Annotated in this window: 235 protein-coding genes, 2 tRNA genes and 5 pseudogenes (2 of these 242 only partly in view); 173 read left to right on the forward strand and 69 right to left on the reverse strand. The window is 58.1% G+C overall.

Features of this window, described 5'->3' with window-relative positions:
* From rplW to RWV98_RS03405, 30 genes are all read left to right on the forward strand, one after another.
* Nucleotides 1–45, forward strand: partial view of a 50S ribosomal protein L23 gene (gene rplW, locus RWV98_RS03260; RefSeq protein ID WP_305147457.1) — the final stretch only. It extends 249 nt beyond the left edge of the window; only the last 45 of its 294 coding nucleotides appear in the window; its start codon lies beyond the left edge, outside the window; its stop codon occupies nucleotides 43–45.
* Between the two features lie 254 nt (nucleotides 46–299).
* Nucleotides 300–1133: a 50S ribosomal protein L2 gene (rplB, locus tag RWV98_RS03265; RefSeq protein WP_280962528.1), complete on the forward strand. Its 834-nt coding sequence runs from the start codon at nucleotides 300–302 to the stop codon at nucleotides 1131–1133.
* Between the two features lie 18 nt (nucleotides 1134–1151).
* A complete protein-coding gene (gene rpsS / locus RWV98_RS03270; RefSeq protein WP_280962529.1) occupies nucleotides 1152–1433 on the forward strand; it encodes a 30S ribosomal protein S19 in 282 nt (93 codons plus the stop codon).
* A gap of 18 nt (nucleotides 1434–1451) precedes the next feature.
* The gene (gene rplV / locus RWV98_RS03275; protein ID WP_280962530.1) at nucleotides 1452–1787 is read left to right on the forward strand and encodes a 50S ribosomal protein L22; all 336 of its coding nucleotides are present in this window, start codon (nucleotides 1452–1454) and stop codon (nucleotides 1785–1787) included.
* Nucleotides 1788–1800: 13 nt separating this feature from the next.
* A complete protein-coding gene (rpsC, locus tag RWV98_RS03280; RefSeq protein WP_280962531.1) occupies nucleotides 1801–2604 on the forward strand; it encodes a 30S ribosomal protein S3 in 804 nt (267 codons plus the stop codon).
* On the forward strand, nucleotides 2604–3032 hold the full coding sequence (gene rplP / locus RWV98_RS03285; RefSeq protein WP_280962532.1) for a 50S ribosomal protein L16: 429 nt from the start codon (nucleotides 2604–2606) through the stop codon (nucleotides 3030–3032). The genes rpsC and rplP overlap by 1 nt, the downstream gene beginning before the upstream one ends.
* Nucleotides 3032–3232, forward strand: coding sequence for a 50S ribosomal protein L29 (gene rpmC, locus RWV98_RS03290; protein WP_280962567.1), 201 nt, complete (start codon nucleotides 3032–3034; stop codon nucleotides 3230–3232). Before rplP ends, rpmC begins: the two co-directional genes overlap by 1 nt.
* A 14-nt stretch (nucleotides 3233–3246) precedes the next feature.
* Nucleotides 3247–3504: a 30S ribosomal protein S17 gene (gene rpsQ / locus RWV98_RS03295; protein WP_280962533.1), complete on the forward strand. Its 258-nt coding sequence runs from the start codon at nucleotides 3247–3249 to the stop codon at nucleotides 3502–3504.
* Between the two features lie 12 nt (nucleotides 3505–3516).
* Nucleotides 3517–3885, forward strand: coding sequence for a 50S ribosomal protein L14 (gene rplN, locus RWV98_RS03300; RefSeq protein ID WP_280962534.1), 369 nt, complete (start codon nucleotides 3517–3519; stop codon nucleotides 3883–3885).
* A 15-nt stretch (nucleotides 3886–3900) separates the two neighbouring features.
* Nucleotides 3901–4218: a 50S ribosomal protein L24 gene (rplX, locus tag RWV98_RS03305; protein WP_280962535.1), complete on the forward strand. Its 318-nt coding sequence runs from the start codon at nucleotides 3901–3903 to the stop codon at nucleotides 4216–4218.
* Nucleotides 4219–4238: 20 nt separating this feature from the next.
* Entirely contained in the window at nucleotides 4239–4784 is a 546-nt protein-coding gene (gene rplE / locus RWV98_RS03310; RefSeq protein ID WP_280962536.1) for a 50S ribosomal protein L5, read from the forward strand.
* A gap of 16 nt (nucleotides 4785–4800) precedes the next feature.
* Entirely contained in the window at nucleotides 4801–4986 is a 186-nt protein-coding gene (locus tag RWV98_RS03315) for a type Z 30S ribosomal protein S14 (protein ID WP_280962537.1), read from the forward strand.
* Between the two features lie 452 nt (nucleotides 4987–5438).
* Complete coding sequence (gene rpsH, locus RWV98_RS03320; protein WP_280962538.1) at nucleotides 5439–5837, forward strand: 30S ribosomal protein S8; 399 nt, start codon at nucleotides 5439–5441, stop codon at nucleotides 5835–5837.
* A gap of 15 nt (nucleotides 5838–5852) precedes the next feature.
* Nucleotides 5853–6398: a 50S ribosomal protein L6 gene (gene rplF / locus RWV98_RS03325; RefSeq protein ID WP_280962539.1), complete on the forward strand. Its 546-nt coding sequence runs from the start codon at nucleotides 5853–5855 to the stop codon at nucleotides 6396–6398.
* A 19-nt stretch (nucleotides 6399–6417) separates the two neighbouring features.
* Nucleotides 6418–6777, forward strand: a complete 360-nt coding sequence (gene rplR, locus RWV98_RS03330; protein WP_280962540.1) for a 50S ribosomal protein L18 — start codon at nucleotides 6418–6420, stop codon at nucleotides 6775–6777.
* A gap of 18 nt (nucleotides 6778–6795) precedes the next feature.
* On the forward strand, nucleotides 6796–7305 hold the full coding sequence (gene rpsE, locus RWV98_RS03335; protein WP_280962541.1) for a 30S ribosomal protein S5: 510 nt from the start codon (nucleotides 6796–6798) through the stop codon (nucleotides 7303–7305).
* 17 nt (nucleotides 7306–7322) lie between these two features.
* Nucleotides 7323–7505 (forward strand): 50S ribosomal protein L30, encoded by a 183-nt coding sequence (gene rpmD / locus RWV98_RS03340; protein ID WP_280962542.1) that lies wholly within the window; start codon nucleotides 7323–7325, stop codon nucleotides 7503–7505.
* A 3-nt stretch (nucleotides 7506–7508) separates the two neighbouring features.
* A complete protein-coding gene (gene rplO, locus RWV98_RS03345) occupies nucleotides 7509–7949 on the forward strand; it encodes a 50S ribosomal protein L15 (protein WP_280962543.1) in 441 nt (146 codons plus the stop codon).
* 1 nt (nucleotide 7950) lies between these two features.
* Nucleotides 7951–9240, forward strand: a complete 1290-nt coding sequence (secY, locus tag RWV98_RS03350; protein ID WP_280962544.1) for a preprotein translocase subunit SecY — start codon at nucleotides 7951–7953, stop codon at nucleotides 9238–9240.
* 18 nt (nucleotides 9241–9258) lie between these two features.
* Nucleotides 9259–9888 carry an adenylate kinase gene (locus RWV98_RS03355; protein WP_317863758.1) on the forward strand — a complete coding sequence of 210 codons (630 nt, stop codon included), beginning with the start codon at nucleotides 9259–9261 and terminating at the stop codon, nucleotides 9886–9888.
* A gap of 4 nt (nucleotides 9889–9892) precedes the next feature.
* On the forward strand, nucleotides 9893–10657 hold the full coding sequence (gene map / locus RWV98_RS03360; protein WP_280962546.1) for a type I methionyl aminopeptidase: 765 nt from the start codon (nucleotides 9893–9895) through the stop codon (nucleotides 10655–10657).
* Nucleotides 10657–10932 (forward strand): KOW domain-containing RNA-binding protein, encoded by a 276-nt coding sequence (locus tag RWV98_RS03365; protein ID WP_280962547.1) that lies wholly within the window; start codon nucleotides 10657–10659, stop codon nucleotides 10930–10932. Before map ends, RWV98_RS03365 begins: the two co-directional genes overlap by 1 nt.
* Nucleotides 10933–10947: 15 nt before the next feature.
* A complete protein-coding gene (gene infA, locus RWV98_RS03370) occupies nucleotides 10948–11166 on the forward strand; it encodes a translation initiation factor IF-1 (protein WP_125115735.1) in 219 nt (72 codons plus the stop codon).
* 98 nt (nucleotides 11167–11264) lie between these two features.
* Complete coding sequence (gene rpmJ / locus RWV98_RS03375; RefSeq protein WP_031472205.1) at nucleotides 11265–11378, forward strand: 50S ribosomal protein L36; 114 nt, start codon at nucleotides 11265–11267, stop codon at nucleotides 11376–11378.
* A gap of 327 nt (nucleotides 11379–11705) precedes the next feature.
* Nucleotides 11706–12074 (forward strand): 30S ribosomal protein S13, encoded by a 369-nt coding sequence (gene rpsM / locus RWV98_RS03380; RefSeq protein ID WP_280962548.1) that lies wholly within the window; start codon nucleotides 11706–11708, stop codon nucleotides 12072–12074.
* Between the two features lie 16 nt (nucleotides 12075–12090).
* Nucleotides 12091–12495 (forward strand): 30S ribosomal protein S11, encoded by a 405-nt coding sequence (gene rpsK / locus RWV98_RS03385; protein WP_280962549.1) that lies wholly within the window; start codon nucleotides 12091–12093, stop codon nucleotides 12493–12495.
* Nucleotides 12496–12515: 20 nt separating this feature from the next.
* The gene (gene rpsD / locus RWV98_RS03390) at nucleotides 12516–13109 is read left to right on the forward strand and encodes a 30S ribosomal protein S4 (RefSeq protein WP_280962550.1); all 594 of its coding nucleotides are present in this window, start codon (nucleotides 12516–12518) and stop codon (nucleotides 13107–13109) included.
* Nucleotides 13110–13196: 87 nt separating this feature from the next.
* Nucleotides 13197–14144, forward strand: coding sequence for a DNA-directed RNA polymerase subunit alpha (locus RWV98_RS03395; protein WP_280962551.1), 948 nt, complete (start codon nucleotides 13197–13199; stop codon nucleotides 14142–14144).
* 67 nt (nucleotides 14145–14211) lie between these two features.
* Nucleotides 14212–14556, forward strand: a complete 345-nt coding sequence (gene rplQ / locus RWV98_RS03400) for a 50S ribosomal protein L17 (RefSeq protein WP_280962552.1) — start codon at nucleotides 14212–14214, stop codon at nucleotides 14554–14556.
* 532 nt (nucleotides 14557–15088) lie between these two features.
* Nucleotides 15089–16201, forward strand: coding sequence for an IS481 family transposase (locus RWV98_RS03405; protein WP_317863766.1), 1113 nt, complete (start codon nucleotides 15089–15091; stop codon nucleotides 16199–16201).
* Between the two features lie 151 nt (nucleotides 16202–16352).
* Here the strand turns inward: RWV98_RS03405 and RWV98_RS03410 are convergent, their stop codons facing one another.
* Nucleotides 16353–16604 (reverse strand): helix-turn-helix domain-containing protein, encoded by a 252-nt coding sequence (locus tag RWV98_RS03410; protein WP_317863768.1) that lies wholly within the window; start codon nucleotides 16602–16604, stop codon nucleotides 16353–16355.
* 111 nt (nucleotides 16605–16715) lie between these two features.
* Here RWV98_RS03410 and RWV98_RS03415 point away from each other — a divergent pair, with 111 nt between their 5' ends.
* The 12 genes from RWV98_RS03415 (at nucleotide 16716) to RWV98_RS03470 (ending at nucleotide 28179) form a co-directional block, all read left to right on the forward strand.
* Entirely contained in the window at nucleotides 16716–17024 is a 309-nt protein-coding gene (locus RWV98_RS03415) for a hypothetical protein (protein WP_317863770.1), read from the forward strand.
* Nucleotides 17025–17117: 93 nt separating this feature from the next.
* Nucleotides 17118–17990 carry an AraC family transcriptional regulator gene (locus RWV98_RS03420; RefSeq protein WP_317863772.1) on the forward strand — a complete coding sequence of 291 codons (873 nt, stop codon included), beginning with the start codon at nucleotides 17118–17120 and terminating at the stop codon, nucleotides 17988–17990.
* Nucleotides 17991–18167: 177 nt separating this feature from the next.
* On the forward strand, nucleotides 18168–18632 hold the full coding sequence (rimP, locus tag RWV98_RS03425) for a ribosome maturation factor RimP (RefSeq protein ID WP_280962556.1): 465 nt from the start codon (nucleotides 18168–18170) through the stop codon (nucleotides 18630–18632).
* Between the two features lie 21 nt (nucleotides 18633–18653).
* A complete protein-coding gene (nusA, locus tag RWV98_RS03430) occupies nucleotides 18654–19712 on the forward strand; it encodes a transcription termination factor NusA (RefSeq protein WP_280962557.1) in 1059 nt (352 codons plus the stop codon).
* Between the two features lie 21 nt (nucleotides 19713–19733).
* Nucleotides 19734–20009 carry an RNase P modulator RnpM gene (gene rnpM / locus RWV98_RS03435; RefSeq protein WP_317863774.1) on the forward strand — a complete coding sequence of 92 codons (276 nt, stop codon included), beginning with the start codon at nucleotides 19734–19736 and terminating at the stop codon, nucleotides 20007–20009.
* Complete coding sequence (locus tag RWV98_RS03440) at nucleotides 19999–20496, forward strand: L7Ae/L30e/S12e/Gadd45 family ribosomal protein (RefSeq protein WP_317863776.1); 498 nt, start codon at nucleotides 19999–20001, stop codon at nucleotides 20494–20496. The genes rnpM and RWV98_RS03440 overlap by 11 nt, the downstream gene beginning before the upstream one ends.
* A complete protein-coding gene (infB, locus tag RWV98_RS03445; protein ID WP_317863777.1) occupies nucleotides 20480–22855 on the forward strand; it encodes a translation initiation factor IF-2 in 2376 nt (791 codons plus the stop codon). Before RWV98_RS03440 ends, infB begins: the two co-directional genes overlap by 17 nt.
* A gap of 231 nt (nucleotides 22856–23086) precedes the next feature.
* Nucleotides 23087–23422: a 30S ribosome-binding factor RbfA gene (gene rbfA / locus RWV98_RS03450; protein WP_419196006.1), complete on the forward strand. Its 336-nt coding sequence runs from the start codon at nucleotides 23087–23089 to the stop codon at nucleotides 23420–23422.
* Entirely contained in the window at nucleotides 23419–24381 is a 963-nt protein-coding gene (locus RWV98_RS03455) for a DHH family phosphoesterase (RefSeq protein ID WP_317863779.1), read from the forward strand. Before rbfA ends, RWV98_RS03455 begins: the two co-directional genes overlap by 4 nt.
* Nucleotides 24365–25288 carry a tRNA pseudouridine(55) synthase TruB gene (gene truB, locus RWV98_RS03460; protein WP_317863781.1) on the forward strand — a complete coding sequence of 308 codons (924 nt, stop codon included), beginning with the start codon at nucleotides 24365–24367 and terminating at the stop codon, nucleotides 25286–25288. The genes RWV98_RS03455 and truB overlap by 17 nt, the downstream gene beginning before the upstream one ends.
* A 37-nt stretch (nucleotides 25289–25325) precedes the next feature.
* On the forward strand, nucleotides 25326–26231 hold the full coding sequence (ribF, locus tag RWV98_RS03465) for a riboflavin biosynthesis protein RibF (RefSeq protein WP_280962564.1): 906 nt from the start codon (nucleotides 25326–25328) through the stop codon (nucleotides 26229–26231).
* 796 nt (nucleotides 26232–27027) lie between these two features.
* Nucleotides 27028–28179, forward strand: coding sequence for an IS481 family transposase (locus tag RWV98_RS03470; protein ID WP_317863782.1), 1152 nt, complete (start codon nucleotides 27028–27030; stop codon nucleotides 28177–28179).
* Between the two features lie 166 nt (nucleotides 28180–28345).
* Here RWV98_RS03470 and RWV98_RS03475 read toward each other — a convergent pair whose 3' ends face one another.
* The 3 genes from RWV98_RS03475 to RWV98_RS03485 form a co-directional block, all read right to left on the reverse strand.
* On the reverse strand, nucleotides 28346–28618 hold the full coding sequence (locus RWV98_RS03475) for a hypothetical protein (protein ID WP_317863783.1): 273 nt from the start codon (nucleotides 28616–28618) through the stop codon (nucleotides 28346–28348).
* Nucleotides 28619–28623: 5 nt separating this feature from the next.
* A complete protein-coding gene (locus RWV98_RS03480) occupies nucleotides 28624–28800 on the reverse strand; it encodes a YlcI/YnfO family protein (RefSeq protein ID WP_317863784.1) in 177 nt (58 codons plus the stop codon).
* A gap of 103 nt (nucleotides 28801–28903) precedes the next feature.
* Nucleotides 28904–29233 carry a helix-turn-helix domain-containing protein gene (locus tag RWV98_RS03485; RefSeq protein ID WP_317863786.1) on the reverse strand — a complete coding sequence of 110 codons (330 nt, stop codon included), beginning with the start codon at nucleotides 29231–29233 and terminating at the stop codon, nucleotides 28904–28906.
* 226 nt (nucleotides 29234–29459) lie between these two features.
* Here RWV98_RS03485 and RWV98_RS03490 point away from each other — a divergent pair, with 226 nt between their 5' ends.
* The 9 genes and pseudogenes from RWV98_RS03490 (at nucleotide 29460) to eno (ending at nucleotide 38600) form a co-directional block, all read left to right on the forward strand.
* A complete protein-coding gene (locus RWV98_RS03490; RefSeq protein WP_317863788.1) occupies nucleotides 29460–29594 on the forward strand; it encodes a hypothetical protein in 135 nt (44 codons plus the stop codon).
* A 138-nt stretch (nucleotides 29595–29732) separates the two neighbouring features.
* The gene (locus tag RWV98_RS03495; protein WP_317863790.1) at nucleotides 29733–30272 is read left to right on the forward strand and encodes an RNA polymerase sigma factor; all 540 of its coding nucleotides are present in this window, start codon (nucleotides 29733–29735) and stop codon (nucleotides 30270–30272) included.
* On the forward strand, nucleotides 30220–31164 hold the full coding sequence (locus RWV98_RS03500) for a hypothetical protein (protein ID WP_317863792.1): 945 nt from the start codon (nucleotides 30220–30222) through the stop codon (nucleotides 31162–31164). Before RWV98_RS03495 ends, RWV98_RS03500 begins: the two co-directional genes overlap by 53 nt.
* 128 nt (nucleotides 31165–31292) lie before the next feature.
* A complete protein-coding gene (gene trmL / locus RWV98_RS03505) occupies nucleotides 31293–31784 on the forward strand; it encodes a tRNA (uridine(34)/cytosine(34)/5-carboxymethylaminomethyluridine(34)-2'-O)-methyltransferase TrmL (protein WP_317863794.1) in 492 nt (163 codons plus the stop codon).
* Nucleotides 31785–31797: 13 nt separating this feature from the next.
* Complete coding sequence (locus RWV98_RS03510) at nucleotides 31798–32673, forward strand: DegV family protein (protein WP_317863795.1); 876 nt, start codon at nucleotides 31798–31800, stop codon at nucleotides 32671–32673.
* Nucleotides 32674–32904: 231 nt separating this feature from the next.
* Nucleotides 32905–34095, forward strand: coding sequence for a phosphoglycerate kinase (locus tag RWV98_RS03515; RefSeq protein WP_317863796.1), 1191 nt, complete (start codon nucleotides 32905–32907; stop codon nucleotides 34093–34095).
* 119 nt (nucleotides 34096–34214) lie between these two features.
* Nucleotides 34215–34985 (forward strand): triose-phosphate isomerase, encoded by a 771-nt coding sequence (gene tpiA / locus RWV98_RS03520; protein ID WP_317863798.1) that lies wholly within the window; start codon nucleotides 34215–34217, stop codon nucleotides 34983–34985.
* Between the two features lie 638 nt (nucleotides 34986–35623).
* Complete coding sequence (gene gpmI / locus RWV98_RS03525) at nucleotides 35624–37120, forward strand: 2,3-bisphosphoglycerate-independent phosphoglycerate mutase (RefSeq protein ID WP_317865677.1); 1497 nt, start codon at nucleotides 35624–35626, stop codon at nucleotides 37118–37120.
* Between the two features lie 168 nt (nucleotides 37121–37288).
* Nucleotides 37289–38600, forward strand: a pseudogene (gene eno, locus RWV98_RS03530) (phosphopyruvate hydratase).
* Between the two features lie 302 nt (nucleotides 38601–38902).
* Here eno and RWV98_RS03535 read toward each other — a convergent pair.
* From RWV98_RS03535 to RWV98_RS03550, 5 genes are read right to left on the reverse strand one after another with little or no spacing between them, the layout of a single operon-like run.
* Nucleotides 38903–39091: a hypothetical protein gene (locus RWV98_RS03535; protein ID WP_317863800.1), complete on the reverse strand. Its 189-nt coding sequence runs from the start codon at nucleotides 39089–39091 to the stop codon at nucleotides 38903–38905.
* A 19-nt stretch (nucleotides 39092–39110) separates the two neighbouring features.
* On the reverse strand, nucleotides 39111–39245 hold the full coding sequence (locus tag RWV98_RS03540) for a hypothetical protein (RefSeq protein ID WP_317863801.1): 135 nt from the start codon (nucleotides 39243–39245) through the stop codon (nucleotides 39111–39113).
* 42 nt (nucleotides 39246–39287) lie between these two features.
* A complete protein-coding gene (locus RWV98_RS19360; RefSeq protein ID WP_442872094.1) occupies nucleotides 39288–39536 on the reverse strand; it encodes a CPCC family cysteine-rich protein in 249 nt (82 codons plus the stop codon).
* A 41-nt stretch (nucleotides 39537–39577) separates the two neighbouring features.
* Entirely contained in the window at nucleotides 39578–39802 is a 225-nt protein-coding gene (locus RWV98_RS03545; protein ID WP_317863802.1) for a hypothetical protein, read from the reverse strand.
* A gap of 52 nt (nucleotides 39803–39854) precedes the next feature.
* Nucleotides 39855–40328, reverse strand: a complete 474-nt coding sequence (locus RWV98_RS03550) for a hypothetical protein (protein ID WP_317863804.1) — start codon at nucleotides 40326–40328, stop codon at nucleotides 39855–39857.
* Nucleotides 40329–40956: 628 nt separating this feature from the next.
* Between RWV98_RS03550 and RWV98_RS03555 the strand changes: the two genes are divergently transcribed.
* Nucleotides 40957–41250, forward strand: a complete 294-nt coding sequence (locus RWV98_RS03555; RefSeq protein ID WP_317863806.1) for a helix-turn-helix domain-containing protein — start codon at nucleotides 40957–40959, stop codon at nucleotides 41248–41250.
* Nucleotides 41251–41906: 656 nt separating this feature from the next.
* Here RWV98_RS03555 and RWV98_RS03560 read toward each other — a convergent pair.
* A complete protein-coding gene (locus RWV98_RS03560) occupies nucleotides 41907–43238 on the reverse strand; it encodes a hypothetical protein (protein ID WP_317863808.1) in 1332 nt (443 codons plus the stop codon).
* A 202-nt stretch (nucleotides 43239–43440) separates the two neighbouring features.
* Here RWV98_RS03560 and RWV98_RS03565 point away from each other — a divergent pair, with 202 nt between their 5' ends.
* The 6 genes from RWV98_RS03565 to RWV98_RS03590 all read left to right on the forward strand — a co-directional run bounded on the left by RWV98_RS03565 (nucleotide 43441) and on the right by RWV98_RS03590 (nucleotide 48760).
* Entirely contained in the window at nucleotides 43441–43815 is a 375-nt protein-coding gene (locus RWV98_RS03565) for a PadR family transcriptional regulator (protein WP_317863810.1), read from the forward strand.
* Complete coding sequence (locus RWV98_RS03570; RefSeq protein WP_317863812.1) at nucleotides 43812–44240, forward strand: hypothetical protein; 429 nt, start codon at nucleotides 43812–43814, stop codon at nucleotides 44238–44240. The genes RWV98_RS03565 and RWV98_RS03570 overlap by 4 nt, the downstream gene beginning before the upstream one ends.
* The gene (locus tag RWV98_RS03575; RefSeq protein WP_317863814.1) at nucleotides 44237–44665 is read left to right on the forward strand and encodes a hypothetical protein; all 429 of its coding nucleotides are present in this window, start codon (nucleotides 44237–44239) and stop codon (nucleotides 44663–44665) included. Before RWV98_RS03570 ends, RWV98_RS03575 begins: the two co-directional genes overlap by 4 nt.
* Nucleotides 44666–44955: 290 nt before the next feature.
* Nucleotides 44956–45636 carry a response regulator transcription factor gene (locus RWV98_RS03580; RefSeq protein ID WP_317863815.1) on the forward strand — a complete coding sequence of 227 codons (681 nt, stop codon included), beginning with the start codon at nucleotides 44956–44958 and terminating at the stop codon, nucleotides 45634–45636.
* Nucleotides 45637–45638: 2 nt separating this feature from the next.
* Complete coding sequence (locus tag RWV98_RS03585) at nucleotides 45639–47132, forward strand: sensor histidine kinase (protein ID WP_317863817.1); 1494 nt, start codon at nucleotides 45639–45641, stop codon at nucleotides 47130–47132.
* Between the two features lie 92 nt (nucleotides 47133–47224).
* Nucleotides 47225–48760, forward strand: a complete 1536-nt coding sequence (locus tag RWV98_RS03590; RefSeq protein WP_317863819.1) for a S1C family serine protease — start codon at nucleotides 47225–47227, stop codon at nucleotides 48758–48760.
* Nucleotides 48761–48834: 74 nt separating this feature from the next.
* Here RWV98_RS03590 and RWV98_RS03595 read toward each other — a convergent pair whose 3' ends face one another.
* The gene (locus RWV98_RS03595) at nucleotides 48835–50040 is read right to left on the reverse strand and encodes an ATP-binding protein (protein ID WP_317863821.1); all 1206 of its coding nucleotides are present in this window, start codon (nucleotides 50038–50040) and stop codon (nucleotides 48835–48837) included.
* 150 nt (nucleotides 50041–50190) lie between these two features.
* Here RWV98_RS03595 and RWV98_RS03600 point away from each other — a divergent pair, with 150 nt between their 5' ends.
* The 33 genes and pseudogenes from RWV98_RS03600 to RWV98_RS03765 all read left to right on the forward strand — a co-directional run bounded on the left by RWV98_RS03600 (nucleotide 50191) and on the right by RWV98_RS03765 (nucleotide 82997).
* The gene (locus tag RWV98_RS03600; RefSeq protein WP_280961944.1) at nucleotides 50191–50418 is read left to right on the forward strand and encodes a DUF3343 domain-containing protein; all 228 of its coding nucleotides are present in this window, start codon (nucleotides 50191–50193) and stop codon (nucleotides 50416–50418) included.
* A 4-nt stretch (nucleotides 50419–50422) separates the two neighbouring features.
* Nucleotides 50423–51553, forward strand: coding sequence for an aminotransferase class V-fold PLP-dependent enzyme (locus tag RWV98_RS03605; protein WP_317863822.1), 1131 nt, complete (start codon nucleotides 50423–50425; stop codon nucleotides 51551–51553).
* A 123-nt stretch (nucleotides 51554–51676) separates the two neighbouring features.
* Nucleotides 51677–52564 (forward strand): diadenylate cyclase CdaA, encoded by an 888-nt coding sequence (gene cdaA / locus RWV98_RS03610; RefSeq protein WP_317863823.1) that lies wholly within the window; start codon nucleotides 51677–51679, stop codon nucleotides 52562–52564.
* Complete coding sequence (locus tag RWV98_RS03615; RefSeq protein ID WP_280961947.1) at nucleotides 52561–53955, forward strand: CdaR family protein; 1395 nt, start codon at nucleotides 52561–52563, stop codon at nucleotides 53953–53955. Before cdaA ends, RWV98_RS03615 begins: the two co-directional genes overlap by 4 nt.
* Nucleotides 53956–54581: 626 nt before the next feature.
* Nucleotides 54582–55537, forward strand: a pseudogene (locus RWV98_RS19325) (NAD(P)/FAD-dependent oxidoreductase).
* A gap of 216 nt (nucleotides 55538–55753) precedes the next feature.
* Entirely contained in the window at nucleotides 55754–56167 is a 414-nt protein-coding gene (locus RWV98_RS03630) for a SoxR reducing system RseC family protein (protein WP_317863827.1), read from the forward strand.
* A gap of 123 nt (nucleotides 56168–56290) precedes the next feature.
* Complete coding sequence (locus tag RWV98_RS03635; protein WP_317863829.1) at nucleotides 56291–57175, forward strand: DUF5685 family protein; 885 nt, start codon at nucleotides 56291–56293, stop codon at nucleotides 57173–57175.
* Nucleotides 57162–57773, forward strand: coding sequence for a J domain-containing protein (locus tag RWV98_RS03640; protein ID WP_317863831.1), 612 nt, complete (start codon nucleotides 57162–57164; stop codon nucleotides 57771–57773). Before RWV98_RS03635 ends, RWV98_RS03640 begins: the two co-directional genes overlap by 14 nt.
* Before the next feature lie 2 nt (nucleotides 57774–57775).
* Nucleotides 57776–58279, forward strand: coding sequence for a hypothetical protein (locus tag RWV98_RS03645; RefSeq protein ID WP_280961952.1), 504 nt, complete (start codon nucleotides 57776–57778; stop codon nucleotides 58277–58279).
* 18 nt (nucleotides 58280–58297) lie between these two features.
* A complete protein-coding gene (locus RWV98_RS03650; protein ID WP_317863832.1) occupies nucleotides 58298–59173 on the forward strand; it encodes a YicC/YloC family endoribonuclease in 876 nt (291 codons plus the stop codon).
* A gap of 15 nt (nucleotides 59174–59188) precedes the next feature.
* On the forward strand, nucleotides 59189–59455 hold the full coding sequence (locus tag RWV98_RS03655) for a DUF370 domain-containing protein (RefSeq protein ID WP_280961954.1): 267 nt from the start codon (nucleotides 59189–59191) through the stop codon (nucleotides 59453–59455).
* Nucleotides 59448–60014, forward strand: coding sequence for a guanylate kinase (gmk, locus tag RWV98_RS03660; RefSeq protein ID WP_280961955.1), 567 nt, complete (start codon nucleotides 59448–59450; stop codon nucleotides 60012–60014). Before RWV98_RS03655 ends, gmk begins: the two co-directional genes overlap by 8 nt.
* Before the next feature lie 56 nt (nucleotides 60015–60070).
* Entirely contained in the window at nucleotides 60071–60484 is a 414-nt protein-coding gene (rpoZ, locus tag RWV98_RS03665) for a DNA-directed RNA polymerase subunit omega (RefSeq protein ID WP_280961956.1), read from the forward strand.
* Between the two features lie 3 nt (nucleotides 60485–60487).
* A complete protein-coding gene (gene coaBC / locus RWV98_RS03670; RefSeq protein WP_317863835.1) occupies nucleotides 60488–61681 on the forward strand; it encodes a bifunctional phosphopantothenoylcysteine decarboxylase/phosphopantothenate--cysteine ligase CoaBC in 1194 nt (397 codons plus the stop codon).
* Between the two features lie 23 nt (nucleotides 61682–61704).
* A complete protein-coding gene (gene priA / locus RWV98_RS03675; RefSeq protein WP_280961958.1) occupies nucleotides 61705–64173 on the forward strand; it encodes a replication restart helicase PriA in 2469 nt (822 codons plus the stop codon).
* Nucleotides 64174–64330: 157 nt separating this feature from the next.
* The gene (def, locus tag RWV98_RS03680) at nucleotides 64331–64843 is read left to right on the forward strand and encodes a peptide deformylase (RefSeq protein WP_317863837.1); all 513 of its coding nucleotides are present in this window, start codon (nucleotides 64331–64333) and stop codon (nucleotides 64841–64843) included.
* Nucleotides 64840–65763: a methionyl-tRNA formyltransferase gene (fmt, locus tag RWV98_RS03685; RefSeq protein WP_317863839.1), complete on the forward strand. Its 924-nt coding sequence runs from the start codon at nucleotides 64840–64842 to the stop codon at nucleotides 65761–65763. The genes def and fmt overlap by 4 nt, the downstream gene beginning before the upstream one ends.
* A gap of 10 nt (nucleotides 65764–65773) precedes the next feature.
* Nucleotides 65774–66484, forward strand: coding sequence for a zinc metallopeptidase (locus RWV98_RS03690; protein ID WP_280961961.1), 711 nt, complete (start codon nucleotides 65774–65776; stop codon nucleotides 66482–66484).
* Nucleotides 66474–67823, forward strand: coding sequence for a 16S rRNA (cytosine(967)-C(5))-methyltransferase RsmB (gene rsmB / locus RWV98_RS03695; protein ID WP_317863841.1), 1350 nt, complete (start codon nucleotides 66474–66476; stop codon nucleotides 67821–67823). The genes RWV98_RS03690 and rsmB overlap by 11 nt, the downstream gene beginning before the upstream one ends.
* Nucleotides 67820–68845, forward strand: a complete 1026-nt coding sequence (rlmN, locus tag RWV98_RS03700) for a 23S rRNA (adenine(2503)-C(2))-methyltransferase RlmN (protein ID WP_280961963.1) — start codon at nucleotides 67820–67822, stop codon at nucleotides 68843–68845. Before rsmB ends, rlmN begins: the two co-directional genes overlap by 4 nt.
* 185 nt (nucleotides 68846–69030) lie before the next feature.
* On the forward strand, nucleotides 69031–69792 hold the full coding sequence (locus RWV98_RS03705) for a Stp1/IreP family PP2C-type Ser/Thr phosphatase (protein WP_280961964.1): 762 nt from the start codon (nucleotides 69031–69033) through the stop codon (nucleotides 69790–69792).
* 5 nt (nucleotides 69793–69797) lie between these two features.
* Nucleotides 69798–71849, forward strand: a complete 2052-nt coding sequence (gene pknB / locus RWV98_RS03710; protein WP_317863844.1) for a Stk1 family PASTA domain-containing Ser/Thr kinase — start codon at nucleotides 69798–69800, stop codon at nucleotides 71847–71849.
* A 22-nt stretch (nucleotides 71850–71871) separates the two neighbouring features.
* Nucleotides 71872–72768: a ribosome small subunit-dependent GTPase A gene (gene rsgA, locus RWV98_RS03715; RefSeq protein ID WP_317863846.1), complete on the forward strand. Its 897-nt coding sequence runs from the start codon at nucleotides 71872–71874 to the stop codon at nucleotides 72766–72768.
* Complete coding sequence (locus RWV98_RS03720) at nucleotides 72738–73382, forward strand: thiamine diphosphokinase (protein ID WP_317863848.1); 645 nt, start codon at nucleotides 72738–72740, stop codon at nucleotides 73380–73382. The genes rsgA and RWV98_RS03720 overlap by 31 nt, the downstream gene beginning before the upstream one ends.
* A 151-nt stretch (nucleotides 73383–73533) precedes the next feature.
* On the forward strand, nucleotides 73534–74733 hold the full coding sequence (locus RWV98_RS03725; protein ID WP_280961968.1) for a pyridoxal phosphate-dependent aminotransferase: 1200 nt from the start codon (nucleotides 73534–73536) through the stop codon (nucleotides 74731–74733).
* 138 nt (nucleotides 74734–74871) lie between these two features.
* Nucleotides 74872–76302: an adenylosuccinate lyase gene (gene purB / locus RWV98_RS03730; RefSeq protein WP_280962024.1), complete on the forward strand. Its 1431-nt coding sequence runs from the start codon at nucleotides 74872–74874 to the stop codon at nucleotides 76300–76302.
* 139 nt (nucleotides 76303–76441) lie between these two features.
* Nucleotides 76442–77719 carry a protein translocase subunit SecD gene (secD, locus tag RWV98_RS03735; RefSeq protein WP_317863851.1) on the forward strand — a complete coding sequence of 426 codons (1278 nt, stop codon included), beginning with the start codon at nucleotides 76442–76444 and terminating at the stop codon, nucleotides 77717–77719.
* Between the two features lie 19 nt (nucleotides 77720–77738).
* Nucleotides 77739–78650: a protein translocase subunit SecF gene (secF, locus tag RWV98_RS03740; protein ID WP_280961970.1), complete on the forward strand. Its 912-nt coding sequence runs from the start codon at nucleotides 77739–77741 to the stop codon at nucleotides 78648–78650.
* Nucleotides 78651–78720: 70 nt separating this feature from the next.
* Entirely contained in the window at nucleotides 78721–79515 is a 795-nt protein-coding gene (locus RWV98_RS03745; protein ID WP_317863854.1) for a sugar phosphate isomerase/epimerase family protein, read from the forward strand.
* A gap of 215 nt (nucleotides 79516–79730) precedes the next feature.
* Nucleotides 79731–80186: a transcriptional regulator NrdR gene (nrdR, locus tag RWV98_RS03750; RefSeq protein ID WP_280961972.1), complete on the forward strand. Its 456-nt coding sequence runs from the start codon at nucleotides 79731–79733 to the stop codon at nucleotides 80184–80186.
* 268 nt (nucleotides 80187–80454) lie between these two features.
* Nucleotides 80455–81474: a methionine ABC transporter ATP-binding protein gene (locus RWV98_RS03755; RefSeq protein ID WP_317863856.1), complete on the forward strand. Its 1020-nt coding sequence runs from the start codon at nucleotides 80455–80457 to the stop codon at nucleotides 81472–81474.
* Complete coding sequence (locus RWV98_RS03760) at nucleotides 81461–82123, forward strand: methionine ABC transporter permease (RefSeq protein ID WP_280961974.1); 663 nt, start codon at nucleotides 81461–81463, stop codon at nucleotides 82121–82123. Before RWV98_RS03755 ends, RWV98_RS03760 begins: the two co-directional genes overlap by 14 nt.
* Nucleotides 82124–82172: 49 nt before the next feature.
* Entirely contained in the window at nucleotides 82173–82997 is an 825-nt protein-coding gene (locus tag RWV98_RS03765; RefSeq protein ID WP_317863858.1) for a MetQ/NlpA family ABC transporter substrate-binding protein, read from the forward strand.
* Nucleotides 82998–83047: 50 nt separating this feature from the next.
* Here the strand turns inward: RWV98_RS03765 and fabD are convergent, their stop codons facing one another.
* Nucleotides 83048–83965, reverse strand: a complete 918-nt coding sequence (gene fabD, locus RWV98_RS03770; RefSeq protein ID WP_317863860.1) for an ACP S-malonyltransferase — start codon at nucleotides 83963–83965, stop codon at nucleotides 83048–83050.
* 148 nt (nucleotides 83966–84113) lie between these two features.
* On the opposite strand from fabD, the gene RWV98_RS03775 reads away from it, so the two are divergent.
* The 10 genes from RWV98_RS03775 to acpP all read left to right on the forward strand — a co-directional run bounded on the left by RWV98_RS03775 (nucleotide 84114) and on the right by acpP (nucleotide 92516).
* A complete protein-coding gene (locus RWV98_RS03775) occupies nucleotides 84114–85103 on the forward strand; it encodes a beta-ketoacyl-ACP synthase III (protein ID WP_280961978.1) in 990 nt (329 codons plus the stop codon).
* Between the two features lie 17 nt (nucleotides 85104–85120).
* Entirely contained in the window at nucleotides 85121–86068 is a 948-nt protein-coding gene (locus RWV98_RS03780) for a nitronate monooxygenase (protein ID WP_317863862.1), read from the forward strand.
* A 12-nt stretch (nucleotides 86069–86080) separates the two neighbouring features.
* A complete protein-coding gene (gene fabG / locus RWV98_RS03785; RefSeq protein ID WP_317863864.1) occupies nucleotides 86081–86809 on the forward strand; it encodes a 3-oxoacyl-[acyl-carrier-protein] reductase in 729 nt (242 codons plus the stop codon).
* Nucleotides 86810–87049: 240 nt separating this feature from the next.
* A complete protein-coding gene (gene fabF, locus RWV98_RS03790; RefSeq protein WP_317863866.1) occupies nucleotides 87050–88279 on the forward strand; it encodes a beta-ketoacyl-ACP synthase II in 1230 nt (409 codons plus the stop codon).
* Nucleotides 88280–88285: 6 nt separating this feature from the next.
* Entirely contained in the window at nucleotides 88286–88756 is a 471-nt protein-coding gene (accB, locus tag RWV98_RS03795; RefSeq protein ID WP_317863868.1) for an acetyl-CoA carboxylase biotin carboxyl carrier protein, read from the forward strand.
* A 42-nt stretch (nucleotides 88757–88798) separates the two neighbouring features.
* Entirely contained in the window at nucleotides 88799–89224 is a 426-nt protein-coding gene (gene fabZ, locus RWV98_RS03800) for a 3-hydroxyacyl-ACP dehydratase FabZ (protein ID WP_280961983.1), read from the forward strand.
* 15 nt (nucleotides 89225–89239) lie between these two features.
* Nucleotides 89240–90586, forward strand: coding sequence for an acetyl-CoA carboxylase biotin carboxylase subunit (accC, locus tag RWV98_RS03805; protein WP_280961984.1), 1347 nt, complete (start codon nucleotides 89240–89242; stop codon nucleotides 90584–90586).
* A gap of 17 nt (nucleotides 90587–90603) precedes the next feature.
* On the forward strand, nucleotides 90604–91467 hold the full coding sequence (gene accD / locus RWV98_RS03810) for an acetyl-CoA carboxylase, carboxyltransferase subunit beta (protein WP_317863871.1): 864 nt from the start codon (nucleotides 90604–90606) through the stop codon (nucleotides 91465–91467).
* Between the two features lie 3 nt (nucleotides 91468–91470).
* Nucleotides 91471–92286, forward strand: coding sequence for an acetyl-CoA carboxylase carboxyltransferase subunit alpha (locus RWV98_RS03815; protein WP_442872095.1), 816 nt, complete (start codon nucleotides 91471–91473; stop codon nucleotides 92284–92286).
* Between the two features lie 5 nt (nucleotides 92287–92291).
* Nucleotides 92292–92516: an acyl carrier protein gene (acpP, locus tag RWV98_RS03820; protein ID WP_280961987.1), complete on the forward strand. Its 225-nt coding sequence runs from the start codon at nucleotides 92292–92294 to the stop codon at nucleotides 92514–92516.
* Nucleotides 92517–92585: 69 nt separating this feature from the next.
* Here the strand turns inward: acpP and RWV98_RS03825 are convergent, their stop codons facing one another.
* On the reverse strand, nucleotides 92586–93068 hold the full coding sequence (locus RWV98_RS03825) for a helix-turn-helix domain-containing protein (RefSeq protein WP_442872096.1): 483 nt from the start codon (nucleotides 93066–93068) through the stop codon (nucleotides 92586–92588).
* A 243-nt stretch (nucleotides 93069–93311) separates the two neighbouring features.
* On the opposite strand from RWV98_RS03825, the gene RWV98_RS03830 reads away from it, so the two are divergent.
* Genes RWV98_RS03830 through RWV98_RS03845 form a run of 4 tightly spaced genes read left to right on the forward strand, consistent with a single transcriptional unit; the run spans nucleotide 93312 to nucleotide 96669 of the window.
* Complete coding sequence (locus RWV98_RS03830; protein ID WP_280961990.1) at nucleotides 93312–93989, forward strand: NfeD family protein; 678 nt, start codon at nucleotides 93312–93314, stop codon at nucleotides 93987–93989.
* A 27-nt stretch (nucleotides 93990–94016) separates the two neighbouring features.
* Complete coding sequence (locus tag RWV98_RS03835; protein WP_317863873.1) at nucleotides 94017–95456, forward strand: flotillin family protein; 1440 nt, start codon at nucleotides 94017–94019, stop codon at nucleotides 95454–95456.
* Nucleotides 95457–95474: 18 nt separating this feature from the next.
* Entirely contained in the window at nucleotides 95475–96059 is a 585-nt protein-coding gene (locus tag RWV98_RS03840) for a hypothetical protein (protein WP_317863875.1), read from the forward strand.
* A 25-nt stretch (nucleotides 96060–96084) separates the two neighbouring features.
* Entirely contained in the window at nucleotides 96085–96669 is a 585-nt protein-coding gene (locus RWV98_RS03845) for a hypothetical protein (RefSeq protein ID WP_317863877.1), read from the forward strand.
* Nucleotides 96670–96722: 53 nt separating this feature from the next.
* Here RWV98_RS03845 and RWV98_RS03850 read toward each other — a convergent pair whose 3' ends face one another.
* The 3 genes from RWV98_RS03850 to RWV98_RS03860 all read right to left on the reverse strand — a co-directional run bounded on the left by RWV98_RS03850 (nucleotide 96723) and on the right by RWV98_RS03860 (nucleotide 99520).
* Nucleotides 96723–97586, reverse strand: coding sequence for an alpha/beta fold hydrolase (locus RWV98_RS03850; RefSeq protein WP_317863879.1), 864 nt, complete (start codon nucleotides 97584–97586; stop codon nucleotides 96723–96725).
* Nucleotides 97583–98950 carry an MFS transporter gene (locus tag RWV98_RS03855; RefSeq protein ID WP_317863881.1) on the reverse strand — a complete coding sequence of 456 codons (1368 nt, stop codon included), beginning with the start codon at nucleotides 98948–98950 and terminating at the stop codon, nucleotides 97583–97585. The genes RWV98_RS03850 and RWV98_RS03855 overlap by 4 nt, the downstream gene beginning before the upstream one ends.
* 78 nt (nucleotides 98951–99028) lie before the next feature.
* The gene (locus tag RWV98_RS03860; protein WP_280961996.1) at nucleotides 99029–99520 is read right to left on the reverse strand and encodes an RbsD/FucU domain-containing protein; all 492 of its coding nucleotides are present in this window, start codon (nucleotides 99518–99520) and stop codon (nucleotides 99029–99031) included.
* A 310-nt stretch (nucleotides 99521–99830) separates the two neighbouring features.
* Here RWV98_RS03860 and RWV98_RS03865 point away from each other — a divergent pair, with 310 nt between their 5' ends.
* Nucleotides 99831–102275, forward strand: a complete 2445-nt coding sequence (locus RWV98_RS03865) for a GH39 family glycosyl hydrolase (RefSeq protein WP_317863884.1) — start codon at nucleotides 99831–99833, stop codon at nucleotides 102273–102275.
* 77 nt (nucleotides 102276–102352) lie between these two features.
* On the opposite strand, the gene RWV98_RS03870 is transcribed toward RWV98_RS03865, so the two are convergent.
* The 7 genes from RWV98_RS03870 to RWV98_RS03900 all read right to left on the reverse strand — a co-directional run bounded on the left by RWV98_RS03870 (nucleotide 102353) and on the right by RWV98_RS03900 (nucleotide 107430).
* A complete protein-coding gene (locus RWV98_RS03870) occupies nucleotides 102353–103393 on the reverse strand; it encodes a DUF4179 domain-containing protein (protein ID WP_317863886.1) in 1041 nt (346 codons plus the stop codon).
* Nucleotides 103362–103868: an RNA polymerase sigma factor gene (locus RWV98_RS03875; RefSeq protein ID WP_419195999.1), complete on the reverse strand. Its 507-nt coding sequence runs from the start codon at nucleotides 103866–103868 to the stop codon at nucleotides 103362–103364. Before RWV98_RS03875 ends, RWV98_RS03870 begins: the two co-directional genes overlap by 32 nt.
* A 235-nt stretch (nucleotides 103869–104103) precedes the next feature.
* On the reverse strand, nucleotides 104104–104319 hold the full coding sequence (locus RWV98_RS03880; RefSeq protein ID WP_317863888.1) for a DUF1653 domain-containing protein: 216 nt from the start codon (nucleotides 104317–104319) through the stop codon (nucleotides 104104–104106).
* 1 nt (nucleotide 104320) lies between these two features.
* Complete coding sequence (locus tag RWV98_RS03885; protein ID WP_305147422.1) at nucleotides 104321–104707, reverse strand: RidA family protein; 387 nt, start codon at nucleotides 104705–104707, stop codon at nucleotides 104321–104323.
* A gap of 37 nt (nucleotides 104708–104744) precedes the next feature.
* Entirely contained in the window at nucleotides 104745–106571 is a 1827-nt protein-coding gene (typA, locus tag RWV98_RS03890) for a translational GTPase TypA (RefSeq protein ID WP_280962001.1), read from the reverse strand.
* Nucleotides 106572–106712: 141 nt separating this feature from the next.
* The gene (locus tag RWV98_RS03895) at nucleotides 106713–107252 is read right to left on the reverse strand and encodes a hypothetical protein (RefSeq protein WP_280962002.1); all 540 of its coding nucleotides are present in this window, start codon (nucleotides 107250–107252) and stop codon (nucleotides 106713–106715) included.
* Between the two features lie 104 nt (nucleotides 107253–107356).
* A tRNA-Gln gene (locus RWV98_RS03900) sits at nucleotides 107357–107430 on the reverse strand.
* Between the two features lie 209 nt (nucleotides 107431–107639).
* On the opposite strand from RWV98_RS03900, the gene RWV98_RS03905 reads away from it, so the two are divergent.
* The 13 genes from RWV98_RS03905 (at nucleotide 107640) to RWV98_RS03965 (ending at nucleotide 121232) form a co-directional block, all read left to right on the forward strand.
* The gene (locus RWV98_RS03905; protein WP_317863891.1) at nucleotides 107640–108404 is read left to right on the forward strand and encodes a M23 family metallopeptidase; all 765 of its coding nucleotides are present in this window, start codon (nucleotides 107640–107642) and stop codon (nucleotides 108402–108404) included.
* Between the two features lie 51 nt (nucleotides 108405–108455).
* A complete protein-coding gene (locus RWV98_RS03910; protein WP_442872117.1) occupies nucleotides 108456–108965 on the forward strand; it encodes a M50 family metallopeptidase in 510 nt (169 codons plus the stop codon).
* A 41-nt stretch (nucleotides 108966–109006) separates the two neighbouring features.
* Nucleotides 109007–109489 (forward strand): CarD family transcriptional regulator, encoded by a 483-nt coding sequence (locus RWV98_RS03915; protein WP_280962005.1) that lies wholly within the window; start codon nucleotides 109007–109009, stop codon nucleotides 109487–109489.
* 68 nt (nucleotides 109490–109557) lie between these two features.
* Complete coding sequence (ispD, locus tag RWV98_RS03920) at nucleotides 109558–110274, forward strand: 2-C-methyl-D-erythritol 4-phosphate cytidylyltransferase (protein WP_317863894.1); 717 nt, start codon at nucleotides 109558–109560, stop codon at nucleotides 110272–110274.
* Entirely contained in the window at nucleotides 110271–110741 is a 471-nt protein-coding gene (gene ispF / locus RWV98_RS03925; protein WP_317863895.1) for a 2-C-methyl-D-erythritol 2,4-cyclodiphosphate synthase, read from the forward strand. Before ispD ends, ispF begins: the two co-directional genes overlap by 4 nt.
* 176 nt (nucleotides 110742–110917) lie before the next feature.
* Nucleotides 110918–113446 (forward strand): bifunctional diguanylate cyclase/phosphodiesterase, encoded by a 2529-nt coding sequence (locus tag RWV98_RS03930; protein ID WP_317863897.1) that lies wholly within the window; start codon nucleotides 110918–110920, stop codon nucleotides 113444–113446.
* Nucleotides 113447–113765: 319 nt separating this feature from the next.
* Complete coding sequence (iolE, locus tag RWV98_RS03935) at nucleotides 113766–114671, forward strand: myo-inosose-2 dehydratase (protein WP_317863899.1); 906 nt, start codon at nucleotides 113766–113768, stop codon at nucleotides 114669–114671.
* 46 nt (nucleotides 114672–114717) lie between these two features.
* Nucleotides 114718–116229, forward strand: coding sequence for a sugar ABC transporter ATP-binding protein (locus RWV98_RS03940; RefSeq protein ID WP_280962009.1), 1512 nt, complete (start codon nucleotides 114718–114720; stop codon nucleotides 116227–116229).
* Nucleotides 116229–117254: an ABC transporter permease gene (locus RWV98_RS03945; RefSeq protein WP_280962010.1), complete on the forward strand. Its 1026-nt coding sequence runs from the start codon at nucleotides 116229–116231 to the stop codon at nucleotides 117252–117254. Before RWV98_RS03940 ends, RWV98_RS03945 begins: the two co-directional genes overlap by 1 nt.
* Nucleotides 117255–117273: 19 nt before the next feature.
* Entirely contained in the window at nucleotides 117274–118263 is a 990-nt protein-coding gene (locus RWV98_RS03950) for a Gfo/Idh/MocA family protein (protein WP_317863901.1), read from the forward strand.
* A gap of 34 nt (nucleotides 118264–118297) precedes the next feature.
* On the forward strand, nucleotides 118298–119323 hold the full coding sequence (locus RWV98_RS03955) for a sugar ABC transporter substrate-binding protein (protein ID WP_317863903.1): 1026 nt from the start codon (nucleotides 118298–118300) through the stop codon (nucleotides 119321–119323).
* 32 nt (nucleotides 119324–119355) lie between these two features.
* Entirely contained in the window at nucleotides 119356–120045 is a 690-nt protein-coding gene (locus tag RWV98_RS03960) for a PIG-L deacetylase family protein (RefSeq protein WP_317863905.1), read from the forward strand.
* Between the two features lie 182 nt (nucleotides 120046–120227).
* Nucleotides 120228–121232 carry a LacI family DNA-binding transcriptional regulator gene (locus tag RWV98_RS03965; protein WP_317863907.1) on the forward strand — a complete coding sequence of 335 codons (1005 nt, stop codon included), beginning with the start codon at nucleotides 120228–120230 and terminating at the stop codon, nucleotides 121230–121232.
* A 64-nt stretch (nucleotides 121233–121296) separates the two neighbouring features.
* Here the strand turns inward: RWV98_RS03965 and RWV98_RS03970 are convergent, their stop codons facing one another.
* Nucleotides 121297–121995, reverse strand: coding sequence for a zinc ribbon domain-containing protein (locus RWV98_RS03970; protein ID WP_317863909.1), 699 nt, complete (start codon nucleotides 121993–121995; stop codon nucleotides 121297–121299).
* Between the two features lie 67 nt (nucleotides 121996–122062).
* Complete coding sequence (locus tag RWV98_RS03975; RefSeq protein WP_317863911.1) at nucleotides 122063–122962, reverse strand: helix-turn-helix transcriptional regulator; 900 nt, start codon at nucleotides 122960–122962, stop codon at nucleotides 122063–122065.
* 169 nt (nucleotides 122963–123131) lie between these two features.
* Between RWV98_RS03975 and moaC the strand changes: the two genes are divergently transcribed.
* From moaC to RWV98_RS04005, 6 genes are all read left to right on the forward strand, one after another.
* Entirely contained in the window at nucleotides 123132–123620 is a 489-nt protein-coding gene (moaC, locus tag RWV98_RS03980) for a cyclic pyranopterin monophosphate synthase MoaC (RefSeq protein ID WP_317863913.1), read from the forward strand.
* A gap of 109 nt (nucleotides 123621–123729) precedes the next feature.
* Entirely contained in the window at nucleotides 123730–124398 is a 669-nt protein-coding gene (locus tag RWV98_RS03985; protein ID WP_280962017.1) for a GntR family transcriptional regulator, read from the forward strand.
* Between the two features lie 128 nt (nucleotides 124399–124526).
* Nucleotides 124527–125534 carry a pyridoxal-phosphate dependent enzyme gene (locus RWV98_RS03990; protein WP_317863915.1) on the forward strand — a complete coding sequence of 336 codons (1008 nt, stop codon included), beginning with the start codon at nucleotides 124527–124529 and terminating at the stop codon, nucleotides 125532–125534.
* A gap of 4 nt (nucleotides 125535–125538) precedes the next feature.
* A complete protein-coding gene (locus tag RWV98_RS03995; protein ID WP_317863917.1) occupies nucleotides 125539–127788 on the forward strand; it encodes a xanthine dehydrogenase family protein molybdopterin-binding subunit in 2250 nt (749 codons plus the stop codon).
* Nucleotides 127785–128639, forward strand: a complete 855-nt coding sequence (locus tag RWV98_RS04000; RefSeq protein WP_317863919.1) for an FAD binding domain-containing protein — start codon at nucleotides 127785–127787, stop codon at nucleotides 128637–128639. Before RWV98_RS03995 ends, RWV98_RS04000 begins: the two co-directional genes overlap by 4 nt.
* Complete coding sequence (locus RWV98_RS04005) at nucleotides 128636–129088, forward strand: (2Fe-2S)-binding protein (RefSeq protein ID WP_317863921.1); 453 nt, start codon at nucleotides 128636–128638, stop codon at nucleotides 129086–129088. Before RWV98_RS04000 ends, RWV98_RS04005 begins: the two co-directional genes overlap by 4 nt.
* Before the next feature lie 38 nt (nucleotides 129089–129126).
* On the opposite strand, the gene RWV98_RS04010 is transcribed toward RWV98_RS04005, so the two are convergent.
* Nucleotides 129127–129783, reverse strand: coding sequence for a GntR family transcriptional regulator (locus tag RWV98_RS04010; protein WP_317863922.1), 657 nt, complete (start codon nucleotides 129781–129783; stop codon nucleotides 129127–129129).
* A gap of 337 nt (nucleotides 129784–130120) precedes the next feature.
* Between RWV98_RS04010 and RWV98_RS04015 the strand changes: the two genes are divergently transcribed.
* The 21 genes and pseudogenes from RWV98_RS04015 (at nucleotide 130121) to RWV98_RS04115 (ending at nucleotide 149551) form a co-directional block, all read left to right on the forward strand.
* On the forward strand, nucleotides 130121–131236 hold the full coding sequence (locus RWV98_RS04015) for a substrate-binding domain-containing protein (RefSeq protein ID WP_317863924.1): 1116 nt from the start codon (nucleotides 130121–130123) through the stop codon (nucleotides 131234–131236).
* An 81-nt stretch (nucleotides 131237–131317) separates the two neighbouring features.
* The gene (locus RWV98_RS04020; RefSeq protein ID WP_317863926.1) at nucleotides 131318–132811 is read left to right on the forward strand and encodes a sugar ABC transporter ATP-binding protein; all 1494 of its coding nucleotides are present in this window, start codon (nucleotides 131318–131320) and stop codon (nucleotides 132809–132811) included.
* A gap of 17 nt (nucleotides 132812–132828) precedes the next feature.
* A complete protein-coding gene (locus RWV98_RS04025) occupies nucleotides 132829–133836 on the forward strand; it encodes an ABC transporter permease (protein ID WP_317863928.1) in 1008 nt (335 codons plus the stop codon).
* A gap of 2 nt (nucleotides 133837–133838) precedes the next feature.
* Entirely contained in the window at nucleotides 133839–134849 is a 1011-nt protein-coding gene (locus RWV98_RS04030) for an ABC transporter permease (protein ID WP_280962323.1), read from the forward strand.
* A gap of 27 nt (nucleotides 134850–134876) precedes the next feature.
* Nucleotides 134877–137261: a xanthine dehydrogenase family protein molybdopterin-binding subunit gene (locus tag RWV98_RS04035; protein WP_317863931.1), complete on the forward strand. Its 2385-nt coding sequence runs from the start codon at nucleotides 134877–134879 to the stop codon at nucleotides 137259–137261.
* Nucleotides 137261–137770, forward strand: a complete 510-nt coding sequence (locus RWV98_RS04040) for a (2Fe-2S)-binding protein (RefSeq protein ID WP_442872097.1) — start codon at nucleotides 137261–137263, stop codon at nucleotides 137768–137770. The genes RWV98_RS04035 and RWV98_RS04040 overlap by 1 nt, the downstream gene beginning before the upstream one ends.
* The gene (locus tag RWV98_RS04045) at nucleotides 137767–138642 is read left to right on the forward strand and encodes an FAD binding domain-containing protein (RefSeq protein WP_280962325.1); all 876 of its coding nucleotides are present in this window, start codon (nucleotides 137767–137769) and stop codon (nucleotides 138640–138642) included. The genes RWV98_RS04040 and RWV98_RS04045 overlap by 4 nt, the downstream gene beginning before the upstream one ends.
* A gap of 135 nt (nucleotides 138643–138777) precedes the next feature.
* Entirely contained in the window at nucleotides 138778–139632 is an 855-nt protein-coding gene (locus RWV98_RS04050; RefSeq protein ID WP_317863933.1) for an MBL fold metallo-hydrolase, read from the forward strand.
* Between the two features lie 66 nt (nucleotides 139633–139698).
* Complete coding sequence (locus RWV98_RS04055; protein ID WP_317863934.1) at nucleotides 139699–140046, forward strand: hypothetical protein; 348 nt, start codon at nucleotides 139699–139701, stop codon at nucleotides 140044–140046.
* 4 nt (nucleotides 140047–140050) lie between these two features.
* Entirely contained in the window at nucleotides 140051–140866 is an 816-nt protein-coding gene (locus RWV98_RS04060) for an XdhC family protein (RefSeq protein ID WP_317863936.1), read from the forward strand.
* The gene (locus RWV98_RS04065; RefSeq protein WP_280962329.1) at nucleotides 140863–141927 is read left to right on the forward strand and encodes a nucleotidyltransferase family protein; all 1065 of its coding nucleotides are present in this window, start codon (nucleotides 140863–140865) and stop codon (nucleotides 141925–141927) included. The genes RWV98_RS04060 and RWV98_RS04065 overlap by 4 nt, the downstream gene beginning before the upstream one ends.
* Nucleotides 141924–142934, forward strand: a complete 1011-nt coding sequence (locus RWV98_RS04070) for a molybdopterin-binding protein (RefSeq protein ID WP_317863938.1) — start codon at nucleotides 141924–141926, stop codon at nucleotides 142932–142934. The genes RWV98_RS04065 and RWV98_RS04070 overlap by 4 nt, the downstream gene beginning before the upstream one ends.
* Before the next feature lie 17 nt (nucleotides 142935–142951).
* Complete coding sequence (gene moaA / locus RWV98_RS04075) at nucleotides 142952–143902, forward strand: GTP 3',8-cyclase MoaA (protein ID WP_317863939.1); 951 nt, start codon at nucleotides 142952–142954, stop codon at nucleotides 143900–143902.
* 5 nt (nucleotides 143903–143907) lie between these two features.
* A complete protein-coding gene (locus tag RWV98_RS04080; protein WP_280962332.1) occupies nucleotides 143908–144360 on the forward strand; it encodes an MOSC domain-containing protein in 453 nt (150 codons plus the stop codon).
* Complete coding sequence (locus RWV98_RS04085; protein WP_280962333.1) at nucleotides 144357–144851, forward strand: MogA/MoaB family molybdenum cofactor biosynthesis protein; 495 nt, start codon at nucleotides 144357–144359, stop codon at nucleotides 144849–144851. The genes RWV98_RS04080 and RWV98_RS04085 overlap by 4 nt, the downstream gene beginning before the upstream one ends.
* A gap of 13 nt (nucleotides 144852–144864) precedes the next feature.
* A complete protein-coding gene (locus tag RWV98_RS04090) occupies nucleotides 144865–145317 on the forward strand; it encodes a winged helix-turn-helix domain-containing protein (protein WP_317863941.1) in 453 nt (150 codons plus the stop codon).
* Complete coding sequence (locus RWV98_RS04095) at nucleotides 145235–145897, forward strand: GntR family transcriptional regulator (RefSeq protein WP_280962335.1); 663 nt, start codon at nucleotides 145235–145237, stop codon at nucleotides 145895–145897. Before RWV98_RS04090 ends, RWV98_RS04095 begins: the two co-directional genes overlap by 83 nt.
* A gap of 16 nt (nucleotides 145898–145913) precedes the next feature.
* Nucleotides 145914–146864 (forward strand): 3-hydroxyacyl-CoA dehydrogenase family protein, encoded by a 951-nt coding sequence (locus tag RWV98_RS04100; protein WP_317863944.1) that lies wholly within the window; start codon nucleotides 145914–145916, stop codon nucleotides 146862–146864.
* A gap of 85 nt (nucleotides 146865–146949) precedes the next feature.
* On the forward strand, nucleotides 146950–147798 hold the full coding sequence (gene modA / locus RWV98_RS04105; RefSeq protein ID WP_317863946.1) for a molybdate ABC transporter substrate-binding protein: 849 nt from the start codon (nucleotides 146950–146952) through the stop codon (nucleotides 147796–147798).
* Nucleotides 147799–147821: 23 nt separating this feature from the next.
* Nucleotides 147822–148504: pseudogene (gene modB / locus RWV98_RS04110) on the forward strand (molybdate ABC transporter permease subunit).
* Nucleotides 148505–148510: 6 nt separating this feature from the next.
* Nucleotides 148511–149551: a sulfate/molybdate ABC transporter ATP-binding protein gene (locus tag RWV98_RS04115; protein WP_317863948.1), complete on the forward strand. Its 1041-nt coding sequence runs from the start codon at nucleotides 148511–148513 to the stop codon at nucleotides 149549–149551.
* A 293-nt stretch (nucleotides 149552–149844) separates the two neighbouring features.
* On the opposite strand, the gene gdhA is transcribed toward RWV98_RS04115, so the two are convergent.
* The gene (gene gdhA, locus RWV98_RS04120; RefSeq protein ID WP_317863950.1) at nucleotides 149845–151188 is read right to left on the reverse strand and encodes an NADP-specific glutamate dehydrogenase; all 1344 of its coding nucleotides are present in this window, start codon (nucleotides 151186–151188) and stop codon (nucleotides 149845–149847) included.
* A gap of 227 nt (nucleotides 151189–151415) precedes the next feature.
* On the opposite strand from gdhA, the gene RWV98_RS04125 reads away from it, so the two are divergent.
* Nucleotides 151416–151733: an MGMT family protein gene (locus RWV98_RS04125; protein ID WP_317863952.1), complete on the forward strand. Its 318-nt coding sequence runs from the start codon at nucleotides 151416–151418 to the stop codon at nucleotides 151731–151733.
* A gap of 301 nt (nucleotides 151734–152034) precedes the next feature.
* Here RWV98_RS04125 and RWV98_RS04130 read toward each other — a convergent pair whose 3' ends face one another.
* The 4 genes from RWV98_RS04130 to RWV98_RS04145 all read right to left on the reverse strand — a co-directional run bounded on the left by RWV98_RS04130 (nucleotide 152035) and on the right by RWV98_RS04145 (nucleotide 155499).
* Complete coding sequence (locus tag RWV98_RS04130) at nucleotides 152035–152289, reverse strand: hypothetical protein (RefSeq protein WP_317863954.1); 255 nt, start codon at nucleotides 152287–152289, stop codon at nucleotides 152035–152037.
* Nucleotides 152279–154252, reverse strand: a complete 1974-nt coding sequence (locus tag RWV98_RS04135; protein ID WP_317863956.1) for a sensor domain-containing diguanylate cyclase — start codon at nucleotides 154250–154252, stop codon at nucleotides 152279–152281. The genes RWV98_RS04130 and RWV98_RS04135 overlap by 11 nt, the downstream gene beginning before the upstream one ends.
* A gap of 210 nt (nucleotides 154253–154462) precedes the next feature.
* Complete coding sequence (locus RWV98_RS04140) at nucleotides 154463–154789, reverse strand: branched-chain amino acid transporter permease (RefSeq protein WP_280962382.1); 327 nt, start codon at nucleotides 154787–154789, stop codon at nucleotides 154463–154465.
* Entirely contained in the window at nucleotides 154789–155499 is a 711-nt protein-coding gene (locus RWV98_RS04145) for an AzlC family ABC transporter permease (RefSeq protein ID WP_317863958.1), read from the reverse strand. Before RWV98_RS04145 ends, RWV98_RS04140 begins: the two co-directional genes overlap by 1 nt.
* A 96-nt stretch (nucleotides 155500–155595) precedes the next feature.
* On the opposite strand from RWV98_RS04145, the gene RWV98_RS04150 reads away from it, so the two are divergent.
* From RWV98_RS04150 to RWV98_RS04160, 3 genes are all read left to right on the forward strand, one after another.
* Nucleotides 155596–156990, forward strand: a complete 1395-nt coding sequence (locus tag RWV98_RS04150; protein ID WP_317863960.1) for an aminotransferase-like domain-containing protein — start codon at nucleotides 155596–155598, stop codon at nucleotides 156988–156990.
* A gap of 45 nt (nucleotides 156991–157035) precedes the next feature.
* Nucleotides 157036–157431, forward strand: a complete 396-nt coding sequence (locus RWV98_RS04155; RefSeq protein ID WP_317863962.1) for a MerR family transcriptional regulator — start codon at nucleotides 157036–157038, stop codon at nucleotides 157429–157431.
* A 90-nt stretch (nucleotides 157432–157521) separates the two neighbouring features.
* A complete protein-coding gene (locus RWV98_RS04160) occupies nucleotides 157522–158175 on the forward strand; it encodes an HAD family hydrolase (protein WP_317863964.1) in 654 nt (217 codons plus the stop codon).
* 66 nt (nucleotides 158176–158241) lie between these two features.
* Here the strand turns inward: RWV98_RS04160 and RWV98_RS04165 are convergent, their stop codons facing one another.
* The 4 genes from RWV98_RS04165 to RWV98_RS04180 are packed head-to-tail and all read right to left on the reverse strand — an operon-like array spanning nucleotide 158242 to nucleotide 165204.
* Nucleotides 158242–159465, reverse strand: a complete 1224-nt coding sequence (locus tag RWV98_RS04165) for a TolC family protein (protein WP_317863966.1) — start codon at nucleotides 159463–159465, stop codon at nucleotides 158242–158244.
* A 26-nt stretch (nucleotides 159466–159491) separates the two neighbouring features.
* Nucleotides 159492–160712, reverse strand: a complete 1221-nt coding sequence (locus tag RWV98_RS04170) for a TolC family protein (protein ID WP_317863968.1) — start codon at nucleotides 160710–160712, stop codon at nucleotides 159492–159494.
* A complete protein-coding gene (locus RWV98_RS04175; RefSeq protein WP_317863970.1) occupies nucleotides 160709–163906 on the reverse strand; it encodes an efflux RND transporter permease subunit in 3198 nt (1065 codons plus the stop codon). The genes RWV98_RS04170 and RWV98_RS04175 overlap by 4 nt, the downstream gene beginning before the upstream one ends.
* A complete protein-coding gene (locus RWV98_RS04180; protein WP_280962351.1) occupies nucleotides 163903–165204 on the reverse strand; it encodes an efflux RND transporter periplasmic adaptor subunit in 1302 nt (433 codons plus the stop codon). The genes RWV98_RS04175 and RWV98_RS04180 overlap by 4 nt, the downstream gene beginning before the upstream one ends.
* A 266-nt stretch (nucleotides 165205–165470) precedes the next feature.
* Here RWV98_RS04180 and RWV98_RS04185 point away from each other — a divergent pair, with 266 nt between their 5' ends.
* The 3 genes from RWV98_RS04185 to RWV98_RS04195 are packed head-to-tail and all read left to right on the forward strand — an operon-like array spanning nucleotide 165471 to nucleotide 168051.
* Entirely contained in the window at nucleotides 165471–166124 is a 654-nt protein-coding gene (locus RWV98_RS04185; RefSeq protein WP_280962352.1) for a GTP pyrophosphokinase, read from the forward strand.
* A gap of 2 nt (nucleotides 166125–166126) precedes the next feature.
* Nucleotides 166127–166801 carry a response regulator transcription factor gene (locus RWV98_RS04190; RefSeq protein WP_280962353.1) on the forward strand — a complete coding sequence of 225 codons (675 nt, stop codon included), beginning with the start codon at nucleotides 166127–166129 and terminating at the stop codon, nucleotides 166799–166801.
* Entirely contained in the window at nucleotides 166798–168051 is a 1254-nt protein-coding gene (locus tag RWV98_RS04195; protein ID WP_317863972.1) for a sensor histidine kinase, read from the forward strand. Before RWV98_RS04190 ends, RWV98_RS04195 begins: the two co-directional genes overlap by 4 nt.
* A 43-nt stretch (nucleotides 168052–168094) precedes the next feature.
* Here RWV98_RS04195 and RWV98_RS04200 read toward each other — a convergent pair whose 3' ends face one another.
* From RWV98_RS04200 to RWV98_RS04250, 11 genes are all read right to left on the reverse strand, one after another.
* On the reverse strand, nucleotides 168095–169156 hold the full coding sequence (locus RWV98_RS04200; RefSeq protein WP_317863974.1) for an aldehyde dehydrogenase family protein: 1062 nt from the start codon (nucleotides 169154–169156) through the stop codon (nucleotides 168095–168097).
* A gap of 25 nt (nucleotides 169157–169181) precedes the next feature.
* A complete protein-coding gene (locus RWV98_RS04205) occupies nucleotides 169182–169586 on the reverse strand; it encodes an aldehyde dehydrogenase family protein (protein ID WP_317863976.1) in 405 nt (134 codons plus the stop codon).
* A 17-nt stretch (nucleotides 169587–169603) separates the two neighbouring features.
* Nucleotides 169604–170524: a glycyl-radical enzyme activating protein gene (locus RWV98_RS04210; RefSeq protein ID WP_317863977.1), complete on the reverse strand. Its 921-nt coding sequence runs from the start codon at nucleotides 170522–170524 to the stop codon at nucleotides 169604–169606.
* A 15-nt stretch (nucleotides 170525–170539) separates the two neighbouring features.
* A complete protein-coding gene (locus RWV98_RS04215; protein WP_317863979.1) occupies nucleotides 170540–172900 on the reverse strand; it encodes a pyruvate formate lyase family protein in 2361 nt (786 codons plus the stop codon).
* A gap of 12 nt (nucleotides 172901–172912) precedes the next feature.
* A complete protein-coding gene (locus RWV98_RS04220) occupies nucleotides 172913–174688 on the reverse strand; it encodes a solute:sodium symporter family transporter (RefSeq protein ID WP_317863981.1) in 1776 nt (591 codons plus the stop codon).
* Nucleotides 174689–174866: 178 nt separating this feature from the next.
* Complete coding sequence (locus tag RWV98_RS04225; RefSeq protein WP_280962359.1) at nucleotides 174867–176171, reverse strand: acetyl-CoA hydrolase/transferase family protein; 1305 nt, start codon at nucleotides 176169–176171, stop codon at nucleotides 174867–174869.
* 10 nt (nucleotides 176172–176181) lie between these two features.
* Nucleotides 176182–177627 carry a 4-hydroxyphenylacetate 3-hydroxylase family protein gene (locus RWV98_RS04230; protein WP_317863984.1) on the reverse strand — a complete coding sequence of 482 codons (1446 nt, stop codon included), beginning with the start codon at nucleotides 177625–177627 and terminating at the stop codon, nucleotides 176182–176184.
* 23 nt (nucleotides 177628–177650) lie between these two features.
* Complete coding sequence (locus RWV98_RS04235; RefSeq protein WP_317863986.1) at nucleotides 177651–178676, reverse strand: zinc-dependent alcohol dehydrogenase; 1026 nt, start codon at nucleotides 178674–178676, stop codon at nucleotides 177651–177653.
* Between the two features lie 4 nt (nucleotides 178677–178680).
* Nucleotides 178681–179646 carry a transketolase family protein gene (locus tag RWV98_RS04240; protein ID WP_317863988.1) on the reverse strand — a complete coding sequence of 322 codons (966 nt, stop codon included), beginning with the start codon at nucleotides 179644–179646 and terminating at the stop codon, nucleotides 178681–178683.
* Between the two features lie 2 nt (nucleotides 179647–179648).
* Nucleotides 179649–180494 (reverse strand): transketolase, encoded by an 846-nt coding sequence (locus RWV98_RS04245; protein WP_280962363.1) that lies wholly within the window; start codon nucleotides 180492–180494, stop codon nucleotides 179649–179651.
* A 23-nt stretch (nucleotides 180495–180517) separates the two neighbouring features.
* On the reverse strand, nucleotides 180518–181630 hold the full coding sequence (locus RWV98_RS04250) for a 4-hydroxybutyrate dehydrogenase (protein WP_317863990.1): 1113 nt from the start codon (nucleotides 181628–181630) through the stop codon (nucleotides 180518–180520).
* A gap of 294 nt (nucleotides 181631–181924) precedes the next feature.
* On the opposite strand from RWV98_RS04250, the gene RWV98_RS04255 reads away from it, so the two are divergent.
* Complete coding sequence (locus RWV98_RS04255; protein WP_317863991.1) at nucleotides 181925–182605, forward strand: GntR family transcriptional regulator; 681 nt, start codon at nucleotides 181925–181927, stop codon at nucleotides 182603–182605.
* A gap of 56 nt (nucleotides 182606–182661) precedes the next feature.
* Here the strand turns inward: RWV98_RS04255 and RWV98_RS04260 are convergent, their stop codons facing one another.
* Entirely contained in the window at nucleotides 182662–183327 is a 666-nt protein-coding gene (locus RWV98_RS04260; RefSeq protein ID WP_317863992.1) for a GntR family transcriptional regulator, read from the reverse strand.
* A 343-nt stretch (nucleotides 183328–183670) separates the two neighbouring features.
* Here RWV98_RS04260 and RWV98_RS04265 point away from each other — a divergent pair, with 343 nt between their 5' ends.
* Complete coding sequence (locus RWV98_RS04265; RefSeq protein WP_317863993.1) at nucleotides 183671–184462, forward strand: SDR family NAD(P)-dependent oxidoreductase; 792 nt, start codon at nucleotides 183671–183673, stop codon at nucleotides 184460–184462.
* Nucleotides 184463–184577: 115 nt separating this feature from the next.
* Here the strand turns inward: RWV98_RS04265 and RWV98_RS04270 are convergent, their stop codons facing one another.
* From RWV98_RS04270 to RWV98_RS04290, 6 genes and pseudogenes are all read right to left on the reverse strand, one after another.
* Nucleotides 184578–186068, reverse strand: coding sequence for an aldehyde dehydrogenase family protein (locus RWV98_RS04270; protein ID WP_280962368.1), 1491 nt, complete (start codon nucleotides 186066–186068; stop codon nucleotides 184578–184580).
* 213 nt (nucleotides 186069–186281) lie between these two features.
* Nucleotides 186282–187598, reverse strand: coding sequence for an aspartate aminotransferase family protein (locus tag RWV98_RS04275; protein ID WP_317863994.1), 1317 nt, complete (start codon nucleotides 187596–187598; stop codon nucleotides 186282–186284).
* A 200-nt stretch (nucleotides 187599–187798) separates the two neighbouring features.
* Complete coding sequence (locus RWV98_RS04280; protein WP_317863996.1) at nucleotides 187799–188338, reverse strand: flavodoxin family protein; 540 nt, start codon at nucleotides 188336–188338, stop codon at nucleotides 187799–187801.
* A gap of 23 nt (nucleotides 188339–188361) precedes the next feature.
* Nucleotides 188362–189138 (reverse strand): ROK family protein, encoded by a 777-nt coding sequence (locus RWV98_RS04285; RefSeq protein WP_317863998.1) that lies wholly within the window; start codon nucleotides 189136–189138, stop codon nucleotides 188362–188364.
* A gap of 89 nt (nucleotides 189139–189227) precedes the next feature.
* Nucleotides 189228–189359, reverse strand: a pseudogene (locus RWV98_RS19365) (winged helix-turn-helix domain-containing protein); the annotation flags it as partial.
* Between the two features lie 113 nt (nucleotides 189360–189472).
* Entirely contained in the window at nucleotides 189473–191410 is a 1938-nt protein-coding gene (locus tag RWV98_RS04290) for a hydantoinase/oxoprolinase family protein (RefSeq protein ID WP_317864000.1), read from the reverse strand.
* Between the two features lie 300 nt (nucleotides 191411–191710).
* Here RWV98_RS04290 and RWV98_RS04295 point away from each other — a divergent pair, with 300 nt between their 5' ends.
* The 17 genes and pseudogenes from RWV98_RS04295 to RWV98_RS04375 all read left to right on the forward strand — a co-directional run bounded on the left by RWV98_RS04295 (nucleotide 191711) and on the right by RWV98_RS04375 (nucleotide 211374).
* Nucleotides 191711–192979 carry a Glu/Leu/Phe/Val family dehydrogenase gene (locus tag RWV98_RS04295; protein ID WP_442872098.1) on the forward strand — a complete coding sequence of 423 codons (1269 nt, stop codon included), beginning with the start codon at nucleotides 191711–191713 and terminating at the stop codon, nucleotides 192977–192979.
* Nucleotides 192980–193012: 33 nt separating this feature from the next.
* A complete protein-coding gene (locus RWV98_RS04300) occupies nucleotides 193013–193864 on the forward strand; it encodes a class II fructose-bisphosphate aldolase (protein WP_317864004.1) in 852 nt (283 codons plus the stop codon).
* 792 nt (nucleotides 193865–194656) lie between these two features.
* A pseudogene (locus RWV98_RS19370) lies at nucleotides 194657–194911 on the forward strand (hypothetical protein); the annotation flags it as partial.
* A 107-nt stretch (nucleotides 194912–195018) separates the two neighbouring features.
* Nucleotides 195019–197328, forward strand: coding sequence for an excinuclease ABC subunit UvrA (locus tag RWV98_RS04310; RefSeq protein WP_317864007.1), 2310 nt, complete (start codon nucleotides 195019–195021; stop codon nucleotides 197326–197328).
* Nucleotides 197325–199082, forward strand: a complete 1758-nt coding sequence (locus RWV98_RS04315) for a cobalamin B12-binding domain-containing protein (protein ID WP_317864008.1) — start codon at nucleotides 197325–197327, stop codon at nucleotides 199080–199082. Before RWV98_RS04310 ends, RWV98_RS04315 begins: the two co-directional genes overlap by 4 nt.
* A 16-nt stretch (nucleotides 199083–199098) precedes the next feature.
* The gene (locus RWV98_RS04320) at nucleotides 199099–199278 is read left to right on the forward strand and encodes a hypothetical protein (protein ID WP_317864010.1); all 180 of its coding nucleotides are present in this window, start codon (nucleotides 199099–199101) and stop codon (nucleotides 199276–199278) included.
* Complete coding sequence (locus RWV98_RS04325) at nucleotides 199199–200281, forward strand: diphosphate--fructose-6-phosphate 1-phosphotransferase (RefSeq protein ID WP_317864012.1); 1083 nt, start codon at nucleotides 199199–199201, stop codon at nucleotides 200279–200281. The genes RWV98_RS04320 and RWV98_RS04325 overlap by 80 nt, the downstream gene beginning before the upstream one ends.
* 97 nt (nucleotides 200282–200378) lie before the next feature.
* The gene (locus RWV98_RS04330) at nucleotides 200379–201425 is read left to right on the forward strand and encodes a sugar ABC transporter substrate-binding protein (protein WP_317864014.1); all 1047 of its coding nucleotides are present in this window, start codon (nucleotides 200379–200381) and stop codon (nucleotides 201423–201425) included.
* A gap of 52 nt (nucleotides 201426–201477) precedes the next feature.
* Nucleotides 201478–203007 (forward strand): sugar ABC transporter ATP-binding protein, encoded by a 1530-nt coding sequence (locus RWV98_RS04335; protein ID WP_317864016.1) that lies wholly within the window; start codon nucleotides 201478–201480, stop codon nucleotides 203005–203007.
* A gap of 4 nt (nucleotides 203008–203011) precedes the next feature.
* Nucleotides 203012–204103, forward strand: coding sequence for an ABC transporter permease subunit (locus tag RWV98_RS04340; protein WP_317864018.1), 1092 nt, complete (start codon nucleotides 203012–203014; stop codon nucleotides 204101–204103).
* An 89-nt stretch (nucleotides 204104–204192) separates the two neighbouring features.
* The gene (locus RWV98_RS04345) at nucleotides 204193–205176 is read left to right on the forward strand and encodes a sugar ABC transporter substrate-binding protein (RefSeq protein WP_317864020.1); all 984 of its coding nucleotides are present in this window, start codon (nucleotides 204193–204195) and stop codon (nucleotides 205174–205176) included.
* Nucleotides 205177–205267: 91 nt separating this feature from the next.
* Nucleotides 205268–206749, forward strand: coding sequence for a sugar ABC transporter ATP-binding protein (locus tag RWV98_RS04350; RefSeq protein WP_280961181.1), 1482 nt, complete (start codon nucleotides 205268–205270; stop codon nucleotides 206747–206749).
* A gap of 11 nt (nucleotides 206750–206760) precedes the next feature.
* Nucleotides 206761–207732 carry an ABC transporter permease gene (locus RWV98_RS04355; protein ID WP_317864021.1) on the forward strand — a complete coding sequence of 324 codons (972 nt, stop codon included), beginning with the start codon at nucleotides 206761–206763 and terminating at the stop codon, nucleotides 207730–207732.
* The gene (locus RWV98_RS04360; RefSeq protein WP_317864022.1) at nucleotides 207729–208697 is read left to right on the forward strand and encodes an ABC transporter permease; all 969 of its coding nucleotides are present in this window, start codon (nucleotides 207729–207731) and stop codon (nucleotides 208695–208697) included. The genes RWV98_RS04355 and RWV98_RS04360 overlap by 4 nt, the downstream gene beginning before the upstream one ends.
* 23 nt (nucleotides 208698–208720) lie before the next feature.
* Nucleotides 208721–209203 (forward strand): RbsD/FucU family protein, encoded by a 483-nt coding sequence (locus RWV98_RS04365; RefSeq protein WP_280961184.1) that lies wholly within the window; start codon nucleotides 208721–208723, stop codon nucleotides 209201–209203.
* A 3-nt stretch (nucleotides 209204–209206) separates the two neighbouring features.
* Nucleotides 209207–209980, forward strand: a complete 774-nt coding sequence (locus tag RWV98_RS04370; protein ID WP_317864023.1) for an alpha/beta hydrolase — start codon at nucleotides 209207–209209, stop codon at nucleotides 209978–209980.
* A 23-nt stretch (nucleotides 209981–210003) separates the two neighbouring features.
* Nucleotides 210004–211374, forward strand: coding sequence for an MATE family efflux transporter (locus RWV98_RS04375; protein ID WP_317864024.1), 1371 nt, complete (start codon nucleotides 210004–210006; stop codon nucleotides 211372–211374).
* A gap of 140 nt (nucleotides 211375–211514) precedes the next feature.
* On the opposite strand, the gene RWV98_RS04380 is transcribed toward RWV98_RS04375, so the two are convergent.
* Genes RWV98_RS04380 through RWV98_RS04440 form a run of 13 tightly spaced genes read right to left on the reverse strand, consistent with a single transcriptional unit; the run spans nucleotide 211515 to nucleotide 222449 of the window.
* Entirely contained in the window at nucleotides 211515–212696 is a 1182-nt protein-coding gene (locus tag RWV98_RS04380; protein ID WP_317864025.1) for a MalY/PatB family protein, read from the reverse strand.
* Between the two features lie 14 nt (nucleotides 212697–212710).
* Nucleotides 212711–212836: a hypothetical protein gene (locus tag RWV98_RS04385; protein WP_280961187.1), complete on the reverse strand. Its 126-nt coding sequence runs from the start codon at nucleotides 212834–212836 to the stop codon at nucleotides 212711–212713.
* Nucleotides 212837–212864: 28 nt separating this feature from the next.
* Nucleotides 212865–213407: a flavodoxin family protein gene (locus tag RWV98_RS04390; RefSeq protein ID WP_280961188.1), complete on the reverse strand. Its 543-nt coding sequence runs from the start codon at nucleotides 213405–213407 to the stop codon at nucleotides 212865–212867.
* The gene (locus RWV98_RS04395; protein WP_317864027.1) at nucleotides 213404–213955 is read right to left on the reverse strand and encodes a sugar O-acetyltransferase; all 552 of its coding nucleotides are present in this window, start codon (nucleotides 213953–213955) and stop codon (nucleotides 213404–213406) included. Before RWV98_RS04395 ends, RWV98_RS04390 begins: the two co-directional genes overlap by 4 nt.
* Nucleotides 213956–213961: 6 nt before the next feature.
* The gene (locus RWV98_RS04400; RefSeq protein WP_317864028.1) at nucleotides 213962–214534 is read right to left on the reverse strand and encodes a cyclophilin-like fold protein; all 573 of its coding nucleotides are present in this window, start codon (nucleotides 214532–214534) and stop codon (nucleotides 213962–213964) included.
* Between the two features lie 41 nt (nucleotides 214535–214575).
* Nucleotides 214576–216924 carry an ABC transporter permease gene (locus RWV98_RS04405; RefSeq protein ID WP_317864030.1) on the reverse strand — a complete coding sequence of 783 codons (2349 nt, stop codon included), beginning with the start codon at nucleotides 216922–216924 and terminating at the stop codon, nucleotides 214576–214578.
* Between the two features lie 14 nt (nucleotides 216925–216938).
* The gene (locus RWV98_RS04410; protein WP_317864032.1) at nucleotides 216939–217688 is read right to left on the reverse strand and encodes an ABC transporter ATP-binding protein; all 750 of its coding nucleotides are present in this window, start codon (nucleotides 217686–217688) and stop codon (nucleotides 216939–216941) included.
* The gene (locus RWV98_RS04415) at nucleotides 217685–219052 is read right to left on the reverse strand and encodes a phenylacetate--CoA ligase family protein (protein ID WP_317864034.1); all 1368 of its coding nucleotides are present in this window, start codon (nucleotides 219050–219052) and stop codon (nucleotides 217685–217687) included. Before RWV98_RS04415 ends, RWV98_RS04410 begins: the two co-directional genes overlap by 4 nt.
* A gap of 13 nt (nucleotides 219053–219065) precedes the next feature.
* On the reverse strand, nucleotides 219066–220151 hold the full coding sequence (locus RWV98_RS04420) for a C45 family peptidase (protein ID WP_317864036.1): 1086 nt from the start codon (nucleotides 220149–220151) through the stop codon (nucleotides 219066–219068).
* A 14-nt stretch (nucleotides 220152–220165) separates the two neighbouring features.
* On the reverse strand, nucleotides 220166–220777 hold the full coding sequence (locus RWV98_RS04425) for a LysE family translocator (RefSeq protein ID WP_317864038.1): 612 nt from the start codon (nucleotides 220775–220777) through the stop codon (nucleotides 220166–220168).
* 19 nt (nucleotides 220778–220796) lie between these two features.
* Nucleotides 220797–221660: a DUF3737 family protein gene (locus RWV98_RS04430; RefSeq protein ID WP_280961251.1), complete on the reverse strand. Its 864-nt coding sequence runs from the start codon at nucleotides 221658–221660 to the stop codon at nucleotides 220797–220799.
* 37 nt (nucleotides 221661–221697) lie between these two features.
* Complete coding sequence (locus tag RWV98_RS04435; RefSeq protein WP_317864040.1) at nucleotides 221698–222189, reverse strand: cyclophilin-like fold protein; 492 nt, start codon at nucleotides 222187–222189, stop codon at nucleotides 221698–221700.
* A gap of 29 nt (nucleotides 222190–222218) precedes the next feature.
* Nucleotides 222219–222449: a hypothetical protein gene (locus RWV98_RS04440; RefSeq protein WP_280961253.1), complete on the reverse strand. Its 231-nt coding sequence runs from the start codon at nucleotides 222447–222449 to the stop codon at nucleotides 222219–222221.
* 133 nt (nucleotides 222450–222582) lie between these two features.
* Here RWV98_RS04440 and RWV98_RS04445 point away from each other — a divergent pair, with 133 nt between their 5' ends.
* Nucleotides 222583–223470: a LysR family transcriptional regulator gene (locus RWV98_RS04445; protein WP_317864042.1), complete on the forward strand. Its 888-nt coding sequence runs from the start codon at nucleotides 222583–222585 to the stop codon at nucleotides 223468–223470.
* 207 nt (nucleotides 223471–223677) lie between these two features.
* Here the strand turns inward: RWV98_RS04445 and RWV98_RS04450 are convergent, their stop codons facing one another.
* The 3 genes from RWV98_RS04450 to RWV98_RS04460 all read right to left on the reverse strand — a co-directional run.
* Nucleotides 223678–224538: an eCIS core domain-containing protein gene (locus RWV98_RS04450; RefSeq protein ID WP_317864044.1), complete on the reverse strand. Its 861-nt coding sequence runs from the start codon at nucleotides 224536–224538 to the stop codon at nucleotides 223678–223680.
* Nucleotides 224539–224774: 236 nt separating this feature from the next.
* Nucleotides 224775–224864, reverse strand: a tRNA-Ser gene (locus tag RWV98_RS04455).
* A gap of 103 nt (nucleotides 224865–224967) precedes the next feature.
* Nucleotides 224968–225032: the end of a helicase HerA-like domain-containing protein gene (locus RWV98_RS04460; protein WP_317864046.1), read on the reverse strand. The gene runs 1498 nt beyond the window's last position; the window shows 65 of its 1563 coding nt (coding positions 1499–1563); its start codon lies off the right edge, out of view; the stop codon is at nucleotides 224968–224970.

The raw sequence follows: 225032 nt of genomic DNA on the forward strand, positions 1-225032 counted from the left end.
ACTCCGGACAGCAAGAAGATCGAGATCTTCGAGAATATGGTCTAAGACCTTCTAAGGGGGACCAGTCCCCCTTAGATACGAATTCGGTTCCGGAGAAACCGAATTCGATAACCCCCTCGCGTTTGCCGTGCAAACGCGGCCGCGCCGCTCCGGCGCGGGCAGCGGTATCAAAGTCAGGCGGAGCCCGACTTTGATGAACGCCCCTGCGGGGCGACCAAATGCACAGAAGCGCTTCGCTGTCTGTGCTTGTATGGGGAGACACCCCGATAATAACGTAACTAAGGAGTTGAAAATCCAACATGGCTATTAAGACTTTCAACCCGACGACGCCCTCGCGCAGAAATATGACTGTGCTTTCCTACAAGGGCCTGTCCAAGGTGAAGCCCGAGAAGAGCCTTCTCGAAAAGGTCAAGAAGACCGCCGGCCGCAACAGCTACGGCCGCATCACCGTTCGCCATCACGGCGGCGGCAACAAGCAGAAGTACCGTATCATCGATTTCAAGCGCCAGAAGCTGGATATGCCGGCGACCGTCATGACTCTCGAGTATGACCCGAACCGCTCGGCCAACATCGCTCTCGTTCAGTACGAGGACGGCGTTAAGGCTTATATCCTCGCTCCCGAAGGCCTGAACATCGGCGACAAGGTCATCTCCTCTGTCGAAGCCGACATCAAGCCCGGCAACTGCCTGCCGGTCGAGCACATCCCGGTCGGTACCATGATCCACAACATCGAGCTGTACCCCGGCAAGGGCGCGCAGCTGGTCCGCTCCGCAGGCGTCGGCGCTCAGCTGATGGCGAAGGAGAACGGCATGGCGCAGGTTCGTCTGCCCTCCGGTGAAGTTCGCTTCATCCGTCTGGAGTGCAAGGCCACGATCGGTATCGTCGGCAATTCCGACCACTCGAACGTGCAGCTGGGCAAGGCCGGCCGTACCCGTCATATGGGCATCCGCCCGACCGTTCGCGGCAGCGTCATGAACCCGTGCGATCACCCGCACGGCGGCGGCGAAGGCAAATCGCCGATCGGCCGTCCCTCGCCTGTTACCCCGTGGGGCAAGCCGGCGATGGGTTACAAGACCCGTAAGAAGAACCACCGCACCGATAAGCAGATCGTGCGGCGCCGTAACGGTAAGTGAGAAAGGAGTTAACGTAATATGGGCAGAAGTGTTAAGAAGGGCCCTTTTGTGGCTCCTGAGCTTATCAAAAGAGTCGTTGAGATGAACGAGAAGGGCGAGAAGAAGGTTCTCAAGACCTGGTCCCGCGCCTCTACGATCTTCCCGGATTTCGTCGGTCACACCTTCGCGGTGCACGACGGCCGCAAGCATGTGCCGGTCTATGTGACCGAGGACATGGTTGGTCACAAGCTGGGCGAGTTTGCTCCCACCCGTACCTATCGTGGTCACGCGGGCAGCAGAACCTCCAATAACGGCAAGTAAGGGAGGAGTTAAAGTAACATGGAAGCAAGAGCAATCGTACGCAACGTACGCATGACCCCGCGTAAGATCAAGCTGATCTGCGATCTGATCCGCGGCAAGGATGCGGGCGAAGCGATGGCTATCATCATGAATACCCCCAAGGCGGCCTGCGAGCCCATGGCGAAGCTTTTAAAGAGCGCGGTGGCCAATGCCGAGAACAACCACGGCATGGATACCGACAAGCTGTACGTCAAGATGGTGCACGTCGGTCCCGGCCCCGTCATGAAGCGCGTTATGCCGCGCGCACAGGGCCGTGCGTTCAGAATCCTCAAGAGAACCTCGCACATCACGCTGGTTCTCGGCGAGAAAGAATAAGGGAGGGTAATCAATGGGCCAGAAAGTAAATCCGAACGGTCTCCGTGTCGGTGTTATCAAGAATTGGGATTCCCGTTGGTTTGCCAAGGATAACGCCTTCGGCGACCTTCTCGTGGAAGACTACCAGATCCGTAAGGACCTGAAAAAGCGTCTGTTTGACGCAGGCGTTCCGGCGATCGAGATCGAGCGCAAGAACGACGAGATCAAGATCTTTATCCAGTGCGCCAAGCCCGGCTTCGTTGTCGGCCAGAACGGCGACAAGATCAAGGCGCTTGAGGAAGAGCTGTCTAAGAAGTACGGCAAGAAGGTCAAGTGCTCGATCATCGAGATCAAGAATCAGGACACGAACGCCACGCTCGTAGCCGAGAACATCGCCGCGCAGCTTGAGAAGCGCATCGGTTTCCGCCGCGCGATGAAGCAGGCCATGGGCCGTGCGATGCGCATGGGCGCCAAGGGCATCAAAACCTGCTGCTCCGGCCGTCTGGGCGGCGCGGAAATCGCCCGCGTAGAGCACTACCACGAGGGCACGATCCCGCTGCAGACCCTGCGCGCGGATATCGATTATGGCTTTGCCGAAGCCAATACCACCTATGGTAAAATCGGCGTTAAGGTATGGATCTACAAGGGTGAAGTGCTGCACGGCGGTCCGAGACTCGGCCGTTCGATCGAAGTGCCGAAGCCCGCGTTTGAGCGCCGTGACCGCCGCGACCGTGGAGGTCGCCGTGATGATCGCCGCGGCGGCTTCAACCGTAACGGTCAGGGCCGTCCGAACGGCGGTAATGGCCGTCCGGCTAGACAGGAAGGAGGCAACCGCTAATGCTGCTCCCTAAGAGAGTAAAGTATCGTCGCGTGCATCGTGGCCGCCTCAAGGGCAAGGCCCTGCGCGGCAACACCGTAACCTACGGCGATTTCGGCCTGCAGGCCACCGAGCCGAGCTGGATCACCTCGAACCAGATCGAGGCCGCCCGTATCGCCATGACCCGCTACACCAAGCGTGGCGGTCAGGTATGGATCAAGATTTTCCCCGACAAGCCTGTTACCGAGAAGCCTGCCGAGACCCGCATGGGTTCCGGTAAGGGCTCGCCCGAGTACTGGGTAGCCGTCGTAAAGCCCGGCCGTGTTCTCTTTGAGATCAACGGCGTTTCCGAGGAGACCGCTCGCGAGGCTTTGCGTCTGGCCAGCCACAAGCTGCCCTGCAAGACCAAGTTCGTAAAGCGTGAGACCAAGAATGGCGGTGAAGAATGATGAAGGCTAGCGAGATCAGAGAGCTGACGGCGGAGGAGCTGAACGGTAAGCTCGCCGACCTGAAGAAGGACCTTTTCAACCTTCGTCTCCAGCACGCGACCAATCAGCTTGACAACACCAATAAGATCACTGAGGTCAAGCACGACATCGCGCGTGTGGGTACCGTTCTCCGCGAGAAGCAACTCGCGGATAAGGCGTAAGGAGGGTAACGAAGTTGAGCGAAAGAGCATTACGCAAGACCCGTGTGGGCAAGGTCGTATCCGACAAGATGGACAAGACCATCGTTGTCGCGGTAGAGGATCGCGTGCAGCATCCTCTTTATAAGAAGGTTATTCCGCATACCTTTAAGCTGAAGGCGCACGACGAGAACAACGAGTGCAAGATCGGTGATAAGGTTAAGGTCATGGAGACCCGCCCGCTTTCCAAGGATAAGCGCTGGCGTTTGGTCGAAGTGATCGAGAAGGCTAAGTAAGGAGGAGAGCACATGGTTCAGCAGGAAAGCTTTCTGCGTGCGGCTGATAACAGCGGCGCGAAAGAACTGAAATGTATTCGTGTTCTCGGCGGCTCCGCGCGCAAGTACGGTAACATCGGCGACGTCATCGTCTGCTCGGTGCGTAAGTGCACCCCGGGCGGCGGCGTTAAGAAGGGCGACGTGGTCAAGGCGGTCATCGTTCGTACCGTGAAGGGCCTGCGCCGCGCGGATGGCAGCTACATCCGCTTCGACGAGAACGCAGCAGTAATCATCAAGGAAGATAAAAACCCCAAGGGCACCCGTATCTTCGGGCCCGTGGCGCGCGAGCTGCGCGACAAGGATTACATGAAGATCCTGTCGCTCGCTCCGGAAGTACTTTAAGGAGGTCGCCGTATAATGAATAATTTGCATGTTAAAACGGGCGACCAGGCCGTCGTTCTTTCCGGTAAGGAAAAGGGCAAGCGCGGCAAGGTACTGTCCGTCAGCCCCAAGAAGGGCATGGTCGTCATCGAGGGCGTCAACATGGTCAAGTGCCATACCAAGCCCCGCCGTCAGGGTGAAACCGGCGGCATCATCACCCGCGAGGCCGCTCTGCGCGCCTGCAAGGTGATGCGCGTGTGCCCCAAGTGCGATAAGCCGACCCGTCCGGCGCACAAGATCACAGAAGACGGCGTAAAGCTGACAGTGTGCAAGCACTGCGGCGAAACACTGTAAGAAGAGGAGGCAAGCAATCAATGGTTCCGAATTTGAAAGCCAAGTACACCGCGGAAGTTGCGCCTGCTCTGATGAAGAAGTTCCAGTATAAGAGCACGATGCAGATTCCGACCATCGAAAAGATCGTTGTCAACGTCGGCTGCGGCAAGGAAGCAAACGGCAACGCGAAGGTGATCGAATCGGTCGTGCGTGACATCACCGCGATCACCGGCCAGAAGCCGGTCGTTACCCTCGCCAAGAAGTCCGTTGCAAACTTCAAGCTTCGTGAAGGCATGCCGGTAGGCGTTAAGGTCACCCTGCGCGCAGACCGTATGTGGCAGTTCCTTGACCGTCTCTTCAACGTGGCGCTGCCCCGTGTCCGCGACTTTCGCGGCATCAACGGCGATGCGTTCGACGGCCGCGGCAACTACGCGCTGGGCCTGAAGGAGCAGCTGATCTTCCCCGAGATCGCGTATGATCAGATCGATAAGGTTCGCGGCATGGATGTGGTTATCTGCACCAGCGCGAACACCGATGAAGAAGCGAAAGAGCTGCTCACGCTGATGGGCGCTCCGTTCGCGAAGTAAGGGAGGAGAAGATTCAATGGCTAAGAAGTCTATGGTACTCAAGCAGCAGAAGACGGCGAAGTTCTCCACCCGTGCGTACAACCGCTGCAAGATCTGCGGCCGCCCGCATGCGTATCTGCGCAACTATGGCGTGTGCCGTATCTGCTTCCGCGAGCTGGCCTATAAGGGTCAGATCCCGGGCGTGCGCAAGGCGTCCTGGTAAAAAAGATTCGATCGGGACCAAGGTCCCGATCGAGTATCCCGGTTTTGAAGCGCGGCCTTGGCCGGCTTCAATCCGGTTCGTATAAAATCCGAGGCGCAGGTCCCCGGATTTTATAAAATTTCGATTCGACGAAATTTTCTGTTTGAATACGCGCTTCGGCGCGTGGGAAAACGCCCTTTGAAGCGTTTTGACGGGATAGAGTGCGGTTATTTACCAAAAAATATGCACTTTGCAGCTTGTCAGCAGCGCGAAAAGCATGATATAATTAGTCGTTGCCCGCCATAGTGCGGGCTAAACGGCTGTTATAAAGTAGCAGTTTTTTCCCAGCCGCTGCCTGTGGAAAGGCCACGGAGCAGTGTAGAGAAAAGTGGGAGGCAAACAGGTCAATCAAGGGACTAACCCGCCCGGATTGCTGCACTACCCCCAAACTTCTTAAAAGGAGAGCATTAAGTATGCAGATCACAGATCCCATCGCGGATATGCTCACGCGCATCCGCAACGCCGGAACCGCCCGCCATGCGAGCGTTGACGTACCGGCATCCAAAATGAAGAAGGCAATCGCTCAGATCCTGCTCGACGAAGGCTATATCAAGTCCTTCGAGGTCGTCGAAGGCGGCGTTCAGGGCATCATCCGCATCACGCTCAAGTATGTCGACGGCCGCCAGAAGGCGATCACCGGCCTCAAGCGTGTGTCCAAGCCCGGCCTGCGTGTGTATGCCGGCGCAATGGAGCTGCCCCGTGTCCTCCGTGGCCTCGGCGTTGCCATCGTTTCCACTTCCAGAGGCGTCATGACCGACAAAAAGGCCCGCGAGCTGAATGTCGGCGGCGAAGTCCTCGCATTTGTCTGGTAAGGGGAGGTATAAAATATGTCTAGAATTGGTAGAATGCCGATTGCCATCCCGGCCGGCGTGGACGTCAAGCTTGACGGCACCACGGTAACCGTTACGGGCGCAAAGGCAACCCTTACCCGTGATATCCACCCCAACATGATCGTTAAGGTGGAAAACGGTGAGATCATCGTCACCCGTCCGAACGATGAAAAGCAGAACCGTGCGCTGCACGGCCTGACCCGCAGCCTGCTGAACAACATGGTGGTAGGCGTTACCGAGGGCTACAAGAAGGAGCTCGACGTACAGGGTGTAGGCTACCGTGTAGCCAAGCAGGGCAAGGATCTGGTTATGAACCTCGGGTACTCGCATCAGGTAACCATGAGCGAGATCGACGGCATCTCCATCGAAGTGCCGAACCCGAATAAAATCATCATCTCCGGTCCCGACAAGCAGAAGGTTGGCCAATTTGCAGCGGAAGTCCGCGAGAAGCGTCCGCCCGAGCCGTACAAGGGCAAGGGTATCCGCTACACGGATGAGTATGTCCGCCGCAAGGAAGGCAAGACCGGCGCTAAGAAGAAGTAAGGGAAGGAGAGTGTGCTAAATGATTTCTAAGAAAGATTCCAACAAGGCGCGTCTGCAGCGCCATAAGCGCGTTCGCGCGAAGATCTCCGGTACCGCCGAGCGTCCGCGCCTCGACGTGTTCCGTTCCGCCAAGAACATCTACGCACAGGTCATCGACGATGTCAGCGGCGTGACCTTAGTCTCCGCCTCGACTACCGAGAAGGACTTTTCCGTATACGGCGGCAACAAGGACGCGGCCAAGAAGGTCGGCCAGCTTGTTGCTGAGCGCTGCAAGGCCAAGGGCATCGAAAACGTTGTCTTTGATCGCGGCGGCTATCTGTACCACGGACGAGTCAAGGAACTCGCTGAAGGCGCCCGCGAGGGCGGCCTGCAGTTTTAAGTCGGGAGGAGGTAAAACATGGCTAAGTTTGATAGAAACGACAGACGTGACCGTGACGACGATCTGAAAGAGACCGTCGTTGCCCTGAACCGTGTAGCAAAGACGGTCAAGGGCGGCCGCGTCATGAAATTTTCCGCGCTGATCGTTGTCGGCGACGGTAAGGGTACGGTCGGTTTCGGCCTTGGCAAGGCTTCCGAAGTACCGGACGCCATCCGCAAGGGCATTGAAGACGCCAAGAAGAACATGACGAAGATCTCGCTCAAGGGCACCACGATCCCTCACGAGGTGATCGGTGCGTTCGGCGCGGGCCGCGTGCTGCTCAAGCCCGCCGCCCCCGGTACCGGCGTTATCGCCGGCGGCGCTGTGCGTGCGGTGGTGGAAGCTGCCGGCATCAAGGACATCCGTACCAAGTGCCTGCGCTCGAACAACCCGCAGAACGTGGTGACTGCCACCATGGAAGGCCTGAAGAGCCTGCGCGACGCGGCTCAGGTAGCTGCTGTTCGCGGCAAAGCCGTAGAAGAACTTTAAGAAAGGGGTAATCAGAAATGGCTAACATGAAAATTACCCTGAAAAAGAGCTTGGTCGGCCGCTTGGATAAGCATATCGCGACCGCTCATTCTTTGGGGCTTAAGAAAATCAACGATGTAACCGTTCAGCCGGATAACGCGCAGACGCGCGGCAAGATCCATCAGATCGGTTACCTGCTCGAAGTAGTAGAGGAGGCGTAACCGATGAAGCTTCACGAATTATCGCCGGCCGCCGGTTCGGCCAAACCCGCTTACCGTAAGGGCCGCGGCGCTGGCTCCGGCAACGGCAAAACTGCTGGCCGCGGCCACAAGGGCCAGTGGGCCCGTTCGGGCGGCGGCGTACGCCGCGGCTTTGAAGGCGGCCAGATGCCTTTGGCTCGCCGTCTGCCGAAGCGCGGCTTCCACAACATTTTTGGCACCACGTTTGCCCCGGTCAATGTTTCCGCTCTGGAGCGTTTTGAGGATGGCACCGAGGTCACCGCAGAGACCCTGCGCGAAGCCGGCATCGTCAAGAACACGCTCGATGGGGTCAAGATCCTCGGCACCGGTACCCTGAGCAAAAAGCTGACGGTCAAGGCCGCGGCTTTCTCGGCTGCCGCAAAGGAGAAGATCGAAGCCGCAGGCGGAAAGACCGAGGTGGTTTAAGGTGTTTCAAACCCTTAAAAACGCCTGGCACATGCCCGATCTGCGCAAAAAGATCCTGTACACCCTGTTTATCCTGCTGATCTTCCGCTTCGGTTCCAACATCCCCGTGCCGTTCATCAACACGGCGATGCTGGCCGAGTATTTCAACCAAGCGGCGGTATCCGGCTCGGCGCTGGGCTTCATTGATATGTTCACGGGCGGCGGTCTGTCGCGCGCGACGATCTTTGCAATGTCCATCACGCCGTATATCAACGCATCGATCATTCTGCAGCTGCTGACCGTGGCCATTCCCGCTCTCGAGCGCATGGTCAAGGACGGCGGCGAGGAAGGCCGCAAGAAGATCGCTTCCTGGACCCGCTATGTCGGCGTTCTGCTCGGTCTTTTGCAGGGCTTCTCTTACTACGCGCTGCTGCGTAATCAGGGCTTTTTGGCCAGCAACAGCGCGCTGGCGGGCGCGGCCATCGTGCTGACGTTCACCGCGGGCACCGCGCTGATCATGTGGCTGGGCGAGCACATCACCCAGAACGGTATCGGCAACGGTATCTCGATCATCCTGTTCGCAGGCATCATCTCCCGCGGCCCGCAGCTCGTGCGCACGCTGTGGAACCTGATGAAGCAGGGCGGCTCCAACATCGCGGTAGCGCTTCTGATGGTCGTGATCGGCCTTGCGCTCGTGGTGTTCATCGTGTTCATGTCGAACGCGGAGCGCCGCATCCCGGTTCAGTACGCCAAGCGCGTGGTGGGCCGCAAGATGTACGGCGGTCAGTCGACCCACCTGCCGATCAAGGTAAACGCTTCCGGCGTTATGCCGATCATCTTTGCCTCCTCCATCCTGTCCCTGCCCCAGACCATCGGTATGTTCTGGAAGCCGGCAACGGGCACGGTGGGCTGGCACATTATGAACCTGTTCAGCCAGAGCAGCCCGTTCTATATCGTGCTGTACGCTCTGCTGATTATCGCGTTCGCGTATTTTTACGCGTCCATTCAGTTTAACCCCATTGAGATCGCCAACAACCTCAAGAAAAACGGCGGTTTCATTCCCGGCTTCCGTCCCGGCAAGCCGACGAGCGACTTTATCATGAAGGCGCTCGGCAAGGTCACGTTTGTAGGCGCGATCTTCCTCGGCGTCGTGGCGATCCTGCCGCTGATCGTCGGTGCGATTTCGTCCAACCTGTCCAATGTGGCGCTCGGCGGCACATCGGTCATCATCGTGGTCGGCGTTGCACTCGATACGGTGAAGCAGATGGAGGCGCAGATGATGATGCGTCACCACAAGGGCTTCTTAGAGTAATACGGGAGGCGTAGAGCTGTGAATCTGATTTTACTCGGTGCGCCGGGGGCCGGCAAGGGAACGCTGGCGGCATACCTCATCGAAAAGATGGGGGTGCCGTCGGTATCCACCGGCAACATCCTGCGCGAGGCGATCAAAAATGATACGCCTCTCGGCCGTGAGGCCAAGCAGTTCATGGATAAAGGCCAGCTGGTTCCGGACGAAGTCGTTATCGGCATGCTGAAGGACCGTGTTGCGCAGGCGGACTGCGCAAAGGGCTTTATTCTGGATGGCTTTCCCCGCACCATTCCGCAGGCGGAAGCGCTCGATACGATCGCATCGATCGATCTCGCGCTTTCCCTCGAAGTGCCGGACGGCGTGATCGAAGGCCGTATGACCGGCCGCCGCGTTTGCCTGACCTGCGGCGCGACCTACCACATCAAGAACATGCCCCCCAAGATGGAGGATGTTTGCGATAAGTGCGGCGATAAGCTCGTCGTGCGTAAGGACGACGCGATCGAAGTCGTCCGTGACCGGCTTGCGACGTTCCACAAGCAGACCGAGCCGCTCAAGGACTACTACGGCAAACAGGGCAAGCTGAAGAGCATCGACGGAACGCAGGGCATCCATGAGACCGAGCGTCTCGCCGTCGAAGCATTGGGGCTGTAAGAGAATGATCCATATTAAATCCGAACAAGAGCTCGAGCGGATGCGTGTCGCCTGCCGCCTGACCGCTATGGCGCGGAAGGCGGCGGCGGACGCAGTCCGTCCCGGAGTTACTACGGGCGAGATCGATCGGGTCGTCCGCAAGACGATCGAGGAGAACGGCGCAAAGCCTTCCTTCCTCGGTTACGGCGGCTTCCCGGGGAGCGCCTGTGTATCGGTGGGCGACGAGGTCATCCACGGCATCCCTTCCAATACGCGCGTCGTAAAAGAAGGGGATATCGTCAAGGTCGACGTGGGCGCCTATATCGGCGGCTTTCACGGCGACTGCGCCTGCACCGTCGCGTGCGGCGAGGTATCCGAGGAGGCCAGACGCCTGATCGAGGTAACTCGGCAGAGCTTCTATGAGGGTATCAAATTTGCCCGGGAGGGCAACCGCTTATCCGATATCTCGGCGGCCATACAGGCCTATGTCGAGGAAAACGGTTTCTCGGTAGTGCGCGCATACGTCGGTCACGGCGTGGGCTCCGCTCTGCACGAGTCGCCGGAGGTACCGAACTTTGGCCGTCCCGGCCACGGTATCCGCCTCCAGCGCGGTATGACCCTTGCAATTGAGCCCATGGTCAACGTGGGTGTGTATGATGTCAAAGTCCTGCCGGATGGCTGGACTGTCAAAACGAAGGACGGAAAACTGTCCGCACATTATGAAAACACCATCGCCATCACAGACGGCGACCCCGAGATTCTGACGAATATCGACGGCGAGGTACTGTGATGGATTCCCATGTAGCCGATATTGTGTTATCGCTGTCCGGTAGGGACAAAGGCCTGCTTTTTCTCGTCGTTGCGGAGGAGGGGGATTTCCTCCGTCTTGCCAACGGCCGTGGACGCCGCGCGGAAAATCCGAAGCGCAAGCGGCGGCGGCACGTCTGCCGTCAGGGCACATGCGACGAACGCACCCGCCAGAAGCTGGCGGACGCCGGCAGGCTGACCAACAGCGAAATACGCAAAGCCCTCGCCCTATGGACGGGGGAACAAGACTCAAATTGACCGAGGAGGGTAAACATGTCAAAAGATGACGTAATCGAGCTGGAAGGTACCGTCATAGAGGCGCTGCCCAACGCCATGTTCCAAGTGGAGCTGCCCAATGGGCATAAGATCTTGGCTCATATTTCGGGCAAACTCCGTATGAATTTCATCCGCATTCTTCCCGGCGACAAGGTCACTGTTCAGATGTCGCCCTACGACCTGACCCGCGGTCGTATTACTTGGCGCTCCAAGTAATGAAAGCGGGCGGAGGCGCCTAGGTGACTTTGGGCGCCAGTGGTCACGGGAGAAACCGTGTCCCATCCCACCATATCAAATGATGGAGGTAAAATGTCATGAAGGTAAGACCGTCTGTTAAGCCGATCTGCGAAAAGTGCAAGATCATTCGCCGCAAGGGCAAGGTTATGGTTATCTGCCAGAACCCGAAGCACAAGCAGAAGCAAGGGTGATTTCGATCGCAACCACGTTTGCGATCGAGTCTGCTGTCGGCTGCGCGCGCCCTACGGGCAGAAGGTGAATTGTCCCTTCGGGACAAGAGAAGCCGGTCTGGGCCGCACTTGCCGCCGGTTTGTATAAAAAGTCACGCGCATGGCGCGACTTTTTTATGAAAATTGCGCTTTGCTGCAATTTTCTATTGAATGCGCGCCTTTGGCGCGGATTATCGTTTAGTGAACACGACAAGCATGCATGGAAATGCAGCGCTGCAGGGACGGAGGCGGTCCCTATACTGTGTTTGCCAACACGCCTCAGTGTATTAATCGGAGGTTATAAAAAGTATGGCACGTATTGCCGGTGTTGACCTTCCCCGCGAAAAGCGCGTGGAGATCGGCCTGACCTACGTCTTCGGTATTGGCCGCAAGACGTCGAATGAAATCCTTGGTAAGACCGGTATCAACCCTGATACCCGCGTTAAGGATCTGACCGAAGAAGAAGCCGCTAAGCTGCGTGAAGTCATCGAGCGCGACTACAACGTCGAGGGTGACCTGCGCCGCGAGATCGGCCTGAATATTAAGCGTTTGGTTGAAATTGGCTGCTACCGCGGCCTACGCCACCGCCGCGGCCTGCCGGTTCGCGGTCAGCGCACCAAGACCAACGCCCGTACCCGCAAGGGCCCCAAGAAGACCATTGCGAACAAGAAGAAGTAAGGAGGGGAACGTATAAATGGCTAAGGTACAGCAGAAGAAGGGCGCGACCCGTACGCGCCGTCGCGAGCGCAAGAACATTGAGAAGGGCGCGGCTCACATCCGTTCCTCTTTCAACAACACCATCGTCACCATCACCGACACGAACGGCAACGCCATTTCTTGGGCTTCCGCCGGTGAAATGGGCTTCCGCGGCTCGCGTAAGTCCACTCCGTTCGCCGCACAGACCGCGGCCGAGACCGCTGCCGCCGCTGCGATGGAGCACGGCCTCAAGACTGTCGAAGTTTATGTCAAGGGCCCGGGTTCCGGCCGTGAGGCCGCTATCCGCGCGCTGCAGGCCGCCGGCCTCGAAGTGACCATGATCAAGGATGTCACGCCGATCCCGCATAACGGCTGCCGCCCGCCCAAGAGAAGAAGAGTCTAATAGAGGAGGAAACCAAATAAATGGCTAAGAATACACAGCCCGTTCTCAAGCGCTGCAAAACGCTGGGTCTTTCCCCCGCGGTACTTGGTTACTCCAAGTCCACCAAGCGTCAGCCCAAGCAGTCCCGCCGCAAGCAGTCCGAATACGGCATGCAGCTGGCTGAAAAGCAGAAGGTAAAGTTCATCTACGGCGTGCTCGAAAAGCAGTTCCGCGGCTACTATGAAAAGGCCGAGCGCAAGCAGGGCATCACCGGCGAAATCCTGCTGCAGGAGCTGGAGCGCCGTCTGGATAACGTCGTGTTCCGTATGGGCTTTGGCAACACCCGCCGCGAGGCCCGTCAGCTCGTCAACCATGCGCACTTCACCGTAAACGGCAAGCGCGTTAACATTCCGTCCTATCAGGTAAAGCCGGGCGACGTGATCGCGGTCAGCGAGAAGAGCCGCTCTACCACCAAGTTCAAGTCTCTGCTCGAGGAAAACGGCAAGAAGGCTGCCCCCAAGTGGATCGACAAGGCTAAGGACTCTTTCGAGGGCAAGGTCATTGCGATGCCCGCGCGCGACGATATCGATTATGATGTTGCCGAGCACCTCATCGTCGAGTTGTACTCGAAATAATAAACCCTCGTTTTGGGCTTTGCTGCGGCGGCTTCGCCGCGGCACGGCCCGCCTAGAGTTTTTAACCAACGTGAAGGAGGGTACCCTATGATCGAAATCGAAAAGCCGCGCATTGACTGTGAACAGCTCGCCGAGGACGGCTCCTACGGTAAATTCGTTGTTGAGCCTCTCGAACGCGGATACGGCACCACGCTGGGCAATTCCCTGCGCCGCATCCTGCTTTCCTCCCTGCCGGGCACGGCAGCGTCGAGCATCAAGATCGCAGGCGTACAGCATGAGTTTTCCACGATTCCGGGCGTGAAGGAAGACGTTACGGAGATCGTGCTGAATATTAAGGGCATTATCGCTAAGCTGCACTGTGACGGGCCCAAGACGGTCTATATCGAGGCCGCCGGCGAGGGCGAAGTCAAGGCTGGCGACATCCATGCCGACGGCGAGGTCGAGATTCTCAATCCCGATCTGCACATCGCCACGCTCATGAGCGACGCGCGCCTGTCCATGGAGATCACGCTGACTTCCGGCCGCGGCTATGTTCCGGCTGAGAAGAACAAGCAGCACCAGACCTCCATCGGCGTCATTCCGGTGGATTCGATCTATACGCCGGTCTATAAGGTCAATTACACGGTGGAGAACACCCGTGTGCGCGACCTGACCGACTACGATAAGCTCACGCTCGAGGTTTGGACCGACTCGACCATCTCCGCGCGGGACGCTGTCTCGCTCGGCGCAAAGGTCCTGCGCGACCACCTCGACCTGTTCGTCGATCTCTCTGAGGAGATCGGTTCCAAGTCCACTGTTGTAGAAAAGGCTGAAGCGCAGCACGATAAGGTGCTTGAAATGACCATTGAGGAGCTTGACTTCTCCGTGCGTTCGTTCAACTGCCTCAAGCGCGCCGGCATCAACACGGTGGAGGATCTGATCAATACCTCGGAAGAGGACATGATGAAGGTGCGCAACCTCGGCCGCAAGTCGCTCGAGGAGGTCATCGGCAAGCTGGAGGCCATGGGCCTATCGCTCGCCAAGACCGACGAATAATGAACTGATCTGCGGCGGCAACGCTTTTGCCGCGCCGCCGCATTACTTTTTATGGAGGTAACAACGAATGGCTAACAACCGCAAGCTCGGTCGTCCTACCGACCACCGTATGGCCATGCTGCGCGCGATGGTAACCTATCTGCTGGAGAACGGCCGGGTAGAGACCACCGTTGCCCGCGCGAAGGAAGTCGGCCCGCTGACTGAGAAGATGATCACCCTTGGTAAGAAGAACACGCTGGCCACCCGCCGTCAGGCGATGGCGTTTATCACCAAGGAAGCGGTCGTCGCTAAGCTGTTCTCGGAGATCGCTCCCGAGTACGCTTCCCGCAACGGCGGCTACACCCGTGTCATCAAGACCGGCCCCCGCCGCGGCGATGCCGCCGAGATGGCGATCATCGAGCTGGTCAAGTAAGAGCTTTTAAAAAGGTTATCCAGTAGCGTGCTTACTGGATAACCTTTTTCTTTTATGGGTGGCTCGCGTTGCTCGCGATTGAATGCGCGGCGGTAGCCGCGGGGGGACGATGCGGCGCCCGCCGCGGGGGCAAAGGGGAGAGAACAACCTTCGCGGTTTTTCTCTCCCCTTGACCTCCACTTATTTCCCTTGCGACTGTCTGGGGCGGAGCATGCCGACCTTTTGCATGATAAACAATATTTGGATGATGCGGTATCGGGTGCCGGGGGATTCAGTGGATGGGTGCCTTCGCTCCGCCGGACCGGCGTGTTGGCGCGCCCACTTGTCCCGGCGCTTCGCTTTACTTGGAGGTTCGCTGACGCTCACAATGATATGCGCGGCGGTAGCCGCGTGCGGCCGAGTGGGGTCATGTATGGAGTAGTAAGATAGGTAACAGAAAGGGAAGAGAGAAAGGTAACAGTTCGAGTGATAAAATAAAGGCATCAGATAGAGAGCGGAAGTGAAACAGATGCCTTGGGAAGAGAGAACTGTTATGAAGCAGCGAGAAAACTTTGTAGAAGCCGCAGCGCGGCATGAGAAGAGCATGAGCGCTCTATGCCGGGAGTATGGGATCAGCCGAAAAACAGGCTACAAATGGCTAAAACGTGGATCGTTCGGGCAGAGTCTGGCGGACAAAAGCCGCCGTCCTCACGTGCAGCCGGCGAAGACGCCGCAGGAGACAGAGCGTCTCATTGTGGATACACGTGCAGGTCACCCGGCGTGGGGAGGGAAAAAGATCAAATCCGTTTTGGAAGCCATGGGTCATCCGGATATCCCCAGTGCCAAAACCTGCGGTACGATACTCAAACGCAACGGATGCATCCATCCGGAGGAAGCGCTCAAGCACAAGCCATACCAGCGCTTTGCGCGAGAGCACTGCAACGAGCTTTGGCAGACAGACTTCAAAGGCGACTTTCTGCTCGCGGACAACAGCCGCTGCTACCCACTTGACATTCTGGACGATCGTTCGCGGTTCTGTATCCGGATCGACGCAAAAAGTGCCGCCACAGGGGTAAAGGACAGCTTTATCCGCGCATTTCGGGAGTTTGGATTGCCCGATGCGATCCTTTCGGATAACGGGTCCCAGTTCTCCGGTTTTCGCGGCGGCTACACGCAGTTTGAGCGGTTTCTAATGGATTTGGACGTCACGCCGATCCACGGCCGCATCATGCATCCCCAGACGCAGGGTAAAATCGAACGCTTTCACCGCACCATGAAGCAGGAGGCCCTGCGCACCACGCCGGCAAATCTCAAGGCGGCGCAAGCGTGTCTGGACGTCTGGCGCCAATGCTATAATGAGCTGCGTCCTCACGCCGCTTTGCACATGAAGACGCCGGCTTCGCTGTACAAGCCGAGCAAACGCGCTTACTTCACACCGGCACCTTTTGTGTATGACACAGGGGCCCCGGTCATTAAAGTGAATAATTGGGGTTACCTGCGGTTTGGACCTGTCCGGGTATATCTCAGCGAGACCCTGCGGGATACTTATCTGCAGATCCGGGCTGAGGAAGACGACACCTTTTCCGTCATCTACCGCAATTACCGCATTGCTCGCATCGACGCCCAGACCTGCCTTTTAATTGATCGCCACATCCGCAAACTGTAACCTATGTCTCTTCCCTTTGTGTTACCCTTCTTTCTCTTTACAGGTCACCCGGCCCTACATTTCCGGTATGTTATGACCTTTTTCAAGCGATGTGACCCGTTGGGCTGTAGGGCGGGGTGACTCACCCCGCCGCGCGAAACGTTGATTGAGTTTAAAATTTCATAATAGGCACTAGACCATTAAAGAAATCGCTATATTCAGCCTTTAGTATGGATTTTATTGCAATTAAATCACTAACAAAAATATTGCGCACGCCTGTTTCGATTTGTGCATAGGTGGATTGCGACATAGGTCGACCAGCAATAGCAAGCTGTGCGCATACCTCACGTTGTGTTAGCCCTTGCTTTTGACGTATTCTTCGCAAGTTATCACCGATGCTTATATCTTGTAATATTTTGGACATTGTACATACCTCCTAATTATCACTATCTAGTAATTTTGTCTTGATTATATCATTCTTATCTGCTATAATTATCACTAGATAGTGATAAAGGCGCGTTTGGGAGGAAATAAAATGAAAAAGCAGCAACGTAAGAAGCAAACCCTTCGTTTCTTAAAGTGGATCAGACGATATGGTGGCTGGTGGTATTTGATCTGTACACCGAATGATGAGCACATGAATGCGGACATGATGATAATGCTGATCAAGCGTTTGGCGAAAGAAGGATTTTATGAAATCATCTTTGTTCTTTTGATGGTACACCGTGAAGATGAGCTTTTGCAGAGCGCAAATAAAGAAATGTTGCTGGAGCTGATGATCGATGAATGGAAAATGGACAGGCAGGATGAGCTTGTACAAAAGCTGATTTATTACATAGAATAAACGCGGTATTACATGACACCACACCGCACGCAAAGTCACGCGAAATGATTTTACCTTCGCTATAATGAACGTACAGAGAAAGGAGTGGAACGGATGGACTGGGTAAATGCACTGCAAAACGCGATCGACTATATGGAGGAGAACCTGACCGAGCCGCTCGACTATGTCGAGGTGGCCAAACGGGCTTGCTCGTCAAGCTTTCACTTTCAGCGGGTATTCGGTATTCTGTGCGGCTACACGGTGGGCGAATACGTCCGTAACCGCCGCCTGACGCTGGCGGGCAGCGAGCTTGCAAGCGCGGACTGCAAGGTGATCGATGTGGCGCTCCGCTATGGGTATGACAGCCCGGAGAGCTTCAGCCGCGCGTTCACAAAGTTCCACGGGATCACGCCGTCGCAGGCGAAGGCCGGCAACGCCGGTCTGCGGTCCTTCTCCCGCCTCTCTGTAAAACTCATTCTTGAAGGAGGCACTATCATGGATTATCGGATTGAAAAGAAGGGCTCGTTTGAGGTCATTGCCAAAGCGGAACGCATACCGGGCGGCGGAGAGATCAGCCAAGCGGAGATCAGAAAGCTGTGGCAGCGAACGGTAACGGACGGCACGATTGAAAAGCTGTGCGCCTACAATACGGGGGACAGCGTGTTTGGCGGCTCGGTCGCCGGTATCTGTCTGGACAACCCCTATGAGGGCGATTTTGACTATGCGATTGGCGTATCCTATCACGGCGGCGACGTGGCCGAGGGGCTGGAGGTCGTTGAGATACCCGCTTACACTTGGCTGATCTTCCCGTGCACCGGGCCGATGCCCGAGGCGTTCGTTACGCTTTACCGCCGTATTTACAGCGAATATTTCCCGACAAGCGAATACCAGCCCGCGGGCGGCCTGTGTCTGGAGGTTTATCCGAGCGACAAGGTCGATGATAAGGATTATCGCTGCGAAATTTGGATTTCGGCGAAAAAAAAGTAGCCAAAACGGCGCTAAAAACCGAGGTTTTTTGCAGAAAGATTTCGATCTTCTTGAAAAAGCCTTGCAATTCCGGCGCATTGGTGCTATACTATCACTGTTAAGTAAGATAAGTAATCGTAAGGAGTGGCGAAAGCCACTCCTTAACTGTTGCTTGAGGAGTTTTAAGGAGGGACGGCTTTGCAGGCAAAGCAGATCGTCGCCCGCGTGGAGGAACTGGTTCGGCCGCTGTGCGACGAAGCAGGCGTTTCGCTGTGGGATGTGGAATTTGAAAAAGAAGGCGGGCAATATATGCTGACCGTTACGGTCGACCGGCCCGAGGGCGTGAATATCGACCAGTGCGAGCAGGTATCCCGCGCGCTCGACCCCATGCTCGATGAACCGGAGTTCAACGATATGCCGTCGTATACGCTTTGCGTATCCTCCGCTGGCCTGAGCCGCCGCCTCAAACGGCCCGAACACTTTGCGGCTTTTCTCGGCCACACGGTCGAGGTCGGCCTTTATAAGCCGGTAAACGGCGCCAAGCGCGCCGAGGGGACGCTTACCGCGTATGACGAGGGCCGCGTCACGTTGGATTGCGGCGGCCAGACGATCGTTTATGAACCGAAGGACATCGCCGCCGTTCGTCTGGCGGTCGAGATATAATAAGGAGTTGACTTAGAAAAAATGGTGAACGCAGAATTTTTTGACGCTCTGGATCTGCTGGAAAAAGAAAAGGGCATTCCGGTCGATTACATGCTCGACCGCGTGGGGCAGGCGCTCATTACCGCCTATAAGCGCGATAACGACGGCATGACCGATAACGTTTTTGTGGATCCCGATCGTACAAAGAAAACCATCCGCATGTACGTGCGCAAGACCGTCGTGGACGACGTTTATGAGCCGTACGAGGAGCTCAGCGTCGATGAGGCGCTGGAATATAAGCGCGACGCCAAGCTCGGCGATATCATCGATATCGAAATCCCCACCAAGTCGTTTGGCCGTATCGCCGCGCAGACGGCAAAGCAGGTCATCATTCAGGGCATCCGCGAAGCGGAACGCGGCATGGTCATCTCCGAATTTGAATCCAAGGAACACGAGATACTCACCGGCGTGATCTCCCGCATCGATCCGCGCACGGGCAACGCTTATCTGGATGTGATCTCCGGCGGCGAAAAGACCGAAGCCGTGCTCGCTTCTTCCGAGCAGGTGCGCGGCGAGGAGATCGAAGAGGGCCAGCACCTGAAGGTCTACCTGATCGAGGTGCGGCGCGGTACGCGCGGCCCGCAGATCGTGGTATCACGCACGCATCCGGGCCTTGTCAAGCGCCTGTTTGAGCTTGAAGTGCCCGAGATCCACTCCGGCGTGGTCGAGGTAAAATCGATTGCGCGCGAAGCGGGCAACCGCACCAAGATCGCCGTGATGTCGAACGATGAAAACGTGGACCCGATCGGCGCATGCGTCGGCACGCGCGGCGCGCGCGTGACCAACATCACGAACGAGCTGGGCGGTGAAAAGATCGACATTATCAAGTGGAGCGAGGATATGCCCTCCTTCGTGTCGGCTGCGCTCGCGCCGGCGGATGTTGTTTCCGCCACCCTGCAAGCGGACGGCAAGAGCTGCCGCGTGCTTGTACCGGACGATCAGCTTTCGCTGGCTATCGGCAAGGAAGGGCAGAACGCCCGCCTCGCCGCCAAGCTGACCGGCTGCAAGATCGATATCGCGCCCGAATCCGCGGGCGAGTAAAAGGGAAGGAGAGCGGCAAACATGACCACCAAGAAAATACCCATGCGGCAGTGCCTCGGTTGCCGCGAGATGTTTCCCAAACGCGAGCTCATCCGCGTCGTCCGTTCACCGGAGGGCGAGATCGCGCTCGATTTTAAGGGCAAAGCGCCGGGGCGCGGCGCGTACCTTTGCAAGAACCCCGCGTGCCTGAAAAAGGCGCGCAAAAGCCGTGCGATTGCGCGGGCGTTTGCCTGCAAGGTGCCCGAGGCGGTATATGACGCGCTGGAAGCGCAGATGGAGGCGCAGAATGGCCAATGATCCGGTGCTCGGCATGCTTGGGCTGTCCCGCAAGGCGGGCAAGCTCGCTCCGGGCGATGAAATGACGTGCGACGCTTGCGCGGAAGGCAAGGCGCGGGCCGTGTTCCTCGCGTCGGACGCCGGCTCGGCTGCCGCCAAGAAAGCGGAATACTACGCGGAAAAGGCAAATGTGCCGCTGATCCGCCTGCCGCACAGCAAGGAGGCGCTCGGCGCGGCGATCGGCAAATCGCAAAGCGCCGTCTGCGCGGTCACCGATATCGGGCTGGCCGCTTCTGCCGTGCAAAAGCTCGCGGCGCAGGACGCCGCCTTTGCAGACGCCGCGCGGCTGCTCGCAGAGAAGAACACGCGCATCCAATCCCGTAAGGGTCGCAAAAAAGATAAATCCGGCAGGTCCGCCAACGAGCAAAACGGCGAGACCGCCGGCGCTGATACAAACACCAAACCAAAATTCACTACGGAGGTGAGCGCCAATGGCAATAGAAAATAAATACCGTGTGCACGAGGTCGCGAAGGATTTCGGCGCGACGACGAAAGAGATCACCGAAATCCTGACCGAATACTGCTCAGCGCCCAAGAACCACATGCAGGTACTGGGCGATAAGGAGCTATCCGTTATTTTTGAATACCTGACCCAGCACCATCCGGTCGAGGATATCGAAGGTACGCTGAACGCGCAGCTCGCCGCGGCCGCGGGCCCCGCGAAGAAGCCGCAGCAGCAGGAGAAGCCTGCCGCCGCAGCGCCGCAGCAGAACGCGCCGGGGGCGCAGGGGGCGCAGGGCGGCGATAACAAGCAGCCGCAAGCACAGGCGCAGCCCCAGCAGCAGAAGCCCGATCAGGCGCAGCAGGCAAGCAAGGTCAAGCAGATCCACCGTATCGATACGCGCACCGGCGGCGACGTAAACCTTGCCAAGTACGACGAACGCATCGACAATCTGGTGCCGGATAAGGCCAACAAGCTGGGCACTTCGACCAAGCAGAAGCTGACCAAGAAATCCGACCAGCGCGCGCGTCCCTTTGGCAACAAGCGCCGTCAGGAGGAGCAGGAGAAGATGCGCCGCTTGCAGCGCCAGCAGCAAATGGCCGCGCTGAAGAAGATTCCGGTCAAGGTCATGATTCCGGAGGAGATTTCCGTCGGCGAACTGGCCAGCCGTATGAAGCGCACCGCGTCGGACGTAATCAAGGGTCTGATCAAGCTCGGCGTGATGGCGTCGATTTCCGAGATCATCGATTACGACACCGCCGCGATCATCGCGGAGGAAATGGGCTGCAAGGTCGAGAAGGAAGTCCATGTCACGATCGAGGAGCAGCTCTTTGACGAGCACGAGGACAGCGCGGACGATCTCGTGGCGCGCGATCCGGTCGTGGTCGTTATGGGTCACGTCGACCACGGCAAGACCAGCCTGCTCGACGCGGTCCGCAAGACCAAGGTGACCGAGGGCGAAGCCGGCGGCATCACCCAGCACATCGGCGCGTACCGTGTTCAGGTCGGCGGCAAGCCGATCACCTTCCTCGATACCCCGGGCCACGCGGCGTTCACGTCCATGCGTGCGCGCGGCGCGCAGGTGACCGATATCGCGATTCTGGTCGTCGCGGCGGACGACGGCGTTATGCCGCAGACGATCGAAGCGATCAACCACGCCAAGGCGGCGGAGATCCCGATCATCGTCGCGGTCAACAAGATCGATAAGGAAGGCGCGAACCCGGACCGCATCGTGCAGCAGCTGACCGAGTATGGCCTTGTGCCCGAAGAGTGGGGCGGCGACACGATCGTATGCCAGATTTCCGCCAAGTTCGGCAAGGGCATTGAAAATCTTCTTGAAATGGTACTGCTGACCGCCGAGGTCGCCGATCTGAAGGCGAACCCGAATCGCAAGGCGCGCGGCACGGTCATCGAAGCCAAGCTCGATAAGGGCCGCGGCCCGGTCGCTACCGTACTGATCCAAAACGGCACGCTGCACGCGGGCGACAGCGTAATCGCGGGCACGGCGGTAGGCCGCGTGCGCGCCATGACGGACGACGACGGCAAAAAATTGCAGACCGCGGGTCCCTCCGTGCCGGTCGAGATCATCGGTCTGGCCGAGGTGCCGGGCGCTGGCGACGAGTTCTACGCGGTGGACAACGAAAAGATGGCCCGCGAGCTGGTCGAGCAGCGTAAGGAAAAGGAAAAGGAAGAGCGCAACAAGGCCTTCCACAAGGTCACGCTCGACAACCTGTTCGACTCCATCCAGCAGGGCGAAATGAAGGAACTGAACATCATCGTCAAGGCCGACGTACAGGGCTCGGTCGAAGCGGTGCGTGCTTCGCTCGAAAAGCTGACGAACGAAGAGGTCCGCGTCCGCGTGATCCACGGCGCGGTCGGCGCGATCAACGAATCCGACGTTATGCTGGCTTCCGCTTCGGGCGCGATCATCGTCGGCTTCAACGTGCGGCCCGACCGTTCGGCCGCTGAAACCGCCGAGATGCAGGGCGTCGATATGCGTATGTACCGCATCATCTACGATTGCATTGAAGAGATGGAGCAGGCCATGAAGGGCATGCTCGAGCCCAAGTTTAAGGAAGTCGTTCTCGGCCACGCCGAGGTGCGTCAGGTGTTCAAGATCACGGGCGCGGGCGCTGTCGCTGGCACGTATGTGCAGGATGGCTGTATCCGCCGCAACGCGCAGGTGCGCGTCGTGCGCGACGGCATCGTATTCCACGAGGGCCAGCTCAACACGCTCAAGCGCTTCAAGGATGATGTAAAGGAAGTTGCTTCCGGGTATGAATGCGGCATGAGCATCGAAAACTATAACGATATCAAGGAGCAGGATATTATTGAATGCTTCGTGATGGAAGAGATCAAACAATAATGCGGGATGAATTAGGAGTTAGGAATTAGGAATTAGTAATTTAGGAGGCGCGCTTTGCGCGCATATCAAGATGATAGGCCCGCGGCCGCTTCCGCAATGACTAACGACTAATTACTAATGATCAATTATTAGTTCTCCCTTCCTAACTCCGTTTTTCCACTTCCCAATTTATTTTGAAGGGAGAGAATCATTGTGCCATCGAATCGAATCGACCGGATCTCAGAAGAGGTCATGAAGGCTCTGGCGGAAGCCATCCGCACGGTCAAGGACCCGCGCGTGCAAAACGGGTTGGTCTCCATCGTGCACTGTGAGGTGACGGGCGACCTGCGCTATGCGAAGTGCTTTGTCTCCGTGCTCGGCAGCGAGCAGCAGGCAAAGGAAGTCATGAAAGGCCTGAAATCGGCTTCCGGCTACCTGCGCCGCGAAGTGGGCCGCAAGGTGCAGCTGCGCTATGCGCCCGAACTGATCTTTACGCTGGATACCTCGATCACACACGGCGCCCATATTTCCGAGGTGCTGCATGATTTGAAAAATCAGGGCAAGCTCGGGGAGGAGGACGGCGAATGACACTAGACATCGCAGGTGCGGCCGGGGCGCTTCTCGCGGCCGACCGCATCCTCATCCTGACGCACCGCAGGCCGGACGGCGATACCACCGGCTGCGCGGGCGCGCTCTGCCGCGGTCTTCGCCAACTCGGTAAAACGGCCTATATCCTGCCCAACCCCGATATCACAAAGCGCTATGCGCCTATGATAACACCTTGTTATCCGCCGGAGGAATTTTCCCCTGCGTATATTGTTACCGTCGATATCGCGGAAACAAAGCTGTTCACCGATAACGCTGTGATCTTTGAGGACAAGATCGATCTTGCGATCGATCATCACCGTTCCAACCCGTTGTTCGCCGCAAAAAATCTGGTGCGGTCCGACGCGGGCGCCTGCGCCGAGGTGATCTATGACGTACTGCTGGCCATGGGCGTTGTTTTAAGCGAGGACATCGCGGAGTGCGTTTATATCGGCGCATCGACGGATACGGGGTGCTTTAAGTATTCCAACACCACCGCGCACACGCACGCGGTCGCGGCTTCGTGCCTGTCCGCCGGCATTGACGGCGGCGAGCTTAACCGCATGCTGTTTGAGACCAAGTCGCGCGCGCGTTTCGAGATGGAGCGCATCGTGTTTGACACCATGGAATTCATCGAGGGCGGCGCGATCGCGCTGGCCATGCTTTGGCGGCGCGATATCGACCGCACAGGCGCGGATATGGACGATCTGGACTCGATCGCGTCGCTCACGCGGCAGATCGAGGGCGTGGAGATCGGCCTGACGCTGACCGAAAATAAGGATAAGACCGTAAAGGCGTCGGTGCGCACCACCAAGGAGATCGACGCTTCCGTTATCTGCAAAAAGCTGGGCGGCGGCGGTCATCTGCGCGCGGCGGGCGCAAGCTTTGATTGCGGCATGGACGAGGCGCGCCGCCTGATCCTCGCCGCGGCGAAGGAGCAGTACCATGAGCGCCACGGCTGACGGTCTGAACGGCATTTTGCTGATGGACAAGCCGCAGGGCTTTACCTCGCACGATGTGGTGGCAAAGCTGCGCGGCATTCTGCGAACGCGGCGAATCGGCCACGGGGGCACGCTCGATCCGCTCGCCACCGGCGTTTTGCCGGTGTTCGTCGGCGGCGCGACCCGCGCGGCCGATTTTGCCGCGTCGCAGGATAAGGAATATGTCGCGGGCTTTCTGCTTGGCCGCGCCACCGATACACAGGATGTGACCGGCGAAACGATAAGCGAAGCGCAAGCCCGCGCGTCGCTTGCGCAGGTGAGGGAGGCGGCCTCCGCTTTTCTTGGCCCGCAAAAGCAGGTGCCGCCCATGTATTCGGCGGTCAAGATCGGCGGCAAGAAGCTGTACGACCTTGCCCGGCAGGGCAAGGAAGTGGAGCGGCCCGCGCGCGATATCACCGTGCGCGAAATCGCGCTGATTTCGTTTGACGAGGCGGCACAGACCGGTACGCTGCGCATGACGGTCAGCAAGGGCACCTATGTGCGCACGCTGGTGAACGATCTGGGCGAGGCGCTGGGCACTTACGCGTGCATGACGAGCCTTCAGCGCACGCGCGCCGGGGCGTATGCGCTGGAAAGCTGCGTGGGGTTTGATCAGGTCGAGCGGGCCGCGCAGGACGGCGGCGTACAGTCGCTTTTACTGCCGGTGGACGGCTTGTTTCCCACGCTGCCCGCCGTCGCCTTGACGGATGAGGGCGAGGAGCGCATCTCGCGCGGCGCGGTCGTTTTTCCGCGTCAGGCGCGGGGCATGCCGGAAGAAGAAGGCGCGCTGTGCCGCGTTTATCATGCGGGGCGCTTTTTAATGCTGGGGCAGGTGCGGACGCTGGAAAAGGGCGGTCTGGGCCTGTTCGTCTATAAAAATTTCCGATAAACGGCCCACAGGCCGGAATAGGACTGGGGGAAACCCAATGGAAGAGAATACATTGCCCCGCGCGATAGCGCTGGGGTATTTTGACGGCGTACATCTGGGCCACCGGGCCCTCATGGAGCGCGCGGTACAGCGCGCAAAGGAGATCGGCGGCACCTCCGCCGTATTCAGTTTTGACGCGCACCCGGCTTCCGTCATGCTGGGGCGGCAGGTGCCGCTGATCACAGCTAATTCCTACCGCCGCGATGAGATTAAAAAGCTGGGCGGGGTGGACGAGGTCATTTTCGGCCACTTCGACGAGAACTTGCAGCACATGGATTGGCGCGATTTTATCCACGAAATGCTCATCGGCCGGTTCCGCGCGCGGTATATCGTATCGGGCCGGAACAACCGGTTCGGCTACAAGGGCCTTGGCACGGCCGAAGGCATGGCGGAGGAGTGCCGCAAGGCGGGGATCGGCTACGACTGTATCGATGACGTCAAGGTGGACGGCATCGTCGTTTCGTCCACCTACATTCGGCAGTTGATCGCGCAGGGCGATATGGAGGGCGCGTCCCGCTTTTTGGGCCATCCGTATACGGTCACCGGCGTTGTCGAGCATGGCCGCCGCGTGGGCACCAGCGTGCTCAAGGTGCCTACGGTCAATTTGCGTTTGCCGGTCGAAATGGCGCTGCCGCCCTACGGCGTGTACGCTACACGCGTGCTGGTGGATGATAACGCCTACATCGCGGCGACCAACATCGGCGTAAAGCCCACCTTTGTGGATGGCGGCGCGCCGACGATTGAGCCGCATTTGCTGGATTTCGCGGGCGATCTGTACGGAAAGCAGATCCATGTGGAGCTGCACAAGTTCCTGCGCCCGGAAAAGCAGTTTGAAAACGTGGAAGCGCTCAAGGCCGCGATAGAAGAAAACGTGCGCCAAACGCGGGCGTTTTTCGCAAAATAAAAAAGCGCGCCCTTCTTGGGCGCGCTTGACAATTTGCAGCACGGGTATTATACTAAAGATAGAAAAACGGTGCTGCCGGTAGACGGTCAGTCCGTTGCTAAGTCAAAGAAATGACCGTAACTTTGGACGAGCGGCGGTCATTTTCTTTTGCCTATCTGAATGATCAGACCTGCAAAGCCTATGAACACAAGCAGGAGCTGAAAAAGCTCCGAATATGTCACCATAAGCATCACCCCCCTTCGCAGGGAGTGACTGATCGCCTACCGTTGGCGCGGCAGCACCTGAAATAAGTATAGCGTAAACCGACAAAATGCGCAACATAAAAAGCAGTAACCGTATCATGCTTAAACGGTTACTGCTTTTTTTGTAAGTACACGCAAAAGTCGTAGGGCGGCGTGACTCACGCCGCCGTTTCCGTAGGCGGCTCGCTCCGCTCGCGATTGAATGCGCGGCGGCCGGGTGGGGGCAGCGATGTCATTTAGTTAAGGCAAACGATAAAAAACAGGGGATTCACCGAGCTAGTAGGGCGCGAGAAGGTGAATTGGCCGAAGGCCAAGAGAAGCTGGTCTGGACCACGCCTCGGCGCGCCGTCTCGAAGGGACGTAACACTTCCTGAGAAACCATGTGCCTCCGCTCGGCCGTACTGGCCTGTTTGATGCTCTCACTTATCCCGGTGCTTCGCTCTCGGCGCGCCGAGGGCTGTATAGCCCAGTCACATAGTAAACAGTTTGTCCAAGCACATGGTATACAGTTTAGGAGTAAAATAACGGTATAAGTGGGAAAAGGAGAATTGCTTATGCCGTGGAAAGAGAAAACAGTAAAGTCAGAACGAGAAACGTTTGTAAGGGAGGCACAGCAACGAGAGATAAGTTTTAGCGCTCTATGTAGAAAACACGAAATCACACGAAAAACAGGTTATAAGTGGTTACGAAGGTTTCAGGCTGGAGAGGAACTGACCGACCGCGGTCGGGCACCGACGCATCAAAGAACCCAGACATCGGCAGCAACGCAAGAACTGATATTGTCCGCGCGGGATGAACATCCGGCGTGGGGTCCCAGAAAGCTGGAGCGATATTTGCAAAATAAAGGCTACACAGAACTGCCATGCAAAAGCACAATCGGCAATATTCTTAAGCGAAACGAACGAATCGAACCGGAAATCAGCCAGAAACACAAGCCCATTAATCGCTTTGCCAGAGAATGTCCCAACGATTTGTGGCAAATGGACTACAAAGGCGACTTTACGATGCTCAATGGGCAGCGGTGCTATCCACTGACGATTTTGGATGACCACTCCCGGTTTTCTCTGTGCCTAAAGGCTGAGGACTCATTGTCCTACGAAAGGTTTTATCCTGCCCTTATCCAAGTTTTCGAGATGTACGGTCTACCGCATGAACTGTTGTGCGACAATGGGAAGCCCTGGGGCGACAGCAAGGGGGGTATCACCATGTTCGATGTGTGGATGATGCGTCTGAACATCCGGCCGATCCATGGCCGTCCCATGCACCCGCAGACCCAAGGCAAGGAGGAACGTTTTCACCGTACGTTGAAGGAAGAATTGCTTAGGCACCGCACAATGCTTAACTTATGTGATGCACAACAGGCATTTGATGACTGGCAGTATGAGTACAACTACGAACGTCCCCACTCCGCGCTTGGCCTTGATGTCCCTGCCAAGCACTATAAAGTCAGCAGCAGACCGTTCATTCAGCAGCCCCCGGAACCTGATTATCCTGATGGAGCTAGGCTTAGAAAAGTCAACTACAAGGGCTACGTTAGCATTTGTAGGCATCGCTACTATCTCTCTGAGGCTTTCGCTGGAACCTACCTCCAACTTACGGATTCGGGGGAGAATTCTGTTGACCTCCACTATGGCTCCTTCCGTGTGGCTTCCATCAATCTCAGCGAGAGATTGATTACTTCTAAGCACATTTATTGGGCCACATAAACTGTATACCATGTGCTTGGACATGTTGTATACCATGTGGGCTATACAGAGGGCGTCGCGCCCTACATTTTCTATGATGGCGTTACCATTTTGTCTTGCCTGACCTTATCTGAATGACATTGGTGACCTCACCCGGCCCTACATTGGATGCGCGCGGTTAAGGGGATCAATAAACATGCCGCTGGCCGCAATCTAAACCGAGGGTTTCGGTGACACGGATGATTTCCTCGATCTTCCGATAGCAGCGCTTGTCGCTTAGTTTTTCATCACGCAGAATGTCACGAATGCTAACAACAGCTTGATAGTATTCGTTGTTGATAATTTGCTCCAGCTCAGCCTGCTCTAAAACGCATAGATGAAGACGCTCTTGCTGGATAAGAAACTCGAACGTCTCTTCGTATGGTTGGGGAAGATTGAATGGCTTAACAGATATTTTCATAGGCACTACCTCAACGTTGGTTCCAGATCGTCAAGTGCAACGCGCACAGCTTCCACAACAAAGGCCGTAAATGAACACTCTGTTCCTGCTATTGCAGTTTCAACACGTTCTATCACATCGTTGGGAAACCTTATGGATTTAGTTGTACTAGAAGGTATTTTGGGCAGCTGGAATCTTTTCATAACACTTCACCACGCATTGCACTTTGTAATACAATTATGCACGTGTTTAAAATGAAAATCTGCATTGCAGAATAATTGCATATAGGAAGCCCGCTTCGATTGCCTAGGCAGAAGGATTGCAATACAATAAGACGCTGCGGAGCATGGCTGTAACCAGTTCAATTTGCTGGGGCGTGGCGCTTTTCCACAAGGCGGCCAGTTCTGAAAAATTACTTAGCTCGTTTTGCGTTATGGAATCGTTCAGTAAATACGTGGGCGACACATGCAATGTATTGCACAAGCAGATGAAAACAGGCAGACTGGGCACCTTGCGTCCGGCTTCGATCTGTCGCAGATAGGTCGCGTTGATATAACATAACGCAGCCAGACGTTCCCCGGTAATTCCTTGCGCTTTGCGCGTTGCTTTGATACGCGGCCCCATGCCGATCATCATGCGTTTCCCTCCCTTATGAACAGCCGTATTGTATCATGAGAGCCGTTTCTAGACAATGCCATTATTATGGCAACACCACGGCAAGGATGTGCAGGATATGTGAAAAAAATCTTTTACAGTTTTTTTATGGAATTGACAGGCTTCTACATTTTTTGACACGTTATATCAGTATACTGCTATACGGCTCATATGCTATATATAGATAAAGAAATGAGGAGGCACCACAATGAATGAAAGAAATGAATACGCGGTTCTGTTCAACGGCATCACCGATGTGATGCGGCAACTGCAAACTTTGACCCTGCATCTGCAAAACCTGCAATGCAAGGCCGAAGAAATCTACATGGAAAAAGATAACTGACAAGTACAACAAAGCCGCCGGCAGTTCATGCCGGCGGCTTCTTTTTATCCTGCGCAAAGATATGTTATAATTATTTTGCAATGACGCAGAACAATTTCCCTTCCCGCGCCGTGTTATAAGTGAAAGGAGGAGATCACCGTGCCAAGTACATTACGTTCGGACGCATTTTTGTGCGCCGCGATGGAAGACTGCGGCGACGCGGTTTACCGGCTGGCCCTTTGCCGGCTGCGCTCGCGCGCGGATGCAGAGGATGTGTATCAGGAAGTGTTTCTCCGGCTGCTTCGTGACACGACCGAATTTGAGAACACCGAGCACCTGAAAGCATGGCTGCTGCGCGTAACGCTCAGGCGATGCAGCGATTTGCGGCGGAGCGCGTGGTTCAAACGTACCGCGCCCATTGACGAGCTGCCCGAGACCGCCGCGCCTGAATCCGCTGAAAACGCCGATCTGTGGAACGCCGTCGCGGCGCTGCCGGACGATCTGCGCATTCCCATCTACCTGCATTATGTAGAGGGCTATTCGACGGAGGAAATCGCCTTGCTGGCAGGCTGCCGCCCGGCGACCGTGCGCACGCGGCTGCACCGCGCCCGCAAACAACTGAAATTCGATCTGGAGGGAAACGACGATGAAAAACCTGAACGATTTGCAGAAATTACAGAACGTGAAAGCCCCTGCTGATTTAAAGGAAAAAACGCTTGCCGCCGCGCGCGAGCTGCGCCGCGAGGAGCGCGAAGCCGCGCCGCAGCATCTGGCGCCCGCGCCGCGGCGCAGGCACCCGTGGGTGCGCCGTTCGCTTGCCGCCGTGTGCGCGCTGGCCGTGGTGCTGGGCGGCGCAAAGCTGCTTTCACCAAAGGGGCAGGAGCCGCTTTCCCCGGTGGAGGCGTTCGCCCATACCTTTGGCCTAGTCGCTTACGCCGCCGAAACGGGTGAAACGATAGAGCCGAAGGACAGCCGCATCGTTTTTGACAGCGGCGCGGGCGTGGAGGACTTGGAGAGCGGCTTTTTCTCCGGCTGCCTGTTCCGCGTGACCGGCGATAACATCCAGTCCGTGTCGGCGTCGATCGATAAGGGCGGCCTGTACCGGGCCAAGAAGCTTGAGGTCAACGAGGAGGACTTGGGAGGGATGCATCGGCTAACCGACCCGCGTGTGGAAGGCGCGTCGCAGGTCATGGTTTACGGTACCGGCGGCGGTTACGGAAGCGAGATCGACGATGTCGACCATTGGTATGCCGACGTGTGCTGGAAGCTGGAAAACGGTTTCACCGAAGCCTATGACCCGGATGCGAGCTACGGCTTCTGGGCGCCCCCTCAGCAGGAGTTCGACCCGGAAGAGGATCTTGGCGAGTCGTGGCACGGCAGAGTCGATACCTTTGACGGCGCCAAGCTGACGGTCACCGTCACCTTTACCGACGGCACGACCCAAACCCAGAACCTGCACCTTAAAACCGGCAAATTGGCGTGCGAATATATTGACGACGTAAGCGGCCCTCAGTTGACCGGCGAGGTGCTGACCGACGAGCAGGCCGAAGAACAGAACTATCTCTACGGCGTTTACGCGGATATCGTATAACACCGCGTTGAAAATCCCCCAATCTTTTATGATTGGGGGATTTTTTTGCAAAAAAACGCTGAAAAGCTTGAAAAACAATGGCAAATCAAATAGAATAGAAGGCGTAATCTGAATAAAAGGAGAAGCGCATGCTTCATATTGTATTGGTGGAACCCGAGATTCCGCAAAACACGGGCAATATCGCGCGCACCTGCGCGGCGACCGGCTGTGTGCTGCACCTGATCGAGCCGTTGGGCTTCAAACTGGATGATAAAAAAATGAAACGCGCCGGATTGGATTATTGGCACCTGCTCGATGTGCGGATGTACAAAAATCTGAACGAGTTTTTTGACAAGAACCCGGAGGGGCGCTATTTTTACGCCACAACCAAGGCCCCGCACGCCTACCACGAGGCGCGGTATCAGGACGGCGATTTTCTGCTGTTCGGTAAGGAAACGAAGGGGCTGCCCGAGGAGCTGCTGATCGAGCACCCCGAGCGCTGCGTCCGCATCCCGATGCGCGAGGGCGCGCGCAGCCTAAACCTGTCCAACTCGGTCGCCGTGGTCGCTTATGAGGCGCTGCGGCAGACCGGCTTTGAAAACCTGAAGCTCGCCGGGCCGTTCCCGGGGAGTCAAGAGTGAGGAGGGCCACCGTATGGAAAAAATACATATCTTCACCGATTCCTCGGCGGATATCCCCGAGGCGCAGGTAGAAGCGCACGGGATAGAAATCGTGCCGATCACGGTCACGCACGAGGGGCGGGTGCTCCGCGAATATTACGATATCACACCGGAAGAATATTGGAAGCTGCTGCAAAGCAGCCGCGACATTCCCATGACCGCGCAGGTCACGCCCTCGCAGTTTTTGGATACCTTTCGCCGCGCGCAGGAGCGCGGCTGCACCCATGTGCTGGGCGTGCTGATCAACGGAAACGGCTCCGGCACCTATCAGTCCGCCTGCATGGCGCGCAATCTGTTTTATGAGGAATACGGCGAGCAAATGCACATTGAGCTGGTCGATTCCGCGACCTATACCTATATTTACGGTCATATCGTCGTGCTCGCGGCCGAGCTGCGCGACGCGGGCGATAACTTTGAAGCGATCCTTGGCGTGGTCAAAAGCCGCCTGAACCGGGTGGAGGCGTACCTCGGCGTGTATTCGCTGAGCCATTTGAAAAAATCCGGCCGCATTTCCGGCGGCGCGGCCTTTGTGGGCGAGGCGTTGGGTCTCAAGCCGATCAGTCACGTTTTTGACGGCAAGGTGGATGTGTGCGATAAGGTGCGCGGCGAAAAGGCGGTGGTATCCGGTATTATCCGCAAGGTATCCGACCGGGTGGTGCAGCCTGAAAAGCAAAACGCCCTTTTGCTGTACGGCGATGTGCCCGCCGCCCGCATTGAAGAACTGGAAAAACGCCTGTTTACCGAACTTGGCTTTATGGGCGTGACCCGTTGCCCGATCGGTGTTTCCGTTATCACCAACACCGGACCGCAGGCGCTCGCGGTCGCGTTCTACGGCAGGGGACGCACATAAAACGCATTGGGCATATTGTTTAATTTTTCACAGAAACCGCCCGCAAAACGCAAAATTCCTCTAAAAGAGAACGGAAAGTAAAGGTTCTTCGTAAATTTGCTTGCGAAAGCGCGGAAAAACGAGTATAATTTTGTCTTGGAAGCGGAAATCTTCTTATCAGGGGAGAACCCCGGCTTTCCATCTGAATCCATCTAAAAAAGATAATTTTTATATCTTGAAGGAGATGTATATATGCAGTACAACAAGAAGTGTGTCGAGGATATCGACGTTGCCGGTAAAAAGGTGATCGTTCGCTGCGATTTCAACGTGCCGCAGGACGAGAATGGCCGTATTACGGACGACAAGCGCATCGTCGCTTCGCTGGAGACCATCAAGTACCTGCTGGATCATAAGGCAGCTGTTATCCTTTGCTCGCACCTCGGCCGCCCGAAGGGTGAAGCCAACATGAAGTATTCGCTGGCACCGGTCGCGGAGCGCCTGTCCGAACTGCTTGGTCAGGATGTAAAGCTCGCGAAGGACGTCGTCGGCCCGGACGCGAAGCGCCTTGCCGATGAAGTAAAGCCCGGCGAAGCTGTACTGCTCGAAAACGTTCGCTTTGAAAAGGGCGAAGAAAAGAACGACGCTACGCTGGCAAAGGAATTTGCCTCCATGGCCGAAATTTATGTGAACGACGCTTTCGGCACCGCGCACCGCGCGCATGCCTCTACCGCCGGTATCGCGGATTATCTGCCTGCCGTTTGCGGCTTCCTGATCAACAAGGAAATTTCCATCATGGGCAAGGCCCTGTCCGATCCGGCCCGCCCGTTCGTCGCCATTCTTGGCGGCGCGAAGGTATCCGATAAGATCAACGTCATCAGCAACCTGATCGAAAAGTGCGATACCGTCATCATCGGCGGCGGCATGGCCTACACCTTCTCCAAGGCGAAGGGCGGCTCGATCGGCACCTCGCTGTGCGAAGAGGATAAGCTCGAGCTCGCGCTGGGCCTGCTGAAAAAGGCCGAAGAAAAGGGCGTAAAGCTGCTGCTTCCCGTTGATACCGTTTGCGGCGATCACTTTGGCGCGGACGCTGAACCGGTCGTTTACGAAGCCGGCAAGCTGCCCGAAAACATGATGGGTCTGGACATCGGCCCCAAGACGGTCGAGCTGTTCTCCGACGCTGTGAAGGACGCGGGCACCGTTGTTTGGAACGGCCCCATGGGCGTGTTCGAGTTCGATAAGTTCGCGGTCGGCACCAAGGCTGTGGCCAAGGCGATCGCCTCCTCCAAGGCTGTTTCGATCATCGGCGGCGGCGACTCAGCGGCGGCTGTTGAAAAGCTTGGCTTTGCGGATAAGATGACCCATATCTCCACCGGCGGCGGCGCTTCGCTCGAATTCCTCGAGGGTCTGGAGTTGCCCGGCATCGCCTGCTTGGAAGATAAGTAAAAAAACGTTTCACACTAAAATTTTGCTTTATACCGGAGCGCCCGGCGCTCCGTATAATACATATATGATTAGACGGGCAAGCTAAGCCACGTCTGAAAGTTTGAAAGGGGTAAAACCACATGAATCGCAGATATCGTAAGACCATCATCGCCGGCAACTGGAAGATGAACAAGACGCCCGCAGAGGCAAAGGCTTTGATTGAAGAAATGAAGCCGCTTCTCTCCAAGACCAAGTGGTGCGAGATGGTGCTTTGCGTACCGTTTACCGATATTCAGGCTGCCGTAAAGGCTGCCAAGGGTTCCAAGATCGCCATCGGCGCGGAGAACATGCACTTTGAGAAGTCCGGCGCGTTCACCGGCGAGGTTTCGGCCGACATGCTCAAGGAGCTGGGCGTTAAGTACGTTATCATCGGCCACTCCGAGCGCCGCCAGTACTTCAACGAGACCGACGAGACCTGCAATAAGAAGGTTCTTGTCGCTTTGGAGAACGGCCTGCGCCCGATCCTTTGCGTAGGCGAGTCTCTGGCTGAGCGCGAGCAGGATGTTACCATGGAAGTCATCCGCAAGCAGCTCAAGATCGCCCTGCAGAACGTTGCTCTTGAGGATATCAAGAAGGTCGTTATCGCTTACGAGCCCATCTGGGCTATCGGCACCGGCAAGACCGCTACCTCCGAGCAGGCTGGCGAGGTCTGCGGCGCTATCCGCGACTGCCTGCGTGAAAAGTACGGCGCCCGTGCGGCCCGTGGCATCACCGTGCAGTACGGCGGCTCTATGAACGCCAAGAACGCGGCCGAGCTGCTCCAGCAGCCCGACGTGGACGGCGGCCTGATCGGCGGCGCTTCCCTGAAGTCCGCTGACTTTGCAGCAATCGTAGACGCAGCCAATCAATAAGATATTGTAAACGGCTGGGGGGAAGAGAGAACCCGCACCGTGCTGCGGGAGGGGACATCGGGTGAACACGATCGTCCCCTTTCGCCCACTCTGACAAGGAGTTATGAAGAGCTATGAAAATTGAGATCGCACAGAAAATACCGGATAGCGCAGAAGAGGCAAATTCTTCTGCCATGCGTGTGTCCGCTTTAGGCGGACACACCGCAGCCGAGATCGCCGAAGCGGAAAACAAGGTAAAGGCTGAGGCAACCAAGGCTAAAAAAACAACGGCCGCGAAAAAGCAGGCCGTACGTCAGGCGGTAGCCGACCAGAAGGCGGCCAACGCGGCCGAGGCAAAGGTCGAAGCTGCCGTAGAGGCAAAGCAGGCCGAAGAAAAGGCTGAAAAGCCCGCCGAGGTGAAGAAGGCCGAAGCAAAGGCCGAAGCGCCCGCCGAGGTGAAGAAGGCCGAAGCAAAGGCCGAAGCGCCCGCCGAGGTGAAGAAGGCCGAAGCAAAGGCTGAAAAGCCCGCCGCGGCGAAAAAGACGGCGAAGCCCGCCGCCGCGAAGAAAACCGCCGCAAAGACGGCGAAACCGGCTGCAAAGAAGCCCGCCGCCAAGAAGGCGCCCGCGAAATCGGCCGCCAAGAAAAAGCCCACCGCGCTGATTATTATGGACGGTTTCGGCCACCGCGAGGAAAAGGACGGCAACGCCATCCTCGCCGCCAAGACGCCCAACCTTGATAAGATCTTTAAGGAAAATCCGCTGACCTATATCGGCGCTTCCGGCCTTGACGTCGGCCTGCCGGACGGCCAGATGGGCAATTCCGAAGTAGGCCACACCAACATCGGCGCGGGCCGCATCGTTTATCAGGAGCTGACCCGCATCACCAAGTCGATCCGGGACGGCGATTTCTTCAACAACCCCGCGCTGATGGGCGCGATCGATCAGTGCAAGTGGTTCCATTCCACGCTGCATATTTTCGGCCTGCTGTCCGACGGCGGCGTTCATTCGCATATCGACCATATGTTCGCGCTGCTTGAGCTAGCGCGCCGCAACGGCCTGCGCAAGGTCTGCTTCCACTGCTTTATGGACGGCCGCGACACCCCGCCGCAGTCCGGCATTGAATATATCGACCGTTTGCAGCACAAGATCAACACGTTGGAGTTGGGCTGCATCGCAACGATCGAGGGCCGCTACTACGCAATGGACCGCGATAACCGCTGGGACCGCGTGGAAAAGGCTTACAAGGCCATTGCCGAGGGCGAGGGCAAGCACGCCGCTTCCGCGCACGAAGCGATGCAGGCTTCTTACGACGCCGGCGTGACCGATGAGTTCGTCGAGCCGGTCATCATCACCGAGGGCGCGACCGTGCAGGATGACGACGCGGTTATCTTCGCCAACTTCCGCCCCGACCGCGCGCGTGAGATCACCCGTGCGTTTGTCGATCATGAATTCACGGCCTTTAAGCGCCAGCAGCGCAACATTCACTACGTTTGCATGACGCAGTACGATGTGACCATCCCCGGCGTTGAGGTCGCTTTCAAGCCGCAGAGCCTGACCAACACCTTTGGCGAGTATATTTCGGATAAGGGCCTGACCCAGCTTCGCATTGCGGAAACCGAGAAATACGCCCACGTTACCTTCTTCTTCAACGGCGGCGTGGAAAAGGAATATAAGAACGAAGACCGCGCGCTCATTCCGTCCCCCAAGGTCGCGACCTATGACCTGCAGCCTGAAATGAGCGAGCCCGCCGTGACCGAAGAGTGCGTAAAGCGCATCCTGTCCGGCAAGTATGATATGATCGTTTTGAACTTCGCAAACTGCGATATGGTGGGCCACACCGGCGTGTTTGACGCCGCCGTGAAGGCCGTGGAAGCCGTGGACGACGGCATGGGCAAGGTAGTCGCCGCGATCCGCGAAATGGGCGGTCAGGCGCTGATTACGGCCGACCATGGCAACGTGGATCAGATGTACGACGCGGACGAAAAGACCCCCTTTACCGCGCACACCACCAATCCCGTTCCGCTCGTTATGATCGGCCACGAGGGCAAGCTGATGGAAGGCGGCGTTCTCGCCGACCTCGCGCCCACGCTGCTTGATATGATGGGCCTTGACAAACCGGAGGAAATGACCGGACACAGTCTGTTAGTGAAGTGACCTTCACTAACAAATTAGGAATTAGGAATGAGTAATTGTGGTTTCCGGCAAAGCCGGATGATTATAATTAGGCGCTTTGCGCCGCTTCCTTAATTACTAACTACTAACTACTAATTCCTAATTAATTTTCGCGTTCCTTAAAATTTTATTTATAAAGGAGAAATCATCATGAAGGGTTACATTGAGATCGTAGACGTTCTCGGCCGGGAGATCATGGACTCCCGCGGCAATCCGACCGTAGAGGTAGAGGTTTATGTAGAGGGCGATACCGGCTCTTATATGGGTCGCGCGGGCGTTCCGTCCGGCGCATCCACCGGTATTTTCGAGGCTTGCGAGCTGCGCGACGGCGATAAGGCCCGTTACGGCGGCAAGGGCGTTCTGGAAGGCTGTTGACGCTGTCAACGGCGAGATCGCCGAGCTGATCATCGGCATGAACGCGCTGGATCAGGTCAGCATCGACAAGGCCATGATCGAGGCCGACGGCACCCCGAACAAGACCAAGTTCGGCGCGAACGCTATTCTCGGCGTGTCTCTGGCTGTTGCCAAGGCTGCCGCGGAAGCGCTCTCCATGCCGCTTTACCAGTATATCGGCGGCGTAAACGCCAAGACCATGCCCGTTCCGATGATGAACATCCTCAACGGCGGCGCGCATGCGACCAACAACGTTGAAATTCAGGAATTCATGATTATGCCGATCGGCGCGCCGAGCTTCCGCGAAGCCCTGCGTATGTGCGCGGAGATCTTCCACCAGCTCAAGAGCACCTTGAAGGCCAACGGCACCCCGGCCGCCGGCGTGGGCGACGAGGGCGGCTACGCCCCCAACCTGAAGAAGGATGAGGACGCGCTCAAGGTTATCGTGCAGGCCATCGAAGAAGCTGGCTACAAGCCCGGCGAGGACTTCAAGATCGCGATCGACGCCGCTTCCTCCGAGTGGTGGAACGACGAAGAGAAGTGCTATATCCAGCCTAAGTCCGGCAAGAAGATGACCCAGCAGCAGCTGGTCAAGATGTGGAAGGGCTTCGCCGAGAAGTACCCGATCATCTCCCTTGAGGACGGCATGGCGGAAGAGGACTGGGAAGGCTGGGAGATGCTGACCAAGGCTCTCGGCGACAAGATCCAGCTCGTGGGCGACGACCTGTTCGTTACCAACACCACCCGCCTTGCTAAGGGCATCGAGATGGGCGTTGCCAACTCCATCCTGATCAAGGTAAACCAGATCGGCTCCCTGACCGAGACGCTGGACGCAATCCAGATGGCGAACCGCGCCGGCTACACCGCCGTTGTTTCCCACCGTTCCGGCGAGACCGACGACGCTACCATCGCCGACCTGTCCGTTGCGCTGAACGCCGGCCAGATCAAGACCGGTGCGCCGAGCCGTATCGACCGTGTTGCCAAGTACAACCAGCTGCTCCGCATCGAGGAAGAGCTCGACGACGTAGCGCAGTACCTCGGCAAGGACGCTTTCTTCAACCTCAAGTAAGAATTGAGCTAATCAAAAGCACACTGCGAGCCGCATGGCCGCAGTGTGCTTTTAGCGTTTAAAGAATCCTTCGCGCCGCAGCGCGCATAAAAAGGATTTTGCCGCAAACGGTAAAATCCATAAAAACCGGGAGCATGTATCTCGGTTTTTATACAAACCGACTTCAAGTGTGCCTGTAAGGCGCGCGCAGAAGCCGGAATACTCGATCGAAATGGGGCTTTGTTTCGATCGACAGACTGTCAAAACTTGTTTTTTGACAGTCTGCAAGCACACTGCGAGCCGCATGGCCGCAGTGTGCTTTTTTATGTCTGGGGGCGATCTGGGAACGTGATTATTTCGTTTATGCGCGCCGGGTCGACTTGGGTATACGTATTGCCCGTGGATGGATCGTAGACCACCTCGGGCGTGTCGCCGGTCGGTATGCCGAACGCGGCCAGCGCTGTTCCCGCACAGAGAGAAACAATGCAGCACACGGCAAGCAGCTTTCTCATAATTGGAATCAGTCCCCCTCTATTTATCTTCAAAATCCCGCGAAAAAGCTTTTTCGATCCGGTCCCATAGCTTGCCCAATACAACGAACCATAGGCGGAACAGTACAAAAATAGTGACGAACCCAAGGGCGATCTGCGCGATTTCTTTCCACATCTTTTTCGCCTCTCTTCCTTGTGCGTATGGCGTTAAGTACCCTTAAGCAAAGCTTTTTTCTTCGTCTGTTGGCGGGCGAACGTATTTCTGCATCGCCAAGTCGCATACCCCGTGTTTTACGTAGTTCTCCTGCGCCTCGGCTAGGGTAAGGCCGTGGTTTTCGTCGCTTCTCTGGTGTCTACCGTTTATAAACACATCATTTTCCCAAAAACATACGGGACAGATAAACCCTACGGCGCTGTCGCGCGGTCTGGGAAGCGTACGGTTTTTACAGCAAGGGCATGAATACATAGCATATCAGCTCCGTTCCTCTAGGGCTTGTCTGTATCGGTCTACCAGTCGCTTGCGAGGAATAACAGCTTGTTTTCCTGCTCGCTCACGGCAACAAGGCTATATTCGCCGTGGTTCCAGTTTCCGGGTAGGTAGGGCTTGCTGAACATCACATAAACGTCGTACCGCTTGGCCGCGTCTGTGTCCGGGCGGTCAAACGGATGGAGGGCGCCCGCGTATACGCCGTGCTCGGCGGCTGCCGCGTCGCTGTCCCGCCCCGACCACACGGCTTTCTTGGAAAATATCTCTTCGTAGCTTTTCAGCGAGCTTGCGTCTGTTTCAAATTGCAGCGCCGTATCTTTTTCCTCCTTGGCCCATGGCCGGACGGTGCAGAAACTTTACGTTTGCCGCATTCTCTGGAATTTTACTGGGAAAGCAACGCTCAAGAAGTTGATTCCGATAGTGAGAGCGCTTTAAAACCCTTTCATAGGCGGCAATATCCGTTATTTCGTTCGTAGCCGCGTCGATCGAGATAAAAAGCAGCGTCCCGCCCATGGAGATACCGAACGCGATCAGCAGCAAAACGGAAAGCAGTACGGACATCGCCTTTAGCTCTCTGCGCACGGTTAGCAGCGTCAGCTCAGCAAAGCAGAAAAAGGGAAGGGAAAAGAGCAGCCCTGCCCAATAATACGGCTGAATGAACATTTGCGTAACGATCCAATACGCCGCCAGAAACAGCGCGAAGGATAGGACTGTGAGAGAAGCCGGCAGCGGCGCTTTTTTAAAAACAGAAATGATTTTGTTTTCCGGCATCGCGGTATCCTCCCTGAAACGATTTGTTTAAACTGCCGCTAAACAATAGCGAAAGTGAGATTTAGCTTTTCAAGTATTTGGTCAGCGCCAGAACCAATAGGATCAAAACAATGAACTGTAAAATGGATTGCGCATAGCCGAATAGAACACTTAAGGAAAAGACAACACTGGTCATTTACTATCTCCCCAAAAAAATTGATTGAAAAAAACGGGCTGATTTTATATAGACTGCTCATTATTAAATATAACCCATTAACAGTAATTTGGAAATGATTTTGTCGTGAAATGCCATTTAGACGACGTGAAATATCGGAACAGAGAAAACGAACGGTTTTACGGCAGCGCGTTTGGGGCGCTGTAAAGGCGTTTGCGGCGGAAAAACCGCACAAATAAGCGGAACAGAATTACACAAAATGCTGATAATGCATAGCATTGCTAAAATTATTGTGATATGATAGGGATAGCGGTGTATCAAGCTGGAATGCGAAATGCCAACACTACGGCGAGCGTTTTGGAGTACGGCAAAGGAAGATAACGAGACAATAAACTTTGCTGTATTACCTGTGGCTTTCGGTTCCGGCGCTGTGCCGCTGTGCAGATGAACGCCGCTAAAAGGAGCGTAGTTCCTATGGAACTAGGAGAAATGATCAAAGAAAAGCGGGAAGAACTCAAATGGTCGCAATTAAGGCTTGGCGACGAGTCAAACGTTGACGCGGCTCAAATCGGCAAGTACGAACGCGGCAAAATTGAACCCAAGGTTGCGACTCTGCGGAATATCGCGGACGCGCTCGGCGTAGAATGCGGCGAACTGTTGGACGACATGCCAAGAAAACGGAAGATGCCGCCCGAAGTAAGAGAAAAGTGCGAAGAGTTATTGAAACTGTTTCACGAATTGATGTGCATGATCTACGAAGACTATTAAGCGAAAGGCCGCCCGTTTGGGCGGCCTTTCCAAATATCCATTGTCATTTCTATAAGTAATAGGCGTAAACCCGCTCGTTTATGCGCGTCATTATATAGAAGAGCTGCAATCTATATATTACGAAATCTAAGGTATATGACCAATGCGTTTATTGAAGAAGTTTGAGATTATAGTCTGATCCACGGTGATTGGATATATGCTAATCGATACATTGCCATTCATATAAGTAGTCTCGTATAGAAATGCACTGAGCACCTCTTTCGTTTTGGTATGGAAAAAAACGAAGATTGCATAATCAGAATATCCATCGTCAGGCAAATAGTTATTTTTCCAAACCAAGGCATTTACTCTGTATAATAAAATGTCAGATGAAGGATTCACAAAATTCATTGGAGGTAAATCCAATGAATTTTGTGCCGCATTAATTTGAGACAACTCGCTATGAAGATTCTCTTCAAAAATGTTACACCATTTCAGGAGGTTGGCTGACTCAATGTTGCCAGACCAACCATACTGATTTAAAAAATTCTTGATATAGCGTCTGTCGTTGCTAGAATATTGTATAACTATTGTAAGCATTATAACTAATGATATAATGCTAATAATTATAAAGTATTTGTTTCTAATGCGCTTCATAAAATCCTTTCATACCAAAGTTATGCTAATGATGTTAATCGCTGCTCCATGGTACTTGTAGCAACTGTTTTCCATGTAGATGCAACATCGCCATTACCACGAACAGAACCGTAAAACATTTCAACTTCACCGCGTGCATGGAAAGTTGCAGTATTACCAGCAACCATTTCATTGCTAAATGTCGCTACCGAAGTAAAACCATTTTCCTCTTTATACGGAGATGATGTCGAGCTGCATTCAATGCCTGTCATATCGGTGCCCCAAGAGTTTACTGTCCACTTATATCTATTCGATTCTATATCGTGAGATATACCTTTTAATGGAATGGAGATGTTTGTAAAATAGGCCTGAACCTTATTAACCAGAGCATATGGTGTGGGAACAGAAACATTTATAGCAAAAGCTTTACTAAATTCTGTGGGCATTAACCCATCAACAGTAAGATAAGAATTCATTGTATTATTAATATTCCAGACATTCGTAAAAGCATGTTCTATGGTATTGACAACTGTACTTGCAGATCCGGAAGAAGGTAAACCTTTACGTGATGCTGCTATAAAGTTTCCTCGGTTGGCTTGTGTTTTTGTATGATATTTAAAATTTGCGTTTTTTCTAACAGAGCTTTGTCCCCAAATACTAGAGAATGTTGTCTGATATCCATTCCAAACACCGCTAGCTTGTTGGCGTAATTCAGTATCTTCAACAGTTCTTGTTGAGATTTCCGAATCTAAAACCTTCTCATCAATAACTTCATCTTTTGAATTAACTTGTTCATTAACAGAGTAAAATAAATCGGAGATAGTCTCAAAGGTAGAACCAAAATCAAGCATGATATTTTCACCGATACTGACCGTAACGAGACGTTCTGCTGTGCTTGCATTGTAGTTTAACGAAAGTGTTATAAGATTTTCAGCCGTGCTGTCATCATCATCAAGATATCCAGATAACCCACCCGAAAATCCCATATCGCCATTCGCCAATTCTGCTTCATACATTTGCCCTGTAACAGTAAATGCTTGGCTAAGTCCATTAACGACAAGCACACCTTTGGCTGAATAAAAATCTTCTCGCTCAGGATCTTTATGAAGTTGAAAGCTAATTTTATTATCCTCTTCCACAGCTATGCCGGCGACTGGAGAAGTTGCAATAGTATTGATTTCGTCAACATCAATGCCATATCTGGCTGCGATAGCCTCTTCGTTATTCACTGTGGCGTATGATACGGTGCCGATTGATTGATCAAGCGTAAGACCATCCAAAAGATCGTTTTTCTGGTTGTTGGCAGCGGATGCAGAGAATAGTGTACTAAGTAATGAGACCATAACGGTGCCTGCAACTAAAGCCTTCTTCATAATAGGGTCCTCCTTTTTCGACAATTAATGGTTGTGTATATAACCCAATTAGTTGATTTGTTGTAAGATCAAAAATAAACTGTGCACTGTTTATCTATATTTACTATAAAGCTTAATTAAAGCTTTGTCAATGCTAATTATTGATTTTATAAAAAAATTGTGTTATGATAATTGCAACAAACATGTTTGGTGAGTTGAAATAATGAAAAAAGATAAACCTGCTTCAAAGGATTCAGGCCACTCCTTTGAGGACTATATCAAGCGGGCAGCTAACCCATTGCTGGTGTTGCTGTTGCTCCGTGAAAGGCCAATGTATGTGTACGAAATGGCGCAGGCGCTGGAAGACAGAAGCGATGGTAGATATTCTATTTCGCTCCTTTACCCGGTGCTTTATAGGCTTACCTCGCAGGGGTATGTGCAGGAGGGCGAAAAGAAGGTCTCCGAAGATAACCGTGTGCGGCAATACTATGAAATAACGCCGGAAGGCATTGCGTATTATGAAGAGATATGCGGTGTCTATGACCAGATGATGGCCACCATACAGAAGATCAGAGACAGCGGGGTAACACCACAATGACAGCAAACAAAGACATCAACAAATATCTGCGGCAAACATCGCGCAAGCTATGCTGCTCCAAATCAACAAAAGAAGCACTGATGCAGGGATTTGGAGACGAGCTGGAAGACCACGATTTGCTGGATTACAACGCCATTTGTCAAGCTCATGGCTCGCCTGCGGAAGCAGCAAGCTTTATGATGGAGGATATTGACGAAGGCGAAATCAGGCAGCACAGACGCAAACGGCGGTTTCAAATCGTCGGGGTGTTGGTTGCGCTGGTGGTTGTGATCGGTGTGCTGGGGAGCTTCGCGGCGGATGCTTGGAGCAAGTTTTATCAGCCGGGGACGACCGTTGTTGTTACCGATGAACTCAGAATAGTAGACGAACAAGAATTACCCGATGGAACAGCCGACAACATAGTAGAAAAGGGGTACTTACCATGAGAAGCAAATTAAGATTTTCAGCAATTATTTTAGCTGTTGTAATGATGTTTTCAAATTTTGCCTTTGCAGCTCAGGATGACCGTGTAGATCTGGGTAATGGGTTTTACATGATAACAACTGAAAAAATGTCCGATATTCAGCTATATGATGGGAGTAAAACGGTCGAAAAAACGGGTAATGTGTATTATAGTGGTACGCATGTAGGTAGCATTACTCTAACGGCCACTTTTGTATATGGTGGTTCGTCGGTTGCGGTTACCAGCAAATCCATTTCGGTATCAACAGATAATGGTTGGAGCTATAAAAATTCCAAGACCAGCAGCAGCGGCGGTACGGCTACCGCATCCTGCACGTTCTATAAGGGTTCGCAAAGCACCTCGGCCAGCGTTTCTATGACTTGCGATAAAAATGGCAACGTGTCTTAAGTATTTAACAAACACTCTTTTCATTTCGGGGCGTCCGCAAGTATGCGGACGCCCTTTCTATACCCATCGTCAGGTGCCCGGAGTAGGAATAGGACTGTGATTTTGCCGATTTCACACTTTGTTAATGCAACGCGGGGTAAAAAGCGGTATAATAGTTGCACGGCAACTATTATACCTGTATTAAATTCATTATGCCCCAGCGGCGCATAAGCGTGTTTGACTCTTTGGAAATGCTTGCCGCTGTGGTATAATGAAAAATGTATAACATTGGGAAAGCGGGTTTTAAAACCATGGCTAAAAAAATACTCATCGTGGAAGACGAAGCGAATATTCGCGAATTATTGCGGCTCTACCTCGAACGCGAGGGTTACATTGTTTTGGAAGCGGAAAACGGCGTGGAGGGCGTGAAATACTGGAAAAGTGAAAAGCCCGATATGCTGCTGCTCGATGTGATGATGCCGGTCATGGACGGCTGGGCCGTCTGCAAAGAGATACGCGCGGAAAGCGACGTACCCATCATCATGCTCACGGCCAAGGGTGAGACAAACGACCGCGTCAATGGTCTGGAAATGGGCGCGGACGACTATATTGTAAAGCCGCTTGATATGCGTGAGGTCATTGCCCGCGTGCGCGCGGTCTTTCGCCGCATGGCGCCGGACGATGTGCCGGAGAAGATTTCGTTTGACAAGCTGACGATTGACAAGCAGGCCTACGACCTTATCATAGACGGCAAGCGTGTGGACGCGCCGCCTAAGGAGATTGAGCTTTTATATTTCCTCGCATCCAGCCCCAATCGCGTGTTCACCCGCGCGCAGCTTTTGGACGATGTATGGGGCTTTGATTACTTTGGCGACACGCGCACGGTGGACGTGCACGTAAAGCGCCTGCGTGAAAAGCTGGAAGGCGTTTCGGACAAATGGGAGCTTAAAACCGTTTGGGGCGTGGGCTACAAGTTCGAGACCAAGGAGTAGCCATGGGCAGACATACCTTCTTTTTTAAAAACTATTTGGCGCACGTATGCCTGATCGTATTTGCGTTCGCTTTGGCGGGCGGCACCTTCTATTACCAGATGAGCGCCTATGCGCTTACCGCTAAGCAGGCCGAAATGCGCACCACGGTTTCCAACATCGCGGTGCAGACCAAGCAGCTCGTGAGCGCGGAAAACGAAGTTGTGCGCCAGTTCTTTAACGCTAATATTGCCGCCAGCGCCAAACACGATGATATTACCGTGCTGGTCACCGACGCTTCCGGTATCGTACAGCTCATCGCCCTGCCGAACGGCTCCATGGCGACCGACCCCGGCTATATCATATCCGCCTCCGCCGCGCGTCAGGTGCGCCTGACCGGCTCCTATGCGGAGGTCGGCTCTATGGGCGTGTTTGCCGAAACCTCGAACTATGCGGTCGGCACGGGCGTGAAGAACGACGAGGATGAGTTGATCGCCATGGTATTCGTCGCCACGGAGGACCGCGCGGTGGCCGGTACCATCCGTCACTCGACGCAGACCCTGCTGCTGATCATTCTGATCACGCTCGCGGGCGCGCTGATCATTTCCTTTATCATTTCGCGGCATATGACGCGCCCGCTGAAAACCATCGCGGCGGCGGCCAAAGAATTTGCCGCCGGTAATTTTGATGTGCGCGTGCCCGAGGATAACCACTGTATTGAAATAGACGAACTGGCCGTTTCCTTTAACAACATGGCGCGCGACCTTGACCAACTGGAAGAGCTGACGCGCGGCTTTATCGGGAACGTCAGCCATGAATTCAAAACGCCGATGACCACGATCGGCGGCTTTGTGGACGGCATTGTGGACGGTACCATCCCGCCCGACCAGCAGGATAAATACCTGCGCATCATCGCGGAGGAAACGCGCCGCCTGTCCCGCATGGTCAACCGTATGCTGGACGCGGCCAAAATTCAATCCGGCGAATTGATTCTAAGCCCGGCCCCGTTCGACTTTACCGAAATGACCAGCCAGATCATTCTATCCTTTGAACAGAAGATCGAAGCGCGCCATATCGAGGTCGACTGTGAGCTGGACGACCGCCTTGTCGTCATGGGCGACCGCGATCATGTATTCCGCGCGGTATACAACCTTGTCGACAACGCGGTGAAGTTTACCGAGGACGGCGGCAAGCTGACGCTGCACGCGCGGGAGGCGGGCAAGGACTGCGCGTTCTCCATCATCAACACGGGCGCGGGCATCTCCGAAGAGGACCTGCCCCATGTGTTCGACCGTTTCTATAAGGCCGACCGCTCGCGTTCGCTCGATAAAACGGGCGCGGGGCTTGGGCTGTATATTGTAAAGAATATCATCAACCTGCACGGCGGCGAAATTTCCGTCCGTTCGGACGGCGGCGAAACGGAATTCAGCTTCACCCTGCCGCTCGCACCGCAGCCGGTTCCGCAGAAAAACGCGCGCCGGGAAGAGGACGAAACGCCCCCCGCCGAGCCGAAGGCTTAAAGCTTTTTAAAAATTTGTTCATATTGTTTACAATGAAACACCACAATCGGGAATTACAATAAAGCCATAAACCGATAGGGAGGCATAAAACCATGGATGAATTTAACGTCAACCCAACGCCTGAACAGCAGGGCGAAAACCATACCGAACAGCCTAAGGCGTACCGCGCCGAGGCAGAGGCCCAGCCGCAGGCAGAGTACCAGCCGCCGGTGCAGCAGGCGCAAGAGCCGCCGCAAGCGGCCCCGCAGCCCGCGCCGGAGGAACCGCGCACGCCGTACCAGACCCCGGTGCAGCATCCGGTTTACCGCGCGCAGGCGGAACAGCCCCAGCAGCCGCCGTTCGGTTCCCACCAAGCGGAATACGGGGAGCCTGTTTACCCCAACGCCGCGCCCCCGGCGGGCAAGCCGCCGAAGAAAAAGAAGAAGAGAAGCGGTGTCGTCATCGGCCTGTGCTCGGTCGCGGCGGCGTGCCTGCTCTTCGCGGGCGGCGCGCTCGTCGGCAACCTGTGGAACGGCCAGCAGGATGGCGGCCGCGTCACGCAGGCCTTCGGCAAGGCCGACATGCCGACCGTCACCATTTCGGAAAAGCCGAACCTTGACCCGGATAATTACGACGTTGTCAACGGCCTCGCGGGCGAGGAGATTTACAAAAAGGTCAATCCTTCGATCGTCAGCGTGATTTCCACCGCGCTTGACGGCGGCGGCTCCGGCTCCGGCATCATCATGACGGAGGATGGTTACATCATCACCAACAACCACGTCGTAGCGGACGCGGACGCGGTCACCGTTCAGCTGAACGACGGCTCGCAGCTTTCCGCCAAGATCATCGGCACCGATGAAAAGACCGATTTGGCGGTGCTCAAGGTAGAACCGAAAGCCGCGCTGACCCCGGCTGAGTTCGGTGATTCCGATCAGTTGCAGCCCGGCGAATACGCCTATGCGATCGGTTCGCCCGGCGGCGTTGAGCTGGCGAACACCATCACCGGCGGCCGTATTTCGGCCATCAACCGCGATATCACGATCGACGACCGCGTTATGACCCTGATCCAGACCGACGCTTCCATCAACCCCGGCAACTCCGGCGGCGCGCTGATCAATAAATACGGTCAGGTGGTCGGCGTTACCTCGGCCAAGCTGGGCATCAGCTATTACGAGGGCCTTGGCTTCGCGATTCCGATCAACACCGCCAAGGATATTGTGGATGAGCTGATCGCAAACGGCTTCATAGCGGGCCGTCCGTCCATCGGCATCACGGGCGAAAACATCTCCGCGCAGCGCGCCCAGTATAACAATGTACCGCAGGGCGTTTATGTGCACTCGATCGACGAGCGCGCGGCGGCTTACAGCGAGGGCCTGCAATCCGGCGATATCATCACCGAGGTGAACGGCCAGACGATCACCACCATGGACGAGATCAACGCGATCAAGGAAGAACTTAAGGCGGGCGACAAGCTCAAGATCAAGGTTTACCGCATGGCGTCGGGCAAGACGGTCGATCTGACCATCACCCTTACCGACGAGCATGATCTGTCGGATGACAACAACCAGCAGAACAATCAGCTGCTCCCGGAGCCGGGCGATAACGGCTACTCGCAGCAGAATCCGTTCTCGAACTATTTCAACTGGTAAGAATCAACAAAGAAGGCCGCCGGATGTGTAATCCGGCGGCCTTGCTGTTTAAATTGTGGATGTGGAAACGCAGCTTATGTCTTTTCGTACTTTTCAGCCAGCTGCTGGCTGATGAATTGGCGGGCGGCGCGGGGCGAACGGCCGCTGCGGCGTATCGCAAAGCGCTCGGCCAGCAGGTGAAGCTGTTCCTTGTCCAAATCGAGCTTGTTTTCCGCCGCAAGCTGGTCCACGATGTACAGATATTCGTCCCGATCGGGCACGGAGAAGGTAATTTCCAGACCGAAGCGGTCGGAAAGCGAGGTCACGGTCTCCAGCGCGTCGCGCGTGGAAACCTCGTCGCCCTGCCGGTCGGCAAAGGTTTCACGGATCAGGTGGCGGCGGTTCGAGGTCGCGTAAAGCACCAGATTGTCCGGCTTGCCCGCGAGTCCGCCCTCGATGAACGCCTTGAGCGCGGCAAAGTTGTCGTCCTCCCGGCTAAAGGAAAGGTCGTCCAGAAAGACGATGAAGCGGAAGGGTGAGCGCAGCGCGGCGGTGAAAATATCGCGGAACACCGTGATGTGCCGGGGCGACATTTCGATGATCTTGAGTCCGCGGTCGGCATATTCGTTGACCACGGCCTTGACCGTGGAGGATTTGCCCGTGCCCTTGTCGCCGTAAAGCAGAATGTTGTTCGCGTCCCGTCCGTCAAGGAAGGCAAGGGTGTTTTTGAGAATGGCGGATTTCTGCCGTTCATACCCCGGCAGGTCGGATAGGCGTACGCTGTCCGGGTTCGGAATGGGCGAAATCACGCCGCCGTCGCCGACCGAAAAGGCCGAGGACTGCGCGAAAAAGCCATAGCCCTGCGCGCGGTAATAGCTGGCGAGCGCTGCGCCGTCCGGGAAGGGCAGGGGGGCGCTCGCGGGGAAATCGGGCAGCTCGCGCAGCGCGGGGCGGCTGAAGGCATTCACGGCCGCTTCTTTCAGCTGCGCGCCGGTGAGCGCAAGCAAGGCGTTCAGCACATTTAGGTCGTGCGTGGCGGCGGAAAGCTGCGTGGGGTCGGGCGCGGAGAGCGAATCGGTCAGCGTATTGGTATCGAACTGCACCGCGTTTAAAAACGCGCGGTGCACATCGCCCGCGGCAAAGCGCTGCTGGCAAAGCGCGCCGTAGCGGTCGGCAAAGGCGGGGGCGCTCTCGGTCAAGGCGTCCAGTACCGCGCGGTATGCGCCTACGAGCGGGCCGTCGTTCAAATGGCGCAGCACGGAAAGCGCGTGAATCCGAAGGGAAAGTGCGGAAAGCTCCATGGAAAGAGTCATCTCCTGTTTTATCATATTTGGCGCGGAGGTCTTCATAACGGTTTGAAGCCGTGGTTTGAAACGAAATCATCATAACACACTTTGGCCCTATTTTCAACATAGTATGGGTAGAACCAATTTGGGAGGAGAGGACGACTCATGAGCTACGCTCTTTTAATATGCCGCAATCAGACCGAAGCGATAGGCCTGCGGCGGCACTTGGGCCAGGCGGGCATCCCGGGCGAGGTCACGCGCCCGCCCCGTCACGAACGCACGGAATCCTGCTCGTATGCGGTGCGGGTGCCCGGCTCGCAGACGGACGACGCGCTGTACCGCCTGCGCCTGCTTGGTATCACACCCTGCCGCGTGATGATGGAGGGGGGCTGAACGAATGATCTATTTGGATAACGCGGCCACCACGCTGTATAAACCGCGCGCGGTGAGCGATGCGGTGCAGCGCGCGCTGCAACAAACGGCGGGCTATGCCCGCGGCGGCTATGCGGCGGCCGAACGGGCGGGGGAGACTGTTTATGCCTGCCGCGAGGCCGCCGCCGATCTGTTTGGGCTGGGCGACCCGGCGCGTGTGGTTTTCACGCTGAACGCCACCCACGCCCTGAACCTTGCCATTCACGCGCTGGCGCGGCCCGGCATGCGGGTAGCCGTGGGCGGGTATGAACACAACGCGGTGATGCGGCCGCTCGCATTGCGCGGCATCGAGCCGATCGTGGCCGCCAGTCCCCTGTGGGACGGCGCCGGCATGGTAAGCGCCGTGCGCCGCGCGCTGGACGAGGGCGCGGCGCTTGTAATCTTGAATCACGTATCCAATGTGTTTGGCTATATCGCGCCGCTGGATGAGATCGCGGCGCTGCTCACAGAGCGGGGCGTGCCGCTTATACTGGACGCTTCCCAGTCCGCGGGCGTCATTCCAATCGATGTGCGGCGCTATCCCTGCCTTGCGGCGGTGTGCATGCCGGGCCATAAGGCGCTTTACGGACCGCCGGGCACCGGCATTTTGCTCGCCATAAGCGACGAAATCGCAAAAAGGCCGCTGCTTGCGGGCGGCACGGGCAGCGTTTCGGAACAAATGGAGCAGCCGGACTTTTTGCCGGACGCGCTGGAAAGCGGCACGCCCAACGTGACCGGCATCGCGGGCCTCGCGGCGGGGCTGCAATTTGTAAGATCGATCGGACCCATGCAAATGCTGGCGCATGAGCGCCCGCTGGTGCAGGAAATGGCCCGCCTGTTGGAAAACGAGCCGCGGGTTGCGTGCTTTGCGGGCGGCGACGCGCAGGCGGGGGTGCTTTCGGTACGCGTCGAGGGCGCGGCAAGCGAGACCGTGGCGGAAAAATTGGCCGAACGCGGCGTCGCCGTGCGCGCGGGCCTGCACTGCGCGCCGCTCGCGCACCGTACGGCGGGCACGGAGGATACCGGCACCATCCGTTTTTCGGTTTCCTTTTATACCAACGGCAGGCAGATCGAGCGCGCAACTGAGATTCTACGCCAAACTGTGAAAAATCTGTGAAAACTCACAGCAATGCTATACAGAAGGGCCGAAATGTGGTACTATTAAAATGCTAAAGAACGGCGTGCACGCGCACAGCGGGCGTACCGATAAGTCTATCATAGATTGGATAGGTTGCATTTTATGGATACACTGCAAAAAATTTTTGAGACGGGGAATTTCGATTGGCGCAAGCTGATTGATTTTGGCTATCTTCGTACCATTTCCTTTGTCGATGTGATCGACATCCTGCTGGTCGCATATATTCTGTACCGCGTGATGAAGCTTTTAAAGGATACGAGCGCGGAGCGGCTGGTCAAGGGCATTCTGGTGCTGGCGGTCGCCCTGCTGATCGCCACGCAGGCGCATCTGAACACGATCAGCTATTTGCTGAAAAGTGTCTTTACCATCGCGCCGTTTATGCTTGTGCTTATTTTTCAGCCCGAGCTGCGCCGTATCATCGAACAGCTGGGCAAGGGAAACGTCAGCCGTTTATTTATTACCACGAGCGACCCGGACGCGACCGCCAAGGCGATCGACGCGACGGTCGCCGCGTGCGGCGACATGTCCAAGACCAAGACCGGCGTGCTGATCGTCTTTGAGCGCACGGAGCGTCTGGGCGAGATCGTCGCGACCGGCACGCTGGTGGACGCGGCGCCTTCGCCGGAGCTGCTGAAGAACGTGTTTTTCAAAAACAGCCCGCTGCATGACGGCGCGATGATCGTGCGCGACGGCCGCGTTTATGCGGCCGGCTGCGTGCTGCCGCTTTCGGGCAGCCAAAACCTGTCCCGCGATCTGGGCACCCGCCACCGCGCCGCCGTCGGCATGAGTGAATCGGCGGACTGCGTGCTCGTCGTCGTGTCCGAGGAAACGGGCGCGATTTCGGTCGCGATCGGCGGCATGCTCAAGCGGCACCTTTCCACGGAAACCCTGCAAAAGGTGTTGGAGAGCGAACTGCTGGAAGAAGAAAAACCGGATAAAAACCGGGTTGCCGCCCTTCGCGATAAATGGAAGGGAGGGTTCGGCAAGTGAAACACTTTTTGAAAGAGCACGACGTATTGCTGCGCCTGCTGTCCCTCGGGCTCGCGGTTGTTATTTGGGCGGTCGTCATGGGTATTGATAACCCGGAGCGGCATTACGATTATAACGAGATCCCCATTGTTTTTGAGGGAGAGAGCGCGCTGGCGGAAAAGACCGGCCTCTCCATCATCGAGGGCAAGAATACCACGATCACGGTGCGCGCGGTGGGTAAGTCCACCGATGTGACCGACGTTAAGAAGAATCAGATATCGATCAAGGTGGACGTTTCCGCCCTGCCCGAGGCAGGCGAGTATGATTTGCCGCTCGACGCGGCGATCAGCAAGGTCGGCGTCGATGTGCAGTCAATCAAGCCGTCCACCGTGCATCTGCGCATCGATAAGATCACGACCAAGCAGGTGCCGGTCCGTCTGGGCGTTACCGGAACGCCCGCGGAAGGCTGCCTCGCGGGCACGCCGAAATCGCTGACCGAGCAGGTGACCGTGGAAGGTCCGTCCGCCGATCTGGAAGAGGTCGCCTATGCTTACGCCACCATCTCGGTGGATGGGAAGGACAGCGCGCTGCAGGAGAACTGCGCCATTACTCTGTGCAACGAAGCGGGCGAGCCGATTGATTCCCCGTATGTATCGAGCAAGACCCAATCCGTTCGCGTGAAGCTGGCGGTTTATCAGCGCGGCACCGTGCCGCTCACCGTGACGCTGAAGGACGGCGGCACGTCCACCGCAAACCGCGCCACGGTCACGATCGACCCGACCGAGGTGCAGGTCTACGGCGATCAGAACATTATTTCGGAGATGAAAGAAATCAACCTCGGCGAGATCGACCTGAGCAGCGCCAAGACGGGCACGGCCATCGTAAAGACCATCGACCTGCCCGAAGGGGTGCATTTGGCGGATGGGCAACCGAAAACCGCTACCGTGACCGTTGCGATCGACGGCGTGGACACCCGCAAGGTGAAGGTGACCGACTTTGTCGTGACCGATACGTCGGATGAAAAGGCAAACTATACGGTAACCACACAGACGGAAAACGTGGAGATCGAGCTGCGCGGCAACAAATCGGCGCTGGATAAGATCGATGTAAGCAACTTTTCCATCGGCCTGACGGTCGATTCCGCTTCGCTGGGCGAGGGCACGCATGAGGTCAAGGGCGTTGTCGCCGCAACCGGCCTGCCGAGCGGCGTCACACTGGTGGACGAGGATGTACAGGTGACGATCGCCGTTAAACGCAAGGAGTCCGCAACGCCTACGCCGCCCACGACCCCGCCGGCCGGTACGGATACGCCCGATGCGACCGAGCCGCCGGCAGACGCCGACACGTCGGCCGAACCGAACACGTCGACGGACCCGCAAGCGCCGGACGCGGAACAGGGGGACGGCACGTGAGCATCATCGTAAGCAATGTGCGCCTGCCCTTTGATTGCCCCGAGCAGCAAGCGGTGCGCGAGGCGCTGCGCTTGACCGGCATTGCGGAAGGTTCGGTTCAGGCGGCGGTGTGCCGCGCCAGCATCGACGCGCGGCGCGGCGGCCTCAGCCGGGTTTATTCGGTGCGGATAGACGGCATGCAAGACGAAAGGGCATTTGCAGAAAACCTGCAAATGCCATTCGTTCGTTTTAAAGAGGATACGCCGCCCGCGATAAAACGCGGGAACAAGAAGCTGGAACACCGGCCCGTGGTGGTCGGTTTTGGCCCCGCCGGGCTGTTTGCGGCCTATACGCTCGCCGGGAACGGCTACGCGCCCATCGTGTTGGAGCGCGGCGGCGATTTGGACGCGCGCGACCGCGCGGTCAAGAATTTTTGGGCGGGCGGCGCGCTGGATACCGAATGCAATATTCAATTTGGCGAGGGCGGCGCGGGCGCTTATTCGGACGGCAAGCTGACCACCCGCATCGGCGATCCGCTGTGCGATACCGTGCTGCAAACGCTGCATTTGTGCGGCGCGCCCGCGGAGATCCTGCGGCAGGCAAAGCCGCATATCGGCACCGATATACTGAAAAAAGTCGTACGGGAAATGCGGCGGAGTATCATAGCCGCCGGCGGCGAGGTGCGCTTTGGCGCGAGGCTGACGGGCGTGACCCTGCGAAACGGCGCGCTTCGCGCGGTCGCCGCCGAAGGGGACGAGCTTGCCTGCGAGCGGGCAGTTCTTGCGATCGGTCATTCGGCGCGCGATACGTTTTTTGCGCTGCATGAAAATGGGGTATACTTGGAGCCGAAGCCCTTTTCCGTCGGCGTGCGCATCGAGCACCTGCAAAGCGAGATCGACCGCGCGCTGTACGGTAAGCACGCCGGGCATCCGGCGCTGCCGCCCGCGGAATACAGCCTTTCCCGCCGCGAGGGGGACGGGCCTGCTATTCCTTCTGTATGTGTCCGGGCGGCGTGGTCGTCGCCGCGCAGAGCGAGGAAAACACCGTTGTGACGAACGGCATGAGCTATCACGCGCGGGCCGGGAAAAATGCCAACGCGGCGCTGGCTGTATCGGTCGATCCGGCTGATTTTGCGGATGGCACGCCCTTTGGCGGTATCCACTTGCAGCGACAGATTGAACGCGCCGCGTTCGCGCAGACCGGCGGCTACCGCGCGCCGTGCCAGCGTGTCGGCGATTTCCTGAGGGACGAGCCGAGCGCGGGCCCGGGGCAGGTCGCTCCGAGCTACCCGATCGGCGTTTCGTTCGGACAAGCGGCGGCCAGCCTGCCGCCCGCGGCGCGGCAAATGCTGCGGGACAGCCTGCCGTTTTTCGGGAAAAAGATCAAAGGCTTTGACAGCGTGGACGCGCTGCTCACCGGGCCGGAGACCCGCACCTCTTCCCCCGTGCGCATGAAACGCGGGGACGACCTGTTCAGCCTTTCCGGCGCGGGGCTTATCCCGTGCGGGGAAGGCGCGGGGTACGCGGGCGGCATCATGTCCGCCGCAGTGGACGGCATCAAAGCGGCGAACAAGATTATGGAAGAATTTCAGCCTTTCGTTTAGCGAATCCATAAAACGGAGGTAAGTGATAATTAGTAGTTAGTAATTAGAAATTAGTAATTATGGCGTCCGGGTGAACGGAGCGTAACGAGTTTAGATAGGAGTTAGGAATTGGCCGTGGCGCGCGTAGCGCGCAATTAAATTTAATCGGCCTGCGGCCGATACCGCAATTACTAACTACTCATTACTAATTTCTAATTTTCCAAAGGAGGTTTCTCATTGACTCAAGTTGCAACAGTAAAGCGTCTGCTCTCGGGCCAGATGGCCGAGGTGGAGGTCGTTCGACGGGGCGCGTGCGCGCATGACTGCGCCAAATGCGGCGGGTGCGACGGCATGGCGAACCAGACCATCGTCGTCACCGCGCGCAACGCGGCGGGCGCCGCCGTGGGCGACCGCGTCACGATCGAAGGCGAGAGCCGCAAGGTTTTGGGCTACGCGGCTCTGGTATACGCGCTGCCGCTCGTTTTGTTTTTCATTGGCTACGCGCTGGGGGCGCTGCCAAAGCTTGGCGGCGCGGTATCTGCGCTTGGCGGCGCGGCCGGTTTTGTCATCGGCGTGCTGCTCGCCGTGTGGTATAGCCGCCGTTTGAAGGCGGAAAGCGCCGTTACCTTCCGCATTACCGGTCTGGTCTAAACTTTTTGTGAATTTTTGCCCTGTTTGATCGGTTTTCTCTTGTCTTACAGCGGAAAATCCGGTAGAATAAAATGAATACGGTAAACTGCCGCGTAACAGGTGCGGCGCGAGAGGAACGGTGCGATGTTCGGCTTTATCCGCCCGGTGCGCCCTGAGCTGCGCGTTCGGGAGGTCGATCGGTTTCAGCAGGTCTATTGTGGGCTGTGCCATGCGATACGCGGCCGATACGGCCGGTTTTATACGCTTTTTTTGAGCTATGATATGACCTTTTACGCGCTGGTAATCGGCTGCGGCAGTACGGAGACCCCGCCGCCCTGCGGTAAGCGGTGCGACGCGAGCCCGTTTCGCAAAAAGGCCTGCGCCGCGCCGGACGAATTTTTGGAGCGGGCGGCCGATGTGAGCGTGCTGCTCACCTACCATAAGCTGCGCGATAGTCTGGCGGATGAAAAGGGCGCAAAGCGGCTTTTGGCAAAAACGCTGTGCCGCTTGGGGCGAAAGGGCTACGAACAGGCCCGCGCCCGCCTGCCGGAAGCCGACCGGCGCATGGTGCGGGCGCTGGAAGACCTGCAAACGCTGGAACAGCAAAACTGCGATTCCATGGACCGCGCGGCCGACGCTTCCGCGCGGCTGACCGCCGCTGCCGTGCCCCAAACGGGCGACGCGCGCGAGCGCATCCTCACGCAGATGTTTTACCATGTAGGCCGGTGGGTCTACCTGCTGGACGCCTGCGCCGATGTGGCGGAGGATCTTGTAAGCGGCAACTACAATCCCGTGGTGCGGCGCTATGGCTTGCAGGCCCCGGCCCTGTCCGAGATCAAGCAGCCGCTGGAAACGACGCTCGAACGGTCGCTTGTCGACGTGTGTTCGGCTTTCGACTTGCTCCGGCCCGAGCGGGACGAGGGGCTTTTACGCAATATTATATTTTTGGGTATGCCGCTCGTCACGAGACAAGTGCTGGACGGAACCTACCAAACGAACGGAGGATGGGGCAAACATGGATCCCTATAAAGTGCTCGGCGTGACGCCGCAGACCAGCGACGACGACGTCAAGCGCGCCTATCGCGACCTGGCGCGCAAATACCATCCCGATAATTATATCAATAACCCGCTGTCCGATCTGGCGGAAGCCCGCATGAAGGAGATCAACGAGGCTTACGACATGATCATGAACGAGCGCGCCGGAAAAAACGGCGGACCGGCTGGACAGCAGGCGGGAGGCGCGCAAAGCGGGCAAGCCGGGCAGCGGCAGTACACCGGCGCGAACGCCGGCCTGTACAGTCAGGTGCGTCAGGCGATCAATCAGGGCAATCTGGGGCTCGCAGAGTCGCTTTTGCAGCGTATTTCCGCGCGGGACGCCGAATGGTTTTTCCTGATGGGCACGGTGTATTACCGCAAGGGCTGGTACGATGAAGCGGGCCGCGCCTATACGCAGGCTTGCCAGATGGACCCGGCCAATGCGGAATACCGCACCGCGCTGAATAATTTGAACATGTCGGGCGGCTACGGCGGCTACCGCCCGATGGCGGAGGCCAACATGTGCGACTGCTGCATGCAAATGGCCTGTCTCAACTGCTGCCTGAGCGCGTGCTGCGGGGGCGGATGCTGAATATGAATACGAAGTTCCTCGCGCGCGGCGGCCTGCTGACGGCCGCCGCCGTCGCGCTGCTATACCTCGGCGGTGTTTCACCGTGGATCGGCGCGGCGGCCGCGATCGCGGCGGGCGTTTGTTCGGCCGTGCCGCTGCTTCGGCGCGGGCGGGTCAGGTGGTCGGTCCTCATGTACGTGGCGGCTTCAATCCTTTCGGCGCTGATCGTGCCGCGCAAGGGACTGGTCGTCGCGTATATCGGTTTTGCCGGGCTGTACCCAATCCTGAAATACCTGATCGAGGCGCACACGCCCCGCGGCATGCAGCGTATTTTAAAGCTGCTTTATTTCAATGCGATCCTCGCGGCGGCGGTATTCGCGGTAGCCGCCGGCCTGTTCCCGCAGCTGGCGCTTCCGGCAACGTGGCGGCTGCTCGTCATTTGGATAGGCCTGAACGCTGTTTTTGAAATTTACGATATCGGCCTGTCTCGGCTGATCGCCACCCTGCGGCGCAACATGCCGCTCTAACGAGGAAGGGATGAAACCATGAAAAGTATGACCGGCTACGGGCGGGCCAAGGAAACGGTCGGTAAATTCACCATCACCGCCGAGCTGCGCGCGGTCAATCACCGCTATCTGGATTGCACGGTAAAAGCGCCGCGCCAGTACGGCTTTTTGGAAGAAGCGGTGAAGAAGGCCGCCTCCGCGCGCATTGCCCGCGGCAAGGTGGAGGTTTACATCGGCGTAGAGGTCGAGGAAGCCGCCGATCTTGCGGTCACGGTCAACAACGCCGTGGCGGAGCATTATCTGACAGCGCTGCGCGGTCTGGCCGCGCGGTATGACCTGACGGACGACATCACGGTCATGGGGCTCGCGTCCCTGCCCGAGGTGCTCGGCGCCGAGCGGGTGGAGCAGGACGCCGCCGAACTGACGGCGGCGGCGCTCACTGTATTTGAAACAGCGGCGGCGCATTTCGATGAGATGCGCGCCAGAGAGGGTGAAAAACTCGCGGGCGATGTGCGAAGCCGCTGCGCTGCGATCGAGCAGATGGTCGGCGTGGTCGAAGAGCGCTCGCCGGAGCGCGTGCGCGAATACCGCGAAAAGCTGCTTGCCCGCATGCAGGAGGTTTTGAAGGATACCGCGATCGACGAGACGCGCATCCTGACCGAAGCCGCCATCTATGCCGATAAGACCGCGGTGGATGAGGAGACCGTCCGCTTGCGTTCGCATCTCAACCAGCTCGATCTTATGCTCGGCGAAACGGCGGCGGTGGGCCGCAAGCTGGACTTTTTGGTGCAGGAGATGAACCGGGAAGCCAACACGATCGGCTCCAAGGCAAACGACGTGGCGCTCGCGCGCACCGTGGTCGACATCAAAAGCGAGATCGAAAAGATCCGCGAACAGATTCAGAACATCGAGTAAAGCGGGGGAGCACAAATGCGGCTTATCAACATTGGTTTTGGCAACATGGTGGCGGATACGCGATTGATCGCGATTGTCAGCCCCGAGTCCGCGCCCGTCAAGCGCACCGTGCAGGAGGCGCGCGACCGCGGCATGGTGGTGGACGGCACCTATGGCCGCCGCACCCGCGCCGTGCTGATCATGGACAGCGACCATGTGGTGCTGTCCGCCTTGCAGCCGGAAACGGTCGCGGCCCGCATGGCGGGCGCCGCCGCCGGAGAGGAGGCCGAGGACGATGCCTAAGGGAACGCTTTATGTATTCACCGGCCCTTCCGGGGCGGGCAAGGGCACGCTTCTATCCCGCCTGCTGGGGGAGGACGGCAATCTCTTCCTCTCGGTCTCCGCGACGACGCGCGCGCCGCGTCCGGGCGAAGTCGAAGGGGTGCATTACTACTTCCTTTCCAAGGCGGATTTTGAAAAGCATATCGCGCAAAACGCTTTTTTGGAATACGCGAAATATGTTGATAATTATTACGGCACGCTGGAGCAGCCGGTAAACGACCGGCTCAATGCCGGTCAGGACGTCATCCTCGAGATCGAGGTGCAGGGCGCCATGCAGGTGCGGGCCAAGCGGGCGGACGCCGTGATGGTGTTCATCGCTCCGCCGAGCTTTGATGAGCTGGCAAGCCGCTTGCGCGGCCGAGGCACGGAAAACGAGGAAAAGGTTCTGAAACGTTTGGAGACCGCCCGGCAGGAACTGACGCGCATGAACGAGTTCGACCATGTCGTGGTAAACGATACGGTGGAGCGCGCGGTGCGCGAGCTGCAAGGCATTATTCGTGAAAACCGGCAAAACGCATAGCTTTTTCGATTTTAGTATATTCATAAAACCACTTACAATCAAAGGAGAAATAGAAGATGCTGAAACCTTCCATGCAAGAACTGATGAAACGGGTGGGCAACCGCTATCTGCTGGTCAATCTGGCCGCGCAGCGCGCCCGCGATATCGCCGATATTGCGGAAGAAAAGGATGAGCCGCTGAACGATAAGGCGGTAAAGCTCGCGCTGGACGAGATCGCTGCCGGCACGGTCGTGTACCGGCCCGGCCCGCGCACCGAGGTAATCATCCCGCAGAACAACCCGGTGGCCGCCGCGATCGTCGATGTGGACGACGCGCTCGTGATGGATGACGAGGACTTTGACGAGGACGCGATCCGCGACGAGGACGACGAGGATGCGGACGACGAGGACGATGCCCGCAGCCTTTCCGGCGAATACCACGGCGTGGAGGACGACTTTGGCGACGGCGATGTGCCGCCCGAGGATCGATAAACCATGGGGCTTACGGGTAAAACGGTCGTTTTGTGTGTCACGGGCGGTATCGCGGCCTATAAAGCGGCCGATCTGACAAGCAAGCTGCGCGGCGCGGGCGCCGAGGTGCGCGTACTGATGACGGCTTCGGCGACCGAATTTATCACCCCTGTCACATTTGAGACGCTTTCGGGCTTTCGCGCGATTGTTGACACGTTCGACCGTGATTTCGCGTGGGAGGTCGAGCATATCTCGCTTGCCAAAGCGGCGGATGTGTTCGTGATCGCACCGGCCACGGCCAATGTGATCGCCAAGGCCGCGCACGGGATCGCGGACGACATGGTCACGACCACGCTGCTGGCCACGGGCGCGCCGGTCGTGGTCGCGCCCGCGATGAACACCGGCATGTACGATAACCCGGTCACGCAGCAAAACCTAGCCACCCTTCGCGCGCGGGGCGTTCTGCTGGTGGAACCGGCGGCGGGCCGCCTTGCCTGCGGCGACACCGGACGGGGCAAGCTCGCGGATACCGCCGAGATCATGCACGTGATCGAACGCGCTTTGACGCGGCAGGACCTTGCGGGCAGGCGCGTGCTGGTCACCGCCGGGCCGACGCAGGAAGCGCTCGATCCGGTACGCTTTCTATCCAACCATTCCTCCGGCAAAATGGGCTATGCCGTGGCGGCCCGCGCCGCGTTGCGCGGCGCCGAGGTAACATTGGTCTCCGGGCCGACGGCGCTGTCCGCGCCGCGGGACGTTGCCTTTGTGCCGGTCGCCTCCGCGCGGGACATGTACGACGCGGTGCTGTCGCGCGCGGACGCGCAGGATATCATCGTCAAAGCGGCGGCCGTGGGCGATTACCGCCCGGCGGAGGAGCACAGTGAAAAGATCAAAAAGGCGGCGGACGATATGACCCTGCCGCTGACGCGTAACCCGGATATTTTGGCCGCGCTCGGCGGGCGGAAAAAGCCCGGCCAGCTTCTCTGCGGCTTTGCCATGGAAACGCGGGATTTGATTCAGAACGCGCAGGATAAGCTGCGCCGCAAAAACTGCGATATGCTGGTCGCCAACAGTCTGCGGGACGCGGGCGCGGGCTTTCAGCACGATACCAACGCGGCGACCCTGCTGTTCGCGGACGGAAGCCGCGAGACCGCGCCGCTCATGCGGAAAGAGGAACTGGCCGATCTGATTCTGGACCGGCTGCTGGAACTGGCGTAAAATGATTGGAAAGGGGCGTGTTCATGGAAGAAAACCTGAGGGATAAGATCTGCGCGGTCGCCGTGGACGCGGCCACCTTTGCGATCGACAAATTATATTCGTACCGTGTGCCGGACGAGCTGCGGGGAAGGGCTGCCATCGGCAGCCGTGTCCTCGTGCCGTTCGGCTTTGGCAATAAACGGGCGGAAGGCGTGGTGCTCGCCTTCCGCGAGGGCCTGCCGGACCGTAAGCTCAAGCCCGTGATCGAGGTGCTGGACGAACGCCCTATCCTTTCGCGCGAGCAGCTTGCGCTCGCCGCGTGGATGCGGGAGCGGCTGTACTGCACTTTTTTCGATTGCGTGCGCGTCATGCTGCCCGCGGGCCTGTGGTTCAAACGGCGCGAGACCTATACGCTTTCCCATACGGCCGCGCTGGACGAGCTGCACCGGCGGGCCGGGCTCACGGGCGAGGTGCTGCTTCTATTCTCCGCGCCGGGGCAAACGCTGGCGCTGGAGGAAATCCGCGGCGCGCTGCCGGGTAAACCGGTGCAGGGCGTTTTGGACGCGCTCACAGGCGAGGGCGTGCTCCAGTATCGCAGCAATACCGCGCGGCGTTCGGGCGATAAGACCGAAAAGCTGCTATACCTCGCTGTGGAGGCCGAACAGGCGAGAAACCGCGTGGCCGCCGGTCGCAGCCCGGTGCGGCAGGATGTGGTCGCCGTCCTTTCGGACGGCTTGCGGATGAGCCAAAAGGAGCTTTGCTATATGACGGGCGCATCAGACGCGACCGTTCGGGATATGGTAAAGAAGGGCATTCTCGCCGTAGACTATGCCGAAACCTTGCGCACACCGGATTTTTCCGAGATCCCGCCCGTGCCTTCCCCGCTCCTTTCGGGCGAGCAGCAGCGGGCGTATGAGGGACTCGCCGCCCTGCTGCGTGAAAACGAGGCGCGCGCCGCCCTGCTTTTCGGCGTTACAGGAAGCGGCAAAACACAGGTGTATTTAAAGCTGATCGAGGATGCGCTGGCGCTGGACAAAAGCGCGATCGTGCTGGTGCCTGAGATCGGGCTGACGCCGCAGGTGCTGCGGCAGTTCGTCGGCCGCTTTGGCGAAACGGTGGCGGTGCAGCACTCGGCTCTTTCGGCGGGCGAGCGGTACGACAGCTTTAAACTGATCCAGTCGGGCCGCGCACGCGTGGTCATCGGCACGCGGTCGGCCGTGTTTGCGCCCGTGCGCGATCTGGGCGTACTGATCATCGATGAGGAGCAGGACGCCGCCTACCGTTCCGAGCAGACCCCGCGCTACCATGCGCGCGACGTGGCCAAGTACCGCGCCGCAAAGGAAAAGGCGCTGCTCGTGCTCGGTTCGGCCACGCCCTCGGTGGAAACGTACTGGGGCGCGACGCAGGGCAAATATCCGATTTTCCGGCTTGCCGAGCGCTTCCTTGGCACGGCGCTGCCCGAGGTGGTCGTCGCCGACCAACGCGGGCTTGTGCGAGAGGGCCGCGCGGGCGTGATCGGCCCGCAGCTGGAAGCCGAGCTCGCGGAAACGCTGGAAGCGCACAAGCAGGCCATCCTGTTTTTGAACCGCCGGGGCAATAGCCGCGTGATCGGCTGCGCGCTGTGCGGCTGGGTGCCCGAGTGCCCCTCCTGTTCGACGACGATGACCTATCATTCCGCTTCCGGCCGGGCGATGTGCCACTACTGCGGCGCGTCCGTACGGATCACAGGCGCGTGCCCCGTTTGCGGCGGCAGCGACCTGTTCACCGAAACGCCGGGCACGCAGCGGGTCGAACAGGAGCTGAATGAAAAATTCCCCACGGCCCGCGTTTTGCGCATGGATGCGGATACCATGCATACCAAGGGCGCGCATGAAAAGCTGCTTTCCAAATTTGCGGGCGGCGGGGCGGATATCCTGCTCGGCACCCAAATGGTGACCAAGGGGCTGGATTTTGAAAACGTTACGCTCGTCGGCGTGTTGGACGCGGACCAAAGCCTTTACGCGCAGGATTACCGCGCAAGGGAGCGCACCTTTTCTTTGATCACGCAGGTGGTGGGCCGTGCGGGCCGCCGGTTCGATACGGGCCGGGCGATCATTCAAACCTACAGCCCGACGCATCCCGTGATCCTTTCCGCAGCCCGGCAGGACTATGAAAAGTTTTATGAAAGCGAAATGGAGACCAGACAGGCCTTGCAGTGCCCGCCGGTCGCGGAGCTTACCGTTTTAACGGCTTCGGGCGAGGTGGAGCAACAGGTGCTGCAATGTCTGCTGCGGCTCAAAACTAGGCTGCTCAGCCTGATGGAAGGGCAATACGCCGATCTAAAGACCCCTGTTTTAGGTCCGGCGGCTGCATCCATGGTGCGGGTGATGGGGCGTTACCGTTACCATTTAACCCTGCGCGGCGCGCAAAGCGCGCGCTGGCGCACGCTGATCGCGGGCGTGATCCGCGAATTTATGACGGACGGAAAAAACCGGGGCGTTTCGCTTTACGCGGACCAAAACCCCGATCTTTAATTAGGAATTAGTAATTAGTAATGAGTAATTGCGGTATCGGCCGCAGGCCGATGATTAAAATAGTCGCGCGACGCGCGTATCCTCAATTACTAACTACTAATTACTAATTATTCATTGAACCAACTACTGAACTTAAAGGATAACAAAGGAGATAAAAATGGCACTTCGTAAGATTTTGACCGAGGAAGACGAGCAGCTCAAAAAGCGCAGCCGCAAGGTGGAAAAGTTCGACGACCGGCTGCACCAGTTAATAGACGATATGCGCGAAACGCTGGAAAACGCCGGCGGCGTAGGCTTGGCCGCGCCGCAGGTGGGTATCTTGCGCCGCGTGGTCGTATTGCTCGACGTCAATCAGGAGCCCGAGGAGGTCGTCGAGCTGGTCAACCCCGAGGTGATCGAAACGCGGGGGGAAGAGCGCGTAATTGAAGGCTGTTTGTCTGTTCCCGGCCGCTGGGGCTATGTCACCCGGCCTACTTGGGCTAAAATCCGCGCGCAGGACCGCGATGGAAACTGGTTCGAGCGTGAAGGAGAGGGCATGGTCGCTCAGTGCTTTTGCCATGAAACGGAACATTTAGACGGGCATCTTTTCACGGAAAAGGTGGAAGAATATGTGGATATAGAAGCTTTGCGCGCGGAGAACGAGGCGGAAGCGGAGGGCGGCGCCGAATGAAGATCGTGTTCATGGGCACGCCGGACTTTGCCGAACCAAGTTTGCAGGCGCTGCTCGACGCGGGCCATGAAGTAGCCGCCGTATACACCCAGCCGGATAAACCGCAGGGCCGCAAGCAGGTGCTGACTGCTCCGCCGGTCAAAGAATTGGCGCTGAAGCATGGCGTGCCGGTATATCAGCCGGCCACCCTGCGGGACGAGGCGGAGCAAGCGCGCCTGCGCGAGATCGCGCCGGAGCTGATCGTCGTCGTCGCGTACGGAAAGCTTTTGCCGGGGGCGGTGCTCGATATCCCGCCGCGCGGCTGTATCAATGTGCACGGCTCGCTATTGCCGCGCTGGCGCGGCGCGGCGCCCATTCAGTGGGCGGTAATCGCTGGGGACAAAACCGCGGGCGTGACCACCATGCAAATGGCCGAGGGACTGGATACCGGCGATATGCTGCTCACCTATGAGACCGAGATCGGCGAGCGGGAGACCGCGGGCGAGCTGTTTGACCGGCTGGCCGTCGCGGGCGCGTCGCTGCTGACCGAGACCATTGACCGCCTAAGCGACATCGTGCCCCGCCCACAGGACGACAGCCAAAGCTGCTATGCCAAGATGCTGGATAAGCAGTTGGCCGTGATCGATTGGACCAGATCGGCGCGTGAGATCGACTGTCTGGTGCGCGGCCTGAACCCGTGGCCGGTCGCGCTGACGCTGCTTGCGGGCGAGCGGCTCAAGGTTTATTCCGTCACGCCCTGCGCGGGCTGCGGAGCGCCGGGCACGGTGCTGCAGGCAGACCCCAAGGCCGGGCTGACCATTGCCTGCGGCGAAGGCGCGGTGCATTTGGATGAGATCCAACTCGTCGGCGGCAAGCGTATGAAGAGCGAGGATTTTCTACGGGGCCATCAAGTGACCCAAGGTTCATTATTGGGAATTTAAGGAGAATAGTATGCCTTATTTCGGATTTTACGGAATCGATATGTATTATATCGTGCTGGTTCTGCCGTGCATCGTTTTGGCGATGTGGGCGCAGATGCGGGTGAAAAGTACGTTTAACCAGTATTCGCGCGTGCGCAATGTGCGCGGCGTGACCGGCGCGCAGGCCGCGGCGGCCGTGCTGCGGCAAAACGGCGTGGGGGATGTGCGCATCGAGCGCGTGGCCGGTAACCTGACCGACCATTACGATCCGCGCGCGAATGTGATCCGCCTGTCCGATTCGGTATATGATTCAATCTCTGTCGCTTCGGTCGGCGTGGCGGCGCACGAGGCCGGTCACGCGGTACAGTACGCGACCGGCTATATGCCCATCCGCCTGCGCGCGGCCATCGTGCCGATCACGCAGATCGGTTCGGGCGCCGCGCTGCCGCTCATCCTTCTGGGCCTGTTTATGAACAGCGGCATTCTGATCGATATCGGCATTATCGCGTTCGCGCTCGCCACGGTGTTTCAGCTTGTCACGCTGCCGGTTGAGCTGAACGCCTCGAACCGCGCGCTGGCCGCGATCGAGCAGGGCGGTCTGCTGACGGCGGACGAATACCCCATGGCAAAGAAAACGCTTTGGGCCGCGGCCATGACCTATGTGGCGGCGCTTGCGGTATCGCTCGCGCAGCTGCTGCGTCTGCTGCTGCTCTTCGGAGGAAGGGGCCGCGATGATCGCTAAGCGACCCGCCTCCGCGCGCGAGGCCGCGGCTTTCTCGCTGTTTTCCATGGCGGAGGAGGGCGCGTGGTCGGATGGCGCGCTGCACCATTATCTGGGCCGGGCGGCCTTGCCTGCGCGGGACGCCGCCCTTGCCACGCGCATGGTTTACGGCACGGTGCAAAACCAAATGCTGTGTGATTTTTATCTGCGCCGCTTTTCCAGCGTGCGGCTGAAAAAGATCGCGCCGCGCGTGCTGGCCTGCCTGCGCATGGGCATCTATCAGCTCGCGCTGATGGATAAGATCCCCGCGCACGCCGCCGTGGATGAAACGGTCGCGCTCGTGCGGCGGTACTGTCACGCGAACGACCGCACGGTCGCTTTTGCCAACGCGGTGCTGAGAAACGCGGCAAACGCCGTGCAAAGCGATACTTTGCCCCGGCTGGACTGCCCGGATAAGGAAAGCTACTACGCGCTGCGATACAGCCATCCCGAATGGCTGGTGCGGCTGCTCGCGGCGCAATACGGCCTGAAGGAGACCGAGCAGATCGTGAGGGCGAACAACGCGGACGCGCCGCTTTCCGCGCGCGTCAATCTGCTGAAAGCCGCGCCGGCCGACGCGCTGCGCGAGCTGGCGGCGGCGGGGATCACGGCGGAGCCGCACCCGGCTTTTCCGGCGATCTTGCTGTGCTCCGGCGGCGATGTGGCCGCGACAAGCGCGTTTAACGAAGGGCGCCTGACCATTCAGGACGCCGCCAGCGCGCTCGCGGCCGAGGTAGCGGACCCGGAGCCGGGGCAGACCGTTTTGGACTGCTGCGCCGCGCCGGGCGGCAAAAGCTTTGCCATGGCGGAGCGGATGCAAAATACGGGCCGCGTGGTATCCTGCGATATTTACGAACATAAGCTTACGAGAATCGCCGAAGGCGTGAAGCGGCTGGGCCTTTCCATCATCGAGCCGGTCTTGCAGGACGCCGCCGCACCGCGCGCGGCGTTTCTCGGGCAGGCCGACGTCGTGCTGTGCGACGTGCCCTGTTCCGGGCTCGGCATCATTCGGAAAAAGCCGGAGATCCGCTATAAGGACGAGCGCGCGATCGAAGCGCTGCCCGCCGTTCAGGCCGCGATTCTTCAAAACTGCGCGCAGTACGTAAAGCCCGGCGGCACGCTGGTGTACTCCACCTGCACGATCTTGGCGCGCGAAAACGAACAGATCGTTCGCGCCTTTTTGACGAAAAACCCCGCCTTCGAGGCGGTACCATGGAAGCACCCCGCCTGCGGCGAGCAGGCGGACGGCATGGCGACGCTGCTGCCGCACCGCAACCGGACGGACGGCTTTTTCATCGCCAAAATGAGGAAGAAAGCATGACGGAAATCAAAAGCCTGACAATCGAAGAGCTGCGGCAGGCCATGGCCGCTTTGGGGGAAAAGCCCTTTCGCGCGGGACAGATCTACAAGTGGCTGCACGAAGGCGTGACCTCGTTCGACGAGATGACAAACCTTTCAAAGCCCCTGCGCGAAAAGCTGAAAACAGAATTTGTGCTCACCGTGCCCGAGCTGGCGCGCAAGCAGGTATCAAAGGTGGACGGCACGGTAAAGTACCTCTGGAAAATGCGGGACGGCCAAGCGGTCGAATCGGTTTTGATGCGTTATGAGCACGGCGTTTCGGCCTGTGTATCCACGCAGGCGGGCTGCCGGATGGGGTGCAAATTTTGCGCTTCCGGCCTCGGCGGGCTCAAGCGCCATCTTTCGCCGGGCGAAATACTGGACGAGATATTGTTCATGCAGCGGGACGCGGGCGAGCGTATCCACAGCCTTGTGCTGATGGGTACGGGCGAGCCGCTGGATAATTACGATAATGTGCTAAAATTCTTACAGCTTGTGAGCAGCCCGGAGGGACTGAACCTAGGTCAGCGTCATATTTCCTTGTCAACGAGCGGAATTGCTGATAAAATAGAGTTGCTTGCAAAGGAGAAATTACAGCTCACGCTTTCGATTTCCCTGCACGCGCCGGATAATGAAACGCGTACTTCGCTGATGCCGGTGAACGACGCGTTTCCCGTGGAGCGCCTGATGCGCGCCTGCCGCACGTATTTTGAAACGACCGGGCGGCGTATCTCTTACGAGTATATGATGGCGCAAGGCGTGACCGACCGCCCTTGGCAGGCGGAGCGGCTGCTCACGCTGTTGGCAAGACCGGCGCATGTCAACCTGATCCCGCTCAACGAGGTAGCGGAAAGCCCGCTGAAGCCCTCGACCAAAGAAGCGGTGCGGCGCTTTCAGCAGATTTTGGAGCGGGGCGGCGTGACCGCGACCGTGCGCCGCCGTCTTGGCCCCGATATCGACGCGGCCTGCGGCCAGCTCCGCCGCCGCGAGCTGCAGCAGCCTTAGCACCCCTCGCGCCGCAGCGCGCATTTCAAAAGAAAAGCACGGCTTGCCGTGATTTTCATCAAAAGTGCGAGCTTTGCCCGTGCTTTTGATACAAACCGCCGGAGAAGTGTGCCCACAGGGCGCGCGCCGTAGGCGGAATCCTCGATCGCAAGCGTGCTTGTGATCGAATAAATCCGGAGGTTCCTATGGAATGGTTTGGCTTGACCGATAAAGGACGCGTGCGTCCGACCAATCAGGATATTTTTAAGATCGATACGAAGGAGGACGCGCATACCGCGCTTCTCGTCGTGTGCGACGGTATGGGCGGCGCGAACGCCGGCAACGTGGCCAGCCGCTTTGCGGCGCAGTCCTTTGCCGAGGCGGTAACGCCCGCCCTTGAAACCGAGCTGCCCGCTGAAAAACGGCAGGCGCTTTTAAAAGATGCGCTCGTCAGGGCCAACGACACGGTATTCGAGCTTGCCGGTAGGCAGCCCGAATTTCGCGGCATGGGCACAACGCTGGTCGCCGCCCTGATATGGAACGATCAGGCGACGTTGCTGAACGTGGGCGACAGCCGCGGCTATCTGTTCGACGGGGAGACCCTGCATCAGGTGACAGAGGATCACTCCTATGTGGAGGAGATGCTCCGTCAGGGCAGGATTACCGCGGCCGACGCACGCACCCATCCGCAAAAAAACCTGATCACGCGCGCGGTTGGCGTCGATATCGACGTGGAGGGCGACCTGTTTGAGGTAAACCTGAAGCCGGGCGAGATATTGCTGCTCTGTACCGACGGACTGACCGGCATGGTGGAGGACGGCGATATCGCCGAAACGCTTCGCCGTGCCGCATCGCTGCCGCTCATGGGCGATCAGCTGCTGAGTCAGGCATTGGCGGGCGGCGGAAGGGATAACATTACCGTAGCATTGTTCCGCCCCTGCGGGGAACCGGCAAAAGAGGAGGCTTGACCCTGATGGACAAATACATAGGCAAGCTGCTCGGCGGCCGGTATGAGATTATCGACGTCGTCGGCGTTGGCGGTATGGCCATGGTATACCGCGCGCGCTGCCATGTGCTCAACCGCTATGTGGCCGTTAAAATTTTAAAAGATGAATTCGCGAAGGACCCCGATATCCGCCGCCGCTTTTCCATTGAATCGCAGGCGGTCGCCAAGCTTTCGCATCACAATATTGTTTCCGTGTACGACGTTGGCAACGACAACGGCGTGGACTATATCGTGATGGAGCTGATGGAGGGCGTCACGCTAAAAGAATATTTGCAGAAAAAGGGCCACCTGTCTTGGCAGGAATCGCTGTTTTTCGCGCAGCAGATTGCGCGCGCGCTGGTGCACGCGCATTCGCGCGGCATCATCCATCAGGATATCAAGCCGCAAAATGTGATCATCCTCCGGGACGGGACGGCCAAGCTGACGGATTTCGGCATCGCCTCCTTTGCCACCACGCAGGAGACCAAGGTCGTGCAGGAGGCCATCGGCTCGGTGCACTATATTTCGCCCGAGCAGGCCAAGGGCTCGTCCATCGATTACCGGACGGATATTTATTCGCTCGGCGTCGTGATGTACGAGATGGTGACCGGCAAGCTGCCCTTTGAAGGGGAAACCGCCATTCAGGTGGTCATGCAGCATTTAAACGCCGTGCCTCTGCCGCCCAGCGAGCTTGCGCCCGAGGTGCCGCACGGCTTTGATGAGATCATTATGCACGCGATGTGCGCGAACATCAATAAGCGCTACGCCTCGGCGGAGGAGCTTTATACCGATTTGGAGCGCCTGAAAAGCGACGTGGACGCTGCCTTCCATTACGACGCGGGCTGCGGCGATGGAGAAACGCAGGTGCTTGGGCACGATGTGGTGGAGGCCGCGCGCCGTACCCCGGTGGCGGCCGACCGCGACCGCGCCGTGCAGGTCCGCCGAACGGCGGTCGAAACCCGCGAACCGGAAACCTTTTTTGAGCGGCTCGGCGAGCGCCCCGCGCTGGCCGCGACCGTGGCGGTCGTCGTGTTCGCGGTGATCGCGCTGGTCGTCGCGGGCGCGCTGATCCTGACCGGCAACAAGGGGGAAAAGATAAGCGTGCCGCCATTTGTCGGCTACTATTTTGAAGATGTGATGAAGAACGCCGAATGGACGGAGAACTTCACGATCAAGGAAGCGGAAAAGCGGGTGGAATCCAGCCAGCCCGTGGGTATGGTGCTGGAACAGAGCGTCGACCCTTACAGCAAGGTGACGCGCGGCACTAATATTGTGCTTACCGTGTCCGCGGGCGGACCGGAAGCGGACAACAGCTATACGATTTCCGAATTCAAGGGCAAAACGATGGAATACGTCCAAACCGTGCTAGACCGGCACAACGTCAGCTATAAAACGGAAACCGAATATTCGGAGGAGCAGGAAAAGGATTTGGTCATCCGCACCCAGCCTGCCGCGGGCCAAAAGCTGGCCGAGGGCGAAACGCTGACGGTCTTCATCAGTCTGGGCAAGGAAGTCAAGCTGGTCGACGTGCCGAGTCTGTATGGGCAGAGCGTAAGCAAGGCGGAAAAAACGCTCAACGCGGTAAATCTGGCTCGCGGCGGCATTACCGAGATTTCAAGCGACCAGCCGCAGGGCACTGTGGTCAGCCAATCGCCGGCGGCCGGCGAAAAGCTGGAGGAGGGAAAGTCGGTCGATATTCAGATCTCCTCGGGCAAAACGGTGAAGCCGCCGGAGACTAACGAGCCTGAACCGCCGGATGAACCCGAGCCGGACGGCGGCGAGACCGGCGGCGACGAGCCTGAGCCGGAACCCACGGAGCCGGCTGTCGGCACCGCCCGCATCCCGGTCGTTATGCCGCCCGATACCGAAAGCGCGCAGGTGACCATCACGCTGGACGGTCAGACGCTGTATGACCAAACGGTCTCCTCGGCAAGCGGCTCGGTCGCGGTAACGGTCACCGGCCCGGCCGGCACGCACGAGGTACAGGTAAGCGTAGGCGGGGGAGCGTCCCAGCCCTACACAGCCACGTTCAATTCGTAAAACGGGAACAGGGGAAACTTCATTGACAACAGGAATCATCCTGAAAGGGATCGGCGGGTTCTACTATGTGGGCACCGCCGATGGAATTATTGAATGCAAGGCGCGCGGTCGGTTCCGCAAAACCGTGGGCAAGCCGATCATCGGCGATCGCGTCACGCTGGAGCTTCAACCGGACGGCTCGGGCTACCTGCAGGAGATCGGCGAGCGGCGGAACTCGCTCGTGCGGCCGGCGGTCGCGAACCTCGACCTATTGGTCGCGGTCGCTTCCGCCGCGCCGCCGCAGACCGATCCCTTCTTGATCGACAAGGTCACGGCGATCGCGGTGCACAAGGGGATCGATCCGCTTGTGGTCATCAATAAGACCGACCTTGATCCGGGGGACGAGCTGTACGGCATCTATAAAAAAAGCGGACTGGAAACGTTGCGCGTCAGCGCGGAGACCGGTGAGGGCATCGAGCTGCTGCGCGCGCGCATTGCGGGCAAGGTGGCGGCGTTCGCGGGCAATTCGGGCGTGGGAAAGTCGAGCGTCCTCAACTGTCTGGACCCCGGCTTTTTCGCCGAGGTGGGCGAGATATCCGACCGCATCGGCCGGGGGCGGCACACGACGCGCCACGTCGAGCTGCGGCCCATGCCGGGCGGCGGCTATATCGCGGATACGCCGGGTTTTTCCTCGTTTGAAACCGAGCAGATGGATCTGGTCATGGCGGATCAGCTGCAATATGCCTTCCCGGAATTTGAGCCTTATTTGGGCGGGTGTCAATTCACAGGCTGCGCGCATGTCAAGGAAAAGGGCTGCGCGGTGCGGCAGGCCGTCGCCGACGGACACATCGCCGAAAGCCGTCACGCAAGCTATGTGCGGCTTTATGAAAGCGTAAAGGATTTGAAGGAATGGGAGATTTCAAAGGGCGGTGCGCGCTGATCCTTGCGGCCGCGCCCGAAACGGAGTACGGCTATGTTAAGGGCTTGCTGCGCACGCACCCGGACGCGTTGATCGCCTGTGCGGACGGCGGTCTGCGCCATGCGCGCAGGCTGGGGCTTACGCCGGATTTTATGGTATCGGACTGCGACTCCATGCCGGAGACCGAGGGGGCGGAGGTGCTCCGCCTGCCGCCGGAGAAGGACGATACCGATACTCAGACCTGCCTGCGCGAGGTATTTCGCCGCGGCTGCCGCGAGGCGTATCTCGTTTGCGCCACCGGCGGACGGCTCGATCATATGCTCGCCAACCTTTCGCTTTTGGAGGAAGCGCGCGCCCTTGGCGGCAGGCTGACCGTGCAGGACAAGCAAAACCGTGTGGTTTTGCATGAAGGCGGGCGGCAGATATTCAAAATTGAGCCGGAGGATCGCTATTTCTCCATCGTGCCGCTGGATGAAACGCTTAGGGGCGTGACGATAGAAAACGCCAAGTATCCGCTTTGCGATGCGCTGGTGCGCCGCGCGGGCATGATCACTATCTCTAACGAGGCTTTGGGGCCGGAAATCGCCATTACCATCGCGCGGGGTCGCGCGCTGATCGTTTTTACGCATGATTAAGCCCCAGTTTTTGTGAAAGTTCGACACCTTGGCCGCCGCCCTTGGCGGCTTTTTTCTACTAAGGTGTTTTTGCAATTTTTTAATCGCAGACTTGCAAACTGCCTGCCGAGGGCATATAATAAACCGTAGAGAGATGTGAGGAGTGAATGGAGTGGAATTAAAACCGATTTCCAAGATCGCGGCAGGGGTGCACCCGTCTACCACGCTGACGATCGACGCGCTGTTCAAACAAATGAAAGCAGAGGGCAAGGATGTGGTCGGCTTCGGCGCGGGCGAGCCCGATTTCCCTACGCCCGAGCATATCAAGCAGGCCGGTATCGATGCGATTGAAAACAACCTGACGCGCTACACGCCCGCGGCGGGGCTGATGGATCTGCGCAAAGCGGCCAGCGACCGGCTCGACCAAGATTTCGGCCTTGATTACGCGCCCGACCAGATCGTGGTCGCCTCCGGCGCCAAGCACTCGATCTTTATCGCCTTGCAAACCCTGTGCGACGCGGGCGACGAGGTCGTGATCGCCGCGCCCTACTGGGTCTCGTACAGCGAAATGGTGCAGCAGGCTGGGGCCGTCCCCGTCGTCGTCACCGCGAGCGAGGAGCAGGATTTTAAGATCACCGCCGCCCAACTGGACGCCGCCGTGACCGATAAGACCAAATGCTTTATGCTCAACTCGCCCTGCAACCCGACCGGCATGGTCTACACGAAGGATGAACTGGCCGCCATCGCCGAGGTCTGCACCCGCCGCAATCTCTATGTGATCGCGGATGAGATCTACTGCAACCTTGTTTACGACAACCGCGAATTCACTTCCTTTGCCTCGCTGTCCGAGGATATCCGCGAGCGCACCATACTGGTGAACGGCGTGTCCAAATCTTACGCCATGACCGGCTGGCGCATCGGTTACTCCGCGTCGAGCCGCTATTTGGCCCGTATGATGGCAAATTACCTCAGCCACTCAACCTCGGCCCCGTGTACGATCTCGCAGCACGCGGCGATCACGGCGCTGATCGGCCCGCAGGAGGATATGATCGCCATGCGCGGCGCTTTTGAAAAACGCCGCGACCATCTGGTCGAGCGTATGAATAAGGTGCCGGGCGTATCCTGCATCAAACCGGAGGGCGCCTTCTACGTCATGATGAACATGAAGCAATTCTTGGGCAAAACGATGTATGGCAAGCGCGTCGAAAGCGCGGAGGATTTCGCGCAGCTCTTCCTTGAAAAGGGACTCGTGGCTACCGTGCCCTGCACCGCGTTTGCCGCGCCGGGCTTTGTGCGCTGGAGTTATGCAACTTCCATGCAGGAGATCGACAAAGGTCTCGATCGTTTGGAAGAGTTTATAAAAAACGCCTGAAACCGGCGAAAACGCGAAGTTTTCCTTGATAACAGCGTTTTAAAATGATAAAATAAGAGCGGACTGCGAAGTCCGCTCTTATTGCGTTAAAAAAGAGAAAAAGCGATATAAAAAATGGCAAACGAAAGGAAAGAGAGCATGAGCAACGTGTATGAAAGCCCGTTTTCCGCGCGGTACGCCTCGGATGAGATGCTGTATATCTTCTCCTCCGATATGAAGTTTTCGACTTGGCGGCGGCTGTGGATCTCGCTGGCAAAAGCGGAAATGGCACTCGGCCTGCCCATCACCGAGGAACAGGTGCGGGAGATGGAGGCCCACGTAAACGATATTGATTTCGACATGGCCCGCGCCCGTGAAAAAGAGGTGCGGCACGATGTGATGGCCCATGTATATACCTTTGGCAAAGCCGCGCCGAAGGCCGCCGGTATCATCCATCTGGGCGCGACGAGCGCCTATGTGGGCGATAACACCGATATCATCCAGATCCGCGAGGGTCTGCTGCTCGTGCGGAAAAAGCTGGCCGCCGTACTGGACAAGCTTTCCGTATTCGCGGACGCGCATAAGGCGCAGCCGACGCTGGGCTTCACCCACTTCCAGCCCGCGCAGCTGACGACCGTCGGCAAGCGCGCGACGCTGTGGATGAACGAACTGCTGATGGACCTTGAAGAGGTCGAATACCGCCTGAGTACCCTTAAAATGCTCGGCTCCAAGGGCACGACCGGCACGCAGGCTTCCTTTATGGAGCTGTTCGACGGCGATGAGAGCAAGGTGAAGGAACTGGAAAAGCGCATTGCGGACGATTTCGGCTTTTCGGGCGTGCAGCCTGTTTCGGGCCAGACCTATTCCCGCAAGGTGGACGCGCAGGCGCTTGCGACGATGTCGGGCATTGCCCAGTCGGCGGGCAAGTTTGCCACCGACCTGCGCCTTTTGCAGCACCTGAAGGAGATCGAGGAGCCGTTCGAGGCGCACCAGATCGGTTCTTCCGCCATGCCGTACAAGCGCAACCCCATGAGAAGCGAACGCATCTGCGCGCTGGCGCGCTATGTGATCTGCGACAGCCTGAACCCCGCCTTCACCGCGTACGGACAGTGGTTCGAGCGCACGCTGGATGATTCGGCGAACAAGCGCGTATCCGTTCCCGAAGCGTTCCTCGCGGTCGACGCGATCCTGAACATCATGCTGAACGTCGTTTCCGGCCTTGTCGTTTACCCCAAGGTTATTCACCAGCGCGTGATGAACGAGCTGCCCTTTATGGCCACCGAAAACATCATGATGAGCGCGGTCAAGCGCGGCGGCGACCGGCAGGAGCTGCATGAGCGTATCCGCGAGCATTCCATGGCCGCCGGCAAGCGCATCAAGGAGGAAGGGCTCGACAACGATCTGATTGACCGGATCGCGGCTGATCCCATGTTTGGCATGACCCGTGAGGAAATTGAAGCGGAGCTCGACCCCGCGAATTATATCGGCCGCTGCCCCTCGCAGGTGGACGAGTTCCTTGCTGAGTGCGTCCGCCCCGCGATCTCGCCCTATCTGGACGGCGAAGAAATCCGCGCGGAGATCAACTTATAATTTCCACGCGCCGTAGCGCGTATGGAATCGAAAATCAAAACAGAGCGTTTTGATCAAATCAATCGTGTTTGACTTTTTGCGGCAAAAAAGTTATACTGTACTTTATGCTGTGTAAAGAAACGAAGGAGGCTGTAAAACATTGAAGAAGAGTGTGATTTCCTTTATCGCAGTCATGCTCGTGATCGCGATTCTCGCGGTCTTTGCGGTATCGGGATTAACGATTGCCGGTCATGTGATCATTCCAAAGGTGACCGACACGGAAAACGGGATCCGGCTGGGTCTCGATCTGGTGGGCGGCTCGTCCATCACCTATGAGGCGATCTTGCCGGAGGGCTACTCGGGCGATCTGGCAAATGATATGAAGATCGCGCAGACGATGATCCGGGAACGTCTGACGCGTAAGGGCTTTACCGAAGCGACCGTCGCGCTGAAGGGCGACAACCGCATCACGGTGGAGATCCCGCAGATCACCAACCCGGAAGAAGCGGTGCAGACGCTCGGCACGACCGCGCAGCTGACCTTTGTCGATATGGACGGCAAGGAATGGCTGACCGGTCAGGATATCAAAAAGGCGACCGCCGCGTACGGCACGCCGAACAACGAACCGATCGCGATCAACTACGTTCAGGTGGAGTTCACCACGGACGGCGCGAAGAAGTTTGCCGAGGCGACCGAAACGATCGCCGGCATGGCGGCGGAGGGTAAGAACTACCTCGGCATTGTCATGGACGGCGAAGCGATTTCCACCCCCGGCGTCAACCAGAAGATCGACAGCGATTCCTGCGTCATCTCCGGTTCCTTTACGGCGGAAAGCGCCAAGGAACTGGCCGACCTGATCAACGTCGGTCAGATGCCGTTCAGTTTAAAGCAGGTCGAGCTTCGCTCGGTCGGCCCGCAGCTCGGCGCGGACGCAATGCAGACCAGTCTGCTCGCCGGTGCGATCGGCGTGGCGCTGGTGTGCCTGTTCATGCTGATCGTTTACCGCATTCCCGGCCTTGTCGCGTGCCTTGCGTTGGGCTTCTATATTGTGATCGAGGCCGTTATCTTCGGCCTGATCCGCGTCAACCTGTCCCTGCCGGGCATCGCGGGCATTATTCTGTCGATCGGCATGGCGGTGGACGCCAACGTCGTCATTTTCGAGCGCATCAAGGAAGAACTGCGCGCGGGCAAGACGGTCAAGAGCGCGATCGATTCCGGCTTTAAGCGCGCCTTTACGGCAATTTTGGACTCTAACGTCACCACGCTGATCGCGGCGGCGGTGCTGTTCTGGCTGGGCACGGGCACGATCGTCGGCTTTGCGACGACGCTTGGCCTCGGTGTTATCGTTTCGATGTTCACCGCGCTGACCATCACGCACTTCCTGCTCAACCGCATGGTCGATTTCCACATCCGTAACCCCAAGGCTTACGGCGCATAAGAAAGGAGGAGATCAATTTATGAAAGCAAAGTTCCCGATTTTAAAGAATTTCAAAATTTTCGGCATTATCTCCATCCTGCTGTGCGCGACCGGTCTGGTCGGCCTGCTGGCGCTGCCGTTCGGACAGAATCTGTTCAATTTGGACATCGATTTTGCCGGCGGCACCGAAATGGAGTTCAATATGCATCAAACGGTGACGCAGGATATCCAGAACGAGGTGACCGCCCTGTTCAAGGAAGCCACCGGCACGGATGCTTCCTCCGTCACCTCGGCGGGCGATAAGGACGAGCTGGTCTCCATCCGTTCCTCCTCCATCGATTCGGAGAAGCGCGCCGCCGTGATCAAGGCGATGCTCGAAAAGTACAGCCTCGATGAAAAAACCGATATCAACAAGAACGACGACGTCAGCCCTTCGGTCGGCAGCGATTTGCAAAAGGCCGCGTTCCTGTGCGCGATCGTCGCCATCGTTCTGATGATGATCTATATTACCATCCGGTTCGAACTGACCTCCGGTCTCGCGGCGGTCTGCTGTCTGGTGCACGATCTGCTGATCATGCTCACCTGCTATGTGGTGTTCCAGCTGCCGCTGAACGTAAACTTCATCGCCGCGGCGCTCACCATCCTCGGTTACTCGATCAACGCGTCGATCATCGTGTTTGACCGTATCCGTGAAAATCTGCGCACCGCGCGTAAGGAGCCGTTCGAGTCCGTGGCCGAGCGTTCGGTCTGGCAGACAATGGGCCGTACGATCAACACCACGCTGACCACGCTGTTCACCGTCGGTATGATCTTTATCCTCGGCGTGCCGAGCCTCAAGCAGTTCACGCTGCCGCTGATCATCGGCATTATCGCGGGCGGTTATTCTTCCATCTTCATGTCCGCATCTCTGTGGAACTTCTTCCGCAAGCATATGCGTAAGAAGAAGGCGTAAAAAGCATATACTGCAAAGGAGGATGCCGTGGCATCCTCCTTTGTCCATTACCGGAAGGGAGCTGAATTCAATGGTTCGCATCGGCATTTCGACCGCATGCTTTTATCCTGAACCGATCGAGGAGGCGCTGCCCGTGATAGCCGGGCTCGGCGTGCACGCGATCGAGGTGTTCGTCAACACAGAAAGCGAATTTTCGCCTGCGTTCGCACAGAGCTTTGGCGCGCAGGCGCGCGCGCTGGGGCTGGATATCGTATCTGTACACCCGTTCACCTCGCTGATGGAGGGGATCTTGCTGTTTTCCGATTACAGCCGCCGCACGGACGACGGCATGCGGCAGTATGAACGGTATTTTACCTTTGCCGAGAGCTTGGGCGCGCGCTTTCTCACCTTTCACGGAGAACGCGACATGGGCGGTCCGGACGATCCCGCGCGGTTTGCGCATAAGGCGGAGATATACCGCCGCCTATGCGCACTCGGCGCGTCGCACGGTGTGACGCTTGCGCAGGAGAATGTGGCGTGGTGCAAATCAAAGAACCCTGCCTTTCTGCGCAATCTGTATGAAGCCGTGCCCGAATTGCACTTCACGCTCGATATCAAGCAGGCCCGGCGCGCGGGGCGCGACCCGCGCGAATTTATCGAAGCGGTGGGCGAGCGGATCGTCAATATCCATATCAACGACTTTGATGCAAACGAAAGCTGCCTGCTGCCCGGCGCGGGCAATATGGATTACGGCGACTTTTTCAGCCGTATGCGCGCGGTCCATTACGATGGGCACGCGCTGATCGAGGTATACCGCTCGAATTTCCACGATCCGGCCGAGTTTACCCGCTCCCTTCGCGTGCTTTCCCGCTACGGTACCGTGTAGCAAAGCTGTTTGACAGATGCACACGAGGCGTGGTATAATAGCTATAAAGTAGCTATTATACCCGGATTAAATTTATTATACCATCAGTGGCGCCTATCGGAATCCCGACACCTTTCGTTTGTTTGCCGCTGTGGTATAATATAGCATAAAACAAAAGGGTTCTTTCGAAAGCGTGGTTTCGATCGAATCGCTGTTATAGAGAGGGGAATACCTCGATGAAGTGTCCATTTTGCGGGTTTGGGGACAGTAAGGTGGTCGATTCCAGACCGACCGACGAGGGGACGAGCATCCGCCGCCGCCGTGAATGTCTGCAATGCTTAAAGCGATTCACCACCTATGAGACCGTTGAGCGGATGCCGCTTATGCTCATCAAGCGGGATGGCACGCGTCAGGCTTACGACCGGCAGAAATTGCTGAACGGTCTGATCAAGGCGTGCGAAAAGCGCCCGGTGTCGCTGATGCAGCTCGAACAGATCGTAGACAATGTGGAGCAAAAGGTGTTCAGCTCGCTGGAAAACGAAATTTCCAGCATGGTCATCGGCGAGCTTGTGATGGATCAGCTGCGGCTGGTGGACGAGATCGCGTACGTGCGCTTTGCCTCGGTCTATCGTCAGTTTAAGGATATCAGCTCCTTTATGGACGAGCTGAATACCCTGATACGCGAAAAATAAAGTCTTGACAAACGGCCATGAAGGGGCTAAACTATAAACCACGAAAGTAATCACTATTGAAACCGTAGGAAAAGGAGGAAAACCGTTATGACAGCACTGCGAATGTACATGGCAAGCGGTTTTGCTCGTATTTCTGCCGCGAAGGGGCGAATGTGCCTTTCGTAACAGACGCGGGCCGCTTTCCATGCGGTTTTGCGTTTTCTTAGAAAAACGAGCGGAAAGCAAATTGGCTTTCCGCTTTTATTTTGAATTCAAGGGGGAATGAGGTTTGGAACAGGACGCGATCGTCCGCATCCGGGATCTAAACAAGACCTTTCGGACGAAAACAAACACCGTCGTCGCGCTCGACGGCGTCAGCCTCGATGTGACGCGGGGCGAAATATTCGGCATTATCGGCCTTTCCGGCGCGGGCAAGTCGACGCTGGTTCGCTGTATCAATTTTTTGGAAACGCCGACGGCCGGTACCGTTGAAGTGGACGGGCGCGAGTTGGGCGCGCTCTCCAAAAAGGAGCTGCTCGAAGCCAGACGCTCGATGGGCATGATCTTTCAGCAGTTCAACCTATTGCAGCAGCGCACGGCGCTGCAAAACATCTGCTTCCCGTTGGAGATTGCGGGCGTTAAAAAGGATGAAGCGGAAAAACGGGCGCGGGAACTGCTGGGGATCGTCGGTCTGACCGAACGGGCGGAGGCGTATCCGGCGCAGATGTCGGGCGGCCAACAGCAGCGCGTGGCGATCGCCAGAGCGCTTGCGACGAACCCCCAAATCCTGCTCTGCGACGAGGCGACCTCCGCGCTTGACCCGACGACCACCCGGTCGATCCTCGCGCTGCTGAAAGAAATCAATAAAAATCTGGGTATCACCGTGATCATCATCACGCATGAAATGGCGGTTATTGAAGAAATCTGCCAGCGCGTCGCCATTATCGATTCCAGCCGCATCGCGGAGATCGGCACGGTCGAGCAGGTGTTTACCCGACCGAAGTCCGCCATGGCCAAGCAGCTGATCTACCCGAACGGCGAGCGGGACCGCCTTGCGACAGGCAAGCGCTATTGCCGCATCGTGTTCGACGGCAACTCGTCCTTTGAGCCGGTGGTGTCCAATATGGTGCTCGAATGCAAGGCGGCGGTCAATATCATGTTTGCGGATACCAAGGATATTGACGGCAAGGCCTACGGCCAAATGATTTTGCAGCTGCCCGAGGACGAACGCGCCGCGTCGCGCGCGCTGGCGTACCTCGAAACACAGAATGTGCATGTGGAGGAGGTGGACAACGATGCTTACGCCTGAACTCTGGGGCCTAATGGGCACTAGCCTGCTGGAAACCTTATATATGGTCATTCTGGCTACCGCTTTTTCTTATTTGATCGGCTTGCCAATCGGCCTTGCGCTCGTTGCCACCGAGCGGGACGGTATTCGCCCGCTGCCGGCGTTTAATAAGGTGCTGGGCTTTGTGGTCAATATTTTGCGTTCGGTACCGTTTTTGATTTTGCTGGTTTATGTTCAGCCGTTGACCCGCGCGATTGTGGGCACCTCGATAGGTTCGACGGCGACCATCGTGCCGTTGGTCATCGCCGCGGCTCCCTATGTGGGGCGTATGGTCGAAAGTTCGATCAAAGAAGTCAGCTTTGGCGTGATCGAAGCCGCACAGTCGATGGGAGCAAGCCCGTGGCAGATCGTGACCAAAGTTCTTGTGCCCGAGGCCAAGCCGTCGCTGCTGGTCGGCGCGGCGATCTCGATCGTCACGATTTTAAGCTATTCCGCCATGGCCGGTTTTGTTGCGGGCGGCGGTCTTGGTACGGTTGCTATCAACTATGGCTACAACCGCTATCAGTTCGATATCATGACCGTCGCAGTTGTCATCATTGTTATCGTGGTGCAAATTTTTCAGGAGTGCGGACTGTGGCTGGCAAAAAAGCTGGATAAACGCAACCGTTAACAAAGATATCAAAAAAATAATATAGAAGCATTAGAAGGAGAGATTTATCATGAAGAAGAAAATTGCAGCCCTGCTGGCATGCACGCTATGCCTGTCGGCCCTTGCCGCCTGCGGTGGCAATGACGCTAAGGGCGAAGAAGACAAGACGATCACCGTCGGTGCCTCGCCTACACCCCATGCGGAGATCCTAAACGCCGCCAAGGACGTGTTGGCCGAACAGGGGTATACGCTGGTCGTGAAGGAATTTTCCGATTACGTCATTCCGAACACGGCATTGGTAGACGGTGAGCTGGATGCGAACTACTTCCAGCATACACCGTACCTCAATACCTTTAATCAGGAAAACGGTGCAGATCTGGCTGTCGCGGTAGAGATGCACTATGAGCCGTTTGGCGTATATCCCGGCAAGACTGCTTCGCTAGATGAGTTAAAGGATGGCGCGACAGTGGCTATTCCCAACGACGGCTCAAACGAAGCGCGCGCGCTGCTGCTGTTGCAGGACGCTGGGCTGATCAAGCTGAAGGACGGCATTGATCCGACCTCCAAAGATGCTACCGTACTTTCTATTGTAGAGAATCCGAAGAATTTGAAGATTTCGGAGATCGCCGCCGAACAGTTGCCGCGCTCTCTGCAGGATGTTGATATTGCGGTCATTAATGGCAACTATGCGCTGCAGGCCGGACTGAACGCGAACGACAACGCGATCGCTACCGAAACCCCGGATTACGGTAAGGTATACGTCAATGTTGTTGCTTGCCGCTCCGAAGATAAGGATTCGGATAAAATGAAGGCGCTCGCCGACGCGCTGCACTCCGATACGGTAAAGAAATTTATCGAGGACACCTATAAGGGCGCAGTCGTTCCCACATTTTAAAAGAAAAATAGAAGCGGCGGGCTGATGGCCCGCCGCTTGCTTGTATCCTGTTATTCCGCTGCGTCCTGCACGCCCGCCATGTCGGCGACCGGCTTGCAGACGAGTTCTTTGCTGATCTTGCCGGCAAAGCCGGTCAAGGTCTTGCCGGGGCCGATCTCGCACGCGGTCGTCAGGCCCGCCGCCATGCCGTTCGCAACCAACGTCTTCCAGCGGACGGGGGAGACCATGTGCTGCTCTAGGTGAGCGGGCAGGTCGGTTAAAGAAAGCTTCTTGCCGTCTAAATTGGAGTAAATATCCATCGTGGGCGCGTGGAAGTTAAAATCGGCGACAAACGCGCGCAACTCCTTTGCGGCCTCCGCCATCAGCGGCGTGTGGAACGCGCCTGAAACGGCAAGCGGCACCGCGCGGCGCGCGCCCGCGGCTTTGCAGTTCTCCATCGCCTGTTCCAGCGCCCCGCGCTCGCCCGCTATGACGAGCTGGCCGGGACAGTTGTAGTTGACCGGGCGAACGATACCGCAGGTGACCGCATTGCAGGCCTGCTCGATCTTTTCATCGTCCAGCCCCATGATGGCGGCCATGCCGCCGTCGATCGAATCCGCCGCCTGCTGCATCAGCCTGCCGCGCATGGATACAATCTTGATGCCATCCGCCAGCGATACCACGCCCGCCGCGGCCAGCGCGGTGTATTCGCCGAGCGAAAAACCGGCGGCGGCCTTAAAAGATACGCCTGCTTCCCGCAGCGCGGCAAGCGCCGCCATGGAATGCGTAAAAATAGCGATCTGGCTGTTTTCCGTGCGGGAGAGCACGTCCTTTTCGCTGTCAAAGCAAAGCTTTGCCACGTCGCGCCCGGCGCCCTCGCTCGCTTCCTCAAAAACCGCTCTGGCAGCGGCGCTGCTCTCAAATAAATCCTTGCCCATACCCGGCGCCTGCGCGCCCTGACCGGGGAAAAATGCAAAGCCGTATTCCATCTTTTTTTCCTCCCATGTTAGTCCGTTCCGCGGGAAACGGTTGACAATTACTCTGCCATTCATTATAATAGACAGAGATTACTTTGTCAATCAAACTATTGTCGCTTTTCCACGGATCTGGGAGGGCGATTTCGATTTTACAAGGAGCGTGGAAATCATCAATAGTCAAATTATCGGCACCGGCTCGTATGTTCCGGATTTTGTGCTCACCAATAAAATCTTGGAGCAGCTCGTCGACACGAACGACGAATGGATCGTCAAACGCACGGGCATCCGTGAACGCCGCATCGCAAAGGGCATGCGCACGTGGGAGCTCGGCCTGAAAGCCGCCGAGCGCGCGCTGGAAAACGCCGGCATCACCGCGGATGAGCTCGATATGATCATCGTGACCACCTGCTCGCCGGATTTCTTTTCCCCGATCGAGGCAAGCGTCATTCAGGACAAGCTGGGCGCGAAATGCGCGGCCATGGATCTGAATACCTGCTGCTCGGGCTTTGTCTATGCGTCCGACGTGGCCGATAGTTTTATTAGGTGCGGCAAAGCCAAAACGGTTCTGGTTATTTCGGCCGAGACGCTGTCGCGCGTGACCGATTACACCGACCGCGGCGTGTGCGTGCTGCTGGGCGACGGCGCGGGCGCGGTCGTCTATCGCGCGATCGATGACGCGGGCAAGGGCATTCAGGCCTCGTTCCTCGCATCCGACGGATCGGGCGCGGATCACCTTTATATGGAGGCGCTGCCGCTGGAGGAAGATCCGCTGCAAGCTGACCGAAGCTACGATCAGTCCAAGCGCTTTCTCAAAATGGCGGGCGCGCCGGTCGTGCGCTTTACGGCGTGGGCCGTTCCAATGGCAATCGACGAGGCGCTCACGCGCGCGGGCGTTTCCGCGGCGGATATTGACTGGGTGGTGCCGCATCAGGCCAACCTGCGCATCCTCGACGTGATTGCGAAGAAATACAACCTGCCGAAGGAAAAAATCTACGTCAACCTTGACCGGTTCGGCAATACCTCGTCTGCCAGCATTCCGCTGGCGCTGGACGAGATGCGGCAGAAGGGCCTGCTGCACGAAGGACAGACCATTGTGTGCACGGGGTTTGGCGGCGGCCTTACTTACGGCGCGTTTGTCATAAAACTGTAAAAGGGGAACAAATAGTTATGAATACCAAGATCACAAAACTGCTCGGCATCGAGTATCCGATTGTACAGGGCGCGATGGCGTGGATCGCCGAGCATCATCTGGCGGCGGCCGTATCGGGGGCCGGCGGCCTTGGCATCATCGCGGGCGGCGCCGCGCCGGTGGACTATATCCGGGATGAGATACGCAAGGCGCGCGCTATTACGGACAAGCCCCTTGGCATGAACATCATGCTGCTTTCTCCCAACGCGGACGACCTCGCGCAGCTCGCGATCGACGAAAAGATCGAAGTGCTGACGACCGGCGCGGGCAATCCGGGCAAGTATATGGAAAGCTGGAAGAACGCGGGCATCAAGGTAATGCCGGTCGTCGCTTCCGTGGCGCTGGCCAAGCGCATGGAGCGAGCGGGCGCGGACGCGGTCATCGCGGAAGGCATGGAAGGCGGCGGCCATATCGGCGAGGCCACAACGATGAGCCTGCTGCCGCAGGTGATCGACGCGGTCGATATTCCGGTCATCGGCGCGGGCGGCGTTGCGGATGGCCGCGGCATGGCGGCGCTGCTGCTGTTGGGCGCGGAAGGCGTGCAGTGCGGCACGGTGTTCCTTGCCACGCCGGAATGCCAGATTTCCGATAAGTATAAGGAACTGGTCCTCAAGGCGACCGATATTTCGACCGTTGTGACCGGGCGCCCGTCCGGACACCCGGTGCGCTCGCTCAAGACCCCGATGGCGCGCAAATGCTTGGAGCTGGAGAAGATCAATACAGAGCAGTCGCTGGAAGAGCTCGAGGCCGCGACCGCGGGCTCGCTGCGCAAAGCCGTGCAGGACGGCAACTATGAAGAGGGCACCTTTATGTCCGGACAGATCGCGGGCATGCTGAGAGAGCTGCGGCCGTGCGAGGACGTGATCAAGGGTATGACCGCTAAGGCGGAAGAACTGCTCAAAAACGCTTACAAGCGCTTTGAATAAGGAGAATACAGCATGGGAATTGCAATCGTAACCGGCGCGTCGCGCGGTATCGGCGCGGCGATCGCGGAAAAGCTGGCCGCAGAAGGCCATGACGTGGTTCTAAACTGTGCGTCAAACGCGGCGAAAGCCGAGGCGGTCGCGGAAAAGTGCCGCGCCCATGGGGGAAAAGCCCTTGTCAAGGTTTGGGACGTTTCCGACCACGCGGCCTGTGAAAAGGCCGTGCAGGAGGTCAAGGAGGAGCTTGGCGTTCCGTCCATCCTCGTCAACAACGCGGGCATCACCCGCGACGGCCTGATGGTTCGCATGAAGGAAGATCAGTTCGACGAGGTCATCAGCATCAACCTGAAGGGCGCTTACAATATGCTGCAGGTGTGCGGCGCCATGATGATGCGCGCCAAGGCCGGGCGGATCGTCAACATATCTTCGATCTCCGGCATGGTGGGCAACGCGGGTCAGATCAACTACTGCGCGGCCAAGGCCGGCCTGATCGGCATGACCAAGACCGCGGCCAAGGAGCTCGGCCCGCGCGGCGTGACCGTCAACGCGGTAGCGCCCGGCTTTATCGATACCGATATGACCGAGGGGCTGGCCGATGCACTCAAGGAAAACGCGAAAAAGCAGATCTCGCTCGGCCGCTTCGGCAAGCCGGAGGAGATCGCGGAGGCGGTGGCTTTCCTCGCTTCCGATAAGGCCAGCTTTGTCACGGGTCAGGTGCTCGTGGTGGACGGCGGCATGATATAAAAATTTCGATCGAAACAAAGCCCCATTTCGATCGAGCGTTCCGGCACTGGCGCGCGCCCTACGGGCACACTTAGCCGCCGGTTTGTTCAAAAACCGAGATACATGCTCCCGGTTTTTGGTCAACTTGAAGCAGCGCTTCAAGTTTCCATTTGATTGCGCGCTGCGGCGCGGGGGTTTTTCATTCCGCTGCACCATATCAAGATATTGGCGCAGTATATTTGAGGTGAAGGAGTTGTCAGGATGGAACGAGTAGTCATTACTGGTATGGGCGCGATCACGCCCGTAGGCAATGATGTGGAAACGTTTTGGGAATCGCTTAAAAACGGTAAGTGCGGCATTGGGCCGATCACGCGGTTTGATACGGCTGATTTTAAAGTAAAGCTGGCCGCCGAAGTCAAGGACTTTCAGGTAGAGGATTATATCGATAAGCGCGAAGCGCGCCGCATGGATTTAAACTGCCACTTTGCGATCGCGGCGGCCCAGCAGGCGGTCGATCAGGCCGGTCTGACCGAGGGTAGCTTTGATCCCTTCCGCACGGGCGTGATCTTCGGCTCGGGTGTGGGCGGTCTTAAGGTCGCGGAAGATGAAGTGACCAAGATGAACGAAAAGGGGCCGGGCCGCGTTTCTCCGGTCTGCATTCCGCAGATGATCGCCAACATGGCGGCCGCGCACATTTCCATGCGGTTTGGTTTCAAGGGCGAGAATTTCTGCCCGGTCTCCGCTTGCGCGACGGGCAACCACGCGATCGGCGAGGCCATGCGCGCCATCCGTCACGGCTATCAGGATATCGTCCTTTGCGGCGGCACGGAAAACGGCATCATTCCGATATCCATGGCGGGCTTCCAGAACATGAAGGCCGTGCACACGGGCGAAGACCCGACGTGCGCTTCGGTTCCGTTTGACGCGCGCCGTTCGGGCTTTGTCATGGGCGAGGGCGCGGGGTGCCTCGTGCTCGAAAGCCTGTCGCACGCCAAGGCGCGCGGCGCCACGATCTTGGCCGAGGTGGCCGGCTACGGCGCTTCGGGCGACGCTTACCACATCACCAGCCCCGACCCCTCGGGCGAAGCGGCTTCCCGCGCCATCCTCGGCGCGATCACGGACGCGGGCCTCGCCCCGGCGGATGTCGACTATATCAACGCGCACGGCACCTCCACCCCGATCAACGAAAAGTATGAAACGATCGCGATCAAAAAGGCGTTCGGCGACGAGGCGTATAAGGTCAAGGTATCCTCCACCAAGTCGATGACCGGCCACCTGCTGGGCGGCGCGGCCGCTATCGAAGCGATCGCCTGCGTTTTGGCGATCCGCGACGGGATCATCCCGCCGACGATCGGCTACAAGGAGCCCGACCCGGACTGCGACCTCGATATCACGCCCAATCAGGCGGTGGAGGCCAAGGTGGACGTCGCGATCTCCAATTCGCTCGGCTTTGGCGGGCACAACGCCTGCATACTGATCAGGAAGGTGTAAAGCATCATGGATATCAAGGAACTGAAGGACGTCGCCGTAGAGCTGATGGACGCCTTGAAGGCGCGCGGCCTCGGCGAAGTCGAGATAGAGGCGGAGGATGTGCGCGTTTGCATCCGCGCCAAGGAGCCCGCGCCGGTCATGGCGGTGTCTGGCCCCGCGGCGGCAGCCTCCGCGCCGGCGGCTTCGGCCGCCGCTCCCACGGAAGAAGCCGCCCCCGCGTCGTCCGACGGCCTGCCCGCGGGCACCCGGGTGGAAGCGCCGCTTGTCGGCGTGTTCTATTCCGCGCCCACGCCGGACGCGCCGCCGTTCGTGCTGGTCGGGCAAAAGGTGAAGAAGGGCGACACGCTCTTTATCATCGAAGCGATGAAGACCATGAACGAGATCAAGGCCCCGTGCGACGGCACGGTCGTGCGCATCCTCGCGCAGCCCGGCGATTTGGTGGAATACAAGCAGGTCGTCGTCGTGATCGAGGAGTAAGCCAAAAAAAGGGTTGCGTTTTGACAGGAGAGGGTTTATACTATGCTGAACAGAGAACAGATTATGGAGATCATCCCGCACCGCCCGCCGATGCTGCTGGTCGATGAGATCACAGAGCTATCGGAAGAGGGCGCTACCGGCACGCTCCATTTAACGGGGGAAGAGTTTTTCTTTCAGGGGCACTTCCCCGGCAACCCCATCATGCCCGCCGTTTTCCGGCTGGAAGCGCTCGCGCAGGTAGGCGCGGTGGCGCTGCTTTCCATCCCGGAGTATAAGGGCAAAACGGCGGTGTATACCGGCATCGACAAGGCGAAGTTCCGCGCGATGGCCGTTCCGGGGGATACGCTGCGCATGGAGATCAAGTTCGTCAAGCGGCGCGGCCCGATGGCCGTGGCCGAAGGCGTGGTCTGGGTCGGCGATCAAAAGGCGGCCGAGGCTGAGATCAAATGCGCGGTTATTCTAGACTGAGGCGAAAGAGGAAACATGTTTCAAAAGGTATTAATCGCGAACCGCGGCGAGATCGCGGTTCGCATCATTCAGGCCTGCCGCGATCTGGGTATCGTATCGGTCGCGGTCTATTCCGAGGCTGACCGTGAAGCGCTGCACGCACAGATCGCGGACGAAGCCGTGTGCATTGGCCCGGCCGGCGCGGCGGGCAGCTATCTGAATATGGACAACATTATATCGGCGGCCATTGCTTCCGGCTGTCAGGCGATCCATCCGGGCTTTGGCTTTTTATCCGAAAACCCGGATTTCGCGGAAAAGACGACCGAAGCGGGGCTGGCCTTCATCGGGCCTACCGCCGCGACCATCCGCCTGATGGGCGACAAGGCCGAAGCCAAGCGCAACGCGATCGAAGCGGGCGTGCCCGTCGCCCTTGGCACGGACGGCACGGTGGCCGATTTTGACGAAGCCGTGCGCGAAGCTGCGCGCATTGGCTTTCCGATCATGCTCAAGGCCGCGTCCGGCGGCGGCGGCAAGGGAATTCGCATTGCGATGGACCCGTCCGAGCTGCAGGCGGCGTATGATAACGCCTCCTCCGAGGCGGAAGCCAATTTCGGCGACGGCCGCCTGTACATGGAACGCTATATCCACAACCCGCGCCATATCGAGGTGCAGATATTGGGCGACCAGTTCGGCAACGTTGTGCACCTGTTTGAGCGCGAGTGCTCGGTACAGCGCCGCCACCAAAAGCTGATCGAGGAATCGCCCTCCGCCTTTGTGGACGACGAGCTGCGCGCGCGCATGACAAAGGCCGCGGTCGATCTGGCCAAACGCGTCGGCTACCGCAACGCGGGCACGATTGAATTCTTGGTCGATAACGACAAGAATTTCTACTTCTGCGAAATGAACACGCGCATTCAGGTAGAGCATCCGGTGACCGAGCAGGTGACCGGGGTCGATCTGGTGTGCGAGCAGATTCGGGTCGCGGCGGGCGAGCCGCTTTCCTTCACGCAGGAGGAGCTGACCCTGCGCGGCCACGCGATCGAATGCCGCATCAACGCGGAGGACCCCTCGCGCGATTTCGCCCCCTGTCCGGGCGCCATCGTTTCCATGCACCTGCCGGGCGGGCCCGGCGTGCGGATGGATACGGCGGCCTATCAGGGCTACCGCATCCCGCCTTATTACGATTCGATGATCGGCAAGCTGATCGCTTACGGCGCGGACCGGCGGCAGGCCATTGCCCGCATGCGCCGCGCGCTGACCGAAACGCTGTTTGAAGGCGTTGTGACCGGTACGGACTATCAAATGCATATTCTGCGCTCAAAGGCGTTCGAGGACGCGGCTTTTCACGTCAACTCGATCGCGGACGGCGACTTTGACCGATAACGAAAAGGGGGACGCACATGCTGATCGATCTGTTCCAAAAGACGCGCGAAGCGTCGCTCGAAATGAAGCCCAAGGATGAGGGCGGCGTGAAAGTAGTCACTTGTAAGGGCTGCGGGGCCGAACTGAAGGCCTATACCTACGGCCGCAATCTGTACGTCTGCCCGAACTGCGGACGGTATGGCCGCCTGCTCGCGCGCACCCGCATCCGTCAGATCGCGGATAAGGATACGTTCCAGCCGCTCTTCGCCGACCTCGCGCCCGGCGATCCGATCGATTTTCCCGGCTACGCGGAAAAGACCGCCGTGCTCGCGGAAAAGGTGGGCATGCCGGATGCTGTTTCCACCGGCGTTTGCAAGATCGGCGGGTTAGAGACCTGCCTTGGCGTGATGGACAGCCACTTTCTGATGGCTTCAATGGGCTCGGTCGTCGGCGAGAAGCTGACGCGCCTGTTCGAGTATGCGACGGAAAAAATGCTGCCCGTCGTACTGTTCACGTGCTCAGGCGGCGCGCGTATGCAGGAGGGCATGTTCTCTCTTTTGCAGATGGCCAAGGTGTCCGCCGCGGCCCGGCGGCATTCCGATAAGGGCCTGTTGTATATCACCGTGCTGACCGATCCGACCACGGGCGGCGTGACCGCTTCGTTTGCCATGCTGGGCGATATCATCCTCGCCGAGCCGCGCACGACGATCGGCTTTGCCGGACGCCGCGTGATCGAAGGCACGATCGGCGAGACCCTGCCCGATGATTTTCAGTCGTCGGAGTTCTTGCTATCGCATGGATTCTGTGATAAAATAGTTCCGCGCAATATGCTGAAGGGAACGCTGGAAAAGCTGCTGAAAATGCACCGCCAGCCCAAAACAAAGAAAAAGGCAGGTGTTTAAGCAGTGAGCGTGAAACCCGCATCGGAAAAAATGCGTATGATCCATGATCCCAAGCGTCCCGTGATCGACGATTATATCGCCGAGCTGTTCGATGATTTTATCGAGCTGCACGGTGACCGATACTTCGCCGAGGATCACGCGGTCTGCGCGGGCGTCGGCCTGTTTTGCGGCAAACCGGTCACGGTGATCGGCCTGCGCAAGGGCAAAACGACCGAAGAGAACCTTGCCGCGAATTTCGGCATGGCCCATCCGGAGGGCTACCGCAAAGCGCTGCGGCTTGCCCATCAGGCGGAAAAGTTCCACCGTCCGGTCATCTGCTTTGTCGATACGCCGGGCGCGTTCTGCGGCGTCGGAGCGGAGGAACGCGGGCAGGGCGAGGCGATCGCCCGCTGCCTATATGAGTTTATCGAGCTGAAAACCCCGGTGATCTCCATTGTCACGGGCGAAGGCGGTTCGGGCGGCGCGCTGGCGCTGGCCGTGGCCGACCGCGTGCTGATGCTTGAAAACGCGCTGTATTCGGTGATTTCACCGCGCGGCTGCGCCTCCATCCTGTGGAAGGACGCTTCGCGCGAAGCCGAGGCGGCCGACCAGCTGCGTATCACCGCCGAGGATTTATATAGCTTCGGCATGATCGAAGGCATCATCCCCGAGGGCATGGGGGGCGGTCAGATCTTCCGGAGCGTCAAGCGCGCCATCGGCGAAATGCTGACCGAGCTCGGAAACGAGCCCAATATGGACGTCATGCTCCAAAAACGGTATGAAAAATTCCGCAAGATCGGAGTTTTCAGAGAAATAAATCAAAATAACGAAGGAGAGTAACCCCAATGTTTGAAAAGATTTGCGAGCTGCTGGCCGATAAGTTCGACGCCGACGCTTCCACCATGACCATGGACACCAAGATCAAGGACGACCTGAACGCCGATTCCCTCGACGTAGTGGAACTGATGATGGACCTCGAAGAGAGTTTTGGCATCACCATTTCCGACGAGGAAGCCACCCAGATGAGCACCATCGGCGATATCGTCAAGTATATCGAAGCCAACCAGTAAGAAACAGCCAAAACCCCTTGAAGCCGAATCGGCTTCAAGGGGTTTTTTTAGGATAATCAAGGGGGAACGTTATTCCTCGGCCAGCGCCTGATAATACTCGCTCAGGCGCGCGGTTTGCGCGGTGAGCAGTAAAATCGCTTCGCTGCGCAGCGCTTCGTTTGCATACAGTCCCTTGCTGGCGTGGTCGATCGCGCGGCGAATCAGCGCGGTCACGTCGTTTGGCGCGCCGTCTTTTTCCGCGTCGGCTTCGGCCAAACAAAGGCAGGCGCGCGCGGAAAGCGCATACAATTCATCCTCCACCGAGGCGGGGAAACGGCTTTCCTCGGTCGGTACATCCGCATATTTTCCCGCGCGAAACGCAGCCTTGGCCTCGCAAAGCACGCGGTATGCGTCATCTAATACGGGTTCCGGCGCGATGAGCTGGTCGGGCGACAGGCCGAGCACGCCCGCCAGATAGCTTAAGGTCTTTACCGAGGGCATGGCGGCGCCGCTTTCGATCTGGCTCAGCATATTGCGGGTGATAAAATCCCCGACGACCTCGGCCTGCGTCATTTTCTTGGCAAGGCGCGCCTCTTTTATTTTTTTTTCCTAGCTCGCTAGCATCCATTGCTCTTTCCTCGTTATGATGTCCGGAATGTAAATATTATTTACTTACATTGTAACAGGCCCTGTGTGAAATTACAATACGGTACGGAGAAAAATATTTTTAATAGACGGATTGACAAGTTTAAACAGAATGCTATAATGGTGGTGTAAATATAATTTACATAACAAATAACCGGGGAGGGGATACCCATGGCGGAGTGGTGGAACGGTCTGGATAGCGTGCTGCGCGCGCTGTACTGCATCGCGGTGCCTGCAACGCTGCTTTTTTTCATTCAAACGATCCTAGCCGTCGTAGGCGGATTTGGAGACGGCGGCGAAGGCGTCAATTTCAGCGATACATCCGGGCTTGATTTGCCGGATGGGGGAGACGGCGGAACCGATCTTGCCGATCTGAGCGACGCGGATTTCGACGATCTGGCCGCCGCGCACCATACCGACGGCAGCGGCGTTCACGATGCTTCGACGCTGCGGCTGTTGTCGCTGCAAACCGTCGTCGCGTTCCTGACCGTGTTCGGCTGGTCCTCCATCGTGGCGATCAGCTCGGGTTCAGACGAGGCGATCAGCCTGATCGTCGGTCTGGCGCTCGGCCTGCTGGCTATGTTTTTGGTGGCGAAGCTGGTACAGGTATCGCGGAGGCTCGCGGAAAACGGCACGCTCAACCCGCGCAACGCGATCGGGGAGAGCGGCAAGGTCTATTTGCCCATCCCGCCGAACGGTCAGGGCGAGGGCAAGGTCATGCTCGAGGTACAGGGGCAGCTGCACGAATTTGAAGCGGTCACGCTTGGGTCGGTCACGCTGAAAACCGGCTCTATGGTGCGGGTGACCGATCTGCGCGGCGAAACGCTTGTCGTAGAGCCCGAACAGTAAGCAATTTATTTAAGGGAGGATAAAAATATGCCATTACAAATGCTCATTACGGTATGCATCATCGTTGTCGTACTGTTTGCGGCACTGCTCGCCATTCTGGGGCGCTACCGTAAATGTCCCGCGGACAAGATCCTAGTGGTTTACGGTAAGGTGGGCTCCAATAAGGACGGCACGGCCCGCACGGCCAAGTGTATCCATGGCGGCGCGGCGTTCATCGTGCCGGTCATCCAGTCCTATCAGTACTTAGATCTGACGCCGATCTCGATCAGCGCGGATTTGAAAAACGCGCTGTCCAAGCAGAATATCCGTATCGATGTGCCCAGCCGTTTTACCGTCGGTATCTCGACCGAGCCGGGCATCATGCAGAACGCGGCCGAGCGACTCCTTGGCCTAAAGCTTTCTGAAATTCAGGAACTGGCCAAGGATATCATCTTCGGTCAGCTGCGTCTGGTCGTCGCGACGATGGACATCGAGGAGATCAACACCGACCGCGACAAGTTCCTCGCCTCCGTGTCGAACAACGTGGAGATCGAACTGAAGAAGATCGGCCTGCGGCTTATCAACGTCAACGTGACCGATATCAATGATGAATCCGGTTACATCGACGCGCTTGGTAAGGAAGCCGCCGCCAAGGCGATCAACGACGCGAAGAAGTCGGTCGCCGAAAAGAACCGCGACGGCGAGATCGGTCAGGCCAACGCACAGCGCGATCAGCGCGTGCAGGTCGCGGCGGCGAACGCCACCGCGATCGACGGCGAAAACGCGGCCAAGATCGATGTGGCCCAGTCGGAAGCCAACCGCCGCGAAAAGGAAGCGGAATCGCTGCGTCTGGCTACGGCGGCGGAAGCCGTGCAGGCGGCCAAGGCCAAGCAGGAAGCCTACGTTGCCCAGCAGTTGGCGGAAAAAACCCGCGCGGAGCTGGAAAAGGCAACGCAGGAAGCAGACGTTATTGTAAAGGCGGAAATTGATAAGGAACAAGCCGAGATTCAGGCCGAAGCCGAAGCCGAGGTCATGCGTCGTAAGGCGCGCGGCGAAGCGGACGCGATCTACGCCAAGATGGAAGCGCAGGCGCGCGGCGCCAAGGAGATCTTGGAGCGGCAGGCGGAAGGTATCCGCGCGCTGGTCGAAGCGGCCGCGGGCGACCCGAAGGCCGCGGTACAGCTGATGATCGCCGACAAGCTGGAAGAACTGGTCAAGATTCAGGTCGAAGCGATCAAGAACCTCAAGATCGACAAGGTCACGGTCTGGGATTCGGGCGCGGGCGGCAAGGGCGAGGGAAAATCGTCCACCGCAAACTTTGTGTCCGGCCTGATGGCTTCGATCCCGCCGCTGCATGAACTGTTCAAGCAGGCCGGTCTCGACATGCCGAGCTATCTGGGAACCGAGAGCAAACCGGAGGCGGAAGCGATCGTGGCCGTGGACACAGCGCCGACCCAGCAGGAGGAGCAGGACCTACCGGAGGCGTAATGCCGGGAGGAGGTACAGATGAATGAAAATCTGTCCAAACCGCTTTCGCTATTTTTGTATGCCAGTGTTTTCTCGCTGGTAATCAATCTGCTCGCGCTGATCGGCATTGCGCAGGGTGCACTCGCAAGCATTGCCGTGTTGATCGCGCTGATCGTGCAGATCAATGCTGTATCCCGCATGCGGCGGGCGCACATGCGGCTGGGCAAGGCATACGGCTTCTTGATCGCCGAATTGATCGTTACCGTCTTTGCGGTGCTGCTTGCGGTGATCGGGGTCGTAGGCGGCGAGGCGATGGGCGCGGCAGCGCTCGCGTTTATGTTGCTGCTCTGCGGGATCGTGCTAGATGTGCTGTATGACTTCAATCTCTACTGGGCGCTCGATGCACTGAACGATGAAAAACAGTACGGCTATCCGAATGGACGCATCCGCTGGTGCTTTTATCTTTCGCTCATCGGCGCCGGTGCGGCGTTCCTGCTGAATTTGGTCGGGACGACGTTTCCGACTGAGCTGATCGCGTCGCTGTGCGCTATCCCGGCGCTGGTGCTGCTGTGGCAATACATCACCGCACTGCGAGCATGGGAACAGCGGCCGCCGTTGCTATAAGGCGTATGAAAAGGAGTGGCGTATCATGAAACTATATAAATGGCTGCTTTGGTACTGGGTCGCGATGGTGGCAAGCATGGTGCTTGGCCTGTTCGATCAAACGGTGCTCATGATTTTCTCGCTGGCCGCTTCGGTTGTACAGCTCTATGCGCTGGCAAAGCTGCGCCCATTCCATGAACGAATACAGAAGTCCTTTACCTATACGATCATTTGTCTGGTTCTGATGATCGTAACGCTGCTGGCGGCGCTGCTCGGCATTTCAACGATGACGACGGGGAGCGGCGCGTGGGTCGTGCTGCTGCTGGCCGTGCTGGTCGCGTCGGCGGTGTTCGCCCTGCTTTCCTCGTATCACTTCTATTGGGCGCTGGACGAACTGAGGGATGCAAACGGCTATGATTATCCGGACGGACGCATCCGCTGGTGCTTTTATCTGGCCATCATCAGTGTGGGCGTAACCTTTGTGGTGCAGCAGATAAGCTATGGTTCCTTCCTCTATTACTTTGTATCGCTTGGCTTCCAGATTGCGATACTGGTGCTGCTTTGGCGCTATATTAAGGCCGTGCAGCTGCGGGAGGAACAGGAAAACGATCCGACTTGGCCCGAGCTGTAATAACAAAAAAAGTGGCTGCGACGAAACGCAAATCGTCGCAGCCACTTTTATGCTTATACGGTTTCCGGTACTAGATCCTCTAGGAAAAAGTCCGCGGCGATCTGCGCCAGCTTTTCCGGCATTTCGTTTGGCACCTCGTGCGAGATGCCGGGCAGGACCACATAGGGGGCATCTGGCAGCGCCTGCCGCACCTCGTCCTGATAGTCGGCGGCGAGCACGTCGTCCCGATCGCCCCACAGGATGAGGAGAGGCGCTTTGATAAACTGCACGAAGCCGCGGTTATCGGCTTGATGAACGCCGAACCAAGCGGCGCGCAGCGACGTTGCGCTTAAGCCGCGCAGCGTTGTGAAGTAGCCCATCGGGAAACCGGCGTCGCGGCAGTTTTCGGGATACGGGAGAAAACGCTCCTGCATCTCGGCGGGCGGCATGGCGGCAAGATCCATGGTCGCATACAGATCGTATTGCTCGGCCAGCGACGCCGCGGTATCGTGTCCGCGCAGCATGGCGGCAGCCAGCAGGAGCTTTTTGACGCGGCTGGGGTGCAGGAACGCGAACGTTTGCGCGATCATGGTGCCCATCGAGTGCGCCAACACGTAAGCGGATGGGACGCCCACGGCGTCTAAAAACGCGGCGAGATCATCCGCATGCTCCTTGGGGGTGTACAGAAAGTCTTTCGGCTGGTCGGTCTGGCCAAAGCCGCGCAGGTCTACCGCGAAGATATGGAAGCGATCGCCCAGCGCGCAGATCGTTTGCCGCCAGATGCGGCTGGAATCGGTAAAGCCGTGAATGAGCAGCAGCGGCTCCGCGTCCTTTACGCCGGCTTCCATGTAATGCATGGTGATGCCGGTGCGCAGCGCGGCGGACTGGGTATGCGCGTGCCAGTCTCGGTGCGTCGGTACGAGTAACGTAGGATTCATCGTAGGGCCTCCTTTTGTTTGCGCGCCTCCAGATCAAGCATGATCTGCGGCATTTCCTTATCGAGCTTGTAAAACAGCATCAGGATGACGATAACGCCAAAGCAGAGCGCGGGGGTGAGCAGATAAATGCGGGAGATCATGGCGTTGGCGGTTGCGGTCTGTACGGCGGCCAAGCCGTCGTAGCCCGCGGAATCGAGCAGCCCGCCGACAATCGCGCTGGCCACGCCCTGACCGAATTTCTGCCCGACCGTGGCCGCGCAAAAAATAACGCCCTCGGTGCGCAGGCTGCTTTTCCAATGCCCATATTCCACACAATCCGCGATCATGGCGAACAGCACGGCAAAGCAGGGGGCGATGCCCGCGCCGCGCAGCACGGCCGCCACCGTGGCGACGGTCAGGTTGAGCGGCGCCGCCAGAGTGATCAGATGTCCGACTGTGACGACGCACGCGCCGGCCAGCATCATATTGCGTTTGCCGAGCCGGGGGATCATAAACGGTACCGCGATCGCGGTCAGTACGATGGTGGATAGCTTTTCCGCGGTGGTGAGCACGCTCATATAGTTGACGTTGTGCATCAGGTACTGGCAATAGTAGGATAGGTTGGTGCCGGAGATCGTCAGGTAAAAGGTCGCCATGATCCACACGATCAGGCAGATGAACCAGTACTTATTGTGCAAAAGCGCGCGGAACGCCTTGCCGACGGGAACGGCTTCCGCGCTTTCGCCGCGTTCTTCCGGCGCGGTCTCCTTGGCCCAGAAGAAACACAGGAGATAGCACAGCGTCGCAATGGCGGAAAAACAGAGGATGACGAGGAGCCACGCCCTTTGGTCGCCGCCCAAACGGTTGGCGACCGGAATGGTGAGCGCGGAGATGGCAAGCTCCATGACCGGCGCGCCGAATTGGCGCAGCGCGTTGAGCTGGCTGCGTTCCACGGGATCGCGCGTCATCAAAGAGTTGAGCGAGCTGAGCGCAAGGCCCGCCATTGTGTTGACAATGGTATTGGCAAAGTTATAGGCGACAAAGATATAGATCAGCTGTGCGAACTCGGACACGGGCGGCACCGCGAACATCGCGATCAGGCCGACAAAATGCGGCAGCGCCATGCGCAGCAGCCAAGGGCGCGCCTTGCCGTACTTGGAATGCGTGCGGTCGATGATAACGCCCGCGATAATATCGCTCGCGCCGTCGAAAAGACGGCTGATCAGCATGATCAGGGCAACCTTGGCGATATTGATGCCCATAACGTTGGTGTAGAAATAAGTAAGGACTACGTTGATCAGGGTAACGATCGTCGTCTGCGCCGCACCGCCGCACATATAACCGGCGCGTGCGCGCAGGGTGAGTTTATTCTGGGGTGGATTCATATCCCGTGATGGCATGGCGGCGCCGGGTCCGCGCCGCCATGCGCTCCTTCCTGTGTATGATGTTGGGAATGGGCGGCCTCAGCCGCGGTCCTTTTTCGGCACGGTGGTGAACTTCTTTTTGCCGAGCACCACGTCTAGTTCGATATCCGCGCTCGGATAACCCGCGATCAGCACGGCCTGCGCGTGGATGCCGGTGTCGCCCGTCTGAATGACCGCCTTGCAGCGGTCGCGCAGTTCGTAGTATTCCGGGGCGTAGTTGATCTGGCGCACCTTGTTCTCACCGAACAGCTCCACAAGGGTGCCGTAATCCTTGGCGTTTTGGTCGGGCATATCCTCGGTGATGATCGCGCCTTCAAAATCGCCGGCCTCGGCAAGCGTGCGGACGATGTCTTCAAAGGTGGGCGAGCCGGTCACAACCTCCACATCCAGATATTCCACGCTCGGGTCGAGCGGGTACAGGGCTTTGGAGCAAGTGCCGCTGCCGGAATCGGCAATAAAAAGCATTTCTCCGTGGCGGATGCTGGCGACGATAGCGGCGAGCCGTTCGTTCAGAATTCTTCTTTTCATCATTCAGGTTCCTTTCCTTCGCTGTTTTTTTGTCTGATGCAGGAACGCTTCGTGTTCCTTGCCGGTTTTGCTATCATCAGTATAACGGATGGGAACAGCGCCCGCTCGCGCATAACTGCGGGATTTATCCCGCGTTACGATGGGCGTGTGATACGGCCCTGCCGACGCTGCCTGATTAACACGCGATAAAAAACGAAGAACTGCGGGATAAAATGATCCGGCCTGCCGTTAGGTAGTGAGTTTCTCTTGTAAAAAGGCGTTTTATATATTACAATATATATTATATCTATAAAATGAAATGAAGGCAAGTGAAATGCAGGAATTACTATACTGCGCGGGCGTTCGCGTAACCTATGAAACCGAACCTTCCCGCAAGATACATTGGCACGATACGTTACAGATCGTTTATCAGCTTTCGGGAAAGTCCCGTGTTGTCCTGCGGGGGCGGCAATATCTGATGCACGAAGCGGATCTCCTTGTGGTCAATCCATATGAGCTGCATAACGCCGAGCTGCTCGGCTCTTCCGCCGCGCTTTCCTTCTGTTTTGCGCAGCCGCTGCTGTCGCGGCTCAAGGGGGCGCGGTTCGACTGCGTTTCTTGCTTGCATACCAAGTGGGAGCAAGCGAAGTTCACCGCGCTTCGCGCCGAGCTTGCCGCGCTGTTCCAGCACTACTACAGCGAGCAGGAGGAACGGGAGCTGGAGCTGCTGAGCCACGCCTACTCGCTGTTTCATTTGCTTTTGACCGGCTTCCGCAGCGATACCGACAGCGAAGGCGGCGTGGACCAGCCGCGTGTGTCGCGTATGATGCAGTACCTGCACACGCACTACACGGAGGAAATAACGCTTCGTGACCTTGCCCGGCGGGAATACCTGACCCCAAACTATCTTTCTCAGTTCTTCCGCAATAAGCTGGGCACCACCTTCACCCAATACTTAAATGAAATTCGGCTGGACCACTGCTTTTTTGAACTGTGCAGCACATCCAAAACCGTGACGGAGATCGCGCTTGACAACGGCTTTGGCCGGGTCGATACGTTTATCGAGCATTTTCGGCGCAAGTATGAGATCACGCCGGGCAAATTCCGCAAGGGGTTACAGAACATCGACTGCACCGATCCCAAGCTGGTGCCGCAGTCCGCGCTGGAAAAACGCTTCGAGCCGCTGCTGCGCTACGCGGCCGCGACCGCGCAGGAGACCGTAACGGAAAAGCCGCCGCAAAAGCGGCGGCTCATGGTGGAGGCGGGCGGCGGGGGCGCGCCGGTCGTGCAGGATTGGCGCACGATCGTGAACGCGGGCTATGCGGATGATTGCTTTACCGCCGAGGTGCAGCAGCAGCTTGCCGTGTTGCAGCGCGCGGTTGGCTTTACCTATGTACGCTTTCACGGCATCTTCAGCGATACCATGCATGTGTATCAGGAGGACGCCGGCGGCAACCCCGCGCCGCGCTTCACCTGCGTGGACTTGCTGCTGGACCGGTTGCTCGCCATGGGGCTCAAGCCTTATATCGAATTTGGTTTTTTGCCCCGGCTTTTGGCGGGCAGGCAAAAGCCGGTGTACCAAAACCAAAGCTATATCGGCTTTCCTTCGGATCTGCATAAATGGACGCGGCTTGTTGAAGCATTCCTGCGCCATTGCATCCGCCGTTACGGGCGGTCGGCCGTATGCACGTGGCGGTTTACCCTGTTCAGCATCAGTTTCTCATTATACGGTTTTCTGTCGGCCGAGGAATACGGTACGCTGTATCGGGAAACGCAGCGCACGGTCAAGCGGGTGGACGCAGGCTTGCGGTTCGGCGGGCCGGGCATCGAAGGCAGCCTGTTGCTGGATGGGGAGGAATCTATCCTGACCGGTTTTTTGGAGGATTGCCGCCGGCAAGCCTGCTTGCCGGATTTTGTGACCATGCATTCTTTCCCGCATTCGTTCCGCGAGATCGCGATGGATTTTAACCGCATGGTGCACCGGAGCGATAGCAGCGCCACGTTCAAGCTGAGCGAGAACGAGCGCTTCATGGGCGACTGTATCGCCGCCATGGACAAAACGCTGCGGGCGCTTTGCTTAGACGAATTGCCGGTGCTGATCGATGAATGGAACGCCACCATCTGGCAGCGCGACCTATGCAGCGATACCTGCTATAAGGCGGTGCACGTCGTCAAAAATCTGGTGGAAAACATGGGGCGAACGGCGGGCAAGGCGTATTGGACGGTCAGCGACCTGATCAACGACTGGAAGCTGGCGGATACGCTGTTCCACGGCGGACACGGCATGTTCACCTGCAACGGCATACCCAAGCCGGTATTTTACGCCTATCAGCTTCTCAGCCGTATGGGAGACCGGCTGCTTGCGAGCGGGGACGGATGGTATATCACCCGCGGCAAGGGCGGCGTTCAAATTCTGCTGTATAACTACTGCCACTATAATACGATGTACCGCATGCTTTCCGCGTTTCAGGATCCGAGCGACCGGTACAGCGCGTTTCGGCAGGGCGGGCCGGTGGAATATCATATCTCGGTGGAGGGGCTTGCGGGCGGCGGCTTTCGCTGTGAGACTGTTCGTCTCGGAAGGGAGAGCGGCAGCGCCTACGATGAATGGCTGCGCCTTGGCGCGCCCGAGGAATTGACGGCAATAGAAATCGACTATTTGAAGCAAAAAGCCGAGCCGGTGCGCCGCATCGAGCAGCGCGTTTCGCTGCGGGACATGCAAATCAGACTGGAAGCGCTGGAGGTCGTGCAGATGCTGATCGAGCCGATGGATCGGTAGCGTGCTGAAATTAAAACGGTCCGGGCGGGTTCGGCTGCTTCATGAGCCGGACCCGCTCGGGCCGTATATTTTTAGCGTCATGCGCCGTGCGGCAAGCGGAAGGTGACGCGCCAGTCGCCCTCGATCATCGTGTCCGCGGTATACAGGCTGCCGGTCAGCTTGCAGGCGGGCAGATCGAGGTAGGATACGTCGTAGATGTATTCGCTGTACTGCGTATCATCTCCGTCCGTTTGATACATCAGGGTCATGGCCGGCGAAACCTCGGTTCCGTCCGGGGCGGTGAGCTGGAACCAGCCGTGGTTATCATGCGCAAGGCGGCCCGTGGTGGCGTACAGCGCGTGCAGCTTGCCGCCCCGGTAGCCAAGGGCGGAGAGGGAGAAAACGCTGTCCTCGCTCTGCCAGAGCGCCGCCTGCGGCTTTAAGAAATCGTAAGTGTCGGGGATGTCGACCGTGGCGTCCGGCGTGCTCGCGCCGTTCACATACTGCTGCTCGGTGGGCGGGTCGAGCGGTACCTCGTCCAGCCCGTCTAAGATGGCGACATCCGTTTGCTCCCGCTGGCCGGTCAAGAGCTGGCGAACGGAAAAGGTGTACTTGCTTCCCCCAAATACTTCGCCGTCCATATTGGTGATCTCGATCAGGAAGGTCGCGGTCTTGGTCTCGTCATCGTATGCGACGAGCGAGCAGCCGCTCATCTGCCCGGTGCGCGCCGGATAGTGCAGCGAATAGCTGTCGTACAGGTCGAGCGAACCGTTGAAGCGCTCGCCGGTCAGGTCTTGCATGGTGAGATACACGCCCGCGGTGTCGCCGCGCACATAGGCGGAAACGACCTCCATTTTAACGCCGCTCGATTCCGATACCTCGTTCACCGGCATGAAAAACTGCGCGGTCGCGGGGGAGAGGAGATAGAGCGTTTCGTATACGCCGGGCACATTCGCCGCCAGCGCGGGCGTGCCGCAGCCGATGACCAGCGCGGCCGCGGCTGCAATGGCGATCGTACGGCGCATCCTTCGCGCGGGGCGGTTTTTTTGCGCGCTATGCATTTTCGCGGCGGTGGCGGCGAGCAGTTCGCCCGCCGGGGCGATCTCCTCATTCATTTTGCGGTAGCGTTCTTGAAACATCCTCGGCGTCTCCTTTCAGAATATCACGTAGCTTATAGCGGGCGCGGGTGAGCCGCGTGCGCACGGTCGAGGGCTTTTCGCCAAGCATTCCCGCGATCTCTTCCGCGGAATATCCCTCGTAGTAAAATAAATGGATCACCGCGCGGTATTTGGCCGGCAGCTTGCCGAGCGCTTCGTCCAGACCTTGGTTTTCCGGGTCGGTAAAAGCGATCTGATCGTCAAGCGGCGCAGCAAGCAGCAGCCGCGCGCGCAAGAAATGGCTTTTGGTACAGTTGATCGTCACGCGCAGCAGCCACGCCTTTTCATGCGCCGCGCTTTCAAACTGCGGGCGCTTGCGCACCACGCGCAAAAACACCTCTTGAAAAATATCGTCCGCATCGCTCCGGGCGCGCGTTTGCGCGTACGCCAGCCGGTAGACCATATCGCCGTAGGCCTGAACGAGCTGTTCGGCGGTTTTGTTCTCCAATTCCCTCACCCTCCTTTCACCTGTAATACTCTGTGAAAACACGATTCGCTACAATCGATAGAAAAAGGCTGTAAAAAAACTGTTGCAAAATAGAAGAGTACCCAAATGTCATTCTGAACGAAGTGAAGAATCTCGCGCGAACGCGCGTTCCCAGCGTAACTTCCGCGCGTTGGCACGAGATTCTTCGTCGCTTCGCTCCTCAGAATGACAAAATTGGTAGCATTCTTCGCTTTGCAACAGTTTTCTATTCACCGATATAAGTAAAGCGGGGGCCGTGATAACCGTCGCGGTCGACCGTTTCGCTCCACATGGCGGCGGGACGGACCCATAGGCCGCGCTCGCCGTACAGCGCGCGGTAGATCACCATGGGTTCCCTCGTCTCCGAATGCCGGGCAAGCCCCAGCACTTCGTATTCATTGCCCTTGAAGTGCCGGTACCGGCCGGGGCGGATATCCGTCACGTCACACCTTAATCGCGATTACTTCGACCTCGACCTTGGCGCCGAGGGGAAGGGCCGCTACCTGCACGCAGGAACGAGCGGGCGCCTTTTCCGGGAAGTACTGGGCGTAAACGCCGTTGAAAGCGGCGAAGTCGTTCATGTCCGCGAGAAAGCAGGTGGTTTTGATGACGCGGTCCAAGCCGACGCCCGCCTGCGCGAGAACGACCTTCAGGTTGTACATCACCTGCGCGGTCTGCTCCTCAATGGTGGTGGCGACAATCTTGCCCACCTTGGGATCGATCGGTACCTGACCGGAGGTGAACACCATGCCGCCGGCTTCGATCGCCTGCGAGTACGGGCCGACTGCTTCGGGAGCCATATCGGTGTAAATTACGTTTTTGATAGCCATGGAAAAACAATCTCCTTTTGTAATAAAATTAACTGGATTACTTTTTGCCGCCCTTGACCTTTTTCAGGCGCTCGGTGTTGGATAGGATCTTTTTGCGGATTCGCACCGATTGCGGCGTGATTTCAAGCAGCTCGTCGTCGCCGAGGAACTCAAGCGCGGCCTCGATCGACATCTGGCGCGGCGGGATCAGGCGCAGCGCGTCGTCCGAACCGGAGGCGCGGGTGTTCGTCAGCTGCTTTTTCTTGCAGATGTTCACGGCCATGTCCTCGCCCCTCGGGTTTTCGCCGATGACCATGCCTTCGTACACGGGCGTGCCCGCGCCGATGAACAGCGTGCCGCGCTCCTGCGCGTTATACAGGCCGTAGGTGATGGATTCGCCGGACTCAAACGCGATCAGCGAGCCGGTCGAGCGCTTGGACACATCGCCCTTGTACGGCTGATAGCTGTGGAAGACGGAGGACAGCACGCCTTCGCCCTTGGTATCGGTCAAAAATTCCGTGCGGTAGCCGAACAGGCCGCGCGCCGGAACCAGAAACTCCATACGCATACGGTCGGAGCCCTTGGGGTTCATCGAGATCAATTCGCCCTTGCGGGAGCCCATCTTTTCCATGACCGAGCCGACCGCTTCCTGCGGTACGTCGGCAATCATGCGCTCGATCGGCTCGCACTTGACGCCGTCGATCTCGCGGAACAGCGCCTTGGGCGCGCCCACCTGAAATTCATAGCCTTCGCGGCGCAGGTTTTCGATCAGGATGGAAAGGTGCATCTCGCCGCGTCCGCATACGCGGAACGCGTCGGTCGTGTCGGTTTCGTTGACACGCAGCGAAACATCCTTCAAAAGCTCGCGGAACAGGCGCTCGCGCAGGTGGCGCGAGGTGACGAACTTGCCTTCGCGTCCGGCGAAGGGGGAATCGTTTACCGAGAAGGTCATTTCGACCGTCGGCTCGGAGATCTTGACAAAGGGCAGCGGCTCCACGTGCTCGGGGTCGCACAGCGTTTCGCCGATCGTTACGTTCTCAATGCCGGAGAAGCAGACGATCTCGCCCGCGCGGGCTTCCTCGGCGGGCTGGCGCTGCAGGTCCTCGATCGTGTAAAGCGTGACGACCTTGGCGTTGTAGGGCTTTGTTGCGCCGTGGTAATCGCACACGGTGACGGTTTGTCCGACTTTCATCGAGCCGCGCTCGATACGGCCGATGCCGATACGGCCGACATATTCGTTGTAATCGATGGAGGAGACCAGCATCTGCGCCGGGCCGTCCGTATCGACCTGCGGGGCGGGGATGTGCTCAAGGATCTGCTCAAACAAGGGGGTCAGATCCTCGCCCTCCACGTTCGGGCTCATCGACGCCGTGCCCGCGCGGCCCGAGCAGTAGACGATGGGGCTGTCAAGCTGCTCGTCGGTCGCGTCGAGGTTCAGGAGCAGCTCGAGCACTTCGTCGCCGATTTCGTTCAGGCGCGCGTCCGGTCGGTCGATCTTGTTGACCGCGATGATGATCTTGTGGCCGAACTCCAGCGCCTTTTGCAGCACGAAGCGGGTCTGGGGCATCGGGCCCTCGGCCGCGTCCACCAGCAGAACGACGCCGTCCACCATTTTTAGGATGCGTTCAACCTCGCCGGAAAAGTCGGCGTGGCCGGGGGTGTCTACAATATTGATCTTGACGTCCTTATAATGGACGGAGGTGTTTTTTGCTAAAATTGTGATGCCGCGCTCGCGTTCGATATCGCCCGAGTCCATCACGCGCTCTTCCACTACCTGATTCTCGCGGAACGCGCCTGCTTGCTTGAGCATTTGATCGACCAGCGTCGTCTTGCCGTGGTCAACGTGCGCAATGATCGCAATATTGCGCAGATCGTTTCTTACCATATGAACCTCCTGATTTGGTCATTTTCCTACGGTTATTATTATACTTTTTTTTGCGGCCTATTTCCAGCTATTTAATGTTCAAAAAACCGGCTCGCAGCGGGGTGAAAACTGTGTGAATTTGCGGATTATCGTGTTTTTGTGTCACAGCACGATCTGTGCGGCGCCGAGGACCAGCATCAGCAGGCCGGAAAGACGGTTCAATCGCTTTCCGCTGACGAGCAGGCCGGCCCGCAAGCCAAGCGCGTTGCCAAGGCCGACGGTCAGAACGCTGGCCGCGCCGACGGCGACCCCGGCCCAAACCGGCGGCACGCCGGCAAGCCCCGCGCCGAACGAAAGGCCGATGCAGTTGGCCGCGAGCGCCGCGCCGAGCAGAACGGCGTCGCGTATCGACAGGCGGCCCCGCGCCGCGCCTTCCTCCGGCGTTTCCGGCTCGGGTTCCAGCATGGCGCGCACGCCGAGCGCGATGATCAGTAAGCCGCCCAGCACGTGCGTCAACCGCCCCCAGCCGAGCAGAAACGAGGCCGCGCCGCAGCACAGAAACGTCGCCACGGCGGAAAACAGGCCGATCAATATGTTGCAGCCCAGTGTGATGCGCCGGTTTTGTATGCCAAAGGACATACCGAGAAACAGGTTATCAAGGTTTGCCGAGATGCTCAGCAGAAGCGCTGATAGGATCTCCATAGTTTTTCCTCCCGAATTGCATGCTATTCCAAACTATGGCGGCGGGAGAAAAAGCGTGCGGAGGGGGAAAGCAAAAACCGCCTCGAATGAGACGGTTTCATCTTTGGCAGCCGGAGAAGGATTCGAACCCTCACAAACAGAGTCAGAGTCTGTCGTGCTACCTTTACACAATCCGGCTATATCAACTTTTTTGCTAAACTGCAAGAGTTATTATACAGTATACTCTGCCAGAAAGTCAAGGGTTTTATTCGGGAAATCGGAAAAATTTTAAAAAGTTTGCTATCGCGCCCTGCATTGGGCGGGCGGTCCAGCGACCGACGTGCGCGATGGGGGCATGTTTGCCCCTGTCCGCGCATAAGATTTACCGTGTGAAAGGAGGCGGTGCGCATGACGGGCAGAAGGCCGGTGCGTAAGCATGGCGGAGGTGGCGGCAAGGGTCTGCTGATCTGCATGCTGCTCATTATTGGCTTATTTGTGCTGAAATATGCCGATACGCCATTTGCGCGTTCTGCGCGGGAAAAAGCGGCGGAGGTATTCGGCGGTTTTGGGATGGAGCACGTGCTGGAGGCGCTGGGCGGCGCGGAGAAGGACGAGGGTGCTGAAAACGTGTTTTCCGCCCAGACCGGCGCCGATACGGGGGCGGGCAAAACGGACAAAACCGACAAAGCGGATTACGCGGCGTCCTCCGGCGGCGCGGACGACATTTTGGGGCGGGAACAGACCCTGTTTCCCGACACTGTGGATGAAACGGTGTATCCCATGAAGTTCGAGCACAAGCAGCCGGCGGACGGCACGCTTACCTCGTCCTTCGGCAGCCGGCTCAGCCCGATCACGGGACAGCCCGGCTTCCATTACGGGCTGGATATCGCGGCGGACGAAGGCGTGCCGATCGGCGCGTTCGCGGACGGCACGGTGCGCGAGGTTGGCGAATCGAGCTACGGCAAGTATTTGATCATGGACCACGCGGACGGCTTTTCCACGCTCTACGCCCATTGCAGCAGCATTTCCGCCAAGGTGGGCGATACGTTTACCTGCGGGCAGGAGATCGCCCGTGTCGGGCAGACCGGCAACGCGACCGGCCCGCACCTGCATTTGGAGCTTTGGAAGGATGGGGCCGCGCTTGACCCGACGAGCTACCTGACCGCCGCGTGAGACTGGGCCGTTTGGAGGTGCGCGACGGTTTTTTTCGTCACGCTGGCGGCCCTGCACTTGGCCGACGGGGCGGGCGTGCTGCCGCTGTTCCTGCTGGCCGCCGCGCTGCACGAATTGGGGCACGCGCTGACGCTGTACCTTGCGGGCGGCCGTCTGGACCGGCTGACGCTCACCGCCTGCGGCGCGGTGATGCGCTGCCGCCTGCCCGAGGGGCGCTGCGCCCGCGCGGCGGTTTGTTTGGCGGGGCCGGCGGCAAGCTTTTTGCTCGCGGCAGCGGCCATGGCGGCGGGGGCGTATGTGCTCGCGGGCGCAAGCGTGCTGCTGGGCCTGTTCAATCTGCTGCCCATGCCGCCGCTGGACGGCGGTATGGCGCTGGCGCATCTGCTGGACGGAAGGCTGCCGCGCGCGCGGCGCGGCATCGCGCTGGCCGCCGCGTTGGCGGTGCTCGCGCTCGGCCTTGGTCTGGCGCGAATTGGCGGCGGCGTTTGGCTGCTGCTCATCGGTATCGCCGTGTCCGTACAGGCGGGGAAAAGCCTTGCCAAAAGGCCGGTGCCGGTGTAAAATAGAAATAACAACATAAAACAGACGGGATCGGAGGATTCATGTTTCGGATCGGCGACAAGATCGTACATCCCCTGCACGGCGCGGGCGTCATTGAGGACATCGTCGAACGCACGATCGACGGTGAAAAGGCGCAGTATTATGCCCTGAAGCTGCCGCTGGACAATGTCGTGCTGTTTTTGCCCGTCAACAACAGCGAACAGCTGGGCATACGCCCGGTTTGTTCCAAACAGGAAGCGACGCGGCTGCTGTCCCAGCTGGAGGCCCTTGCGCGCAGCGAGGACAAGGGCTGGAACCAGCGCTACCGCGAAAATATGCTGCGCATCCGTTCGGGCGATCTGCTCGAAGTGGGGCAGGTTGTCAAAAATCTGGCCGAGCGCGAGCGGGAACGCGGCCTGTCCACGGGCGAAAAGAAAATGCTCGCTTCATCGAGGCAGATCATCGTGTCCGAGGTCGCGTTCGCGCTGAACAAGACCCCGGAGGAAGCCGGGCAGCTGATCAATGAAAAACTTTGCATTCCATAACGAGTAAAAGATAGTAAAGGGGGCTTTGCATGTTCGTGGTGCAGAGCCCTTTTTGACGGAGGTACAAGATGTTTGGAAAACGAAAAAAACGGGCGCAGCCGCAGGTGTGCGCGGTAATCGTGGCGGCGGGTTCATCCAGCCGGATGGGCGGCGAAAATAAGCTGCTGCTCGATTTGGGCGGCATACCGGTGCTGGCGCACACGCTTTTGGCCTTTCAAAACTGCGCGGCGGTGACCAGCATCGTGCTGGTCTGCCGCGAGCAGGATATCGTGCCTTACAGCGAGCTGGCGCGCGGCTTCGGCGTGGACAAGCTGTCCACCGTGCTGCGCGGCGGGGACAGCCGCACCTCGTCCACGCTGGCCGGCGTGGCAAACTGCCCGGAGGGCACCGAGCTGGTGGCGGTGCACGACGGCGCGCGCCCGCTGGTGTCGGACCGCGTCATCACGCTTGCGGTAGAGGCGGCCGCCGCTTGCGGCGGCGCGGCGCCGGTGGTCCCGATGAAGGACAGCGTCAAACGCATCCGGGACGGCTTCATCGAGGCCGACGTACCGCGCGAGCGTATCTGCGCCGCGCAAACGCCGCAGGTATTCCGCCGCGAGCTGTTGGAGCGCGCGCTGAACACAGCCGCCCGCGAGGGGCGAATCTATACCGACGATTGCGCCGCGGTGGAGGCGCTCGGCGCGCAGGTGCGCGCGACCGAGGGCGACTATGACAACATCAAGATTACCACGCCGGAGGACCTGCTCCTTGCCGAGGCGCTGCTTGAAGGGAGGGAAGGCCTGTGAGGATCGGACATGGTTACGATGTGCACCGGCTGGTATCCGGCCGCGCGCTTGTGATGGGCGGCGTGCAGATTCCGTACGAAAAGGGCTTGCTCGGCCATTCGGACGCCGATGTGCTGACCCATGCGGTGATGGACGCGTTGCTCGGCGCGCTCGCGCTGGGCGATATCGGCAAGCATTTTCCCGATACGGACGAGCGTTACCGCGGGGCGGACAGCATCGCGCTGCTGCGCCGGGTGGCCGCCATGCTGAACGAGCGCGGCTGCCGCTTAGGCAATCTGGACGTCACCGTGCTGGCGCAGGCGCCCAAGCTGGCCCCCCACATCGGGCAGATGCGGCAGAACCTTGCCGCCGCGCTCGGCTGTGACGTGTCGCGCATATCGGTCAAGGCGACCACCGAGGAGGGACTGGGCTTTACCGGCGCAAAGGAAGGCATCGCGGCGCATTGCGTGTGCCTGCTGGAAGAATAAACGCCGTGGCGGCGCTTGCCATGGACCGCTGCGCGGGTTATTTATGGGCCTTTCCATAAATTGTGTTGAAATTTGGAACGATGTATTATATGATACAACTATACAGGATACGTGCAGCGCGACGCGTTCGCGTGCCGTTTTCTGAGACACATTGACGGCGCGGAAAGGATCTCTACATGATCGGTTTTGATACGCTATATACAGGGCCCGAAGACTTTGCAGCACTGCTGGACGCGCGGCGCTTTGACCGGGATACGGAGTGCCTTGTCAAGATTTTCACCGCCGGAATGGGGAAAAACGAGGCCGTGCGCACGGCGCGGGAGATCAAGCGTTTGCTGCCCCGCGCGCACCTGATCGGCTCCACCGCCGCGGGCATTGTTTTCTGCGGCAAGCAGTACGAGGGCGCGACCATGGTGCTCATCGAGCGGTACGACCACCTTGCCATCCATACCGAGGTGTTTTCCTTTGCGGGCAAAACCTCCGCGGCGCTCGCCGCGGAGGTGCACCGCGCCTTTTCCGGCGTGGGCAGCCAGACCGTGCACCTGCTGTTTTCCGACCGGTACGCCGACGTCCATGCGTTTATCGAAGAGATAAACAGCCTGTCGCCGCTGATCCGTTTGGCGGGCGGCATGGCGGGCGACCTGATGCGGGACGGTACGCCCGGCTTTGTGTTTACCGAGCAAGGCGCGCTGGAAAACAGCGCGGTCGCTTTCGCCGTGACCGGCGAGCGGGCGGTCAGCTTTGTCGGCATCAATACCTCGCAGGAACCGATCAGCCCGGTGTTCACAATCACCGAGACCGACGGCTGCCTGATCCGTACAATCGAGAACGAACCGGCCGACCGGTGGCTGTTCCGCTACCTTGGCATCGAAGAAATGCGTTCGTTCAGCGATTGGCGAAGCATTGCGGACAACGACCATCTGGTGCGTTTTCCGATCGTACTCGAGGGGCACGGCGACGCCTCGCGCGTCACCCGGTATGATGAAGACGAAAAATGCCTATCCACCTATTTTAGCAAGCTTCCCGCGGGCACGCGCTTTCGCATCGGCTACACCGGGCCGTCCAAGTGTGTGCACGACTGCTATGAGCTGTGCCAAAATATCATGAAGCAGCCGGTCGAGCGCATTTTTGTGTACAGCTGCCTGTTCCGCAAGATGTACATGCAGAATGCCTCCAAATGGGAGCTGCTGCCGCTTGCCGAATACCACGTGTCCGGCGCGTTCGTGATGGGGGAAATCGGGTTCGACGGCACGCGGAACGAGCTGTTCAACGGTTCGTGCGTGATCGCGGGAACCGCGGAAAACGAACGCTTTGTCCTGCCGGATATTTCGGTGTTCGACGATCTGGCCAATATCGAGGACGATTCCGCCATGGTGCGTTTTGCCCTGACCCGGCAGAAGGAGACCATGAGCGCGGAAAACCGCAGCCTGATGGAAGAGCTCATCCGCCAGCGTCAAGAGGCCGGCCGGCGCCTTTATGTGGACGACCGGTTCAGTCTGCCCAATGTGCTGCAATATAAAGAGGACGATAAGAAGCAAGGCTTTGACAAGGTATGCATGATCCGGGTGGAAAATTACGATGTGCTGGTGGCCTATGCGGGCGTCGAAGCGTACATACAAAATTCCAGAGAGATCGTCGACGCGGTGCTTCAGTTCATGAAGGCGCGCGGCTACGCGGATGACGCCAGCCTGTACAGCGTCAACCAGAATACCTTTTTCCTCGCGGGGAGCGAGGCTGTTTCGGAGGCGCGTTTCCGCCATATCGTGCAAAAGATATACAAGCATTTCCGTTTCTATAAATCGGAGAAGACCGGCCTGTCGCAGCTGGCCCGGTTTATTTTGGTTCTAGGACAGCAAAATCCGCTGGAAAGCGGTCTGAACGCCTTGCAGGCGACTAAGGATATCCAGTCCCACTTCCTCGTATGCGACAGCAAGATGGCGCAGGATGTATCCTACGCGGAGGAGCTGCGCGTGATTGAGCTGCTCAACCGCGCAATCTCGAACGGCGGCGTGGTGCCGTACTATCAGGGGATACGCGATAACCGCGAAGGGGCGCTGACAAAGTACGAAGCGCTCATGCGCATTGTGGACGAGGACGGGCAGGTGTATGTGCCAGCGGCCTTTATGGAGATCGCAAAAAAGTACCACCTCTATTCCTCGCTGAGCCAAATGATGATCGCCAAGGTGCTGGAGGATTTTCAAAACCGGCCGGAAGAGGTCGCGATCAACGTTTCCATGCACGATATTGTTTCCAAGGAATTTCGGGAATGGTTTTTCGCCCGTTTGCAGCGTTTTCCGCACCCCGACCACCTAACGGTCGAATTTGTGGAAACGGAGGATTGCGTGGCCTCCGAAGAACTGCGGGAGTTCGTGACAAAGCTGCACGCCGCCGGCAGCAAGCTGGCGATCGATGATTTCGGCACCGGTTATTCCACGCTGGCCGAGGTCGTCAATATCGAACCTGACTATATCAAGATAGACGGCGGCATCATCCGGGAATTGACCTATAGCCCGAAGAGCATGGTGCTGCTGCGCACGGTGATTTTTCTGGCCCGTCAGCTGCACATCAAAACGGTGGCGGAATTTGTAGAGACCGAGGAGATTCAGCGCATCGTGAAAAAAAGCGGCGTCGACTACTCGCAGGGCTATTTGTTCGCCCAGCCCGTGTCGTTCGCGGAACGTTTTCCGGTACAGACAAGAAAATAAAAAACAGCTTCCGACTAAGAACAGCTCCTGCCTAAAAAGCAGGAGCTGTTTTTTTGCGTTTGGATAGGGGCGGGAGGTGTTTGAAATTTAACGTTAAAAAATATTCAATCGGTTTGGCGTAGATAGGCTATTGGTGTATTTCAACAATAAATAATGTGATATATTTTTCGGTAGCAGGACTTATATGTACATAATTCACAATAAAATACGTTAGGAGAAGGCGGAACTGACGTTTTTGCAAAAAGCATATTGACTTTTCTAATGTTATATAATATAGTTTAAACAACAAATTTAACATTAGATATGAGGTGTTTCTACCGTGAAAAAACTTTTTGAAAACGTCAAGTTCGGCGCGCATCCGATTTGCTGGTGCAACGACGACATGATGGATCTCGGCGATGAATACTCGTTTGAGGATATCGTCGATCAGGCGGCGGCGGCGGGCTTTGTCGGCATTGAGCTGGGCCGCAAATTCCCTAAGGACCCCGAAGTCATGAAGACTGAGCTAGGTAAGCGCGGCCTTGTGCTGACAAGCGGTTGGTGCGATACCATGTTCGGCTGCCCGGAACTGCGGGATGAATATATGGAGCTGTTTCAGCAAAAGGCGCGCTTTTTGAAGGACTGCGGCTGCGAGGTCGTCGTCGCGGCGGAGGGCACGGGCTCGAACTGCTGGGACCCGCGCGAGTACCGTGCGAAAAAGGGCGTGCAAAAGCTGGACGACGCGGGCTGGAAGCTGTTTACCGAAGGACTGAATGAAGCCGGCGCGTTTGTAAAAAGTTTGGGCATGAAGCTGGTTTACCACGTGCATACCGGTACCTGCTGCGAGACCTATGACGAAACAAAGCGTCTGTGCGACAATACCGATCCCGAATTGGTCTATCTGCTGGCCGATACCGGCCACCTGCATTACTGCGGCGTCAATCTGGAAAAATTCTTTACGGACTTTGCCGACCGTATCGCTTACGTGCATTTAAAGAATATCCGCGAGCTGGTGCTCGATGTGGTGCGCGATTACAAGATCGATTTCAACTCGTCCGTCAAATGTGGTATCTTCACCGTGCCCGGCGACGGCGGCATGGATTACCGGCCCATCATGCAGATTCTTTCCGATAAGGGATACGAGGGCTGGATGATGGTGGAGGCGGAGCAATACCTGCCCAGCCCCAAGACGCTTCACTTTATGAAAATGGCACGCGAATACCTCAGAGAGATCACGGGCGTGTAACAAAGAGCTACCGCCCACGGATGGAAGAAAGGGAGTGCAGCGCAGGATGAGCACAGTGACGGAGCGCAGGCCTTTGCTGGAGATCACGGGCCTGACCAAGCAGTTTCCGGGCGTATTGGCCTTGGATCATGTCGATCTGACCATTCACGAGGGGGAAATCCACATTCTGCTCGGGGAAAACGGCGCGGGAAAGTCCACGCTGATCAAGAGTATCATCGGCGTGGTAAAACCGAACGAAGGCTCGCTGATTTGGAAAGGGGAGCCGGTACATACCAACAGCATCCGCGAAGCCTACGATCTCGGCATTGCCGTGATGTATCAGGAACTGAGCAATATCCAGTGCCTGAATGTGATTGAAAACATGTTTGTGGGCAGCGAGATTCTCAAAAACGGCCTGATCGACTGGAAGGAAGAATACCGGCAGGCCAAAGAATATCTGACCAAGGTGGGCAGCACGGTCGATCCCTACACCATCTGCGAAAAACTGGGCATGGGCCAAAAGCAGATGGTAGAGATCGCAAAGGCTTTGCAGCGCAAGGCCAAGCTGATTATTATGGACGAACCCACGGCCTCGCTCAGCCGCCGCGAGATCGACGGCCTGCTGAAGCTGATGATGCAGCTCAAAGCCGAGGGCATCTCGATCCTGTTCATCACCCATAAGCTGGACGAGGCGCAAAAGGTCGGCGATGTGGTGACGGTGCTGAAGGACGGCAAAAAGGTCGGCCAGACGCTTCCGATCGAGCAAGCAGACGAGGAGCAGATCATCCATATGATGGTGGGCCGCAGCTTGGAGGAAAAGTATCCCGAGCGCCACGCCGTGATCGGCGATGAGGTGCTCCGCGTGGAGCATTTAAGCGGCGAAAAGTTTCGAGATATTTCGTTTTCTGTCCACAGCGGCGAGATTCTCGGCGTGTTCGGCCTGATCGGCGCGGGGCGCACCGAGACCATGCGGGGCCTGTTCGGCGCCGATCCGCTCAGCGCGGGGCGCATCGAGCTGAACGGCAAGGAAGTGCAGATTCGCAACCCGCGCGAAGCGATCGAGCACGGCGTGGTGCTGATCTCCGAGAACCGAAAGGAAGAGGGGCTCATCCTCATCCATGACGTGGTGGAAAATGTGACGCTGCCCACGCTGGACAATTTCAAAGGCCCGCTGCGCCTGCTGCGGCGGGATAAGCGGGAGCGCAAAACACTGGAATACGGCGAAAAAATGAAGCTTCGCCCGCTGCATATCCATAAAAACGCAATGAACTTTTCGGGCGGCAACCAACAGAAGATCGTCATTGAAAAGTGGGTCATGGCCGATGCGCACGTGTATATTTTCGACGAGCCGACCAAGGGCGTCGACGTGGGCGCGAAGGTGGAGATTTACTCTATCATCAACAAATTAGCCGAGCAGGGCGCGGCGATCATCATGGTCTCTTCGGAGATGCAGGAGATCCTCGGCATGAGCGACAATGTGCTGGTCATGTACGAGGGCAGGCAAACCGGTTATGTTCCGCGTTCGGAGGATATGACGCAGGAAAAACTGATGGTGCTTGGAACGGGAGGTAAGATCTAATGGACAAGTCGACAGCATCTGCCATGGGCGAACCCAAGACGACGCCGGTGCAGAAAGCAAAGGAAATACTCGCGAAAAGCGGTCCGCTGGTCGCGTTGCTGCTGCTCATGCTCTTTTTGACGATCAAGACCAACAGCTTTTTGACCGTCAATAACTTCATCAACATCATCCGGCAGGCGGCCAGCAGCGCGCTGGTAGCCATCAGTTTGATGCTGGCCATCCTGACGGGCGGCATCGATCTTTCGGTCGGTTCCACCATGGCGCTCGCCATGGTTGTCATGGGCCGCGCGGTGGAGGCCGGCGTTTCGCCGTTCCTCTGTATCCTGATTTGTATTTTAACAGGCGCGTTCCTCGGCTGGATCAACGGCATTATCCTGACCAAGCTGCGCCTGCCGCATCCGTTTATTTCGACGATGGGCACGCAGAACATTTTCCGCGGCATCTGTCTGCTGCTGACCATGGGCACGCCGATCTCCGGCATGCCGGACATGGTCAAATGGGCGGGCTCGGCCTATATTGGCCCCATCCCGGTCAGCCTGATCATCGTGCTGGTCATCTATGTGATCTTCGGCGTTTTCTTTTCCAGCAGCAAGCTCGGCCGCCATATTTACGCGGTCGGCGGCAACCGCGACACGGCGAGGCTGGCCGGTATCAATATCGATTTTACCCTGTGCGCGGTCTATACGCTCAGCGGCCTGATGTGCGGCCTTGCGGGCCTGATCCTTGCCGGCCGTGTCGACGCGGTCTATCCAATGGCGGGCGTCACTTGGGAGAATGACGCGATCGCGGCGGTCATCGTCGGCGGCGCCTCGTTCTTCGGCGGTAAGGGCTCGATCAGCGGCACGTTTGTGGGCGTTCTGCTCATCGCGGTGCTGCGCAACGGCCTGAATCTGCTCGGCATTACGCCCGATATGCAGACGGTCATTCTTGGCGGCGTGATCATCCTGTCCGTATTCATCGACGTGGTGAGAAACGGCGGTTTTGCGCGTGTGAAAAAGCTAAGCCCCGCAAAGGCGGCAAAATAATGAAAAGGCGGCGATCAATATGCTGAAAGCAGCGATTATCGGTTCCGGCGCGATGGGCAGAATCCATGGCGGCATCATAGGCTCCACCGGCCGGGCCGAGGTAAAATATGTGTTCGATACCGTGGCGGAGCGGGCGGAAAAGCTCGCCGCGGAGTGGGGGGCGGAGCCGGTCACCGATATGGACGCGCTCTGCTCCAAGGAGATCGATCTGGCTTTTGTCTGCGTGCCCAATAAGCTGCACGCACAGGTGGCAGTCCGTCTGCTCTCGGCGGGGATCAACGTGTTTTCCGAAAAGCCCATGGCGACCAGCGTGCGGGACGCGCAGGCCATGGTGGACGCGGCAAAGGCCGCAGGAAAGCGCCTGTTCGTCGGCCATAACCGCCGCTTCGCGCCGGTCTATCTGGCCGCGAAGCAGAGCGTGTCGCAGCAAGCGTACCATCCGCACAATATCAACATCATCCAGAACGACGGCGATATGGGCGGCGAAGGCTCGATCTGGGCGGCGGATTTTCAAAATCTGGGCGGCTTCCTGTACGATACGACCATCCACTTTCTCGATATGGCCGAATACCTGATGGGCGAGCTGGAAAGCGTTGCGGCGCTGAGTAAGTCGGCCTGCTACCCGGTGGACGATGATTTTGTCATTCAGCTCAAATTCAAAAGCGGCGGCCTAGGCGCGATCACCACCTGCGGCCACGCCTCGTGGATCTTCCCGTTCGAGCGGGTGCAGGTCGTGGGCGATCATCAGTCGGTCATCACGGAGGAGCTGGACAGCTACCGCTATTGTCCGGGCCTGTCCAAGGTGATCGAGGCGAACGAGTACACCAAGCTGCCGTTTGAGAAAAAATGGGGCTACTACGCGATGCACCTGCACATGTACGATGCGCTGGAAAAAGGCCTGCCCGCCCTGAACGACGGTCTGGTCGGTCTGCGCGCCGTCAAACTGGTTGAAGCCTGCCACTGCAGCATTGCTCAAAACGGAGCGGCGTGCAGGGTAGACTCCATATAAGCAGAAACGCTCAGATGATGAAGGAGGAAGAAACATGAAAAAGGGCAAAGGCTTACTTTCGATGCTGACGGCATCCGCGCTGCTGATGGGGGTGCTCGCCGGCTGCGGCGGCGCGCCCGACGCAAAGGGCGAAGCGTCTGCGGATGGCGGTCCGGCTGAGGGCGGAAAGAACGTTTCCGCGATCCTGATGTCGCTCAACAGCGATTACTGGCATATGATCGAGTCCGGCGTGATCAACGGCGGCTCGGATTTCGGCATGGATGTAACCATCACCGCGCCCACGAACGAGGCCGACGTCACCGGTCAGATCGCCATGATCGAGGATCAGATCACCGCCGGTGCGAACGGTCTGGTCTTAGCCCCGTGCGATACCAAGGCCGTGCTGCCCGCGCTTGAAAAGTGCAAGGAAAGCGGCATTCCGGTCGTTCTGATCGATATGGATCTGGACGAGGAGAACCGTGACCTGCGCGCCACCTTTATCGGCAGCTCGGAATACGCGGCCGGCGAAATGGTGGGCCAATACATTGTGGATAATTTTGAACCCTGCAAGATCGCGGTCATCCGCGGCCTCGCCGGTCTGCCCTCGCACGACGCGCGCGCGGGTGGTATGCGCGACACGGTCACCGCCAAGGGGTTTGAGGTCGTCACCGAGCAGCCCGCGGATTCCGAACGCGGCAAGGCGGTCAACGTGGCGGAGAACATCATGGAATCCACGCCCGATGTCAAGATCATTTATTGCACCAACGATGAGATGGCGCTCGGCGCGTATCAGGCCGTGGAAGGACAGCAGAAGACCGACGAGATTTTCATCATCGGCTTTGACGGTTCGCCGGACGCGCTCAAGTCGATCAAGGACGGCAAGCTGGGCGCGAGCCTTGCGCAGAAGCCGATCGAGATGGGCTTTAAGGGCGTCGAAGCGCTGCAGACCCTGCTGGACGGCGGCACGGTGGACAGCACCATCTATACCTCCACGCAGATCGTGGATGCCTCCAACGTCGAGACGTTCGAGGCCGATTTGAACGCACAGATGGAAAAGGCGGCCGCGGCGGCGAAGAAGTAACCAGCATTACTGAGAAAGGAGCGTTTGACACGATGAAAGTCATGGCGATCGTCGCCCATATGGACGACGCGGAAATCTACTGCGGAGGCACGCTCCGGAAATACATTGAGCGCGGGGACGAGGTAACGGTGCTTGTCGTCACCAACGGCAACAAGGGCAGCCACACGCTCTCGCCGGAGGAGCTGACGCGGGTGCGCCGCGAGGAGCAGCGCGAGGCTTGCCGCCGCTTGGGCGCGAACGAGCCCATGTTTTATAATTACGAGGATGATATGATGATCGACTCCGTGCAGCTGCGGCTCGATCTGGTCGCGGCGATCCGCAAGGTGCGTCCGCGCGTCATCATCACGCACACGCCGCAGGACGGCTCGAACGATCATGGCATGGTGGGCATGGGCGTGACAAAGGCGCTGATCTCCCTGCCATTCAAAAACATTCCGGTCGAAGAGGAACCGATGGAGGAAATGCCACAGGTGTTCTTTATGGAGCCCGCCGGCGGCGTGGGCTTTATGCCGGAGCAGTATGTGGATATCACGGACGTGCAGGATAAAAAGGTACATGCGTTTATGGCGTATGAAAGCCAGCTCGCGTACGATCCCCGCTATTTGGAGAACATTGAGGTAGTGGGCCGTTTCCGGGGCTATCAGGCGGGATGCCGATTTGGAGAAGCGTTTCAAGGCTATCGCTTCTTTGGGTTTATGCCCGATTTCAAGCTGCTTCCCTGAACCTGCCCGATATGCAGCAATTCTCTTCTCTTTTTTCTTTCCTCTGCGGCAAGGGTCGGTGTGCAAGCGGCACACCGACCCTTTTCTCTTTACTTTTCCACATAGTTTTGATACACTAAAAACAAATATAAACAGTAAAAAATATCCTTACAGGCTGTTTTAGATATAGGAAAGTGAGAATCATGGCTAAGCGAGTAACATTAAAAGATCTGTCCGATCGACTGGGCCTGTCGCAAAACACGATATCGCTGGTTTTACGGGACATGCCGGGCATCTCGGAAACGACGCGGCAAACGGTTTTGCGCGTTGCGGAGGAAATGGGGTATAACGGGAAAAAACGGCGGACGGAAATGCCCCATATCTGCGTGCTCACCACCTACGCAAACAATACGGACACGTATTTTTTCGGCAGGCTGCAAAACAAAATTGAATACTGCCTGAAAGAGCGCTGCTGCCCCACGATCACGATCAATAATGTGGAGACCTATCCGCTTGAGACCATTGAGGAGCTTTGCGCGGCAAATGATATTTCCGGCATTATCATGGTGGCCGATATTGGCCGGGAACTGGTGGAAAAGATTAAGGGGCTGGCGCTGCCCATCCTCTGCGCGGGTTTTTATGTGCCGGGCATTCAGGTGGACAGCGTGCTGGAGGACAATATTTCCGGCATGGAGATGATCGCGCGGCATCTGTGTAAAGAAGGCTGCAAGCGGGCGGGCTTTATCGGGCCGATTCGGCCGGATCAGGGCTTTTTTGAACGCTGGATGGCCTTTTCGGCGATCGCGGAGCGGTACGGCATCGTCGTGGATAGCAAGACCTGCCTGCTCGATATCGATTACGCTGATTTTGGCAACGTGGAGCAGGCGGCGCAGATGATCCACGCGCTGCCCGCCCTGCCCGAAGCGTTCGTTTGCGCGAACGACAGGATCGCGATGAGCGTAATTAAGGCCCTGCAATATAACGGGCGGCGGGTGCCCGAGGATGTCGGCGTGATCGGTTTTGACAACAGCGATCTCGCGCAGCTTTGCACGCCCACGCTTGCGACTGTGGACAATTTTGTGGAGGAACAGGCGGTTTGCGCGGTGGAGCGTTTGCTCAAGCGCATCACGCAGCCGGGCATGCCCTTTCAGCGCATTTTGTGCAGAACGGAATTTGTGGCCGGCGATTCGTTCCGGGCCGCAAAGTAACGCGGCAAACCGCCCCCGCGCCGGTATAGGAGTACCGGCGCGGGGGCGGTTTATGGTAGGCCGCTTATTTCTTCCAGCGCTTAAGCGTAGGAAAGTATTCGAGCATTTGCAGGCGGGCCGCTTCCTTATTGGTATAAAGGGCTTCGCTGCCCTCTACGTTCAGGCAGATTTCAATCATTTCCTCCATCGTGCAGTCGGCGGTGAACGCGCCCTTTTGGTAGCAGTAGCAGCAGTAGTCCGCGCTCTTGGCGCCGTCCGCCTCGGTGCCGTAGTCGGCGTCCTTGGTCATCGGCATGCCGCAGCATTGGCAGATGTCCGCGAGGCCGATGTAAATGTTGATATCGCCCTCCATGCTGTCGCCGCAGGAGACGTATTCTTCAAAGTCGACGCCGAAGGCGCGCGGCAGCTTGATCTTCCAAATTTCATCCCAAGCTTTTGCGGTCGATTCGCGTACGTCGCCATGGAAGCTGAATTTGGCGTACTTGCCCGCGGGGATCACAACTTCGGTAAAGCCCGCCGGACAGGTGTCGCTTTCGCAGCCCGCGATCACATCGTAGCTCATTTCCTCCCAGTTGTAGTTGGTGTAAGCGCCGTATACCATGGCGTTCTCGCTGGAAGGCTCCAGCTGTCCGTAGGCGCCGCCGCCCATAAAGTCGGCCCAAAGCTTGCCGATCTTTTCCGCGCAGTCCGCCGCGTTATTTGCGGCGCGGGTAGCAAGGCCGACGATGCGGCGTTCGGGCAGTGTAACGATCTCGTAATTCATAGTATTCATCCTTTCCGCTTTCATGGTTTTATCTTACCCCACAAAAGCGGACAGGGCGTGACCGGATTTAACGGTATTTTTCCGAGAGCTTTGCGGCTTCCTCACGCATGCGGTCGCGCATCGACGGGGGAGAAAGCACCTCCGCGCCCGCGCCGTAGCTGAGCAGATAACCGCAGCCCCAGAAGCCGGCCGGCCATACCGCGCGCACGACGAGCGACCCGTCCGGCTGCTTTTCGATCTGCGCGCGGTCAAATTCATCATATACTCGAAACGCAAGGGCGGGATCGAAGCGAATGGTCAAGTGCTCCATCGGTACGGCTTGCGTTTCAGCGCCTAACTCGGGCGGCGCGGGGCGCGGGGCAAAGGTATCCGCCGCGAGCGTCAGGTTCTCCATGCGCGACAGGCGGAACGTGCGGTAATCATACCGGTCGCGGCAAAACGCCTGCAAGTACCAGCCCATGCCCTTAAAGCGCAGCTTCATCGGCTCGACGGTGCGGTGCGAACTGGCGCCGGTGGACGCATAGTAATCAAAGCACAGCACGCGGCGGTCGAGCACCGCCTGACGGAGCAGTGGAAAAAGCTGCTTATCCGCCGCGCCGCTGCCCCAGCTGGAAAAGTCCACGTCGATCCAGTCCGTCGTGCCGCGGCGGAACAGACCGTTCAGGCGGCTCAAAACGTTCGCGCCGACATCCACCCCGGTCGCGCGCAGGCTTTGCAGCGCGTAGAGGATCTCGTCCTGTTCGCGCTCGGAAAGCAGCGAGCGGCTGAGCACAAAATCATCCAGCAGGCGCACGCCGCCGTTGCGCCCGCGCGCGGCATATACGGGCACGCCGGAAGCGGAGAGCGCGTCAATATCGCGGCGCACAGTGCGCTCGGATACCTCCAGACGCTCCGCCAGCTCGGACACGGTCGCGCCGCCGCGTTCCAGCAAAACATAGATTATTTCAAAAAGCCGTCCGCTTTGCATGTAGCCTCACCTCGTTCGTTAGTATATCATAAAAAGAAAGGGCGCGCCGCAAGGGCCTTTAAAATTTATGCCCGCCATTTTATAGCGGCCGGTTGACAGCGGAGCAAACATTATATATAATCGATTATATTAAAATAAAAAGCGGACATTGCAAATAGGAGGCGGCGGCATGAACCTGACGCACTTGGATGAAAACGGCGCGGCGCGCATGGTCGATGTGGGAGAAAAGGCTGTTTCGGCGCGCATGGCGCGGGCGCAGGCCGAGATCGTCATGCAGCCGGAAACGCTGCGGCTGATCTGCGCCGGGCGGATCGAAAAGGGCGATGTATTTTCCTGTGCGCGCATCGCGGGCATTATGGCGGCAAAGCGCACGTTCGAGCTAATTCCCATGTGCCATCCGATACCGATCGACGGCGTGACCGTGGAATTTGAGGTGCTGGACCCGACCCGCGTGCGCGTGACCGCCACGCTGCGCTGCACTTGGAAAACCGGCATAGAAATGGAAGCGCTGACCGCCGCGTCCGTGGCCGCGCTGACGATCTACGACATGTGCAAGGCGGTGGACCGCTCCATGGAGATCGAAGCGGTCCGATTAAATGAAAAAAACGGCGGCAGATCGGGACATTTTGTCAACAAATGTGACAAAAACATGGAATAAAGCTTTTTTCGCGTTGACAAGCCCGCGGTACCGGCATAAAATAAATACAATATGACTGTAAAAACAGGAATCCGATTCCTTTTTTCTGCGACGAGGAGATAAAATTCGTATGGAGTCAATCCAGCCAATCAAAAAACGCGCGCTGTACCGTGATGAGATCAAGGAAGCGATCCGCGGAGCCATTTTTTCCGGAGAATTGCAGCCGGGGGACCGTATCGTGGAGACCCGCTGGGCCAAGGATTTAGGCGTGTCCCAGTCGCCGGTGCGGGAAGCGATCCGCGAACTGGAGATCGTCGGTTTAATTGAAAACATACCGTATCAGGGATCGTTTGTGCGTAAGATCACCCGCAAGGACGTGCGCGATTCCTATTTGGTGCGCATGTGTCTGGAGCAGCTCGGCACGCAGGACGCCTGCCGCCTGATCACCGATGAGCAGCTCGTGCGCGTCAAGGAGAGCTTGGACGGCATGGAAAAGGCCGCCGCGGTGCGCGACTTTGACCAATACATTCGGTACGATGTGGATTTCCACGGACGGATCATGCGCGTTTCACCGAATGAAATGCTGCTGCGCCTTTGGGATCAGTGCAATATCCGCGAATGGACGCACTTCGGCACGCAGTATTCCGAAAAAACCCTCGATGTGCTGGCCCTGCGCCATGAACGGATCTATAAGGCGCTGGTGGCGCGCGATGAACAGGCCGCGCTGGAGGAAACGCGGCGGCATATCGCCGAGCTGGTCGATGAATTGGACGAGCGGATGGCGGCTGAGCAGAATTAACAAAAAAGCGGTGCGTTTTTTGGGAATGCACCGCTTCTTTTTTGTTTAGAGGGGCTTGACGGGACGGGGGAAGCGGTGATACATTATTGTCATGACAGACATGACAATAATGAGAAAGGAGCTGCGATATGGAGTTTACCTCGATCCCACGGCGGGGGTATGTCGAACAGCCGACGCCGCTGCAAAAGCTGCCGCGCTTTTCGGAAGCGCTCGGCGGTCCGGAAATTTGGATCAAGCGCGACGATCTGCTTCCGTTCGGTGGCAACAAGCTGCGCAAGCTGGATTATTTGATGGAGGACGCCGTGCGCGCCGGCGCGGACACGATCATCACGGCGAGCACGAACCAGTGCTGCCATAACGAGATCGTGCTGCTGCTGGCGAGGCGGGAAGGCATGCGCGCGTCGCTCGTCATGGAGGCGTGGGGCGACCCCGCCTACCGCTTTGCGCGGTCGCCAGAACGCGCGCTGTATTCTTTGGCCGGGGCGGACGCGGTGGAAACGACGACCGCGCCGCCCTCCGGTCCGGTGGAAAGCATGCCGCTGGCGCAAAGGCTCCGGGAGGACGCGCGGGCAAGGGGCGACAGCGTTTACTTTATGCCGCGCGGCGGCGCGGGCGCGCTGGGCTGCTGCGGTTATGTGCGGGCGGCGGAAGAGCTTGCCGCGCAATGGGGCGCGGACACGCCGGCCGCTATCGTATGCCCTTGCGGTTTGGGCGGCACGCAGGCGGGGCTGATCGTCGGCCTGCACCGGCTGGGCTGTCGAACGCGGGTGATCGGCGTCGGCGTGACCGGGAAAAGCGAAGCGGAGATGCGCGTCTCTGTTCTGGCGCAGTGCGGGGAGCTGGCAAAGTTTCTGGATTTGCCGCCCGTGCCCGACGAGGCGGTACAGTGCGTCGAAGGCTATGCCGGGGCTGGCTATGCCAAGCCGTGCGGCGAGCAATATCGCGCGATGTGCCGCTTGGCGCGGACCGAGGGCGTGCTCACCGATCCGGTCTATTCGGGCAAGGCGCTCTACGGTTTGACCGAGCTGGTCCGCCGGGGCGCGTTCCCGGCGGATGGCCGCGTGGTGTTTTTACACACGGGGGGCATGAATTTGTACTACGACTATGCCGCTCTAACGCAATTTGAGGAGGGCTGAAACGATGTGTAACCAAGGCTTTTGCCGGGCCGATGTGATGGAAAAGCTGACCGGCGCCGCAAAATACGCGGACGATTTGCAGTTTCCGCGTATGCTGCACGCGGTGACCGTGCGCTGCCCGCATCCGCGCGCGCGCATATTGGAGATAGACGCGGCTGCGGCGCTGGGAATGCCGGGCGTGGCGGGCGTATATACCGCGAAGGATGTGCCCGGCGTCAACCAGCCGCCGTACGATAAACCGATGCTGGCGGACGAACTGGTCAATTCGGCGGGCGACGGCGTGGCGGTCGTCGCGGCGGAAACGCGCGAGCAGGCGGAAGCGGCTGCCGCTACGGTCAAGGTGCGGTACGAGCCGCTGCCCGCCGTGTTCGATCCGGTTAAGGCGCTGAGCGACCGCTCGGTCGTGCTGTACGGCGACCATAATCTGGCCTGCGAGCACCTTGTCCGCAAGGGGGATGTGGAAGCGGGTTTCGCGAAAGCCGATGTGGTGCTGGAACGCACCTATAAGACCCAGCGCATCCAGCATTCCGCGATCGAGGGGGACGTGGCCGTCGTCGTGCCGGAGGGCGGCGGCATCACGGTATACGCCCCCTGCAAGTTCCCGTTCAACATCAAGAAAAGCCTTGCCGCCACCTGCGGCCTGCCGCAAAACCGCGTGCGGGTGATCCAGCCCGCCGTGGGCGGTTCGTTCGGCGGCAAGGATATCGATATCGTCGTGATTGCAACGCGCGCGGCCGTGGCCGCGATGAAAACCGGCCGCCCGTGTAAAATGGCGTGGACGCGCGAGGAATGCATGGTCGAGGGCACCAAGCGGCACCCCTTCCGGCTGACCTACCGCATCGGCGCGACGCGGGACGGCAAGATCACCGCCCTGCGCATCGACGGCGTGGCCGACGCTGGCGCGTACCGTTCGCGCAGTCTGGCGACGATCTGGCGCGCGGCGGTCGAAGCGGCTGGCCCGTATGAAATTGAAAACGTGCATACCCATATTCGCGCGGCGTTCACCAACAACGTTTATTCGGACGCGGTGCGCGGTTTTGGCTCGCCGCAGGTCGATTTTGCATCCGAATCCCTGATCGACGAGCTGGCAAGCGAGCTGCATATCGATCCTTACACCCTGCGCCGCAAAAATATGGTGCGCGAAGGCTCGATCGGCGCGACCGGACAGACGCTGACCCGCGTCAGCCTGCCGCAATGCTTGGATCGGCTGGAACGGGAATTTCCGCTTGACGAGCCTGTCATTACGCCGGAGGGCAAATACCGCGCGCGGGGCATCGCCTGCCTGCATCGCGGCGAATCCTACGGCGCGGCCGCGCGCGACGCGGATGTGGCGGGGACCGATGTGCGGGTGCAGGCCGATGGCAGCGTCAATATTTATACCAGCATCAGCGAGGTGGGGCAGGGCGCGCACGCGATCATGGCCAAGGTGTGCGCCGGGGTACTGGGCGTGCCGCTTACCGATGTGACCGTGTGCCCGGTCGACACGGCCTATGTACCGGACAGCGGCGCGACCGCGGGCTCGCGCGGCACCATTTCGGGCGGCAACGCGGTACGGCTCGCGGCCGAGGCCGTGCGCGACGCAATGGCGGCGGTCGTTGCGGAGCAAGCCGGTATACCGGCCGCGGAAATCGCCTTCGCGGATGGGATCCTGACCGCGCGCGGGCAAACGCTTACCTCGTTTGCAGAGGCCGCGGGGCTGTGCGCGCTCACGGGCGTGCGCACGGATGCGCACGGCCAATGGGTCGCGCCGCGGACCAGTTGGGATTTCGAGCGGGCACAGGGCAATACCTACTATGCGTTCAGCTACGGCGCGGCCGGGGCCGAGGTGGAGATCGACCCGGTGACCGGCAAGATCGAAGTGACCGACCTGCTGTGCCTGCACGATATCGGCGAAATCGTCAATTACCCCGAAGCGTGTGGACAGATCGCGGGCGGCGTGGCAATGGCGCTCGGCTACACGCTGACCGAGCGGGCGGAGCCGGAAAACGGCGTTCTAAAGACCCGGAATTTCAATACCTATTTGCTGCCCACGGCAATGGACACCAAGGGCGTGCGCGCGCTGCCCTTGGCCGAAGTGCCGGCGGAAAACCCGTTGGGCGTGCACGGGGTGGGCGAAGCGTCCACCGCGCTGGTCGCGCCCGCGGTGGCGAACGCCATTGATCGCGCGCTGGGCGTGCGGCTGCGTGAATTGCCCTTTACCCTTGAAAAGGTGCGCGCGGCAGTCGAGCAAAAGCGAAAGGAGGCGCAGGGATGAGCGCATTTTATCAGCCAAACAGCTTGGAGCAAGCGCTTGCGCTGCTTGCGCGAGAGGACGCGCCCACGATCCTCGCGGGCGGCACGGATCTGGTCGTACAGCGCAGGGAAGGACGACGCGCGCCCGCCGCGTATCTGGATGTGACGCGCCTTGCGGCGCTGCGTGGGATAAGCGAGACGAACGACGCGGTCTTGCTCGGCGCCGCCGTTACTTTTACCGAGATTGAGCGAAACGCGCTGCTGCGGGAGCGTTTTCCCGTTCTTTGCCGAGCGGCGGCTTCCATCGGTTCGCCGCAGATTCGCAGCCGTGGCACGGCGGGCGGCAATGTGGCAAATGCCAGCCCGGCGGCGGACTTGGTGCCCGCGCTGACCGCGCTGGACGCGGTGGCTCATATACAAAGCGCAGGCGGCGGCCGAAACGTTCCGGTGGCCGAGTTGGTGACAGGCGCCTCCCAAAACGCGCTGGGACCCGGCGAGCTGATCGTTTCATTTGCCATCCCGCCGCTGCCGCCGCTTACGCGGCAGGGCTTTGATAAGATCGGGCGGCGAAACGCCCTGTCTATCGCGCGGCTGAACGGCGTGTGCCTGCTCACCGCGCGGGAAGGAAAAATTGCCGGGGCGCGGCTGTGCATCGGCGCCGCGACCGACCGGCCCCAGCGCTTTACAGAGGCCGAGGCGGCGCTTGCGGGACAAGCGCCGGATGACGCGCTGTTTGCGCGCGTGGGGGCGCTTGTATCCGATACCATCCTGCGCGAGACCGGCAAGCGCGCGTCCAGCGTTTATAAGCTGCCGGTCGCGGCGGACTTTACGGCGGCGCTGCTTCGCAAAACATGGGAGGAGGGGACGACATGAAACTGTGCTTTACGCTCAACGACCAAGCCATTGCAATCGATTGCGATCCCGCGATGACCCTGCTCGATCTGCTGCGGGAAACGCTGCATTTGACGGGCACCAAGAAAAGCTGCGGCGTGGGTGAGTGCGGCGCGTGTACGGTGATCGTGGATGGCGAACCGGTCAATGCCTGCCTGTTCCTCGCGGGACAGGCGACGGGCAGAACGATCTATACCGTGGAGGGCCTGCAGCAGGACGGTGAGCTCTCACGGCTGCAAAAGGCCTTTTTGGAACAGCACGCGGTCCAGTGCGGCTTTTGCACGCCGGGCATGTTGATGAGCGCCAAGGCGCTGCTGCTGCGCGATCCGCATCCGACCGAGGCGGAGATCCGGCGCGCGCTGTCCGGCAACCTGTGCCGCTGCACGGGCTATGATTCCATCGTGCACGCCGTACAGGCCGCGGCGGAATAAAAAAAGTGGACGGAGTTTTCTCCGTCCACTTTTTTTGATCAATGTCGCTCTTGCTCCGATTGCAGGCGCTGCAAGATCGTATCGGTATGCCGCTGGGCGGCGACGGCGGCGCCGTCCGCGTCGCCGGCCTTGATCGCGTCCACGATCGCCTGATGCTGCGCGTGCGACTGGATGCGCGCGTCCGGATCGGGCAGGTTGCGGTAAAATACGCGCTCGTCCTGCGTGAGCAGGCGGTCATAAAACTCCATAAGAAAGCGGTTGCCGCACTTTTCCGCGCAAAGGCGGTGGAACTCGATATCGGCCTCGATCGCGCGCAGCCAGTTCTGGCTGTCAATGGCGAGCCGCGCCACCGCTAGGCAGTGGTCCAGATCAAGCGCGGCCTCGGGGATGATATGCTCGGCGCACAGCCGCGCGGCTAATACCTCGATCGCGCCGCGCACCTGCATGTATTCATAGCGGTCGCCCAGATCAAGCGCGGCGACGCGCGTGCCGACGCCGGGCGCGCTTTCCAGCCAGCCCTCAATCGCAAGGCGCTTCATGGCGTCCGTAATTGGGGTGCGGCCCAGATCAAACCGCGCGGCCAGATCGCGGATGGATACCTGCTGGCCGGGCTGTAGGCCGCCGCTTATGATTGCCGAGCGAATCGCTTCATACGCCGCGCGTTCCTTGGTGGCGGGCCGGGGCGTGGGGGACATAGAATAACACTCCTTTCCTGTGACATGACAGGTACGACATTCTCTTTTACCAGCATAAGTCAGGGGAGGAAAAAAGTCAAGCAAAAACGGGAAAGCGTTATTTTCTACCAAGAATAAGGCCCTTTGTAGGATTATATAAAAACGATTATTAATTTTTTAACAACCTTACAAACTTGCTGTCACTTGTGTAAAACATCCAGAAAACGCCTTGACTTTACCGGATGAGAATGACATAATACACACAATCCGATAATCGATTATATAAAATATTTAATATATAATCGACAAGGCATATCGGAACACTCGGAAATCAAAGAGAAAGTTTGGAGGAATCAACATGAAACGATTGGTAGCATTATTACTGAGCGGTATGATGACCCTTGGCATGCTGTCCGGCTGCGGTGGCGGCGGAGAAGCGGGCGGCGATACGCCGGACCCGAACGCGCAGGCGGGCGGCGATGCGCCCGCATCGTCGAGCGACATCGTGGTAGGCTTTTCGACCGGCGCGGCCGGCACCACGTTCCGTCAGGAAGGCATCGACGACTTTACCAAGGTCGCCGAAGAGTACAAGGCCGAAGGCCGTATCAAGGATTACAAGATCGTTAACAACACGACCAACTGGGACTCCAACGAACAGGCCAATATCATCCGCGACTTCATCAACGATGATTCCATCAACGTCATCGTGGTCAACCCGAACAGCCCGACCGATCTGAACGGTGTGCTGGCGGAAGCGGTAGCGGCGGGCAAGACGGTCGTCGCCGCCGACTGCGAGGTCGATGTGGAGGGCGTCTACTGCGTCTCGATCGATCATTACGCTTGGGGCGAACGCGTTGCCAAGTACATCTGCGAAGCGCTGGACGGCAAGGGCAATGTGATTCAGGTCTACGGCGGCGAGGGCCACCCGGCCAACAACGAACGTATCCGCGCGACCGAGGATGTGCTGAAAAACTATCCCGATATCAATCTGGTCGCTTCCACCAGCGGCGGCTGGGACAATCAGGTCGCCAAGCAGGTCACCTCTCAGATTCTGGGCGGCGGCACCGAGATCGACGGCCTGATCACGCAGGATTCGATGGGCTTCGGCTGCCTGACCGCGTTCACCGATCTGGGTAAGTGCCCCAAGGCCGCGTTTATCGAGTGCGGCACGGCCAACTATAAGGAATATGTGAAGCTCAAGGAAGAGGGCAAGGATATCAAGGTTTGCTCGCAGCCGAACCCGCCGAGCATCGTCGCGTCCGGCCTGCGCATCGCGGTCAATCTGGCCGAGGATAAGCAGCTCGATGAATCCAAGCTGGGCGGCCTGTACGGCAGAGCCTGCATCTACGATGTGAAGAACTGGTATACGGACGACAATATCGCCGACGTAGAGCCGCTTCTTGAGGGCAAGGGCGACGATTACCTGCTGACCGAGTACTGGAGCGAAGACGAGGCGCAGGCATTCTTTAAGTAACAAGCGTAGGGGCGTGCGGCGGCGGAGCCGCCGCCGCACCTCTTACTGATTGGACGATCAAAACGGAAGGAGAAGTCACGCATGCCATTATTGACAGCAACGGGAATCAAAAAGCTGTTCGGCGGTGTTGTCGCGCTGTCAAACGGCAACCTGACCTGCGAAAAGGGCAGGATCACGGGACTGCTCGGCACCAACGGCTCGGGCAAAAGCACCATTTCCAAGATCATCACCGGCGTTTATGGAAAGGACAGCGGAACCATTGTTTACGAGGGCCGCGAGATCGCTTATAAAAACCCGAATGATGCCAAAATGGACGGCATTTCCATGGTGTTCCAAAACCTCAGCTTGATACCGGATCTGACCGTTTGGCAAAATATCGTGCTGGGTATCGAGCAGAAAAAGGGGCTGTTTCTAAACGATCGGCAGGCCATGGAGCTGGCGCGCGGCATTATCGAGGATCTCAAGCCCGGCATGGACGTGACCCGCCGCGTGGGCGAGCTGAACCCGGGCGAACAGCAGATCACGGAAATCGCCAAGGCGATCTCGGTCCGTCCCAAGCTTCTCATTTTCGACGAACCGACGGCGGCGCTCGAACAGGAAGAAGTGAAAAGCCTGTTCCGCTATATGCGTAAGCTGGCTGACGAAGGCGTCGCCATGATCTTCACGTCCCACCGGCTGGGCGAGGTCATGGAGATCTGTGACGACATCGTCGTCTTTCGCAACGGGGAGAATGTCGGCTCAATGGACTTTGCAAAGGATGGCCGCGACCCGGAGGCGATCGTTCGGATGATCACGGGCGAAAACGAGGGGGTAGAGGTCACCAAGGAGTACCGCGACATTCCGGATGAGACCGTGTTCTCCGTTGAAAACCTAAACTACGGCAAATTCCTCAGAGACGTTGGCTTCCGGCTGCGCCGCGGCGAGGTGCTCGGCATCGGCGGCCTTGCGGGACAGGGCCAGACCGAGCTGATGCTCGCCCTCGCGGGCAACTACCGGCAGGCGCGCTCCATCGCGCAGGTGGACGGGAAAACGGTGGCGCTCAACAAGCCGTCGAACGCGGTGCAAAACGGCGTGCTGCTTGTACCGGGCGACCGGCAAAAGGAAGGCTCGTTCCAGCTCGGTTCGATCTATTACAACATGATCTATCCCAAGCTCGGTCTGAAAAAGCAGCCGCTTTTCACACCGAAAAAGAAATACCGCGCCGAAGCCGAGGAGATCTGCAAAGCGCTATCGGTACGGGCCCGCGATATCGATGTGGATATGTACACCCTGTCGGGCGGCAACCAGCAAAAGGTGGTCGTCGGCAAGTGGCTGCCGTTCGATATCAAGGTGCTGCTTTTGGCCGACCCGGCCAAGGGCGTCGATGTGCGCGCCAAAAAGGATTTGTATGATTTTATCATGAATCTGGTGCGCGAGAAAAATATGTCGGTCATTCTGTATGCGTCGGACAGCGACGAGCTGATCAGCTACTGCGACCGGCTGCTCATCATGTACGAGGGCGAGATCGTGTCCGAACTCACAGGGCCCGAGATCACCGAGGATAACATTGTGGCCCAGTCCATGCGTGTTGGCTGACCGGGGGGTGGCGACGAGTGAAAGAAAAGAAAAAACGAAACTGGAAAACGCTCGCGGGACGGCCCGAGTTTTCCACACTGCTCATGCTGGCCGTCATGTTGGTGGCGATCGCGTGCCTGCAAAAGAATTTCTTTACGGCGCGCACGCTTTTAAGCTACATCAACGCCTTCACACCGCTGATTCTATTGGCGATGGGGCAGGCGGTCGTGATCATCGCGGGCGGGCTTGATATGTCCTGCGGTACCTCGATGGCGCTCATGCTGTGCGTCATGACCCGCGTGATGAATCCGGATTCGCCGGTCACCGGCGTTACCGCGCTTGTAGCCGGTCTGGCGGTCGCGGTCGTCATCGGGCTGGTAAACGGCATCGCGGTCGGCTATCTGCGGCTGCCCGCCGTCATCGCGACCTTTGCGACCTCGTATGCGTGGCTCGGCATCGCCTTGTTTGTCACGCCCACACCGGGCGGCAAGCAGGTGAAATGGTTCAAGGCCTTTTACGATATGAAGCAGGTGCCCGCGCTCGCCGGGATCGGCCGGTTTGTGCCGACGGCGCTGCTGTGGATTGTGCTCGCATGCGTCATTTGGTACTTGATCAGCCGCACGCGTACTGGGCGCTATCTGTACGCGGTCGGCAGCCATAATGAAAACGCTTATGCAAGCGGCATCAACACCGCTAAAATACAGACCGTCGCCTACATCATCAACGCGGTGTTCCTGTATTTCGCGGCGGTTTACTACGCCGGACAAAACGGCGCGGGCTCGGCTCATTTCGGCGATACGCTCACCTTGCAGGCGATCGCCGCCGCCGTGGTCGGCGGCGTGGCGATGTCGGGCGGCAAGGGCAACGTGTTCCTCGCCATCGCGGGCGCGCTGATCATGAGTTTTGTCAGCAAGATCATTTTCTTCGCCAACATTCCGAACGCTTATCAGACGCTGGTCAGCGGCCTGATCATCATAGCGGCGATCGGCGTGTCGGCCGCCTATGCGGCTTCGCAGAAGAAAGCCGCGCTGAAGGGAGGGAAATGAGCATGGACAACCGTCCCGTACAGCTGGAAAAGCATCCGCTGGCAGATTTCTACAACGGCAACAAAAAGGTCATCAACACGCTTTTGATGGTCATTCTGGTTTTTGTCGGCGGCGAGCTCGTGCTTACGTTCTTGAAGGGCGCGGCGCCGGGCACGTTTCTCTCCACGCAGCAGGTCTTTCTCACCATGCGGCTGGCTACCTTTGTCGCGTTGTTCGGCCTGTGCCAGATGCTGGTCATCTGCGTGGGCGGCGGCGGGCTCGATCTGTCGGTCGGCTACATAGCGACGCTTTCGGGCATTCTCGGCGCGAGCATCATGGACGGCGGCAACGGCGGGCTTGTGCCCGCGATTCTGGTCGCCATCGCGGTCGGCGCGGTGTTCGGCCTTGGCAACGGCGTATTGACGGCTTACGCCGGTCTGCCGCCGCTGGTCGTCACCATGGCGATGGCCAATATCGTGCAGGGCATTGTCAACGCTTACGTCGCGGCCACGCCGATCAAGGGGCAATCCGCGCCGCTGCTGCAAGCGCTGGCCGCTAAATTCACCGGCGTGTTTCCGAACATCCTGCTCGTCGTGCTGGTCGCGCTCGTGATATCGGGCGTGCTGATCGGCAAAACGAAGATTGGCGTCAAGATCCTCGGCGTGGGCGCGAATGAAACCACGGCGTATCTCAGCGGCGTCAATGTGCGCCGGGTGCGCTGCATTGCGTTTGTCGTGTCCGGCATACTGGCCGCGCTGATCGGCCTGCTGCTGGTCGGCTATCTCGGTCAGGCGGCCAAGGACATGGGTTCCAATTATGTGATGCCGTCCGTCGTGGCGGTCGTGGTCGGCGGCTGTTCGATCAACGGCGGCGAAGCAAATTACTTAAGCGTTGTGCTCGGCGCGATCGTGCTGCAAAGCCTGACCAACCTGTTCGTCGCGCTCGGCTGGGGCGACGCGGGCAAATGGCTCGGCTACGGCATTATTCTTCTCGTCATGCTGGCCGCGTATGTGCGCGGCAAGCGCAGACGGTAAACCGGATTTTAACAAGGAGGCAATCAGATGGACACCTTAATCGGCAAGGGCGAAAAACGGATCGACGCATATGATAAGGTCACCGGCAAGGGCCTGTACGCCAGTGATTTTGATAACCAGTTTCCGAATATGGCGCATATCAAGGCCAAGCGCAGCCCGTACGCGCACGCCAACATCAAGCGGCTGGACACGACGAAGGCAAAAGCGCTGGAGGGCGTACTGTACATCCTGACCGGGAATGAGCCCGGCATCGATTGGGATCAGTATCCCAAGGCATCCGTACTCGCGACGGACCGCGCGCTTTGGGCGGGACAGACCATCGCGCTGGTCGCGGCCGAAACAGAGGAGATCGCCGAGCAGGCGGTCGAGCTGATCGAGGTCGACTACGAGGTGCTGCCGCACGTACTCAACTATGAAGAAGCGATGAAGCCCGATCCCGTCGCCGTGATCGACCCCGAATACGAGACCCGCGATCAGGGCTTTATGGACCGCCCGGCGGACCGCGCGACAAACCGCGTTTCCCCCAATGTCGTCGGCGCGTTTTATATGAACGCGGGCGATGTGGAACAAAAGCTGCGGGAAGCCGATATCACGGAAGAGGGCGAATTCTGGGTCGGCAAAAAAACCGCAAGTCCGCTCGAATGCGCCAACGCCATCTGCCGCTATGATAACGACGGCGGCATTACCATGTGGTCCAACGGCGCGGGCGTGCACGGCGTGATCAAGCAGGGCATCTGCCGTATCCTCGGCATGCCGGAATCGCGCGTGCGCGTGATCCAGCCGTATATGGGCGGCTCGTTCGGCTCGCGCCTGAACCCCTACATCGAAATACTGACCGCGCTGATGTGCCTGAAGGCCAAACGCACCGTGCGTTTCCGCTTTTCCCGCAAGGAGGTGTTCTGCTCGGCGCCCTCCAACTGGCCGTGCCAGACCAAGGTAAAGCTCGGCGCGAAAAAGGACGGCACGATCATCGCCAACGATTACTATCTCTGCGAAGAGATTGGCGCGGCGCTGAACAACACGTTTTTCTCGGGCCGCCTGTCCTCCTCCGGCGCGGCGCCCGTGTACCGCTGGGCGGAAAAGGGCCAGCCCTCGAACATCCGCATGGATACTTACGCGGTCGCAACCAACACCGTGCCCGCCGCCGAATACCGCGGCCTCGGCTGCCCCGAAGCGGAGTTCGGCATCGAGTGTCTGGTCAACAAGCTGGCGGACGACCTCGGCATGAGCCCGGTCGAGATCCGCATGAAGAACATCATCGACGCGGGCGAGCGCGACTGCTACGGCGAGCTGATCACCTCCTCGGGCCTTAAAAAGTGCCTGCAGGCGGTCGCGGACGCGGTCCGCGTGGAGGAAAAGCCCGAGCAGGATATGGGCGTTTGGAAAAAGGGCCGCGGCGTCGCGGTGGGCGGCAAACAGAATACGCCGCTTGGCCGTTCGGAAGCCGAGGTTTGGTACAATTCGGACGGCACGATCGAGCTGTTCATTTCGTGCGATGAAAACGGTATGGGCGTAACGACCGCCATGACCCAGATCGTCGCGAATGAATTCGGCGTGCCGATCACCGACGTCAAGACGACCAAGGGCGATACCGCCATCACGCCGTATGACAACTACTCCGCTTCCTCGCGCACGACTTATAACACCGGCAACGCGGTGCTCGCCGCCTGCCATGACTGCATCGATAAGCTGAAGGAAGAGATCGCGCGGCACTTTGGGCTGCATGTTTCCAAGGTGGAGATCGAGGGCAAAAAGGCGTATCTCAAGGGTTCGTATGTGCAGGAGGTCGATATCCCGTCGCTGTTCGTGCCGGTCGGCATGTTCACACAGGGCAACTGGGGGCTGCAAAAGGGCTCGCCGGTCAAGGGACACGGCCTGTATTGCCCGGCGCCGATCCACCAGTGGGACAAGAACGGCCTGTCCGACCGCGTTTGGAACTGGTTCCAATACTCGGCGGCCGCGGTCGAGGTGGCGGTCAACGAGGAGACCGGACAGGTCAAGGTACTGAAGGTCGCCTCCTCCGCCGATACGGGCAATCCGATCAACCCCAAGCTGGTCGAAGGCCAGATCGAGGGCGGCGTGCACATGGCGATCGGCTTCTCAACGATGGAAGAACACCTTTACAATGAACGCGGCGAGATCGCCAACTGCAATTTCAGCGATTACCGCCTGCCCGGCGTGCTCGACATGCCGAAGAACGATGATGTTTACGCCTTTATCAATCCCGACCCGCTGCCCGATGGGCCGTTCGGCGCCAAGGGCATGGCGGAATCGATCACGATCCCGGTCGGCCCCGCGATCGCGGAAGCGATCTATCAGGCGGTCGGCGTGCGCGTCACCGGTTATCCGATGACGGCCGAGCGCATCCTCGCGCTGATACAGGAGAAGAAAGCCAAGGAGGCGAACCAGTGATGTACGAAGAGAAAATGCGGTTTGAACTTTCCATCAACAAGAAAAAACGCGTGGTTTACGTTCATCCGTCGCTGACCCTGCTGGAAACGCTGCGCGACGAGCTGAACCTGACCGGCACCAAGCGCGGCTGCGACGATTCCAACTGCGGCGTGTGCACCGTGCTGATGGACGGCAAGGCGGTAAAAAGCTGCACCATGTTTATCCCGCAGGCCGTGGGCCATGAGATCACGACCATTGAGGGGCTGGAGGGCGAAGACGGCCTGCACCCGCTGCAGCAGGCGTTCATCGACCATTTTGCCGTGCAGTGCGGCTACTGCACGCCCGGCATGATCCTGACGGCCAAGGCCATCCTCGATGAAAACCCGAACGCCACAGAGGACGATATCCGCGAGGGCCTGCACGGCAACCTGTGCCGCTGCACGGGCTATAAAAAGATCGTGGAAGCGATTGAAGCCGTGCGCGACGGCGACTACGGCGATTACGCGGCGGAATGGAGGGAGACGAGATGAGCATGCGGTTTGAAAAATACTTTCAGCCGAAGAGCGTAGAGGAATGCTGCGCGCTGCTGGGGGAATACGGCAAGAACGCGCGGCTGCTCGCGGGCGGCACCGATGTGGTGCCGCGCATCAAAATGAAGCTATGGCAGCCGTCGGCGGTCATCGGCCTGATGGATATCCCGGAGCTGGACGCGATCGCCGTTTCCGAAACCGGGCTGACGCTGGGCGCCCGCGCGAACCTGCGCGAGCTATCGCTTTCGCCCGCGCTGGCGGAGGATTATCAGGTGGTGCGCGAGGCGTGCGGTCACGTTTCCTCCATGCAGGTGCGCAATATTGCGACCATTGGCGGCAACGCGTGCAACGCGTCGCCCTCGGCGGATGCGATACACGGCCTGCTGCTTCATGACGCGGCCGTGGTCATCGCGGGCGCGGACGGCGCGCGTGAAATGCCGCTGTGCGATTTCTTCAAGGGCCCGGGCAAGACCGATCTTGGCGAAACGGAAATGGTTGTACGGTTTCAGATCAAAAAGCCCGCGGCGCATACCGGCGCGGCCTACAAAAAATACGCCATCCGCGGCGATTCGGATATTTCGATCGTCGGCGCGGGCGCGCGGCTGACGCTCGCGGAGGACGGCACGATCGCCGATGCGCGCGTAACGCTCGCCTCGGTCGCACCGACGCCGCTTCGCTGCCGCGAGGCGGAAGCGCTGCTCACCGGGCGGCAGCCGGATGAGGCGCTGTTTGCCAAGGCGGCGGAGGAATGCGCCGCCCATATCGCTCCGATCACGGATCAGCGCGCCACGCGCGAGTACCGCGTCCAAATGGTGCGCGTTTGGGTCCGCCACGCGCTGCAAGAAGCGTGCGAGCGCGCAAAAGCTCGCTGAAAACTGATTTCCGATTCGGGAGGGGCGGCAAGTAAAAACTTCCTTCCTCTCCACACTCTTTTTCTTCTTTTCTTCTTTTTTGCCGCCTCTCTCGAAAGGAAATACCACCCCCTATTTGGAAATGAGGAACTGTCTATGGAAATGTTGACGCCCAATGTCTATACCGAAACCAAAATCCGCGGCTGTAACCCGTCGATCGTTTTCACGAGCGAAGGCTCGGTGTTCATCGATACGGCGCAGTGGCTGTCCACGCTGCTGGAAATGCGCGAGTTTGCCAAAAAACGCGGCCCGATCAAGTACTTGATCAATACCGAGGGCCATATCGACCACATCTTCGGCAACCACTGGTTCGCGGGAGAAAGCCTTGTGATCGGCCATGAAAAGCTAAATGAGATCTTTTGGACGGTCGCGGGCGATATCAGCGATTGCTACGATTACAGCGTCGATGTGCTGGAACGGCAGGACAAGGCGGCGCTGCCGCTCATGCCGAAGCGCGAGGAATTTATCGTCAACCGGCCGCAGATCACCTTCCGCGAGCATATGACGCTGCACCTTGGCGATACCGTGTTCGAGCTTTACCATACGCCCGGCCATTCGACCAGCCAGCTTTGCGTGCACGTACCCAAGGAGCACGTCGCCTTTGTGGGCGACACCCTGTTTTCCGGCTGCCAGACTTGGCTGCATTCGGCAGACATCGGCGCGCTCCTTCAGACGCTTGATTTTCTGGAAACGCTCGATGTGGATTATTTCGTGCCGGGTCACGGTTCTGTCGTGGATCGCTCCTACATCGCCGAGCAGCGCGCGTTCGTTTACGAATGGCTTTCTGCTGTTGGCAGCGGGATCGCGCGCGGCTGGGATATGGATACCTGCGTGAAAAACATCAGCTTCGCAGACCGCTACCCGGTCGATATCGGACAGGAAGAAATGATGGAATACATCCAGCGCACCAACGTGATCCGCTGCTACAAATATCTGACGAATACCAAGTAAGTACGTTGGGCTGCTTCCCGCCGCGTGATGCGGCGGGAAGCAGCCGCCGGGGGAGGCCGGAAACCAATGCTGGAAGCGCTATCTTTTGAGGGAACAACGAAGGTTTTGAACAAAGGGGTCGATGTGGCGCTCGTGATCGAGCCGCCGGACGCGGAACAGGCGCTGCGCGCGGCAAAGATCTGCGGCGTGTGCGGCGTCTCCACGGCGGTGCTCAGCGTCACGGAAACAGACCCGGTGGACAGGCGAACGATCGCGCATTTCTGCCGGACGGCGGGGCGGCTGGTCTTTGCGGACCGCGCGCTGTACGATGCGGCGGCATGCGCGCTGACAGAGCATACAAAGGTACTGATCGCGCCCGACAAAAGCGAGAAGGCCTTTTCAGATACCGTATTTGCCGTGAAACGGCAGGGGTGAGCATATGAAACGAATCAAACAGGCGGTGCGCGAAATGTGCGCGAAAGGAGAACCCTTCGCGCTGGTCTCAATCCGCGAGGGCTCGGGTTCGATGCCGCGCCATCAGGGCGCGACCATGCTGGTGCGGGAGGACGGCGGCATCGAAGGCTCGGTGGGCGGCGGCGTGTTGGAAGCGCGAGCGATCGAGCGCGCCCGGCAGCTTATCGCCGAGGGCAAAAGCGGCGAAATGCCCTTTGACCTGTCCTCCGCCGACGCGGCGAACTCGGATATGATCTGCGGCGGTTCGGGCGTGCTGTCCATCCGGTTTTACGACGGGACGGAGCAACCGGCGCTGCAACGCGAACTGGCGGAGATAGACGACGGCAAACTGGTGATCTTCGGCGGCGGGCATATTGCAAGGCAGCTTGCCCGTATCGCGGATGTTTTGGAAATCCCTATCGTAGTCGTGGAAGATCGAAGCGAGTTCTGCTCGCCCGAACGGTTTCCGAGCGCGAAGCGCGTCATTGTCGAAACCTATGACAACATCCCGGAGGCGGCGCTGGGGGAAAAGGATATGGCGGTGATCGTCACGCGCGGCCATCTGGGCGACCGGGAGGCGCTCGTCTGGGCGCTGCGGACACGGGCGGGCTATATCGGGATGATCGGCTCCAAACGCAAGCGCGACCTGATGTATGAGAAGCTGCGGGCGGACGGGATTGCCGAAAGCGCCCTTGCGCGGGTGCATTCCCCGATCGGCCTGCCGATCGGCGCGCAAACGCCGGAAGAGATCGCGGTGTCCATCGCGGCCGAGCTCGTCGCGTTTCGGAACGGTCGCGCATGACGGGGGCGGTCATACTCGCGGCGGGGCTGTCCCGCCGCATGGGGGCGTTCAAGCCCTTGCTGCCGCTGGGCGGCGGCACGCTGATCGAAAGCGCGGCGCGCCGTTTGCGAGAAGGCGGCGCCGCGCGTATCGTGGTCGTGACCGGCAGCCGGGCAAGGGATGTCGAGCGGGCGCTCGCGGGGATGGACTTGCGCTTTGCGCACAACCCCGCGTTCCGTGAAACACAGATGCTGGATTCCGCCAAGATCGGCCTGCGCGCGCTGGGGGAGTGCGACGAGGTGTTTTTGCTTCCGGCGGACATCCCCCTGTTTTGCCCCAGCCTTCTGCAAACGCTCCGGCAGGCGCGGGCGCAAACCGGGGCGGATGCGGCGCATCCCCGCATGGAAGGCAGGAACGGACACCCGTTGCTGCTTGGGCCGCGCGCGGCGCGGGCGGTGCTCGCGCACGACGGGCGGGATGGCGTCAAGGGCGCGCTTGCGCCCCTTGCCGTCGAAGCTTGCCCGGTCGGCGATCCCGGCTGTCTGCTCGATGCGGATACCAAGGCGGATTACGAGCGCCTGCTGGCGTTTCGCGCCGAAAGCGTTCCGGCGGCGTATGAGATCGAAGCGCTGCACGACCGCTTCGGTTCGACCGAGGCGATCCGGCGGCATTGCCGCGCGGTCGAACGCCGGGCGCTTGCGCTGGCCGAAAGTCCGGCGTGCGCGCACCTTAATAAACGGCTGTTGGCGGCCGCGGCGCGCGTACACGACGCGGCAAGGACAAAGCCGCAGCACGCCGCGCGGCTGGCGCAGGCCCTGTTGGATTTGGGCTATGTCCGCGCCGCCGAGTGCGTGTCCGTGCATATGGAGCTGCCGCCCGCTATGTGGGGTACGGTATCCGAAGCCACGGTGCTGTATCTGGCGGATAAGCTGGTCATGGAGGACCGGGCGGCGACGCTGGACGAACGGTTTGCCCGGGCGGCGCGGCGATGCGCCGGAAACGAACAAGCGCTCTTGGCGGCGGCCTCGCGCCAGCGGGCCGCGGAGAGCATATGGAACCTGATAAGCGAGGTGCAACAATGAAAACCGTTTTGGTGGAAAACGCGGTCGGCACGGTGCTCGCGCACGACCTGACCCAAATCATCCCGGGCGAGTTCAAGGGGAGCCGCTTTCAAAAGGGCCATGTGGTAGAGGAATCGGATATCCCGGTGCTGCTCTCCATGGGCAAGAAGCACTTGTTCGTGCTCGAACTCGGCGCGGACGACGTGCACGAGGACGACGCGGCAAGGCGCATTGCGGCAGCCGCGGCCGGGCCTAATATCGACCTTCTGCCAAAGGGCGAGGGCAAGGTGGAGCTGCGCGCGGCGTGCGACGGGTTGCTGAAAATCGACGTGGACAAGCTGGAAGCCCTGATCGAGGACGACGAAGTGATGTTCGCGGCCATTCACGAAAACGTCATGGTGCGAAAGGGCGAGCAGCTCGCGGGCACGCGCGTGATTCCGCTGTTTGTCAAGGAAGCGGTCGTGCGGCGGGCGGAATCGGTCGGCCCGTTCGTCGAGGTAAAACCGCTGCGACCGCTCAAGGTCGGTCTGGTGACGACCGGCAGCGAGATTTACCACCACCTGATCGAGGACAAATTCGGCGACATTTTGCGCCGCAAATTCGAAGCCCTCGGCAGCACGGTGTTTGAACAGCTGTTCGCGGACGATGACGATCAGATGATCGCGGACTGCATCGGCAGTTTGCAAGCGCGGGGCGCGGATTTAATCGCGGTAACGGGCGGCATGTCGGTCGACCCGGACGACCGCACGCCGGCGGGCATCCGCCGCGCGGGGGTGCAAATCGAGACCTACGGCGCGCCCATCCTGCCCGGCGCCATGTTCCTGCTCGGTTATCTGGGGGAAATTCCGGTGGTCGGTCTGCCGGGCTGCGTGATGTACCACAAGGTGAGCGTGTTCGATCTGATCGTGCCCCGTCTGCTCGCGGGCGAACGGGTAACGCGGAAAGCGGTAAAAAAACTGGGCCACGGCGGACTGTGCCGGAACTGCCAAACCTGCACGTATCCAAACTGCGGCTTTGGCAAGGGCTGAGAAAAGGAGGAAACGCGATGCTTGACCGGTTTGGGCGCGAGATCAATTATCTGCGTCTGTCGGTGACCGAGCGGTGCAATCTGCGCTGTATCTATTGCCGCGAGGGGAACGATTGCTTCACGGCGGAAAACGAGCTGACGGCGGGGGAGCTTTCCCGCATCGTTTCGCAGATGGCGGCGCTTGGCGTGCAAAAGGTGCGCGTGACGGGCGGCGAGCCGTTGGTGCGGCAGGATCTGGAACAGATCATCGCGGATATCGCGCGGCATCCCACGGTGCGCGACCTGTGTATGACCACGAACGCGCAGGGGCTGGAGGGCCGGATACGCGGCCTGCACCGCGCGGGGCTCATGCGCCTCAACATCAGTCTGGATTCACTGTGCAAGGAGCGGTACAGCAAAATGACGCGCGGCGGCCATTTGAGCGATGTGCTGGGCGGCATCGACGCGGCGCTCGCGTGCGGCATGAACCTGATCAAGGTGAACACCGTGCTGGTGCGCGGCGAGAACGACGGCGAGATCGATGATTTCATTCGGCTGGCAAAGGAATACCCGATCGATGTGCGGTTCATCGAGCTGATGCCAATCGGCAGGTTGGGCGAGGACGGCACGCGCCGCATCCCGAACGCCGAGGTGCTGGCCGCGTATCCCGCGCTGAAAAGGCTCGCGCCGCGCTGCCCCTGTCAGCCGAGCGAGGACTACGCGGGCGAGGGCTTTCGCGGGCGCGTCGGGTTTATCAGCCCGGTGTCGCATAAATTTTGCGCGGTGTGCAACCGCGTCCGCCTGACGAGCGACGGCCACCTGCGCATGTGTCTGGGCGACAACACCGAGACCGACCTGCGCCCGGCGCTGGATGGAACGGACCAAACACTGGGCGATACCATACGCGCGGCAATATGGAACAAACCGCGCGGGCACCATTTTGAAACGCTGTTTCATTCGCAGCGGGCGATGAATCGGATAGGAGGATGAGCGCTATGGCAACCGTTACGGCGGTCAATATCAGCAAGCAGAAGGGCACGGTCAAGCACCCGGTGGCAGAAGGGCTGTTGAAGATCGATCACGGTATTGTGGGCGATTCGCACGCGGGCAACTGGCACCGGCAGATCAGCCTGCTCGCGCAGGAGAGCATCGATAAAATGACGGCGCTCGGCGTACCGGGGCTGACGCCGGGCAAATTCGCGGAAAACCTGACCACGGAGGGGATCGTGCTGCATACGCTGCCGGTCGGCACGCTGCTGCTGATCGGGCCTTGCCTGACCGAGGTGACGCAGATCGGCAAGCAGTGCCATCAGCACTGCGAGATCTACCAAAAAATCGGCCGGTGCATCATGCCGACCGAAGGCATCTTCGTCAAGGTGCTTTCCGAAGGCGCGGTGCGCGCGGGGGATTCCATTCGCGTGGTCACGCGCGAGGAGGCGGGCTTATGAAAATACGAACCGCTGTGCTGACGGTCAGCGACAAGGGTAGTCAGGGCCTGCGCGAGGACAAAAGCGGTCCGGCGATCGTGGAGACGCTGGGCGAGCTGGCCGAGATCGTTTGGACCGGCGTCGTGCCCGATGAACGGGAGCGGATCGCGCAAACGCTGCGAGAGCTCGCGGACGCGGGCGGCGCGGATTTGATCCTGACCACCGGCGGCACCGGCCTTGCCCCGCGCGACGTCACGCCCGAAGCGACCTGCGACGCGGGTCAGCGCATGGTGCCCGGCATCGCGGAAGCGATGCGCGCCGAAAGCCTGCGCATCACGCCGCGCGGCATGCTTTCTCGCGGGGTCGCGGTCACGCGCGGGCGCACGCTGATCGTCAACCTGCCGGGCAGCCCCAAGGCGGCGCGTGAATGCCTTGCGGTGCTGCTGCCCGCGCTGCCGCACGGTATCGAGATTTTGTGCGGCAAGGCCGGCGAGTGCGGCGCGCCGGCGTAAAGGGGGCGGGCATATGGAACACGGCGGCTTGCGGTATTCCTTAAAGATCCGGCTGCGGGCAAGCGAAACCTTTTTCGGCCCGGGTCTGGCCGAGCTGCTGCTCCTCGTTGGCGAGAGCCACTCGCTGAACGTGGCCGCGCACACGATGGGCATGGCGTACAGCAAGGCGTGGCGCATCGTCAAGGCCGCCGAGGCCGAGCTGCGGTATCCGTTGCTCGAACGCAAGGTGGGCGGCGTGGACGGCGGCGGCAGCGAGGTAACGCCGCGCGGGCGCGATTTGATCGCGCGGTATCAGGCGTTTGCAGCGGCGCTGGCAGAAGAGGCGGATCGGCTGTTCGACCGGTATTTCAGCGGCCTTGATCAAACAACAGAGGGGGAGACAGATGGAAACAGGAGCGAAACGGCTACCCAAACGGCGGCTGCTGCATCAGGAGGTCAGCCAGTACATCCGGCAGGCGATCCTTAGAGGCGAGCTGAAGCCGGGCGACCGCATCGTAGAAACCAAAATGGCGCAGCTGCTTGGCGTTTCACAGGCCCCCGTGCGGGAGGCGATACGGGAGCTGGAATTCAGCGGATTGGTGGAGCAAAAGCCTTATTTTGGAACCTATGTCAAGCAGATCACCATGCAGGATATGGAGAACTTTTACCGCGTGCGCGGCGCGCTGGAAAAGCTGGGCGCGCATCAGGCCTGCGAAAACATGACCGACGAGCAGCTTGCCGGCATCCAGCGCGCGATGACGGAAATGGAGCGCGCGGGCGCAAAGCAGGATAACGACCGCTATGTGCAAATGGACGCGCTGTTTCACGATCATATCATTGCCGCTTCGGGCAACAGCCTGCTGTGCAAACTGTGGGAGCAATGCAATATCAAATCCTGGCTGTTCGTCGGCACGGCGCTGACACAGCGGAATTTAAGCTATTTGGCGGCCCGGCATCGAAAGATTTTTGAACGCTTGCAGGCGCGCGACGCAAGCGGGCTGGAAGCGGCGGTGCAGGATCACTTGGAGCAGCTATTATCGATGATGCTGGAAAACGGGCAAAGCTGAAAGGGGAAACGAACATATGTTAAATACAAAACCGCAAAAGATCGCTGTGATTGGCACAGGTATGATGGGCATGAGCCTTGCCGCGCTTTTCACAGGAAACGGATACGATACCACGGTGCTTGCCACCAAGGCCGCCTCCGCCGAACGCGGCAGGCGCAGCTATGATGAAATGTACGCCGTGCTGGAAGGGCGGGGGCTGGTAAGCCGGGCGCAGGCCGCGGCCTGCGCCGGCAATCTGCATTTTACCCTGTCCTATGCCGACCTACAGGATGTGGACGCTGTTTTTGAATGCGCGGTAGAGGACAAGGCGGTAAAATTTGCGATCTATCAGCAGATCGAGGCGCACTGCAAACGCTTTCGCTTCGTCGCCTCCACCACCTCCGCCATGGCGCCTGAAACGCTGTGCGAGGGGTTGCAAAGCTGCCCGGGCAAGCTGGTCGTCGCTCACCCGTTTAATCCGCCGCATTTGGTGCCTTTTGTCGAGCTGGTGAAATGCGCGTGCACCGAGGAGGCCGCTGCAAGCGCCGCGTATGAAATACTGGAAAGCTGCGGCCGCAAGGTATGTGTGATGAAAAAGAGCGCGCCCGGCTTTATCGCCAACCGCTTACAGCACGCGCTGCTGCGCGAGGCGATCTACATGGTCGAACAGGGGCTTGCCGATCCGCGCGATATTGATAAGGCGCTGATGTACAGCTTCATGCCGCGCTATACCTCGGTCGGCCTGTTCGAGCATCAGGACGCTGCGGGGCTGGATATGGTGCAAAGCATCGAAGACCATCTGCTGCGCGATCTGAGCGACGCCAAGGAAACGCCCGCTTTCGTGCGCGAGCGCGTGGCGCGCGGCGACCTTGGACAAAAGTCCGGCAGGGGCACCTACGACTGGACCGACGCTTCGAGAGCCGATTTTAAAGCGCGCGCCGCCGCGCCGTACTGGCAGTATTTCAACTGGGATCTGCCGCAAGTATAATAAGCCGAAAATGGGCTTTGAAAAGCCCATTTTTGAGGCGTGCGTTATCCTTGATCGGCTACAACGATTGTGAGGAGAAAACAACATGAACGATAAAGGGAAACGAATGCTTTGCGTCATGGCCGCCGCCGGGCTGCTCGCGGGCGGACTTGCAGGCTGTGGTAACGGCGGACCGGCTGAAACGAAAAAGGAAGCGCCCCACGCAAATGAAACGGTGGAGCTGACCGTATTCGCCGCCGCTTCCATGATGGAAACGCTGACCGAGCTGGCGGAAAGCTACAAGGCCGTCGCGCCCAACGTGAAGCTGACGTTCAATTTCGATTCGTCCGGCACGCTGAAAACCCAGATCGAGGAGGGGGCCGACTGCGACCTGTTCATCTCGGCGGCGCAAAAGCAGATGAACCAGCTCGACGTATCCAAGGACGCGGCGGGCAATCCGGGCGGCCTTGGTTTGATCGACGCCGCGACGCGCGTCGATCTGCTGGAAAACAAGGTCGCGCTGGTCGTGCCCGAAGGCAACCCGGCGGGCATCCGGTCGTTTGATGATATCGGCACCAAATGCGATTTGATTGCGCTTGGCAATGACGACGTGCCGGTCGGCCAGTATTCGGAAGAAATTCTGACCGGACTCGGTCTGCTGGACGCACTGGAAAGCGCATACAAGATCACCTATGGCTCCAACGTGAAGGAGGTCGCCACGCAGGTGGCCGAGGGCTCGGTCGATTGCGGCATCATCTACGCGACCGACGCCTTTGCAGCGGGGTTGACTATTGTCGATCAGGCTGCAAAGGATCTGTGCAAGCAGGTTGTTTACCCCGCGGCAGTGCTCAAAGCCGCGCCGCACCCGGATGAGGCGCGGGCATTTTTAGATTACTTGCAGTCCGATGCCGCGATAAAAGTCTTTGAAGCGGTCGGCTTTGCCAAAGCAGGCTAAATAGAAAAGGAGGGACACGCGCCGTGGATTGGTATCCGCTTTTTAATTCGCTTCGCATTGCGCTGATCGCGACCGTGCTCGTGTTTTTTACGGGCATTTTTGCGGCGTGGTATATCGCAAAGCTGCCGCGGCTGGTCAAGGGCGCTCTCGATGTGGTGCTGACGCTGCCGCTCGTGCTGCCGCCTACCGTGGTCGGTTATTTCCTGCTGTGCCTGTTCGGCGCGAAGCGGCCCGTCGGCCTGTGGCTGATGGATACGTTCGGCGTCAAGGTGCCGATGACGTGGTACAGCGGAATCTTCGCGGCGGCGGTCGTCGCGTTCCCGCTCATGTACCGCACGGCGCGCGGCGCGTTTGAAGGCTTCGACGACACGCTTCGCTACGCGGCGCAGACACTGGGCCTTTCCGGCAGCTACATTTTTTGGCGCGTGACCATGCCTGCGTGCCGTCAGGGCATTTTGGCGGGCGCGGTGCTTTCGTTTGCGCGGGCGCTGGGCGAATACGGCGCGACCAGCATGATCGCGGGCTACACCCAGGCAAGACCGCGACCATTTCCACCACGGTCTATCAGCTTTGGCGCACGGATCAGGAAGCGTTGGCATTTCGGTGGGTGCTGGTCAATTTAGCGATCTCGGCCGTCGTTTTGTTGACGGTAAACCTGCTGGAACGGCGGGAAAACCCAAAACGGCGGGTGGGAACAGAGGGGTGAAAAGCAATGCTCATGGTGGATATTCAGAAAGCCTTTGGCTCGTTCCGGCTGGACGTGTCGTTCACGGCGGAAAAGGAAACGATCGGCCTGCTGGGCGCTTCGGGCTGCGGCAAAAGTATGACGCTGCGGTGCATCGCGGGCATCGTCAAGCCGGACAGCGGCAAGATCGTGCTGGACGGGCAAACGCTGTTTGATTCCGAGCGGGGCATCGATCTGCCGCCGCAGAAGCGGCGCGTCGGCCTGCTGTTCCAGAATTACGCGCTGTTCCCCAATATGACGGTGGAGCAAAACATCCTGACAGGGCTGCGGCGGAGCGGTCTGGCGCAGCACGCAAAGCGCGTTCGCGTCGCGGAGACAGTGGAACGGTTACAGCTCGGCGGCTTGGAGCGCCGCCGCCCGCACCAGCTTTCGGGCGGGCAGCAGCAGCGCGCCGCGCTGGCGCGCATTCTGGTATCCGAGCCGCGTATCCTGATGCTGGACGAGCCGTTTTCCGCCTTGGATAGCTTTCTCCGCTGGCAAACCGAGCGCGAGGTCCTGCGTGTGCTCGAACAGTTTAACGGCCCGGCGCTGTTCGTTTCCCACAACCGCGATGAGATCTACCGGCTTTGCGATAAGGTAGCGGTGTACGATCGCGGCCGCATCGATGCGTACTGTGAAAAGTGGGCGCTGTTTCAAAGCCCGCATACGCGCGCGGCGGCGCTTTTGACCGGCTGCAAAAATATTGCGGACGCATACCCGTCCGGTGAGAACGCGGTGACGGTACCCGCGTGGAATTTGACCCTGCGGGCGGCGGCGCCCATGGCGGGCGATGTTTCCGCGGTGGGAATCCGCGCCCACTTCTTTCGGCCCGGCGGGACGGAAAACGCGTTTGCCTGCCGCGTGGAGCAGGTGATCGAAAGCCCGTTTGAGGTGCGCGTGCTGGTCAGGCCAAAAGGCGCTTCGCAGTCCCTCTGCTGGATTCTGAACAAAGCGGAATACGCCGCGCTGCCAAACCGGGAAAGCCTTACGCTGTCCGTTTCACCAAGCGACATTTTGCCACTGCGATAAAAAGGCCCCTCGCGCCGCAGCGCGAGGGGCCTTTCAGCGTGTCAAAGAACCTTTCGCGCCGCAGCGCGCATTAAATAGGATTTGCCGCTTGCGGCAAAATTCATAAAAAGCCGCGACATGTGCGTGGTTTTTTATACAAACCGACTTCAAGTGTGCCTGTAAGGCGCGCGCAGAAGCCGGAATACTCGATCGAAATGGGGCTTTGTTTCGATCGACAGGATGTCAAAACTTGTTTTTTGACATCCTGAAAGGCCCCTCGCGCCGCGGCGCGAGGGGCCTTTCTGAATGAAAATTTACACAATGCCCTGCGCAAGCATCGCGTCGGCGATCTTGACAAAGCCGCCGATGTTCGCGCCCATGACAAGGTTGTCCTTGTGGCCGTACTTCTGCGCGGATTCCACGCAGGTCTTGAAGATGTTGACCATGATGCCGTGCAGGCGCTCGTCGACCTCTTCAAAGGACCAAGAAAGGCGCAGCGAGTTCTGGCTCATCTCCAAGCCGGAGGTGGCCACGCCGCCCGCGTTCGCCGCCTTGGCCGGGCCGAAGAACACGCCGTTCTCATGGAACACGGCGACGGCTTCCGGGGTGGAAGGCATGTTCGCGCCCTCGGCGACGAACTTGCAGCCGTTTGCGACCAGCGTTTTCGCGTCGTCGCCGTTCAGCTCGTTCTGGGTCGCGCAGGGCAGGGCGATATCGCACGGGACGCTCCACGGACGCTCGCCCTCGGTGTAGGTGCTGCCGTTCACGCGCTCGGCATATTCCATGATGCGGCCGCGCTTGACTTCCTTGATATCCTTTACGATATCGAGCTTGATGCCGTTGGGATCGTAGATAAAGCCGTTGGAATCCGACATGGTGACGACCTTGGCGCCCAACTGGGTGGCCTTCTGGCAGGCATAGATCGCCACGTTGCCGCTGCCGGAGATCGCCACGGTTTTGCCTTCAAACGAAGTGCCCTTGTATGCGAGCATTTCGCTCATATAGTAGCACAGGCCGTAGCCGGTCGCTTCGGTACGGGCCAGCGAACCGCCGAAGGAAAGTCCCTTGCCGGTCAGAACGCCGGTAAACTCGTTTTGCAGGCGCTTGTACTGGCCGTACATATAGCCGATCTCGCGGCCGCCCACGCCGATATCGCCGGCGGGCACATCGGTGAACTGGCCGATGTGGCGGCACAGCTCGGTCATGAAGGACTGGCAGAAACGCATGATCTCCGCGTCGGACTTGCCCTTGGGGTTAAAGTCTGAACCGCCCTTGCCGCCGCCCATGGGCAGGCCGGTCAGGCTGTTTTTAAAGCACTGCTCAAAACCGAGGAATTTGATAACGGAAGCGTTTACCGACGGATGGAACCGCAGGCCGCCCTTGTACGGACCAATGGCGGAATTGAACTGTACACGGAAGCCGCGGTTGACCTGCGTCTTGCCGCTGTCGTCCACCCACGGCACACGGAACATGATCATGCGCTCCGGCTCGACTAAACGCTCGACAACGCCGCAAGCCTCAAGCTCGGGGCGCTGCTCTACGACAGGCTCGAAGCTTTCGAGCACTTCGAGTACGGCCTGCAGGAATTCAGGCTCGCCCGGGTTGCGCTTTTCTACGGTTTCATATACGCTATTGAGATAGCTGTTTGTAAGTGCCATTGATTCATTGTCCTCCTTACGTTTCCGCGTCCGTTTCTTACCAAATATAAGAAAAAGTGCGGATTTCCCTACATACTTGCTAAAGGTGCGTTACTATTATAGAACATTTTGTTCAGGTATGCAACAATTTAACACGTAAAAATAGACATTTTTTTCATGCTGAAAGGGCGTGGAAATCGGCATATTGCCATGATATAATAGAAATAACGCAGAAGGGCGGCGAAGGAATGGAAAATACATACCAAAAGATCTATGCCGTGGTACGGCGCATCCCGCGCGGCCGCGTCGCTTCCTATGGGCAGGTCGCGGCGCTCGCGGGCAACCCGCGCTGGGCGCGCGTGGTCGGCTATGCGCTGCATGTCAATCCGGACCCGGCGGGCGTTCCGTGCTACCGCGTCGTCACACAGGATGGGCGCATATCCGCGGCTTTCGCTTTTGGCGGGGGCGATGTGCAGCGCGCCATGCTGGAAGCCGACGGCGTCCGGTTTACGGCGGACGGACGGGTGGATATGGCGGCGTTCCGGTGGCAGCCGGAGGACAACTAAAAAAGCTCCGAAGAAAGGGCTATGCGCCTTTCTTCGGAGCTTTCAGACTGTCAAAAAACTATTTTGACAGTCTGTCGATCGAAACAAAGCCCCATTTCGATCGAGTATTCCGGCTTCTGCGCGCGCCTTACAGGCACACTTGAAGTCGGTTTGTATAAAATCCGAGATACATGCTCCCGGATTTTATGGATTTTGCTCTTGCAGCAAAATCCTATTTTATGCGCGCTGCGGCGCGTGGAGGTTCTTTGACAGTCTGAAAGCTCCGAAGAAAGGGCTATGCGCCTTTCTTCGGAGCTTTCTTTTACACGCAGCGGGGACCGGTGGCCTCGATCAGTCGGCGCTTTGCGCCGGCCGGATCGGTAAAACAGGGGTTCTTTTCTCCGCACAGGTACTGGACCGCTTCCGTCCACTCGGCAAGCGGGTAGCGTTCGGTCGGCGCTTCTTTTACCGCGGAGCGGAAGGCTTCGCTGCCCACGATCTCAGGCAGGTTGGAGAGATACGGGCAGTTTGTTTTTTCCGTGAGCCAGTCGAGTAACGAGGGTGTATCAGCTGCCATCCTTGTCGGTCCTTTCGTCATGGTCTGCGGTCGGGGGAGCTATGGTGTAGCCGTCCCGGCCGCGTTTCTTGGTTTGGTACAGCGCGTGCTCCGCGCGTTTATACAGATCGTCGAAACCGGCGGTATCCGCGTTTGCAAGCGCCACGCCGATGCTGGCCGAGACCGCCCACGCGCGGTCCTCCTCGCCGTAGAGAAAACGCAGCGCGCCGCTTAAGGCATTTGCTTTTTCCGTGGCCCACTCGGCGCCGTGACCAGCCGGAATGGGAACGAGCGCGGCGAATTCGTCGCCGCCAAGGCGGCCTAAAATATTATCCTGCTGGAACTGGCCCTGCATGGTATGGGCGAAGGCGCGTATGACCGAATCGCCATAATCGTGGCCGAATTTATCGTTGGCCTGTTTGAAGTTGTCAATGTCGCACAGGAAAAACGCGTACATCGCAGCGCCCTTTTCGCTCAGCAGCTGTTCGCCGAGCCGCTGGATCGCGGACCGGGTCAGCAGGCCGGTGGTCTCGTCCGCTTGCGCCAGCTCGCGCAGGCGGCGCTCCTGCCGTTTTTCCGCGTCGATGTTCTGGCGGTAGGTCAGCATATGGATCGCGCCGTCGCTTTCGCAGCGCACGATGCGCGCGGTGATGCGCATCCAATAGTAATCCTGTCCGCCGCTCGAGATCATTAAATCATACCGCAGGGTATCCTGCCCGCTGGCGTAAGCGCGCAGTACGTTTTCCGGGGAAAACGTGGCGATGTAGCCCTGACGGAACTCTTCCTTTACCTGCTTTGCCGCGATGATATGCAGCGCGCTGCCGAACGGTGTGCCGGCAGGCGCGCCCAGACTGGTAAAATAGGCTTCCGTCGCGCTGTTGGCGGGGCGGTTGTGCGTGATGTCGAGCTCGTAAATATTTTCATACAGCTCTTCGGTGGCTTTTTCAAACAGCGCGTATTTTTCATAGGCGAACGTGCGGGCTAGCGTTACGATCTGGCGGTTAAAATTGCGCACCGTGTAGGAAACGATAAATAGAATGACTACAATAATCGCGAGGATGATGAGCACGGTCTGCGCCATATGCAGGTTCAGCTCCTGCATCAGCGCGCCCGTGTCGCGTTCGACCACCAGATGCCAATCGGGATCGGGCAGATAGCGAACGATGACATAGTTGCTTTGGGGCGCGCCCGTCTCGTCCGGAACCCAAAAGCTGCGGGCGGAGCCGGTCTCGTTCCAGTCGAGGATGCGCCGCTGCACCTCTTCGCTGTAGCGGTCTATTTCAAACAGGCTCAGCGCGTCGTGGCCGGAATGGTCGTCCGATACCTGAATGGTGCCGTTGCCGTCGATCAGGTAAGCGTTTACCCCGAACTCGTCTTTGTAATCGCTCAGCATGGTTTGCAGGCCGTCTATGCGCAGCCCCACGCCGATCAGGCCCTGTATCTCGCCCTCCTCGTCCAAGATCTTGCAGTTTACAAAGATCGTCAGCTGCTGCCCGGCGCCCGCGACCTCATCGTTGTCCACATTTAAGGCGAATTCGCGCGGATCGTCTAGCAGGTCGTAACACCAGCTGTTTTCTGGGTCGTCCGGCTCGAGGTAGCGGTCGAAGCCGTTGAAATGATAGTACCGTCCGGTCGCCGTGGAAACGAGAAAGACCGAATCGTAGCCGTATTTCAAGCGGTAAGCGTTTAAATACTGCTTGAGCGGTTCCAGAAAGGCCTCGTCTTCGGGGCCTTCTCGCTCTTTGGAAAGCAATGTTTTGAGCAGGCTGTCGTTGGCCATGGTCATCGATATATTGACCGGCTTTGTGAAAATAGAATTGATTTGGGTGTAGATACCCTCCGAGGTCAGGGTGGAAACCTGCTCGATATTTTCAATGGCGGCGCTGTAATTGGCCCGGTAACTGAGAAGCGCGGTCAGCAGGAAGCCGATCAGGAGTATTGCGCAGATCAATAGATTGGTCCGCAACAAAATGCGGTTTTTCAAGCTGCGACCCTCCTTGCTGTGCCGCTCGTGAAAAGGCCATGGACACAGTCAATTTATTCTATATCATTATAGCAACCAGAGGGAGCGCTTGTAAACAGATTTCTTCATGCCGTGACGAAGACGCACAGCAAAGGCATTTGTTTGAACATAAAATAAGCCGGCCGAAGCGGTTGCTTCGGCTGGCTTTGAAGAAATTATGGCAATCATGGACTAAAACACATACTGCACCAGCAGCATATAAAAGATGGTGCCGCCCGCGATGGAGATGAGCATTTGCCGTTTCCATAAGTGCAGCGCTACGACAAGCGCGATGGCAAGCAGCTCGGGCAGTCCGTGGCTGCCGGTAAACAGACTGATGTTTTTCAGGCAATAAACGACCAGCATGCCGAAAACGGCGGCGGGCAGCGCGCGGCCTAGATACTGGATATAGCGCGGCGTCGGCTTTTGCGGGGAAAAGACCAAGAAGGGCAGAAACCGCGTCGCCATCGTGCCGAGCACACACATGGCGATGGTGATCATCTGCTGTGGCAACGACATCATGCGGGCTCACCTGCTTTCTCAAGAGGACGGCGCAGCACGGTCAGTACGAGCAGGATACAGAGCATGGTCGGGATCAAGAACGAATCCGCGCCAAAGCCCAGCCGGCAAAGAATGGATGCGCCGATGCCGAGCAGCGCCGTGTAGGGCCGTTTTTCCTTGAAACACTGTTCCAAAAAAATAACGACGAACATGGCGGTCATGGCAAATTCCAGCCCCTCGGTATTCATGCTGATCAGCGAGCCGAGCACGCCGCCCAGCGTTGCGCCGGATACCCAGTAAATTTGGTTGAGCAGGGTGACGAAAAACATGAACCAGCCCCGGTCGACCGTTTCCGGGATATCGGCCGTATAATTGATGGAAAAGCTCTCATCGCACATACCGAAAATCAAATAAGGCTTTTTCCAGCCGGTGCCCTTGAACTTGTCCAGCATGGAGATGCCGTAAAACAGGTGGCGCGCTTGGATCATCAGCGTCATGATCAGGGTTTGCATGGGCGCAAACGTGCCGAGCAGCATTGTCACGGCCACAAATTCCAGCGAACCGCCGAAAATGGTCAGGCTCATCAGCATGGGATACCAAAAGGAAAAGCCGGATATGTTCATATAAATACCGTAGGTAAGTCCCAAAAACCAAAAGCCCGCAAAAATCGGTATCGTATAGGGAAATGCGGTTTTGAGTGCGTTTTTAACTAAATTCGAGCGTGACAATGTTAAAACCTCCTTTTACTGATTAAAGTGTAACATTGCAATCCATACAATGCAATGCTATAATTGTATGGATTACAATTTCGTATGGAGGCGCCTATGCCATTCAATTCGTTTGCGGATTACCCCATGTCTTGGAAGCCCGACCGGGCCGGACTCAAGCGCCCGATCTACCTGTCGCTCGCGCAGCGGCTGGAAACGGATATCGGCGCGGGCCTGCTGGCGCCCGGCGTAAAGCTGCCGCCCCAGCGGGAGCTGGCGGATTTTCTGGATATTAATTTTACAACGGTCACCCGCGCTTATAAGCTGTGCGAACTCAAGGGGCTGGTGGTCGCCGAAACGGGGCGCGGCACGTTTGTATCGCCCCGCGCCGCGCGGCCGATCACCATATCGGCCGATCATATGGTGCGCGAATGCATCGATCTGGCCTTTGGGGCTTCCTTTGAACAGTGCAATAGTATGATTGCGGACGCCATGCGCCGCGTAATGGCAAAACCGTATTTCGACCGCCTGCTCGATTATACCGACCCCTCCGGCATGCCACACCACAAGCAGGCGGCGCTGAACTGGATGCGCGGCATGGGGCTGGAAGCGCGGCCCGAACAGATGGCGATCGTATCGGGCGCACAAAACGGGCTTGTCATTGCGCTGATGGCGCTTTTCCAGCCGGGCGACCGCATCGCAGTGGATACGTATACCTTTTCCAACCTGATCGAGTTTGCGAGGTTGCATCATCTGCACTTAGTACCCGTGCGCGGCGACCGTCAGGGTATGCTGCCGGAGGAGCTGGAAGCGCAGTGCAAGCTCAACGAGGTGCGCGGCGTTTTCCTCATGCCGTCCTGCTCGAATCCCACCACGGTTGTCCTGCCGGAAGAGCGCAAGCGGATGCTGATCCGGGTCATCCGGCAATACGGCCTGCTTTTGGTGGAGGATGATACCCACGCGTTTTTGACCGCGGGCGTGGTGCCGGATTACGAGGGACCCATGTACCGGCTGCTGCCGGAGCAAACGGTTTATATTTGCAGTACCTCGAAGGCGATCTGCTCGGGCCTGCGGGTGGCGTATCTGGTGTTTGGGGAAGCGCTTCGCGAGCGGATTTTACATACCATTTATAATGTGAACGTCAAGACCTCCTCGCTCAACGCGGAGATCGTCACCGAGCTGCTGCTCACCGGCCGCGCGGGCGAGATCATGGCGGAAAAGAAACGGCTGGCCGAACAGGCGAACGCGTTGTTTAACGCCTGCTTTCCGGCCGAAGCGCATAACGGGCATCCGCTCGCGTTCTTCCGCTGGCTGCCGGTATCCTCCGCGCTGCCCGGCGAACAGCTGGAAAAGCAGCTTGAAACGCGCGGCATCCGGGTCTTTCATTCCGACCGGTTCTTGAGCGGTCCGGTGCAGCCTCAAAAATATTTGCGTATCGCGCTGTCCACCGCGGATTCGATGGAGCGGCTGCGGGCGGGGCTGTATATTTTGCGCGAAGCCCTCTTGACTTAGAGTGCACTCTAGGGTTTATACTGTCACTATCAGGAGGTAAATGCCATGACGATTGCAGAAGTGAGTAAAAAATACGATATCTCGGCGGACACGCTGCGGTACTATGAGCGTATCGGGCTGATCCCGCCCGTGCCCCGCACCAAAAGCGGCATCCGGAATTATGACGAGACGTCCTGCGGCTGGGTTGAGCTGATGAAATGCATGCGCGCCGCCGGTGTGCAGATCGAAGCGCTGATCGAATATGTCGCCTTGTTCCAGCAGGGGGATCAGACCATCGATGCGCGCAAGTGCATCCTGATCGAGCAGCGCGACCAGCTGATCGCCCGCATGGCGGACATGCAACAGTCACTTGACCGGCTGAATTTCAAGATCGACCGCTACGAGCAGGGGCTGATGACCAAGGAACAGCTGCTTCGGCGCGCGCAGGCGGAAAAGGAATAAGCACAAAATATCCGTTGCTTTTCCGTAACCCGACCGTTTATAATAAACAGAGCTGGAATAGAATTAAACGATAGGGACGATGAAAGAGCAATGAAAAAAGCGGCTATTTTTGATATGGACGGCGTACTGTTCGATACCGAGCGACTGTACCGGGAAAGCTGGGTGGAGACCGCGGCGCAGTTTGGGCAAGCGTTTCTGCCGGCCTTTCCGGCCGCGGTATGCGGTACGAGCGGGGCCAAGCTGCAAGCTGTGGTGCGCGAGTATTATCCGGCGGTCGACGCGGCGGCGTTCGTCGAGTGCTGCATGGAGCGCGTTCGCAAGGTGCTGCGGGAGCAGCCGGTGCCGGAAAAGCCCGGCTTGCATGAGATCCTGACGTTTTTTCGCGGCAATGGCGTTAAGATCGCGGTCGCCAGCAGCAGTGAACCCTCCATGATCGAAAGCAATTTGCGCCGCACGGGTGTGATCGATCACTTTGACGCGGTCGTCAGCGGCGTGCAAATGCCGCGCAGCAAGCCCGCGCCCGATATTTTTTTGGAAGCCGCCCGCCGGTTGGGGTGCGCCCCCGAGGACTGCTATGTGTTCGAGGACGGGCTGAGCGGCCTGCGCGCGGGTCTGGCCGCCGGCTGCGCCACGGTCATGATCCCCGATCTGACGCCGCCGACCGATGAATTGCGCGTCGCCTGCGCGGCGATCTGCGATAGCCTGCATGCCGTGATCGACGCGATCCGCGCGGGAACGATCTGACCGCACCGGATAAACGATCCATATAAGCACAAAAAAGAGAAGGGCGCGCCCTTCTCTTTTTTGTGCTTATGTGGAGGACATCACGCCTCTTTTGGCCCATTGGTAGGTATTATACGCGGTGAGCAGATCGATCTTTGCATTGTCGATCGCCTCTTGCGCCTCCGTGAACTCGTCCTGTGCGTCGTCATACTCGTTTTTGGAGATCATGCCGCAGTCATACTTGGTTTTCATAATGGTAAACTGCTTTTGGGCCTGCGTCCAATCGGCCTGCGCCGCCGTCAGCAGGGACTGCGCTTCCTCCAGCGATTTATACAGCTTGCGAAACGAGGCGGTCACGCTTTCTTTTTCCGCGTCTAACTCGATCTGAGCGGCCTTGAAGGTGTACAGGTTGTCGGTCACGTTGTTTTCGTAGTCGTCCGAAGCCTGACGGACAGCATCCTCCTTTTGAAAGATCGAATAGCTGTTTTTCAGCGCTTCCGTAAGATCGCTGTCATAGTCGATGGCGGCAAGCTGTTCCTCGGTCACTTCGGGCAGCGCGTCGGTCGTAAACGCGGTGCCCACGGAATAGCCGCACTGCATGGCCAGCGTGTTTTTCAGGTTTTCATACTGGGTCTCAATGGTATTCAGATCGGCTTTCAAGCTCTCCCGTTCGCTTTGCTGTTTTTGCAAATCGTTTTGGCTTGCCATGCCGCGCGACACGCGGGTCTCGGTCACCGCGATATCACGATTGAGCTGGGCGATACTACGCTCCTTTTGGCTGCGGGAGTAGGCAAGAGATTGCAGAGAAATATAGGTGCTTTCCGCGCTCATGCAGATCTGATCGGCCAAGTTTTCGGTTTGCCGTTTAGTGCTGTTGATGGAGCTTTGGTGGCTGTCCTCATCATCGTCCTCCTGATCCTCCAGATCGTCGTAGGAGGCGATCGCCGCGTTCAGGCTGCTCTGTAAAGAAGCCCGCTGCGATTGGAGCGTTTTTCGCAGCGCGGTCTCGTCCGCGTCAAGCTCGTTGATCGTCTGGTCCAGTTCTTTGATCTGGCGCTGGTATTCGCTGATCTCGTCCTCCACGTTGGCGTAGCTGATGATATAGCTGTCTCCGGGGGCGGTCGCTTCGACGCTTTTGAGGTTGTTGCCATACGCCTTAATCGATACGTTGTTTTCGCGAACCGTCTGTTCGAGCGACGCGAACGATAGGGCGATGGGCTGTGCTGCGGCCTCGTCGTCCGCGGCATAGGCGGGCGCGCAGACGCTGCACAGGGTCAGCGCCGCAAGGCCGGCGGCCATATAGCGTTTCATCATGTTTTCTCCTTTCATCGAACCATTTAGGTACTGCCGGTAGACAGACCCTTCTTGGCCCATCCGTATTGGTTGTAGGCGGTTATCAGACTGAGCTTTGCCGTTTCCACGTCCGCTTTAGCGCTGTCCAGCGTGTCCTGCGCGTCCAAATAGTCTTGCTTAGAAACCATGCCGCGTTGGTATTTGGTTTCGCCCACGGCAAACTCCCGTTCCGCCTGTGTCAGAGCGTTTTGCGCGGCCTGTACGGCGCTCTGGCTATCCTGCACCGAGCGGTAGGTGGTGGCAAACGCGCTTTGTACGGATTCCTTTTCCGCCGCGAGCGCGTCCTTCGCGGAAGCGACCGCCTCGGCGGTGCCTGAGATGTTTTCATCGTAGGCATTTTGCGCGGCGCGCAGGTCGCACTGCTTCTGCCAAATAGAGAAACTGTTTTGCAGCGCTTCGCTTAGATCGTCCTCATAACGCATTTTGCCAAGCTCGGCGCTGCCGGGTTCCGCAAGGGCCGATGGCATTACAAGCGTTGCCGCGTCGTAACCGCACATGAGCGCAAGGCTGCTCGCCAGATCCTCGCATTGGGTCCGCAGGGTGGTGAGCGACAGGGCAAGGCTTTCCCGCTGGTGCTGTGCCGTATGGAGATCGAAAGCGCTCACCATGCCGCGCGCATACTTGGTTTCCAATACGCTGATCCGCCGGTCGAGCGCGGCGATCTGCCGCTCAAGGGCTTCTTCCGAGTATTGCAGGGTTTTGATTGAGATAAGCAGGTCTTGCGCGCCCATGGCAAGCTGATCGGCCACGTTGCCCGCCTGTTTTTGGATATCGTAGACCGCGTCGTCGATCTGCGCGGTGGTGGATTCCTTCTCAGTAGGCAGGCCGTTCAGGCTTTGCTGCAAGCGGTCCAAATTACCTTGCAGCACCTTCCTTTGCGCTTTATAGGTTTTGTACAGTGCGCTACTCTGATCCAGACTCTGCATCGCTGCGTCCAGACCGTCGATCAGCGACTGATAAGAGGTGATCTGCGCCTCCATGCTGCCGCCCTGCGCGGTGTAGCTTGTGGCAATGCTGGACGAACTATCTGCGGCATAGGCTGTGTTTTGCAGGGAACGCACGGTCGCGTTGCCTTCCCGTACAGCGCGTTCGACGGCGGAAAGCCCCATTTGTTTGACGGTCTGCCCGTCCGCCGCGCCGGCGGCCGGGACAAAGCCCAGCGCCAGCGCGGCGCACAGCATACCGCTGATCAGACGGCGTTTCACTTGCGACCATCCTTTCTGTTTTGAATCCTGCGGACAAATTCCGCGCCCTTTTCCCGCAGCTTATCAAGCTGTTCCTGCGCCGCGATACCGCGCGGTGTGCGCTGCCCGTGCTTGCAGTGCTTTCCGCGGCGCGCGCTGATCCCGTCGGACAGGCTGGCCAGCAGCGAATAATACACCGGTGTGAACAGCAGGGTCACAATGGTGGAAATGATCATGCCCGCAAACATGACGATTGCCATGGGGCGCATCATTTCCGAGCCTTCGCCCACGCCGAACACCATGGGCATCAGGCCGAGCAGGGTGGTGGTGGTGGTCATCAGCACCGGCCGCACGCGGCGCGGGCAGGCGTTTAGGATCGCGGTGTTTTTATCCTCGCCATTCTTCCGGCGCTGCTCAATATAATCGACCAGCACGATGGCCGAGTTAACGACCGTACCGGCCAGTACGACCACGCCGACGATGGAGTACATCGAGATCGGGTTGCCGGTCAGCGGCAGGCCACTCAGCGAACCGATCAGGCTGATCGGCATGATCATCATGATCATGATAGGCAGCAGGAACGATTCGTACTGCGCGGCGAGCACGAAGTACACCAGACCGAGCGCAACCAGCAGCGAGGAGCCGAGCGAACCGAACGATTCGCCCATTTCAGCCATTTGGCCGCCGGAACCGATCGTGATGCCTTCGGGCACCGTCAGCGTCGCCAGCACCTGATTGACTTCCTGATTGAGCTTGGAGGTATTGCCGGACTGGGAATCACCCGAGATCGTGACCGTGCGGGATTGATCCTCACGCGAAATGCTCTGGGGGATCTGCTCAATCGCCACGTCGGCCACAAGGCTGAGCGGCACCGTGCCGCCGGAGGATACGCTGATGGGAATGTTTTTGATCGAATCCAAATTGTTATAAATGCTGCTGTCGCCGCTGACGGCCACCGTGATCTCATCGCCGCTCAGGCTCAGTTCGGTCGCGGTGGAACCGGTCAGTTGGCTGTGTACCGCGCTGCCGATGTCGGTCGCCGTCAGCCCAAATTCAGCGGCCGCCAGCCGCTTGGGCCGGACGGTGACGCTCGATTCGCGTTCCGAGGCCGAGGAAACGACTTCTACCGCGTCCGGCACCTGATCGGTGATTGCCTTGACCACCTGTTCGCCGAAATCCATCAGCGCGTCGTAATCATTGCCCCGCATTTCGAGGGAGAGCGCGTCGCCTGTCATCGAGCCCATGGAACTGGTGGCCTCCATGGATATCTTGGCGCCCGCGATATTGTTCGTTGCTTCGCGCAGGGCGGTCACGACTTCGTCTGTCGTGCGGTCGCGTTCGCCCTTGTCCTTGAGCTGTATCGTGATGCTGGCCTGATCGCCGCTTGAATTCATGCCGGAGCTTCCGCCACCGGAATAATAGATGGTATCGATCTCGGGCGCGGTGCTCATCGCGATCTCGACCACGCGGTCTGCGATCTCCTCGGTCTTTTCCAGCTCCGAGCCGAGCGGCATTTCCACCGTGATGGAAATTTGGCTTTCATCCATGTCGCTCATCAGTGTCACGCCGAAGATCATGACGTCCGCGATGATCAGCACGATGAATACGCCCATCATCGCGGTGGAGATCAGCATGGAGAGCTTCCGCCGCGTGATCAGGAATTTCAGCGTCTTGCGATAAACGCGCATCATCGGCTTATCCTCGAGCAGCTTGGTATCGCCGCCAAAGGATTGGATGCGGCGGTCGCCGCTGTCGTCCAGCACCAGATAGCAGAGCAGCGGCACCAGCAGTAACGCCACGAGGAGCGAGGACGCGATCAAGGACGCGATGGTGAGCGCAAAGTCCTTGAACATCATGCCCACCATGCCGCCGGATAGGCCGATCGGCACGAATACGGCAAGCGTCGTCATGGTCGAAGCGATGATGGACATCGCCACCTCGCCCGTACCCTTGACACAGGAATCCAAGCGGCTGTGTCCCTCCGTGCGGAAGCGGAACACGTTTTCCAGCACGACGATCGAGTTATCCACGATCATACCGACGCCAAGCGCCAAACCGCTCAGCGACATGATGTTCATGGTAATGCCCATGACCCGCATCAGGATAAAAACGGAGACGATGCAGATCGGCATGGATACCACGATCACCGCCGTCGCTTTCAGGCGCTTGAGGAAGAGCAGCAGCACGAGCGCGGCGAGGCCCACGCCCAAAATGATGTTTTCGATAGCGGAGTCGACCGACTGGTTGATAAAGATCGAGTCGTCGCTGAGGATTTCCCAATGCAAACCCGGATAATCCGCCGTGACAGCCTCGACCGCTTGTTTGATGCGGCTAGCCACCTGCACGGTGTTGGAGCCGGACTGCTTGGTCACGGACAGGGTGATGCCGGGCTCGCCGTTGATCTTGGCGATTTCGTCCTGATCCTGCGCGGCAAGCGCCACATCCGCGATTTCATTGAGGCGCACCGTGCCGCCCGCGGGCAAGGGAATGACGGTGTTCGCTATCTCTTCCACGGAGAGATATTCGCCGTCCGTGCGAACGTTCAGCTTTTGGCTGCCGCTCTCGATATCGCCGCCCGCGATGGTGCTGTTTTCCTTGGCCAGAATACCGGCGATGTAATCGACCGTCAGGCCGTATCCGTCCAGTCGGTCGGTAAAGGTATTGATCTCCACCTCGTTTTCGTAGCCGCCCGCGATATCGACCGAGGCGACGCCCGCCAGCCGTTCGATGTACGGACCGATATCATCCTCGGCGGTCGATTGCAGCTCGGCCAGATCCTGCCCCAGCAGGCCGACCGTGACGACCGGCATGGAATCCGGGTCCATTTTCATGATGGACGGGCTGTCGGCGCCGTCCGGCAGCCGGGCTTCAATGCGCGAAACCTTGTCGCGCAGGTCGGTCACCGCGTCGTCCAGATCGGTATCGTCCGTAAACTGTACCATGACCATTGAATTGCCTTCGGAAGAGGTCGAGGTCAGGCTGTCCAGTCCGGACACGCTGGCGCATGCGGATTCCACAATGCGCGTGACGAGGTTTTCCACCTCTTCCGGTCCCGCGCCGCTGTAGCTGGTCACTACAACGGCCATTTTGATCTCCATGCTGGGCATCAGCGCGAGCGGCAGCGCGTTGTAGCTCATATAGCCGAACAGCACGATTAGAATGGCCGCGAGCGTGGTCGCTACCTTATGCTTGATACTGAACTGCGCGAATTTCATTCCGGAACCTCCATCTCTGCGGGTTCGGCTTCGGCGGGTGCGTCTTCCGGTTCAGCGGGCTGCTCGGTCAGATCCACGCCATCCCGTTTGACCACGCGCACCTCCGCGCCTTCGGTCAGATAGCTTTGTCCGGCTACCACCAAATCCTCGCCGCCGGTCAGCCCGTTTGTGACCTGCGTCACGCCGTCGCCCACCAGACCGCTCTCGATATCGATCCGGGTGACCGTATCGTCATACTCGACGATGAATATGTACTGCGAGGTGCTGTCGGTCTGGATCGCGTCGGTCGGGATGACCACCACGTCTTCGCGCACGTCCGTATAGATCGTGACAGTCGCAAACATGCCGTAGGCGGCGCCGGTATCCTTAGGCAAGTCAAGCAGCACGTCGTACAGGTGAGTCTGCTCGTTTACCGCGGGCGCGACCGAGGCGATCGTCGCCGTGATTGGCTGGCCGCCAAGGGCGGAGATCTCTACCGTGACCACGTCGCCGATCTCCAGCCACGGCTGGATTGTTTCGGAAACCGAAAGGGAGACCTGCGGCGTTTCATCGGTCGCAATGACGACGGCGGCGGTCTGCGTATTCGCTTTGCCGCCCTTTACGACGTTCACCTCGGTCACCGTGCCTGAGACCGTGGATTTGACCGACATATCGCCCTTGCTGTCGCGCAGCTCGGCAAGCGATTTGTCGTAGGTGGCGAGTTGGTTCGCCTTTTCGGTCTGCAGCTTGGTAACGGACAGCTCGGCGGCGTAGATGGTGTCCTCCGCGCTGAGCTTTACCTCGTTATACTTGGCCTCAGCTTGTTCCAGCTCGATCTGCGAAGCCGCTTCCTGTTCAAACAGCGCCTGCGTGTTTTCCCAGCTTTGCTTGGCCTGCCGCACCTGTTCATTTTGCAGGGTGCGCGTGGTCTCGAGCTGCTGCTGCGCCTGCGAGATCTGCTGATCGTAAAGGGAAGCCGTGCGGCTGCGTTCGCCCTCGACCTGCTGGATATCGCGCTGGATGGATACCGCGTCCAGCGTGAAGAGCGTTTTGCCGATCGTCACCCGGTCGCCCACCGCTACATCGACTGTCAGCACGTCGCTTTGCTGCGGGGCGAAAAGCGAGACCGCGTTCTGCGGCACGACCTTGCCGGAAAGCTGGTTGCGGGTGGAGATACTCGAAACGCTGACCGTTTCGGTCTCCACCGGCGTGCTGGATTTTACGGTTTCGGGCATGCTGGGCCCGCAGCCCGCCAGCGTGCCGATCAGCGCCATGGATACCGCTCCCGCGAGCAAGCGTTTTGCCTGTTGTCCTATCATTTAGATAAGCTCCTTTACCATTTGATTGTGTCAACGGATTTGATGGGTATGGACGCAGGTTTCGGACGCATTGCGCGGTCCTGCTTTTCGTGGTATGATTACCCTGTAAATCCTTTGCATGTAATCGCGTCTATCAGTTTAGCCCCTCTACTTAAAACCAAGTTAAAGCCGCGGGTAAAAAAAGGTGGAGCGGGTTTTAAGCTTGTTTGAGGTTTGACTGCTATACTGGCTATAAAAGCGCGGATACCGTCAAAGGAGGACGTTTCATGCGAAATTTATATCCCATATCAGGACCGGAGGAACAGGCGTTTTACGGCGAGGCGCTGATCCTGTTGGAAGGCGCGGCGGCGGAATTCCTGTCCTTACTGGAAATGATCTGCCGTTATCAGGTCAGCCGGGGCCGTCACGATCCGGTTTGTTCCTATGCCGCGCGCATCAAAAGCGCGGCCAGCATGCGCGCCAAGCTGGAGCGCCTCGGCTTGCCGGTGACGCTGGATCATGCGCTGCATCAGGTGTTTGACGCGGCCGGGGTGCGCGTGATCTGTCCTTTTATCGATGATATTTACACCACGGTAGCGCTGATCCGGACGATCCCGGGCATTACGATCGACCGCGAGCGGGACTATGTACGGCATGCCAAGCCCAACGGCTACCGCAGTTACCACCTGACCGTGTCGCTGCCGCCGCGCTATGTGTGCGGAGAACCGGCGGAGCAGGTCTGGCTGGAGGTGCAGCTCCGCACGATCGCCATGGATTGCTGGGCAAGCATCGAACATGAACTGAAATACAAACACGCTTTGCCGCATCAACAGCTGATCGCGGGGGAGCTCAAACGGTGCGCGGATGAGATCACCGCCACCGATCTTTCGCTGCAAACCATCCGGGAGTTTGTTGCCGAGCTGCCGAAAAAGGAGGAGTGACCATGCGTATATTAATTGCCGATGACGAGACCGACCTGACCGACGCCTTGCAGGATATTTTGGCCCGCGAGCACTATTCGGTCGATGTGGTGGACAACGGCAACGATGCGCTCGATTATGGCCTTGCCGAAAACTACGATTGCATCGTGCTCGATATCATGATGCCGGGGCGGGACGGACTGTCCGTTTTGGCCGCCCTGCGCGAGCAGGGCGTGTCGACGCCCATTCTGCTGCTCACGGCAAAGAGCGAGATCGGCGACCGGATCCAAGGGCTGGACGCCGGGGCGGACGATTATCTGCCCAAGCCTTTCAACATAGGCGAGTTTTTGGCGCGGGTGCGCGCCATGACGCGCCGCGCGGGTTCGTTCACCCCCAATCTGCTGTCCATCGGCAATATCACGCTCGACCGTACCACCTTTGTGCTGCAATGCGGCGAAAACACAATTCGGCTGGCCAATAAAGAATTTCAAATGCTCGAACTGCTTTTGCGGCAGCAGGGGCGCTTTATTTCGACCGAGCAGTTTATGGAGCGCATCTGGGGCTATGAAAGCGAAGCCGAGCAAAACGTGGTTTGGGCGTACGTTTCGTATTTGAGAAAGAAACTGGGCGCGATCGGCGCCAATGTGTGTATCGCCGCCAGCCGGGGGCGGGGCTACCTTTTGGAGGTTGCGCCATGATCCGTTCGCTGCGCCGCCGGTTCATCTTGATCGCCATGGTTTCGCTTATCATTACGCTGACTCTACTCTGCGCGTTCACACAGATCACGAGTTACCATACGATGAGCCGCCGGTTTGACGAAGGCATACGTGTGCTGTATGAAAACGGCGGAGAACTCCCGGAAATAAAGGAAGAGGATATGCCTGCGATCGACGGCGCATTTCAAATGACGGTGGAGACCCCGTATGAATTGCGCTACTTTACCGTCCGGTTTGATAACGCACGGGATTCGGTGGAGATCGATACCGATCATATTGCCGCGTTCAGCAAGGAGCAGGCCGCGCAAATGGCGAAAAGTATTTACGACAAGGGAAAGACGTCGGGCTATTTGGATTATTACCGGTACGGCGTATTCGCGGAGGAAAACGGCGTAACGGTCATCGTAATGGACGGCTTTCAGGCGATCCAGCTATTTCATAATGGGTTTACCATGTCTCTGCTGATCTCTGTTGCCTTCATGCTGGCTGTGCTGCTATTGGTAATGATACTGTCCAAACGCGCCATCCGGCCGTTTATCGAAAATATGGAGCGACAGCGGCAGTTCGTCACGGACGCTTCGCACGAATTGAAAACGCCGCTTACCATCATTGCCGCAAACAACAACCTGATCGAGACTATTTTGCCGGATAACAAATGGGTGAAAAGTACGGAGAAGCAAATAAGCCGTATGAATCTTTTGATTCGCAACTTGATCGAGCTGGCGCACACTGAGGAATCGGCCGGCAGTACGGAATGGGCGGAGTTTTCGCTCAGTGATGTGGCGGCCTCGCAGGCCGAAGCCTTTGCGCCGCTTGTGGAAGCGCACGGCTGTAGGCTGGAAACGCAGGTGCAGCCCGGAATACAGTACCGCGGCGCGCAGGATAATCTGTTCCGGCTATTTTCCTTGCTGCTGGACAATGCGGTAAAATACTGCACGCCCGGCGGCACGATCAAGCTGGCGCTTTGCCGCAAGGGCCGTTTGGTGGTTTTCACGCTGTCCAACCCCTGCCGAAACCTGAAGCCCGCCGATATTCCCAAACTGTTCGACCGGTTCTACCGCGCCGACGCGTCCCGCGCGCGGGCGACCGGCGGCTACGGGATCGGCCTGTCGACCGCCAAGGCGATCGTCGAACAGCACCACGGCAAAATATCGGCAAAGTATGAAAATGGACAAATTACGTTTACCGTATCGCTGCCCGCTATAGCGAGCAAAAAAGTAACGGAAAAATAAAAAAGATAGGCAGGAGAAACAACTCCTGCCTATTTTTTTTTATTTAGTCGTCTTCGAAGTCAAAGAAATTATCGTACTGCGCGCCCATGTACCAGATGTGGTTTTTTACCTTTAAGTATTCGAGCAGCCCTTCCACGCCGTCCTCGCGGCCGAGGCCGCTGTTGCGGTTGCCGCCGAAGGGGGTCTCAATGTTGGACTTGGTGGCGCAATTCATCCAGACGGTGCCCGCGTCTACCTTTTCGGCGGCCCAGTACATCTTGCGGATGTTTTCGGTAAAGATGGCAGCGCCCAGAGCAAAGCGGGTCGCGTTGGCGAGCTCGATCGCTTCGTCCAGCGTTTGATAGCGGGTCACCGCCAGCACGGGGCCGAAAACCTCTTCCTGAAACAGCTCCATATCCGGCGTTATGTTTTCTAGGATCGTCGGCGGATAATAGCTGCCCTTCTCATAGGGGGCTTGGGTCAGCGGCGCGCCGCCGCAGCGCAGCTTGCCGCCCGCCGCCACCGCACGCTCCACAAAGCCGTGCACGGTATCCAGATGTTCGGGGCTGATGAGCGAGCCCATCTGCGTATCCTCGTTCAGGCAGTCGCCGATGCGGATGCGCCGCACGCGGTCTGTCAGCTTTGCCATGAACTCGTCGTAAATTTCGTCCGCGAGCAGCAGGCGGGAGGTGGATACGCATACCTCGCCCTGATTCATGCAGAAGCCCAGAATGACGGAGTTGAGCGCGCCGTTCATGTCGCAGTCCGGCTCGACGATGATCGGGCTTTTGCCGCCAAGCTCGAGCGAGAGAGGCTTGATGTGTTTGGCTTCGGACGAAGCCGCCATCAGCCTGCGTCCGACCGCCTCCGAGCCGGTCAGCGCGACCATGGACACCTTGTCGCTGGCGAGCAGCTCCTCGCCGACCACGCCGCCCGGGCCGGAAACGATGTTGTACACGCCGGCCGGCACGCCGGCTTGGGTGAATACCTCGCCCAGCAACTGGCTGGTGATCGGGGTGAGTGTCGCGGCCTTGCACACGACGGTGTTACCCGCGGCGAGTGCCGCGCCGATCGAGCGGGTGAGCAGATGCAGCGGGAAATTCCACGGGGCGATGCTGCCGACCACGCCGTACGGTTCGTAGCTGGTGTAATCAAACAGGGGCTGGTCCTGGCACCGGAATGACCTTGCCGTTTAGCGCCTTCATATTATCCGCGTGGAAATGAAACGCGCGCACCGCGAGCGGGATGTCGATCGAGCGGGTCTCACGGATGGGCTTGCCGGTATCCATGGCTTCCCAGCGCGCGAACTCCTCCATGCGCGCTTCCAGCAGATCGGCGACACGGTGCAGATATTGGGCGCGGGTCTCTGTGTCGAGCGCGGCCCACTGGGGGAAAGCCGCTTTAGCAGCGTCGATCGCCTTTCTGGTATCGGCGGCGGACGCGTAGGCAAGCTCGGCGATCGCCTCGCCCGTGCAGGGATTCTTGGAAACAAAGGTTTTTCCGCCTTCCGCGTCGACCCACTCGTTTCCTATAAACAACTGAAATTTCTTCATCATGAAGCCTCCATTTTTCCTCAGTTTTTTGCAGCGTCCCAGCCGCCGATGTTGACGTCGAACCCGTAATTCTGCGCGAGTACCGCGTGCTCCTGCGCGTAGTCCACGCTGCATTCCGGCATATCGGCCATGTCGTAGCCGACATCCGACAGAACGTACTTGGATGCGCCGACCTGATGGAACGGCAGCAGGTGCAGCTTCCTTAGGCCCTGCATTCGCAGAAGGTATTGCAGCATCCGCTCAAATTCGTCCCCGTCGTTGACGCCGGGGATGAGCGGCACGCGGATGATGATCTGTTTGCCCATCTCATGCAATAGCGAGAGGTTCTCTTTGATCTGCTCGTTGCTTTGCCCGGTCCACTTGCGGTGCACCTCGTCCGATAGCGCTTTGAAATCGTATAAAAACAGGTCGGTGTGCCGGGCGATACGCAGCATCGCCCGCGAAGAGCAAAACCCGCAGGTTTCGAGCGCGGTGTGGATACCGGCTTCTTGCAGGCGGCGGAACAGCTCGGTGGCAAACGCTTCGTGCAGCGTTGGTTCGCCGCCGCTCAGGGTTACGCCGCCGCCGCTGTCGCGGTAAAAGACTTGATCCCGCATGACCGCCTGATAGGTTTCGTCTACCGACATGCGGCGGCCGCACAGCGTCTTTGCGTCAATATAACAGTGCTCGGCGCAAACGCCGCAGCCCGTGCAAGCCTCGCGGTCGAAGCGCAGGCCGTCCGCCGTGAGCGTGCAGCAGCCCTGCGGGCAATAGGGCAGACACCGGCCGCAGCGGGCGCACTTTTCCGTGTCGAACAGCACGATCGGCTTTGTCGCGAGATTTTCCGGGTTTTGGCACCACTTGCATCGAAGCGGGCAGCCCATGAGGAATACCACGGTGCGCAGGCCCGGGCCGTCGTGCACGCAGCACTTTTGAATATTGGATACCAGCGCGGTCGTCATGTTTTCAACCCCTTGTTACTTGATGACAGCGCCCTTGGCAAAGCGCTGGATGATATTTTGCTGCTGCATGGCGCTCATCGCGATAAAATAAGCCGACAGGCCGCCCATGCGGACTTTCAGGTCCTTGTGCTTTTCCGGATGCACGACCGCGTCCTGTAATTCCTCGATGCTGGTCGCCGTGATGGTCGCGATCTGGCCGCCCAGATCGCAGAAGGAGCGGATGATGCCCTCCATACGGGTGACGCCCACTTCGCCTAGGTACTCGTTGGCGTTCAGCGAAATGTCCAGCGGGCAGCCGCAGAAGTAACGCATCAGCTCGGGGCGCGTCGCGCTTTTGATCACGGCGGTCGGGCCGTTTACGTCCACGCCCGGCGTGGGGGAGTAATTCGGCGCAAGGGCTTCGCCCGCGCCGCGCCCATCCGGGCTGGCGCTCAGGTTGCGGCCCAGTGCGGCGTAGTTTTCAAACGTGCCGATACCGGCGGGGATCTTGATCTTATCCTGTTTGGCGCGCCAAGCGACGCATGAGTTTTCAAAATCCTTCATCACGCGCGCGAGCATGTCGTCCGCGTAATCATTGTCATTGCCGTACTTGGGCACGCGGTTCAAGGCGATCAGACGCAGCTCCTCGCAGCCCTCCCAGTTATTTTCAATCGCTTTTTTAAAATCCGCGAGCGTCGCCACGCGGTCCTCGTAAACCAGCTTCTTGACCGCGCACAGCGAATCGACGACGTTGGACAGACCGGTGATCAGCAGCAGGTGGAAGGTGTAGGGCAGGATGCCCGCGCCGGTCATATCGCGGCCCTTTTCAATGCAGCCCTCCATGATCGTCGACATGAGCGGATCGGGCGCGATCATTTCGCTCATGCCGAGGTTTTCCAACCGGCGGTTGACCTGCAACTCGATCTGACTGTCCACCTGCTTGCAGTAGGCGGCGTAGAAGGTTTCAAAATCAGTCAGGCTGTCCAGCGCGCCGGTGTCCACGCCTTCGGTTTCGCCGGTCATTACGGTCACGCCGCGGGTGAACACCCATTCCAAACAACGCAGGTTCATGATGTGCGCATAGCTGAAATAGCTCTTGCCGGGAATGAGCGTTTCCCAGCAGCCGTCGTTCGTATAGTCGCGCGCCTCCTCAAGCGGAATGCCGATATCGACAAAACCGGGGATGATCGCGTCGTCGTTATAAATGGCGGGCTCGCCCTCGCAGTGGCGCAGGCAAAGCGCCAATTCGCGCCACAGCCGGTCGGGCGCTTTACTTGATACGCGCACCGACAGCGTCGGCATGAGCAGCTGCATTTCAAAGCGCAGGCGGAGCAGCTTAAACGTGATCTCGTTGGTGCCGTCCTCGCCGTCCGGACGCACGCCGCCGATGATCATGTTCATCAGCCAGTCGTTGCCGGACTGACCGAAGTTGAAGTTCGCGTCACTGTCGATGCTCTCATTCTCCTGATATTGCAGCGCGCGGATGTCGTAGCCGCCGGATTCGTGGCCGCCCGATTCCTCGGTGCCGGTCGAGTAGGAAAGCGGCACACCTTGCGAGAACAGGCCGAAGTCGTAATGGTTTTCCCAGTTTTTCGTATCCGTGCAAATGCGCTCGTTGCACTTGGCGAGGAAGGAACCGACCAGATCGTCGGCGCGCTCGTCGTCGATCAGCCCGTTTTCCAGATCGCGCCGGTAGTACGGATACAGGTGCTGATCGACACGGCCCAGCGGCACATATTCGCCGCCGGAATTGACCATGGCGTAAGTAAACCAGTAGGCCTGCACGGCCTCGTGCAGGGTCTCGGCGGGCAAATAAGGCACCCGGCTGCACACGCGGTGTATTTCGATCAGCTCGCGGCGGCGCTTGGGGTCGGTCTCCTGCGCCGCGTCCGCGAGGGCTTGCTGGGCGTGGCGTTCGGCAAAGTGCACCACGCCTTCGATCGCGTACAGCATGGCGCGGTATTCGGCAACCGATTTTTCATCGGGCGTTTGCTTGGAACATTCAGCGAGCAGCATGCGCTGAATCTCGTCCGTAATGCCGCGGAAACCGATATGCAGCACCTTTTCCCAGTGCGGCGGATGGTGGCCCCATACGGAATTGGCGTTAAGCTTATACTGCTTCGCCTCCGCCAGCTCCTCCTCGGTCGCGTATACGGGCAGGACCGTGCCAAAGCCCACGCTGTTCATATTTGGGTTGCCGACGATCAGCTCATCCGGCCGGATATAGGCCGGCAGGTGCTCGCCCATGTGGCGGGTGGCCAAGCCCTTGCGGACGACCAGCGGTTCGTGCCTGTTTTCATCCGTTACAATGCAGGTGTCCTTGAAATACCAAGTGCCGGGATCGTGGTATTCCTGTTCAAACAGCCGCGTTCTGATTTTTTCCAGTCTGGGTGTCATATGCTTTCCTCCTTAGCCACGGGGCGGGCACGGAACGTCTGCCAGCGCCATCTCGTTTTCCTGTGTTTCGTCGTCGTCATAGACCTGCTTGTCAGAGCGGCGCATGACCTTTTTGAAGAGGTAGCCCGCAAGGAAGGTCGCCGCGACGCCTACGACCATCCAAACGCCGGTCATAACGTCCGCGCCGCCGTCCTTGGCAAAGCCGATGGGGGACAGGGCGATATAAGTAAGCACCGCGCCCGCCATAATGAGCGTGCCGAATTCATAGCGGTGTTTCCACGGCTTGATAGAGACCACGTTGTTGCGCTTTGCTTCCATGATTTTATCGGTGGGCCGTACCTTACCCATGATGAACATGAAGATGCAGCAGAGCACGAACATGATGGCGGAAATGTGCAGGTAGAAGATCGGCAGATCCATGAAGAATTGCGTCACGCCGTATACGCCAATGAACGCGATCAGGGAGATCTTGGCTGCGATCGCCGGGGTCTTCTTATTTAAGTAGCCCATTATCATAATAGTAAAGATCGGCACATTAAACAAGCCGTTAATTTTTTGAAACTGCGTATACAGGCCGTCCGGCGCGTACATGATCAGCGGCGCGACGATCATGGAACCGACGCCCACGACCAGACCGCAGATTTTACCGACCTTGACGATCTTGGCTTCGGAGACCGGCTTGCCGTTTTCGGTTTTGCCCTTATAAAGGTTCATGGCGAACAGGGTGCAAACGCTGTTGAGCGTGCCGTTGAACGTGCTGAGGATCGCGCCGAACATCGCGGCGATGAACAGGCCGATCAGCGGTTTAGGCAGCACGCCGTTTACCAGCGTCGCATAGGCTAGATCGCTGTTTTCGATCGCGCCCGCGCCGTACAGATGGAAGCAGATAATGCCGGGGAACATCAAAAGAATGGGGGTGAGCAGCTTGAGGAAGCCCGCGAACATGATGCCTTTCTGGCCTTCCTCCAAATTCTTCGCGGCCAGCGCGCGCTGCATGATCGCCTGATCCATGCCCCAATAATAGATCAAAACGGGCATCAGGCCGGTGAACAGGGTGGAGAACGGCAGCAGATCGTGCTCGGTGCCGATCGCGTTGAGCTTTTCCGGCGCGTTGCTGAGAATGGTGTGCATGGCGTCGCCGATATTGCCGTTGCCCAACATCAGCAGGCCGAAGATCGGGACCATGAGGCCGCCGATGACCAGCAGCACGCCGTTGAGCGTATCCGCCGTCGCGACCATCTTAAGGCCGCCGAACAGGGCGTAAATAATACCGATCAGGCCGATGAGCAGCACCATGGCCCAAACGCCCTGCGTATAGGTCAGTCCGAACAGGCCGGGGATATCAAAAATGGTGTTTACCGTGATCGCGCCCGCGTACAGGCAGATCGGAAGCGTGTTGCAAACGTAGCAGATGATGAACAATAGCGAGACCCACTTTTTCACCGTCGCGTCATACCGCTCTTCCAGAAAGTCCGGTATGGTGGCGAAGCCGCGGCGCAGGTATCGAGGCAGCAGGATGATGCCGACGACCACCAGTGCGATCGCACAGGGCGTTTCCCAGCCGATGGTGGACATATTGATACGGTAAACGTCGCCGGTCATGCCGACAAAGTTGGTCGCGCTGAGGTTGCAAAGCAGCAGGGAAGCGCCGATAACGCCGCCGGTCAGGCTTCTGCCGCCCAGAAAATAGCCGTCGCTCGTGTTTTGCGCCACTTTGCGCGATTGATAGAATGAAATTGCCATAACGATGATGGTAATGCCCAAAAAACTGCCTAAAATGATTCCCATAAATTTACCCTCGTTCCTTTGTATTGTTACGTTTCAGGTTCCTCTTTTCGTGGTCGACTGATTTTGATATTGTATACAATTAATTTGTTATACTCATAATAATGCTTTTATGATTTAATTGCAACTGTAAGTGTTCACAAAGGTCAAGACAGAGTTCTATGCAGATTGCCCTTCTGCTTTAACCCGCCCATTTTTGGTGAAACCGCTGCTCGTAGGCGCGCAGCAGCATGGGGCGAAAATCGGGATGCGCGACTTGAATCAGCGCTTCCGCGCGCTCCCGCAGCGTCTTGCCCTTCAGGTCGGCTACGCCGTATTCCGTGACGATGTATTCCACGTCCATCCGGTTGGTAGTCACCGCCGCTCCCTCGTCCAGCACGGGGACGATTTTGGAAACCCGCCCGCCTGCGGCGGTGGAGGACACCGCAATGATCGACCGGCCGCCCTTGCTCAGCGCCGCGCCCCGGATAAAATCGACCTGCCCGCCCACGGCGCTGATCTGTCGCAGACCGACCGATTCCGAGCAGACTTGTCCGGACAGATCGATCTGTACGCAGGAATTGATCGATACCAGATCGTTGTTCTGGCCGATGATCAGCGGATCGTTCACATAGTCCACCGGGGCCATGTACACGCTCGGGTTGTCGTCAACAAAGTCGTAAAGCCGTCTGGTGCCCATCAGAAAGGTCGCCACATGCTTGCCGGGGTGCAGGTTTTTCCGCCGCCCGTTGATGTTGCCCGCGCGGATCAGGTCGATCGCGCCGTCGGAGAACATTTCCGTGTGCAGCCCCAAATCGTTTTTGTCGCCAAGGCAGTTCAGCACCGCGTCCGGCAGCGCGCCGATGCCGAGCTGTAGGCAGTCGCCGTCGCGGATGAGCGACGCGCAATACCGGCCGATGGCCTGCTCGGTCTCGCCGATCTGGGCGGGCTGCAACTCGATCAGCGGCTGATCCTGTTCGACGATGGCGGTCAGATCGGTCACATGCAGAAAGCAGTCGCCGTGGCAGCGCGGCATATGCCGGTTCACCTGTGCGATCACCGTGCCCGCCGCCAGCGCGCCCGCCAGCGTGTAATCGACCGAAACGCCCAGCGAGCAATTTCCTTCCTCATCCGGCGGGCTGACCATGATCATGGCCACATCCGGTTTGAGCGTGGAGCGCAGCAGTTCGGGCACGCAGTGAAAATAGCAGGGCGTAAAGTCCGCGCGCCCCAGCTCCACGGCCTTGCGCGCCGCGCCGCCGACAAACAGCGAGTTGTGTCGGAAATGCCCGGCCATTCGTTCGGACAGATATTCTCCCTTGCCCATCAGCACCATGTGCAGCAGCTCGACGTTGTTCAGGCGGTCCGCGTCCGCGACCAGCGCGTCGACCAGCGCGGTCGGTTCGCCAACCGCGTGGCCAATGGAAACGATCTGGCCGGACTGTATCAGCTTAACGGCCTGCGCGGCCGGCATTTTATGCTTTTCATAATACGGTTTCCAGCTCATGTGCTCTCCCTCATTCGATCCGCGCAATGGCTCTTGCCAGCTGCTTTTTCATTTCGAGGTTGGACTGTCTTGCGATCATGATGCGCTGGGCCTGCGGCGAGCCCGCGCCGTGCATGGATTCGGGCAGATAACCGACAGCGGCCGTGCCCATGGTCATGTTTTCGATCAGGCGCAGCACGCGCATGCGGTCCTCGGTCGGAACGCTCGCCACGCCCTTTAAGTACTTCTCGATGTAATCATGCGTCGCGGGGTTGCGGTAGTCCGCCTCGGAGGGCTGGGTCACCATGACGCCGCCCGCGAGGTCCTGCGCAAGTCTGGCGATCTCGTACGGGAAGCGGGTCACGTTCTGCTTGCACACATTGGCCAGCAGCAGGTCGATCAGGTAGTTGCCCGCCTTGGTCTTGGTGCCCTGCGACGAGCACGCGATCCCGCAACAGTACAGCGTTTCGTTCAGATGTGTCATCTCGATCAGCTTATCCTTGACGTGGCTGGCCTTGGCGGAACCCGCCATGTCGCCCGCGAGCGCGGTCGCCCCGATCAGCACGTCGCCCACGCCGACCTTGCAGCCGCCGTAGCTTTGGCGGTGGTAGCCCGCGAAACGCTCCACCATCATGCCCGCGAAGTCCACTTCGCCGTTTAAAAAGATCATATCGTTCGGGATGAACACGCGGTCAAAAATGACCAGCACCTCGTGGCCGCCGTACACCTTGTTGCCCACGTCGATATCGTTATACTCCTCAGTCTTGCGCGTGTCGCAGGATTGCCGGCCGAGAATGAGCGTGATGCCGTCCGCGTCGGTCGGGCAGGCGAAGGAGATCGCGTAGTCCTCGTCGCCCTCGCGCATGGCGATGGTCGGCATGACGAGCACGTAGTGCGAATTTAAGTAGCCGGTCTGGTGCGCCTTGGCGCCTGTGACATATACACCGTCCGCCGTGCGTTCGACCACGTGCAGGAACAGATCAGGATCGGCCTGTTTGGAAGGCGAGAGCGAGCGGTCGCCCTTCACGTCGGTCATCGCGCCGTCCACGCCCCAGTCGTTTTCCTGCACCTCGGTCCAGAACTGTTTGAAGTTTTCGTGATAGCTTGTGCCGTGGGCCTCGTCGGTTTCAAAGGTGGTGGAGAACACGGCGTTGGCCGCGTCCAGACCGACGCAGCGCTGGAAGCAGGCCGCCGTCTTTTGCCCCAAAAGGCGCTGCATCTTGACCTTTTTGATCAAATCGTCGGCAGACTGGTGCAGGTGGGTAAACCGGTTGATCTTTTTGCCGGTTAAGCTGGAAACGGCGGTCATCAGGTCCTCGTACTGCGGGTCCTCGGCCAGCTCGTAGGTCGCGGCAAAAGAATTGAGCGAGGGCCGGACGACCTCGTCGTCCACCACATTTTCCACCCTTTCGCCAAAGCGGTACAGGTTCAGGTGCAGCCCCCGCAGGGATTCCACGTATTGCTCTTTTGTCATCATGTTGCGTAGCTCCTCCTTTTTATTTATTGCATTTCTACCAGAACTTTAAAATAATCGCCGGGCACATCCGCAAAGGCAAACGCCTCCTCCACCTGATCGAGCGGATATACCTTGCTGATCAGCGAAGCAAACGCCTCGTTCAGCTCGCCGCTTTTCAGCAGTTCCACCGCGCCGATAAAATTGTATTGCGCGTGAATACGCACACCCTGCATGCGCAGCTCCTTGGAGAACATGGCGGACAGATCGACAGGGTAGGGCTCCTTCGTCATGCCGACCACCATAATCATGCCGCCGATCGTCGTATGCTCCACGGCGGCGGCAATGCCCGGCCTGCTGCCGGAGACCTCAAAGCTCACGTCAAAGCCCTTGCCCTCGGTCAAAGCGCCGATCTGCGCGGCAAAGTCCGCGTCCAACGGGTTCAGGGTATCAAAGCCGTGACGCTCGGCGAAGCCGCGGCGGAAGGCGTTGATCTCGGATATCACGACCCGCCGCGCGCCCGAAGCCCGCGCGACCATGGCGATCAGCATGCCGATCGGCCCGCCGCCGATGATCAGCGCGGTTTGTCCCACTTGCAGCCCGCTGCGCCGTACATCGTGCACCGCAACGGCGACCGGCTCGGCCAGCGCGGCCAAACGAAGATTGAGCTCCTTCGGGATCTTGTACATTTTGCGCGTCAGCACCTTGACGTACTCGGCAAACGCGCCGTCGCAGTGCGCGCCCATAAAGTGAAGATCGCGGCATACGTTGTCATGCCCTTGCGCGCACGGTTCGCAGTTGCCGCAGGAAAAAAAGGGCTGCGCCACCACCATATCGCCCGGCGCAAACTGTTCCGCGCCCATGCCCCGGGCTTCGATCAGCTCGCCGACGAATTCGTGGCCCGGCACGACCGGAAATCTGGCCGTTGGATGCTGCCCATGCAGCACGTGCAGATCGCTGCCGCAAATACCGCAATAGCGAAGGCGAATGAGCGCTTCGCCGTCGCCGATCTCGGGGATAGGCGCCTGCTGCAAATGGATGCTGTCCTTGGCGGAGATGACCGCTGCTTTCATAGTATCAACCCTTTCTTGCAATCGCGCGTTTCGCGGCTTCCGCGATATCCTCCGCCGTAAGGTGCAGCGTTTTCTTTAGGTAAGCCACGTCGCCGACCTCGCCGAAACGATCCTGCACGCCCACGCGTTCCAGCGGACAGCAATGGTGACCGGTTAATACCTCGGACACCGCCGAACCCAGACCGTTTATCACGTTGTGGTTTTCGGCCGTGACGATCGCGCCGGAGAACTTTGCCGCCTCGATGACCGCCTGCTCATCGATCGGCTTGATCGTGAACATATTGGAAACGCCCGCGCTGATCTTTTCCTTGGCCAGCAGGTCGGAAGCGCGCAGCGCGTCCGCTACCGCGATGCCGGTGGCAAAGAGCATCACATCGTTGCCGTCGCGCAGCTTTACCGCTTTGCCGATCTCGAACGTTGACCCGTCCTCATAGATCTTTTCCGCCTTCTTGCGGGACAGCCGTATGTAAAACACGCCGTATCGGTCCTTGGTTTGGCGCATCAGATCAGCCAGCATCACGGAATCGGTCGGTTCTAGGATCGTGACGCCCGGGATGCAGCGCATCATGCCCATATCCTCGAACGGCATGTGCGTGCCGCCGTTGAGCGCGGCGGTCACGCCGGGGTCCGAACCGATGATGCGCACGTTCAGCTTGGCGTACGCCGCCGAGAGAAACACCTGATCCATCACGCGGCGCGTGGCGAAGGTGCCGAAGGTATGCGCGAATGGGATCAGCCCCGTGGCCGACATGCCCGCCGCCATACCGATCATGTTGGCTTCCTGTATGCCGCAGTTGACCGTGCGATCGGGGTGTGCCTTCCAAAAATCCGTCATACCGATGCTGTTGATGATATCCGCGTCCAGATAGACGACGCGCTTGTCCTTTTGGGACAGTTCCTCCATTACTTCGGCAAAGACCGCGCGCATTTCGCGCGCTTCCTCCTGAAGCGCCGCTTCTAATTTGACCATGTTTACACCTCCGCTTGGCCAAGCGCCTTGATCTGCTGCTCCAGCGCCTCGATGGCCTGCTGATACTGCGCCTGCGTAAATTTTATGTGATGGTTGTAGAGAACGCCCTCCGCGAAGGTGCAGCCCTTGCCCTTTTCCGTTTGCAGCACGATCATGTGCGGCTTGCCGGAAACCTGCTTGGCGCGTTCGATCGCCGCCGTAATCGCGGCGTGGTCGTGGCCGTCCACCGTCTGCGCGTCCCAGCCGAAGGCTTCAAATTTCCCCCTAAGGTCGCCCAGATCGCATACATCCTTTGTGTAACCGTCCAGCTGTTTTTGGTTACAGTCGACAAAGGCGATCAAATGGTCCAGCTTTTGCTGGTGGGCGTTCAGCGCGCCTTCCCAGATCTGGCCTTCCTCGCATTCGCCGTCGCCCAACACCAGATAGGTGTAGCTGCCCAGCCCTTGATAGCGGTTGCCCCACGCCACGCCCAGCGCCGTACTCATGCCCTGCCCAAGAGAGCCGGTGGACATATCGACGCCGGGGGTCAGGTTGCGGTCGCAGTGGCTGGGCAGCCGCGTGCCCGGTTGGTTGATCGTTTCGATTTCGTCCTCCGGGAAGTAGCCGCGCAGCGCGAGCGTCGCGTAAACCGCGGGCCCGCAGTGCCCTTTGGAAACCACCAGCCAGTCGCGGTCCTCCCAGTTTGGTTCTTGCGGATCGACACGCATGACGCCGCTGTACAGCACGGCCATCAGGTCGGCCATCGACATTGCTCCGCCGATATGGCCCGCGCCGATCTTGCGCAGACCGCGCAGCGTCGTCATGCGGATTTTCGCCGCGAAAATTTGTTGCGTTACCGTTTCATTCATCGTTTATCCTCCTTTTGCCGCGTTCAGCAGCAGGCGTTATAGATCGCGATCATGTCCTCGCGCGTCAGCGCGGTGTAGTTATTGCGCAGCAAACGCTGCTGGCCCTCGATCACGCTGTCGGCAAACTGCGGGAACTCCTCGGGCGTCATGCCGTATTCCCGCAGCGGCTTGCGCGGCAGAATGGTATCCATCAGTTCGTATAGCCGGTCCAGCGCCTCCTCGGGTTTTACGCCCAGCTCGCGCCCGAACAGCGTTTCCAACTGCGTTAGCTTGCCGGCGGGGTGTTTTACGCGGTAAGCGCGCATGACCTCGGCAAACATCAGCTGGTTGGCTTCGCCATGGGGGATATGGTACCTGCCGCCGAGCGGATAGCTCAGCGCGTGCACGGCCGCGCAGCCCGCGTAGCCAAAAGCAATTCCGGCAAAGTTGGAGGCGGTGAGAAAATCCTCCGCCTTATCCTTCCAAGACTCGCCGCCGTTTCGCGCGATATAGCGGTAGCCGGCAATGATCTTTTCAATTGCTTTTTCGGAAAACGCTTCGCTGTGCGCGATGGCTTTTGGCGAAAGGTAGGATTCCACCGCGTGGATCAGCGCGTCGATCGAGCTGGTCGCGAAAAAGCGGTAGGGCAGCGTGCGCACCATCTCCGGGATCAACACCGCCTCGTCCGCGTACATCGTATCGAGCGCAAGGCCTTTTTTGGTGGAAAGGTTCTTCAGTTCGCAGATCGTCACGTTGGTGACCTCGCTGCCGGTGCCGCAGGTGGTGGGGATGACCGTCAGGCGGCGCGCTTTCTGCGGGATCACGCGCCCCATAAAGATATCCTCCGTCGTCCAATCGCCGGTGAAGGTGAGCACCTTGGCAATATCGATAACGGTGCCGCCGCCAATCGCGATGATGCGCTTTGTATTCGCGGGAATGTCCGCGCGGATCGCGTCGATCATCTGATCGTTCGGTTCGCCCGCACCGTATTTCTCTTGAAACAACGCTTTGCACGGAACGTTGCAGGGCTTGACGAACGGATCGAAAATAAACTCATTGGTAATGATTAGATCGTTTTTTTCAAGCTGCTCGGTCGCTGCAAAGGCGGCAAACGTGTCATAACCCTTTAAACAGGGCGGTAATGAAAACGTGTACATGACTTTTGTTCCTCTCCTTTTGTTGGCTTGAGTCAAGCATAACATTGCGTTGTCGACCTGTCAACATAATTGTATACAATAATTATAATAAAATTTATAAGCAATAATTGTTGACAATGTATATTTGCGATGTTATATTCTAGTGGAAGTGTACTCTGTTTTGATCGGAAAGCAAGAGGTACACGACCCCCTCGCTCATCATCCACTTTTCTTCTCTCACACTCCAAAGGGCGGCCTGACGTATGGACAGGCCGCCCTTTGGATAACCATCACAACAAAAGGAGCGTGTTGTTCATGCCGAAAACGAAAACTTGTCTAAGTGGACCCGTTTATGATTACCTGCTGGAGCAGATCATGTCGGGACAGTACAAACCGGGGGAGCGTATCCCGGAAACCAAAGTGGCCGCGGTGTTCGGCATCAGCCGCACGCCTGTGCGGGATGCCATGCGACGCCTTGCGAGCGACGGCCTGATTGATTTGCAGCCGCACCGCTTTGCACAGGTAGCCAAGTATACCCCGGACACCATACGCGACATCGGCATGCTGCGCATTTCGCTCGACAGCATGGCAATCAAACTGGCGATGCTTTACGGCAACCAGTCCGAATTTATGGAGCTGCGCGGCATCGCGGAGACCTGTGAACAGGGGATGCTGACAAACAACGACGCTCTGCGCCGCACCGCGGATTGCGATTTTCATTTGGCGCTTGCGCGGATCAGCGGCAATCGGCTGTTGCTGCAATTCCAAACAGAGCTTTACCTGCGGGTGAATTTTGTTTTGCTGCAGCAGCCCAACATCGTCGTCAATAAGCAGCGGCACATTCGCCAGCATTTCCAAATTGTGGACGCGCTGGCGGCGCACGATGAGGACGGCGCGCTTCGGATCATCAACGAGCATCTTTTTTCGTTTTATGATCTTTCCTCTAAGGTGCCGGAACACTTTTTCCAATTGGGCGCCCAATTCCCGCACCCATAAAGACAGCAAAAAGCCGCCGCTCCAAAACGGAGCGGCGGCTCAGACTGTCGAATTGTTTAGAGAACCATGTGGAAAAAGCCTTCCGGGAATTTGTCTTTTAAGCCATAGAAGGAGGATAGGTGGGAAATGATCAGTTCTACGGCGCGTGTCTCATCATGCTCCATGAGCGCTTCCGCCAGTTCGTGATGCTGGCGCAGGTGGCTGCACTCATTCTCTACCGTGATGGGGTAGTGCAGCATGATGTATTCCACCTTCATGCATAGCTCGCGCTGGAATTTAAGCAGCAACGCATTGCCGGCGATCTCCGCCAGTTTGACATGGAAGTCACAATCCAGCTTGCGGCGTGATTCGCCGTCCCCCGCTTCATAGGCGGCGGAGCAGGCTTCCGCCAATTCGTTCAGCTGCAAAAAATCCGCGCGGCTGCCGAACAGCCCGGCCAGCTTGACCGCCATTACGTCAAGCGAAACGCGGAGTGTGCCGATCTCGGTGATCTCATCCTTGGAAAATTCTTTGACCTGCGCAAAGCGATTGGGAAAGATCTCTACGAGGCCGTCATTGCTGAGCTGACGGATCGCGTCGCGTACCGGGGTACGGCTGATATGAAATTCCTGTGCGATCTTCGTTTCGGGAATTTTCTCCCCTGGCATGAGCTGCTTGGTCATAATTTGATGCAAAATGCTTTTATACGCCGGTTCGCTCAATCCAACACTGCTTTTTGACACGAACACATCTCCTGACTCTTATAATTTTGAAAAGATATTCTGTCGATGCAATCAGTATAACACAAAAGCAGAACAAAAGAAAGTATACAATTTTTATTTATGTATTTAAAAGCGTTATTGTGTAAATAAAAAAATATTTAAATAACGAATTGAAAACGGTTTTTGTATAGCCTGTATTGTATAATTGTACAATTTCATGGACAAGAATTTGTAAATAGATACAGTCTTTTCACGAATCAAACGATTATGATTGACTGTTATGATTTAATGGTGATAAATTGTATACATAAAATAAATTCGGAGTTATATTGTTTCGGGTGAATACCTTAAGGAGGCGTCGTAAATGGATTTGAAGCTGAAAGGAAAACTGGCACTGGTCACCGGTTCTACGGCAGGCATAGGAAAAGGCGTGGCAAAGCTGCTGCTGCAAGAAGGGGCGATCGTCGTTATTAACGGCAGGCGGCTCGAACCTTTGCAAGAGGCGGCGGGGGAGCTGTCCGCGTACGGCGTATGCCATATGGCGTGCGGCGATCTATCGACTCCGGAGGGCGCGCAAGCGGTAATCGACGCTGTAGACGCGCTGGGCGAGCTGGACGTTTTCGTGGGCAATATGGGCGCATATAAGGGCACGCCGTTCGCGGAGATCAGCGACAGCGAGTGGGAATGGATGATGAACACCAACCTGTATTCGCAGATCCGCATGTGCCGTCACTTCCTGCCGCAAATGCTGCGGCGCAACTGTGGCCGCATGGTTCTGGTAGCCAGTGAATGCGGTGTAAAGCCGCTTACCGATATGGTTCATTACAGTGTTTCCAAAACCGCCGTGATCGGTCTGGCCCGCGCCTTGGCCGAGCTGACGAAGGGAACGAAGGTCGCGGTCAATTCGCTGCTGCCCGGCCTTACTTGGACGGAAAACACCGCGGCCTATCAAACCGACCGCGCTAGGCGCGAAGGCAAGGCGCTCGATCAGGCCATACGGGAGTATTTTGTCAATTACGAACCCACACAGCTTTTACAGCGCATCACAACAGTGGAGGAAGTCGCCTCCACCATCGTTTACTACTGTTCGGAGGTAGCCGCCGCGACGAACGGCGCCACGATCCGCGCGGAAGGCGGATTGATCCGCAGCATCTAAGCGGAATTTCCCCCAATAATATAACAGGAGCGAGGCTGGCGGCCTCGCTCCTGTTATGTTATTGGGGGAAAGCGGTATCAAGCATCAACTCTGTTTGGTTAGGCGGGAAAATGAATTACTTGACTACCTTTTCAACAATTTTACGCACATCGGCAAGTACTGCGCCGGTGCCGTCCTGATGCTGGAACAGATGCTGCTTCGGGGATACGTTGCGGAAGCCGATCGTTTTCCGGCGGGTAAACTCCTCGCACGAATATCCCGCGCCCTCGTTGCCAATGCCGGTGCCCTTGCAGCCGCCGAACGGCTGATCGTTGTGGCGCAGCGCGCTCGAACCGTTGACCCACACGGCGGAGGATTCAATGGCTTCCGCATAATAAAATGCCTTGTGCATATCCTGCGTGATGACGCAGGAGCTTAAGCCATACTTGCTCTGGTTGGCAATCGCGACTGCCTCTTCATCGGTTTCAAAGGTGATGATCGGAACGACCGGGCCAAACACCTCCATGTCCTTTGCAATGTCCATATCCTTGGTGACGTTGTCCAAAATGGTCACATCCATCGCCGCGCCGTCGTGCGTGCCGCCGTACAGCAGCGTTGCGCCCTGATCGATGGTGTGCTGGATCTGCGCCGCCACACGCTCGGCCGCGGTAGAGGATACGAGACGGGTGAGCTGCGCTTCGGGGTCGGTCGCGTGACCACGCTTAAGGCTTTTGACAAAGGTCAGCAGGCATTCCACGAAAGCGTCATGCGCTTTTTTATGTACCAGCGTGCGCTTGGGCGAGGCGCATACCTGACCGTTATTTTCCAAAATGCGGCCCCAGCCCAAACACTCAATCGCCTTGAGCATCTGCTCGGAATCCCCCGCGACGTCCTCGCGGATAATCAGCGGATCATTGCCGCCCAATTCAAGCACGACCTTTTTGATAGTGGGGGCGGCGTCGTGCATGATTTCCGTGCCGGCGTCGTTGCTGCCGGTGAGCGCCAAGCAGGCGACTTTTTTGTTGGTCAGCAGATTTTTGGTGCAGTCCTCACGGCTCGCGGTCACGTAGTGCAGTACATCCTTAGGAACGCCGACCTCATGCGCCAAATCAATCAGCTTCTTGACGCTGCACGGGGCGGTGGTAGACGCTTTTACAATGACAGCGTTGCCCATCAGCAGTGCGGGAACAATCTTCTGGATCGTCAGTTCGACCGGATAGTTGAAAGGAATGACCGCTGCGATTACGCCCAACGCTTCGTGTCGCACCATGACAACATCGTTTTCGTGGCCCTCCGAGCTGTCGCACAATACCCGGCCGAACATGTGCTTGCCGTATTCGATATTGTTCCGTCCGATCTCGGCGGCATAAGTGACCTCGGCGCGGGCCTGCATAATGGGCTTGCCCATTTCGCATGCCATGTAGTTGGCGATTTCATCAATGTTTTCATCGATCTTATCGCATAGCTTGTACAGAATCTGACCACGCTCAAAGAGGGGAGAGTTTTCCCAACGCGGCTGTGCGTCGAACGCGATGTCAACCATTTCTGCGATTTCCTCGCCAGTATAGCGTGGGACAGAGCCCACAAGCTTGCCGGTGGATTCGTCGATAACATTTTGCATCTTCATGTTTGTTCCTCCCATGTTTTGTGTTATTGAGGAAGGTGCGTTATATTGCCCGACCTCTTGCTTGTTAACTTATTATAACTCTTAATAGAAGATGTGTCAACAAGCGAATCTAAAATAAATCGAAGTTTTTTTGCGTCTCAATACAAATGCTGCGCGGCTTTTGGCCGCGCAGCATTTGCAGAGAGAAAGAAAAGAAGTGAGAGAAGCGAAAATTTACAGGCGCGCAAAGATATCGTCCATTTTATTGAGCGTTTCATCGATATCCTGCACGGTATGCGCGCTGGTGATACCGTAATGCGCGGGAGATACCTTGCCTGCCGTATCGTGGAACCAAAGGCCGCGCGGCAGACACTCGGTTACAAACTTTTTATACATCGCGCGATCCTGCGCGGCGGCTACCTTGCGAAAGTCGAAATCATCCTCTGGATCTTCCACGCCAAAGTAAATACCAAAACGCGCACCCACGCCACGGCAATGGCCTTTCTTGCCGTGCTGCGCAAACAGGCTGCTGATGCCGCTGTACAACCGGTTGCCGATCATTTCGATCTGATCGTAGAAGCCGGGCTCCAACGCCATTTTCAGGCATTCGATCGAAGCGATAACAGGAATGAGCGCGCCGGTATAGGTGCCGCTCACAGTGGTGTTGCCGATTGGATTGAGCACGCTCATTATATCCGCGCGGCCGCCGAAGGCAGAGATGGGAAGACCGCCGCCGATCGCCTTGGCCATGCAGGTCATATCCGGTAAAACGCCATAATGGAGTTGCGCGCTGCCCGGCCGCATACGCAGGCCGCAGATCACCTCGTCAAAGATCAGAACGATGTTTTCACGCGTGCAAAGCGCGCGAAGCTGCTCTAGAAAGTTTTTACGCGATTCATAGCAGCCGCAATTATAGCACAAGGGTTCCAGAATGACCGCGGCGATCTCGCCTTTATACTTTTGGGCGATATGCTCCATCGCAGCGATATCGTTGAATACCACGGTAACGACATTATCCTTGGCGTTTGACGGGAAACCGGCGGAATCAGGAACGGTCTCCACCTCGCCGTACGCATCGGCAGCGTGCACATCGTTATGGTTGAACCAGATATTTTCATACATTCCATGAAAATGTCCTTCAAAACGGACGACCTTTTCGCGGCCGGTAAAGCTGCGTGCAACGCGAAGGGCGGCCTGCGTAGCTTCTGATCCGGTATTGGCCAGCCGGATTTTTTCACAGCTGGGGAAAACCTGTTGCAGCAGCCTGCCAAGCTCCACATGATAGGCGGTATCAAAATTCATAAAAAAGCCTTTTTCCATCGCGTCACCGATGGCTTTGCGAAGGCGCGGGTGGTTGTGACCAAACAGCGAAGCCCCGGCACAGCAGTGGTAATCGATGTATTCCTTGCCGTTGACATCCCAGATGTGACTGCCATCCGCATGGTCGATATACAGCGGCTGCTTGAGTACAGCGTTATATCGCTGACCGGCTGAAGCGCCGCCAATATAGTATTGCTGTGCTTGCTGATAAATCTCTTGCATGCGATCCATAATTTTCGCTCCTTTAAAGTTTTCTAAAGCACCTTTGATGATTAATCTTATTATAAGACATACAATAACTTTCGTCAATAAAAAGTAAAGGTTGAAGTAAACAAGAAATAGGAGCGAATTTTGTGAAGATAATAGAATTTTCAAAAAAAATCAACAAAAACAAAGGGCGTGTTTTGCAACACGCCCTTTGTTTTTGTTGGCTAATGGATCGATGCGCCCAGCAGCCGCGCCTGCCGGGGATATGACGATGCCTCCGCGTCTTCGCGCGTGTTTAGGCCAAGCGCCAAGAGCCTGCCGGTATCCTGCCAGTGCAGATAGCGGCAAACGGTCTCATAGTGATGCTCCAGCGCGCCCATCGCCCAATCGTCGGAATCGCCGCCGGCAGCTAACAGCATGGCCTTGAGCGGTTTTGCGATCACTTCTTCGTTAACGGCATAAAACCGATCGAGGACAGCCTTGATCTGCGCCGAAAAGCCGAAATAATACAGCGGCGTCGATAACAAAACCAGATCGGCGGACAGAAGCGCGGGTAGGATCTGAGTCATCAGGTCGTCAAACACGCACTTGCCCTCGTGTGAGCGGCAATGATCGCACCCGGTGCAGGGATGGACCGGGTGAAGCCCTGCATCGAACCGAATGATTTCATGGCCTTGGCTCTCAGCGCCCTTGATCCATTCATCTGTCAGCAAAAAGGTGGTGCCGTTCCGGTGCGGACTGCCGGTGATGACGACAATTTTCATTTTTTATGTCCTCCTTTGAAGTATCAGACATTTAACTGAAACTGATATTGCACACTGTTCAAAGTCGCGCGGGCGATCCCGTTGATACAAAGCTGATAAAAGTCATGCCGCAATACCACATTGGGAATGTGATATGGCCCGACGAATTGCTCGCAATAAGTCAATACCTCTTTTAGATCCTGCTCCGCAATGCATTCGCAGGTCAAAACGATGCAGTTGGGGTTTAAAACACAGGTGACCATTAAAATGGATTTGGCAACAAGATTCAAAAATACTGATTTTTCCAGAAGGGAAGCGGGTTGTTGCGCGCGATCCACGCCGCTTTCTGCCAGCGCATAGGAAAGCTCGCCCGCAAAACGGCTATAGCCGTTATAGATTTTTCCGCCTATGACGATTCCGGCGCCTACCGGATCGCTCAAGGGAAAATCGATGGCGACAAGGCTGTGGTTGATCTGGTTATTCTCGCAATAATAGCCATAAGCCACAAAGTTCATATCGTTTTCCACAATCACCTTGACGCCCAGCGCCTCGGTCACGTCCGCCTGCATATTGATCCCCAGCAGGGAAGAAATATCGCAGCGCTCAATCACACCCTGATACACATTGCCCGGCACACTGATGCCGATCACGTCGATTAGCGGATCGCGCTCCATGGTTTCCCGTAAAAACTGCAACAGGTAAGGAAAGTCGATCCAGTCGGGATGCAAAATATCCTGTTCAATGATCTCGCCCGTCGCGTTGGCAATGGCGTAAACGACATTGCGCACATCGTCCACCACCTTAAGGTACACGCAGAGCACGTGCCGGTAATCCTTATTATAAACGTACTGGCATGCAGGGCGGCCGCCCAGGATTCGATTTGCTCGATCACCAGCTCGCCGCTTTCCTGCATTTCGTTTAAGAAATTGTTGCAGGTGGCAAGGCTTAGACCGGTGAGGCGGGAAAGGCTGGCCTTGGTGCACGAACCTTCGGCTTGGATCGCTTTGCGAATGCATTCCATATTCAGTTGTTTTAATTCCATTGTTGAGCTCACAGAAACATCTCATCCTTATGTTTATTATTGTAAGACATATTATTAGTATAACACAGTTTGGGTGGATATGGCGATCATATATAGCTCTTTACGGCTTAAAATTATTGCGCGGCGCAAAACCGGATCATGCGTTCGATAAAAATGGGGGATTCCCTGCCGGTCTCCGCGATTTCCAGATCCTCGATCTTATAGTCCGGCTTTAACCGCGGGTTTTGGGTAAGCCGCCGCATAAATGCAGTGCCGGATCGTATCGCGTGTGCGGTGGCGGCGGCAAGGGTGCCGTGTGCGGTGCGGCTTTGCGGAGAATAAACGATGAATTGAGCGGTAACAGATTCCCGGCGGATCAAAATATCAAGCTGCTGCCGCCGGCTGGCAACGGCTGCGCCGATCGCGTTGGCGATATCGGCATGCGGGGGAACAACGACGGTCAGCTGCAATTTCCGGCCCGCCTGCCGCATCCAGCTCACGGCGGGCGCGCCGATCGCCACCACCTGTTTTTGTAAGCGGTAGGCGCCAACCAAATTGCTTGCCGTATCCTTTGCGTTCAGCTGCGCTAAGAAATATTCCACCGCGTCGTTTTGCGTAAAGTCGAGATCGGGGCGGTCAAAATAGAGCGCGGCTTGAAAGAGCGCGCGGTCAATGGCATTCCCCATCGTTTGTTGGATCAAAGAAATCATACGCGGCGTATCCGTTTTACAGCGGGCGGAAAACATGGCAAGACACTGTGCGGGTAAACGCCGGTCCCAAGGACAATACTCGCCTGTCACATGCAAAACATCGGTCGGCGTGAGGGCGATGCGGAGCAGCCTGCCTTGACGCACAAGCTCCTCGATGATCGCATGCAGATTCGGCAGCCGAATGGCTTCCGCTAAAAAGGCGAACGTATGCGGCCCCTGCGTCAGCGCGGCCCCAATTGGCTTGGCGTGCTCTGCAAAGCAGGCGTTGTCCGGGTCGACCGAGACAAAGGCTTCGTAATCGTGATAGGAAAAACGATCGTATGCTTGGCTGCGATAAATTTCGTCGATTTCTTGCAGCAAACAGGGATACTGCGTGCCTGCCCGGCAGAACGGGATCACCTTTTCCGGGCCGATCCGGATTTCGCCGGTTGCGGACGCGTGGATGCGGCTGTCGCCGCCAAGTCCAACGGTGAATACCTCGGCCGCTTTGACGCGGGTGGACCAACCGGCTATCCTAGCGCCCTCGCTTTGGATTTGTAAATCGCCGTTTGTAACATTGACAAGGTCGGTTGTCGTTCCGCCCATGTCGAGCACGATACAGTCCCGCGCTTTCGCGAGATACCGCCCGCCGTTGGCGCTTGCCGCAGGGCCGGAGAGCAGTGTTTCGATGGGCCGAAGCCGGGCGTAGGCTTCATGCATCAGGCAGCCGTTGCCCTTGACGATCATCAGCGGAATGGACAGGTCAAACCGCGCCATTTCGGCTTTAACGGATCGAATCAGATCATGGACGGCGGGAATAAGTCTTGCGTTTAAAACCGCGGTGACGGTACGCTCGTAAAAACCGAGAGCGCTAGACAGCTCGTGCGCGCAAACGACCGGAATATGCAGCCTTTCCTCCACTACATTTCGTACATAGGCTTCATGCGCCGGATTACGAATGCTGGCATAGCCCGATATGGCGATGGCGGCCGCTTTACCGCGGAAGAAATCCACCGTCTGTTCCACCTCCGTTGGGTCGAGGTTTTGAATGACGCGCCCCTTGATATCATGACGCCCCCGCATGACGCGGAACAACGAGGTGGGAAGTCTGCCCTCCGGTTTGGCGCCAATCAGAATAAGCCCCGCTTCCGCGCCGCGCCGGAGGGCGATCGCATTGGTTGCAAGCGTGGTGGAGAGATAAACCGCTGAAAGCTGTTCGCGCAAAGGGGGAGGGATCTGTTCAAACGACCGCGCGATACAGTCCCGTAGGTTTTGCGGCGTGGTTAAGATCTTGGCTTTGTGCAGAACCGCTTGGGTGCCGGTCGTGATGATCACGCTGTCGGTATAGGTGCCGCCTGTATCGATGCCCAAGATCGTTTGCATGGCTTTCCCTCTTTTCGGTCTGGTGCTGCATACGCTAACGACTAAAAGACTTATTATAAGTATAATACTACATTTGGTTTCCGGCTGTCAATTCCTGAATGCAAAGAATTGCGATAAAAAGACGAGAACTTGAAAACTTCCTTAAACTGTATATCGGTTTCATAATAAAGGAAATCATGACAAAACGTTTCATCTATATATAAAATTTATGAAGAAAACAGAAGAAAGGGGTTGACATTTGTCTAATTAAACATATAATAAGACATACGATATGTAATGAAAACAAGGAACAAGAAAGGGATGGGTCGTGTGAACGCAACGTATAATCCGTACGACAATGTGTTAAGGGTGGTGGAAAACGCGGCCGCGATATTGGGCTACAAGGAAGATGAATATTCCACGCTCAAATATCCGGAACGCGAACTCAAGGTTTCGATTCCCGTGGCCATGGACAACGGCGGCATTCAGGTGTTCGAGGGGTTCCGCGTGCAGCATTCGACAACGCGCGGCCCCGCGAAGGGCGGCGTCCGGTTTCACCCCGCTGTCAGTCATGATGAAGTGAAGGCGCTTGCCGCATGGATGACCTTTAAGTGCGCGGTGGTCAATATCCCATACGGCGGCGGCAAGGGCGGCATCATCTGCGACCCCCGCACGCTATCGGAACGCGAACTGCACAGCCTTACCAGCAAATACACGGCCGCCATTGCGCCGCTGATTGGGCCGGAACAGGATATCCCCGCGCCTGATGTCGGCACCAACGCCCGTGTCATGGCATGGATGATGGATACCTACGGCATGCTCAAGGGGCACACGGTGCTGAGCGTTGTCACAGGCAAGCCGCTGGGGCTTGGCGGCATCAAGGGCCGCGGCGAAGCGACCGGCCGGGGCGTTATGATAACAGCCCAAAATATTCTAAAGAAGATGAACCGGCAGGTCGCGGGCACAACGGTCGCCGTGCAGGGGATGGGCAATGTCGGTTCGGTAACGGCGCGGCTGTTGCACGAGATTGGCATGAAGGTCGTGGCGGTAAGCGATGTATCAGGCGGCGTATATGACCCCGACGGGCTGGATATCCCGGAGATTCTTGCGTATCTCTCCCAAACGCGCAACGCCTTGCTTTGCGATTACCGCACCGATTCGCTGATTCATTTGACCAATGCCGAACTGCTGACGCTGGACGTTACGATGCTGGTGCCCGCGGCGCTTGAAAACCAGATCAATGGGGACAATGCCGATCAGATCCGCGCGGAGGTCGTTCTGGAAGCGGCGAACGGCCCGACGACGCTGGAAGCCGATGAGATACTGGAAAAGCGCGAGATTAGACTGGTGCCCGACATTCTGGCGAACGCGGGCGGCGTTGTGGTCTCGTACTTTGAATGGGTTCAAAACATTCAGGAGCTTTGCTGGACCGAGGAACAGGTCAATACCGAGCTGCGCAATATCATGGATGTGGCTTTCGACGAGGTATGGGAAAGCGCGGAAGCAAACGGAAAAACACTGCGCATGGGCGCGTACCTGATCGCGGTCAAACGCGTTGTGGAAGCAAGACTGGGCCGCGGCATTTTCTAAGGAGGCCGCGGCCTGTGAAAGGAGAACGATAGGATGAACCGGTATAAAAATCACGTTTTGGAGCATGCAGACCGGCAAGGCTATGCAACGCCTGCCTTTAATTATTCGGATATATGGGAATATGAAGCCATCGTACAGGCCGCGATAGAGGAGCGTGCGGTCGTTTACACCGCGACCAACATGCGGGTGGCGGAAACGATCGGGCTGCCGTATCTCGGCGCGCTGGGGGCTAAGGCCTATGAACAGACCGGCGGTCAAATCCTAAACCATCTGGATCACTCCAGATCGGTGGAATTGTGTAAGCAGGCCGTGGACTGCGGCTATCACTCGGTCATGATCGACGCTTCCATGTGTTCGTTGGAGGAAAACATAGAAAAAACCTGCGAAGTGGTGGAATACGCGCATAAGCACGGCGTAGTCGTCGAAGCGGAGATCGGCCGCATTTTGGGCCGCAACGTGGAGGGCTCCTATCAGGGCGAGGATTATTTGGTGCAGGTAGAGGACGCGGTACGGCTGGCGCAAAAAACCCATGTGGATTCGCTAGCCATTGGGATAGGGACCGCCCACGGCTTTTATAAGGAAAAGCCGAACATCAATATTGAACGCCTGCAACAGGTCAATGCGGCGATCGATACGCCGCTGGTGCTGCATGGCGGCACGGGAGTACCCTTTGATACCGTGCGCGCCTGTATCCAAAACGGCATGGCAAAAGTAAACTTTGGCACGCAGCTGCATGCAACCTATATCGATACATTAAAAAAAGAGCTGACGGACTATCAGGAGACCGATATAGCGGCGTTTATGATCCCTGTGCGCTCGGCGATCCAATCGGTCGTGCAAAGCTTGATTCAGGTGTGCGGCGCGGAAAACCGGTTTGATGGATAAACACGACGCAGTTTGGAAAAAGGAGGCTTGCGGGATTTGGAACTCTTAAAAAGCGGCATAGAGGCGCGTGCGCTATGTACACCGCTCAAGCTGAAAACCGCCAGAGCATGGCGCACAGGCACGGGCGGGCGGGAGATCGATAAGCTGCTGGGGGCGGCAGAGCCGGCGGATTCGCATTTTCCGGAGGACTGGATCGCTTCCACCGTGCGGGCGCGCAATATTGGACGCGAAGCCTATGCGGAGGAAGGCCTGTCCTATTTGGATACATACGAGGACCTGACGCTTAAAGAGGTGATCGAAGCCTACCCGAACGAGGCGCTGGGACAAAAGCATGTACAGCAAATCGGCAAAGCCCCCGGCGTACTTGCCAAGATCATCGACCCTGCCGAGCGGGCCACCCTGCAGGTGCACCCGGATAAGGAGACCGCGCTGCGGCTGTTTCACTCGCCCTTCGGCAAAACCGAGAGCTGGCATGTGCTTTCGGTCCGGCAGGACACCGACGCCGCGCCCGGCGTTTATCTGGGCTTTAAAAAGGGCGTTACGCGCGAGCGGTGGAAGCAGGTTTTTGACGCGCAGGATATACCGGCCATGTTGGATTGCCTGCACTACTTTCCGGTAAAACCGAAGGATACCTTTATCATTCGCGCGGGCGTGCCGCACGCGGTGAGCAAAGGCTTCCTATTCCTTGAAATGCAGGAGCCGACGGATTTTACCATCCGCACCGAGCGGATGACCGTTAGCGGCTTTCCGATCGACGACCAGCTGTGTCATCAGGGGCTTGGGTTCGAGCAAATGTTCGATTGTTTTCATTACGATGGGCTATCGGAACCAGAGGCGGCCGCGGCCTTTCGCGTACCCGCTAGAACGGTTGCCCAATCGGCGGCAAGCACGCATACCGAGGTGGTCGGGTACGCGCAAACAGATTGTTTCCGGCTGCACCGCTACGAAATCAATACGCAGGCAACGCTGGAAGCGGCTTCGGTATGTAGCGCGCTGTTTGTTTTTTCCGGCAACGGAACGCTGCTGTGCGGCGGCATGGAACAGCCGATCAGACCGGGCGACCAGTTTTTCCTGTCGGCAAGCTGCGGACCGGTAACGCTGCGTACCGACGGCGTGCCGCTTTTGGCCTTTCGCAGCTTTGGGCCACGGTTGGTATGAGTCGCCACATCACCGTGCGGGGCGCTGAGGAAAACAACCTAAAGCGGATCGATCTTAACATTCCCAAGGGGAAGCTGGTGGTTTTCACGGGCGTTTCCGGTTCGGGCAAATCCTCGTTGGTATTCGATACGATCGCGGTCGAAGCCATGCGCCAGCTGCGTGATACCTTTCCGGTATATGTGAGAAACCGCATGCCCCATTACGAAGCGCCAAGGGTGGAAAGCATCGACAACCTGTCTACCGCGATTGTCGTGGATCAAAGGGCGCTGTCGGCAAACGTGCGTTCGACCGTCGGCACGCTGACGGATACAGCGCCTCTCCTAAGGCTTTTATATTCCCGCTGCGCCGCGCCCGCCGCGCCGACCTCGCAAGCGTATTCATTCAACGACCCCAAGGGCATGTGCCTTCGGTGCGGCGGCTTGGGCTATGTCGCGGCGTTTGATCTGGATCGGCTGCTCGATCGCAGCAAGTCGCTCAACGAGGGGGCAATCCGCTTTCCGGGCCATCAGGTGGGCGCCTGTCTGTGGCAGGTGTACGCGCGCTCCGGCCTGTATGACCCTGACAAGCCGCTCGCCCGTTATACAGAGCGGGAATGGAACGATTTTTTGCATGGCTCTGGCGTGACCGTGACGATCCGCAACACCACCGGCAAAGTCTGGGGCAGCAGCTACCAGCAGACCTATGAAGGCTTTCTGGATCGGCTGGAGCGGCTGTATTTAAAGCGCAATATCCATGGCTTGAGCAAAACGAACCAAGGCAACGTTGAGAAATTTATCGTTACGGAGCCGTGCCCAAAGTGCCGCGGCAGCCGTTTAAACGCGGCCGCGCTGCAAAGCAAGCTGATGGGCTATCACATCGCCGAGCTGGGCGCCATGGAGATCAGCGACGTGATACCGCTGCTGCTACGTTTGGACGATCCGATCGGCAAGCCCACAGCGGAAAAAATCGTAGCGCGTTTAAAAAGCGTTGCCGACATGGGGCTGGGCTATTTAAACATGGATCGCGCTTCCACGACGCTGTCGGGCGGCGAGCTGCAGCGGCTCAAGCTGGCGCGGCATTTGGGCAGTAACCTGATCGATCTGATGTACATTTTTGACGAACCGAGCGCAGGTCTGCACCCGCATGATGTGGAGCGGCTGAAACGGCTGCTGCTGCGTCTGCGCGACCGAGGCAATACCGTGCTGGTGGTAGAACATCAGGCGGATATCATCGGTGTCGCCGACCATGTCATTGAGTTGGGACCAAAGGCGGGGCGCGAGGGCGGAGCGGTCGTGTTTCAAGGGCCGGTACGCGAATGGCTGGGCGGCGATACGTTGGGCGCGCGCTATCTTAGCGGCAGTACGCCGCTGAAAAAACGGACTAGACCTGCAAGCGCATACCTATCGGTCCGAGACGCCGCGCTGCATAACTTGAAAAATATTTCGGTGGACATACCCGAACGCTGCATGGTTGTGGTGACCGGGGTGGCGGGCGCGGGAAAAAGCTCGCTCATACGGGGCGCGCTGCTGGCGCAGTATCCGCAGGCGATCTACGTCAGTCAGGCGCCGTTAGGGACCGGCAGCCGCTCCACACCGGCTACCTATACCGGAATGATGGACAAGATCCGGGGCCTTCTTGCCAAAGAAAACAAGGTTTCGCCCAAGTGGTTCAGCGATGGGACGCTGGGCGCGTGTCCCGCTTGCCGGGGCAAGGGCGTCACACGGGTGGATATGGCGTTTATGGATCCCGTGGAGGTCACCTGCGAGACCTGCGGCGGAACACGCTATCATGTGCGTGCGCTGTCGTACCGTTATCACGGGAAAAACATACTTGAAATCATGAAAATGACGATCGACGAGGCGGCGCGTTTTTTTACCGACACGCCCGCGCTGTACCATAAGCTGACTGTGCTGCAGGAGGTAGGGCTGGGATATCTGACGCTGGGACAGCCGACCGCCACGCTTTCCGGGGGCGAATGCCAGCGCATCAAACTGGCCGGCCATCTGAAAGAAAAAAACCATATTTATGTGATGGACGAACCGACAAACGGTTTACATGGCTATGATGTGGAGGTTTTACTGAAGCTGTTCGATCGATTGGTGGACAATGGGAATACGCTCGTTTTGGCGGAGCACAACCTCGACGTGATCCGTCAGGCGGATTGGGTGATCGACTTGGGACCGGACGGCGGAAAGGCCGGAGGAAATATTGTGTTTCAGGGCACCCCGGACAGTCTTGCAGCCTGCAACGCATCCTATACAGGCCGGTACCTGCAAAAAAGCATCACAGCCAACGCTAAGCGGCGGAAAACTGGGGGCGGAACATGAAACAGGATTTAAAGGAGTATATCGCAAGCCTAAAACCGGTAGGGTTTCCGGATGGAAACGCCTTGGTGCGGGAGGGCCGCGAAATGGCGGACCGCATCCCTTGGAACAAATCCCGGTTCCTACGGCAGACCGGCTTTGAAACGTGGGAGCAGTACTGTCTGGATTGCCATAAAAAGGGGAAAAGCGTGTTTCAGCTGCTCATGGGCCTTTCCACCTTGGAAGAACAACTCGACGCGCTGCAAAAAATCGAGGCGTTCTATCAGCGCACCGGCTGCGAGGTGCGCAGCGTACAGGCGATCCCCAGTTCGCTGGTCGGCTTGCCGGCCGCATACTGGGAAAACGCGCCGAGACCCACGAGCTATACCATGAAGGGCGAGGCGGATTGGCTGGCGCAGACGCAGGCAGCCGCGGTGGACGTGTGCTGGGAGGATTGGCACCTGTCCAGCCCCAATAATTTGCAGCAAACGATTTACGCGCTTCAGGCGGGGACCTCGCGGCTGGGCAGTTTCGCACAATATATTTGGGATTTTCCCGGCTGGAGCGATGAGAAAAACCGCTTTTCCGACATGTGCCGCAGCATGGGCATTCTGGCGGCGAAAAAAGAGCAGGGCATGACGGTGAGCACCTACCCCGAGGACGGCGTGGCCGGGTATTTTATGGATGTCTGTTCCATGCTGGGCTATGTCATGCTGGAGCACTATATCATCGAGGACCTGTGCGGCGCGCGTATGGTGCTGAGTTACGGCGGCCTGCTGTCGGAGATCGTGCCGCGTATCGCGTTTGGGCTGGCGTGCGAAAAGCTCTATGGGTCCAAGGACCGTATGTTTGTCGTCGATTATAACGGTTCGACCAATACCGCGTGGAACCACGATATCGAAGCCAACTATGGCATCGGCGCACAGGAAATGTTGCTGGAAGCCGCCGTCAACCTGCACTATGATCTGGCGATCGCCTATAAGCCGGTATCGATCACCGAGGCGATCCGCGTACCGACACTGGAAGAGCTGCTCCATATCACCCGATGCGGCCTTGGCGCGATCGAAAAAGCGGCGGAGTGGGAAGCGATCATCGATTTCAGCAGGTTCGAGACCGTGCGCGATCAGCTGATCGATAAGGGAACGATATTTTACCATAACATTCTAAACGCATTGGAACAGGCGGGCGTTAATATTCGCGATCCGCTGGAAATGATCGTGACGCTCAAACGGTTTGACCCGATGAAGCTGGAAAGCGAGCTGCACCCGAGCGTATCGGAAACGGGCGCGTTTCAGGTCTATGTGCCCACGGTACTATATAAGCAAACGATGCAAAAGAAAAATGACGAACTCGCGGCGCTCCTGCATAAAGGCTATGGCGGCTGTATGCGCGGCCAAAAAGTCGTTTGCGTATCGGCGGATGGTCATAGCTACGGCCTGCTATTAATCCGGCAGCTGTGGCGGGAACTGGATGCGGAAGTGATCGACGGCGGCGTGTACATGGAGCCTGCTTCGGCGCTCGATCTGGCCGATGAGGAAGGCGCGGAACGAATCGCGATCAGCATTCACTGCGGGCAGTGTTTGGATTACGCAAAACAACTGATAAAGCTCGCGCGCCATAGAAATAAAACCTACAAAATCGCAATGGGCGGCGTGCTGAACGCCATGCTGCCGGGCTACGCCGAACCGGTCGATGTGGCCGATCTGATCATGGAACTCGGCATTCTGGCTTCTAACGACTTTGAAAAGCAGGTCGATTTATTTTTAAGGGCCAAATAAGAAGAGGGGTAAGCCTATGAATAACAATTTGATCATTGCCCATGGCGGCGGACCGACCGCTGTGATCAACGCTTCTTTGTTCGGCGCAGTCGACGAAGCAAGAAAGCAGGGGTGTTTTGGCCGCGTTCTGGGCGCGGTACACGGCATCGAAGGGGTTCTGGAAGGAGCAATTTATCGACTTCTCCACCGTATGTGAATCACAGATTCAAATGCTGCCGTACACGCCCTCCTCCGCCATCGGCTCGTGCAGACGCAAGCTGACCGAAGCGGATTATCCCGCCATACTTGAGGTGCTGCGCAGGCAACAAGTCGGCTATTTTATTTATAACGGCGGCAATGACTCGATGGACACCTGCGAAAAGATCGCGCGTATGGCGAAAGCGGCGGGCTATGAGCTGCTGGTAGCCGGGATTCCCAAGACGATCGATAACGATTTGCAATTTACCGATCACTGCCCGGGCTACGGCAGCGCGGCGCGTTTTATAGCCGCCAACACGAGAAACCTGCGGTGCGAGGAACGCGCGCTGCCGCTTTACCCGATGATTGTGGAGACCATGGGCAGAAACGCCGGTTGGCTGACCGCCGCGGCAAGCCTCGCGCAGATCAACGGCAGGCCGTGCGCGGACCTGATCTATCTGCCCGAGCATCCGTTTGAAGAGCAGCGCTTTTTGGACGATATGGAAAGGAGCCTGTCCCGGTCGCGCGCGGTGATCGCGGTGGTTTGCGAAGGGCTGGCTGATGCAGACGGTAAACCCGTGGCCGATACCGGCTTTGTGGACGGCTTTGGGCATTCCGTGCCGGGCGGTACGGCGCAGGCGCTGGCGCGGCTGGTGCTGCAAAAACTGGGCGTGCAGACCCGCTATGAAAAATGGGGACTGGTGGGCCGCGCATCCGAGGTGCGGCAGTCCATGACCGACCGCGCCGAAGCAATCGGCGCGGGACGGCACGCGGTTAAAACATTGGCCGCAGGCGCCTCGGGCTGCATGGTCACGATCACGCGGCTATCCAGCACGCCCTATCAGTGCGGCTTTGGCTTGGCGCCGCTTGGGGACGTGGCCAATCAGGAAAAGAAGTTCCCGCTTTCGTGGATCAACAAGGCGCGCAACGGTATCTGCGGCGGATTTGCAGAGTATTGTCTGCCGCTGCTGGGCGAAGGCTTTACCCCATACGCGGATCTGGGGATTGAACGGTTCGGATAAATCGGCGGATTTAGGAAAGGAGACGTTGCCTACAAGCTTGCAGCAAGAATGGGGACGAAATACAACGATCAGAACAATAAGAAAGAGAGTGCAGACTATGAAAAAAAGAGCGATTACGCGCATTGCGGCCATGATGCTGGGATTGACACTCGCTTTATCTGCCTGCAATGGTGGGGATAGCGGGACTGGGGATCCTGTGCAGCAGGGAAATGAAAAAAACGCTGCGGGCGATACCATAAAGATCGGCGTTTCAAACCTGTCCTTCAAGGAGCCGGTATACCTGTTTCGCCAAAAGGGCTCCGAGGATAAGGCGGCCGAATACGGCAACGTGCAGATCGATTGGCAGGCCTGCGATATGAATATTGCGACCCAGAAAAACACGGTGGAAAACTTTATCGGTCAGGGGTACGACGTGATCGTGATCGAGCCGGTGGACGCGGTATCGATGATCCAGTCGGCCAAAGAGGTGCTGAACGCCGGTATCAAGCTGATCTTGTTTGACACCCGTATGGAGGGCGTTGTGCCGGATGCGTTCATCACCTCCGACCTGTACCAGTTCGGTGTGATGCAGGTCGAGCATTTTGCCAAGCTGCACGGCGCGGATAAGGCCGCCAAGGTGGTTATGATCGACGGCTCGCCCGGCGATTTTACGGCCGAGCTGATGGCGCAGGGCGTGCGCGACACCATTGCAGACAAGTACCCGAATTATGAGATCGTTTACGAACAGCAGATTCAGGATTTCGACCGTGAAAAAGCAATGCGGGCAATGGAGGACGTGATCTCGGTAAACGGCGATACGATCAACGCCGTATTCTGCGCCAACGACGGTATGATGCTGGGCGCGTACAAGGCGGCAAAGAATGCCGGAATCGAAGAGAATATCACCTTTTACGGCGGCGACAACGATAAGGAGACCAATGAAATGATCCTAGCGGGCGCGCATAACATCTACGCGCTGGACCGCGGCGCGATCCAGCAGGGAGAACTGATCACGCAGGCGGCCTACGAGCTGGCGACCGGCGCGGAGCTGACCTATGACCAGAAGGAGGAGGACGGCTACAAGGTGATCATGTCCCAAAACATTATGGTGGGCTATGACAACATGGAACCCAGCAAGGTCCTATACCCGGAACTGTTTGAGTAAGTGCTTGCGGTCATAACAAATATATAGCAGGGTGGGGAGAAAGGAAGCACACATGAGCCATATCAAGATGGAGCACATCACAAAGCAGTTTCCGGGCGTGGTGGCGCTGAACGATGTAACGGTGGAGTTTGAACGTGGAACGATCACCGCGCTGTGCGGGGAAAACGGCGCGGGAAAATCGACGCTCGGCAAGGTGCTCGCGGGCATATACGACCATAAATCCTACGACGGCGCGATCTATGTGGACGGCAAGCAGGTGCAATTCCGCAACACGCTGGACGCGGAAAAGGAAAAGATCGTGCTGGTGCATCAGGAACTGAACCTGATCCCGGACCTGACGGTGGAGGAAAACGTGTTTCTGGGCGATTTTCCTGTGAAGATGGGCCACGTCGATTACGAAACCATGACCCGCCGCACGCTGGAAATCTTCGAGGAGCTGGACATCCATATCGACCCGAAGGAGACCGTGCGCAACCTGTCCACCAGCTTGCAGCAGATGGTTGAGATCACCAAGGCCATCGCGCGCGAGCCGGAGGTCGTTATCTTTGACGAGTCGACCAGCTCGCTGACAGCCAAGGAGATCGGTGTATTCTTCGCCATCCTGCGCAAGCTGCGCGACAAGGGGGTCACGCTGCTGTACGTCTCCCATAAGCTCGAAGAGGTGTTCGAGATCTGCGACCGCGTGGTCATTCTCAAGGACGGCGCTTATGTCAACGAAGCGCCGGTGAGCGAGATCGACCGTGACACGCTGATCACATGGATGGTCGGCCACGGCATGAGCGGGCAGTTCCCGCCGCACGACAAGGATCTGGTGCAGCACGGCAAGGTGCTGTTCGAGATAAAGGATTGGAGCGTCTACAAGACCGGCACGTCCAAATCGGAGGGCCTGAAAACCGTGGACGGCATGTCCTTTCAGGTGTGCGCGGGCGAAGTGGTGGGTCTTTACGGGCTGATGGGCGCGGGCCGCACGCGGCTGCTGAATTCGCTGTTCGACAGCGAACGCTATCCGCACGAAGGCCGGATCTTTGTAAACGGCAGGGAAGTGAAGAACCACACCGCCGTGGAGGCGATTAAAAACGGTCTGGGCTATGTCACCGAGGACCGGCGCAAGACCGGCCTGTGCCTGATCCACTCGGTCAGCGACAATATCCTGCTGGCCTCGCTGCGCAACTACGCCAACCGGCTCGGCTGCATCAGCGACAAGAAGGGCTCGGACGCGCGCGCGGACATGGTGAAACGGCTGAGCATCAAGGTGGCGAACGTGGACAGCTCGGTGGCCAAGCTGTCCGGCGGCAACCAGCAAAAGGTGATCTTCGCCAAGTGGCTGCTCAACAGCCCGCATGTGCTGCTGCTGGACGAGCCGACGCGCGGCATCGACGTGGGCGCGAAAAAGGAGATCTATTCCATCCTGCGGAAGCTGACCGAGCAAGGCGTCGGTATCGTGCTGGTCTCCTCGGAAATTCCGGAGGTCATGGGCGTGAGCGACCGGATACTGGTGGTCAAAAACGGCCGGATCGCCGCGGAGGTGGCCCGCGCGGAAGCAACCGAGGAGCTATTGCTCCATCATGCGATTGGAGGGTAAAGGTATGACGCTTTTAAGAAAGATCGATTGGAAAAAATACACCTCGGTCATTGGCTTGGTCTTGCTGTGCATCATTTCGATCATGCTCAACGACAGCTTTTTGACGCCGCGCAACCTGATGAACATCGTGCGTCAGCTGGCCGTGCCCGGCCTGCTGGCCATCGGCATGACCTACGTGATCATATCGGGCGGCATCGACCTTTCGGTCGGCGGCATCTGTGCGCTGGTCAGCTCGCTGTACGCGCTTTTGCTGCAAAAGGATGTGCCGTTCGCGGCGGCGCTTGTCTTGATGCTTGGCCTTGGACTTTTGCTGGGCCTGTGCTACGGTTTTTTTGTGGCCAAGGTGGGCATCCCGCCGTTTATTGTGACGCTGGCGGGCGTTAACGTATGCAAGGGCGTGGCGCTTGTACTGACAGGCAGCGCCGCGGTCGGCGTGACCGATCAGATGACGCTGGATATTGGCAGCGTCAACCTGTCGGCCATTCCGTCGCTCGTGCTGATCGCGCTTGCAGCGGTCTATTGTGTGTATGCGATGGCCAAGGGTGCGAAGGGAAAGGCCTTCCGCTGGGCCAACCTGATCTATTTAGCGATTCTGGCCTACTGCGCCTATGTGACGCTGCACAGCAAAGGGGTGCCGTATCTGGCGCTGATCTGCATTACTTTGATTCTGGTATTCAATTTTGTACTGAATCACACGGTGTTCGGCAAGGGCATCTACGCGGTGGGCGGCAATATCGACGTCGCGCGCATGGCGGGCGTGAAAACGGTCGGCGTGTTAATCGGCGTTTACGTGGCGGACGCGATGCTCGCCGCGCTCGGCGGCGTGCTGACCGCGGCGCGCCTCGGCGCGGGTTCCCCAACCATCGGCACCAACTGGGAGCTGGACGCGATCGCGGCGGTCGTCATCGGCGGCACCAGCATGACGGGCGGCTCGGGCAAGCTGACCAAGACTGTCATCGGCGTGCTGCTCATCGGCGTACTGAACAACATGCTGTCGCTTATGAATGTGGAAACCAACGTGCAGATGATCTTTAAGGGGCTCATCATCCTCGGCGCGGTCGTGCTCGATAAGGTGACCTCGAACCAGCAGCGCTGAGCGTGGGCAGGGCGGCACGAAGGATGGGCAAGGGAAACAACGAAACGACCTAGGCAAACCGTCACAACACTGCGGAATAGGAGAATAACATGTTAAAAAAGTTTACGGCAGCCCTTCTCAGCTTACTTACGCTATCTTTGGCGGCATGCGGCGATCAGCAAGGTTCTCAGGGGAACGCATCGGACTCTGCGGATTCCAGTACGGAAAAGACCTATAAGATCGGTTTTGTGGCCAACGGCGCGACCCTGTGGGAGTATCCGAAAAGCAGCATCAATTTTTATATGGAATTGCAGGAAAAGTACCCGATCGAGGTCGTTGTGTTTGACGCGCAGGGCGACGCGGGCAAGCAAAGCACGCTTGTGGGCGACGCGATCGCACAGGGGTGCGACGCGATCACGATCATTCCGATCGATAACAAATCGGTGATCCCCGCCTGTACGGAAGCGATGAATGCGGGCGTTCCGGTTTTCAATCTGGGCAGTGTGGACATGGGCGAGGAAAACGCGGGGAAAGCCTTTGTTTCCATGATCGGCGCGGGCAGCGGTTTGGCGGCTTCCGAGATCATTGGCGAGGCGTTTGTCGAGCATCTGGAGCCCGGCAGCAAAGTCGTTTCCATTATCGGGGTTGCGGGTACCAGCGAAACCGAGCAGCGTAACGAGGTATGGCAGAAAATGTGCGAGGAGCACGATATCGAGATACTGGATGTGCAGAGCACGGACTGGGATGCCAGCAAGGCGCTGCAGATCATGCAAAACTATTTGGTGCAATATCCGCAAATCGACGGCGTGTTCTGTCAGTGGGATGACGGCATGGTATCCGTGGCCAAGGCGCTGGAAGCCGCGGGGCGTTTGGAAGGCACCTTTTTGGCGAGTATCGACGGCAACAAAAACGGCTTTGATCTGGTAAGGGACGGCACCATGTATTGTACGGCGGCGCAAAATCAGAAGGAGATTTGCGAAAAGGCGGTCACGACGACACTGGATTATCTGGCGGGCAACGAAGTGGAACCCTACATCACCATTCCCTATATTAAAATCACCAAGGAGAATGTGGATGAGTACAGCCCTTGGTGACCGCATCGGTTTCAGGTAACAAAATGCGGATCGGGCCGCCGGGATGCGTAGTCTTTGGCGGCTTGAATTCTATCATGTGAGGAGGCGGACCGTGCATTCAGAGAATATCTTGGAGATCAACGGCGTTTCAAAGTCGTTCCCGGGCGTCAAAGCGCTGGATCATGTCTCGATAGCCATCCGGAAGGGCGTCGTACACGGCATCGTGGGTGAAAACGGCGCGGGAAAATCTACGTTGATGAAGATACTGTCGGGCGTGTACCGGGCGGATCGGACGGAAGGCTCAAGCATCTGGTTTGATGGGAAACAAATGGAGATTAGCTCCCCGATACAGTCGATGCAATTAGGGCTGAGTATTATTTATCAAGAGTTTAATTTGGTCGATTCCATGTCTGTCGGCGAAAACATTTTTCTGGGCAGGTTTCGGGAAGCGGGCGGTATGCAAGCGCTGCACCGTAAGGCGAGAAGCGCCTTGGATCGTATCGGCTGCGACATTGACACACGCGCCATGGTGGGCGATCTCAGCATCTCGCAAAAGCAGATGGTAGAGATTGCAAAGGCGATTTCGCTGAACAGCAAGCTGATCATCATGGACGAACCAAGCACAACGCTGACAAACGACGAGATGGAAAACCTGATTCGGCTGATCAACGAGCTGCGGGCCGATGGGATCACGATCATTTATATTAGCCATAAACTGGAGGAAATCTTCGCGCTGTGCGATCAGGTCACGGTGATCCGGGACGGCAGCGTGATTGGCACGCGCGATATTGAGGATATCACGCGCGAAGAAATGGTCTCTATGATGGTGGGGCGATCTATCGAAAGTGAATTCCCCCCGAGGCCGCAAACCGCGGGCGATGTGCTGCTTGCGGTGCATCACCTGCATACGAACAAGCTGCACGATGTTTCCTTTCAGGTAAAGGCGGGGGAAATTCTGGGCTTGGTCGGTCTGGTGGGCGCGGGCCGGACCGAGATCGTGCGGGCGCTGTTTGGCGCGGACGCGAAACAAAGCGGCGAGATCCGCATTCATGGCGAGGCGGTGACGATCCGCAATCCGGTGGATGCAAAAAAAGCGGGAATCGGGTTTGTTACCGAGGATCGGAAACAGCAAGGCCTGTTCATGCGGTTTTCCGTAGCGGATAATATCGTGGTCGCCACGATGAACAAGCTGGCGAAACGCGGCTTTGTCAGCAAACGCAGGGAGGAGGAGATCGCACAGGGCTATGTGGAGAGCTTGGGCATTAAAACGCCGAAGCTGTCCACGAAGGTCATGAGCCTTTCGGGCGGCAATCAGCAAAAATGCATCATTGGAAGGTGGCTGGAAATGGAGCCGCGCGTCCTGATTTTGGACGAACCGACCCGCGGGATCGACGTCGGCGCCAAATATGAGATCTACCTGCTGATGAAAGAGATCGCAAGCAAGGGAAACGCTATTATACTAATCTCTTCCGAACTGCCCGAGGTGTTGAACCTGAGCAACCGTTGCCTTACCATTTCGGCCGGCCGCGTTGTAGGGGAGTTTGACCCGGCGGTGGACTCGGCGGAACGCATCATGCAGAGCATATTGACATAGGGGGGCGTGGAATGAGACAAGCCACAAAAGGAATGCTTTATAGGTTTACGGCAAATTACATGATCTTGATCGCCATTTTTGTTCTATGCGCTTACAGCGCGATCGCAAATCCCGTCTTTTTGCGCATGGATAATGTTCTAAACGTCGGCCTACAGTCCGCCGCGATCGGGATCGCCGCGCTCGGCATGACGACGATCATGATCGGCGGCTATATCGATTTGTCGCTGCCGGGCATGTTCGCGCTCACCTCGGTCACATTTTGCAAGGCGGCCGAATGGACGGGCAATCCATGGATCGCGATCCTTGCCGCGCTTGGAATGGGACTGGCCGCCGGCGCGCTCAACGGTGCGATCATGGTGCTGTTCGGCGCTAGAACCATGAACAACATGCTGTTCATCTCCTATGGCATGGGTATGGTATTCAAGTCGCTGACGGCGTTTATCAACGACCGGGTCATCAACCTGACGCCGCACCCTGTGTTCAAGGCGATCGGAGAAGAACGCCTGCTGCGCGTCCCCATCTCCTTTTTGATCTTTTTGGCGATCGTGCTGCTGATGCATCTGTTTCTCAAAAAGACCGTATCGGGAAAATCGATCTACTATTTAGGCTGTAATTACGAAGGCGCGCGGCTGGCCGGTATCAATACCAGACGCACGGTGCTGCTCATCTTTATAATCGGCGGGTTACTGGCCGCGGCGGGATCGATCGTCAATGTTGCGCAGGTGTCGCAGGCAAGCACCAATTCGGGCTATAACTATGAAATCAACGCCATCACCGCGGCGGTGCTGGGCGGTACGGCGTTCAAGGGCGGCCGGGGCGGCGCGTTTAATACATTTTTGGGCGCGATTATGTTTGTGCTGCTGGCCAACTCGCTTCAGCTTCTGGGATTCAGCGCGTATGCGCAATATGCCATGAAGGGCCTTATTCTGGTGGCGGTGATCCTGCTGGACAGCAAAAAGGATGTTTTGGAGGCGCGAGGATGAAAAAAGAGATCTGGCGCCGCGACGGCGTACTTCGGTTTTTCAAAAAGAATATCGCGGTGGATATCATCATTTTGTTTTTTATAGTCGCTCCCTTTATGAATGCTTCTTTTCTCAGCGCCTACAACCTATCTCAGATATTGGTGCAGACCGCGACGACTCTAATCGTGGCGGTTGGGGTTATGTTTGTCATCATCACGGGAGAATCCGATCTGTCTATTGGCGGCCTCATGTGTTTGTCGGGGATCGTGGCCATATACCTGCAGCCGGAACTTCCGCTGCCGGTCATTTTGCTGATCGTCATGGCGATGGGCTGCGTGCTCGGCTGTTTGACCGGCCTGCTCGTATCCGTTTTAAAGCTCGATGCGTTTATTGTGACGCTGGGCATACAAATGATCTATCTGGGCGTCAACCTGATCATAACGGACGGTCAAACCGTGGCGGGGGAAGACCCCGCGTTTGTACAATGGGGGACCGGCAAGCTGTTTCAATTTGTGCCCTATGCGTTTGTGATCGCGCTCACGCTGGTAGTGATCGCTTATTGGGTGCTTTCCCGCACCCAATTCGGCCGCGATTGCTACGCGGTGGGCGGCAACTATGAGGTGGCGAAGTATGCGGGTATCCGCGTGGTGCGGCAAAAGCTCCTTTGCTATGTGATATGCGGCTGCTTGGCGGCTCTGGCGGGGTTCTTCCTGTCGGCGCGTATGAACGCGGGTAACGGTAATTTCGGTACCATGATCCCGTTTAACGTCCACTGCGGCATCGTCATCGGCGGCACGTATCTATCGGGCGGCACGGGCGGCGCATGGCACACGCTGGCGGGTATTTTAATGATGAGTGTGCTGCAAAACGTGATGAATATTATAGGCGCGGACGCATATATCCAGCAGCTGGTGCAAGGGCTGATTATCGTATTGATTATCGGGTTTGCCTGTTACGAGCAAACGCGTAAAAAGCAAGCGGCCTGATCGCTTGGGAAAGGATAAAAGACATGAAAAAGAGGATTTTGAACGAACGGCTGGCCGCCATTTTGGCCAGCGCGAGACACGGCGAAATGATTTTTGTCGCGGATGCCGGCAGCGGTTCTTCCGACAAGGCGTTGGTGCCGCTCGATCCCAGCGTGGAGTATCTGGATTTGGGCGTGGTGACGGGGGTGCCCAGCTTTTTAGACGTCGTCACGGGCATGGCGGCGGCAGGCGATATCGAATCGATCATTGTGGCGGACGAAATGCCGCGGGTGAACCCCGCCTATTATCAGGCGTTGGTTGATCTGGTGGGCAAGGAAAATGTATGGCTGGTGCGGTACATTCCGGAACTTTATGACCTGCGCAACAAATGCAAAGCGATGGTGCAGACCGGCGACTATGGCCTGCAGGGCAATGCGATCTTGGTCGCGGGCTATCCCAGCGAGAATATTCCCCTGAAATGGCTGATGGACAGAGATCCGGAAACCTATAACGAAAAGGAGAAATAAACAATGCCGTACCTGTCAAACGAGCCAGCGGTGTTCTACCGGGTATGGAACACGGAATGCCCCAAGGCAAACGTTGTTTTCTTGCATGGAGCGGGCGAGCATAGCGGCTTATACCATCGGTTTGCCGCCGGGCTCAACGCGGAAGGATATCGGGTCTGGGCGATCGACCATATCGCCCATGGACATACGCCGGGCTCGGTCGAAGCGGTGTATGAAGTAAGCGCGCTGGCCGATAACGCACGCCGGCTGATTCGTTTGGCGCAAGAGGAGACTGACGCGTTAAAAACCGTGCTGATCGGCAATTCGCTGGGCGGCGTTACCGCCGGCTTGCTGATGAGCATGGAGGACGCGCCTGCGATCGCGGGGCTGGTGCTCACCTCAACGCCGCTGGCGCCGCTGCAAAACATCGATGAACTGGACAAGGCGATCATGTCGCTGGAGCCGACCTATCTGGACGAACTTGCCTCTGATCCCTTGCTGCCGCGTATGGAACCGCTGGATTATGACCGGCTGGACGCCGCTATGTGCAAGGCGGTCGAACAAATGCAAAGCAAGGCCCCTTGCTGGCCGTTTCCTGTTTTGCTGATTAATGGGGAAAACGATGTGCTGGCCCTGCCCGAAACGGCAAGGGCATGGGCAAAGAACATCCCGCGCGGCCGCGCGTTGACCATCAAGGGTGGACATCATGATATTCTCAATGATACGAGCTATGCCGTAGTGACCCGTCTGATCGCTTCGTTTGTTTTGGAAGCGACAAACCCATATTTGCTGTACTAGAGCGTCCCAAAGAGGCAAAATACATGAAAGTCTACACAAAGGATATGACAAAAGGCTCACCAATACGGCTGATTCTGTTTTTTACGTTTCCGCTGCTTCTGGGCAACCTGTTTCAGCAGGGATATATGATAACAGATTCCATTATTGTTGGCCGCGGGGTGGGGGTTCAAGCGCTTGCCTCGCTGGGCGCGACCGACTGGATCTACTGGCTGTTTCTATGGGCTGTGCAGGGCTTTACCAGTGGATTTTCAGTCAGGATCGCACAGTCGTTCGGCGCGGGCGACCTAGGCGGCGTGCGTAAAACTACTGCGATGGTCTTTTTGCTTTGCGCTGTATTCGGTCTGGTGCTGACGGCGGCAGGGCTACTTTTGACAGACCCGCTGTTGACCCTGTTGCGTACGGAAACGGCGATTTTCAACGGTTCACAAATTTACCTTAACGTTATGTTTGCGGGCATGTTGGCGGTCGTAGCCTATAATATGGGGGCCGCCATTCTGCGCTGTTTGGGAGATAGTCGCACGCCGCTGATCGCTATGATCGTTGCGGCGGTACTGAACGTCGCGCTGGATGCGGCGTTTGTGCTGGTATTCCATTGGGGGATATTCGGAGCGGCGTTTGCCACGGTTCTGGCGCAATTCTTTGCGTTTCTATATTGCGCTGCCGCGCTGCGCAGACTGCCGGTAATGAGACTGCATAAATCGGATTGGAAAGCGGATAAACAGCTGCTGAAAAATCTGGTGCGGCTTGGTATACCTGCCGCGTTTCAATATAGTATCATTTCAGTGGGCGGCATGGTGCTGCAATCGGTAATCAACGGCTATGGATTTGTGTTGATAGCTGGCTTTACCGCTACCAACAAGCTTTATGGCGTGCTGGAGAGCACCTCGATCGCACTGGGGCAGGCGATGGTGACCTATATGGGACAAAACAGCGGGGCAAAGAAGATCAAGCGTATCGATCAAGGCATGCGTGGCGTGACCATACTGTCCGCATTGTTTTCTACTGCTATTGCAGTGGTCATGATCGCTTTCGGCAGAAATATTCTCAGCCTGTTCGTATCGGCGGGCGAGCGGGACTCGGCGCAGGTGATTGAAATCGCATACCGTTATTTGTTCATCATGTGCTGCCCGCTGTTTTTACTATTTAGTGTTAATATTTATCGTTCCGCACTGCAAGGCTTGAATAAACTATCCCCCACAGTGATCTCCGGTTCGATCGAGATGATCATGCGAATCGGCGTGGCTCTGATTTTGCCGCGTCTGATTGGACAAGCGGGTATATTTTTTGCCGAGGTTGCAGCATGGGGAACAGCGGGCCTTTTTATGATAATATACTACTACAGCCATATCGGGCGTATTAAACAGGAAATATCAGGTGAACCGGCCCCGCGCTAAGAGATATTGAATAAGTGCCGTGTGGATTTGGATATTTTGCAGTGATGAAAAAAGAGCATGCAACAACGCCCCGGGCGCTCCTTTAGGGGAGCGCCCGGGGCGTTGTTGCATATGTGCGGTAAAAATGCAGCAGCGATCGTTTAGCAGCGCGCCGTGGCAAACGCTTCATAGGAGCGCACGCCTTTTTGCAGGCGTGCGAGTCCGTCCGTCAGGCGCTTTCGCGGACAGGCGATGTTCATGCGCAAAAAGCGGTCGCCGTTGCCGCCGAATTCCGCGCCGGGGGATAGCCAAAGCCCGGTCTCGTTCCGGATATGCCGGGCAAGCTCCTGAGACGACCAGCCTGCTTTGCCGCAATCCAGCCACAACAAATAGGTTGCCTGCGAAGGCACGAGCGATAGCTGCGTAAGCTCTGCCGCTAGAAATTCTCGGACCAGCGTTTTGCCGGCGGAAATGTGTTCCCGCAGCGCGTCCAGCCACGCGCCGCCCTGTGTAAAGGCGGCGATCGCCGCGTCAATGGCAAAGGCGTTGGGCTCGGCTATTTCGTCGGTATTCAGCGCCCGCCATACCTTGTGCCGCAACGTGGGATCGGGCGCCATGGCCGCCGCGGTTTGCAGCCCGGCCAAATTGAACGCCTTGGTCGGCGCGAGACAGGTAACGCTGTTTTGCATGCAATGCGCGGATACGGATGCAAAAGGCACATAGGCGCGGCCCGGATCGGTCAAATCGCAGTGGATCTCGTCGGACAGCACCAGTACGTGATGCGTCCAGCACAGCTCGCCGATGCGGGCGAGCGTTTCGCGGCTCCACAGGTTGCCTGTTGGGTTGTGCGGATTGCATAGCAGCAGCAGCGCGGTCTGCGGGTCGGCAAGCTTGCGCTCTAAATCCTCCCAATCGATGCGGTAGGCCGCGCCGTCGTAAGCAAGCGGGCTTTCAAGCACGCGCCTGCCGTTGTTCCGGATCGAGCTGAAAAAGCAACCGTACACCGGCGTCATCACCAGTACGTTTTCGCCGGGCGTGGTCAGCTTGCGGATGACGCTGGATAGAATGGGGACCACGCCCGAGGCGAACACCAGCCAGTCTTTCTCCATGGCGAAGCCGTGCCGCTCGCGCCACCAGCCGCAGATCGCCTCATACCACTCCTCCGGCACGGTCGAGTAGCCGAACAGACCGCTTGCGGCGCGGGCCTTGATTGCGGCTGTGATCTCGGGCGCGGCGGCAAAGTCCATGTCCGCAACCCACATGGGCAGTTCATTTTCCGCCGCGCTCCACTTGAGAGAATGCGTGCCGCGCCGGTCAATCAACGTGTCAAAATCATAATTCAAGAATGCACCTGCTTTCAGTCGGTCCGAACGGTCGCTTCCACCTTGCCCGCGCCGAGCGCCGCCGCCAGTCCGGCGGGTTCGTCCACTTGGCCCAAACGGGAATAGCGATACGAGCGGGAAAAGCCTTTGTAAAACAGCACCCATTTTTCATGCGGCAGCGCCCCTCTCTTAAACGGTTTTTCCCATCCGGTACGCAGATTCGAGCGCGGCGGGAAAATTCTTGATTTGTCCCATGCCGTCCGCGCCGCAGCCGCGCGCCACACCGGCGAGTTTCGCGCTTTCAAAGCAGGAAATCCAGCCCTCCAACCCTTGCACAGCGCCGTCCGTCGCGCTATTGTCGCTGTCCGCCGCCGTGGCCAACAAGTAGATATCCCGAAACGCGTACTCGCCCGGAAAAAGCGGATTGGAGCGGTCGAGCAGCGTTTTCATCTGCCCGCACATTTCGTAAAAATAGATCGGCGTGGCGAAGGCGATGACTTCCGCCTGCCGCATCTTTTCCACGATCTCGTTTGCGTCGTCCCGGATCACGCAGCGCCGCGTCTTTTGGCACGCCAGACAGCCCCGGCAAAAACCGATCGTTTTGTCATACAGGCACACCTTTTCCGTTTCGTGTCCCGCGTCCCTCGCGCCGCGCAGGAATTCATTTGCCAGCGTTTCCGAATTACCGTCAATGCGCGGGCTGGTGCAAACGACCAGAACTTTCTTACTCATATTGTTTCCTCCGTTTTGATTTTTTTCATGATACGGGCGGGCACGCCGCCTACAACAGTACGCGGCGGCACGTCCTTGGTGACCACCGCGCCCGCCGCGACGATCGCGCCGTCGCCAATGGTCACGCCGGGAACAACGGTCGCGTTTGCGCCGATCCAGACGGATTGACCGATTACGATCGGCGCGGGGCGCATGATATGCCGCCGCGCCGGGTCTTCCTCGTGGTTGAGCGTCGCCAGCACCACGTTATGTCCGATCAGCGCGTTATCGCCGATCACGATGCCGCCCTGATCCTGAAAGCGGCAGCCGGTGTTGATGAATACGTTTTTGCCGACACGGATATTTTTGCCGTAATCGGTGTAGAAGGGCGGGAACAGGCAAAAGCTATCGTCCTCCGGTTGGCCGATCAACGCGAAGAAAAGCGCCCGCACCTTTTCCGGTTCGTGGTAGGCCCCGTTCAGTTCCTGTGTCAGCCGAAGCGCGCGCTCGCTTGCGGCGCGCATAACGGCCGGGTTCTGCAACCCTAAAGCGATCTCTTGATTCTCCATCCTCTTTTACTCCTCCGCGCTGATGTGGACGATCTTATTGCCCCAGCCCTCCAGCACGGGATTTTCCGTGACCGCGGTCTGGAATTCATCGGTAACCGCAAACGTACCGATTTTGGTGTACTCCCCCGCGACCTCCGCGTCCTGATAAAACAGCACGATGCGGCCCGGCTCGGCGTAATACACCTCGCCCGCTTTTTCGGATGAAACGTCAGTGGGCGCGGCGGGTACCTCATACCGGCTGGGGATGTCGTAATACTGCATGACCTCCCAGTTTTCAAAGTCGTCATAGTGGTAAATGGGTAGCCGCCAAGCGGCCGTGCCCACATAGCCCGCGATCGCGGCGGCGGTCTCGTTGTCCTCCAGCTGCATGGTAAAGGGCGCGCCGTCGTCGCCAAAGCGGACTGTGAGCGCGGTCGGCGCCGCGGCAGGTTCGCCGCCGGTATCGGCGGGCTGGGTCACCGTTTCGCCGGGAGCGGCGGCGTCTGCCGTGTTTTCCGTGTTGTTCCGGCCGCAGCCGGTCAGCAGCGCGATCGTCGCCAGCAGGATAGCCGGCAGTATGGATAAGCGTTTTCTTCTCATAAGTTTTCCTTCCCGCGCCGCACCGGGCGCATCGTAAGCGGTCATGTTTCCGCCACCAGAGCGGTCAGCTCCGCCTTTTGTATCTTTCCAGCGGCCAGATAGGAAAAGCCGGTAAACAGCAGGATCACAAACAGCGCGGGCAGCAGGACGCCGCCGAGCGCCGGCCGTGAAGCGAAGCTGCTGATCCCGGCGAGCCGCATGGCCGCCGCCACGAGCGGGTCGGTCAGTATCCCGCTCAGCGCAACGCCAAGCCCGGCGCCGAGCATGCTTGTCACGCCGAAGCGCAGAGCGAACGACAGGCGCAGGCGGCTGACGGAAAACCCCAGCGCCCGGTAGAGGCACAGATCGTTCTGCTCCCGGCGCAGCAGCCGTCCGCCGGTCATCGCAACGGTCACAAAAATGAAGAGCGCCGTAAGCGCCGTCATCACGAGGAGCAGCGCGCGCATGGCCGATAGAATACCGGCAAGGCCCGGCCACGTGTTTTGGTGCACATGCACGTTGTGCCCAAAGGCCGTTTCCAGCGCTTGCGCGGCCGCGTTTCGCCGGTTTGGTTCGGTCAAAAAATAATGGGTGCACCACATGTCCGGCGTGTCGCGCCCAATGCGGGCGTATCCCGCTCGGCTCAGGCCGATGTTCGCGCCCATATCGTTGGCGCACTGGTAAATGCCGGACACTGTAAACGTGCCGCTGCCCGCACCGGCGGAAAGCGTGACTGTACCGCCGATTTTGACGTTCAGGTCGGCTGCCGCAAATTCCGTCAGCACCACCTCGTTTTCAGATGCGCTGGTTCGCCCTGCCAGCAAATGAAAACGCTCCGGCGCGGTGATGACATTCGCGGTGAAGTCCATGCCGTTTACAGCGACCGTGGGCATGGCCAGCTCGTACCGGCCGGAAATCGCGCTGTACCGGGCGATCACCGACTCGATCTCCTCCCGGCCGACTTCGCCCAAGGACTGCACGGCGAGATCCAGATCAGCTGGATTGAACGCATCCATCATGCCCTCGCCGTTTGGCCCCAGCCAGCTGTTCATCCGCCCCATCATGGAGCAAAAGAATACCAGAAGCAGCGCCGCGAGGCAGGCGGCCCCATACTGCTTTTTGCCGCTGGTGAGCTGGCGCAGCGCCATCCAGAAGGCAAGGCCCTTTTGCCGGAGCGGCAGAAAGCGCGGCTTTTCCGCGTTTGGCGCTGCGCCGCCGCGTATGGCGCGTAGCGGAGCAATGCGCAGAATGACAGCCGTTTTGCGCCAAATGAGCGCGCAAAGCAGCAGCGCTATGCCAGTCAGCGCGACGGCGCAAAGCCCGAGCGGCATGGCGGCGGGCAGCAACAGGCCGGTGGTCGTCACCGTCATGCGGCTGGCCGCGCCGGCCAGTGGGATAGCGCCCAAAAGGCCGAGCGCCAAGCCGCACAGGGAGGGAAGCAAATACTGCGCCAGCTGCACCCGGCGCAGTCCGCCGCCGGTAAAGCCGATTGCTTTCAAAATACCGATGCTTGCCGTATCCTGCTCCATGGCGCTGCCGGTACTGTGCGCGAGCACGACCATGGAGACCGCGAGCAGCACGGTGACAAAGGCCAGCAGAAAACCGGCGAACGCGTTTTGCAGGATCAGCATAAAGCCCGCGATCGACGCGGCGGAATGCGTGGATTCCGCGTACCGCGGCAAACTGGTGCGCTCGTTCAGCGCGGCGTTCAGCGCGGCGGCCGAAGCTGTCTTATCCGCTTGGGTAATATGGTACATCGCTCCGCCGCGGGCAAGCGCGTCAATCCCGGCGTCAGCCGCGAGCGCCGTCACTTCCTGATAGTCCTGTCGGCTGATCAGAAAGCTTTTCATACCGATCATGGAGCTGCCCATAAAGGGGTCCTCAAAATAGCCCTTGATGGTAAACGTCTTTTCCACGCCCTGCCGGGTCACCGGAAACGAGATTTCGTCTCCGATGGCGGCGCCGAACATGGAAACGAGCGCGGGGGAAACATAAACCTCGCCGGGTGCGGGCGCCGCCGGGTCGGACTGAAAGCCGTCAAGGCCCGTGGTATAGAGGTGATAAGGGTATCGCGCCGGGTCATAGGCGAGCAGCTGCCCTTCGCTGTCCGATTGCTGCGCCCCGATGCGGTAGTCCGCGAAGAGCAAGGGCTGCACGTTTACTTGCCCCACCTCGGGGAGGGCGGCAAGCTCCTGCGCCAGCGCGTGGATGTCCGGCGCGCCGGACACCCATGCGGTAAGATCGCCAAAGCCCAGCCGTTTCATTTCTTCGCGTACATAGTTTCCCGCACCCGTCCAGACGGACAGCACGGTGTTCAGACACAGGGAAACAAGCAGCAGCAGGATAAAAAGTCCCGCGAGCACGCGCTTATGCCGTTTGAGTCCGGCACGCAGCAAGGTGATAAACGCCATGTTGACACACCGCCTTACCAGTTCAGCGCGGTCAGCCATTCGCTGATCTGCGCTTCTCGCTGCTTGGCTTGGTCCGGCGCATAAGCGGCCAGCCGAAGCTCGTCCAGCACCTTGCCGTCCTCCAGATACAGCAGCCGGTTGCCACGGGCCGCCGCCCGCAATTCGTGCGTGACCATCAAGAGGCTTTGCCCCTCGCGGTTCAGCGCGGTGAGCAGGTCCAGCACTTCGTCGGTGCTGCGCCGACCCAGCGCGCCGGTCGGTTCGTCCGCGAAAAGCAGGCCCGGACGGCCGATCATGGCCCGGGCGATCGCGGCCCGCTGGGCTTCGCCGCCCGACACCTCGCTGGGTAAGCGGTTTTCCGCTTCCGCAACGCCCATGCGGCGCAGCAGGTCGTGCGCGCGTTTTTGTGTTCCCGCCTGCTTGGGATGCAGATAACCCGCGACCGCAACGTTTTCCAGCAGCGTCAAATTACCGACCAAATGCGTCTGTTGGAATACGAATCCAAATTCATCAGCGCGCAGCCGCGCCATTTGCTTTTCGCGCAGGCGGGTGATCTCTTTGCCCTTATAAAATACCTGTCCGCCGCTCAATCGATCCATACCGCTGAGCGTGTAGAGCAGCGTGGATTTTCCCGCGCCGGACGACCCCATGACAACGGTGAAATCGCCTTCCAAGATCTCCACGTCGATCCCACCGAGTACCGGCTCGGCCCGGTCGGAAAATCGTTTGACCAGCCTTTTGCCGGAAAGCAATACCTTGTTCATGCGCGTTTCTCCTTTTCAGCCGGTCCGGTCAGAATCAGTTTTTTCTTGCCCGTGCGCGGGTCGGGCAAAATCCGGTCCACGAATCGGATCTCGAATGCCACGTGCGCCAGACGCTTTTCGCATAAAATTTGCGCCATCTGCCTGCCCAGTTCGTTTCCAACGGCCGTGCGGCAGCCCTCCGCGGCTTCCGCCAGCAGTTCAAAGCTGCCCGCGCCGGTCTGGCGGAACTGATAATCCCGCAGGCCTTCGATGCAGAAGCCCTCGACCGATAGCGGGTGCAAAAATTCCCTGCCGCCCGCGCCGTCGTCGAACCAAAGCAGGTCCTCGCAGCGCCCCAGAACCAAGTCCGCGCGGGTAAAGGGATAGGGATCGTCCGGCGCGGGCTCGCGCAGCGTCAGCCGGTCTGAAACGCGGTAGCGGATCAGCGGCTGCGCATAGTTGTACAGCGAGGTCAGGTACATTTCTCCATTCTCAATTTCTATCACGTTCATATCGTCGAACAAAACCATGCCGTCCACATTTCCGGTCTCCACGCCGAGCGCCAGCGATTCGCTCGCGCCGTAAAAATTCACCACATCGCAGCCAAACGCGTTTTCCAAATACAGACGGAGACCGGGCGCGAGCGGCTCGCCGCAGCATATCACGCGGCGGATTTCGTACTTCGCCGCGCCCCGCGTGAGCTGTTCGCCCAAGATCTTGACCGCGGAGGGGTAACCGATGATGATGTTGGGGCGAAACGCCCGTATGCGCCGGTCCCATTCGGCAAGCGGCGTGTTGACGTCGAGATGCAGCTGCGCGGCGCGCAGCCCGGCCGCGCCGTCGCCCACCGCCATGGCCCCGCCATAGCGGCCGCCGGTCGCGGCAAGATAGAGGATACGCGGCCCGCCGAGCAGCAGGCGTAAAATGTCCCCCGCGCCCATGTTCCACAGCGCGCCCCGGATGATGCCGAGCAGCATTTGCTCCCACGCGGCATTGTCGTACACAAAATAACCGGGGGTTCCCGTGCTGCCCGAGGAATGCACCACATGGTACCCGCCCGCAAGCGACCGTTCGCCCAACGGATCATTTTCATCAAAGCGGCGCAGGTCGTCTTGCCGAAGACCCGGCACGGTGACGATTTCGTCAAAATGCGTCAGCAAATCGCGCTTGCTCATGGTGGGGAAGGCGGCGAGCGGCAGGGAGGAAAGCTGGCCGCGGGCGATACCGGCCTGCTCGAAGCGGGCGCGGTGCCAGTCGGAATGGTCCCATGCATACGCAAGCAGCGTTCGCAGCCGTAAGTCCTGTAGGGCTGTTATTTGGGCCCTTGTCTTTTTCGTATTGGCGCGTAAACGGAAAAACTGCCGCAGCAAACCGGGGTAGTTCATGGATACGCTCCTTTCAGCCGGCGGAGGGAACGGTCAGCACATATCCGCCCGCATAGTTTTCGCGGTGGAAATACCGCAGTTCTCCCGCGTTCTGGTCATACACAACCGTCCATTCGGTGGAGGCGAATTCGTTAAAGCCGTCCTTGCTGACGCTGTCCATCGCGTCGCGCACGCCGTCCATCGTCATTTGCGGGGCTTCGGCAAGCGCGTCCAGCAGCATTTCATAGCGGGTATGCGACTCGGCGCTACCGATCCCGTGTTTTTCCCCTTCGGCCAGATAAAAGTTGGTCAGCACAGGCGTTTCGGTCACGACCATCTCGTTATTCACATACTCTACCGCAGCCGATCTTCCGGCGGCGTCCGCAATGGCGAAATGCACCATCATATCCATCGAGGCATGCATATCGTACTGCGCCAGCAGGGCGAGCGCCTCGTCCACGGTGGCGGCCCGATCAAGCAGCAGCCGGATGGCGGTGGTGGTCGTGATGCCGGGCTTGCCGGTGTTCTGGTCGATGGTGTCCGCGTCCTCGATCATCAGCACCGCCGCGCACAGTCCTTTTTCATTCATGCCGTCAAGCGGCGCGTAAACGGCGGCGGTCGTGACCGCTTGCTCCGGCAGCAGGCGCAGCGGGATGCCCGCGCTGCTCAAAAAACTCAAGTTCACGGTGGAGACCGATGCGTACCCTTCATGCGGCGTTGCGCTGACGATCAAAGCGTCGCAGGCCTCCCAGTCGAAGTTGCGGCCAAACAGCGCGCCGCCGTCCGTACCCGGGACTGACAGCGTGCTACAGCCAAACCCACCCGTCTGAAGCGTTGGGCCGTCGCCGTCCAGCAGCGCCTCGCTCAAATAATCCATGACCTGCGCGTCGCTCGACGCGCCGCCCTGCTCTAAAAACCGCGAAAAGCCGTAATCGCCCTGATAGCCGACGACGGACAGACCGTCCTCCAGCTGTACCTGCGCCTGCGTGGGGGAGATTACCGTCAGTGCCGGCGCCGCGCCGCCAACGCTGCGCTCCGGTACACGAGCGGGCCCGCAGCCGGTCAGCAAAGCCAGCGCGAGCACGGCGGTCTTTTTTATAATGGATAGTTTTCTATGCATAGGACCTCCTTCGGTCAAACGTTGCGGATCCATAGGATCGCGCCCAATAAAATCATCAGCCCGCCCAATACCTGATTCAGCTTGCGATGCATGTTCTTTGTGACACGGCCGCGGAACGCGGCTACAAGGCCGGACAGCAGCGCCCACCATCCGCCCGTGCCGATCAGAACGCCCGCGATCAGCTGCGCGCCTTGGCCCGGCGTCAAACGTCCGGTGATGCCGAACGCGGCGAACGCAACCAGAAAGGAGAGGATGGTCGCCGGATTGGCAAGGGCGAGCACAAACGAGGAGCCAAAACACAAGGGCAGGCGGGCCTGCCGGTCAGTCGCCGCCGGTACCGGTTCCTTGGCGGCCAGCATCCGCACGCCGCACGCGGCGAGGAGAACGCAGCCCGCCATGCACATACCGGTCTGATGCGCAAGCAGAAAATCGGATACCGCGGTCAGGCCGCATACGCCGATCAAGGCATACAGGCTGTCCGCCGCTGACGAACCCAGCCCGGTCGCCAGCCCAGCGCGAAAACCGTGCGCCAGCGTGCGCCCGATGGTCAATGCGCCGATCGCCCCGGCAGGCACGCCGAACACCAGACCAACCAGCAGCCCTTTCAGCAAATAGCTTTCCGGCAATGGGCCGACCTCCTCTCGTTCACCCGGCTAAATCCTGCGGCTGTACGGCAAGGGTGATCGCGGTTTTTTCGCGTTTGATCTGCGGGTCGTCAAAGATCAGCTCTTTGATCTGCCGGGCGGCGATCCGTCCGGCGATCGGGTTTTTCACACTGTCGACGCTGTTTAAGATCGTCGCGTCCACGGTCGCGTATTCAAAAGCCAGATCGGTGTTCAGCAGGCGGCAATCTTGCAGGACGATGTTGTCCATATAGCACATGCCCTGCTCACTTTCGATGGTGCAGCCCACAAACGTCACGTTTTTGGCGTTCCAGCCCAGATATTGGCCGGAGATAAAAGAATCATACACGGTCACGTTTTCACAGTTCCAAAACGCGTCCTTGGACAGCATGCGCGCGTTTCGTATCACAACGTTTTTCGCGCCGTCGAACGAATAGTTGCCGGTCAGGGTAAAACCGTCGATCTCAATATCCGAGCTGTTCATGGCAAAGTAGTCGCCGCGCGCGGTCACATGTTCCATGCGGATGCGGCTGCAATTCCATAGGGTTTCGCCGGCGTTTGAAAACGTGACGTTTTTCAGCGTAATACCGGATGAGCGGCGAAAATTCTTCGGCGCGTCCACCACGCAGTCGGTAAGCGCGATATTCTCGGTATACCAGATACCGGCGCGCGCCATTTCAAACAGCGTGCAGTTTTGCAGCACGATATCCTTGCTGTACCACAGCGGATATTTCCACTGAAACAGGCTGTGATATAAGTTGATGTTGCGGCTCTCCTTCAGCGGCGATTCGCCGTCGGCAAAGGTGGAATAATAGATCGCGAGATCGCGGCCTTGGAACAGGGCGCGCTCGCCGGTGAGTAGCTGCTGTTCGATTTTGTTTTTCATGGTGTCGGTTTCCTTTCTTCCGTAAGCTTGTGTGGGATCAGGCGAGCGCCCAAACGACGGTCGCGTCGCCCGCGCCGAGCGCTTCCGCCAACCCCGCCGGGTCATCCACGCTGCCAAGGCGCGTGTATTGGTAGGTGCTTTGTAAGCTTTCGTAAAACAGCACCAAGCAGTCGCCGCCGTACAGCAGGATATCGCCGGCGGCGATCTGGCCGGGCGTTTCGGGATCGGTGGGCAGGCTGCCGTCTAAGTAAAAGTATTTTTCGTTGCCGTTCATTTCGGACATCGGCAGGGTGAGGGGGAATTGTTCGGTCAGCGCCTGCGCCGCGTCAGTGTCGATCAAGGTAGCCGCAAAGCTTTGACTGCCGATTGTAAGCGTGATGGCGGTCAAAGCGCTTTCGGGCTCGTTCGCGGCTTGCGTTTCGGCAGGCTCCGTTGCGCTGGTCGGTGGCGCTTCCGGCGCCGCCGTGTCTGCTCCCCCGCAGCCGGTTATGGCCAAGAGTATCGTCAGTGTGGCAAGAAAATGGTGCATTGCGTGATTCTCCTTCCTAAAAACAAAAGCTATTGATCGTTCTTTTTCGGTTTTTGCATTTGGTACCGCAAATAATCCAACCGGTCGAGTTTTTGCTGTTCGTCATGTACGCGCGCCAACTGACGGCAGCGCTGGCAGGATAGCAGCCAAAGCCGGTCGCCCTGCGTGGACGCCCCCAAAAAGCGCGCCGCAAAATCATCCGAACAGCCCGCGTCCTTTAGATTTTGCATGATAGCGTCCTGTTTCTTTTTCTCGTCCATTGTGTCCGCCCCTTTATAGTGCTATTATACCGTGGGGTAAGACTGATAGCAAATACCTATATTGAATGATAATTCATGCTTGACGAGCATGAATTGTGGCGTTATGATAGCAGGGAAGGGAGGGGAGCGATGAATGGAAGTACGTGTACTGCGGTATTTTCTCGCGGTGGCGCGGGAGGAGAGCATATCGGGCGCGGCCGAATATCTGCACCTGACCCAGCCGACCCTGTCGCGCCAGCTCATGGATCTGGAAGCGGAGCTGGGCAAAAAGCTATTCGTCCGTGGCAGCCGCAAGATCTCGCTGACAGAGGACGGCTTGCTGCTGCGTAAGCGGGCGGGGGAAATCATCGAACTGGTCGAAAAGACCGAATCCGAATTTCGCCAGCCGGCGGAGGAGATCGCCGGCGATATCTGTATCGGCAGCGGCGAAACCGACGCGGTGCGCCTGATCGCGCAGACCGCGAAAGAATTACAGGCGCTTTATCCCCAGATACGCTATCATCTGCACAGCGGCAATGCCGACGATGTGACCGAACGGCTGGACAAAGGCCTTTTGGATTTTGGTATTTTGATCGAACCGTTTGATATGAAGAAGTATGATTGCATCAAGCTGCCGGCGACCGACACCTGGGGCGTGCTGATGCGTCGGGACAGTCCGTTGGCCGCGCGGGAATCCATCCGGCCGGAGGACCTTTGGGAAGTGCCCCTGCTGATTTCGCGGCAGTCCATGGTCAAAAACGATTTGGCGAGCTGGCTGCGGCGCGACCCGGAATCGCTCGATATTGTGGCGACCTACAACTTGGTTTATAACGCTTCCCGCATGGTGGCGGAGGGCGTGGGCTATGCGCTCACGCTGGACAGGCTGATCAACACCTCCGGCAGCAGCCTATGCTTTCGTCCGCTGGAACCACGGCTGGAAGTCGGGCTGGATGTGGTTTGGAAAAAGTATCAGGTATTCTCCAAAGCGACGGAAAAATTTTTAGAGCATTTGCAGGCAAAATTTCTGGGAAATCGCGTCTGACGGATCCTGCCGTTTGGCGAACCGAATGCGGCAGGCGCCCACCGCGAATAGGCATAAACCATGTGCGTACGACGGCGATCCAGCTGAGAGAAAGTAAAGCCTCTGCGGCCGTCAAAATAAACAGCCCCAGATTGTGCTGTCTGCACAATCTGGGGCTGTTTATACGATCATCATTGGATGAGGAGCGCCGCTTTTAGGCGCAATACGTTATAACTGCGCCAAAGCCCGGATCAGGAAAGCAATCGAATCCGCATTCAACGCTGCGGTGCCATAAGTTAGGCCGTGGATGTTTTCCTCAAATTCCTTCATCGTATACATATAGGCGATATCGTCTGTTCCCAAGCTTGTATCGTAATGGGATAGTTCGTGTAGAATGGTCGTCGCCACGTCTTCTGTCGGATCGTCCGCAACGTGGTCCTCGGAAATATTGATTATGGTGTTAATTGTCGGATTGACCCATGCCAATGCGCCGCGTATGTGGCTTGATAAAATTTGTTGGACAGTGTTATAAGCCTTTGAGACGCTCCCAATAATGTGATAACCGATTTTCTCTGTGTATCTGATTTTCGCATTATGAAAAACCGCTTGCGCACCCGGATTCAATAGATTGATGGCGGCAGCATCGAGCCATTTTCCTGCAAGGGCGAAGGCTGCAAAGAACTTATCCCAATCCATTGCCCGCTGAATCACTTGGCTGGTCCGCGTGTTTGCATGATGTGTGGGGGTGTGGCTGGCGGCCCGTTCTAATTGTGGATCGCAGTTAAGCGGCATACCGTGAACTGTGGCGTTGGCGCGAACGAATCCGGCTTTTTGTTGTACCACGTGGCCCAGCTCATGCGTCAGATAGCGCTGCTGCCCGGGGCCGATATGCACCTGCGTGCCCTGCGTATAAGCCAAGGCGCCGATCCGTCTGGGCTTGTCCGAATTGTAATGCACGCGTACATCATCCAGCGAAAATCCGGAAGCAGTTTCAAAGCGCTGTTTGATAGGGGCCGGTATGCCGGTTAAATTTTGCATGGGCTTTTTCTGGGCAGACTCGGTCATTGACTCTTTAGCGGCTGCAAACATGATAGCCCTCCTTCCGCCTATATCGTATCTCTACTATATATCATAAATTGGCAAAAGACAATCAAAATTGGGGTTATAAGAAAAAATACGCAGACCCGATTGACAGGGTCTGCGCATTTTTTATATATCATGGACCGTTTTTGTATTGATGCCTCACAGCAATACAATTATTCACAAAACCATTTTCGGCATTAAACAAACAAAAAGTGCTGAAACCAAACGGTTTCAACACTTTATGGCGGAGAGTCAGGGATTTGAACCTGGGTGCGCTCATCACGCACACACGATTTCCAATCGTGCGCCTTCGACCACTCAGCCAACTCTCCAAAGCGGCCGATCTGCTCTCGCAGAGGACGAAATACATTATATCGCATTCAGTGGCCGCCGTCAAGCGTTTTTAGAAAAATATGTGCATTTTTTCGCCATGGGTCAGCGCCGCAGCAGGCCCATCAGGCCGCGCGTAAGGGATTTGGAAACCTCGCGGCCCAGCGTGT

Origin of the sequence: Agathobaculum sp. NTUH-O15-33, from assembly GCF_033193315.1 — a bacterium.
GTDB classification, from domain to species: domain Bacteria; phylum Bacillota; class Clostridia; order Oscillospirales; family Butyricicoccaceae; genus Agathobaculum; species Agathobaculum faecihominis_A.

Excerpts from the sequence above, each read along its gene's own strand:
- RWV98_RS04210 (WP_317863977.1), bottom strand. The coding sequence starts at position 170,524 with ATGACGACCGCGCTGGTATCCAATATTCAAAAGTGCTGCGTGCACGAC.
- RWV98_RS04395 (WP_317864027.1), bottom strand. The coding sequence starts at position 213,955 with ATGGAGAATCAAGAGATCGCTTTAGGGTTGCAGAACCCGGCCGTTATG.
- RWV98_RS04245 (WP_280962363.1), bottom strand. The coding sequence starts at position 180,494 with ATGAATGAAACGGTAACGCAACAAATTTTCGCGGCGAAAATCCGCATG.
- gmk (WP_280961955.1), top strand. The coding sequence starts at position 59,448 with ATGCCTAAGGGAACGCTTTATGTATTCACCGGCCCTTCCGGGGCGGGC.
- RWV98_RS04040 (WP_442872097.1), top strand. The coding sequence starts at position 137,261 with ATGTACGAAGAGAAAATGCGGTTTGAACTTTCCATCAACAAGAAAAAA.
- RWV98_RS03650 (WP_317863832.1), top strand. The coding sequence starts at position 58,298 with ATGAAAAGTATGACCGGCTACGGGCGGGCCAAGGAAACGGTCGGTAAA.
- rpsC (WP_280962531.1), top strand. The coding sequence starts at position 1,801 with ATGGGCCAGAAAGTAAATCCGAACGGTCTCCGTGTCGGTGTTATCAAG.
- purB (WP_280962024.1), top strand. The coding sequence starts at position 74,872 with ATGAGCAACGTGTATGAAAGCCCGTTTTCCGCGCGGTACGCCTCGGAT.
- pknB (WP_317863844.1), top strand. The coding sequence starts at position 69,798 with ATGGACAAATACATAGGCAAGCTGCTCGGCGGCCGGTATGAGATTATC.
- rplP (WP_280962532.1), top strand. The coding sequence starts at position 2,604 with ATGCTGCTCCCTAAGAGAGTAAAGTATCGTCGCGTGCATCGTGGCCGC.
- RWV98_RS03960 (WP_317863905.1), top strand. The coding sequence starts at position 119,356 with ATGAAAGTCATGGCGATCGTCGCCCATATGGACGACGCGGAAATCTAC.
- RWV98_RS04140 (WP_280962382.1), bottom strand. The coding sequence starts at position 154,789 with ATGTCGTTGCCACAGCAGATGATCACCATCGCCATGTGTGTGCTCGGC.
- RWV98_RS03485 (WP_317863786.1), bottom strand. The coding sequence starts at position 29,233 with ATGATGATCGGCATGGGGCCGCGTATCAAAGCAACGCGCAAAGCGCAA.
- RWV98_RS03970 (WP_317863909.1), bottom strand. The coding sequence starts at position 121,995 with ATGAATTACGAGATCGTTACACTGCCCGAACGCCGCATCGTCGGCCTT.
- rpmC (WP_280962567.1), top strand. The coding sequence starts at position 3,032 with ATGAAGGCTAGCGAGATCAGAGAGCTGACGGCGGAGGAGCTGAACGGT.
- RWV98_RS04150 (WP_317863960.1), top strand. The coding sequence starts at position 155,596 with ATGCCATTCAATTCGTTTGCGGATTACCCCATGTCTTGGAAGCCCGAC.
- RWV98_RS03905 (WP_317863891.1), top strand. The coding sequence starts at position 107,640 with ATGACGGGCAGAAGGCCGGTGCGTAAGCATGGCGGAGGTGGCGGCAAG.
- secF (WP_280961970.1), top strand. The coding sequence starts at position 77,739 with ATGAAAGCAAAGTTCCCGATTTTAAAGAATTTCAAAATTTTCGGCATT.
- rplV (WP_280962530.1), top strand. The coding sequence starts at position 1,452 with ATGGAAGCAAGAGCAATCGTACGCAACGTACGCATGACCCCGCGTAAG.
- ispD (WP_317863894.1), top strand. The coding sequence starts at position 109,558 with ATGTTTGGAAAACGAAAAAAACGGGCGCAGCCGCAGGTGTGCGCGGTA.
- RWV98_RS04235 (WP_317863986.1), bottom strand. The coding sequence starts at position 178,676 with ATGAAAGCAGCGGTCATCTCCGCCAAGGACAGCATCCATTTGCAGCAG.
- RWV98_RS04265 (WP_317863993.1), top strand. The coding sequence starts at position 183,671 with ATGGATTTGAAGCTGAAAGGAAAACTGGCACTGGTCACCGGTTCTACG.
- RWV98_RS04240 (WP_317863988.1), bottom strand. The coding sequence starts at position 179,646 with ATGGTCAAATTAGAAGCGGCGCTTCAGGAGGAAGCGCGCGAAATGCGC.
- RWV98_RS04335 (WP_317864016.1), top strand. The coding sequence starts at position 201,478 with ATGAGCCATATCAAGATGGAGCACATCACAAAGCAGTTTCCGGGCGTG.
- RWV98_RS04070 (WP_317863938.1), top strand. The coding sequence starts at position 141,924 with ATGAAAACCGTTTTGGTGGAAAACGCGGTCGGCACGGTGCTCGCGCAC.
- RWV98_RS03500 (WP_317863792.1), top strand. The coding sequence starts at position 30,220 with ATGAAAAACCTGAACGATTTGCAGAAATTACAGAACGTGAAAGCCCCT.
- RWV98_RS03640 (WP_317863831.1), top strand. The coding sequence starts at position 57,162 with ATGGATCCCTATAAAGTGCTCGGCGTGACGCCGCAGACCAGCGACGAC.
- RWV98_RS04190 (WP_280962353.1), top strand. The coding sequence starts at position 166,127 with ATGCGTATATTAATTGCCGATGACGAGACCGACCTGACCGACGCCTTG.
- RWV98_RS03850 (WP_317863879.1), bottom strand. The coding sequence starts at position 97,586 with ATGAATCCTACGTTACTCGTACCGACGCACCGAGACTGGCACGCGCAT.
- RWV98_RS04390 (WP_280961188.1), bottom strand. The coding sequence starts at position 213,407 with ATGAGTAAGAAAGTTCTGGTCGTTTGCACCAGCCCGCGCATTGACGGT.
- rbfA (WP_419196006.1), top strand. The coding sequence starts at position 23,087 with ATGAAGGCTCTGGCGGAAGCCATCCGCACGGTCAAGGACCCGCGCGTG.
- RWV98_RS03605 (WP_317863822.1), top strand. The coding sequence starts at position 50,423 with ATGATCTATTTGGATAACGCGGCCACCACGCTGTATAAACCGCGCGCG.
- RWV98_RS04440 (WP_280961253.1), bottom strand. The coding sequence starts at position 222,449 with ATGGACGAGAAAAAGAAACAGGACGCTATCATGCAAAATCTAAAGGAC.
- rplO (WP_280962543.1), top strand. The coding sequence starts at position 7,509 with ATGAAGCTTCACGAATTATCGCCGGCCGCCGGTTCGGCCAAACCCGCT.
- RWV98_RS03865 (WP_317863884.1), top strand. The coding sequence starts at position 99,831 with ATGCAGGAATTACTATACTGCGCGGGCGTTCGCGTAACCTATGAAACC.
- RWV98_RS04185 (WP_280962352.1), top strand. The coding sequence starts at position 165,471 with ATGCGAAATTTATATCCCATATCAGGACCGGAGGAACAGGCGTTTTAC.
- rplN (WP_280962534.1), top strand. The coding sequence starts at position 3,517 with ATGGTTCAGCAGGAAAGCTTTCTGCGTGCGGCTGATAACAGCGGCGCG.
- RWV98_RS03835 (WP_317863873.1), top strand. The coding sequence starts at position 94,017 with ATGCCATTACAAATGCTCATTACGGTATGCATCATCGTTGTCGTACTG.
- rpsM (WP_280962548.1), top strand. The coding sequence starts at position 11,706 with ATGGCACGTATTGCCGGTGTTGACCTTCCCCGCGAAAAGCGCGTGGAG.
- RWV98_RS03540 (WP_317863801.1), bottom strand. The coding sequence starts at position 39,245 with ATGTGGAAAGAAATCGCGCAGATCGCCCTTGGGTTCGTCACTATTTTT.
- RWV98_RS03990 (WP_317863915.1), top strand. The coding sequence starts at position 124,527 with ATGGAGTTTACCTCGATCCCACGGCGGGGGTATGTCGAACAGCCGACG.
- RWV98_RS03565 (WP_317863810.1), top strand. The coding sequence starts at position 43,441 with ATGAAAAAAGATAAACCTGCTTCAAAGGATTCAGGCCACTCCTTTGAG.
- RWV98_RS04220 (WP_317863981.1), bottom strand. The coding sequence starts at position 174,688 with ATGGGAATCATTTTAGGCAGTTTTTTGGGCATTACCATCATCGTTATG.
- RWV98_RS03870 (WP_317863886.1), bottom strand. The coding sequence starts at position 103,393 with ATGTTTCAAGAACGCTACCGCAAAATGAATGAGGAGATCGCCCCGGCG.
- RWV98_RS03595 (WP_317863821.1), bottom strand. The coding sequence starts at position 50,040 with ATGGAGCTTTCCGCACTTTCCCTTCGGATTCACGCGCTTTCCGTGCTG.
- RWV98_RS03690 (WP_280961961.1), top strand. The coding sequence starts at position 65,774 with ATGCCTTATTTCGGATTTTACGGAATCGATATGTATTATATCGTGCTG.
- RWV98_RS03365 (WP_280962547.1), top strand. The coding sequence starts at position 10,657 with ATGGATTCCCATGTAGCCGATATTGTGTTATCGCTGTCCGGTAGGGAC.
- rpmD (WP_280962542.1), top strand. The coding sequence starts at position 7,323 with ATGGCTAACATGAAAATTACCCTGAAAAAGAGCTTGGTCGGCCGCTTG.
- RWV98_RS04165 (WP_317863966.1), bottom strand. The coding sequence starts at position 159,465 with ATGAAACGCTATATGGCCGCCGGCCTTGCGGCGCTGACCCTGTGCAGC.
- rpoZ (WP_280961956.1), top strand. The coding sequence starts at position 60,071 with ATGCTGAAACCTTCCATGCAAGAACTGATGAAACGGGTGGGCAACCGC.
- rplX (WP_280962535.1), top strand. The coding sequence starts at position 3,901 with ATGAATAATTTGCATGTTAAAACGGGCGACCAGGCCGTCGTTCTTTCC.
- fmt (WP_317863839.1), top strand. The coding sequence starts at position 64,840 with ATGAAGATCGTGTTCATGGGCACGCCGGACTTTGCCGAACCAAGTTTG.
- nusA (WP_280962557.1), top strand. The coding sequence starts at position 18,654 with ATGGTGAACGCAGAATTTTTTGACGCTCTGGATCTGCTGGAAAAAGAA.
- RWV98_RS03940 (WP_280962009.1), top strand. The coding sequence starts at position 114,718 with ATGAGCACAGTGACGGAGCGCAGGCCTTTGCTGGAGATCACGGGCCTG.
- RWV98_RS04250 (WP_317863990.1), bottom strand. The coding sequence starts at position 181,630 with ATGTACACGTTTTCATTACCGCCCTGTTTAAAGGGTTATGACACGTTT.
- RWV98_RS03860 (WP_280961996.1), bottom strand. The coding sequence starts at position 99,520 with ATGATGAAAAGAAGAATTCTGAACGAACGGCTCGCCGCTATCGTCGCC.
- RWV98_RS03655 (WP_280961954.1), top strand. The coding sequence starts at position 59,189 with ATGCGGCTTATCAACATTGGTTTTGGCAACATGGTGGCGGATACGCGA.
- RWV98_RS04045 (WP_280962325.1), top strand. The coding sequence starts at position 137,767 with ATGAGCATGCGGTTTGAAAAATACTTTCAGCCGAAGAGCGTAGAGGAA.
- rpsE (WP_280962541.1), top strand. The coding sequence starts at position 6,796 with ATGGCTAAGTTTGATAGAAACGACAGACGTGACCGTGACGACGATCTG.
- RWV98_RS03965 (WP_317863907.1), top strand. The coding sequence starts at position 120,228 with ATGGCTAAGCGAGTAACATTAAAAGATCTGTCCGATCGACTGGGCCTG.
- fabF (WP_317863866.1), top strand. The coding sequence starts at position 87,050 with ATGGAACGAGTAGTCATTACTGGTATGGGCGCGATCACGCCCGTAGGC.
- RWV98_RS04340 (WP_317864018.1), top strand. The coding sequence starts at position 203,012 with ATGACGCTTTTAAGAAAGATCGATTGGAAAAAATACACCTCGGTCATT.
- RWV98_RS03570 (WP_317863812.1), top strand. The coding sequence starts at position 43,812 with ATGACAGCAAACAAAGACATCAACAAATATCTGCGGCAAACATCGCGC.
- RWV98_RS03845 (WP_317863877.1), top strand. The coding sequence starts at position 96,085 with ATGAAACTATATAAATGGCTGCTTTGGTACTGGGTCGCGATGGTGGCA.
- RWV98_RS04300 (WP_317864004.1), top strand. The coding sequence starts at position 193,013 with ATGAACCGGTATAAAAATCACGTTTTGGAGCATGCAGACCGGCAAGGC.
- RWV98_RS03720 (WP_317863848.1), top strand. The coding sequence starts at position 72,738 with ATGGGAGATTTCAAAGGGCGGTGCGCGCTGATCCTTGCGGCCGCGCCC.
- RWV98_RS03895 (WP_280962002.1), bottom strand. The coding sequence starts at position 107,252 with ATGGAGATCCTATCAGCGCTTCTGCTGAGCATCTCGGCAAACCTTGAT.
- RWV98_RS04180 (WP_280962351.1), bottom strand. The coding sequence starts at position 165,204 with ATGATAGGACAACAGGCAAAACGCTTGCTCGCGGGAGCGGTATCCATG.
- def (WP_317863837.1), top strand. The coding sequence starts at position 64,331 with ATGGCACTTCGTAAGATTTTGACCGAGGAAGACGAGCAGCTCAAAAAG.
- acpP (WP_280961987.1), top strand. The coding sequence starts at position 92,292 with ATGTTTGAAAAGATTTGCGAGCTGCTGGCCGATAAGTTCGACGCCGAC.
- RWV98_RS03600 (WP_280961944.1), top strand. The coding sequence starts at position 50,191 with ATGAGCTACGCTCTTTTAATATGCCGCAATCAGACCGAAGCGATAGGC.
- RWV98_RS04050 (WP_317863933.1), top strand. The coding sequence starts at position 138,778 with ATGGAAATGTTGACGCCCAATGTCTATACCGAAACCAAAATCCGCGGC.
- RWV98_RS04020 (WP_317863926.1), top strand. The coding sequence starts at position 131,318 with ATGCCATTATTGACAGCAACGGGAATCAAAAAGCTGTTCGGCGGTGTT.
- RWV98_RS04330 (WP_317864014.1), top strand. The coding sequence starts at position 200,379 with ATGAAAAAAAGAGCGATTACGCGCATTGCGGCCATGATGCTGGGATTG.
- RWV98_RS03825 (WP_442872096.1), bottom strand. The coding sequence starts at position 93,068 with ATGACGCAGGCCGAGGTCGTCGGGGATTTTATCACCCGCAATATGCTG.
- RWV98_RS03555 (WP_317863806.1), top strand. The coding sequence starts at position 40,957 with ATGGAACTAGGAGAAATGATCAAAGAAAAGCGGGAAGAACTCAAATGG.
- RWV98_RS03480 (WP_317863784.1), bottom strand. The coding sequence starts at position 28,800 with ATGAAAAGATTCCAGCTGCCCAAAATACCTTCTAGTACAACTAAATCC.
- RWV98_RS04010 (WP_317863922.1), bottom strand. The coding sequence starts at position 129,783 with ATGTCCCCCACGCCCCGGCCCGCCACCAAGGAACGCGCGGCGTATGAA.
- rpsD (WP_280962550.1), top strand. The coding sequence starts at position 12,516 with ATGGCTAAGAATACACAGCCCGTTCTCAAGCGCTGCAAAACGCTGGGT.
- RWV98_RS04415 (WP_317864034.1), bottom strand. The coding sequence starts at position 219,052 with ATGAACTACCCCGGTTTGCTGCGGCAGTTTTTCCGTTTACGCGCCAAT.
- RWV98_RS03410 (WP_317863768.1), bottom strand. The coding sequence starts at position 16,604 with ATGTCCAAAATATTACAAGATATAAGCATCGGTGATAACTTGCGAAGA.
- RWV98_RS03475 (WP_317863783.1), bottom strand. The coding sequence starts at position 28,618 with ATGAAAATATCTGTTAAGCCATTCAATCTTCCCCAACCATACGAAGAG.
- RWV98_RS04375 (WP_317864024.1), top strand. The coding sequence starts at position 210,004 with ATGAAAGTCTACACAAAGGATATGACAAAAGGCTCACCAATACGGCTG.
- RWV98_RS04400 (WP_317864028.1), bottom strand. The coding sequence starts at position 214,534 with ATGAGAAGAAAACGCTTATCCATACTGCCGGCTATCCTGCTGGCGACG.
- rpsS (WP_280962529.1), top strand. The coding sequence starts at position 1,152 with ATGGGCAGAAGTGTTAAGAAGGGCCCTTTTGTGGCTCCTGAGCTTATC.
- RWV98_RS03580 (WP_317863815.1), top strand. The coding sequence starts at position 44,956 with ATGGCTAAAAAAATACTCATCGTGGAAGACGAAGCGAATATTCGCGAA.
- fabD (WP_317863860.1), bottom strand. The coding sequence starts at position 83,965 with ATGGAATACGGCTTTGCATTTTTCCCCGGTCAGGGCGCGCAGGCGCCG.
- RWV98_RS04410 (WP_317864032.1), bottom strand. The coding sequence starts at position 217,688 with ATGAACAAGGTATTGCTTTCCGGCAAAAGGCTGGTCAAACGATTTTCC.
- RWV98_RS04225 (WP_280962359.1), bottom strand. The coding sequence starts at position 176,171 with ATGAGCTGGAAACCGTATTATGAAAAGCATAAAATGCCGGCCGCGCAG.
- RWV98_RS03635 (WP_317863829.1), top strand. The coding sequence starts at position 56,291 with ATGTTCGGCTTTATCCGCCCGGTGCGCCCTGAGCTGCGCGTTCGGGAG.
- coaBC (WP_317863835.1), top strand. The coding sequence starts at position 60,488 with ATGGGGCTTACGGGTAAAACGGTCGTTTTGTGTGTCACGGGCGGTATC.
- RWV98_RS04290 (WP_317864000.1), bottom strand. The coding sequence starts at position 191,410 with ATGCAAACGATCTTGGGCATCGATACAGGCGGCACCTATACCGACAGC.
- RWV98_RS04345 (WP_317864020.1), top strand. The coding sequence starts at position 204,193 with ATGTTAAAAAAGTTTACGGCAGCCCTTCTCAGCTTACTTACGCTATCT.
- RWV98_RS04000 (WP_317863919.1), top strand. The coding sequence starts at position 127,785 with ATGAGCGCATTTTATCAGCCAAACAGCTTGGAGCAAGCGCTTGCGCTG.
- RWV98_RS04255 (WP_317863991.1), top strand. The coding sequence starts at position 181,925 with ATGCCGAAAACGAAAACTTGTCTAAGTGGACCCGTTTATGATTACCTG.
- RWV98_RS04005 (WP_317863921.1), top strand. The coding sequence starts at position 128,636 with ATGAAACTGTGCTTTACGCTCAACGACCAAGCCATTGCAATCGATTGC.
- moaC (WP_317863913.1), top strand. The coding sequence starts at position 123,132 with ATGAACCTGACGCACTTGGATGAAAACGGCGCGGCGCGCATGGTCGAT.
- tpiA (WP_317863798.1), top strand. The coding sequence starts at position 34,215 with ATGAATCGCAGATATCGTAAGACCATCATCGCCGGCAACTGGAAGATG.
- RWV98_RS04435 (WP_317864040.1), bottom strand. The coding sequence starts at position 222,189 with ATGCACCATTTTCTTGCCACACTGACGATACTCTTGGCCATAACCGGC.
- RWV98_RS04160 (WP_317863964.1), top strand. The coding sequence starts at position 157,522 with ATGAAAAAAGCGGCTATTTTTGATATGGACGGCGTACTGTTCGATACC.
- truB (WP_317863781.1), top strand. The coding sequence starts at position 24,365 with ATGAGCGCCACGGCTGACGGTCTGAACGGCATTTTGCTGATGGACAAG.
- rpmJ (WP_031472205.1), top strand. The coding sequence starts at position 11,265 with ATGAAGGTAAGACCGTCTGTTAAGCCGATCTGCGAAAAGTGCAAGATC.
- RWV98_RS03315 (WP_280962537.1), top strand. The coding sequence starts at position 4,801 with ATGGCTAAGAAGTCTATGGTACTCAAGCAGCAGAAGACGGCGAAGTTC.
- accC (WP_280961984.1), top strand. The coding sequence starts at position 89,240 with ATGTTTCAAAAGGTATTAATCGCGAACCGCGGCGAGATCGCGGTTCGC.
- RWV98_RS04080 (WP_280962332.1), top strand. The coding sequence starts at position 143,908 with ATGGCAACCGTTACGGCGGTCAATATCAGCAAGCAGAAGGGCACGGTC.
- RWV98_RS03575 (WP_317863814.1), top strand. The coding sequence starts at position 44,237 with ATGAGAAGCAAATTAAGATTTTCAGCAATTATTTTAGCTGTTGTAATG.
- RWV98_RS04205 (WP_317863976.1), bottom strand. The coding sequence starts at position 169,586 with ATGATGAAGAAATTTCAGTTGTTTATAGGAAACGAGTGGGTCGACGCG.
- RWV98_RS04360 (WP_317864022.1), top strand. The coding sequence starts at position 207,729 with ATGAAAAAAGAGATCTGGCGCCGCGACGGCGTACTTCGGTTTTTCAAA.
- RWV98_RS04085 (WP_280962333.1), top strand. The coding sequence starts at position 144,357 with ATGAAAATACGAACCGCTGTGCTGACGGTCAGCGACAAGGGTAGTCAG.
- rplB (WP_280962528.1), top strand. The coding sequence starts at position 300 with ATGGCTATTAAGACTTTCAACCCGACGACGCCCTCGCGCAGAAATATG.
- RWV98_RS03585 (WP_317863817.1), top strand. The coding sequence starts at position 45,639 with ATGGGCAGACATACCTTCTTTTTTAAAAACTATTTGGCGCACGTATGC.
- RWV98_RS04310 (WP_317864007.1), top strand. The coding sequence starts at position 195,019 with ATGAGTCGCCACATCACCGTGCGGGGCGCTGAGGAAAACAACCTAAAG.
- RWV98_RS04125 (WP_317863952.1), top strand. The coding sequence starts at position 151,416 with ATGGAAAATACATACCAAAAGATCTATGCCGTGGTACGGCGCATCCCG.
- RWV98_RS04055 (WP_317863934.1), top strand. The coding sequence starts at position 139,699 with ATGCTGGAAGCGCTATCTTTTGAGGGAACAACGAAGGTTTTGAACAAA.
- trmL (WP_317863794.1), top strand. The coding sequence starts at position 31,293 with ATGCTTCATATTGTATTGGTGGAACCCGAGATTCCGCAAAACACGGGC.
- modA (WP_317863946.1), top strand. The coding sequence starts at position 146,950 with ATGAACGATAAAGGGAAACGAATGCTTTGCGTCATGGCCGCCGCCGGG.
- RWV98_RS03515 (WP_317863796.1), top strand. The coding sequence starts at position 32,905 with ATGCAGTACAACAAGAAGTGTGTCGAGGATATCGACGTTGCCGGTAAA.
- RWV98_RS04155 (WP_317863962.1), top strand. The coding sequence starts at position 157,036 with ATGACGATTGCAGAAGTGAGTAAAAAATACGATATCTCGGCGGACACG.
- RWV98_RS04320 (WP_317864010.1), top strand. The coding sequence starts at position 199,099 with ATGAATAACAATTTGATCATTGCCCATGGCGGCGGACCGACCGCTGTG.
- RWV98_RS03915 (WP_280962005.1), top strand. The coding sequence starts at position 109,007 with ATGTTTCGGATCGGCGACAAGATCGTACATCCCCTGCACGGCGCGGGC.
- RWV98_RS04280 (WP_317863996.1), bottom strand. The coding sequence starts at position 188,338 with ATGAAAATTGTCGTCATCACCGGCAGTCCGCACCGGAACGGCACCACC.
- ribF (WP_280962564.1), top strand. The coding sequence starts at position 25,326 with ATGGAAGAGAATACATTGCCCCGCGCGATAGCGCTGGGGTATTTTGAC.
- RWV98_RS04130 (WP_317863954.1), bottom strand. The coding sequence starts at position 152,289 with ATGGCAGCTGATACACCCTCGTTACTCGACTGGCTCACGGAAAAAACA.
- RWV98_RS03440 (WP_317863776.1), top strand. The coding sequence starts at position 19,999 with ATGGCCAATGATCCGGTGCTCGGCATGCTTGGGCTGTCCCGCAAGGCG.
- RWV98_RS19360 (WP_442872094.1), bottom strand. The coding sequence starts at position 39,536 with ATGTATTCATGCCCTTGCTGTAAAAACCGTACGCTTCCCAGACCGCGC.
- RWV98_RS03560 (WP_317863808.1), bottom strand. The coding sequence starts at position 43,238 with ATGAAGAAGGCTTTAGTTGCAGGCACCGTTATGGTCTCATTACTTAGT.
- RWV98_RS04195 (WP_317863972.1), top strand. The coding sequence starts at position 166,798 with ATGATCCGTTCGCTGCGCCGCCGGTTCATCTTGATCGCCATGGTTTCG.
- rlmN (WP_280961963.1), top strand. The coding sequence starts at position 67,820 with ATGACGGAAATCAAAAGCCTGACAATCGAAGAGCTGCGGCAGGCCATG.
- moaA (WP_317863939.1), top strand. The coding sequence starts at position 142,952 with ATGCTTGACCGGTTTGGGCGCGAGATCAATTATCTGCGTCTGTCGGTG.
- RWV98_RS04275 (WP_317863994.1), bottom strand. The coding sequence starts at position 187,598 with ATGGATCGCATGCAAGAGATTTATCAGCAAGCACAGCAATACTATATT.
- RWV98_RS03760 (WP_280961974.1), top strand. The coding sequence starts at position 81,461 with ATGCTTACGCCTGAACTCTGGGGCCTAATGGGCACTAGCCTGCTGGAA.
- RWV98_RS04115 (WP_317863948.1), top strand. The coding sequence starts at position 148,511 with ATGCTCATGGTGGATATTCAGAAAGCCTTTGGCTCGTTCCGGCTGGAC.
- RWV98_RS04450 (WP_317864044.1), bottom strand. The coding sequence starts at position 224,538 with ATGTTTGCAGCCGCTAAAGAGTCAATGACCGAGTCTGCCCAGAAAAAG.
- rpsH (WP_280962538.1), top strand. The coding sequence starts at position 5,439 with ATGCAGATCACAGATCCCATCGCGGATATGCTCACGCGCATCCGCAAC.
- RWV98_RS03855 (WP_317863881.1), bottom strand. The coding sequence starts at position 98,950 with ATGAATCCACCCCAGAATAAACTCACCCTGCGCGCACGCGCCGGTTAT.
- RWV98_RS04100 (WP_317863944.1), top strand. The coding sequence starts at position 145,914 with ATGTTAAATACAAAACCGCAAAAGATCGCTGTGATTGGCACAGGTATG.
- rnpM (WP_317863774.1), top strand. The coding sequence starts at position 19,734 with ATGACCACCAAGAAAATACCCATGCGGCAGTGCCTCGGTTGCCGCGAG.
- RWV98_RS04405 (WP_317864030.1), bottom strand. The coding sequence starts at position 216,924 with ATGGCGTTTATCACCTTGCTGCGTGCCGGACTCAAACGGCATAAGCGC.
- RWV98_RS04060 (WP_317863936.1), top strand. The coding sequence starts at position 140,051 with ATGAAACGAATCAAACAGGCGGTGCGCGAAATGTGCGCGAAAGGAGAA.
- RWV98_RS03705 (WP_280961964.1), top strand. The coding sequence starts at position 69,031 with ATGGAATGGTTTGGCTTGACCGATAAAGGACGCGTGCGTCCGACCAAT.
- RWV98_RS04295 (WP_442872098.1), top strand. The coding sequence starts at position 191,711 with ATGGGTCGTGTGAACGCAACGTATAATCCGTACGACAATGTGTTAAGG.
- gdhA (WP_317863950.1), bottom strand. The coding sequence starts at position 151,188 with ATGGCACTTACAAACAGCTATCTCAATAGCGTATATGAAACCGTAGAA.
- map (WP_280962546.1), top strand. The coding sequence starts at position 9,893 with ATGATCCATATTAAATCCGAACAAGAGCTCGAGCGGATGCGTGTCGCC.
- fabZ (WP_280961983.1), top strand. The coding sequence starts at position 88,799 with ATGCTGAACAGAGAACAGATTATGGAGATCATCCCGCACCGCCCGCCG.
- RWV98_RS04445 (WP_317864042.1), top strand. The coding sequence starts at position 222,583 with ATGGAAGTACGTGTACTGCGGTATTTTCTCGCGGTGGCGCGGGAGGAG.
- RWV98_RS03590 (WP_317863819.1), top strand. The coding sequence starts at position 47,225 with ATGGATGAATTTAACGTCAACCCAACGCCTGAACAGCAGGGCGAAAAC.
- RWV98_RS04030 (WP_280962323.1), top strand. The coding sequence starts at position 133,839 with ATGGACAACCGTCCCGTACAGCTGGAAAAGCATCCGCTGGCAGATTTC.
- RWV98_RS03955 (WP_317863903.1), top strand. The coding sequence starts at position 118,298 with ATGAAAAAGGGCAAAGGCTTACTTTCGATGCTGACGGCATCCGCGCTG.
- RWV98_RS04430 (WP_280961251.1), bottom strand. The coding sequence starts at position 221,660 with ATGAAAAACAAAATCGAACAGCAGCTACTCACCGGCGAGCGCGCCCTG.
- RWV98_RS03490 (WP_317863788.1), top strand. The coding sequence starts at position 29,460 with ATGAATGAAAGAAATGAATACGCGGTTCTGTTCAACGGCATCACCGAT.
- RWV98_RS03945 (WP_280962010.1), top strand. The coding sequence starts at position 116,229 with ATGGACAAGTCGACAGCATCTGCCATGGGCGAACCCAAGACGACGCCG.
- priA (WP_280961958.1), top strand. The coding sequence starts at position 61,705 with ATGGAAGAAAACCTGAGGGATAAGATCTGCGCGGTCGCCGTGGACGCG.
- RWV98_RS03510 (WP_317863795.1), top strand. The coding sequence starts at position 31,798 with ATGGAAAAAATACATATCTTCACCGATTCCTCGGCGGATATCCCCGAG.
- accB (WP_317863868.1), top strand. The coding sequence starts at position 88,286 with ATGGATATCAAGGAACTGAAGGACGTCGCCGTAGAGCTGATGGACGCC.
- RWV98_RS04035 (WP_317863931.1), top strand. The coding sequence starts at position 134,877 with ATGGACACCTTAATCGGCAAGGGCGAAAAACGGATCGACGCATATGAT.
- RWV98_RS03985 (WP_280962017.1), top strand. The coding sequence starts at position 123,730 with ATGGAGTCAATCCAGCCAATCAAAAAACGCGCGCTGTACCGTGATGAG.
- RWV98_RS04015 (WP_317863924.1), top strand. The coding sequence starts at position 130,121 with ATGAAACGATTGGTAGCATTATTACTGAGCGGTATGATGACCCTTGGC.
- RWV98_RS03765 (WP_317863858.1), top strand. The coding sequence starts at position 82,173 with ATGAAGAAGAAAATTGCAGCCCTGCTGGCATGCACGCTATGCCTGTCG.
- RWV98_RS04365 (WP_280961184.1), top strand. The coding sequence starts at position 208,721 with ATGAAAAAGAGGATTTTGAACGAACGGCTGGCCGCCATTTTGGCCAGC.
- cdaA (WP_317863823.1), top strand. The coding sequence starts at position 51,677 with ATGGATACACTGCAAAAAATTTTTGAGACGGGGAATTTCGATTGGCGC.
- rsmB (WP_317863841.1), top strand. The coding sequence starts at position 66,474 with ATGATCGCTAAGCGACCCGCCTCCGCGCGCGAGGCCGCGGCTTTCTCG.
- RWV98_RS04230 (WP_317863984.1), bottom strand. The coding sequence starts at position 177,627 with ATGATGACAAAAGAGCAATACGTGGAATCCCTGCGGGGGCTGCACCTG.
- fabG (WP_317863864.1), top strand. The coding sequence starts at position 86,081 with ATGGGAATTGCAATCGTAACCGGCGCGTCGCGCGGTATCGGCGCGGCG.
- RWV98_RS04065 (WP_280962329.1), top strand. The coding sequence starts at position 140,863 with ATGACGGGGGCGGTCATACTCGCGGCGGGGCTGTCCCGCCGCATGGGG.
- RWV98_RS03975 (WP_317863911.1), bottom strand. The coding sequence starts at position 122,962 with ATGCAAAGCGGACGGCTTTTTGAAATAATCTATGTTTTGCTGGAACGC.
- RWV98_RS03395 (WP_280962551.1), top strand. The coding sequence starts at position 13,197 with ATGATCGAAATCGAAAAGCCGCGCATTGACTGTGAACAGCTCGCCGAG.
- RWV98_RS03995 (WP_317863917.1), top strand. The coding sequence starts at position 125,539 with ATGTGTAACCAAGGCTTTTGCCGGGCCGATGTGATGGAAAAGCTGACC.
- RWV98_RS04095 (WP_280962335.1), top strand. The coding sequence starts at position 145,235 with ATGGAAACAGGAGCGAAACGGCTACCCAAACGGCGGCTGCTGCATCAG.
- nrdR (WP_280961972.1), top strand. The coding sequence starts at position 79,731 with ATGAAGTGTCCATTTTGCGGGTTTGGGGACAGTAAGGTGGTCGATTCC.
- RWV98_RS03645 (WP_280961952.1), top strand. The coding sequence starts at position 57,776 with ATGAATACGAAGTTCCTCGCGCGCGGCGGCCTGCTGACGGCCGCCGCC.
- accD (WP_317863871.1), top strand. The coding sequence starts at position 90,604 with ATGCTGATCGATCTGTTCCAAAAGACGCGCGAAGCGTCGCTCGAAATG.
- RWV98_RS03415 (WP_317863770.1), top strand. The coding sequence starts at position 16,716 with ATGAAAAAGCAGCAACGTAAGAAGCAAACCCTTCGTTTCTTAAAGTGG.
- rplR (WP_280962540.1), top strand. The coding sequence starts at position 6,418 with ATGATTTCTAAGAAAGATTCCAACAAGGCGCGTCTGCAGCGCCATAAG.
- RWV98_RS03470 (WP_317863782.1), top strand. The coding sequence starts at position 27,028 with ATGCCGTGGAAAGAGAAAACAGTAAAGTCAGAACGAGAAACGTTTGTA.
- rplF (WP_280962539.1), top strand. The coding sequence starts at position 5,853 with ATGTCTAGAATTGGTAGAATGCCGATTGCCATCCCGGCCGGCGTGGAC.
- RWV98_RS03885 (WP_305147422.1), bottom strand. The coding sequence starts at position 104,707 with ATGGCTATCAAAAACGTAATTTACACCGATATGGCTCCCGAAGCAGTC.
- RWV98_RS03405 (WP_317863766.1), top strand. The coding sequence starts at position 15,089 with ATGAAGCAGCGAGAAAACTTTGTAGAAGCCGCAGCGCGGCATGAGAAG.
- RWV98_RS03745 (WP_317863854.1), top strand. The coding sequence starts at position 78,721 with ATGGTTCGCATCGGCATTTCGACCGCATGCTTTTATCCTGAACCGATC.
- RWV98_RS03550 (WP_317863804.1), bottom strand. The coding sequence starts at position 40,328 with ATGCCGGAAAACAAAATCATTTCTGTTTTTAAAAAAGCGCCGCTGCCG.
- RWV98_RS04420 (WP_317864036.1), bottom strand. The coding sequence starts at position 220,151 with ATGCATAGAAAACTATCCATTATAAAAAAGACCGCCGTGCTCGCGCTG.
- infB (WP_317863777.1), top strand. The coding sequence starts at position 20,480 with ATGGCAATAGAAAATAAATACCGTGTGCACGAGGTCGCGAAGGATTTC.
- infA (WP_125115735.1), top strand. The coding sequence starts at position 10,948 with ATGTCAAAAGATGACGTAATCGAGCTGGAAGGTACCGTCATAGAGGCG.
- RWV98_RS04175 (WP_317863970.1), bottom strand. The coding sequence starts at position 163,906 with ATGAAATTCGCGCAGTTCAGTATCAAGCATAAGGTAGCGACCACGCTC.
- RWV98_RS03535 (WP_317863800.1), bottom strand. The coding sequence starts at position 39,091 with ATGAGAAAGCTGCTTGCCGTGTGCTGCATTGTTTCTCTCTGTGCGGGA.
- rpsK (WP_280962549.1), top strand. The coding sequence starts at position 12,091 with ATGGCTAAGGTACAGCAGAAGAAGGGCGCGACCCGTACGCGCCGTCGC.
- RWV98_RS03455 (WP_317863779.1), top strand. The coding sequence starts at position 23,419 with ATGACACTAGACATCGCAGGTGCGGCCGGGGCGCTTCTCGCGGCCGAC.
- RWV98_RS03840 (WP_317863875.1), top strand. The coding sequence starts at position 95,475 with ATGAATGAAAATCTGTCCAAACCGCTTTCGCTATTTTTGTATGCCAGT.
- RWV98_RS04090 (WP_317863941.1), top strand. The coding sequence starts at position 144,865 with ATGGAACACGGCGGCTTGCGGTATTCCTTAAAGATCCGGCTGCGGGCA.
- RWV98_RS04270 (WP_280962368.1), bottom strand. The coding sequence starts at position 186,068 with ATGAAGATGCAAAATGTTATCGACGAATCCACCGGCAAGCTTGTGGGC.
- rplE (WP_280962536.1), top strand. The coding sequence starts at position 4,239 with ATGGTTCCGAATTTGAAAGCCAAGTACACCGCGGAAGTTGCGCCTGCT.
- RWV98_RS03830 (WP_280961990.1), top strand. The coding sequence starts at position 93,312 with ATGGCGGAGTGGTGGAACGGTCTGGATAGCGTGCTGCGCGCGCTGTAC.
- RWV98_RS03950 (WP_317863901.1), top strand. The coding sequence starts at position 117,274 with ATGCTGAAAGCAGCGATTATCGGTTCCGGCGCGATGGGCAGAATCCAT.
- RWV98_RS04355 (WP_317864021.1), top strand. The coding sequence starts at position 206,761 with ATGAGACAAGCCACAAAAGGAATGCTTTATAGGTTTACGGCAAATTAC.
- RWV98_RS04370 (WP_317864023.1), top strand. The coding sequence starts at position 209,207 with ATGCCGTACCTGTCAAACGAGCCAGCGGTGTTCTACCGGGTATGGAAC.
- rplQ (WP_280962552.1), top strand. The coding sequence starts at position 14,212 with ATGGCTAACAACCGCAAGCTCGGTCGTCCTACCGACCACCGTATGGCC.
- RWV98_RS03930 (WP_317863897.1), top strand. The coding sequence starts at position 110,918 with ATGATCGGTTTTGATACGCTATATACAGGGCCCGAAGACTTTGCAGCA.
- RWV98_RS04315 (WP_317864008.1), top strand. The coding sequence starts at position 197,325 with ATGAAACAGGATTTAAAGGAGTATATCGCAAGCCTAAAACCGGTAGGG.
- RWV98_RS03780 (WP_317863862.1), top strand. The coding sequence starts at position 85,121 with ATGAATACCAAGATCACAAAACTGCTCGGCATCGAGTATCCGATTGTA.
- RWV98_RS03420 (WP_317863772.1), top strand. The coding sequence starts at position 17,118 with ATGGACTGGGTAAATGCACTGCAAAACGCGATCGACTATATGGAGGAG.
- RWV98_RS04215 (WP_317863979.1), bottom strand. The coding sequence starts at position 172,900 with ATGACACCCAGACTGGAAAAAATCAGAACGCGGCTGTTTGAACAGGAA.
- typA (WP_280962001.1), bottom strand. The coding sequence starts at position 106,571 with ATGGTAAGAAACGATCTGCGCAATATTGCGATCATTGCGCACGTTGAC.